At 72.3% G+C, this 221,029-nt stretch carries 225 protein-coding genes, 1 tRNA gene, 1 pseudogene and 1 riboswitch (1 of these 228 cut by a window edge); of the genes and pseudogenes, 127 read left to right on the top strand and 100 right to left on the bottom strand.

The genetic code is table 11. The features are described from left to right. Positions 1 to 141, top strand: the final stretch of a protein-coding gene (locus tag AB0E05_RS11870; RefSeq protein ID WP_361961962.1) for a DUF2993 domain-containing protein. It extends 609 nt beyond the left edge of the window; the window shows 141 of its 750 coding nt (coding positions 610-750); its start codon lies off the left edge, out of view; its stop codon occupies positions 139 to 141. Between the two features lie 46 nt (positions 142 to 187). Here the strand turns inward: AB0E05_RS11870 and AB0E05_RS11865 are convergent, their stop codons facing one another. Then, entirely contained in the window at positions 188 to 883 is a 696-nt protein-coding gene (locus AB0E05_RS11865; RefSeq protein WP_361961960.1) for a TetR/AcrR family transcriptional regulator, read from the bottom strand. Positions 884 to 1,180: 297 nt separating this feature from the next. On the opposite strand from AB0E05_RS11865, the gene AB0E05_RS11860 reads away from it, so the two are divergent. The 4 genes and pseudogenes from AB0E05_RS11860 to AB0E05_RS11845 form a co-directional block, all read left to right on the top strand. Beyond that, complete coding sequence (locus AB0E05_RS11860) at positions 1,181 to 1,264, top strand: putative leader peptide (protein ID WP_350807544.1); 84 nt, start codon at positions 1,181 to 1,183, stop codon at positions 1,262 to 1,264. Between the two features lie 267 nt (positions 1,265 to 1,531). Further along, the gene (locus AB0E05_RS11855; protein WP_361961957.1) at positions 1,532 to 2,377 is read left to right on the top strand and encodes a sulfurtransferase; all 846 of its coding nucleotides are present in this window, start codon (positions 1,532 to 1,534) and stop codon (positions 2,375 to 2,377) included. A 30-nt stretch (positions 2,378 to 2,407) separates the two neighbouring features. After that, complete coding sequence (locus AB0E05_RS11850; protein ID WP_361961955.1) at positions 2,408 to 2,695, top strand: DUF1416 domain-containing protein; 288 nt, start codon at positions 2,408 to 2,410, stop codon at positions 2,693 to 2,695. 186 nt (positions 2,696 to 2,881) lie between these two features. Then, positions 2,882 to 3,151, top strand: a pseudogene (locus AB0E05_RS11845) (DUF3099 domain-containing protein); the annotation flags it as partial. A gap of 14 nt (positions 3,152 to 3,165) precedes the next feature. Here the strand turns inward: AB0E05_RS11845 and AB0E05_RS11840 are convergent. Next, the gene (locus tag AB0E05_RS11840) at positions 3,166 to 3,528 is read right to left on the bottom strand and encodes a DsrE family protein (protein ID WP_361961953.1); all 363 of its coding nucleotides are present in this window, start codon (positions 3,526 to 3,528) and stop codon (positions 3,166 to 3,168) included. Between the two features lie 319 nt (positions 3,529 to 3,847). Between AB0E05_RS11840 and AB0E05_RS11835 the strand changes: the two genes are divergently transcribed. From AB0E05_RS11835 to AB0E05_RS11810, 6 genes are all read left to right on the top strand, one after another. Continuing rightward, positions 3,848 to 4,507 carry a hypothetical protein gene (locus AB0E05_RS11835; RefSeq protein WP_361961951.1) on the top strand — a complete coding sequence of 220 codons (660 nt, stop codon included), beginning with the start codon at positions 3,848 to 3,850 and terminating at the stop codon, positions 4,505 to 4,507. An 8-nt stretch (positions 4,508 to 4,515) separates the two neighbouring features. Then, entirely contained in the window at positions 4,516 to 5,247 is a 732-nt protein-coding gene (locus tag AB0E05_RS11830; protein ID WP_361961949.1) for a hypothetical protein, read from the top strand. After that, positions 5,244 to 6,140 (top strand): hypothetical protein, encoded by an 897-nt coding sequence (locus tag AB0E05_RS11825; RefSeq protein WP_361961947.1) that lies wholly within the window; start codon positions 5,244 to 5,246, stop codon positions 6,138 to 6,140. The genes AB0E05_RS11830 and AB0E05_RS11825 overlap by 4 nt, the downstream gene beginning before the upstream one ends. 305 nt (positions 6,141 to 6,445) lie before the next feature. After that, on the top strand, positions 6,446 to 7,018 hold the full coding sequence (locus tag AB0E05_RS11820) for an FABP family protein (protein WP_361961945.1): 573 nt from the start codon (positions 6,446 to 6,448) through the stop codon (positions 7,016 to 7,018). A 114-nt stretch (positions 7,019 to 7,132) separates the two neighbouring features. Continuing rightward, complete coding sequence (locus AB0E05_RS11815) at positions 7,133 to 7,603, top strand: Fur family transcriptional regulator (protein WP_361961943.1); 471 nt, start codon at positions 7,133 to 7,135, stop codon at positions 7,601 to 7,603. Positions 7,604 to 7,612: 9 nt separating this feature from the next. After that, positions 7,613 to 8,605 carry a folate-binding protein gene (locus tag AB0E05_RS11810; RefSeq protein ID WP_361961941.1) on the top strand — a complete coding sequence of 331 codons (993 nt, stop codon included), beginning with the start codon at positions 7,613 to 7,615 and terminating at the stop codon, positions 8,603 to 8,605. Between the two features lie 356 nt (positions 8,606 to 8,961). On the opposite strand, the gene dtd is transcribed toward AB0E05_RS11810, so the two are convergent. Next, positions 8,962 to 9,399: a D-aminoacyl-tRNA deacylase gene (dtd, locus tag AB0E05_RS11805; RefSeq protein ID WP_361961939.1), complete on the bottom strand. Its 438-nt coding sequence runs from the start codon at positions 9,397 to 9,399 to the stop codon at positions 8,962 to 8,964. 159 nt (positions 9,400 to 9,558) lie between these two features. On the opposite strand from dtd, the gene AB0E05_RS11800 reads away from it, so the two are divergent. From AB0E05_RS11800 to AB0E05_RS11790, 3 genes are all read left to right on the top strand, one after another. Further along, on the top strand, positions 9,559 to 10,215 hold the full coding sequence (locus AB0E05_RS11800) for a hypothetical protein (RefSeq protein WP_361961937.1): 657 nt from the start codon (positions 9,559 to 9,561) through the stop codon (positions 10,213 to 10,215). A 125-nt stretch (positions 10,216 to 10,340) separates the two neighbouring features. Further along, entirely contained in the window at positions 10,341 to 11,300 is a 960-nt protein-coding gene (locus AB0E05_RS11795; RefSeq protein WP_361962085.1) for an asparaginase, read from the top strand. Positions 11,301 to 11,324: 24 nt separating this feature from the next. After that, positions 11,325 to 12,602 carry a GNAT family N-acetyltransferase gene (locus tag AB0E05_RS11790; RefSeq protein WP_361961935.1) on the top strand — a complete coding sequence of 426 codons (1,278 nt, stop codon included), beginning with the start codon at positions 11,325 to 11,327 and terminating at the stop codon, positions 12,600 to 12,602. 16 nt (positions 12,603 to 12,618) lie between these two features. Here the strand turns inward: AB0E05_RS11790 and AB0E05_RS11785 are convergent, their stop codons facing one another. Next, the gene (locus AB0E05_RS11785; RefSeq protein WP_361961933.1) at positions 12,619 to 13,377 is read right to left on the bottom strand and encodes an ABC transporter permease; all 759 of its coding nucleotides are present in this window, start codon (positions 13,375 to 13,377) and stop codon (positions 12,619 to 12,621) included. Next, positions 13,370 to 14,368, bottom strand: coding sequence for an ATP-binding cassette domain-containing protein (locus AB0E05_RS11780; protein ID WP_361961931.1), 999 nt, complete (start codon positions 14,366 to 14,368; stop codon positions 13,370 to 13,372). Before AB0E05_RS11780 ends, AB0E05_RS11785 begins: the two co-directional genes overlap by 8 nt. A 140-nt stretch (positions 14,369 to 14,508) precedes the next feature. On the opposite strand from AB0E05_RS11780, the gene AB0E05_RS11775 reads away from it, so the two are divergent. The 3 genes from AB0E05_RS11775 to AB0E05_RS11765 all read left to right on the top strand — a co-directional run bounded on the left by AB0E05_RS11775 (position 14,509) and on the right by AB0E05_RS11765 (position 18,362). After that, on the top strand, positions 14,509 to 15,327 hold the full coding sequence (locus AB0E05_RS11775; protein ID WP_361961929.1) for a TetR/AcrR family transcriptional regulator: 819 nt from the start codon (positions 14,509 to 14,511) through the stop codon (positions 15,325 to 15,327). A 140-nt stretch (positions 15,328 to 15,467) separates the two neighbouring features. After that, complete coding sequence (locus AB0E05_RS11770) at positions 15,468 to 16,097, top strand: TetR family transcriptional regulator (protein WP_361962082.1); 630 nt, start codon at positions 15,468 to 15,470, stop codon at positions 16,095 to 16,097. A gap of 42 nt (positions 16,098 to 16,139) precedes the next feature. Continuing rightward, the gene (locus AB0E05_RS11765) at positions 16,140 to 18,362 is read left to right on the top strand and encodes an AAA family ATPase (protein WP_361961927.1); all 2,223 of its coding nucleotides are present in this window, start codon (positions 16,140 to 16,142) and stop codon (positions 18,360 to 18,362) included. A gap of 149 nt (positions 18,363 to 18,511) precedes the next feature. Here the strand turns inward: AB0E05_RS11765 and AB0E05_RS11760 are convergent, their stop codons facing one another. Together AB0E05_RS11760 and AB0E05_RS11755 are read right to left on the bottom strand one after the other, a co-directional pair. Then, positions 18,512 to 18,925, bottom strand: coding sequence for a VOC family protein (locus AB0E05_RS11760; protein ID WP_361961925.1), 414 nt, complete (start codon positions 18,923 to 18,925; stop codon positions 18,512 to 18,514). Positions 18,926 to 18,935: 10 nt separating this feature from the next. Then, entirely contained in the window at positions 18,936 to 19,355 is a 420-nt protein-coding gene (locus AB0E05_RS11755) for a helix-turn-helix transcriptional regulator (RefSeq protein WP_361962080.1), read from the bottom strand. Positions 19,356 to 19,497: 142 nt separating this feature from the next. Between AB0E05_RS11755 and AB0E05_RS11750 the strand changes: the two genes are divergently transcribed. Next, positions 19,498 to 19,869, top strand: coding sequence for a VOC family protein (locus AB0E05_RS11750; RefSeq protein ID WP_361961923.1), 372 nt, complete (start codon positions 19,498 to 19,500; stop codon positions 19,867 to 19,869). A gap of 38 nt (positions 19,870 to 19,907) precedes the next feature. Here the strand turns inward: AB0E05_RS11750 and AB0E05_RS11745 are convergent, their stop codons facing one another. Beyond that, entirely contained in the window at positions 19,908 to 21,020 is a 1,113-nt protein-coding gene (locus AB0E05_RS11745; RefSeq protein ID WP_361961921.1) for an ABC transporter substrate-binding protein, read from the bottom strand. A gap of 143 nt (positions 21,021 to 21,163) precedes the next feature. Here AB0E05_RS11745 and AB0E05_RS11740 point away from each other — a divergent pair, with 143 nt between their 5' ends. Next, positions 21,164 to 22,915, top strand: a complete 1,752-nt coding sequence (locus AB0E05_RS11740; protein WP_361961919.1) for a protein kinase — start codon at positions 21,164 to 21,166, stop codon at positions 22,913 to 22,915. Positions 22,916 to 22,948: 33 nt separating this feature from the next. On the opposite strand, the gene AB0E05_RS11735 is transcribed toward AB0E05_RS11740, so the two are convergent. Further along, positions 22,949 to 24,019 carry a MerR family transcriptional regulator gene (locus tag AB0E05_RS11735; RefSeq protein WP_361961917.1) on the bottom strand — a complete coding sequence of 357 codons (1,071 nt, stop codon included), beginning with the start codon at positions 24,017 to 24,019 and terminating at the stop codon, positions 22,949 to 22,951. A gap of 165 nt (positions 24,020 to 24,184) precedes the next feature. On the opposite strand from AB0E05_RS11735, the gene AB0E05_RS11730 reads away from it, so the two are divergent. The 3 genes from AB0E05_RS11730 (at position 24,185) to AB0E05_RS11720 (ending at position 25,800) form a co-directional block, all read left to right on the top strand. Beyond that, positions 24,185 to 24,589, top strand: coding sequence for a helix-turn-helix transcriptional regulator (locus AB0E05_RS11730; protein WP_361961915.1), 405 nt, complete (start codon positions 24,185 to 24,187; stop codon positions 24,587 to 24,589). Positions 24,590 to 24,611: 22 nt separating this feature from the next. Then, the gene (locus AB0E05_RS11725; protein ID WP_361961913.1) at positions 24,612 to 25,328 is read left to right on the top strand and encodes a hypothetical protein; all 717 of its coding nucleotides are present in this window, start codon (positions 24,612 to 24,614) and stop codon (positions 25,326 to 25,328) included. 133 nt (positions 25,329 to 25,461) lie between these two features. Continuing rightward, positions 25,462 to 25,800 carry a DUF2516 family protein gene (locus tag AB0E05_RS11720; RefSeq protein ID WP_361961911.1) on the top strand — a complete coding sequence of 113 codons (339 nt, stop codon included), beginning with the start codon at positions 25,462 to 25,464 and terminating at the stop codon, positions 25,798 to 25,800. A gap of 113 nt (positions 25,801 to 25,913) precedes the next feature. On the opposite strand, the gene AB0E05_RS11715 is transcribed toward AB0E05_RS11720, so the two are convergent. The 3 genes from AB0E05_RS11715 to AB0E05_RS11705 all read right to left on the bottom strand — a co-directional run bounded on the left by AB0E05_RS11715 (position 25,914) and on the right by AB0E05_RS11705 (position 29,746). Next, on the bottom strand, positions 25,914 to 27,218 hold the full coding sequence (locus tag AB0E05_RS11715) for a fused response regulator/phosphatase (RefSeq protein ID WP_361961909.1): 1,305 nt from the start codon (positions 27,216 to 27,218) through the stop codon (positions 25,914 to 25,916). Between the two features lie 345 nt (positions 27,219 to 27,563). Continuing rightward, the gene (locus AB0E05_RS11710) at positions 27,564 to 28,649 is read right to left on the bottom strand and encodes an NlpC/P60 family protein (protein WP_361962078.1); all 1,086 of its coding nucleotides are present in this window, start codon (positions 28,647 to 28,649) and stop codon (positions 27,564 to 27,566) included. Positions 28,650 to 28,954: 305 nt separating this feature from the next. Next, positions 28,955 to 29,746, bottom strand: coding sequence for a class I SAM-dependent methyltransferase (locus tag AB0E05_RS11705; RefSeq protein ID WP_361961906.1), 792 nt, complete (start codon positions 29,744 to 29,746; stop codon positions 28,955 to 28,957). Positions 29,747 to 30,002: 256 nt separating this feature from the next. Between AB0E05_RS11705 and mshA the strand changes: the two genes are divergently transcribed. Continuing rightward, a complete protein-coding gene (gene mshA, locus AB0E05_RS11700; protein WP_361961904.1) occupies positions 30,003 to 31,379 on the top strand; it encodes a D-inositol-3-phosphate glycosyltransferase in 1,377 nt (458 codons plus the stop codon). Then, positions 31,372 to 31,875 (top strand): YbjN domain-containing protein, encoded by a 504-nt coding sequence (locus AB0E05_RS11695; protein ID WP_361961901.1) that lies wholly within the window; start codon positions 31,372 to 31,374, stop codon positions 31,873 to 31,875. Before mshA ends, AB0E05_RS11695 begins: the two co-directional genes overlap by 8 nt. A gap of 316 nt (positions 31,876 to 32,191) precedes the next feature. Here AB0E05_RS11695 and AB0E05_RS11690 read toward each other — a convergent pair whose 3' ends face one another. From AB0E05_RS11690 to AB0E05_RS11640, 11 genes are all read right to left on the bottom strand, one after another. After that, entirely contained in the window at positions 32,192 to 32,317 is a 126-nt protein-coding gene (locus AB0E05_RS11690; protein ID WP_361961899.1) for a hypothetical protein, read from the bottom strand. 35 nt (positions 32,318 to 32,352) lie between these two features. Continuing rightward, on the bottom strand, positions 32,353 to 32,841 hold the full coding sequence (locus AB0E05_RS11685; RefSeq protein ID WP_361961897.1) for a hypothetical protein: 489 nt from the start codon (positions 32,839 to 32,841) through the stop codon (positions 32,353 to 32,355). An 85-nt stretch (positions 32,842 to 32,926) separates the two neighbouring features. Continuing rightward, positions 32,927 to 33,274 carry a hypothetical protein gene (locus AB0E05_RS11680; protein ID WP_361961895.1) on the bottom strand — a complete coding sequence of 116 codons (348 nt, stop codon included), beginning with the start codon at positions 33,272 to 33,274 and terminating at the stop codon, positions 32,927 to 32,929. Continuing rightward, on the bottom strand, positions 33,271 to 33,531 hold the full coding sequence (locus AB0E05_RS11675; RefSeq protein WP_361961893.1) for a hypothetical protein: 261 nt from the start codon (positions 33,529 to 33,531) through the stop codon (positions 33,271 to 33,273). The genes AB0E05_RS11680 and AB0E05_RS11675 overlap by 4 nt, the downstream gene beginning before the upstream one ends. 361 nt (positions 33,532 to 33,892) lie before the next feature. Continuing rightward, positions 33,893 to 34,228 (bottom strand): hypothetical protein, encoded by a 336-nt coding sequence (locus AB0E05_RS11670; protein ID WP_361961891.1) that lies wholly within the window; start codon positions 34,226 to 34,228, stop codon positions 33,893 to 33,895. A gap of 136 nt (positions 34,229 to 34,364) precedes the next feature. Next, the gene (locus AB0E05_RS11665) at positions 34,365 to 35,606 is read right to left on the bottom strand and encodes a helix-turn-helix domain-containing protein (protein WP_361961889.1); all 1,242 of its coding nucleotides are present in this window, start codon (positions 35,604 to 35,606) and stop codon (positions 34,365 to 34,367) included. Between the two features lie 171 nt (positions 35,607 to 35,777). Then, on the bottom strand, positions 35,778 to 36,872 hold the full coding sequence (locus tag AB0E05_RS11660) for a DUF1152 domain-containing protein (protein ID WP_361961887.1): 1,095 nt from the start codon (positions 36,870 to 36,872) through the stop codon (positions 35,778 to 35,780). 187 nt (positions 36,873 to 37,059) lie between these two features. Then, positions 37,060 to 37,482: a hypothetical protein gene (locus AB0E05_RS11655; protein ID WP_361961886.1), complete on the bottom strand. Its 423-nt coding sequence runs from the start codon at positions 37,480 to 37,482 to the stop codon at positions 37,060 to 37,062. Positions 37,483 to 39,320: 1,838 nt separating this feature from the next. Continuing rightward, positions 39,321 to 39,638: a hypothetical protein gene (locus AB0E05_RS11650; protein ID WP_361961884.1), complete on the bottom strand. Its 318-nt coding sequence runs from the start codon at positions 39,636 to 39,638 to the stop codon at positions 39,321 to 39,323. Further along, a complete protein-coding gene (locus AB0E05_RS11645; protein ID WP_361961882.1) occupies positions 39,635 to 39,991 on the bottom strand; it encodes a hypothetical protein in 357 nt (118 codons plus the stop codon). Before AB0E05_RS11645 ends, AB0E05_RS11650 begins: the two co-directional genes overlap by 4 nt. Further along, positions 39,985 to 40,383: an ATP-binding protein gene (locus AB0E05_RS11640; protein WP_361961880.1), complete on the bottom strand. Its 399-nt coding sequence runs from the start codon at positions 40,381 to 40,383 to the stop codon at positions 39,985 to 39,987. Before AB0E05_RS11640 ends, AB0E05_RS11645 begins: the two co-directional genes overlap by 7 nt. Before the next feature lie 214 nt (positions 40,384 to 40,597). On the opposite strand from AB0E05_RS11640, the gene AB0E05_RS11635 reads away from it, so the two are divergent. The 10 genes from AB0E05_RS11635 to AB0E05_RS11590 all read left to right on the top strand — a co-directional run bounded on the left by AB0E05_RS11635 (position 40,598) and on the right by AB0E05_RS11590 (position 48,154). Next, complete coding sequence (locus tag AB0E05_RS11635; protein ID WP_361961878.1) at positions 40,598 to 40,912, top strand: antibiotic biosynthesis monooxygenase; 315 nt, start codon at positions 40,598 to 40,600, stop codon at positions 40,910 to 40,912. Next, positions 40,902 to 42,128, top strand: coding sequence for a helix-turn-helix transcriptional regulator (locus tag AB0E05_RS11630; RefSeq protein WP_361961876.1), 1,227 nt, complete (start codon positions 40,902 to 40,904; stop codon positions 42,126 to 42,128). Before AB0E05_RS11635 ends, AB0E05_RS11630 begins: the two co-directional genes overlap by 11 nt. Positions 42,129 to 42,444: 316 nt before the next feature. Beyond that, positions 42,445 to 42,798, top strand: coding sequence for a hypothetical protein (locus AB0E05_RS11625; protein WP_361961874.1), 354 nt, complete (start codon positions 42,445 to 42,447; stop codon positions 42,796 to 42,798). Further along, the gene (locus AB0E05_RS11620; protein WP_361961872.1) at positions 42,798 to 44,174 is read left to right on the top strand and encodes an FtsK/SpoIIIE domain-containing protein; all 1,377 of its coding nucleotides are present in this window, start codon (positions 42,798 to 42,800) and stop codon (positions 44,172 to 44,174) included. The genes AB0E05_RS11625 and AB0E05_RS11620 overlap by 1 nt, the downstream gene beginning before the upstream one ends. An 85-nt stretch (positions 44,175 to 44,259) precedes the next feature. After that, positions 44,260 to 44,850: a DUF2637 domain-containing protein gene (locus AB0E05_RS11615; protein ID WP_361961870.1), complete on the top strand. Its 591-nt coding sequence runs from the start codon at positions 44,260 to 44,262 to the stop codon at positions 44,848 to 44,850. After that, positions 44,847 to 45,038, top strand: a complete 192-nt coding sequence (locus AB0E05_RS11610; protein WP_361961868.1) for a mobile element transfer protein — start codon at positions 44,847 to 44,849, stop codon at positions 45,036 to 45,038. The genes AB0E05_RS11615 and AB0E05_RS11610 overlap by 4 nt, the downstream gene beginning before the upstream one ends. Before the next feature lie 10 nt (positions 45,039 to 45,048). After that, on the top strand, positions 45,049 to 45,246 hold the full coding sequence (locus AB0E05_RS11605; protein WP_361961866.1) for a hypothetical protein: 198 nt from the start codon (positions 45,049 to 45,051) through the stop codon (positions 45,244 to 45,246). A gap of 94 nt (positions 45,247 to 45,340) precedes the next feature. Beyond that, positions 45,341 to 46,681, top strand: a complete 1,341-nt coding sequence (locus AB0E05_RS11600) for a replication initiator (protein WP_361962076.1) — start codon at positions 45,341 to 45,343, stop codon at positions 46,679 to 46,681. Next, entirely contained in the window at positions 46,674 to 46,910 is a 237-nt protein-coding gene (locus AB0E05_RS11595) for a helix-turn-helix domain-containing protein (protein WP_361961863.1), read from the top strand. Before AB0E05_RS11600 ends, AB0E05_RS11595 begins: the two co-directional genes overlap by 8 nt. After that, entirely contained in the window at positions 46,910 to 48,154 is a 1,245-nt protein-coding gene (locus tag AB0E05_RS11590; protein WP_361961861.1) for a tyrosine-type recombinase/integrase, read from the top strand. Before AB0E05_RS11595 ends, AB0E05_RS11590 begins: the two co-directional genes overlap by 1 nt. 80 nt (positions 48,155 to 48,234) lie before the next feature. On the opposite strand, the gene AB0E05_RS11585 is transcribed toward AB0E05_RS11590, so the two are convergent. After that, positions 48,235 to 48,996, bottom strand: coding sequence for a phosphoglyceromutase (locus AB0E05_RS11585; protein ID WP_361961859.1), 762 nt, complete (start codon positions 48,994 to 48,996; stop codon positions 48,235 to 48,237). A gap of 172 nt (positions 48,997 to 49,168) precedes the next feature. On the opposite strand from AB0E05_RS11585, the gene AB0E05_RS11580 reads away from it, so the two are divergent. Next, positions 49,169 to 50,515, top strand: a complete 1,347-nt coding sequence (locus AB0E05_RS11580) for an MFS transporter (protein WP_361961856.1) — start codon at positions 49,169 to 49,171, stop codon at positions 50,513 to 50,515. Positions 50,516 to 50,622: 107 nt separating this feature from the next. Here AB0E05_RS11580 and AB0E05_RS11575 read toward each other — a convergent pair whose 3' ends face one another. Beyond that, entirely contained in the window at positions 50,623 to 50,784 is a 162-nt protein-coding gene (locus AB0E05_RS11575) for a hypothetical protein (RefSeq protein WP_361961854.1), read from the bottom strand. 201 nt (positions 50,785 to 50,985) lie between these two features. Beyond that, on the bottom strand, positions 50,986 to 51,663 hold the full coding sequence (gene phoU / locus AB0E05_RS11570; protein ID WP_361961852.1) for a phosphate signaling complex protein PhoU: 678 nt from the start codon (positions 51,661 to 51,663) through the stop codon (positions 50,986 to 50,988). 196 nt (positions 51,664 to 51,859) lie between these two features. On the opposite strand from phoU, the gene AB0E05_RS11565 reads away from it, so the two are divergent. Continuing rightward, positions 51,860 to 53,149, top strand: coding sequence for an ATP-binding protein (locus AB0E05_RS11565; protein ID WP_361961850.1), 1,290 nt, complete (start codon positions 51,860 to 51,862; stop codon positions 53,147 to 53,149). Continuing rightward, positions 53,146 to 53,826, top strand: coding sequence for a response regulator transcription factor (locus AB0E05_RS11560; RefSeq protein ID WP_361961848.1), 681 nt, complete (start codon positions 53,146 to 53,148; stop codon positions 53,824 to 53,826). Before AB0E05_RS11565 ends, AB0E05_RS11560 begins: the two co-directional genes overlap by 4 nt. Before the next feature lie 112 nt (positions 53,827 to 53,938). Here AB0E05_RS11560 and AB0E05_RS11555 read toward each other — a convergent pair whose 3' ends face one another. Then, positions 53,939 to 54,640, bottom strand: a complete 702-nt coding sequence (locus AB0E05_RS11555) for a hypothetical protein (RefSeq protein ID WP_361961846.1) — start codon at positions 54,638 to 54,640, stop codon at positions 53,939 to 53,941. Positions 54,641 to 55,424: 784 nt separating this feature from the next. On the opposite strand from AB0E05_RS11555, the gene AB0E05_RS11550 reads away from it, so the two are divergent. The 7 genes from AB0E05_RS11550 to AB0E05_RS11520 all read left to right on the top strand — a co-directional run bounded on the left by AB0E05_RS11550 (position 55,425) and on the right by AB0E05_RS11520 (position 62,572). Continuing rightward, positions 55,425 to 55,907, top strand: coding sequence for a CarD family transcriptional regulator (locus AB0E05_RS11550; protein WP_003953493.1), 483 nt, complete (start codon positions 55,425 to 55,427; stop codon positions 55,905 to 55,907). Between the two features lie 436 nt (positions 55,908 to 56,343). Then, entirely contained in the window at positions 56,344 to 57,090 is a 747-nt protein-coding gene (ispD, locus tag AB0E05_RS11545) for a 2-C-methyl-D-erythritol 4-phosphate cytidylyltransferase (RefSeq protein WP_361961844.1), read from the top strand. Beyond that, a complete protein-coding gene (gene ispF / locus AB0E05_RS11540; protein ID WP_361961842.1) occupies positions 57,080 to 57,592 on the top strand; it encodes a 2-C-methyl-D-erythritol 2,4-cyclodiphosphate synthase in 513 nt (170 codons plus the stop codon). Before ispD ends, ispF begins: the two co-directional genes overlap by 11 nt. 176 nt (positions 57,593 to 57,768) lie before the next feature. Further along, positions 57,769 to 58,182 carry a PPOX class F420-dependent oxidoreductase gene (locus AB0E05_RS11535; protein ID WP_361961840.1) on the top strand — a complete coding sequence of 138 codons (414 nt, stop codon included), beginning with the start codon at positions 57,769 to 57,771 and terminating at the stop codon, positions 58,180 to 58,182. Positions 58,183 to 58,298: 116 nt separating this feature from the next. Then, positions 58,299 to 59,699, top strand: coding sequence for a cysteine--tRNA ligase (cysS, locus tag AB0E05_RS11530; RefSeq protein WP_361961838.1), 1,401 nt, complete (start codon positions 58,299 to 58,301; stop codon positions 59,697 to 59,699). Positions 59,700 to 59,808: 109 nt separating this feature from the next. Then, positions 59,809 to 60,765 (top strand): 23S rRNA (guanosine(2251)-2'-O)-methyltransferase RlmB, encoded by a 957-nt coding sequence (rlmB, locus tag AB0E05_RS11525; RefSeq protein WP_361961834.1) that lies wholly within the window; start codon positions 59,809 to 59,811, stop codon positions 60,763 to 60,765. 190 nt (positions 60,766 to 60,955) lie between these two features. Further along, complete coding sequence (locus AB0E05_RS11520) at positions 60,956 to 62,572, top strand: DoxX family membrane protein (RefSeq protein WP_361961832.1); 1,617 nt, start codon at positions 60,956 to 60,958, stop codon at positions 62,570 to 62,572. A gap of 94 nt (positions 62,573 to 62,666) precedes the next feature. Here the strand turns inward: AB0E05_RS11520 and AB0E05_RS11515 are convergent, their stop codons facing one another. From AB0E05_RS11515 to ugpC, 3 genes are all read right to left on the bottom strand, one after another. Further along, positions 62,667 to 63,383 (bottom strand): nucleotidyltransferase family protein, encoded by a 717-nt coding sequence (locus AB0E05_RS11515; RefSeq protein WP_361962074.1) that lies wholly within the window; start codon positions 63,381 to 63,383, stop codon positions 62,667 to 62,669. Positions 63,384 to 63,467: 84 nt separating this feature from the next. After that, positions 63,468 to 63,893: a hypothetical protein gene (locus AB0E05_RS11510; protein ID WP_361961830.1), complete on the bottom strand. Its 426-nt coding sequence runs from the start codon at positions 63,891 to 63,893 to the stop codon at positions 63,468 to 63,470. Between the two features lie 161 nt (positions 63,894 to 64,054). Beyond that, entirely contained in the window at positions 64,055 to 65,191 is a 1,137-nt protein-coding gene (gene ugpC, locus AB0E05_RS11505; RefSeq protein WP_361961828.1) for a sn-glycerol-3-phosphate ABC transporter ATP-binding protein UgpC, read from the bottom strand. A gap of 177 nt (positions 65,192 to 65,368) precedes the next feature. Between ugpC and AB0E05_RS11500 the strand changes: the two genes are divergently transcribed. After that, positions 65,369 to 65,442, top strand: a tRNA-Thr gene (locus tag AB0E05_RS11500). A gap of 45 nt (positions 65,443 to 65,487) precedes the next feature. Here AB0E05_RS11500 and AB0E05_RS11495 read toward each other — a convergent pair. The 14 genes from AB0E05_RS11495 to AB0E05_RS11430 form a co-directional block, all read right to left on the bottom strand. Next, on the bottom strand, positions 65,488 to 66,873 hold the full coding sequence (locus AB0E05_RS11495; protein WP_361962072.1) for a tyrosine-type recombinase/integrase: 1,386 nt from the start codon (positions 66,871 to 66,873) through the stop codon (positions 65,488 to 65,490). A gap of 58 nt (positions 66,874 to 66,931) precedes the next feature. Beyond that, positions 66,932 to 67,129 carry a helix-turn-helix domain-containing protein gene (locus AB0E05_RS11490; protein WP_361961826.1) on the bottom strand — a complete coding sequence of 66 codons (198 nt, stop codon included), beginning with the start codon at positions 67,127 to 67,129 and terminating at the stop codon, positions 66,932 to 66,934. A gap of 174 nt (positions 67,130 to 67,303) precedes the next feature. Beyond that, a complete protein-coding gene (locus AB0E05_RS11485) occupies positions 67,304 to 68,506 on the bottom strand; it encodes a DUF3631 domain-containing protein (protein ID WP_361961824.1) in 1,203 nt (400 codons plus the stop codon). 194 nt (positions 68,507 to 68,700) lie between these two features. Then, a complete protein-coding gene (locus tag AB0E05_RS11480; RefSeq protein WP_361961822.1) occupies positions 68,701 to 69,651 on the bottom strand; it encodes a bifunctional DNA primase/polymerase in 951 nt (316 codons plus the stop codon). 84 nt (positions 69,652 to 69,735) lie between these two features. Further along, a complete protein-coding gene (locus AB0E05_RS11475) occupies positions 69,736 to 70,212 on the bottom strand; it encodes a hypothetical protein (protein WP_361961820.1) in 477 nt (158 codons plus the stop codon). 207 nt (positions 70,213 to 70,419) lie between these two features. Beyond that, positions 70,420 to 72,546 (bottom strand): hypothetical protein, encoded by a 2,127-nt coding sequence (locus AB0E05_RS11470; RefSeq protein ID WP_361961818.1) that lies wholly within the window; start codon positions 72,544 to 72,546, stop codon positions 70,420 to 70,422. A 67-nt stretch (positions 72,547 to 72,613) separates the two neighbouring features. Next, complete coding sequence (locus tag AB0E05_RS11465; RefSeq protein WP_361961816.1) at positions 72,614 to 73,498, bottom strand: hypothetical protein; 885 nt, start codon at positions 73,496 to 73,498, stop codon at positions 72,614 to 72,616. Between the two features lie 730 nt (positions 73,499 to 74,228). Beyond that, a complete protein-coding gene (locus AB0E05_RS11460) occupies positions 74,229 to 74,621 on the bottom strand; it encodes a DUF3307 domain-containing protein (protein ID WP_361961814.1) in 393 nt (130 codons plus the stop codon). A 20-nt stretch (positions 74,622 to 74,641) separates the two neighbouring features. After that, on the bottom strand, positions 74,642 to 74,980 hold the full coding sequence (locus AB0E05_RS11455) for an RRQRL motif-containing zinc-binding protein (RefSeq protein WP_361961812.1): 339 nt from the start codon (positions 74,978 to 74,980) through the stop codon (positions 74,642 to 74,644). Next, complete coding sequence (locus AB0E05_RS11450) at positions 74,977 to 75,486, bottom strand: hypothetical protein (RefSeq protein ID WP_361961810.1); 510 nt, start codon at positions 75,484 to 75,486, stop codon at positions 74,977 to 74,979. Before AB0E05_RS11450 ends, AB0E05_RS11455 begins: the two co-directional genes overlap by 4 nt. Next, the gene (locus tag AB0E05_RS11445) at positions 75,483 to 76,511 is read right to left on the bottom strand and encodes a DUF2637 domain-containing protein (RefSeq protein ID WP_361961808.1); all 1,029 of its coding nucleotides are present in this window, start codon (positions 76,509 to 76,511) and stop codon (positions 75,483 to 75,485) included. Before AB0E05_RS11445 ends, AB0E05_RS11450 begins: the two co-directional genes overlap by 4 nt. Beyond that, positions 76,508 to 76,870, bottom strand: coding sequence for a hypothetical protein (locus AB0E05_RS11440; protein WP_361961806.1), 363 nt, complete (start codon positions 76,868 to 76,870; stop codon positions 76,508 to 76,510). The genes AB0E05_RS11445 and AB0E05_RS11440 overlap by 4 nt, the downstream gene beginning before the upstream one ends. Then, on the bottom strand, positions 76,867 to 77,130 hold the full coding sequence (locus AB0E05_RS11435; protein WP_361961804.1) for a DUF6284 family protein: 264 nt from the start codon (positions 77,128 to 77,130) through the stop codon (positions 76,867 to 76,869). Before AB0E05_RS11435 ends, AB0E05_RS11440 begins: the two co-directional genes overlap by 4 nt. Positions 77,131 to 77,233: 103 nt before the next feature. Beyond that, complete coding sequence (locus tag AB0E05_RS11430) at positions 77,234 to 77,680, bottom strand: protein kilB (RefSeq protein WP_361961802.1); 447 nt, start codon at positions 77,678 to 77,680, stop codon at positions 77,234 to 77,236. Positions 77,681 to 78,347: 667 nt separating this feature from the next. On the opposite strand from AB0E05_RS11430, the gene AB0E05_RS11425 reads away from it, so the two are divergent. Beyond that, on the top strand, positions 78,348 to 78,890 hold the full coding sequence (locus AB0E05_RS11425) for a UTRA domain-containing protein (RefSeq protein WP_361961800.1): 543 nt from the start codon (positions 78,348 to 78,350) through the stop codon (positions 78,888 to 78,890). A 1-nt stretch (position 78,891) separates the two neighbouring features. Further along, on the top strand, positions 78,892 to 79,659 hold the full coding sequence (locus AB0E05_RS11420; RefSeq protein WP_361961798.1) for a GntR family transcriptional regulator: 768 nt from the start codon (positions 78,892 to 78,894) through the stop codon (positions 79,657 to 79,659). A gap of 407 nt (positions 79,660 to 80,066) precedes the next feature. On the opposite strand, the gene AB0E05_RS11415 is transcribed toward AB0E05_RS11420, so the two are convergent. Beyond that, positions 80,067 to 81,080 (bottom strand): hypothetical protein, encoded by a 1,014-nt coding sequence (locus AB0E05_RS11415; protein WP_361961796.1) that lies wholly within the window; start codon positions 81,078 to 81,080, stop codon positions 80,067 to 80,069. A 1,181-nt stretch (positions 81,081 to 82,261) separates the two neighbouring features. On the opposite strand from AB0E05_RS11415, the gene AB0E05_RS11410 reads away from it, so the two are divergent. Next, positions 82,262 to 82,576, top strand: a complete 315-nt coding sequence (locus tag AB0E05_RS11410; RefSeq protein ID WP_361961794.1) for a hypothetical protein — start codon at positions 82,262 to 82,264, stop codon at positions 82,574 to 82,576. Between the two features lie 9 nt (positions 82,577 to 82,585). On the opposite strand, the gene AB0E05_RS11405 is transcribed toward AB0E05_RS11410, so the two are convergent. Beyond that, positions 82,586 to 82,891 carry a hypothetical protein gene (locus AB0E05_RS11405; protein WP_361961792.1) on the bottom strand — a complete coding sequence of 102 codons (306 nt, stop codon included), beginning with the start codon at positions 82,889 to 82,891 and terminating at the stop codon, positions 82,586 to 82,588. A gap of 103 nt (positions 82,892 to 82,994) precedes the next feature. Here AB0E05_RS11405 and AB0E05_RS11400 point away from each other — a divergent pair, with 103 nt between their 5' ends. The 4 genes from AB0E05_RS11400 to AB0E05_RS11385 all read left to right on the top strand — a co-directional run bounded on the left by AB0E05_RS11400 (position 82,995) and on the right by AB0E05_RS11385 (position 85,652). Next, complete coding sequence (locus AB0E05_RS11400; protein WP_361961790.1) at positions 82,995 to 83,624, top strand: helix-turn-helix domain-containing protein; 630 nt, start codon at positions 82,995 to 82,997, stop codon at positions 83,622 to 83,624. A 3-nt stretch (positions 83,625 to 83,627) separates the two neighbouring features. Beyond that, entirely contained in the window at positions 83,628 to 84,374 is a 747-nt protein-coding gene (locus AB0E05_RS11395; protein ID WP_361961788.1) for an SRPBCC domain-containing protein, read from the top strand. A 73-nt stretch (positions 84,375 to 84,447) separates the two neighbouring features. After that, positions 84,448 to 85,020 carry a dihydrofolate reductase family protein gene (locus AB0E05_RS11390; RefSeq protein ID WP_361961786.1) on the top strand — a complete coding sequence of 191 codons (573 nt, stop codon included), beginning with the start codon at positions 84,448 to 84,450 and terminating at the stop codon, positions 85,018 to 85,020. 155 nt (positions 85,021 to 85,175) lie between these two features. Further along, positions 85,176 to 85,652 (top strand): hypothetical protein, encoded by a 477-nt coding sequence (locus AB0E05_RS11385; RefSeq protein ID WP_361961784.1) that lies wholly within the window; start codon positions 85,176 to 85,178, stop codon positions 85,650 to 85,652. Here the strand turns inward: AB0E05_RS11385 and AB0E05_RS11380 are convergent. Further along, positions 85,649 to 86,029, bottom strand: a complete 381-nt coding sequence (locus AB0E05_RS11380; protein ID WP_361961782.1) for a helix-turn-helix domain-containing protein — start codon at positions 86,027 to 86,029, stop codon at positions 85,649 to 85,651. The genes AB0E05_RS11385 and AB0E05_RS11380 overlap by 4 nt on opposite strands. A gap of 63 nt (positions 86,030 to 86,092) precedes the next feature. Here AB0E05_RS11380 and AB0E05_RS11375 point away from each other — a divergent pair, with 63 nt between their 5' ends. Further along, positions 86,093 to 86,962, top strand: a complete 870-nt coding sequence (locus tag AB0E05_RS11375) for an NmrA family NAD(P)-binding protein (protein WP_361961780.1) — start codon at positions 86,093 to 86,095, stop codon at positions 86,960 to 86,962. Positions 86,963 to 87,003: 41 nt separating this feature from the next. On the opposite strand, the gene AB0E05_RS11370 is transcribed toward AB0E05_RS11375, so the two are convergent. Both AB0E05_RS11370 and AB0E05_RS11365 read right to left on the bottom strand, forming a co-directional pair. Then, a complete protein-coding gene (locus AB0E05_RS11370; protein ID WP_361961778.1) occupies positions 87,004 to 88,032 on the bottom strand; it encodes a pentapeptide repeat-containing protein in 1,029 nt (342 codons plus the stop codon). 65 nt (positions 88,033 to 88,097) lie between these two features. Next, a complete protein-coding gene (locus AB0E05_RS11365) occupies positions 88,098 to 89,498 on the bottom strand; it encodes an FAD-dependent oxidoreductase (protein ID WP_361961776.1) in 1,401 nt (466 codons plus the stop codon). A gap of 118 nt (positions 89,499 to 89,616) precedes the next feature. On the opposite strand from AB0E05_RS11365, the gene AB0E05_RS11360 reads away from it, so the two are divergent. Together AB0E05_RS11360 and AB0E05_RS11355 are read left to right on the top strand one after the other, a co-directional pair. Beyond that, positions 89,617 to 90,516 (top strand): aminoglycoside phosphotransferase family protein, encoded by a 900-nt coding sequence (locus AB0E05_RS11360; RefSeq protein ID WP_361961773.1) that lies wholly within the window; start codon positions 89,617 to 89,619, stop codon positions 90,514 to 90,516. A gap of 48 nt (positions 90,517 to 90,564) precedes the next feature. After that, complete coding sequence (locus tag AB0E05_RS11355) at positions 90,565 to 91,446, top strand: phosphotransferase (protein ID WP_361961771.1); 882 nt, start codon at positions 90,565 to 90,567, stop codon at positions 91,444 to 91,446. Positions 91,447 to 91,637: 191 nt separating this feature from the next. On the opposite strand, the gene AB0E05_RS11350 is transcribed toward AB0E05_RS11355, so the two are convergent. The 5 genes from AB0E05_RS11350 to AB0E05_RS11330 form a co-directional block, all read right to left on the bottom strand. Beyond that, complete coding sequence (locus AB0E05_RS11350) at positions 91,638 to 92,639, bottom strand: zinc-binding dehydrogenase (protein ID WP_361961769.1); 1,002 nt, start codon at positions 92,637 to 92,639, stop codon at positions 91,638 to 91,640. A gap of 57 nt (positions 92,640 to 92,696) precedes the next feature. Then, complete coding sequence (locus tag AB0E05_RS11345) at positions 92,697 to 93,899, bottom strand: FAD-dependent oxidoreductase (protein WP_361961767.1); 1,203 nt, start codon at positions 93,897 to 93,899, stop codon at positions 92,697 to 92,699. A gap of 87 nt (positions 93,900 to 93,986) precedes the next feature. Beyond that, positions 93,987 to 94,484, bottom strand: coding sequence for a hypothetical protein (locus AB0E05_RS11340; RefSeq protein ID WP_361961765.1), 498 nt, complete (start codon positions 94,482 to 94,484; stop codon positions 93,987 to 93,989). A gap of 407 nt (positions 94,485 to 94,891) precedes the next feature. Then, the gene (locus AB0E05_RS11335; RefSeq protein WP_361961763.1) at positions 94,892 to 95,527 is read right to left on the bottom strand and encodes a response regulator transcription factor; all 636 of its coding nucleotides are present in this window, start codon (positions 95,525 to 95,527) and stop codon (positions 94,892 to 94,894) included. Continuing rightward, positions 95,524 to 96,762, bottom strand: coding sequence for a sensor histidine kinase (locus AB0E05_RS11330; RefSeq protein ID WP_361961761.1), 1,239 nt, complete (start codon positions 96,760 to 96,762; stop codon positions 95,524 to 95,526). The genes AB0E05_RS11335 and AB0E05_RS11330 overlap by 4 nt, the downstream gene beginning before the upstream one ends. A 317-nt stretch (positions 96,763 to 97,079) precedes the next feature. On the opposite strand from AB0E05_RS11330, the gene AB0E05_RS11325 reads away from it, so the two are divergent. Both AB0E05_RS11325 and AB0E05_RS11320 read left to right on the top strand, forming a co-directional pair. Continuing rightward, entirely contained in the window at positions 97,080 to 97,637 is a 558-nt protein-coding gene (locus tag AB0E05_RS11325) for a heme-binding protein (protein ID WP_361961759.1), read from the top strand. A gap of 87 nt (positions 97,638 to 97,724) precedes the next feature. After that, positions 97,725 to 99,089, top strand: coding sequence for a M1 family metallopeptidase (locus AB0E05_RS11320; protein ID WP_361961757.1), 1,365 nt, complete (start codon positions 97,725 to 97,727; stop codon positions 99,087 to 99,089). 25 nt (positions 99,090 to 99,114) lie between these two features. Here AB0E05_RS11320 and AB0E05_RS11315 read toward each other — a convergent pair whose 3' ends face one another. Continuing rightward, on the bottom strand, positions 99,115 to 99,690 hold the full coding sequence (locus AB0E05_RS11315) for a TerD family protein (RefSeq protein WP_361536650.1): 576 nt from the start codon (positions 99,688 to 99,690) through the stop codon (positions 99,115 to 99,117). 154 nt (positions 99,691 to 99,844) lie between these two features. On the opposite strand from AB0E05_RS11315, the gene arfB reads away from it, so the two are divergent. Continuing rightward, positions 99,845 to 100,273: an alternative ribosome rescue aminoacyl-tRNA hydrolase ArfB gene (gene arfB / locus AB0E05_RS11310; protein ID WP_361961754.1), complete on the top strand. Its 429-nt coding sequence runs from the start codon at positions 99,845 to 99,847 to the stop codon at positions 100,271 to 100,273. 203 nt (positions 100,274 to 100,476) lie between these two features. Here arfB and AB0E05_RS11305 read toward each other — a convergent pair whose 3' ends face one another. Then, a complete protein-coding gene (locus AB0E05_RS11305) occupies positions 100,477 to 101,223 on the bottom strand; it encodes a hypothetical protein (protein ID WP_361961752.1) in 747 nt (248 codons plus the stop codon). Positions 101,224 to 101,434: 211 nt separating this feature from the next. On the opposite strand from AB0E05_RS11305, the gene AB0E05_RS11300 reads away from it, so the two are divergent. The 5 genes from AB0E05_RS11300 to AB0E05_RS11280 all read left to right on the top strand — a co-directional run bounded on the left by AB0E05_RS11300 (position 101,435) and on the right by AB0E05_RS11280 (position 106,481). Beyond that, complete coding sequence (locus tag AB0E05_RS11300) at positions 101,435 to 102,796, top strand: transcriptional regulator (RefSeq protein ID WP_361961750.1); 1,362 nt, start codon at positions 101,435 to 101,437, stop codon at positions 102,794 to 102,796. 306 nt (positions 102,797 to 103,102) lie between these two features. After that, on the top strand, positions 103,103 to 104,008 hold the full coding sequence (locus tag AB0E05_RS11295) for a radical SAM protein (protein ID WP_361961748.1): 906 nt from the start codon (positions 103,103 to 103,105) through the stop codon (positions 104,006 to 104,008). Between the two features lie 7 nt (positions 104,009 to 104,015). Then, positions 104,016 to 104,762 (top strand): AAA family ATPase, encoded by a 747-nt coding sequence (locus AB0E05_RS11290; RefSeq protein ID WP_361961746.1) that lies wholly within the window; start codon positions 104,016 to 104,018, stop codon positions 104,760 to 104,762. Further along, on the top strand, positions 104,759 to 105,613 hold the full coding sequence (locus AB0E05_RS11285; RefSeq protein ID WP_361961744.1) for an aminoglycoside phosphotransferase: 855 nt from the start codon (positions 104,759 to 104,761) through the stop codon (positions 105,611 to 105,613). Before AB0E05_RS11290 ends, AB0E05_RS11285 begins: the two co-directional genes overlap by 4 nt. Positions 105,614 to 105,947: 334 nt before the next feature. Continuing rightward, the gene (locus AB0E05_RS11280; protein WP_361961742.1) at positions 105,948 to 106,481 is read left to right on the top strand and encodes a VOC family protein; all 534 of its coding nucleotides are present in this window, start codon (positions 105,948 to 105,950) and stop codon (positions 106,479 to 106,481) included. A 72-nt stretch (positions 106,482 to 106,553) separates the two neighbouring features. Here the strand turns inward: AB0E05_RS11280 and AB0E05_RS11275 are convergent, their stop codons facing one another. From AB0E05_RS11275 to AB0E05_RS11265, 3 genes are read right to left on the bottom strand one after another with little or no spacing between them, the layout of a single operon-like run. Continuing rightward, entirely contained in the window at positions 106,554 to 106,964 is a 411-nt protein-coding gene (locus AB0E05_RS11275) for an arsenate reductase ArsC (protein ID WP_361962070.1), read from the bottom strand. 4 nt (positions 106,965 to 106,968) lie between these two features. Further along, a complete protein-coding gene (arsB, locus tag AB0E05_RS11270; RefSeq protein WP_361961740.1) occupies positions 106,969 to 108,090 on the bottom strand; it encodes an ACR3 family arsenite efflux transporter in 1,122 nt (373 codons plus the stop codon). Beyond that, positions 108,087 to 108,521 (bottom strand): metalloregulator ArsR/SmtB family transcription factor, encoded by a 435-nt coding sequence (locus AB0E05_RS11265; RefSeq protein WP_361961738.1) that lies wholly within the window; start codon positions 108,519 to 108,521, stop codon positions 108,087 to 108,089. Before AB0E05_RS11265 ends, arsB begins: the two co-directional genes overlap by 4 nt. Before the next feature lie 90 nt (positions 108,522 to 108,611). Here AB0E05_RS11265 and AB0E05_RS11260 point away from each other — a divergent pair, with 90 nt between their 5' ends. From AB0E05_RS11260 to AB0E05_RS11235, 6 genes are all read left to right on the top strand, one after another. Continuing rightward, positions 108,612 to 109,097 carry an ArsI/CadI family heavy metal resistance metalloenzyme gene (locus tag AB0E05_RS11260; protein ID WP_361961736.1) on the top strand — a complete coding sequence of 162 codons (486 nt, stop codon included), beginning with the start codon at positions 108,612 to 108,614 and terminating at the stop codon, positions 109,095 to 109,097. A 74-nt stretch (positions 109,098 to 109,171) separates the two neighbouring features. Further along, a complete protein-coding gene (locus AB0E05_RS11255) occupies positions 109,172 to 109,534 on the top strand; it encodes a hypothetical protein (RefSeq protein ID WP_361961734.1) in 363 nt (120 codons plus the stop codon). 208 nt (positions 109,535 to 109,742) lie between these two features. Then, a complete protein-coding gene (locus tag AB0E05_RS11250) occupies positions 109,743 to 110,117 on the top strand; it encodes a hypothetical protein (RefSeq protein WP_361961732.1) in 375 nt (124 codons plus the stop codon). Between the two features lie 47 nt (positions 110,118 to 110,164). Next, on the top strand, positions 110,165 to 110,482 hold the full coding sequence (locus tag AB0E05_RS11245) for a CARDB domain-containing protein (RefSeq protein WP_361961730.1): 318 nt from the start codon (positions 110,165 to 110,167) through the stop codon (positions 110,480 to 110,482). Positions 110,483 to 110,703: 221 nt separating this feature from the next. Then, positions 110,704 to 111,363 (top strand): ankyrin repeat domain-containing protein, encoded by a 660-nt coding sequence (locus AB0E05_RS11240; protein ID WP_361961728.1) that lies wholly within the window; start codon positions 110,704 to 110,706, stop codon positions 111,361 to 111,363. A gap of 32 nt (positions 111,364 to 111,395) precedes the next feature. Then, positions 111,396 to 112,481: a YncE family protein gene (locus AB0E05_RS11235; protein WP_361962068.1), complete on the top strand. Its 1,086-nt coding sequence runs from the start codon at positions 111,396 to 111,398 to the stop codon at positions 112,479 to 112,481. A gap of 44 nt (positions 112,482 to 112,525) precedes the next feature. Here AB0E05_RS11235 and AB0E05_RS11230 read toward each other — a convergent pair whose 3' ends face one another. Continuing rightward, positions 112,526 to 113,176: an HAD family hydrolase gene (locus AB0E05_RS11230; RefSeq protein WP_361961726.1), complete on the bottom strand. Its 651-nt coding sequence runs from the start codon at positions 113,174 to 113,176 to the stop codon at positions 112,526 to 112,528. A gap of 222 nt (positions 113,177 to 113,398) precedes the next feature. After that, positions 113,399 to 113,872: a flavin reductase family protein gene (locus AB0E05_RS11225; protein WP_361962066.1), complete on the bottom strand. Its 474-nt coding sequence runs from the start codon at positions 113,870 to 113,872 to the stop codon at positions 113,399 to 113,401. A gap of 576 nt (positions 113,873 to 114,448) precedes the next feature. On the opposite strand from AB0E05_RS11225, the gene cdgB reads away from it, so the two are divergent. Both cdgB and AB0E05_RS11215 read left to right on the top strand, forming a co-directional pair. Next, the gene (gene cdgB, locus AB0E05_RS11220) at positions 114,449 to 116,143 is read left to right on the top strand and encodes a diguanylate cyclase CdgB (protein ID WP_361961724.1); all 1,695 of its coding nucleotides are present in this window, start codon (positions 114,449 to 114,451) and stop codon (positions 116,141 to 116,143) included. Positions 116,144 to 116,443: 300 nt separating this feature from the next. After that, positions 116,444 to 117,463 (top strand): CBM35 domain-containing protein, encoded by a 1,020-nt coding sequence (locus AB0E05_RS11215; protein ID WP_361961722.1) that lies wholly within the window; start codon positions 116,444 to 116,446, stop codon positions 117,461 to 117,463. Between the two features lie 120 nt (positions 117,464 to 117,583). Here the strand turns inward: AB0E05_RS11215 and AB0E05_RS11210 are convergent, their stop codons facing one another. The 5 genes from AB0E05_RS11210 to AB0E05_RS11190 form a co-directional block, all read right to left on the bottom strand. After that, a complete protein-coding gene (locus AB0E05_RS11210) occupies positions 117,584 to 118,432 on the bottom strand; it encodes a class II fructose-bisphosphate aldolase (RefSeq protein ID WP_361962064.1) in 849 nt (282 codons plus the stop codon). Positions 118,433 to 118,644: 212 nt separating this feature from the next. Next, a complete protein-coding gene (locus AB0E05_RS11205; RefSeq protein ID WP_361962062.1) occupies positions 118,645 to 119,571 on the bottom strand; it encodes a 1-phosphofructokinase family hexose kinase in 927 nt (308 codons plus the stop codon). A gap of 293 nt (positions 119,572 to 119,864) precedes the next feature. Beyond that, on the bottom strand, positions 119,865 to 121,061 hold the full coding sequence (gene nagA / locus AB0E05_RS11200) for an N-acetylglucosamine-6-phosphate deacetylase (RefSeq protein ID WP_361961720.1): 1,197 nt from the start codon (positions 121,059 to 121,061) through the stop codon (positions 119,865 to 119,867). Further along, entirely contained in the window at positions 121,061 to 121,999 is a 939-nt protein-coding gene (locus AB0E05_RS11195) for an ROK family protein (RefSeq protein ID WP_361961718.1), read from the bottom strand. Before AB0E05_RS11195 ends, nagA begins: the two co-directional genes overlap by 1 nt. Before the next feature lie 200 nt (positions 122,000 to 122,199). Beyond that, entirely contained in the window at positions 122,200 to 123,516 is a 1,317-nt protein-coding gene (locus AB0E05_RS11190) for a helix-turn-helix transcriptional regulator (RefSeq protein ID WP_361961716.1), read from the bottom strand. 220 nt (positions 123,517 to 123,736) lie between these two features. Between AB0E05_RS11190 and AB0E05_RS11185 the strand changes: the two genes are divergently transcribed. Then, entirely contained in the window at positions 123,737 to 124,123 is a 387-nt protein-coding gene (locus tag AB0E05_RS11185; RefSeq protein WP_361961714.1) for a hypothetical protein, read from the top strand. 304 nt (positions 124,124 to 124,427) lie between these two features. Here AB0E05_RS11185 and AB0E05_RS11180 read toward each other — a convergent pair whose 3' ends face one another. Continuing rightward, positions 124,428 to 125,351: an SIS domain-containing protein gene (locus tag AB0E05_RS11180; protein ID WP_361961712.1), complete on the bottom strand. Its 924-nt coding sequence runs from the start codon at positions 125,349 to 125,351 to the stop codon at positions 124,428 to 124,430. A gap of 529 nt (positions 125,352 to 125,880) precedes the next feature. Here AB0E05_RS11180 and AB0E05_RS11175 point away from each other — a divergent pair. From AB0E05_RS11175 to otsB, 3 genes are all read left to right on the top strand, one after another. Then, complete coding sequence (locus tag AB0E05_RS11175; protein ID WP_361961710.1) at positions 125,881 to 127,164, top strand: extracellular solute-binding protein; 1,284 nt, start codon at positions 125,881 to 125,883, stop codon at positions 127,162 to 127,164. A 72-nt stretch (positions 127,165 to 127,236) separates the two neighbouring features. Further along, positions 127,237 to 127,548, top strand: coding sequence for a DUF3263 domain-containing protein (locus tag AB0E05_RS11170; RefSeq protein WP_361961708.1), 312 nt, complete (start codon positions 127,237 to 127,239; stop codon positions 127,546 to 127,548). A 10-nt stretch (positions 127,549 to 127,558) separates the two neighbouring features. Beyond that, complete coding sequence (gene otsB / locus AB0E05_RS11165; protein ID WP_361961706.1) at positions 127,559 to 128,485, top strand: trehalose-phosphatase; 927 nt, start codon at positions 127,559 to 127,561, stop codon at positions 128,483 to 128,485. A gap of 43 nt (positions 128,486 to 128,528) precedes the next feature. Here the strand turns inward: otsB and AB0E05_RS11160 are convergent, their stop codons facing one another. The 3 genes from AB0E05_RS11160 to AB0E05_RS11150 all read right to left on the bottom strand — a co-directional run bounded on the left by AB0E05_RS11160 (position 128,529) and on the right by AB0E05_RS11150 (position 131,386). After that, complete coding sequence (locus tag AB0E05_RS11160) at positions 128,529 to 129,941, bottom strand: trehalose-6-phosphate synthase (protein WP_361961704.1); 1,413 nt, start codon at positions 129,939 to 129,941, stop codon at positions 128,529 to 128,531. A gap of 189 nt (positions 129,942 to 130,130) precedes the next feature. After that, positions 130,131 to 130,397: a hypothetical protein gene (locus tag AB0E05_RS11155; protein ID WP_361961702.1), complete on the bottom strand. Its 267-nt coding sequence runs from the start codon at positions 130,395 to 130,397 to the stop codon at positions 130,131 to 130,133. A gap of 50 nt (positions 130,398 to 130,447) precedes the next feature. Continuing rightward, positions 130,448 to 131,386: a glucosyl-3-phosphoglycerate synthase gene (locus tag AB0E05_RS11150; RefSeq protein WP_361961700.1), complete on the bottom strand. Its 939-nt coding sequence runs from the start codon at positions 131,384 to 131,386 to the stop codon at positions 130,448 to 130,450. Positions 131,387 to 131,613: 227 nt separating this feature from the next. Continuing rightward, positions 131,614 to 131,780: riboswitch (SAM riboswitch) on the top strand. A gap of 17 nt (positions 131,781 to 131,797) precedes the next feature. On the opposite strand from AB0E05_RS11150, the gene thrC reads away from it, so the two are divergent. The 6 genes from thrC to AB0E05_RS11120 all read left to right on the top strand — a co-directional run bounded on the left by thrC (position 131,798) and on the right by AB0E05_RS11120 (position 139,799). Next, positions 131,798 to 133,084, top strand: coding sequence for a threonine synthase (thrC, locus tag AB0E05_RS11145; protein WP_361961698.1), 1,287 nt, complete (start codon positions 131,798 to 131,800; stop codon positions 133,082 to 133,084). A gap of 63 nt (positions 133,085 to 133,147) precedes the next feature. Further along, positions 133,148 to 133,423: a MoaD/ThiS family protein gene (locus AB0E05_RS11140; protein WP_361536708.1), complete on the top strand. Its 276-nt coding sequence runs from the start codon at positions 133,148 to 133,150 to the stop codon at positions 133,421 to 133,423. 483 nt (positions 133,424 to 133,906) lie between these two features. Beyond that, on the top strand, positions 133,907 to 134,110 hold the full coding sequence (locus AB0E05_RS11135) for a cold-shock protein (protein WP_361536710.1): 204 nt from the start codon (positions 133,907 to 133,909) through the stop codon (positions 134,108 to 134,110). A gap of 483 nt (positions 134,111 to 134,593) precedes the next feature. After that, positions 134,594 to 136,216 (top strand): chaperonin GroEL, encoded by a 1,623-nt coding sequence (gene groL, locus AB0E05_RS11130; RefSeq protein WP_361961695.1) that lies wholly within the window; start codon positions 134,594 to 134,596, stop codon positions 136,214 to 136,216. Between the two features lie 456 nt (positions 136,217 to 136,672). Continuing rightward, positions 136,673 to 138,232, top strand: a complete 1,560-nt coding sequence (locus AB0E05_RS11125) for an alpha/beta fold hydrolase (RefSeq protein WP_361961693.1) — start codon at positions 136,673 to 136,675, stop codon at positions 138,230 to 138,232. Positions 138,233 to 138,278: 46 nt separating this feature from the next. Continuing rightward, positions 138,279 to 139,799 carry an alpha/beta hydrolase gene (locus AB0E05_RS11120; protein ID WP_361961691.1) on the top strand — a complete coding sequence of 507 codons (1,521 nt, stop codon included), beginning with the start codon at positions 138,279 to 138,281 and terminating at the stop codon, positions 139,797 to 139,799. A 79-nt stretch (positions 139,800 to 139,878) separates the two neighbouring features. Here AB0E05_RS11120 and cutA read toward each other — a convergent pair whose 3' ends face one another. Continuing rightward, a complete protein-coding gene (gene cutA, locus AB0E05_RS11115; RefSeq protein WP_361961689.1) occupies positions 139,879 to 140,214 on the bottom strand; it encodes a divalent-cation tolerance protein CutA in 336 nt (111 codons plus the stop codon). Positions 140,215 to 140,412: 198 nt separating this feature from the next. On the opposite strand from cutA, the gene AB0E05_RS11110 reads away from it, so the two are divergent. From AB0E05_RS11110 to AB0E05_RS11085, 6 genes are all read left to right on the top strand, one after another. Continuing rightward, entirely contained in the window at positions 140,413 to 141,939 is a 1,527-nt protein-coding gene (locus AB0E05_RS11110) for a glycosyl hydrolase family 18 protein (protein WP_361961687.1), read from the top strand. Positions 141,940 to 142,022: 83 nt separating this feature from the next. Then, the gene (locus AB0E05_RS11105) at positions 142,023 to 142,433 is read left to right on the top strand and encodes a RidA family protein (protein ID WP_361961685.1); all 411 of its coding nucleotides are present in this window, start codon (positions 142,023 to 142,025) and stop codon (positions 142,431 to 142,433) included. 170 nt (positions 142,434 to 142,603) lie between these two features. Then, positions 142,604 to 143,674, top strand: a complete 1,071-nt coding sequence (locus tag AB0E05_RS11100; protein ID WP_361961683.1) for a Clp protease N-terminal domain-containing protein — start codon at positions 142,604 to 142,606, stop codon at positions 143,672 to 143,674. A 141-nt stretch (positions 143,675 to 143,815) separates the two neighbouring features. Further along, the gene (gene aroQ / locus AB0E05_RS11095; RefSeq protein WP_361962060.1) at positions 143,816 to 144,355 is read left to right on the top strand and encodes a gamma subclass chorismate mutase AroQ; all 540 of its coding nucleotides are present in this window, start codon (positions 143,816 to 143,818) and stop codon (positions 144,353 to 144,355) included. Between the two features lie 193 nt (positions 144,356 to 144,548). Further along, on the top strand, positions 144,549 to 145,475 hold the full coding sequence (locus tag AB0E05_RS11090; RefSeq protein ID WP_361961681.1) for an aldehyde dehydrogenase family protein: 927 nt from the start codon (positions 144,549 to 144,551) through the stop codon (positions 145,473 to 145,475). Further along, positions 145,475 to 146,179: an aldehyde dehydrogenase family protein gene (locus AB0E05_RS11085; RefSeq protein WP_361961679.1), complete on the top strand. Its 705-nt coding sequence runs from the start codon at positions 145,475 to 145,477 to the stop codon at positions 146,177 to 146,179. Before AB0E05_RS11090 ends, AB0E05_RS11085 begins: the two co-directional genes overlap by 1 nt. Here AB0E05_RS11085 and AB0E05_RS11080 read toward each other — a convergent pair. From AB0E05_RS11080 to AB0E05_RS11070, 3 genes are all read right to left on the bottom strand, one after another. Next, positions 146,169 to 147,587, bottom strand: coding sequence for a PTS transporter subunit EIIC (locus AB0E05_RS11080; protein WP_361961677.1), 1,419 nt, complete (start codon positions 147,585 to 147,587; stop codon positions 146,169 to 146,171). The genes AB0E05_RS11085 and AB0E05_RS11080 overlap by 11 nt on opposite strands. A 624-nt stretch (positions 147,588 to 148,211) precedes the next feature. Continuing rightward, the gene (murQ, locus tag AB0E05_RS11075; protein WP_361961674.1) at positions 148,212 to 149,147 is read right to left on the bottom strand and encodes an N-acetylmuramic acid 6-phosphate etherase; all 936 of its coding nucleotides are present in this window, start codon (positions 149,145 to 149,147) and stop codon (positions 148,212 to 148,214) included. A gap of 56 nt (positions 149,148 to 149,203) precedes the next feature. Further along, on the bottom strand, positions 149,204 to 150,142 hold the full coding sequence (locus AB0E05_RS11070; RefSeq protein WP_361961672.1) for a MurR/RpiR family transcriptional regulator: 939 nt from the start codon (positions 150,140 to 150,142) through the stop codon (positions 149,204 to 149,206). Between the two features lie 169 nt (positions 150,143 to 150,311). Between AB0E05_RS11070 and AB0E05_RS11065 the strand changes: the two genes are divergently transcribed. Together AB0E05_RS11065 and AB0E05_RS11060 are read left to right on the top strand one after the other, a co-directional pair. Beyond that, on the top strand, positions 150,312 to 150,725 hold the full coding sequence (locus AB0E05_RS11065; RefSeq protein ID WP_361961670.1) for a hypothetical protein: 414 nt from the start codon (positions 150,312 to 150,314) through the stop codon (positions 150,723 to 150,725). Continuing rightward, positions 150,725 to 150,994 carry a DUF4031 domain-containing protein gene (locus tag AB0E05_RS11060; protein ID WP_361961668.1) on the top strand — a complete coding sequence of 90 codons (270 nt, stop codon included), beginning with the start codon at positions 150,725 to 150,727 and terminating at the stop codon, positions 150,992 to 150,994. The genes AB0E05_RS11065 and AB0E05_RS11060 overlap by 1 nt, the downstream gene beginning before the upstream one ends. A 3-nt stretch (positions 150,995 to 150,997) precedes the next feature. Here AB0E05_RS11060 and AB0E05_RS11055 read toward each other — a convergent pair whose 3' ends face one another. Both AB0E05_RS11055 and AB0E05_RS11050 read right to left on the bottom strand, forming a co-directional pair. Next, positions 150,998 to 152,206, bottom strand: coding sequence for a Cmx/CmrA family chloramphenicol efflux MFS transporter (locus AB0E05_RS11055; protein WP_361962058.1), 1,209 nt, complete (start codon positions 152,204 to 152,206; stop codon positions 150,998 to 151,000). Positions 152,207 to 152,447: 241 nt separating this feature from the next. After that, positions 152,448 to 153,107 carry a hypothetical protein gene (locus AB0E05_RS11050; protein WP_361961666.1) on the bottom strand — a complete coding sequence of 220 codons (660 nt, stop codon included), beginning with the start codon at positions 153,105 to 153,107 and terminating at the stop codon, positions 152,448 to 152,450. Between the two features lie 94 nt (positions 153,108 to 153,201). Between AB0E05_RS11050 and AB0E05_RS11045 the strand changes: the two genes are divergently transcribed. Both AB0E05_RS11045 and AB0E05_RS11040 read left to right on the top strand, forming a co-directional pair. After that, on the top strand, positions 153,202 to 153,855 hold the full coding sequence (locus AB0E05_RS11045) for a maleylpyruvate isomerase family mycothiol-dependent enzyme (protein WP_361961664.1): 654 nt from the start codon (positions 153,202 to 153,204) through the stop codon (positions 153,853 to 153,855). A gap of 132 nt (positions 153,856 to 153,987) precedes the next feature. Continuing rightward, positions 153,988 to 154,302: a DUF6479 family protein gene (locus AB0E05_RS11040; RefSeq protein ID WP_361961662.1), complete on the top strand. Its 315-nt coding sequence runs from the start codon at positions 153,988 to 153,990 to the stop codon at positions 154,300 to 154,302. A gap of 140 nt (positions 154,303 to 154,442) precedes the next feature. Here AB0E05_RS11040 and AB0E05_RS11035 read toward each other — a convergent pair whose 3' ends face one another. Next, positions 154,443 to 156,719, bottom strand: a complete 2,277-nt coding sequence (locus AB0E05_RS11035; RefSeq protein WP_361961660.1) for a heavy metal translocating P-type ATPase — start codon at positions 156,717 to 156,719, stop codon at positions 154,443 to 154,445. A gap of 265 nt (positions 156,720 to 156,984) precedes the next feature. Here AB0E05_RS11035 and AB0E05_RS11030 point away from each other — a divergent pair, with 265 nt between their 5' ends. After that, a complete protein-coding gene (locus tag AB0E05_RS11030; RefSeq protein WP_361961658.1) occupies positions 156,985 to 157,683 on the top strand; it encodes a copper homeostasis protein CutC in 699 nt (232 codons plus the stop codon). 87 nt (positions 157,684 to 157,770) lie between these two features. Here the strand turns inward: AB0E05_RS11030 and AB0E05_RS11025 are convergent, their stop codons facing one another. Together AB0E05_RS11025 and AB0E05_RS11020 are read right to left on the bottom strand one after the other, a co-directional pair. Then, positions 157,771 to 158,346: a hypothetical protein gene (locus AB0E05_RS11025; RefSeq protein ID WP_361961656.1), complete on the bottom strand. Its 576-nt coding sequence runs from the start codon at positions 158,344 to 158,346 to the stop codon at positions 157,771 to 157,773. 156 nt (positions 158,347 to 158,502) lie between these two features. Then, entirely contained in the window at positions 158,503 to 160,593 is a 2,091-nt protein-coding gene (locus AB0E05_RS11020) for an AAA family ATPase (RefSeq protein ID WP_361961654.1), read from the bottom strand. A 357-nt stretch (positions 160,594 to 160,950) separates the two neighbouring features. Between AB0E05_RS11020 and AB0E05_RS11015 the strand changes: the two genes are divergently transcribed. Continuing rightward, positions 160,951 to 161,148, top strand: a complete 198-nt coding sequence (locus AB0E05_RS11015; protein WP_361961652.1) for a hypothetical protein — start codon at positions 160,951 to 160,953, stop codon at positions 161,146 to 161,148. A gap of 142 nt (positions 161,149 to 161,290) precedes the next feature. Beyond that, the gene (locus tag AB0E05_RS11010) at positions 161,291 to 161,731 is read left to right on the top strand and encodes a hypothetical protein (RefSeq protein ID WP_361961650.1); all 441 of its coding nucleotides are present in this window, start codon (positions 161,291 to 161,293) and stop codon (positions 161,729 to 161,731) included. 73 nt (positions 161,732 to 161,804) lie between these two features. Here the strand turns inward: AB0E05_RS11010 and AB0E05_RS11005 are convergent, their stop codons facing one another. Further along, positions 161,805 to 163,442, bottom strand: coding sequence for a DNA repair helicase XPB (locus AB0E05_RS11005; RefSeq protein WP_361961647.1), 1,638 nt, complete (start codon positions 163,440 to 163,442; stop codon positions 161,805 to 161,807). A gap of 414 nt (positions 163,443 to 163,856) precedes the next feature. Here AB0E05_RS11005 and AB0E05_RS11000 point away from each other — a divergent pair, with 414 nt between their 5' ends. The 3 genes from AB0E05_RS11000 (at position 163,857) to AB0E05_RS10990 (ending at position 166,148) form a co-directional block, all read left to right on the top strand. Beyond that, on the top strand, positions 163,857 to 164,276 hold the full coding sequence (locus AB0E05_RS11000; RefSeq protein ID WP_361961645.1) for a hypothetical protein: 420 nt from the start codon (positions 163,857 to 163,859) through the stop codon (positions 164,274 to 164,276). 46 nt (positions 164,277 to 164,322) lie between these two features. Continuing rightward, positions 164,323 to 164,730: a hypothetical protein gene (locus AB0E05_RS10995; protein WP_361961643.1), complete on the top strand. Its 408-nt coding sequence runs from the start codon at positions 164,323 to 164,325 to the stop codon at positions 164,728 to 164,730. 188 nt (positions 164,731 to 164,918) lie between these two features. Next, the gene (locus AB0E05_RS10990; protein ID WP_361961641.1) at positions 164,919 to 166,148 is read left to right on the top strand and encodes a hypothetical protein; all 1,230 of its coding nucleotides are present in this window, start codon (positions 164,919 to 164,921) and stop codon (positions 166,146 to 166,148) included. Positions 166,149 to 166,211: 63 nt separating this feature from the next. Here the strand turns inward: AB0E05_RS10990 and AB0E05_RS10985 are convergent, their stop codons facing one another. Both AB0E05_RS10985 and AB0E05_RS10980 read right to left on the bottom strand, forming a co-directional pair. Continuing rightward, positions 166,212 to 167,516, bottom strand: a complete 1,305-nt coding sequence (locus tag AB0E05_RS10985; RefSeq protein ID WP_361961639.1) for an MFS transporter — start codon at positions 167,514 to 167,516, stop codon at positions 166,212 to 166,214. Positions 167,517 to 167,593: 77 nt separating this feature from the next. Next, entirely contained in the window at positions 167,594 to 167,971 is a 378-nt protein-coding gene (locus tag AB0E05_RS10980) for a MarR family transcriptional regulator (RefSeq protein ID WP_361536922.1), read from the bottom strand. A 261-nt stretch (positions 167,972 to 168,232) separates the two neighbouring features. On the opposite strand from AB0E05_RS10980, the gene AB0E05_RS10975 reads away from it, so the two are divergent. Continuing rightward, positions 168,233 to 168,415: a ribbon-helix-helix protein, CopG family gene (locus AB0E05_RS10975; protein ID WP_361961637.1), complete on the top strand. Its 183-nt coding sequence runs from the start codon at positions 168,233 to 168,235 to the stop codon at positions 168,413 to 168,415. Positions 168,416 to 168,441: 26 nt separating this feature from the next. Here AB0E05_RS10975 and AB0E05_RS10970 read toward each other — a convergent pair whose 3' ends face one another. Beyond that, a complete protein-coding gene (locus tag AB0E05_RS10970; RefSeq protein WP_361961635.1) occupies positions 168,442 to 169,887 on the bottom strand; it encodes an NCS2 family permease in 1,446 nt (481 codons plus the stop codon). A gap of 262 nt (positions 169,888 to 170,149) precedes the next feature. On the opposite strand from AB0E05_RS10970, the gene AB0E05_RS10965 reads away from it, so the two are divergent. From AB0E05_RS10965 to AB0E05_RS10935, 7 genes are all read left to right on the top strand, one after another. Continuing rightward, entirely contained in the window at positions 170,150 to 170,440 is a 291-nt protein-coding gene (locus AB0E05_RS10965; protein ID WP_361961633.1) for a DUF2530 domain-containing protein, read from the top strand. Positions 170,441 to 170,594: 154 nt separating this feature from the next. Next, on the top strand, positions 170,595 to 173,183 hold the full coding sequence (locus AB0E05_RS10960; protein ID WP_361961631.1) for an HAD-IC family P-type ATPase: 2,589 nt from the start codon (positions 170,595 to 170,597) through the stop codon (positions 173,181 to 173,183). A 273-nt stretch (positions 173,184 to 173,456) separates the two neighbouring features. Next, a complete protein-coding gene (locus tag AB0E05_RS10955) occupies positions 173,457 to 174,047 on the top strand; it encodes a hypothetical protein (RefSeq protein ID WP_361961629.1) in 591 nt (196 codons plus the stop codon). Between the two features lie 4 nt (positions 174,048 to 174,051). After that, positions 174,052 to 174,426, top strand: coding sequence for an STAS domain-containing protein (locus AB0E05_RS10950; protein ID WP_361961627.1), 375 nt, complete (start codon positions 174,052 to 174,054; stop codon positions 174,424 to 174,426). Then, positions 174,423 to 174,872 (top strand): STAS domain-containing protein, encoded by a 450-nt coding sequence (locus tag AB0E05_RS10945; RefSeq protein WP_361961625.1) that lies wholly within the window; start codon positions 174,423 to 174,425, stop codon positions 174,870 to 174,872. The genes AB0E05_RS10950 and AB0E05_RS10945 overlap by 4 nt, the downstream gene beginning before the upstream one ends. A 41-nt stretch (positions 174,873 to 174,913) precedes the next feature. Further along, on the top strand, positions 174,914 to 177,748 hold the full coding sequence (locus tag AB0E05_RS10940; protein WP_361961623.1) for a hypothetical protein: 2,835 nt from the start codon (positions 174,914 to 174,916) through the stop codon (positions 177,746 to 177,748). A gap of 628 nt (positions 177,749 to 178,376) precedes the next feature. Further along, positions 178,377 to 178,760 (top strand): peptidase inhibitor family I36 protein, encoded by a 384-nt coding sequence (locus AB0E05_RS10935; RefSeq protein ID WP_361961621.1) that lies wholly within the window; start codon positions 178,377 to 178,379, stop codon positions 178,758 to 178,760. Between the two features lie 502 nt (positions 178,761 to 179,262). On the opposite strand, the gene AB0E05_RS10930 is transcribed toward AB0E05_RS10935, so the two are convergent. The 3 genes from AB0E05_RS10930 to AB0E05_RS10920 form a co-directional block, all read right to left on the bottom strand. Further along, on the bottom strand, positions 179,263 to 180,051 hold the full coding sequence (locus AB0E05_RS10930; RefSeq protein ID WP_361961619.1) for a hypothetical protein: 789 nt from the start codon (positions 180,049 to 180,051) through the stop codon (positions 179,263 to 179,265). Between the two features lie 151 nt (positions 180,052 to 180,202). Then, positions 180,203 to 183,361 carry a molecular chaperone Hsp90 gene (locus tag AB0E05_RS10925; RefSeq protein WP_361961617.1) on the bottom strand — a complete coding sequence of 1,053 codons (3,159 nt, stop codon included), beginning with the start codon at positions 183,359 to 183,361 and terminating at the stop codon, positions 180,203 to 180,205. Positions 183,362 to 183,870: 509 nt separating this feature from the next. Next, positions 183,871 to 184,755, bottom strand: a complete 885-nt coding sequence (locus AB0E05_RS10920) for a DUF3027 domain-containing protein (RefSeq protein ID WP_361961615.1) — start codon at positions 184,753 to 184,755, stop codon at positions 183,871 to 183,873. A 307-nt stretch (positions 184,756 to 185,062) separates the two neighbouring features. Here AB0E05_RS10920 and AB0E05_RS10915 point away from each other — a divergent pair, with 307 nt between their 5' ends. The 4 genes from AB0E05_RS10915 to AB0E05_RS10900 all read left to right on the top strand — a co-directional run bounded on the left by AB0E05_RS10915 (position 185,063) and on the right by AB0E05_RS10900 (position 188,735). Beyond that, complete coding sequence (locus tag AB0E05_RS10915; RefSeq protein WP_361961613.1) at positions 185,063 to 186,412, top strand: MFS transporter; 1,350 nt, start codon at positions 185,063 to 185,065, stop codon at positions 186,410 to 186,412. Positions 186,413 to 186,689: 277 nt separating this feature from the next. Further along, positions 186,690 to 187,154, top strand: a complete 465-nt coding sequence (locus AB0E05_RS10910; protein WP_361961611.1) for a DUF2771 domain-containing protein — start codon at positions 186,690 to 186,692, stop codon at positions 187,152 to 187,154. Between the two features lie 16 nt (positions 187,155 to 187,170). After that, a complete protein-coding gene (locus AB0E05_RS10905) occupies positions 187,171 to 187,848 on the top strand; it encodes a futalosine hydrolase (protein WP_361961609.1) in 678 nt (225 codons plus the stop codon). Further along, positions 187,845 to 188,735 carry a 1,4-dihydroxy-6-naphthoate synthase gene (locus tag AB0E05_RS10900; protein ID WP_361961607.1) on the top strand — a complete coding sequence of 297 codons (891 nt, stop codon included), beginning with the start codon at positions 187,845 to 187,847 and terminating at the stop codon, positions 188,733 to 188,735. The genes AB0E05_RS10905 and AB0E05_RS10900 overlap by 4 nt, the downstream gene beginning before the upstream one ends. A gap of 112 nt (positions 188,736 to 188,847) precedes the next feature. On the opposite strand, the gene AB0E05_RS10895 is transcribed toward AB0E05_RS10900, so the two are convergent. After that, positions 188,848 to 189,231, bottom strand: coding sequence for a cold-shock protein (locus AB0E05_RS10895; protein WP_361536792.1), 384 nt, complete (start codon positions 189,229 to 189,231; stop codon positions 188,848 to 188,850). 180 nt (positions 189,232 to 189,411) lie between these two features. On the opposite strand from AB0E05_RS10895, the gene AB0E05_RS10890 reads away from it, so the two are divergent. Beyond that, positions 189,412 to 189,669, top strand: coding sequence for a hypothetical protein (locus AB0E05_RS10890; RefSeq protein WP_361961604.1), 258 nt, complete (start codon positions 189,412 to 189,414; stop codon positions 189,667 to 189,669). A 26-nt stretch (positions 189,670 to 189,695) separates the two neighbouring features. Here the strand turns inward: AB0E05_RS10890 and AB0E05_RS10885 are convergent, their stop codons facing one another. Next, a complete protein-coding gene (locus AB0E05_RS10885) occupies positions 189,696 to 190,394 on the bottom strand; it encodes an HAD family hydrolase (RefSeq protein ID WP_361961602.1) in 699 nt (232 codons plus the stop codon). A gap of 154 nt (positions 190,395 to 190,548) precedes the next feature. Between AB0E05_RS10885 and AB0E05_RS10880 the strand changes: the two genes are divergently transcribed. From AB0E05_RS10880 to AB0E05_RS10870, 3 genes are read left to right on the top strand one after another with little or no spacing between them, the layout of a single operon-like run. Then, positions 190,549 to 191,562 carry an iron ABC transporter permease gene (locus AB0E05_RS10880; RefSeq protein ID WP_361961600.1) on the top strand — a complete coding sequence of 338 codons (1,014 nt, stop codon included), beginning with the start codon at positions 190,549 to 190,551 and terminating at the stop codon, positions 191,560 to 191,562. Beyond that, a complete protein-coding gene (locus AB0E05_RS10875; RefSeq protein WP_361961598.1) occupies positions 191,559 to 192,629 on the top strand; it encodes an iron chelate uptake ABC transporter family permease subunit in 1,071 nt (356 codons plus the stop codon). The genes AB0E05_RS10880 and AB0E05_RS10875 overlap by 4 nt, the downstream gene beginning before the upstream one ends. Further along, the gene (locus AB0E05_RS10870) at positions 192,626 to 193,441 is read left to right on the top strand and encodes an ABC transporter ATP-binding protein (RefSeq protein WP_361961596.1); all 816 of its coding nucleotides are present in this window, start codon (positions 192,626 to 192,628) and stop codon (positions 193,439 to 193,441) included. The genes AB0E05_RS10875 and AB0E05_RS10870 overlap by 4 nt, the downstream gene beginning before the upstream one ends. Positions 193,442 to 193,501: 60 nt before the next feature. On the opposite strand, the gene AB0E05_RS10865 is transcribed toward AB0E05_RS10870, so the two are convergent. Then, positions 193,502 to 193,879: a PaaI family thioesterase gene (locus AB0E05_RS10865; RefSeq protein ID WP_361962055.1), complete on the bottom strand. Its 378-nt coding sequence runs from the start codon at positions 193,877 to 193,879 to the stop codon at positions 193,502 to 193,504. 110 nt (positions 193,880 to 193,989) lie between these two features. Continuing rightward, positions 193,990 to 194,394, bottom strand: a complete 405-nt coding sequence (locus tag AB0E05_RS10860; protein WP_361961594.1) for an NUDIX domain-containing protein — start codon at positions 194,392 to 194,394, stop codon at positions 193,990 to 193,992. A gap of 117 nt (positions 194,395 to 194,511) precedes the next feature. On the opposite strand from AB0E05_RS10860, the gene AB0E05_RS10855 reads away from it, so the two are divergent. Further along, a complete protein-coding gene (locus AB0E05_RS10855) occupies positions 194,512 to 195,072 on the top strand; it encodes a cysteine hydrolase family protein (RefSeq protein ID WP_361961592.1) in 561 nt (186 codons plus the stop codon). A gap of 12 nt (positions 195,073 to 195,084) precedes the next feature. On the opposite strand, the gene AB0E05_RS10850 is transcribed toward AB0E05_RS10855, so the two are convergent. Next, positions 195,085 to 196,185, bottom strand: coding sequence for a hypothetical protein (locus tag AB0E05_RS10850; RefSeq protein WP_361961590.1), 1,101 nt, complete (start codon positions 196,183 to 196,185; stop codon positions 195,085 to 195,087). An 81-nt stretch (positions 196,186 to 196,266) separates the two neighbouring features. Between AB0E05_RS10850 and AB0E05_RS10845 the strand changes: the two genes are divergently transcribed. Continuing rightward, on the top strand, positions 196,267 to 199,014 hold the full coding sequence (locus AB0E05_RS10845) for a helicase-associated domain-containing protein (protein ID WP_361961588.1): 2,748 nt from the start codon (positions 196,267 to 196,269) through the stop codon (positions 199,012 to 199,014). 159 nt (positions 199,015 to 199,173) lie between these two features. On the opposite strand, the gene AB0E05_RS10840 is transcribed toward AB0E05_RS10845, so the two are convergent. Together AB0E05_RS10840 and AB0E05_RS10835 are read right to left on the bottom strand one after the other, a co-directional pair. Continuing rightward, positions 199,174 to 199,596, bottom strand: a complete 423-nt coding sequence (locus tag AB0E05_RS10840) for a hypothetical protein (RefSeq protein WP_361961586.1) — start codon at positions 199,594 to 199,596, stop codon at positions 199,174 to 199,176. Between the two features lie 65 nt (positions 199,597 to 199,661). Further along, entirely contained in the window at positions 199,662 to 200,087 is a 426-nt protein-coding gene (locus tag AB0E05_RS10835) for a hypothetical protein (protein WP_361961584.1), read from the bottom strand. Positions 200,088 to 200,383: 296 nt separating this feature from the next. On the opposite strand from AB0E05_RS10835, the gene thpR reads away from it, so the two are divergent. Then, positions 200,384 to 200,992, top strand: a complete 609-nt coding sequence (thpR, locus tag AB0E05_RS10830; protein ID WP_361961582.1) for an RNA 2',3'-cyclic phosphodiesterase — start codon at positions 200,384 to 200,386, stop codon at positions 200,990 to 200,992. A 164-nt stretch (positions 200,993 to 201,156) separates the two neighbouring features. Here the strand turns inward: thpR and AB0E05_RS10825 are convergent, their stop codons facing one another. Continuing rightward, positions 201,157 to 202,149, bottom strand: a complete 993-nt coding sequence (locus AB0E05_RS10825) for an aldo/keto reductase (protein WP_361961580.1) — start codon at positions 202,147 to 202,149, stop codon at positions 201,157 to 201,159. Between the two features lie 264 nt (positions 202,150 to 202,413). Between AB0E05_RS10825 and AB0E05_RS10820 the strand changes: the two genes are divergently transcribed. Both AB0E05_RS10820 and AB0E05_RS10815 read left to right on the top strand, forming a co-directional pair. Beyond that, positions 202,414 to 203,547, top strand: a complete 1,134-nt coding sequence (locus AB0E05_RS10820; protein WP_361961578.1) for a glycosyltransferase family 2 protein — start codon at positions 202,414 to 202,416, stop codon at positions 203,545 to 203,547. A 2-nt stretch (positions 203,548 to 203,549) separates the two neighbouring features. Beyond that, a complete protein-coding gene (locus AB0E05_RS10815) occupies positions 203,550 to 205,094 on the top strand; it encodes a DUF6056 family protein (RefSeq protein ID WP_361961577.1) in 1,545 nt (514 codons plus the stop codon). Between the two features lie 335 nt (positions 205,095 to 205,429). Here the strand turns inward: AB0E05_RS10815 and AB0E05_RS10810 are convergent, their stop codons facing one another. After that, complete coding sequence (locus AB0E05_RS10810; RefSeq protein ID WP_361961575.1) at positions 205,430 to 206,122, bottom strand: GDSL-type esterase/lipase family protein; 693 nt, start codon at positions 206,120 to 206,122, stop codon at positions 205,430 to 205,432. Here AB0E05_RS10810 and AB0E05_RS10805 point away from each other — a divergent pair. Further along, positions 206,112 to 206,945 carry an MBL fold metallo-hydrolase gene (locus tag AB0E05_RS10805; RefSeq protein WP_361961573.1) on the top strand — a complete coding sequence of 278 codons (834 nt, stop codon included), beginning with the start codon at positions 206,112 to 206,114 and terminating at the stop codon, positions 206,943 to 206,945. The two genes, AB0E05_RS10810 and AB0E05_RS10805, sit on opposite strands and share 11 nt — an antisense overlap. 38 nt (positions 206,946 to 206,983) lie before the next feature. Next, on the top strand, positions 206,984 to 207,967 hold the full coding sequence (locus tag AB0E05_RS10800; protein ID WP_361961571.1) for a WD40 repeat domain-containing protein: 984 nt from the start codon (positions 206,984 to 206,986) through the stop codon (positions 207,965 to 207,967). A gap of 74 nt (positions 207,968 to 208,041) precedes the next feature. Here the strand turns inward: AB0E05_RS10800 and AB0E05_RS10795 are convergent, their stop codons facing one another. After that, positions 208,042 to 208,815 (bottom strand): TetR/AcrR family transcriptional regulator, encoded by a 774-nt coding sequence (locus AB0E05_RS10795; protein WP_361961569.1) that lies wholly within the window; start codon positions 208,813 to 208,815, stop codon positions 208,042 to 208,044. A 148-nt stretch (positions 208,816 to 208,963) separates the two neighbouring features. Here AB0E05_RS10795 and AB0E05_RS10790 point away from each other — a divergent pair, with 148 nt between their 5' ends. Together AB0E05_RS10790 and AB0E05_RS10785 are read left to right on the top strand one after the other, a co-directional pair. Further along, positions 208,964 to 210,004, top strand: a complete 1,041-nt coding sequence (locus AB0E05_RS10790; protein WP_361961567.1) for an ATP-binding cassette domain-containing protein — start codon at positions 208,964 to 208,966, stop codon at positions 210,002 to 210,004. After that, on the top strand, positions 210,001 to 210,867 hold the full coding sequence (locus AB0E05_RS10785) for an ABC transporter permease (RefSeq protein WP_361961565.1): 867 nt from the start codon (positions 210,001 to 210,003) through the stop codon (positions 210,865 to 210,867). Before AB0E05_RS10790 ends, AB0E05_RS10785 begins: the two co-directional genes overlap by 4 nt. A gap of 89 nt (positions 210,868 to 210,956) precedes the next feature. Here the strand turns inward: AB0E05_RS10785 and serC are convergent, their stop codons facing one another. Both serC and AB0E05_RS10775 read right to left on the bottom strand, forming a co-directional pair. Then, complete coding sequence (gene serC, locus AB0E05_RS10780; protein WP_361961563.1) at positions 210,957 to 212,075, bottom strand: phosphoserine transaminase; 1,119 nt, start codon at positions 212,073 to 212,075, stop codon at positions 210,957 to 210,959. Positions 212,076 to 212,180: 105 nt separating this feature from the next. Then, positions 212,181 to 212,780, bottom strand: a complete 600-nt coding sequence (locus AB0E05_RS10775) for an ATP/GTP-binding protein (RefSeq protein ID WP_361961561.1) — start codon at positions 212,778 to 212,780, stop codon at positions 212,181 to 212,183. A gap of 479 nt (positions 212,781 to 213,259) precedes the next feature. Here AB0E05_RS10775 and AB0E05_RS10770 point away from each other — a divergent pair, with 479 nt between their 5' ends. Beyond that, on the top strand, positions 213,260 to 216,046 hold the full coding sequence (locus AB0E05_RS10770; protein ID WP_361962053.1) for an FAD-binding and (Fe-S)-binding domain-containing protein: 2,787 nt from the start codon (positions 213,260 to 213,262) through the stop codon (positions 216,044 to 216,046). Positions 216,047 to 216,122: 76 nt separating this feature from the next. Then, complete coding sequence (locus AB0E05_RS10765; RefSeq protein WP_361961559.1) at positions 216,123 to 216,497, top strand: Uma2 family endonuclease; 375 nt, start codon at positions 216,123 to 216,125, stop codon at positions 216,495 to 216,497. 51 nt (positions 216,498 to 216,548) lie between these two features. On the opposite strand, the gene AB0E05_RS10760 is transcribed toward AB0E05_RS10765, so the two are convergent. Continuing rightward, complete coding sequence (locus AB0E05_RS10760) at positions 216,549 to 217,406, bottom strand: LysR family transcriptional regulator (RefSeq protein WP_361961557.1); 858 nt, start codon at positions 217,404 to 217,406, stop codon at positions 216,549 to 216,551. Between the two features lie 139 nt (positions 217,407 to 217,545). Between AB0E05_RS10760 and AB0E05_RS10755 the strand changes: the two genes are divergently transcribed. Continuing rightward, entirely contained in the window at positions 217,546 to 218,469 is a 924-nt protein-coding gene (locus AB0E05_RS10755) for an EamA family transporter (RefSeq protein ID WP_361962051.1), read from the top strand. A gap of 18 nt (positions 218,470 to 218,487) precedes the next feature. Here the strand turns inward: AB0E05_RS10755 and AB0E05_RS10750 are convergent, their stop codons facing one another. Continuing rightward, positions 218,488 to 219,225, bottom strand: coding sequence for an alpha/beta hydrolase (locus AB0E05_RS10750; RefSeq protein WP_361961555.1), 738 nt, complete (start codon positions 219,223 to 219,225; stop codon positions 218,488 to 218,490). An 89-nt stretch (positions 219,226 to 219,314) separates the two neighbouring features. On the opposite strand from AB0E05_RS10750, the gene AB0E05_RS10745 reads away from it, so the two are divergent. Both AB0E05_RS10745 and AB0E05_RS10740 read left to right on the top strand, forming a co-directional pair. Continuing rightward, on the top strand, positions 219,315 to 220,304 hold the full coding sequence (locus AB0E05_RS10745) for a transcriptional regulator (RefSeq protein ID WP_361961553.1): 990 nt from the start codon (positions 219,315 to 219,317) through the stop codon (positions 220,302 to 220,304). A 29-nt stretch (positions 220,305 to 220,333) separates the two neighbouring features. Continuing rightward, on the top strand, positions 220,334 to 220,939 hold the full coding sequence (locus AB0E05_RS10740; protein WP_361961551.1) for a hypothetical protein: 606 nt from the start codon (positions 220,334 to 220,336) through the stop codon (positions 220,937 to 220,939). Positions 220,940 to 221,029 lie beyond the last annotated feature (90 nt).

Below are 221,029 nucleotides of genomic sequence, written 5' to 3'. Positions count from 1 at the left end.
TTCGACCGGATGATGCGCGACGCCATCGACTACGACATGACGATCGAGGGCGTGCCGTCCCGCATCTCGCTGGACCGCGTGGAGGCGACGGAGGACGGGCTGCGGTTCTCCGGTCAGGCGCAGGACGTCGCCGTCGGCTGACCGTGAGGTCCGTCCACCCGTACCGGTCGCGCCCGGTCGCGCGGGGTCAGCTCCGGTACGAGGTGATGAGCCGGGCCAGGTGCGTGCCCGCCAGCCGCAGCGGCTTGTCGTCCCGGGCGACCTGGGCCGCGAGTTCGGCGCCTTCCAGGGTGCTGATCACCGTGCAGGCGAGGTCGTCCGCGTCCTGTTCGGGGACGCCCGCCGCCCGGAGCTTGTCGAAGACCACCGACTGCCAGCGCGCGAACGCCTCGGCCGCGGCCCGCTGGATGTCGGGGAGGCGGCCGGCGGTGCCGAGGGCGGTGGCCGTGACGGGGCAGCCGTCGATCCAGTCGGACTCCCGCAGCCCGTCCGCGAGGGAGTCGGTGAGGGCGAGGACCGCCTCGGCCGGGTCGGGTTCGGCGTCGAGGATCTCCCGCAGGATGTCGCTGAACTCCTCGTCGCCGCGCTGCACGGCGGCGACGGCCAGCTCCTGCTTGCCACCGGGGAAGAAGTGGTACACCGAGCCCAAGGTGGCGTCGGCCTCCTGGGAGATCTGCTTGATGGGGGTGGCGTCGTACCCCTGGCGCTGCATCAGCAGCGACGCGGCGCGGACGATCCGCTCGCGGGTGCCGGGGACGTCGGCGGCCCGGGCCGTCCTCGCCGCGGTCCCGGCCGTTCCGTCCGCCCCGGTCCCGGCCGTCGCGTTCGTGCCGCCCTTCGGAGCGTTCGCGTTCGTCGTCTGGTGCAGTCCCCTGGTCTTCATCCGACCCAATGTACCGCCGTTGGATAGAACGTCCACTACAGAGGTCGTTGTCAGGGGCACCTGTCGCGGGCCCGGCCGCGGACGCCCTGGTGGCGGCCTTTTGGGGCCCTTTCGGCACCACCCGGCCGCATGGTGAGACGGACCTGTCCGATGGGTAGAAAGCAGACGGGGGCGGGTCGCCGGGAGGCGGTGCGGGGAGGGGTGGAGGTCGGTGATCGTATCGCATGGCGGTCGATCTCGTCTCAATATCCGACACACCGGTGACATCCCGCCCGCCGCGTCCCTACGATCGGACGCATGAAGCAGCGACAGGCGGATCTCACCAAGCGGCGGGCAGTCGACCTGTGCCGCGTGGCCGCCATGCTCTGTCGCGCCGTCTGAGCGGGAGCACCGCTCCCGTCCTCGCCCCGGCCCTCGCCAGAAGATCGGGGCCCGTGCCGCTGTGCGGTGCCCGGCGCTGCCGGTCCGCCGTCCGTCGTCGTCCGTGACCGTCCGTGCAGACCGGGTGGGCACGCACAACGCCCGCGAACCGAACGCACCGCACCGCACCGAGCACCACCGCACCAGCACAGCAGGCACCCTTCCGCAGCACCGCTTCCACAGCGCTCTGGCGCCGAACCGCCGCAACTGCCCCGGAGGAGAAACAACATGAGCCGCAGCGACGTCCTGGTAGACGCCGACTGGGTCGAGGCCCGCATCGACGACCCGAAGGTCGCGATCGTCGAGGTCGACGAGGACACGTCCGCCTACGACAAGAACCACATCAAGAACGCGATCCGGATCGACTGGACGAAGGACCTCCAGGACCCGGTCCGCCGCGACTTCATCGACCAGGAGGGCTTCGAGAAGCTCCTGTCGGCCAAGGGCATCGCGAACGACACCACCGTCGTCCTCTACGGCGGCAACAACAACTGGTTCGCGTCCTACGCCTACTGGTACTTCAAGCTCTACGGCCACGAGTCCGTGAAGCTCCTCGACGGCGGTCGCAAGAAGTGGGAGCTGGACTCCCGCGACCTGGTCGACGGCGCCCAGGTGCCCGAGCGTCCGGCCACCGAGTACAAGGCCAAGGCGCAGGACGCCTCCATCCGCGCCTTCCGCGACGACGTCGTCGCCGCGATCGGCACGCAGAACCTGGTCGACGTGCGCTCGCCCGACGAGTTCAGCGGCAAGCTGCTCGCGCCGGCGCACCTCCCGCAGGAGCAGTCGCAGCGCCCCGGCCACGTGCCGAGCGCCCGCAACATCCCGTGGTCCAAGAACGCCAACGACGACGGCACGTTCAAGTCGGACGACGAGCTGACGGCGCTGTACGCGGCCGAGCAGGTGGACCTGGCGAAGGACACCATCGCGTACTGCCGCATCGGCGAGCGCTCCGCGCTCACGTGGTTCGTCCTGCACGAGCTGCTGGGCGTGGAGAACGTCAAGAACTACGACGGTTCCTGGACCGAGTACGGCTCCCTCGTCGGCGTGCCGATCGAGCTCGGCGCCGCGAAGTAACCCCCGACCCGGAAGCAGTAGGAGAGCTGTATGTGTGGAGCGAAGGTCGGCGGCCCCGACGCCTCGACGATCAAGCCCGGTGAGACGACCATCCAGGGGCAGGTGACCCGCGACGGCGAGCCCGTGACGGGCTACGTCCGCCTGCTGGACTCGACCGGCGAGTTCACCGCCGAGGTGCCGACCTCGGCGACGGGCCAGTTCCGCTTCTACGCGGCCGAGGGCACGTGGACCGTGCGCGCCCTGGTGCCGGGCGGTACGGCGGACCGCACCGTCGTCGCGCAGACCGGTGGTCTGTCGGAGGTCGCGATCGCGGTCTGACCGCGACTCGAACGGTCCGCGGGCGCCCGGGGCGCACGCGGACGAACGGCCCGGAGGGCCGCACCCCAGGGGGTTGGACGCCACTGGACCTGGGTGCGGCCCTTCGGTCGTCTCCGCCCTCCGTCCGGGCGGTGAACAGGCGCGGACGGGCGGTGTCGGGGCGTATCGGGGCGGGCCCGGCCGCCGTACGCTGGACGTATGTACGCGCGGCGGCGTCGTGCCTATTTCCTGCTCATGGGCGGGTGCATCTTCCTCTTTGTCTCCGCCTGGGCAGTCGTGCGCCTGTGGTCCGTGCCGGCCGCGGTCGCGATGTGCGTCGTCGCCATGGTCATCCCCCCGATCGCCGCGATCGTGGCGAACCGCAGGGGCCCGGACGACCGCTGGTGGGACGACCCCACCGGCGATCCCCAGTCCGACGAGTGGTGGGACGAACTCGACGGCAAGCGCCGCCACTGAGCCGTCGGTACGGGTCAGTACACGAGCGCCTTCGCGCCGTCGGCCATGACCTCGCTGACGAAGACCTGCGCCCCCGCGATCCGCACGCCCGCCAACACGTCCTGCTCCGTGATGTCACGGCGCGCCGCGCACTGGGTGCACAAGGTGATCTGCCCGGCGGCCTGGATCGACGCGATGAGGTCGGGCAGCGGTGCGGCGTGCGGCAGCTCGAACTCGGCGGCCCTCCCCGGCAGCGCGAACCACGCGGACTCGCCGGTCAGCCACAGGGACACCTCGACGCCGCTGGCGACGGCGACGGCGGCCACCGTGAACGCCTGCGAGCAGCGTTCCGGCGCATCGGCTCCGGCAGTTACCTTGATCACGAGCTTCTCGGCCATTCCCGAATCGTAATCCCCGTGCGCACAACCCCCGCCGTCCGGTAGAAGTCTGCTCGAAGCAGGCATCCACGGCCGCGGCCGTGTCGAACCGCCGCGAGTGCCGCGGGCGCCGCCGCATTCCTTTTCGCATCGCGTACGTGAATCGCGTACGGAACCGGTCTCATTGGGGGGACTTCGGGCATTGGAGCACCAGAACAAACCAGAAGCATCAGAAGCACCAGAGGCGGCTGCAGGCGCGGGGTCGGCTGAGGGGCCGCGCGTACGGCGCCGGCCGCGCGGCGCCACCGCCGTTCTGCTCGCGGTCGCGTCCGTCGTCGGTGTGGTCGGCGGCACGGCCGTCGGCTACGGCGTCCAGGCCGAGCGCGAGCCGACGCCGCTGCCGGCCCTGAGCCAGCCGGGCCTGACGTACCCGGCGAAGCCGCTGGCCGCGGACCGGCGCCCGGCGGCCCTCACCGCCGCGGAGGACCACCAGGTCAAGACGGAGGGCGACCTGCGCAAGCTGCTGCTGCCGAAGCCGGCGGGGGCGCGGAGCGTCGACGCGGAGTGGCTCGACGAAGGAGAGATGGACCTTCAGTCGTACGCCCAGTGGTTCGAGAGCCCGCAGAGAGCCGTGGCAGACCTGTTGGCGAGGGACATGCGACGGGGGGCCGGCGCCCGCTGGACCAAGGGCGAGCGCGAGTGGTCGGTCAACCTCGTCCAGTTCGAGAACTACGAGGGCGCGTCGATGTTCATGGACAGCCAGGACAACTACATGCCCGGCCTCACCGGGGGCGACGAGGGCGACCTGCTGTCGTACACCGAGCAGGGCCGGACGTACATCCACGCGGTGAAGAAGAACGCGGGCTACAAGCCGCTGTACCAGGCGCGGGCGCTCGTCCAGCGCGGCAACATCATGGCCGACATCCACCTGTACGACACCGAGCCCATCGGCAAGAAGGAGATCGGCACCCTGGCCCGGCAACAGTGGGAGCGCCTGTGAAGCCCCTGGTGAGCCGAGTGGTCCTGCCGGGGGCGCTGGCGCTCGCGGTCGTGGTCGCGGGCGCGACGTACGTCACGACCACGGCGTCCGGGGCCGACCGGTCCCCGGCGACCGAGGTGTGGGCGGAAGGCCCGGTGGACCCCGCCCACGACCCCGTCGGCGACCTCGACAACGGACGGACCCACACCCCGCTCAGCAAGCAGCTGCTGCCCGTGCCCAACCTCTACAAGCTCGGCCCGGACCGGCTGGGCCACGGGGGCAACGACGGCGAACTCAGCGGTGCGCAGGCCGCCGAGCGGATCAAGCGGGGGTCCGGCGGCGACGGCCTGTCGGGCAGTGACCGCCGGGAGTTCGAGAGGAACGTGGACCGGTTGGGGGTGGAGGGCGTGGCGTGGCGCACCTACGGCAGTGCTCAGTTCACCCACGTCGTCGACGTCTCCCTGACGCGCTTCGGGGGCTCCGAGAAGGCCCGTGCCCTCTACGTGGTGCTGGCCGGAGTCGCCGAACGGCTGGGGCTCGACGCGTTGCCGGCGGTCGACGGCCACGAGAAGAACACGTCCTGCCACTCGGTCGAGGCCGAGGCGAAGGAGGACCTGCGGGAGTTCCTGTGCTGGGGGTACGCGGGCGGGACCAACGTCACGCTGCGGGCGTACGGGAAGGACAAGCTGTCCCCGTCCGAGGTCGTCGACTTCATGAAGCAGCAGATGGACCACCTCGCGTCCCCGCAGGAGGCCGTATGACCGGGACCGAGCCCGCACCGGAGGCGCTGCCGCAGCTTCCCCCGGAACCGACCGAACCGCCAACCGTGACGGCACCCGCCGCCGAGACGTCGGCCGCCGCGGCACCCGCCGCCCCGACGCCCGCCGCCCCGCGCGACCGCACGGCGCTGCGCGCCGTCGGCCGCTGGAGCGCCGCCGTGCTGCTCTGCCTGGGCCTCGGCGCCGGCACCGCGTACGGCATCGGCTCGATGGAACGCGCCGACGTCCCCGGTCTGGCCAGCGAGGACGACGGCCGCTGGGCGTACCCGCGGCTCTCGCTGCCCGCGCTCCCCGAGGGCAGCCCGCGCCCCTTCAGCCAGCAGAGCGAGGCCGGGATCCACCACGCCGACCTGCGCCGACTGCTGTTGCCGGCGCCCGAGGGCGCACGGCAGGACAAGACGCTGAACGGCGGTTGGACGACCCAGGACCGCTACCTGTCCGAGTACGCCGAGGAGGCCCACCCCAAGATCAGGCTGGCGCTCACCGAGTACGCCGTGCGCCACGTGGCGGCCCGCGGCTGGACCATGCCGGACGGCACGTCCGCACGGATCTACCTGCTCCGGTTCGCCAGCGCGGACGAGGCGGGCCGGTTCGCCTCCACCGGGGTGAACGCCCTGGACAACTCGATCCCCGGCCAGCCCCTGAAGAGCGCGCCGACCGTCGAGGAGGACGTGGCGTGGGACAGCAGGGGCGGCATGCCGGGAGTGTCCGCGTACCCCTTCCTCGAACCCGGGAACGGCGGTGCCACGCACACCCGGCAGGCCTACGTCCACGCGGGCGACACGCTCGCGCTGGTCGTGCACGAGAAGAAGGGCGGGGCCGCGGCCGTCCCCTTCCACCAGACGCTCGTGCTCCAGAGCCAGCTCCTGAGCTGAGCCGTGCACCCCCTGCGCAGGCGCTGACGCGCCCCCGCAGGGGCGACCGGGCCCCAACCCATTAGGCTGGGGCCCGGTCCGCATTCCGTCCGGACGGTGTCCCGTCCGAACCCGTACGAGGAGCACTCCGTGCTTATTGCCTTCTTCGAGGCCCTGCTGGTGCTGGTCTGCATCGGTGTCGCCGCGTTCTCCGTGCTGGCCGTGAAGAAGCTGTACCAGGGCCAGCGCTGACCCTTCCGGACCGCACCCGCAAGCCCGTCCGTCGCGCCGGCACCACCACCGGCACCCACTGACAGAAGCCGCTCATGATCGAGATCCCGTCCGACCTGAACCCGGACCTCGTCCCCCTCGCCTTCCTCCTCGGCACTTGGGAGGGCGCCGGCGTCTCCGACTTCCCCGGCGCCGAGAAGTGCAACTTCGGTCAGTCGGTCACCTTCAGCCACGACGGCCGGGACTTCATCGAGTACTCCTCCCACTCCTGGGTCCTGGACTCCGAGGGCAAGCAGGTCCGGCCGCTGGAGAGCGAGCACGGCTACTGGCGCATCGACAAGGACCGCAAGCTCGAAGTCGTGATGGTGCGCGACCAGGGCGTCGTCGAGGTCTGGTACGGCGAGTTGGCGGACCAGAAGCCGCAGATCGACCTGGCGACGGACGCCGTCGCGCGCACCGCGGCCTCCGGGCCGTACAGCGGTGGCAAGCGGCTCTACGGATACGTGAAGGGCGACCTGATGTGGGTGGGCGAGAAGTCCACCCCCGAGGTGCCCCTGCGGCCGTACATGTCGGCGCAGCTGAAGAAGACCGTCACGCCCGAGCAGGTCGCGGAGTGGGCGAAGGACCTGGGCGACCTCCCGGACGACGGCATCGCCTTTTTCAAGTAGGCGCTCGCTCCGTGTAGCCGTAGCCGTAGCCGTAGCCGTAGCCGTAGCCGCAGCCGCAGCCGCAGCCGTCCGCTTTCCGCGGGCGGTGCGCCGTGCCTCCTTACACTGGGAGGCGTGGTGACCACCGACTGGCAGAGCGACCTGCGCAAGCGCGGCTACCGACTGACCCCACAGCGTCAGCTGGTGCTGGAGGCCGTCGACGCCCTGGAGCACGCGACGCCCGACGACATCCTCTGCGAGGTCCGCAAGACGGCGTCGGGCGTGAACATCTCCACCGTGTACCGGACCCTGGAGCTCCTGGAGGAGCTGGGGCTGGTCTCGCACGCCCACCTCGGGCACGGCGCGCCCACCTACCACCTGGCCGACCGGCACCACCACATCCATCTGGTGTGCCGGGACTGCACGGCCGTCATCGAGGCGGACGTGGAGGTCGCGGCGCCCTTCACCGAGACCCTGAAGCAGACCTTCGGCTTCGACACCGACATGAAGCACTTCGCCATCTTCGGCCGCTGCGAGCAGTGCTCGGCGGGGGCGCCGCCGGCGGACGGGGCCACGGCCGACGAGTCCCCGGCGAGCGGGTCGTAGGCTTTCCCCATGGCCACTGTGAAGAGCCCGAAGCGTCCGCTGAGCCCGCTGCTGTCCCGCCCCGGTGCCGTCCCGGCCGAAGGCGCCGACGAAGGCGTGGCCGCACACTACGGCGACATCTTCCGGGAACAGAGCGCCCTGGCCGACGGCTCCGGGCTGGTCGACCTCTCGCACCGCGGCGTCGTCACCGTCACCGGCTCCGACCGGCTCAGCTGGCTGCACCTGCTGGTCACCCAGCACGTCAGCGACCTGCCCGCCGGGCAGGCGACCGAGGCGCTCGTCCTCTCCTCGAACGGGCACATCGAGCACGCGCTCTCCCTCGTCGACGACGGCGAGACGGTGTGGGTGCACGTCGAGCCCGGCACGCAGGACGACCTCGTCGCCTACCTGGAGTCGATGAAGTTCTTCTACCGGGTGGAGGTGGCCGACCGCACGGACGACTTCGCGGTGGTGCACCTGCCGGCCGGGTCGATCGCGCCCGTGCCCGAGGGCGCGACGGTGCGCGAGGTGCCGTACGGCCGGGACGTCTTCCTGCCGCGCGCCGGACTGGAGTCGTACGCGGAGCAGCACGGGCCGCTCGCCGGGATGCTGGCGTACGAGGCGCTGCGGGTCGAGGCGCACCGCCCCCGCCTCGGCTTCGAGACCGACCACCGGACCATCCCGCACGAGCTGGGCCTCATCGGCACCGCGGTCCACCTCCAGAAGGGCTGCTACCGGGGGCAGGAGACGGTGGCCCGGGTGCAGAACCTGGGCAAGCCGCCGCGTCGGCTGGTCTTCCTGCACCTCGACGGCAGCGAGGTGCACCTGCCCGGGCCGGGCACCCCGATCCGGCTCGCGTCGGACGGCGCGGAGGGTCGGCAGCTGGGCTTCGTGACGACGTCGGCGCGCCACTACGAGCTGGGGCCGATCGCGCTGGCGCTGGTGAAGCGGAACGTTCCGCTGGACGCGGAGCTGCTGGCGGGCACGACGGCGGCGGCGCAGGAACCGGTGGTCGAGCCGTAACCCCGCGGGCGCCCGCGCGCCTGAACGACGTACCCGCCGTTTCCCCGCGGGTGCTCTGTGGCTCGTCGTGCGGTTCCTCCCCCGTGCCCAGAGGGCACGGGGGCACCCCCAGCGCCCCTAACCCCCCTGCCCCAGCCCGCAGACAAAGTCACGGGGCAGAGAATCAGGGGCGCGGGGAACTGCGCGAACAGCCCGCCACCGGGTCGCACGGACAAGCGCTCCCGCAGGGAAACGGCGGGTTTGTTGGGGGCGCTGGGAGTACCCCCAGCGCCCTCTGGGCGTAGGTGGGGGTGGCCCCGTGCCCGCAGGGCACAGGGGGAGGAACCGCGCGAGAACGCCCCATCAAGTCGCGGCGTTCACACCTCCAGCAGCACCGTGAAGGGCCCCTGGTTCGTCAGGGAGACCCGCATCGCCGCGCCGAAGCGGCCCGTTTCCACGTGGGCGCCCAGCGCGCGCAGGCGGGTGACGACCTCGTCGACCAGGGGCTCCGCCACCGGCCCCGGCGCCGCCGCGTTCCACGTGGGCCGGCGGCCCTTGCGCGCGTCTCCGTACAGGGTGAACTGCGAGATCACCAGCAGCGGCGCGTTCACGTCCGAGCAGGACTTCTCGCCCTCCAGGACCCGGAGCGACCACAGCTTGCGGGCGAGCCGTTCCGCCTGCTCGGCCGAGTCCTCGTGGGTGACCCCGACGAGGACGCACAGCCCCTCGCCGACGATCTCCCCGACCGTCCGCGTACCGGACTCGTCCGTCACGGTGACGCTCGCACCGTCCACCCTCTGCACCACCGCACGCATACCGCCCAACCTATCGGGGCTGAACGGGTGCAGAGCGCCTGCGTCGAATGGTTCCGGAATGGCACCATTCACCAAGGCGGTGCGGCCCCCGGCCCAGCCCCCCGGTCTGCGGGGGCCCGGGGAGTCCCCCGCGCCGGTCGAGGGGACGGACACACGTACATGAGCACTTCGGGCACCAGGCAGACGACGGTCAACCCCGCCCGTCCGCCGCACCAGCGCACGGGGCAGGCGCCGTCCCGGGCCGTCGACCACCTCGCCGACCACTTCGCCGACCTCCCGCAGTACGAGCTGCCCGCCCTGCGCCTGCCCGAGCTGCGGGCCCTGCGCCGCCAGTCGCAGCAGGACGAGGCCGACCTCAGCTACGTGCGCCGGCTGCTCCAGGGCCGGATCGACATCCTCCGGGCGGAGCTGGCCCGGCGCGCGGACCCGGACGCGGAACGCACGGCGGCGCCGCTCGGCGGGCCGGAGGGCGCGGCCGGCGAGCAGGAGGCGGCGGCGTTCGTCGAACGGCTGTCGGGGATCCTGGCCGACGCGCCCTCCAGCCACCGCTCGTCCGCCCGGCACGTGACGGTGTCCACGCCGCACAGCGAGGAGTACCGGCTGCTGGCCGCGAAGATGCTCGCCGACGTGGAGCTGTCGGACCCGGCCGCCCGGACGGACGACGAGCTGCACGCGGCGATGGGCCGGCTGGTCCGCTACGAGCAGCAGGTCTCGCGCCGTCGGCACGTGTTGCAGCGCACGGCCGACGATTGCAGTGCGGAGATCGCCCGCAGGTACCGTGAAGGAGAAGCACAAGTAGACGACCTGCTGACCTGAAGCGATCCTTCCGGAAGCGGGTTCCCGCGCTGGAAGGCCGCCCCTAGATGACCGCCGCCGAGTCGAGCAGCACCACCGCTGCGATATCCGCCCGCTCCCCGAAGCCGGCCGCGCCGATCGCGTCGATGGAGGCCGGTGTCCGGGCCGCCTCCCCGGTCCTCGCCGAGGTCGTGCGGTCCGGTTTCGTCGAGGGCCGGCACCGCGGGTCCCTGGTCGTGCTGGCCGCCGACGGCGGCGTGGAGCTGGCCCTCGGCGACGTGGCCGCCCCCGTCTTCCCGCGCTCCAGCAACAAGCCCATGCAGGCCGTGGCGGTGCTGCGGGCCGGGCTCGACCTGGCGGGGGAGCGGCTGGCGCTGACCGCCGCGAGCCATTCGGGCGAGGACTTCCACCTCGATCTGGTGCGCACCCTGCTGGTCGAGCACGGCATCCGGCCCGACGAGCTCCAGACCCCGCCCGACCTGCCCTTGGACCCGACGGAGGCGGAGGCGTACCTGGCGGCCGGCCGCACCCGCGACCCGATCACCATGAACTGCTCCGGCAAGCACGCGGCGATGCTCGCGGCCTGTGCGCACAACGGTTGGGACCGTACGTCCTACCTCGCCCCGGACCACCCCCTCCAGCAGCTCGTCCACGAGGTCGTCGAGGAGGCGGCGGGCGAGCGGGTCGCGGCCGTCGGCACGGACGGCTGCGGCGCTCCGCTGATGGCGATCAGCCTCACCGGTCTGGCGCGCGCCTTCCGCTCCCTCGTGCTCGCCGACCCCGGCACCGCCGAGCGGCGGGTCGCGGACGCGATGCGCGCGCACCCCGAGTACGTGGCGGGCACCCGCCGCCCCGACACCTGGCTGATGCGCGAGGTGCCCGGGGCGCTCTCCAAGATGGGCGCCGAGGCGGTCCAGGCGGTGGCGCTGCCCGACGGCCGCGCCCTCGCCTTCAAGATCGACGACGGTGCGGGCCGGGCGTTGGGCCCGGTGCTGGGCCGGGCGCTGGAGCTGATGGGCGTGACCGGTCCCGTGGTGGACCGGATCCGCCGGGCGCCGCTGCTGGGCGGCGGCGTCGAGGTCGGCGAAATTGGTGCGACTTTCTGAGCGGACTCTGCCTAGCGTGGCGGTATGACCTCCGCCACCCCCTCCTCCCGCCCCACTGACCTCGACGTCCGCGCCATCGACCCCTCCAGCGAGTACCCCGACTGGCTGCGCGCCGTCGGCGTCGGCTTCCAGCAGTCCCCGTCGCTCCAGGAGGGCGAGGTGGAGGCGCGCAGCGAGGGGGTGGACCTCACGCGCGTGGTGGGCGCCTTCGACCAGGGGCGGATCGTCGCCACGTACCGCACCTTCGAGCAGCACCTGACGGTCGTCGGCGGTGCTTCGGTGCGGTCGAACGCGGTCACCAACGTCACCGTCACCTCCACCCACCGCCGCCGCGGCCTCCTCAGCCGGATCATGGGCGCCGACCTCGCGGCGGCGAAGGAGCGCGGGGACGTCCTGTCGACGCTGGTCTCCGCCGAGTACCCGATCTACGGCCGGTTCGGCTACGGGCCCGCCACCTGGGTCACCGAGTGGGCCGTCGACATCGCGCGGGCCGGCGTCGACCGTCGCTGGTCGGGCCCGACCGACGGCGGCCGGATCGACCTGGTCCCCGTGGAGGAGGTCCGCAAGATCGGCCCCGAGCTGCACGCCCGGTTCGCCGCGGGCCAGCCGGGCGCGGTCAGTCGCAACGAGCGCTGGTGGCGGCTGTACACCGGTGAGATCCGGGTTCCGAGCCAGCCGTGGACCGAGCCGTACTACGCGGTGTACCGGTCGGCGTCCGGCGAGGTCGAGGGCCTGGCGGCGTACGCCAACGACCGCAAGTGGGACGACGGCAAGCAGCCCGACAACACCGTGACGGTGGAGGAGCTCCTCGCGGTCACCCCGGCGGCGGAGCGCGCCCTGTGGCGCTACCTCTGCTCGTTGGACTGGGTCACCACCCTGCGCACCGGCCGGCGCGCCCCCGACGACCTGCTGCCCCTCCTGCTGCCGGACCCGCGCTCGGCCCGGGTGGTCGCGCACGCGGACTTCCTGTGGGTGCGGCTGCTGGACGTGGCGCGGGCGCTCGAAGCCCGTACGTACGACACCTCCGCGACCCTGGTCCTGGACGTGCAGGACGCCGCGGGCCTGGCGAACGGCCGCTTCCGGTTGGAGGTCTCGCCCCAGGGGTCGAGCTGCGTCCCGACCGCCGACGCGCCCGACGTCACCTTGGACGTACGGGAGCTGGGCGCGCTCTATCTCGGCGACGCGTCCGCGGTGCAGCTCGCGGCGCTCGACGCGGTCCAGGAGGAGCGCGCCGGGGCGGCGGCCCTGGCGGACCGGGTCTTCCGCACGGCGCGCCGGCCGTGGTGCCCCGACGTGTTCTGACGTCCGGCGGCGCGTCCTACTTCGTACGGGCCCGGAAGAGCGCGCCCGACGCGGCCATCGACACCGCCAGGATCCCCGCGCACCACGCGAGCGCCGTCCAGGGCGCGCTGCCGGTGGACTGGGAGAGGAGCAGCGCGCGCAGGGACTCGATGAGCGGTGTGATCGGCTGGTGGTCGGCGAAGCCGTGGAGCCAGTCGGGCATCGACTCGATGGGGACGAAGGCGCTGCTCGGGTAGGGCAGGAAGGTCATGAAGAAGGTGAAGCCGCCGGCTGCCTCCGGGGTGCGGGCGAGCAGGCCGATCGCGGCGGAGAGCCACGAGATCGCGATCAGGAAGGTCACCAGCAGGCCGAGGGCGGCGAGCCAGCCCGTGGCGGAGGCGTCGGGGCGGAAGCCGATGAGCAGGGCGACGCCGAAGACGACGGCGGTGGCGGCGAGGTTGCGCAGCACGCTGGCGGCGACGTGGCCGGCGAGCACGGAGCCGCCGCCGATGTCGAGCGAGCGGAAGCGGTCCATGATGCCGCCCTGCATGTCGTCGGAGACGGCGACGGCGGTGTTGGCGGCGCCGAAGCAGGCGCAGACGACGAGGACGCCGGGGACGACGTAGGTGAGGTACTCCGGGGCGTCGGTCTGGATCGCGCCGCCGAAGAGGTAGACGAAGACGATCATCAGCATCACCGGCAGGGCCATGGCGGTGATGACGGCGTCGACGTTGCGCCGGCTGAGGCGGATGGCGCGGCCGGCCATGGTCGTGGTGCGGACGAGGACGTCAGACATGTGAGGGCTCCTTGCCCGGGGTGCTGTGGGTGCGGTCCGCGGCGCCCGGTGTGCCGGTGCCGGTGAGGGCGAAGAAGACGTCGTCGAGGGTGGCCTCGTGCAGGGCGAAGCGGACGACGTCGGCGCCGTCCGGGTCGGCCCGGTCCAGCAGGGCGCGGACGGAGGCCGCGGTGCCGTCGGTCGGCAGGGACACGGTGAGTTCCTGGGGCGACTGGTGGACCGGCGCGTCCCCGTGGGCCGTCAGCCGGTGCGCGGTGCGCACGAAGGCGGCGGCGTCGGCGAGGACCAGTTCGAGGCGGTGGCCGCCGACGCGGGCCTTCAGCTGCTGCGCGGTGCCGTCGGCCACGATCCGGCCGCCGTCGACCAGCGCGATGCGGTGCGCGAGCCGGTCGGCCTCCTCCAGGTACTGGGTGGTGAGGAAGACCGTCGTACCGCCCGCGGACAGCTCCCGCACCACCGTCCACAGCTCGGCGCGGCTGCGCGGGTCGAGGCCGGTCGTCGGCTCGTCGAGGAAGACCACTTCGGGGTCGCCGACGAGGGAGGCGGCGAGGTCGAGCCGGCGGCGCATCCCGCCGGAGTAGGTGCCGACGAGGCGGCCGGCCGCGCGGGTGAGGTCGAAGCGTTCGAGGAGCGCGGAGGTGCTGCGGGCGGCTGCGGGGCGCGACAGGCCGCGCAACCTGGCCATCATCCGCAGGTTCTCCGCACCGGTCTGCTTCTCGTCGACCGCGGCGTACTGGCCGGTGAGGCTGATGGCCCGGCGGACCTTCGAGCGCTCGGCGGCCACGTCGTGGCCGGCGACGACGGCCGTTCCGGCGTCCGCCGCGGTGAGTGTGGTGAGGATGCGCACGGTCGTCGTCTTGCCCGCTCCGTTGGGGCCGAGCAGGGCGAAGACCGTGCCCCGGGCGACCTCTAGGTCCACTCCGTCGAGGACGGTGAGGTTCCCGTACTTCTTGGCCAGGCCGGTGGCCGTGATGGCCGGCGGTGTCTCCATGGCGGCGAACTCCCTTCTGCGTATGTCATACGCACTACTGTGTAAGGGTTACGCATTACTAGGATGGGCGTCAAGCGGGACCGGGCGGCGCGACGTCGACGGCCGACCGGGCGGCACGAGAGGGCGGACGGTGAGGGCGAGTGACGAACGACGGTGAGGGCGCGGGGCGCGGCGGCGGAGGTCGCGACGACGGCACCGCGCTGCCCGCCAGCGTCGAGGCCGCCTGGGGCCTGCGGGAACGCCCCTCCAAGGGGCCCAAGCCCGGCATCGGCGTGGACCGGATCGTCGCCGCGGCCGTCGACCTCGCGGCGGCGGAAGGGCTCGGCGCGGTCTCCATGGGGCGGGTGGCCAAGGAGTTGGGCGTCTCGACGATGTCGCTCTACCGGTACGTGGCCGCCAAGAGCGATCTGTATCTGCTGATGCAGGAGGTCGCGGTGGGCCCGGCGCCCCCGCCGCCCCCGCCCGGCACCGACTGGCGCGAGGCGGTCACCGCCTGGGCCGCCGCCCAGCGCGACCGCTTCCGCGGCAACCCGTGGGTCCTCCAGATCCCGATCTCGGGGCCGCCCGCCACGCCCCACTCGGTCGCCTGGTGGGAGAGCGGGCTCGTGGCGCTGGAGGGGACCGGGCTGGACGACGGCGACCGGCTCTCGGTGATCATGCTGATCAACGGCTTCGTCCGGCACGAGTCGATGGTCGCGGTCGACCTGGGGGTGGCGATCGCGAACGGCGGCGGAGACCCCGAGGCGTTCATGCGCCGGTACGTCGCCACGCTGGAACTGCTGGCCGACCCCGAGCGGCACCCGTCGGTGACGCGGCTGCTCCGGTCCGGGATGTTCCTTGAGGGCGACGATCCGGACTACGACTTCAGGTTCGGCCTGGGCCGGATCCTGGACGGAGTGGAGGAACTGAGGCGCGAGCGCGGCGTGGTCTCGGGGCAGGCGAAGGAGGTGCGGGAGTGAGCGCGGGCGGGCCTTCTGGTGCGGACGGCCCTCGCGAACGGGCGCCTTCCGCGGCTTCGGGCGCGGATGGGCAGGCGCCTGCGGCTTCGGGCGGGCAGGCTTCGCGTGCGGGTGGACAGGCGCCTGCGCGTACGGGCGGGCTGCGCGAGCGCAAGAAGGAACGCACCCGCCGCGCCCTCTCCGACGCCGCGATCGCGCTCTTCCTCGCCAAGGGCTTCGACGCCGTCTCCGTCGCCGAGGTAGCCGCCGCCGCCGACGTGTCGAAGCCGACCCTCTTCCGGTACTTCCCGACGAAGGAGGACCTGGCGCTGCACCGGTTCGCCGACCACGAGGACGAGGCGGCGCGCGTGGTGAGCGGCCGGCCGCCGGGCGTCTCGCCGCTGGACGCGTTGCGCCGGCACGTCCTCGACGGCCTGGAGCGCTACGACCCGGTCACCGGCGTCAGCGACGCGCCGCAGGTGCTGGCGTACCTGCGACTGCTGTACGGGACGCCCAGCCTGGTTGCCCGCATGCACGCCTACCAGCGGCGCTCGGAGGAGGCGCTGGCCGGTGCCCTGGGTGGCGGCACGGCGGGGCGGCTGGCCGCGGGCCAGATCGTGGCCGTGCTGCGGATCCTCGCCGAGGAGAACTGGCGGCGGATCGAGGCCGGGGAGAGCGCGGCCGACGTGCGCCCGGGGGCCCGGACCGCCGTCGACCTGGCCTTCGACCAACTCGCCGCCGGGCTGAGCGCGCTCGTCAGCGACGAGTGGTTTCCTCGACATATCTCGTAACCGAGTCAAAAAAGATACCTGGTTGCCTTTATCGTGGGTGGCATGAAGCAGCCCGACGATGCCCTCAGCCGTGCCCTGGAGTTCGAACGCGCCCACCACGACGCCTGCCGCGCCGCGCTGCACGGCATGGTCGAGGACGCGGCGCAGCAGGTCGTCATCGGGGAGCACGCCTTCGCCTCCGGAGCCGACGCGGAGGTCCTCGGCCGGCAGTTGCGCAGCCGCGCCAAGGAGATGCGCGAAGAGCCGGACGGCCCGCTCTTCTTCGGCCGGCTCGACTTCGCCGCCGACGCCAGCGCGGGGGAGCACCGGGCGCAGCGCTATCACCTCGGCCGCCGCCGCATCACCGAGCCGGCCCGACCGGACGCCGCGGCGGAGCCGGGCGCGCTCCCGCCGCCGCTGGTGATCGACTGGCGCGCGCCGGTCTCCCGCGCCTTCTACCAGGCGACCGCCCGGGACCCCCAGGGCGTCGCGGTGCGCCGCCGCTTCGGCTGGGCACCGTTCAGCAAGGGCGAGTCCAGCGATCTGACCGGCTTCGAGGACGAGCACCTGCGCACCGCGCCGGCGCCGTCCGCACCGACCTCAGGGGGCGCGTCCGCCTCGTTGACGTCGCCGGGTTCGGAGCCGATGCGTACGACCAGCGCGATCGTGGCCGACGAGATCGAACGCCCCCGGGTCGGCCCCATGCGCGACATCGCCGCCACCATCCAGCCCGACCAGGACGATCTGGTCCGCTCCCCGCTCGCCGACTCCCTGTGCGTCCAGGGCGCCCCCGGCACCGGCAAGACCGCGGTCGGTCTGCACCGCGCCGCGTATCTCCTCTACACCCACCCCCAGCGCGTCCACCGCGGCGGACTGCTGGTCCTCGGGCCCAACCGCACCTTCCTCTCCTACATCGCGCAGGTGCTGCCCGCGCTGGGCGAGACCGGGGTGCGCCAGTCGACCGTGGAGGAGGAGGTCGCCCGCCACGAGGTCCGGGCCGACGACACCCCTGCCGTGGCGGCCCTGAAGCACGACGCCCGCATGGCGGACGTGCTGCGCCGCGCGCTGTACGCCCGGGTCGCCGTCCCCGCCGACACGGCTGTCCCGCTGACCGTCCCCGAAGGGTCGTACCGCTGGCGGGTGCCGGCCGCCGACCTGGCGCGGATCGTGGCCGAGGTGCACGCCGAAGCGCCGCCGTACGCGATCGGGCGCGAGCGGGTCCGGGCCCGCGTCGTACGGCACCTCCAGCTCCAGGCGGAGCGCCGCGCCGACCCCAAGAGCGCCTCGTGGACGCAGCGGATCGGGCGGTCCCGGCCGGTTGCCGCCTTCCTGGACGCGGCCTGGCCGAAGGTCGCGCCCGAGGAGGTGCTGGCCGCGTTCCTCACCGACCCGGTCGACGCCGCGCTCACCCCCGCCGAGCAGGACGCCCTCCGCTGGCGCACGCCGCCGCGCTCGTTCCGCTCCGCCCGCTGGAGCGGGGCCGACCTCGTCCTCCTCGACGAGATCGCCGGCCTCGTCGAACGCCCCCAGGGGTACGGGCACATCGTGGTCGACGAGGCCCAGGACCTCTCGCCGATGCAGTGCCGGGCCATCGCCCGCCGCGCGGACTTCGGCTCGCTGACCGTCCTCGGCGACCTCGCCCAGGGCACCACCCCCTGGGCGGCCCGCGCCTGGCCCGAGCAGCTGGCCCACCTCGGCAAGGCGGACGCCGCCGTCGTTCCGCTGACGACCGGGTTCCGGGTGCCGGCGGCCGTGGTGGAGCTGGCGAACGGGCTGTTGGACGCCCTCGACGTCGACGTGCCCGCGGGCCGTTCGCTCCGCAGCGACGGCGAGCTGACGGTCCGACGGGTCGACGACCTGGCGGCGGCGACGGTCGACGCGGTGCGCAGGGCACTCGGCCGGGAGGGCTCGATCGGGGTGATCGCGGACGCGCCCGCCACCGCGCTGCTGCGGGCCGCGCTGAGGGACGCGGGCATCGAGACCGCCGACCTCACCGACCTCGCCGACGGTGCAGTCGCCACCGCCACCGCCGTCGCCGCCGAGGGGGCGGCGCTCACCGCCCGGGTGACCGTCCTGCCCGCCGCCCTGGCCAAGGGCCTGGAGTACGACCACGTGGTCGTGGCCGAGCCCGCGGCCATCGCGGCGGCGGAGGAGCGCGGACTCCACCGGCTCTATGTGGTGTTGACCCGCGCCGTGGCCCGGCTGGACGTGCTGCACGTCCGCCCACTGCCACCCGCCCTGACGGCTTCCGGCCCGCCCCTGGAGGAACGGGCCGAAGGCCGGTGAGCAGCAGCAGCGCCCTGCGCCGTCGCGTCCGGCCCGTTCACGCCTCAGGTGACGGGCACGGACGCGTTCGGCTCGCCGGCCAACCTCCGCCTAGCCGCGCAGGTCAGCGCGTCCCTGAGCCCGCTGAGGAGGCCCAGGGGAGGCAGCACCTACGGCCGCGGCTGGGTGAACCGCAGCAGGTTCCCCGCCGGGTCGCGGAAGGCGCAGTCCCGTACGCCGTACGGCTGGTCGATCGGCTCCTGGACCACCTCGCCGCCCGCGGCGCGGATCTGCTCGAACGTCGCGTCGCAGTCGGTCGTACGGAAGATCACGCCGCGCAGCAGGCCCTTCGCCATCAGCTCGGCCACGGCCTGCCGGTCGGCCGGAGAGGCGTTCGGGTCCGCCAGCGGCGGCTCCAGGACGATCTCCACGTCCGGCTGGGAGGGCGAGCCGAGGGTCACCCAACGCATGCCCTCGAACCCCACGTCGTTGCGGACTTCGAGTCCGATGGCGTCCCGGTAGAAGCCGAGCGCCTTGTCGTGGTCGTCGACGGCGATGAAGCACTGTCCAATGGTGATGTCCATGTCCGTCACGCTACGGACCTGCGGGAGGTTTCGCTTCTCCGTTCCTGACCGGTCGGGTGTAGATCTTGGCGAGGCACGCGGGGATGTCCGCGCCGTCGCCATGGTCCCGGGCCCGGTAGGTGCTCGGGCTCTCCCCGACCAGCTCGGTGAAGCGCGAGCTGAACGACCCCAGCGACGTACACCCCACCTCCATGCAGACCTCGGTCACCGACAGGTCCCCGCGCCGCAGCAGCGCCTTCGCCCGCTCGATCCGGCGGGTCATGAGGTAGTTGTACGGGGTGTCGCCGAAAGCGGCGCGGAAGCTGCGCGAGAAGTGCCCGGGCGACATCAGCGCGCCCCGCGCCAGCGCGGGCACGTCCAGCGGCTTCGCGTAGTCGCGGTCCATCCGGTCGCGCGCCTTGCGCAGCCGGACGAGGTCGGGGATCGGCACTCGGGACACACCGAGCACGGTACCCACGGCTCGTGGAGCCGGGCAAAGCCTCCAGGAGAGCACGGAGCGCTGGAAACGTCGGGGATGCACGGGGACGTCCCGGGTGTCTGACGTCCGCTGACCGGTCGCGGCCCGCAGTGGCATGCTCCCGTGCATGAGGCTGCGCGCGATCACACTCGACTGTTCCGACCCGCTGGCCCTCGCGGACTTCTACCGGCGGGCCACGGGCCTGGCACCCCATCCGAAGTCGAACGCCGACTTCGCCGGCCTCGACGGCCCGGACGGTGTCTACATCGGCTTTCAGCGGGTCGCGGACCACCGGGCTCCGAGCTGGCCCGACCAGGGCGTTCCCCAGCAGCTGCACCTCTGCTTCACGGTGGAGGAGCACCTGGACGAGGCGGAGGCCCGGCTGCTGGCGCTGGGTGCGGGGAAGCCGGACCACCAGCCGCACGAGGACAGGTGGCGGGTCCTCACCGATCCGGCCGGGCACCCGTTCTGCATCGTCCGGGGCTGACCGGACGCGGGCGAACGGCCGGGGGCTTCGGCGCTGCGTCAGCCGGTGTGCAGGACCCGGAAGCGGTCCGGCGCCGTCGGGTCGCGGTCGACGACCTGGACCGGGGGCCAGGCCCACTGCCACACGCCGGTGCCCGGCGGGCGGGAGAACGCGATCCGGCCGCGGGTGCCCTCGACGGCGACGCGCGGCCAGGGCTCCCCGGTGCGCAGTGCTTCGGCGAGCACGGCGATCGTGTCGTACCCCTCGAAGGCGACGAACGAGGGTGCCGCGGACAGCCGTTCGCGCAGGGCCGTCTCGACGCGGGCGCCGAGCGGGCCGAGGCGTTCGGGCAGATAGCGCAGGAACGGGACGGCGGCGCCGTCGGCGCCCAGCAGCGCTGCCCATTCGGCGAACTCGGGTTGTCCGGCCGGTGCGCCGATCAGGAGCGCGGCGAGACGTTCGTCGCGCCGCACGGACCGGACGATCGGTACCGCCGGCTCCGGGTGGCCGACCAGGAGGAGCAGGGCCGTCGCACGGCTGTCGACGAGAGCGTCGCACACCGCCGCGGGGGAGAGCGCACCCGCGTCGAGTTCGACGACGCTGCCGCCGCGCGGCGCGAGGTGTTCCCGCAGGATCCGGGTCCCGGAGGCCCAGTAGACGCTCGGCTGGGTCACCACGGCGATGTGGCGGTGGCCCGCGCCGACGAGGAAGTCCGCGTACGTCCGCCAGCCGTGGGACTGCGCCGGGGCGATGCGCGCGACCTGCTCCGTCGGCTCCTCGGTGAGCGCGTCGAGCACCGCCGACGAGCAGAGGAACGGCACCCCGAGGGCGTCGGCCCGCGCGGCGACGGCGCGCGCGACGACGCTGTGGTACTCGCCCGCGACGGCGGCCACGCCCAGCCGGGCCAGCTCGTCCACCGCCTCCGCGGCCCGCTGCGGATCCGCGGCGGTGTCGCGGACGACCAGTTCGAGCGGCCGACCGCCCACTCCGCCGGCCCCGCCGATTCCGCCGGCTCCGTTGACGTCCCGCACGCCCAGTTCGAGCCCGGCGAGCAGATGCCGCCCCGCCTCGACCCAGCCGGGCCGGGTCAGCGGCACGAGAGCGCCGATCCGTACGGACGCGTCCAACTCGTCCCGCTGCGGCGGGCGCACCTGGGTCACCATGCGGGTCATTGCACCCACCGCGACCACGGTCGGCAACCGAATATCCGCCTGCCTTCAGGCCCTCGCGCAGCTGCGCGCCGCCGTCAACGCCGGCACGTCCCCGTGGATGGCGTTTTCCCCACCCGTGGAACGGGGTTGGATACGGTGACCGGGTGTCTGCCACCAACGAACATGCCCAGCGGATCATTGCGGACCGCTACTTACTGGGTGCCCGCATCGGCCGCGGCGGCATGGGCACCGTCTGGCGCGGAACGGATCAGCTCCTGCAACGCACCGTCGCGGTCAAGGAGGTCCCCCTCCAGGCCACGGGTGAGGAAGGCGCGGTACGGCAGCGGCGGGCCGTGCGGGAGGCGCGGGCCATCGCGCAGATCTCCCACCACAACGTGGTGGACATCCACGACCTCGTCCACGAGGACGACCGCCTGTGGCTGGTGATGGAGCTGGTCGACGGCCCCTCCCTGGCCGACCACGTCGCCGCCGCCGGCCCGGTGACGCCGACCCGCGCCGCCGAGATCGGGCTCCAGGTCGTCGCCGCGCTGGACGCGGTGCACGCCGTCGGCGTACTGCACCGCGACGTCAAGCCGGCCAACATCCTGCTGCGCGCCGACGGCAGCGCCGTCCTCTGTGACTTCGGGATCGTCGCGTTGGCGGACGCGGAGTCGCTCACCACGTCCGGCCGCGTCGTCGGTTCGCTGCCGTTCCTGGCCCCGGAGCGGCTCAAGGACGAGCCCGTCGGGCCGGCCAGCGACCTGTTCTCCCTGGGCTGCACCCTGTGCGCGCTGCTGACGGGCCGATCGCCGTTCGCCCGCCCGGAAGCCGTCGGCATGCTGCATGCCGTGGCGCACCAGCGACCGGAGATCCCGCCGAACGCGGGGCCGCTGGGGAACCTGCTCGACGCCCTGCTGCGCAAGGACCCCGCCCAACGGCCGTCCTCCGCCGAAGCCGCCCAGGTGCTCCGGGCCGTGGCGGCCGACGGCCCGGGCCGGACGGCCATGCTGCCCGTCCGCCGCCGACCCGCCCTGCGCCGTGTCGCCCTGTCGGCCGCCCTCCTCCTCGTCGCCGCAGGCATCACGGGAGTCCTGGTGGACCGCCTCGGCGACGACGATTCCTCGTCCGGGGCGTCCGGGGCGGATGCGAAGCCGTCCACCGGAACGCGGGAGTCCGAGTCGGCTCCCCCCGTGTCCTCGGGCCCCCCGACCCGGGTCGACGCGGCGCTGACCTACCCGTCCAACCCGGCCACCGGTGGTGCCGCGATCCGGTGGCTGTTCTCCGACGACGACCACGTCGAGGTCGACGCACCCGGCAAGAGCGGCCCCTTCCACGGGAACCTGACCGCGGCCTCCCCGACGGGCGAGTACTGGACCGCCTTCGAGGGACCGGGCTTTCGCGACCGCATCGACGCGGTGCTCCCCGTCCCGAGGGCCGGGAACGAGTACTGGGTGTTCTCCGGCGCCGAGTACGTTCGGATCCGCATCAACGAAGAACTCGACGACGAGCTGGTGGAGGGGCCAAAGCCGCTCAAGGACTGGTCGGAGGCGTTCGGGGGCGAGGTCGACTTCCTCGACGGCATCGACGCCGTGATGCCCGCCCCCGACGATCCCGACCAGTTCTGGGTGTTCGCCGGGAACCGCTACATCCGTGCCGAGGTCAACAAGAGCGCGGCGGGCGGCGAACTGGTCCAGGGGCCGTCATCGCTCAGCGAATGGGATACCTTCACCGATCACGGCGACTTCTCCGACAAGATCGACGCCGTGATCGACGTCCCGGACCAGACGAACGAGTACTGGGTGCTGTCCGAAGCCCGCTACATGAAGATCCGCGTGGCCAACGACAACGACGGTTACGCCGACTCCGTCGTGGAGCACCCCAAACCGCTCCCCGACTGGACCGACTTCGGCAAGTGAGCAGGCGCCGGCCGCGAAGGCCGCCGCGCGTCCCTACACCCGCAGTTCCACGACGTCGGCGACCACGCAACTGACGTTGTCGGGGCCGCCGGAGCCGTTGGCGAGCGCGATGAGTTCGCGGACCGCCCGCTCGGGTTCGCCGATGTCGCAGAGCACTCGACGGATCTCCTCACCGGGCACGACGGTCGACAGGCCGTCGGAACAGAGCAGATAGCGGTCCTCCCGCCGGGCGTCGTGCAGGAGCAGGTCGGGGGTGGAGTCGGCTCCTCGGCCCAGCGCCCGTGCCAACAGGGACCGTTGGGGGTGGGAGGCGGCCTCCTCCGGGGTGATGCGGCCTTCGTCGAGCATCGACTGGACCAGGGTGTGGTCATGGGTGATCTGGAACAGCTCTCCGTCACGCAGGAGATAGCCGCGGGAGTCGCCGATGTGGACCAGGGCGAGCTGGGAGCCCGTCCAGAACATCGCGGTGAGCGTGGTGCCGGCCTCGTCGGCGACTTCCGCGGCTCCGGCGACCGCCCGCCGGGCCCCTTCGAGGGCGTCCGCGAGGTGGTTGAGGAGATCGCCCGTCGGTACGCCGTCGGCTTCGAGACGCTTGAGCGCGTCGACGGCGGCGGCGCTCGCGGGGGCTCCTGCGCTGCCGTAGCCGTCGGCTACCGCGAGCAGCCGGGATCCCGCGTAAGCGGTGTCCCGATTGCTCTCGCGCACCAGACCTGCGTCGGAGCGGGCGGCGTAACGGATGCCCAGGGGCGTGGCGGTCGACGACATGGTGGGGTCCTTCCACGACAGGTGTCCTACGAGGAAGGAGGCGAGGTCCCGCCGCGCGGCGGTCTCGGCCTCGACCTGCTCCCAGTACGCGCGCACCTCCTGGGCCGCCGTGGCTGCATCCAGCGTGCAGACGTGCTGGATACGGGCCAGCGGCATCCCCAGGTGGCGCAGCCAGCAGACCAGCCTGGCCTGCTCCAACTGCTCGGGGGCGTAGTGCCGGTAGCCGGTCACCGGGTCGACGCGGGCGGGGGGCAGCAGACCGAGCTCGTCGTAGAGCCGCAGCGCCTTCGGTGACAGCCGGGACGCCTTCGCGAACGTCCCGATGGTCAGCAACCCCATGCTCGTCCCTCCTCGTACCGGGCACGTCGCCCGGCCCCGTCGATGCTGTGGGCTCCCCCAGGGGGAAGGTCAACCAAGGACACCGGCGGCCGTGCCGCGAGTGGCGTGGCACACTTTTGCAAGCACTTGCTTGCAATAGTTAGCAGGCGGGTGCACGATCGTGGCATGGCATCGCTCAACGTCGGCAACCTCGGGGAGTACCTGCGCGAGCAGCGGCGCAACGCGCAGCTCTCGTTGCGGCAGCTCGCCGATGCCGCCGGGGTGTCCAATCCGTATCTGAGTCAGATCGAGCGCGGGCTGCGCAAGCCGAGCGCGGAGGTGCTGCAGCAGGTCGCGAAGGCCCTGCGGATCTCCGCCGAGACGCTGTACGTGCGCGCCGGGATCCTGGACGAGCGGGACCGGGACGAGCTGGAGACCAGGGCGGTCATCACGGCCGACCCCTCCATAAACGAGCGGCAGAAGGCCGTACTGCTCCAGATCTACGAGTCCTTCCGCAAGGAGAACGGGTTCGAGGTCCCGGAGGGCCCGCCTGCCGCCGACCCAGCCGCGACGGACACCACCACCGACTGAACGCGTCCGGGAGGACCACCACATGTCCATCACCGATGACCTGCGCGAACTGCGCAAGAACCTCAGCGACCCCACGCCCCTCTACTTCGCCGCCGGCACCGCCGACCTCGCCGTGCAGCAGGCCCGCAAGGTGCCCGCGCTGCTGGAGCAGATCGCCGCCGACGCGCCGGGGCGCTTCGAGGGGCTGCGCAACGACCTGAACGACCTGCGCAACACCGACCCCAAGGTCGTCCAGGACAAGGTGGCCGACCAGGCCAAGGAGGCCCAGGCCACCGTCTCGGCGAAGTTCACCGAGGTGGTCGGCGGGTTCGACACCGATCTGAAGAAGCTCGGGGAGACCGCCCAGGACCTGGCGCTGCGCGGGGTCGGCGTCGCCGCGGAGTACGCGGTGAGGGCCCGCGAGACCTACGAGCGGGTCGCCGAGCACGGCGAGCAGACCGTGCGGACCTGGCGCGGCGATGCCGCCGAGGAGATCACCGAGATCGCGGTCGCCGTCGAGCCCGAGCCGGTCGCCCGGCCGAAGGCGCAGCCGCGGACGCAGCAGACGAGGACCGACGCGAAGGCCGCGCCGAAGACCGCGACCAAGGCGGAGCCGAAGGCCGAGGCCAAGGTCCAGACGGAGCCCAAGGCCGCGCCCAAGCCGGCCGCGCGGAAGACCGCCCCGGCGCCGCGCCGGGCGCCCGCCGCGCGCAAGCCCGCGGCGGCGAAGAAGTCCACCCCGCCCGCCAAGGAGAAGTGAGCGCACGGAGCGGCAGGGGTGTAGTCAGGAGCGGGCCGGGCACCTTTGAGGCGTCCGGTTCGTTCTCCGTTCGCGCCAGGTACCGTTGCTGGCGAGGGCGCTCCCATCCACACACCTAGGCGGTGCCACCAGCATGTTGCGCGAAGGCTTCGAGACCTCCCTGTCGTACTTCCTCTTCCTGCTCTTCACGGGCACGTCCGTGGTCGCGCTCATCATGGCCGCCCTGGCCCGCGAGGACGCCTACCGGGCGGCCGACAAGAAGACCAAGCCCTTCTGGCTGATCATCCTGGGCGTCACCGTCCTGGTGAACCTGCTGATCCCGATCCTCTTCCTGTCGATCATCGGCCTGATCGCCACGATCGTCTTCTTCGTGGACGTGCGGCCGGCGCTCCGGCAGGTCACGGGCGGCGGCAAGCGCCGCGGCGGCTCCAGCAGCGACGGTCCGTACGGGCCGTACAACGGCGGCAGGTAGCGGCACCGGGGCCCCGCGGCCCCGGTCATCCCGTGCGCCCGCGCTTGCCTCCGCGCCTGCACGTGCCGCCTGCGCCAGGTCAGCCCCTGCGCCAGGTCAGCCCCGGCGTCCGCTCAGCCCCTGCTCAGCAGCAGGACGGCCATGTCGTCCGTCAGCTCGCCGCCGTTCAGCTTGCGCACCCGGGCCACCGCCGACTCCAGCAGTGCCTCGCCCTCCAGCCCCGCGGAGAGCTGTCGGGTGATCATCCGCTGAAGGCCCTCCTGGCCCAGCCGCTGCTTCTCGCCCGGGCCCGTACGGCCCTCGATCAGCCCGTCCGTGTACATCATCAGGGACCAGGCACCGCCCAGCTCGACCTGGCGGCGCGGCCAGCGGGCCCGCGGCAGCAGCCCGAGCGCCGGGCTCCCGCTCTGGTACGGCAGGAGCTGCGTCGCCTGGCCGCCGCGGATGAGCAGCGGCGCCGGGTGGCCCGCGAGGCAGACCCCGGCGCGGCGCCCGTCCGGCGCGATGTCGACCGTGCAGAGCGTCGCGAAGATCTCCTCGCTCTCCCGCTCGTGCTCCAGGACCCGCTGGAGCGTGGAGAGCAGCTCGTCACCGCAGAGCCCGGCGAAGGTCAGCGCCCGCCAGGCGATCCGCAGCTCCACGCCGAGCGCGGCCTCGTCCGGGCCGTGGCCGCAGACGTCGCCGATCATCGCGTGGACCGTGCCGTCCGGGGTGCGGACGGTGTCGTAGAAGTCGCCGCCGAGCAGGGCTCGGGAGCGGCCGGGGCGGTAGCGCGCGGCGAAGCGGAGGTCCGCCCCCTCCAGGAGGGGGGTGGGCAGCAGCCCGCGCTCCAGCCGGGAGTTCTCCTCGGCCCGCAGCCGGGACTCGGCGAGCTTCCTCTGCGCGGTGTCGGCGCGCTTGCGCTCCACGGCGTAGCGGACCGTACGGCTCAGCAGCCGTCCGTCGAGCTCGTCCCGGAAGAGGTGGTCCTGTGCGCCCAGCCGTACGGCCTCGGCGGCGCGCGGCGCGTCGGTGGAGGTGGTCAGCGCGAGGACGGCCTGACGGGGCGCGATCTGGAGCACGTGCCGGAGCGTGCCGAGCCCGTCGTCCCCATCCTGGACGCCGGAACCGGACCCCGAACCGGTGGGCAGCGCGAGGTCGAGCAGGACGCAGTGCACGTCGTCGGTGAGGAGGCGTTCGGCCTCGGTGAGGTTGCGGGCGGTGCGGATGCGCACGCGCGTGGCGGTGCCGCCCGCGGACTCGGTCAGCTCGGGGACGGTGAAGGTGCCCGTGGGGTCGTCCTCGATCACGAGGAGCGTGAGGTCTCCGTCGGAGAGCCCGCTGCCGGCGGGCGCGTCCGGCGTGCCGCCGGCGGGCGCCGCGGCGGCGCTGTTCTCCGAGACGGAGGCGTTCCTCTGTCGCGGTACGGGTACGGACATGGGTCGGTTTCCTTTCCCTCCCCCGAGGGCGCGACGGGGGCGCCGATCGCCGACCCGCCAGACGGGGACCATAGCGTTAGCCGTGGCGGGAGCGGAATGGCAATCGGGGCGAGGTGGGTCCCATTGGCCCGGTACGGACCGGCAGTTGGCGGTCCGGCCATGACGAACATCACGCCGTCGCCACGGAGGGTGATCCACCGCCACGCCCCGCCACGCGCACCGCCCGCGCGACCCCGCGCGACGCCGTGTCGGAACGCGCGCCGCCCCTGCGCTCCGAGCAGCCCGCACCCGCGGGCCCGGCCGCCCGTCCCGCCCCCGCCTGTCCCGCCCTCGGCCGCCCTGCCGTCAGCCGCCCGGGCGGACCACGCCGAGGATCTTGTTCGCCCCCGCGCCGGTGATCGTCACCGTGCGGCCGGGGCGGGGTGAGTGGACTATCGCGCCGTCGCCGATGTACATCCCCACGTGGCTCGCGTCCGCGTGGTAAATGATCAGGTCGCCCGGCCGCATGTCCTTGACGTCCACCTTGGGCAGCTGTCGCCACTGCTCCTGCGAGGTGCGCGGGACGGTGATCCCGGCCGCCTCCCACGCCTTCGAGGTCAGCCCCGAGCAGTCGTACGATCCCGGGCCCTCCGCGCCCCACTCGTACGGCTTGCCCACCTGCGCCGTGGCGAACGCGACGGCCTTCTTGCCCTGCTCGGTGGCGGCGCCCTTCGCGCCCTTCGCGTCCTTGAGGGCGCCGGACGCCAGCCAGGACGCCTGGGCGCGCTGCGCCGCTTCCTGTTCGAGGACGAGGAGGCGCGCCTTCTCCTCCTTCTTCAGCCGGGCCTCGATCTTCTCCGCCGCGGCGATCTTCGCCGCTATCTCCTTGCGCGCCTTCGCCTGCTTGAGGCGGTTCTCCTCCAGCTTCCGCCACTGGGTGCTGGCGTCCCGCGCGTACGAGTCCAGCTCCTGCTGGGTCTGCTCCATCTCCCGCAGCAGGTCCTTCGTCGCCTTCTGGCCCTGCCGGAACCGGTTCGCGCCGTCCAGGAAGAGCTGGGGATCGCTGGTGAGCAGCAACTGCGCCTCGGGGGGCAGCCCGCCGCCCCGGTACTGCGCACGGGCGGTGGCGCCGGCCCGCTGCTTGAGGTCGTCGATGCGGTCCTGCGCCTTCGCGGCCTCCTGGCCGAGCTTGACGATCTCCGTCGACTGGCGTTGGACCTGGTCCTCGGCGAGGTTGTACGCGTCCGTCGCGGACACCGCCTGGTGATACAGACCCTCTATCTCCAGCCGGATCTGCTCCAGGGTCTGCTGCGGCTGGGAGGCACCCGGTGGCACGGGCGCGGCGGGCGCAGCCGGTGCGGACGGCGCGGCGAAGGCCGTCCCCGGCACGGCCAGCGCGGTCACGGCGCAGACCAGAGCGATCGCTGCGGCGACACAGTGGCGCTTCACGATTCCCCCTCCTCCAGCTCCCCAGAAATCTGATTTACCGTCAGTAACTTCTCGCTGCTGCGGCGATGGTGCCACGGTGGACTTCAAAGCGACAGGGTCGTACGGAAGGCCGCCCGCGCAGCCGCGGGCCGCCCGAGTCGCCCCGCACCGCCCGCTGCTCCCCGCGCCACCCCCTGGATCTCGTACGCCTCCCCGCACCCTCGCCCTCCACCCCCAGTGACGAACGAATCGCACTCCGCGTTCCCGCTCGTACGTACGTTCACCCGTGCGGGGGGCGCACGCCGGAGCCGCCCGAGGCGCGTCCGGCCTCAGTCGGACCCGTTGGGCGCGAGGGCCGCCCACTCCACCGTGACCTCGCCCTGCCGCCAGCGCCGCCGGTCGTCCACCACCGGCCAGTCCCGCGCCAGCTCCCGCACCGCCGCGATCCAGCGCTGTCGCGCACCCAGCGACGCGTACGGCGCGGCGGACGCCCACGCGCGGTCGAAGTCCCGCAGGAAGGCGTGCACCGGTTCGCCGGGCACATTGCGGTGGATGAGCGCCTTCGGAAGGCGTTCCGCCAGGTCGGAGGGGCGGTCCAGGGAGCCGAGCCGGGCCGCGAAGGTGACCGTCCGCGGGCCCCGCGGCCCGAGCGCGACCCAGACGTGCCGCCGCCCGATCTCGTCGCACGTCCCCTCGACCAGCAGCCCGTCCGGCGCGAGCCGTCCGCACAGCCGCGCCCACACGGCCGCGACCTCGTCCTCGTCGTACTGGCGCAGCACGTTCGCGGCCCGGACCAGCATCGGCGCCGGGTCGACGGGCACCTCGAAGCCGCCGTGCCGGAAGGTCAGCCCGTCTTCTTCGTACGGCCCCGCCGCCGCGACCCGCGCCGGGTCGATCTCGATGCCGACGACCTCGCAGCGCGGGTCGGCGCCGGCGCGCAGCCGCCGCAGCAGCTCGACGGCGGTCCAGGGCGCCGCGCCGTATCCGAGGTCCACGGCCAGGGGGCGCGCGGCGGCGCGCAGCGCACGCCCGTGGACGGCCGCGATCCAGCGGTCCATCCGGCGCAGCCGGTTCGGATTCGTCGTCCCGCGGGTGGCGGTGCCGACGGGACGGGAGCTCATGCATCGAGGGTAAGCGGGCCCGGAGCCGCCCCCGCTCCGCCTGCCGGAGCTTCCGCGCCGCCCCGCCCGAAGGGCCCCGCAGGCCCCGTACCAGCGCCTTCGTCGCCGACCGCCGGTACCCGACCGTGCTCACCCGGTCACGATTTGGCAAAGTGACGTACGAAGGGAAATGGAGGGGCCAGCTCCACTGTTGTGCCGTGGCGGAGGACCGAGCGCGTCCCCCATTCGCCATGCCCGGAACGAGGAGGGTCTTCGCGTGAGCCAGTACGTCTCCCGCATCTCCACCGGTCTGGCCCCTCGACTCAGGCTGCCCGGCACGCACCGCAGACCGCGCCGCGTCGCGATGCTCAGCGTTCACACCTCGCCGCTCCACCAGCCCGGCACGGGCGACGCGGGCGGGATGAACGTCTACATCGTCGAGCTGGCCAAACGGCTCGCGGCGATCAACATCGAGGTCGAGGTCTTCACCCGGGCGACCGCCGGCGGCCTGCCCGACTCGGTGGAGCTGGCGCCGGGCGTCCTGGTGCGCCACGTGGACGCCGGCCCGTACGAGGGGCTCGCCAAGGAGGACCTGCCCGGCCAGCTCTGTGCGTTCACGCACGGCGTGATGCGGGCGTGGGCCCGCCAGCGCCCCGGCCACTACGACCTCGTCCACTCCCACTACTGGCTCTCGGGCCACGTCGGCTGGCTCGCCGCCGAGCGCTGGCGCGTCCCCCTCGTGCACGCGATGCACACCATGGCCAAGGTCAAGAACGCCGCGCTCGCCGAGGGCGACACGCCCGAGCCGTCGTCCCGGGTCATCGGCGAGACACAGATAGTGAACGCCGCCGACCGGCTGATCGCGAACACTCCGGAGGAGGCGGGGGAGTTGGTCCGCTTCTACGACGCCGACCCCGACAAGGTCGCCGTCGTCTACCCGGGGGTGAACCTGGACCGGTTCCGCCCCACGACGGCCGGTGCGACGACCGACGCACCCGCGTCCGCCGTCGCCGACGCCATCGCCGCCCGCGACCGCCTCGGCGTCCCCCGCGACGCCTTCGTCCCCCTCTTCGCCGGCCGCATCCAGCCCCTCAAGGCCCCCGACGTCCTCCTGCGCGCCGTGGCGATCCTGCTGGAGCGCGCCCCCGCCCTCCGCACGCGGCTGTACGTCCCCGTCGTCGGCGGCCCCAGCGGCAGCGGCCTCGCCAAGCCCGAGGGCCTGCAGAAGCTGGCCGCCCGCCTCGGCCTCGCCGACGTCGTCCACTTCCACCCGCCCGTCGGCCAGGACCTGCTCGCCGACTGGTTCCGCGCCGCGTCGGTGCTCGTCATGCCCTCGTACAGCGAATCCTTCGGCCTCGTCGCGATCGAGGCGCAGGCCACCGGCACCCCGGTGGTGGCCGCGGCGGTCGGCGGCCTGCCCGTCGCCGTCCAGGACGGCCGCACCGGCTACCTGGTCCAGGGCCACGACCCCGTCGACTACGCGAACGCCCTCCAGCGGCTGCTCGACGACCCGGCGCTGACCGCGCGGATGGGCACGGCGGCGGCCCGGCACGCCGAATCCTTCGGCTGGGACGCGTCCGCGGCGGCCACCGCGGACGTGTACGCGTCGGCCATGGCCGACCACCGCCGACGGGTACGCTCGCACCATGTCTGACGTACGCGAGCCCACCCCCGCCGCCGTCATCGAGCAGACGCTGCGCGCCGCCGACCTGGAGTGGGAGAGCCCGGAGCCCGGCTCGTACGTCGTGACGCTCCCCGGCACCCGCAAGCTCGCCACCACGGTCGCGCTGCGCGTCGGCGAGCACTCCCTCTCCCTGAACGCCTTCGTGATCCGCCACCCCGACGAGAACGACGCCGCCGTGCACCGCTGGCTGCTGGAGCGGAACCTGAAGCTGTACGGGGTGAGTTACGCGGTCGACCCGCTCGGCGACGTCTATCTCACTGGCCGGCTGCCGCTCGCCGTGATCACTCCGGAGGAACTGGACCGACTGCTCGGGGCGGTCCTTGAGGCGTCGGACGGTGCGTTCAACACCCTGCTGGAGCTGGGCTTCGCCAGTGCGATCCGCAAGGAGTACGCGTGGCGGGTGTCGCGCGGCGAGTCGACGCGCAACCTCGACGCGTTCACCCACCTGACCGAACGCCCCTCCTGACCGTACGTCGCCTACCGGCGCACACCTCTTTCCGTGGGCGCGGCCACTGCCCCTTGCCGTGCGATCGTCGCGATCTCCCGCGTCCCCGAGTTCGACCAGATAGACGCCCAGAGCGCCCCGGAACCGAGCCACGCGCCGCCCTGGGCCGACCACGGTTGCCCCACCCGACGCCGCGGCAGATCGGGAACACCCCCGCGCGCGCGGGGCGGACGCAAGAACGTCAGGATCCCCGCTGCCGGCGTGAGAAACACCCCCGCGGGCGCGGGGCCGACCGTGAGGGGGGAGCGGGCGCCTGGGCCGGGGCCGGCTCGTGCCGCTACGGCCGGGGCACGACGAACATCCGGACCGGGCGCGGTTTCGGGTCGCTGCCGCTCGGCTGCCGTGCCCGCTTCCACGCCTCGACCAGCTTGGCGTACCGCGGGTCGATCCACTCCTTCTCCATGGAGCCTCCTTCCAGGCGGCAGCGTAGGGCTACGGTCAGCCCGCCGGCTTGGGTTTGGGGATGATGACGATCGGGCCCGAGTCGTCGGAGTGCTGGCACTTCGCTGCGACCGGTACCGGCTGGTCGTCGGGGGCGCGCCACAGGGCGAGGTCGACCACGTACCCCGCTGCCGCGATGAGGGTCACGGTCCGGTCGATGGCCGCCTGGGAGAATCGGGTCACGTCCGGCGCCTCGGGGATGTGGTGCACGAAGTTCCCGAAGCCCGCGCACAGCCGGTAGTAGGCACCAGTGTGCAACAGGAGGGTGTGCCAACCCTCGTCCACGACGCGGGAGGGCACCATCACGGTGCCGGGCCTGCTGGCGGCGGTCGCAACGAATGCGAGCGCCTGTTCCAGGATGCGACTGCCCGTGGCGGTGTCCATGCCGGAGTTGTTGCTGAGGATCGTGGTGAGGAACGCGGAGAACTCGGCGTCCGACACGAGGGCGCGAGCCGACAGCCGCGGTGTGGGTGCGGGTAGTGCCATGGGTCTGCCTGCCTCTCTTCGGTTGTCTGGTGTTTGCCCGTGTGCCGGCGCGTTGGCCCCTTGCCCGTGCGCCGGCACACGGAGTTCAGGAGCTGTGGCGTGGCTTGCGCGCGGTGTACATCAGGAGGGTCTTGATGTACTCGGCCAGCAGCAGCAGTTCCTCATCGACCCGAATGTCGGGGTCGACGCCGGCCGCGGCCTTGCGGGCGCTCGCGACGCAGGCCAGGACGTGCTGCCCGTACCACTCGCCGCTGAGGCTGCGCCCGTACGCCTCCGCGGGCACGGCGAGCGCGGCGATGTGGGCCCGCAGCCGCTCGCGGAGCGCTTCGGCGGTGTCGGCCGCCGGCTGACTGAGCCCCAGGGCGCCGGCCAGGCGCACGTCACGGCTGACGTCCACCAGGGACGCGCCGAAGCCAACCAACTGCCCCGTCACCGGGCACCCCTGGCGCAACGGGGGCAGGTGCACGGCGGGTACGCCATGGGCTCCGGCACGGTGTCGTCCGTCGCCTGGACACTGACCTCCCGCTCCACCGGCCCCCGCTTCCCGTCCGCGGCGACGCGGTACACCCGCATCGTCATCGCCGGCGGTCCCTCGTCGCGCTGCCCGACGAGTTCGCGCGTGCGCGCCGGGACGAGATCCGTACTCGGCGGGAAGCTTTCCGGAGGATTGCGGTCATGACTACGATGCATCGCGTCGACTCCACTTCAGTCGGCCACACCCCCGGGCCCTGCCAGGCTGCGGGGGTTCTGTTCAGGTTGAGGGTGTTCAAGAGGGGTGGCCCCGCCTGTGCGACGGGCATAGCCGGGGCCACCCGACCCCGCTCGTAGGGCATGCGAGCGGGGAGCTATTGCGGTGGCGGAGTGGGGCATGCCCAGACCTCCGCGTCCAGGACGTGCGCACCGAGACGGCCACGGGCCCAGCCTCGGTAGACCGCACCGGCGGTGAGACGACGTCCGCACGCGTCGCAGGCGAGCCCCTTTGCCTGGTGCCACGTCAGATCGCGCGCCGCCGGAACCGGCTCATCCTCGCAGCGCGCCGGAGTCGCGCCGGTCACGAAGGGGCGTCGGGTATCGCATCGACGCGGAGCAGGAAGGCTGCAGCGCGGGCCAGCCACTCCGCATGCACACCGACGTCGGTGGCGTCGGTGACGACACCTTGGGCCTGAGCGCTCTCGATCAGCTCCCGGACCTTGCCCCAGGTCGTGACCTCCGCTACCACCTGCCAGTCACGGGCATCTGCCCGAGCGCGCATCTCGGGCAGCATGTGATGACCGGCCGAGTGGATGACGACGGGGATTCGATCGATCCGGCCACTGGACGGGTAGACGCCGATCGATGCATCGGCGAGGTGTGCCCGTCTGCTCTTTTGCTGTCCAGTACGGGTCATGGCATGACCGTCTCGTACCTGCGGACGCAAGTGAAGAACGGCCCCATATGGCTTGGGACTTCATGGGCTATCCAAGTCGCACGGGGTCTATGCCCAACTCAAGACCATCCAGGCGAACTGGTACGCCGCGTACGAGTTACAGCACGGTCTTGGCTGTTGCGGGCAGGAACTCGCTACTCCCCGCCCCCACGCCGAGGAGCTTGGAAACACGCCGCAGTCGTGCGGTCGACGCCCGGCCTACCTTCTCGACGATCACCGACGGGAGGGCCTGGTGTCGAGCCCACGTGGGATCTTCGACGAGCACCTGCTCCAACGTCTCCAGCGAGGCGTCCCAGAGCTTCGCGTCGGCCTGGGCCATCGCCTTGTCCATGGCGTACCGGTTCCGAGCGGCACCGGAAAGGGCCTCCTCGTGCCGGGGCTTGATCTCTCCGATCAGAGTCAGCGCTTGCCCCGTCTGCCCAAGGGCGACCTTGATGCCGACCGCCTGCGTGGTCGCGGTGACCGGTCCGAAGACCGTGCCGTGTGCCGCGGCCTCCCGCCCCATCCGCGCACCAGCCGCGTGCGACTGGCTGAGGTAATCCGCCGCCAACTCCTTGTTGCCCAGTCGCGACGCCACCACGGCGGCGAAATTGACGTGCGATCCGTACGCCACCAACTGCTCGGTGGTGGCCTGAGAGAACCGGGGCTCAATGTCCGTGGCAGCCTTCTCGGCGAGCGCCAGCGACTCCCGCAGCCGCGCGTCCCGTAGGTAGATCCAGGCCCTACCCGACATGACCAGGGCACCGCTCAACTCGTCCGCCGCATGGGAGGCAGCGTGTTGAGCGTTCCCGATGGCGGCGTACGCAAGGTCCCGCGCACCCATGAGGTTGGCGACATACCCGGCCAGCCGGTACGCGTTCGACAGGACTGTCCACGCCTCCGCCTGCTCGCCGGCCGGCTGCTCGCGAAGCCGCGCACCGGCCTCCGCGATGAGCTGGCCGGCGAGGGCGCCGGCCCCGAGATAGCCGCCCTTCCAGTACGTCTCCCAGCAGCGCTTCGCGTTCGCTTCGAGGGTCTGGAGCGAAGGGGCGGTGACGGTGTCGGGCAGTATGCCCGCCGCGGTGTCGTGCACGACCCGCGACAGGGCTTGCATCACCGCACGGTCGTCCTGCTCCATCGCCCTGCGGGGCGCCTGTTGGCCGAGGATCACAGCGGTGTCCGCCCCGAGGGCGTCGGCCAGCAGAAGCAAGGTCTGCAAGGTCAAACGCTTGTCCTGTTCGGCCTGCTGGATGGTGGGCAGCGACAGCCCTGTCATCTCGGCAAGATCGGTCTGGCGGATGCTCTTGCCCCGAAGGATCTTGATGCGTTGACCTGTGGTGTATTCGCTCCAACGCGCCATACTGGTCTCCGTTTCTAGCGTCCACTGGGAACGGTACCCGCGTGACGACGCAGGAACAGCGGGTATGCCGCCAGCGCTGAAGCTCTGCGGCTGGGGGCGTGCATGCGAACGCCACGCCCGCGGGCCGACACGTCCCGACTCGGGTGTTTGAACAGCAGAGGGACCTGTAACTCAGGCCGTCGGCGGGATGTGCCAGAGCGGGGGTGCGTACTGCTCCGGATGGTGTTGGAGCAGCAGGCGCTTCAGGGCGTCGCGTTCCATGCCGGGGAGGTTGAGGGCTTCGGTGAGGTGGCGGAAGGTGGTGTGGCTGATGTTCTTCGCGCGGACCTGGTGTTCGAACTCGGTGACGCGTCGGAGGACGACGTCGGGGTCCAGGGGTTCCGTGTGCCTCGTCCGGAGCCAGGTCGCCTTGTTGCGTTCGTAGTCGATCTCGGAGAAGCCGGCGATCTCTCGGCTGAGTCCTTCGGCCTCCGTGAGCGTGGTCGTTGAAGCAACCGCGCGGGCCAGGGCGTTGCGGGTGAAGGCGTCGTCGATGTCGACGTCGTGGACTGTGGGGCCCTCGTCGGTGAGGGGGACGGGGAGCCCGGCGTCACGGACTTCGCACCGGCCGCGGATCCCTCGGGCCGTGGCCGCGAGCATGGCCGTCACCTCGGAGGGGTGCCACTCAAGGACCTCGTCGACGCGGTCGACGTGTTCGGGAGCGAGGGTGACGACGTTGCGGCCGAGGAGGGGGCGCAGGACTCCTGCCGTCAGTTCGCCGTCGAGGCTGGGGCCGGCGATCAGCAGGCGTACGGGTACGTCGAGTTGGGCGCAGGCCGCCAGGGTGAGGGCGTCCGCCAGGGGGCTGCGGAGGGTGGGTTCGGTGCCCTGCGCCAGGACGTCGCCGCCGACGTCCAACAGGTCGATCGACTCGGGGCGCAGGTGCGCGACCAGCTCCATGAGCTGCCGCAGGATTCCCTGGGCGCCGTGGCGCGCGTCGATCAGGGCGAACGTCTGGGGGAGTTCCCGTGCGAGGCGGGGCAGCGTGGAGCCCGCCGGGGGAATCGGTTCGGTCTCCGCGGTGACGACCGGGACGTTCGGGGTGAGCTGCGACAGGGCGGTGAAGTCGGCGGGGCTTCTGGGGCCGGGGACCGGGTCGACCAGGAGGCGATCCCATGCGTACGTGAGGACGACCGCGGGGTCCTCGGTGCCGTACAGGGCCGCGTCGAGCATCGCGGCGGCGACCGCGTCGCCTCCTCCGCCTGCTGCCACGATCAACCGCGTCACCCCGGCAGGGTACGACTGGGGCGCCCGGCCCGGGCGTTCCCCCGCCGAGTCGGAGTGGGGCGGGAGCGAACCCGACCGGGACACCAGGAAGCCCCCGCACCCGCGGGGCCGGCGGACCTCCCGGGCGTGATCGCGCAGCCCCGGGGGCGCTGCGCGATCACCGGCCGTCGCCGCGGGCCCCGGGTCGCTACTCGGGTTGAGTGACCGTCAAGGCCCAGCGGGTGCTGTCCGTGGAGGCGTCGACGCCGATCGTGTAGGACCCCGACCGCACCACGCCGGCGTCCAGGGTGACCGAGCCCAGCCCCGTACGACCCGTGGGGCAGTCCACCGTGAACGCGGCGATCTGGGTCTGCTGCGACATCGTCACCGCGACCTGCCCGCCGCCCTCACACGCCACGGTCAGCACCGTCGCCAGTCCCTGTGACGCGCCACCGGAGGCGACACCGCCGTCTCCGGTCCACTCTTCCACCCAGACCAGACCGTCCGGACCCGGGTGCGGCAGCAGTCCTCGTGCCTCCGCCGCCGCGGCCGGCCCGACCCCGGCACCGATCACGGCGAAGGCCGCGAGTGCCGCCACCGAGACGCTCTTGACTGCGACGCTCTTGCTCACGCTCGCCACATCTGCCCCTCCCAGCAACCGTCATGTCCCGCTCAGTATTGGGCACAGCCGGTGCCGGCGCCTGAGTACGGCTACTCAGGGGCGGGCACCGTCGCCGCGTCCCGCGGTGGCCCGGGCCGTCATGCGGTACGGCCCGGACCGCGGGTGTGCCCACACGCACGACCGAGCCCCCCACCCGCAGGGAAACCGCAGGCAGGGGGCCGAAGGCCGAGCCGCTTACTTCTTCTTGCCCTGGGTCTTGCCGGGGATCTTGGTGAGCTGGGTTTTTGCTGGTCACATGCAGTGGGCTCGTGCGTCTAGTGGTCATTGTTGGTCGTCCTTGGTCGCTGTCGAGCGCCGTCGGACGGCCCAAGGACGGCCCAGGGGCCGGTTACTTCGTGGGCCGATCTTCTGTCCGTAGATCCCCCGCACACGCGGGGCCGACGCCGACGTCATGGGCAACGCCCTAGCGGACGGCGGAACACCCCCGCAGGCGCGGGGCCGACCGTGGGAGACCATGTACCGGGCGCAGCCGTCGGTCGTAACACCTCCGCAGGCGCGGGGCCGCCACTTTCTTGACCTGAGGATCTTTCAGCGGTAACGCGAATTTCAGTTAGTTGGAACGCGAGGCCACGCCTACCTCCAGAGACAGGCACGAGGCACCCTCCTCATCGCGGAATGACCAAACGGCATCGCCCATCGTTCCCGACGTCGCCCCTCCCCGTCCAGCACGCCGCTCCACCGCGCCACAGACCTCGGCAGGCCTGTGGTGCCGAAGCCCGGATGCGTCCAGTCCAGACAGCAAGAGAGGCCCTGGTCTTCGGCGTGGGCCCTCTTCTCTGGAGCAGGTGACGAGATTCGAACTTGCGCTCTGAGCCAGGGAAGCTGCGGTTGTTTGAAGCTGATACAGGCGCTGACCTGAGCGAATGAATCATTTGAGGGAGCGCTAGCCAGTGGTGGCTTCACCGTGGTCCCTCGCTGTTCCCCGTCCTATCTGGTGCGTTTGCCTGCGGCCTACGATTTCAGTCCCGTACTTACGGGTTCTTACGGTGCGTGAGGGCATCTCTCCTGCTGGCTGTAGCCGCCTGGAACGTCCGCGCTGACGGAGTTCCAGAATGGAACGGCCTCGCGGAAGTGCCCGCCGGCTGTGTGCCACTGGAGGCCGGGGTAGGCGTGGCGTAAGGACCGTAGGGCGGCCGAGGCGAGGCCGCAGCGCTCGTAGCCGTCGTAGGTGTGAGGTGCTTCCACCCAGCCGATTTTGCATAGATTGCAGACCACGTACTCGACTTCGAAAGCCAGTTCAGATCTGAAGTAGGCGGCACGGATACGCCAGCCTGTCCGCTCGTAGTGCCCTGCGGGCCGGTCAACCCAGGGCCCCGGTGGGGCGGCGGTCCGGTCGAACTTGTATGACTCGGGATTCACCCAGCGGCGGAATCGGTCACGCCAGGTCGGCTCGTCGGGCCATTCCTGTACCCAATGCACGTGGTCAGCGATCCGAGCCAGGGTGCGAATCGCCGCTTCCCTTTCCGTCATGGACTCCTCTTAGCGTGATTTCGCCATAGATGGTTTGACCTCAGCCATTGAAAGTCAGCCACGATGGTGGGTGCGACGACCGATCAGGCGCGCGTGTGCCACGGTGCCCACCCCGGGCCTTAGCCATGCTGCCCAGACGTCCCCCAGAGCAAGCTCCGGCGGCGGAGCCGTGATTACGGCGGCTGATTGCTGAGAGCACGGCGCGGGCGCCGGCTGGGCTGGAGCGGGGCGGAGACAGGAGCGCAGGCCCGGCCGGGGGTCGGGCCGTGCGCGGCGAGCGTAGCGAGGCGCCTTGAACCAGTAGAGAAAGTTGTAACTCACTCCGGCTGCTGTCGGTGGGGGCGTTGGCGGTCGCGTTCGATCTCGTGGGCGACGGTCTCGGCGCAGTCCAGGACCAGCTGCAGCTTGGTGAGGACGTCGTGGCGGGCCTGGGTAATGAGTTCGTCGTGGGTCGGGCTGTCGCCTCGGGGTGTCCAGAAGCCGCGGTGGCTGTGTTCGTTGACGACGTTGCGGCAGTAGCGGACGACTGCGTTCATGGCCGCGTGGAAGTCGCCGCAGTAGTCCTGTTCGACCTCGGGTCGCAGGGGGCGCCAGACCCTGCCTTCGTCGTTGTCGCTGGTCGGCTCGGTGGTCACGGTGTCTGCCTGAAGAACCTGGTGCTTCCGGCCGGAAGCACGGACAGCAGGTAGCGGAGTTTGCCTTCACGGACGATGTGGTCGTACGGCTCGCCCTCGGCTAAGAGTTCTAACGCCCATTCGTGTTCTGCGCGGTCGGCGAGCCAGTCGTGCGCCACGGCCGCCGCTGGCGGGTCGAGTTGGTCGATGATGTCGCCGGCCCTCGCGTGCAGCCAGCGCAGGGCGAGGCGAGGGGTTGCCGCCGCGTGCGAGCCGAGCGGGAACTTGCGATTGGCGTGGGGGCAGTAGGCGACGGCCTCGCACAGGAAGCCGGTCCGCAGCTCAGGTCGCACCGCGCTCGTCGCCGTCAGCATGTCCTGAGTTCCGGCGCCTTGGAGTGGAGTTCGGCGGTGACCGTGTGGCCGCCGCGGTCACCTCTGATGCTCACCCTGGTCGCGCACATGGTGACCAGGGCCAACCCTCGACCGCCGACATCCCCGCTATCGGAGTGTGCGACGTGCGGTCGAGTCTGGGCGCCGCCCAAGTCCGTCACGGTGATGGTGACGGCGGTCTCGGCTTGGGTGACGGCCACGAGGAAGTCGCCACCACCGCTCGCGGTGTGCGTGATCGCGTTCGTGCCCAGTTCGGTGACGATCAGCAGTGCGTCGTCCGCGCACGGGTGGGCGCCGAGAAGATCCCGGGTCCAGCGGCGGGCGCGACTGACCTCCTGAGGCAGACCGGCGAAGGTGCGTCGGTGGGTCGGCATGGGTGTCCTCCATCCCTCATGACCTGCGGCTTTTCGTGACCTGGCAGGCATTCGGCTGACGCGGAAGTCGATGAGCCGTAGAATTAGTACTAGCACCGTACTCCACGTGCGGACACTAAAAGTGCGTGATCGAACTTTTCGTGCGGGTAGAAGCCGCATAGCGTTCGCCGCAGGGCGGTGCCTGGCCGTTTTCGCCATAGGGAGAGGAACCGAGATGTTCGGACTGATGGTGCGGTTCACGTGCAAGGACGCGGACGCCGCTGTCGCATTCGACGAGCTGGTGGCGCGGACCGGTGAGCAGATTCGTGCGAACGAACCGGGAACGGTGATCTACACGGTGCACCGTGTTGACGGCCGTCCGCTGGAGCGGATCTTCTACGAGCTCTACCGGGACGTCGCCGCCTTCGAGACGCATGAGGCGCAGGGCTACGTGCGGGAGTTCCTGGAGGCGCGGGAGCAGTACCTCACCTCGACCGAGGTGGATCGCCTGGACTTCATGTCGGGCAAGGGTGTGGACGTTGAGCGCTGAATACCAGAAGGCGCTCGGTCGGAAGATCGCCTTCAACCGCAAGCGGCGGGGGCTGTCCCAGAAGGAGTTCGCCGGCCTTCTCGACCGGTCGGAAGCCTGGGTGTCCCAGGTCGAGCGGGGCGTTCGCCGCATCGACCGGATGACGGTCCTGGAGAAGGTCGCCGAGGTCCTCGACGTACCGATCGCCGAGTTGGCCGCCGAGGCGCCGATCGTGGCGTCCGTCGCCGAAGGGGAGACGCCCGGTGCGAGCCGACTGCGGCTCGTCCTCAGCGCGGCGCACTCTTTGAAGGCGATTCTCGGCCGACCGTCACCGCCGGACATCCCCGCCCTGCGGGCCGCCGTCAAGCGGGCCTGGGATCTGACGCACGAAGGCAACTACGCCGACCTGGCCGAACTGCTGGAAGAACTGGTTCCGCGCCTGGAGACAGCCACTCGGGCGGGCACCGACGACGAACGGCCTGAGCTGTTCCGGCTGCTGGCCACGATGTACCACACGTGCAGTGCGGCGCTGGCGAACTCGGGTGAGCCTGAAGCCGCGTGGATCGCGGTCGACCGAGCCGTGGTCGCTGCCGAACGGGCGGGGGACCCGCTGCTGATGGCCGCGGGAGAGTTCCGGCTGTCGATCGTCTTCCTGGGGGCGCGTCACTTCGAACAGGCGGCCCGGGTTTCCGGAAGCGCCGCTGACGCGCTCGCTCCGCTAACCGAGGACGACGAGTTGGGCGCCGTCGCGCTGCGGGGTGCCCTCACCCTCCAGCGGGCCCTTGCCGCGGGCCGGATGAACCGGGCTGACGACGCGTACGCCCACCTTCGCCAGGCGAGGGAGCTGGCCGAGCGTGTCGGTGACGGGCGTAACGACTACAACACGGAGTTCGGGCCCACCAACGTCGCACTCCATGAAGTCGCCGTGGCCGTCGACCTGGGTGATGCCGGGGTGGCCCTGCGGGCCGCGGAGTCCGTGGACGCCTCCGGCCTGTCCTCGGAGCGACAGGCTCGCTTCGGCATCGACCTCGCCAAGGCACACGCTCAGCGCCGCCAGATCGATCAGGCGGTCAACTCCCTGGTCAGGGTGCGCGAACTGCTGCCCGAGATGTTCCGGGCCAAGCCCGCCGTCAAGCAACTGGTGGCCGACCTGCTGGCGATGAGTCCGCTGCCGTCCGATCAGCTTCGGGCGCTCGCCCGGGAGTTGGGCGTACAAGAAATGCGGACTAGTACCTGAAGTACTAGACAGTACTTCCAGTGCGGGTTACTGTGGTGAGTGTCGGCAGGCTCCTCCTCGCATCCGGCAGGGAGGGGTTTGCGGGCATGTGAACGCGCCGACCAGGAAGGCAGACCTGTCCGGCGCGGGAGTGATAGGGCCACGGAAACAGATGTGGCCTGAGCGGGAGGCAGCCCACTCAGGCCGGGTGCGTCTTTGGCATCAACGCTCCTTGAGCGTATCGCGCCCGACCCGTATGCGGTCAACCTCCCCATGTGCACCACTTAGTGATCATTTGCGCCCTCATGTGGGGCGCCGCACAAGGGAGAACAATTTCGTGCGCACGATTCGTGTGGAGACTTCGGCGGCGACGGTCCTGTTGACGGAGGCTCCTGAGCCCAAGGTTCGTGATCGACAGACCGGTGAGATTGCCAAGGACGCTCAGACCGGTGAGAGCTTGATGACGCTCGGGGTCGTGTACATCGAGGACGGTGAGTCGTCGTTGGTGAAGGTCACGGTGCCGGAGAGCGGTATCGCTGACGGGCTGATGCTGGGGGCGCCGGTGTCGTTGCCGGGGTTGGTGGCGCGGCCGTGGGAAAGCGTGTTCAACGGGCAGCAGCGGCACGGCATCGCGTTCCGCGCCGCCGCTGTGATGCCGGCCGCGTTCCCCACCGCGGTGGCGAGTGCCTGATGGTCGACGCCACGACACTGCTGGTCGTGGGTGGTCTCCTCGCCGTGTTCGGCGTCGGGGCCACCTACGCCCGGGCCCGTCATCCGGGCCTGTACTGGTTGGCCGTTGGTCTGCCGATATCGACCGCGCGACTGATCGGGTCGTACGGGTCGGTCATGGAGGCGTGTGGCCTGACCGTGGCGCCTTCCCGGCTGCGGGTGATGGCTGTGCGTGCGACGACTCGGCGGGAGGTGCGGCCGGTTCCGCCGCGTCGGGGGATTCCTCGGCCGACGTCGACGGGGTTACGGCTCCGGCTCCGGCTCGCGCCCGGTCAGGAACCGGCGGACGTGGCCGCGTCGGCGGAGCGGTTGCGGCATGCCTGGGGAGTGCACGCCGTGTACGTGACCACGGTCAAGCCGGGGCTGGTGGAACTGCGGCTGGTCGGCTTCGACGTCCTCAAGCGGGTACGCATGCCACGCAAGCTGGACACGGCCCTGTTGCGGGTGCCGGTGGCGTTGCGGGAGGACGCGACCGCCTTCGTACGGGACTACCGGACCGTTCCCCACGGGCTCACGCTCGGCGCGACGCTGTCAGGCAAGTCCATGTTCCTCCGCCACTTGATCGCTGGGCTGGCGACGCAACCGGTCGCGCTGGTCGGGATCGACTGCAAGCGGGGCGTGGAGCTGGCGCCGTTCGCTCCTCGCCTGTCTGCTCTGGCGACTGATCCGGGTGAGGCGGCGGAGTTGCTGCCCGCGTTGGTGGGGGAGATGGAGGAGCGGTACGACCTGATCAAGACGCGGCAGGGCCTCGCCCCCGGCATCCCTGACGAGGAGATCACCTCCGATATCTGGGGGCTGCCCGAGTCGGAACGCCCGGTGCCGATCGTGCTCGTCGTCGATGAGGTGGCGGAACTGTTCCTCGTGGCCACGCGCAAGGACGAGGAGCGGCGGGATGAGATGGTCACCCACCTCATTCGGCTCGCCCAACTCGGTCGCGCCGCGGGGATGTATCTGGAGGTGTGTGGGCAGCGCTTCGGCGCGGAGCTGGGCAAGGGGGCAACGATGCTGCGGGCCCAGCTCACCGGCCGTGTCTGTCACCGGGTCAACGACGAAGCCTCCGCCAAGATGGCGCTCGGCGACATCGCCCCGGAAGCGGTCGGCGCGGCCTGCACCATCGCCCCCGAACTGCCCGGCCTCGCCGTGGCCGGTGACACCTCGGGCGGCTGGTCCCGCATCCGCACCCCCTACCTCTCCCTCACCGACGCAGCCGCGACCTGCCACGCCTCGGCCCACCTCACCCCCGAACTGCCTGCCCTCAAGCCCTTCCGGCCGGTCGCGCCCGTACCGGTCGCCCCTTCTGCGCCGTCGCTGGTGAAGCCGCAGCCGGCCACCGGCTGATCACACCCCCACCCCCTCGGTCGGCGTGACCGTCTCGCGCCACCTCCCTACCCCCGCCATGCCCGAAACAGGAAGGAGCCCGGCCGTGCGCAACCTGCCCTTCCGCGTCGACGCCGTGTTGGTCCAGGCGGTGATCGCCGCCGCGTTGTCCTTCGCCCACCTTCACGACCTGGCGGTGGCGGCCGGACAGGACGGGTGGAAGGCGTGGGCCTACCCGGTCAGTGTCGACCTGTTGATGGTCGCGGCTTGGCGTCGCCTGCGCTCGGGGCAGTCCAAGACGGTTGCCTGGTGCTGGTTCGTGATCGCGCTCGCCGCGTCGCTGGGCGCGAACGTCGCCACCGCGGGACTCCTCGACATGAACGATGTCCCCGCCTGGCTCCGCATCACGGTCGCCGGCTGGCCCGCCCTCGCCTTCCTCGGCGGAACCCTCCTCGCCCACACCCCCGACCCAAAACCCGCTTCCGCGGAGCCGATCACCGCACCAGAGCCGGTACGCCCGTCTCCCACACCGGCCGTTCCGGCCGCGCTGGTGGAACACGCCCGCAAGGTCGCCACCGCACACCGCGCCCGCACGGGACACCCGCCCGACGCCGCGACCCTTCGGGCCCGGCTCGGAGTCCCCCAACCCATGGCCGACGCCATCACCGCCCGTCTTCGAGAGGAACGATCGCCATGAGTCCGAACCGTCGCTTCCACCGTGTCGTGCGCATCGGGCCCGTCTGGGTCGGCACGTCCTACGACCTCTACGGCCGCGAGAAGCACACCGCCGCCTGTACCGCGCCGCGCTGTGGCTTCTCGACCGACTACGACTCGCGCGCCGCCGCCGAACTCGCCGCCCGCACCCACCGCTGCACCGCCCGCTGAGGAGATGCCCGTGACCGTGAGCCTGCCGCTCGTCTTCGTCCTCGGCGTCGTCGCCTGGGCCGCGATCAAGTTCCTCGGGGTGCGCCTGTGGGTCGCCGTCGTGATCGCCCTCTTCGGCTTCTGGCTCTCCCAGACCTTCTTCGCCCCCGCCATCGAATCGGGGACACGCACGGGCGTCGACATCGTCAACGACCCGGCCACACGCTGACCGGCCTCCCGGGGCGGCCTCGATACCGCCAAGCATCCACCGCCCCGGCAGGCACGCACCCTCCCGACCACTGCACCGCCGAAAGGACAGCTCCATTACTACCGGACGCACACCCGTCCCACTCGCCGAACTCAGCACCCTCGCAACATCCGGCGCCTTACCCGCCCTCGCCCGCCAACTCCAGGGCCTGGGTGGCTGTACGAACCCGGTCCGCCTTGACGGCCATCGCACGGAACACGCCCTCGACACCGCAACCGGGGAGATCGGCCCGCTCCTCCACCGCCTCGACTCCACCCGGCTTCCGGCGGGGAGTCTGCTGGTGCGGTGCAACAACCGCCGCACGACCCGCTGCACCGCCTGCGCGGAGGTCTACCGGCGCGACACCTTCCACCTGATCACCTCCGGCCTCCGCGGCGGCAAAGGCACCCCCGACACGGTCACCGCCCACCCTCGGGTCTTCGCCACCTTCACCGCCCCCGGCTTCGGCCCCGTCCACAACCGCCCGTCGAACCGGCCCACCTGCCGCTGTGGCACCGCCCACACCCCGGATGACCCGGCCTTGGGCACACCGTTGCGCCCGGACGCGTACGACTACGAAGCGGCCGTCCTGTGGAACGCCCACGCTGGCGCACTGTGGCGCCGCTTCACCATCCACCTGCGCAGAGAGGTCGCCAAGCTGGCCGGGCTGACCCAACGGGAGCTGCGCCACCACGCCCGGGTCTCCTTCGCCAAGGTCGCCGAATATCAGAAGCGCGGCGCGGTCCACTTCCACGCCGTCATCCGCCTCGACGGCCCCAACGGTGGCCACACCCCACCCCCGCCCTGGGCGACGGCGGAACTCCTCACCGACGCCATCCACACCGCCACCACCCAAGCCCGCATCACCGGCCCCACCCTCAACGGCCGCACGCACACCTTCGCCTTCGGTGCCCAGCTCGACGTCCGCACGATCCGCGGCGCCGACTTCACCGGTGGCCAAGCTCTGACCGACCGGGCCGTGGCCGCGTACATCGCCAAGTACGCCACCAAAGGTGCCGAAACCGCGACCGGCGCCCTCGACCGCCCGCTGAAGTTCGCCGCCGAACTCGCCCACCTCGACATCACCGACCACGCCCGACAACTGATCCGCACCGCCTGGACCCTCGGCGCCCGCAAAGACCTCGCCCACCTCCGCCTCCGCGCCTGGGCCCACATGCTCGGCTTCCGCGGCCACTTCTCCACCAAGTCGCGCACCTACTCGACCACCCTCGGCGCCCTACGCCACGCCCGCACCCAATGGCGCCACGCACAGAACACCACCGAGCACCCCGAGCAGACCACGTACGTCCTCACTCACTGGACCTACACCGGAACCGGCCTCACCGAAACCGAAACCTGGCTCACCACCACCCTCAGCCCCGCCCCCGGCACGGAAGGAGAACCCACCCGTGGCTAGCCGACGCCTCGCCCCGGTCGGCGCGGTGACGGAACCGCGCCTGCCCGCTCGCTACCTCACCCCTGACGACCTGGTGGGCCTCTTCGAACTGCCCAGCGTCGAGACGGTCTACCAGTGGCGGCGCAAGCGGACCGGACCCCGTGGCTTCCGGGTCGGCCGGCACCTCCGCTTCGACCCGGTCGACGTTCGGGCCTGGGTCGACTCCCAGCGCGGGGAGGTGGCTGCCTGATGGCCGGGCACGTCCAAGACCGCTGGTACGCGGCCAAGGTCGGTTCGGACGGGAAGACCCACAAGGTCAAGACCGAGCGGTACGGCACGGGGATGCGCTACCGCGCCCGTTACATCGGCCCCGACGGGACGGAGAAGTCGAAGAGCTTCCCCGACCGGCAAAAGCGGCTCGCTGACCAGTGGTTGAACGAGACCGAGGCCGACATGGCGCGCGGGCAGTACGTCGACCCCCGTGCGGCCCGGACCACATTCCAGCAGTACGCCGAGAGCTGGGTGCTCCACGCGCCCGATCCGAACACCCAAGCGTCGATGGAGTCGCAACTCCGGTTGCACGCCTTCCCTCACCTGGGCTCGCGCCCGCTCGGCTCCTTCCAGCCCGCCCATATCCGTGACTGGGTGCGGCAGCTCCAAGAAGACGGCGTCCGGGGTTCGTACGCCCGCACCATCTACTCCAACGTGCGGGCCGCGCTCAGCGCCGCCGTGGACGACGGCCATCTTCCTCGGAACCCGTGTGCCGCCCGCTCGGTCCGGCCGCCGACGGTGGATGACAAGCGCGTCGCCCCCTGGACACCGGAACGCGTCTTCGCCGTCCGGGCCGGCATGCCCGAGCGTTACCAAGCCATGGTGGACCTGGGCGCCGGCTGCGGCCTTCGGCAGGGGGAGATCCTTGGTGTGGCCGTCGACGCGGTGGACTTCACGACGAACACGCTGCACGTCATCCAGCAACTGAAGCTCAGCCGGAGCAAGCCCGTGTTCGCACGGCCCAAGGGCGGCAAGCTCCGGGACGTGCCGCTGCCCGGTCCTGTGGCCGACGTACTGCGGGACCACATGAAGCAGTTCCCACCCGTCGAGATCACCTTGCCGTGGAAGGTCGCGGACGGCCCGCCCGTGACCAAGCAGTTGGTTTTCACGGCGCCGCGCGGCGGCCAAGTCTGGCGCACGTCGCTCAACGACGACGCGTGGAAACCAGCCCTCGCCGCCGCCGGGGTGATCCCCGTCCCCGAGCGCGGTCAGCCCTACGCCGAGTCACGCGAGAACGGCATGCACGCCCTCCGCCACTTCTACGCGTCCGTCCTCCTGGACGCGGGGGAGAACATCAAGGCACTCGCCGAGTACCTGGGCCACTCGGACCCGGGCCTGACGCTCCGCGTCTACGCGCACCTCATGCCGTCAAGCCAGGAGCGCACGCGCAAGGCCGTCGCCGCAGTTTTCGACGCGGCCCGGGCCGGGCCGTCCCGCACCTGACGGCCCAGCGACGGCCCCAGCGGACCACCAAGCCCCCTTCCCGCGGAGAACCCGCAGGTAGGGGGCTTGTCCGGTGCCGCTTACTTCTTCTTGCCCTGGTTCTTCACGGCCTCGATCGCCGCCGCCGCAGCAGTCGGGTCGAGGTACGTGCCGCCCGGGTTCACGGGCTTGAAGTCCGCGTCCAGCTCGTACGCCAGCGGGATGCCGGTGGGGATGTTCAGGCCCGCGATGTCCTCGTCGGAGATGCCGTCGAGGTGCTTGACCAGCGCGCGGAGCGAGTTGCCGTGGGCGGCGATCAGGACCGTGCGGCCGGCGAGGAGGTCCGGGACGACGCCGTCGTACCAGTACGGCAGCATCCGGTCGACGACGTCCTTCAGGCACTCGGTGCGCGGACGCGCCTCCGAGGGGATCGTCGCGTAGCGCGGGTCGTCGCTCTGGGAGAACTCCGTGCCGTCCTCAAGCGGCGGCGGCGGGGTGTCGTACGAGCGGCGCCAGAGCATGAACTGCTCCTCGCCGAACTCCGCGAGCGTCTGCGCCTTGTCCTTGCCCTGGAGCGCGCCGTAGTGCCGCTCGTTGAGGCGCCAGGAGCGGTGGACCGGGATCCAGTGGCGGTCCGCGGACTCCAGCGCGAGCTGGGCGGTGCGGATGGCGCGCTTCTGGAGGGAGGTGTGGAGCACGTCGGGCAGCAGCCCCGCGTCCTTCAGCAGCTCACCGCCGCGGACCGCCTCCTTCTCGCCCTTCTCGGTCAGGTTGACGTCCACCCAGCCGGTGAACAGGTTCTTCGCGTTCCACTCGCTCTCGCCGTGGCGGAGGAGGATCAGCTTGTACGGTGCGTCGGCCATGCGTACGAGCGTAATGGACCCCGTGCCGCGCCTGCCCTCCGGGACGCTGCGTGGACGTCGCCCGGACGGTCGCCCGGACGTTTGACGGGAGCCGTCAAATGACTGGCCGGCGGAGCACCGCCTATGTAATGTGCAGTGCTGTACAGAGACACTTACATAGGTGGGGGGACGGATGTCCGTAGTCGGTGGGCGCGCCGCGGCCGTCAGACGGGCCGTGCGGGCGGGGGTCTCGGGGATGCCCCGGGACTTCTGGTGGCTGTGGACGAGCACGCTGGTGAACCGGCTCGGGGCGTTCGTGTCCACGTTCCTGGTGCTGTACCTGACCAACGAGAAGGGGCACTCCGCCGCGTACGCCGGCCTCGTCGTCTCCCTCTACGGGCTCGGCGGCATCGTCTCCTCCCTCGCCGGCGGCGTGATGGCCGACCGGCTCGGCCGCCGGCCCACCCTGCTGATCGCGCAGTCCTCCACCGCGGTCTCCGTCGCGGTGCTCGGCTTCGTGCAGCACCCGGTCGCGATCGCCGCCGTCGCGTGCGTGGTGGGCGCGGCGACCACCGCGTCCCGGCCCGCCGTGCAGGCGATGATGGCGGACATCGTGCCGCCCGAGGACCGCGTCCGCGCCTTCGCCCTCAACTACTGGGCCATCAACCTCGGCTTCGCGATCTCCGCCGTCGCGGCCGGCTTCATCGCCGAGTACAGCTACCTCATCGGCTTCCTGGGCGAGGCCGTGATGACGATGGCCTGCGCGATCCTGATCTTCATCAAGCTGCCGGAGTCCCGGCCGGAGCGGACGGTCGGCGACGGCGCGGACGCTGCGGCGGACGCGGAGGTCAGCCTGCGGACCGTGCTGCGCGACGGGCGCTTCATGGGCGTCGTCGGGCTCTCGTTCCTGATCGCGCTGGTCTTCATGCAGGGCCACACCGGCGTGCCGCTCGCCATGGGCGCCGACGGGATGTCCCCCGCGGACTTCGGCCTGGTGATGGCGCTCAACGGGCTGCTGATCGTCGTCCTCCAGATCCCCGTCACGCACCTGATCGAGCACCGCGACCCGCGCCTCCTGCTGGCCGTCTCCTCGCTGCTCGTCGGGTACGGCTTCGGGCTCACCGCCTTCGCCGGCTCGATCGGCTTCTACGCGCTGACCGTCCTCATCTGGACCCTCGCGGAGATCGTGAACGCGCCCACTCAGACGGGGCTGGTGGTGCGGCTGTCGCCGGTGCACGGCCGCGGGCGCTACCAGGGCGTGTTCAGCGTGACCTGGCCCGTCGCCACCCTGATCGCGCCGCTGATGGCCGGGACGATGATCGACCGGCTGGGGGAGCAGTGGCTGTGGGCGACGTGCGCCGCGCTGGGGACCGTCGCCGGGCTCGGGTACTGGTTGCTGATGCGGAACCTGCCGGCGGCCGAGCCGGTACGGAGCGCGAAGGCCGATCCCACACCCGTCACCACCGAGCCCGTACGCGCAAAGGCCGAGCCCGTACCGGCCGCGACCGAGCCCGTACGCACCGCGGAGCCCACCGCCTGACAGCCGTACGCACGCATACGGAGCCGTACGACGAAGGGCCCGCCGGTCACCGACCGGCGGGCCCTCCCCGTATGCGTACGCCCCACGGCGTACGTACGTCCCGCGCTTCAGCCGCAGCCGCCGCCGCACTGGCACGGCGACCCCGACTGGCAGCCGCAGCCGCAGCCCGAGCCGCAGCCGCACGCACCGAGCAGCGGCAGTCGGCGTGCGTCGGCGGTCACTTCGGCGAATCGTTCCTGCTGGGGTTCCGGAGTGGGGGACTCAGCCATGTGTTCCTCCTCATCGGCAGACCTCGTCGGCGAACCGGGGGCGTGCCCGCGCACGACGTGTGCCTCGTACCGCCCCTCGGCCAATTCCACGCCCACCGCGGGCGGCGCATCAACAGCGCGTCGAGGCACTCGCACCCGCCGTGACCGATTCGCGCGCCGGGGGTCCGAGCAACACGGTCCCCTGAGGTCTCCTCGGGCCCCCTATGCCCCTTCCACCTGCGTCGTCGGCTGGAGCTCGTCCGCGTGCTCACCCGTCACCAGGTACACCACGCGCTTCGCCACCGACACCGCGTGGTCGGCGAACCGCTCGTAGTAGCGGCCCAGCAGCGTCACGTCGACCGCCGTCTCGATGCCGTGCTTCCACCGGTCGTCCATCAGGTGCTGGAACAGCGTGCGGTGCAGCAGGTCCATCTCGTCGTCGTCGGTCTCCAGCTGGAGCGCCAGGTCGACGTCCTTGGTGATGATCACCTCGCCCGCCTTCGCCATCAGGCGCTGCGCCAGCTGACCCATCTCCAGGATCGTGGCCTGGAGGTCGCGCGGCACCGGCGACTCGGGGAACCGCAGCCGCGCCAGCTTCGCCACGTGCTGCGCCAGGTCGCCCGAGCGCTCCAGGTCCGCGCTCATCCGCAGCGAGGTCACCACGATCCGCAGATCGGTCGCGACCGGCTGCTGTCGCGCCAGCAGGGCGATGGCCCGCGCCTCCAGGTCGTGCTGGAGGTCGTCGACCTTCTGGTCGGCGGCGATCACGCTCTCGGCCAGCTTCAGATCCGCGTCGAGCATCGCCGTCGTGGCGCGCCCTATCGCCGATCCGACCAGTTTGGCCATGTCGACCAGGCCCTCGCCGATCGAGTCCAGTTCCTCGTGGTACGCGTCCCGCATGGAGTTCCCTCTCTACAGTGAACGGGGTCCGGGTGGGGCTCTCGGACCCCCACGCTCCCACGTTCGGCGGCCAAGGCGTCGCGCCCCGCCCTCCCAAATGAACCGGCCCCGTCCCCTCGGTGAACTCTGGGCGACGAGTGCCGGCGGAACGGTGATCGACGGGGACCACCGTCCGGACCGTGCCTAATCTGGATGCATGGACGTGAACGCGGCGGTCGCCGCAGCGGCGGCGATCGCCGGTCTGCTGACTGGTGTCTTCGCCGTGCTCGCGTTCCGCTGGAGCGAACGCGAGCAGCGCAGGCCCACCAGGTCCTCGCTGCACACCGACGCCGTGCTGCCGCCCGGAGTGGACACGGTGCTCTCCGTGCTGCGCTCCTCGGCGGTCGTCCTGGACGAGGCCGACGCGGTGGTCAAGGCGAGCTCGGCGGCGTACGCGCTGGGACTGGTACGTGGCGGAAAGCTGACGGTGGACGCCATGCTCCAGATGGCCCGTGACACCCGCCGCGACGGCGAGATACGACAGGTCGAGCTGGACCTGCCGCGCCGGGGCGCCGGCCGCGGCGAGGCCCTCGCGGTCTCCGCCCGCGTCGCCCCGCTCGGCTCCCGCCTCGTGCTGCTGCTCGTCGAGGACCTCACCGAGGCCCGTCGCATCGAAGCCATCCGCCGGGACTTCGTCGCGAACGTCAGCCACGAGCTGAAGACCCCCGTCGGGGCGCTCTCGCTGCTCTCCGAAGCGGTCATGGACGCCTCCGACGACCCCGAGGCGGTCTCCCGCTTCGCGGGGCGCATGCAGATCGAGGCGATGCGGCTGAGCAATCTCGTCCAGGAGCTGATCGACCTCTCGCGCGTCCAGTACGACCACCCCCTCCAGGACCCGGAGCCGGTCCGGGTGGACGAACTGGTCGCCGAGGCGGTCGACCGCTCGCGGCAGCCCGCCACCGCCAAGAACATCACCATGGCCTCGGGCGGCACCGCCGGGCTGTACATCTGGGGACACCGGGGCCAGCTCGCCGCCGCCCTCGGCAACCTCGTCGAGAACGCCGTCAACTACTCACCGGCCCGCACCCGGGTCGGCATCTCCGCCCGCCGCGTACCCGCGCAGGGCGGCAGCATGATCGAGATCGCCGTCACCGACCAGGGCATCGGCATCTCGGAGAAGGACCGCGAACGGGTCTTCGAACGCTTCTACCGCGTCGACCCCGCCCGCTCGCGCGCCACCGGGGGCACCGGCCTCGGCCTGGCGATCGTCAAGCACGTGGCCGCCTCGCACGGCGGGGAGGTCACGGTGTGGAGCTCCGAGGGTCAGGGCTCCACCTTCACCCTGCGGCTCCCGGAAGCGGGCGCCACGCGGGACCGATCCCCCACCGGCACGACCGCCGGCTCACCCACCGGCCCGGATCTCGCCGCCGACTTGGACGACGTCGACGACCGGCCCACCCCAACCGATCCGAACACCGAGATCCCAGCCCCGGAGGTCCTTCCGTGACCCGAGTGCTCGTCGTCGAGGATGAGGAATCATTCAGCGACGCCCTGTCCTACATGCTCCGAAAAGAGGGCTTCGAGGTCGCCGTGGCGTCCACCGGCCCCGATGGACTCGACGAGTTCGAGCGCAACGGCGCCGACCTCGTCCTCCTCGACCTGATGCTGCCCGGGCTCCCCGGCACGGAGGTCTGCCGCCAGCTGCGGGGCCGTTCGAACGTCCCCGTCATCATGGTGACCGCGAAGGACAGCGAGATCGACAAGGTCGTGGGCCTGGAGATAGGGGCCGACGACTACGTCACCAAGCCCTTCTCCTCCCGGGAGCTGGTCGCCCGGATCCGCGCGGTGCTGCGCCGCCGCGGCGAGCCGGAGGAGGTCGCACCGGCGGCGTTGGAGGCCGGGCCGGTGCGGATGGACGTCGACCGGCACGTGGTCACCGTCTCCGGCGGCAAGGTCGACCTGCCGCTGAAGGAGTTCGACCTGCTGGAGATGCTGCTGCGCAACGCGGGCCGGGTGCTGACCCGGATGCAGCTGATCGACCGGGTCTGGGGCGCGGACTACGTCGGGGACACCAAGACCCTGGACGTGCACGTCAAGCGGTTGCGCGCCAAGATCGAGCCGGACCCGGGTGCCCCGCGCTACCTGGTCACGGTCCGGGGCCTCGGCTACAAGTTCGAGCCGTAAGCCGTAAGCCGCGGCCGTGAGCCGCACGTCGCTGTCGTACGCGCGGAACGACGAGGGCGCCCCACCGGATGACCGGTGGGGCGCCCTCGTTGCGTCGTGGCGTACGGCCGACTCAGCCCGCGGGGGTCTCCGAGCCCTGCTCGGACCCGGTGCCGCCCTCGTTGTCGCCCTGGCCGTCGCCCGTGCCGTTCTCGTTCCCGGCCGGCGTGCCGTCCTGACCGTCGGGCTGGCCCGACTGGTCCTGCGACTTCTCCTCGTCCTTCTTCGCCGGGTCCTGGCCCTCGCCGCCGGGCTCGCCGGACGGCTTCGGGGCGGCCGTGGCCGGCGGCTGACTGCTCGGGCCGAACTTCACGTAGTCCGCGGTCGCCGGCACGACGAACGACTCCAGCGTGATGTCGCCGGTCTTGCTCAGCTTGAAGACGACGTTCTGGACGCCGCCGATCTTCTTCGTCAGCGCGTCGCCGTTGTCAATGACCGCGGACGCGTTGCCCTTGCCGCCGATCACGACGGAGCCCAGCGCGGGCACGGTGACCGGGCCCGAGCCGCCGGCGGCGGTGAGCTTCACGGTGCCCGCGCCGTCCGGCAGGGTGATCGAGTCCAGGGTCTCGTCTTCCTGGCCCTTGTTGAAGACCGTCGCGGAGACGACCGCGGGCCCGGACTCCCCGGCCTTCGGCTGGGTGATCACATTGGCGTTCTGGATGCTGATGCTGTCGACGGTCGCCGCTGCGGTGTCCGGCTTGATCCCGAGGGTCTGCGCGTTGTTGCCGGCGCCACACGCGGTGAGCGCGGTGAGCGACAGCGCGACGGCGGTCACGGCGAGGGCACCGCGTCGAAGGCGAGTAGCGCCCCCGGACGGAGTAAGGGGGAGGCTCACGGCGGCGGCATCTCCTTGCACGTACGGATCCGACTGGTGGACGGTCCTGCTGGGTCCTGCACGACCCGGCTGGTGCCGGGCCGGTGACCGAACCGGCGCAATAGCGGCCGGGACCGCGTCAGTTCGCAGTACCGGCCGGGCCAGGTCAGTCGGCCTCAGATTACAGAGCCCCTGCTCCGGGCTTGCACCCGACCCGCCCCTTACGGGCCCTTCACCCCCCGCGCCGCCCTTCGCGCCGCCCGCGCACGCCCCTTCGTGCGCGCCCGGCGGGATGAGGTGTTCGCGCCTTCGACGTTCGATTCGAAGTGACGTTTCGCGCGGCGTTCACATAAGTGCGGCGGTCAATGGTGATCAATTTCCTGGAGATCCGCATTGATTACCGGGGGTCAAACCGAGCCAATCGAAGATCAATTCCGGATTCTCGACCGACGTCCGTCCGTACGGGTGACCGATGCCCGAACGGAGTACGGGAAGTTCACCGTCAAGAACCAGGCAAATCGGGACGTTCAGTCACGTCGGGGGGCGTCGCACCTGGTGCGACGGGCGGGTTTCCGGCCGTCCGTACAGCGGCTCCGACCTGCGAATACCCTGTTCCGCAAGCCGCCCGCAGCACGTTCCCGGCGCTGTTGTCAAGCCCCGAGATATGCCCTGACCTGCGAAAACGCCATTCAGAAGAAGCCGTATCCGTGTTACCCTGGATAGCCACGGAAGGGGTACCTGTCACATGACGTTCAAGGTTGGCGACACCGTGGTCTATCCCCATCACGGGGCCGCGCTGATCGAGGCCATCGAAACTCGCCAGATCAAAGGCGTGGACAAGACCTACTTGGTGCTCAAGGTCGCCCAGGGCGACCTGACGGTTCGCGTGCCGGCGGACAATGCGGAGTTCGTGGGCGTACGCGACGTGGTCGGTCAGGACGGGCTCGACCGGGTCTTCGAGGTGCTCCGCGCACCGTATGCCGAAGAGCCGACGAACTGGTCCCGTCGCTACAAGGCGAATCTCGAAAAGCTCGCCTCCGGCGATGTCATCAAGGTCGCCGAAGTGGTGCGTGACCTGTGGCGTCGTGAGCGCGAGCGCGGACTGTCCGCGGGTGAGAAGCGCATGCTCGCGAAGGCCCGCCAGATCCTGGTGAGCGAACTCGCCCTCGCGGAGAACACCAACGAAGACAAGGCCGAGGCGCTGCTCGACGAAGTCCTCGCGTCCTGACGCGTCCGCGCTGCCCGATCCGCTGACCTCCCCGATCCGATCCGGTCCGACCGAATCACTTCGGCCCGATGGATCCTTCGATCCGCTCGGTCCGACGCGCTTCGCTCGGTCTTTCGAATCTTCGTCCCTCCGGTCCTCCGGCTCCTCCGGAAGGCCCTCAGGCCGTCCGGAAGGTCGTACGGACGCGGACAGCAGGCCGCACGCACAACTGCCGCGGTGCCCGTTGACATGATGTGATCCCCTTTTGATCACTGACCTGTTGCCGGGCACTGCGGCATGTTCGTCTACTGTCACAGGGAACCTGCCCCAGTGGTGTGCCGGGCCCGGGCGGCTGGCGCAGACCATCGTCACGGAAGGGTCCGTCAAGGCGTCGCGCCCGGCACGCTCTGGCCATACCCATGTCGGCCGAGGAAACAAACCTGCCGGAGTGCAACCGATGTCAGACGAATCGCTCTCGCCCCGCACCGCAGCGGTGATCCCGGCCGCCGGCCGGGGCGTGCGGCTCGGTCCCGGCGCCCCCAAGGCGCTGCGTACGCTCAGCGGCACGCCCATGCTCGTGCACGCCGTACGGGCCATGGCGGCGTCCAACGCCGTCTCCCTCGTCGTGGTCGTGGCCCCGCCCGACGACGCCCAGGGCGTGAAGACGCTCCTGGCCGACCTCGCCCTGCCGGAGCGCACGGAAGTCGCGGTCGTCCCCGGCGGCGAGACCCGCCAGGAGTCCGTGCGCCTCGGCCTCGCGGCAGTCCCCGAGGACATCACCGTCGTCCTCGTGCACGACGCCGCCCGCCCGCTGGTGCCGGTCGACACGGTGGACGCCGTGATCGAGGCCGTACGGGACGGGGCGCCCGCCGTCGTCCCGGCGCTGCCGCTCGCGGACACCGTCAAGGAGGTCGAGCCGCGGGGGAAGGGCGAGCCGGAGCCGGTCGTCGCCACCCCCGAGCGGGCCCGGCTGCGCGCCGTGCAGACCCCGCAGGGCTTCGACCGCGCCACCCTGCTGCGGGCGCACACCGCCGTCGCCGCCGAAGGCGAGGGCGCCACCGACTGCGCCGGCATGGTCGAACGGCTCGGCGAGCCGGTCGTGGTCGTGCCCGGCCACGAGGAGGCGTTCAAGGTGACCCGTCCCCTCGACCTCGTGCTCGCCGAGGCCGTGCTCGCCCGCAGGAGGGCCAACGATGGCTTCTGACCCGACCCCGCCCGTGTCGCCGCTGCTGCCGCTGGTCGGCATCGGCACGGACGTCCACGCCTTCGAGCCCGGTCGCGAGCTGTGGTGCGCCGGCCTGCGGTGGGAGGGCGAGAGCGCCGGGCTCGCCGGGCACTCCGACGGCGACGTGGCCGCCCACGCCGCCTGCGACGCCCTCTTCTCCGCCGCCGGAGTCGGCGACCTCGGCGCCCACTTCGGCACCGACCGCCCCGAGTGGTCCGGCGCGTCCGGCGTCACCCTGCTGACCGAGGCGGCCCGGATCGTCCGCGCCGAGGGCTTCACCATCGGCAACGTCGCGATCCAGGTCATCGGCGTCCGCCCGAAGATCGGCAAGCGGCGGGCGGAGGCGCAGCAGGCGCTCGGCGCCGCGGTCGGCGCGCCGGTCTCCGTCTCGGGGACCACGACGGACGGACTCGGTCTGACGGGCCGTGCCGAAGGGCTGGCGGCGATCGCGACCGCGGTCGTGTTCCGCACCGGAGCCTGAGCGCCCGAACGGGGCCTGAGCGCCCGAACGGGCGGTCCGCCGCCCGGCTCGCGGGTGTTCACGCACCGGCAATGGACGGACAGAAATATCCCGCGGTGTGGCGTGGTTCACGTGGCGGGTACGGGTAACCGGCGTACCCCTCTTCACTTCGCGTCGTGAACCAGGAAGGCACCTCCATGTCGGCTCAGTCTGCTCAGCTCTCGGAGAAGCTCAAGGAACTGCTCGACGGCCCCGTGTTCGTGAACATCGCCACCATCCAGCCCGACGGCAGCCCCCAGGTGTCACCGGTGTGGGTGAAGCGGGACGGGGACGACCTGCTGGTCTCGACGACGGTCGGCCGCCAGAAGGAGAAGAACCTGCGGCGCGACCCCCGGATCACGGTCGTCGTCCAGCCCTTCGACGCCCCCTACACGTACGCCGAGATCCGCGGCAGCGTGGAGCTGACCACCGAGGGCGGCCAGGAGCTCATCGACGAGCTGGCGCTGAAGTACACCGGCAAGACGTACGCCGACTTCAACCCCACGGCCGTCGACGACGCGCCCCGGGTGGTCGTCCGCATCACCCCGCGCAAGGTCGTCGGCTCGATCTGACCGCCCGCGCCCCGGCGCCCGCCCCGCTCGGGCCGGTGGCCGGGGCGCTCTCGTCGATAGGCGTCCGTGACCGGCGGGGGCGCCGGGCACGGCCGTGCGCCCACTACCCTGGGGGGGTGACTATTCGGCTGTACGACACCAGCGCCCGGCAGATCCGTGACTTCTCCCCGCTCAAGCCGGGCTGCGTCTCGATCTACCTCTGTGGTGCGACCGTGCAGGCCGCCCCGCACATCGGGCACATCAGGTCGGGCCTGAACTTCGACATCATGCGCCGCTGGTTCGCCTACCGCGGCTACGACGTCACGTTCATCCGCAACGTGACCGACATCGACGACAAGATCATCCAGAAGTCGGCGGACCAGAACCGCCCCTGGTGGTCCATCGGTTACGAGAACGAGCGTGCGTTCAACGCGGGCTACGACGCGCTCGGCTGCCTGCCCCCGACCTACGAACCGCGGGCCACGGGCCACGTCCCCGAGATGATCGAGATGATGCGCGGGCTGATCGAGCGCGGCCACGCGTACGCCGCCGAGGGGAACGTCTACTTCGACGTGCGGTCCTTCCCGGACTACCTGAGCCTCTCCCACCAGGACATCGACGAGCTGCGCCAGCCCTCCGGCGAGGGCGAGACCGGCAAGCGCGACCCGCGCGACTTCGCGCTGTGGAAGGCCACCAAGCCCGGCGAGCCCGACTGGGAGACCCCCTGGGGCCGCGGTCGCCCCGGCTGGCACCTGGAGTGCTCCGCGATGGCGCACAAGTACCTGGGCGAGGCCTTCGACGTCCACGGCGGCGGGCTCGACCTGGTCTTCCCGCACCACGAGAACGAGATCGCGCAGGCCAAGGCGTACGGCGACGAGTTCGCCCGCTACTGGGTGCACAACGCCTGGGTCACCATGGCCGGCGAGAAGATGTCCAAGTCCCTGGGGAACTCGGTCCTCGTCTCCGAGATGGTCCAGCGCTGGAAGCCCATCGTCCTGCGCTACTACCTGGGCACCCCGCACTACCGCTCCATGATCGAGTACAGCGAGGCCGCGCTGGACGAGGCGTCCGCCGCCTTCGGCCGGATCACCGGCTTCCTGACCCGGGTCTGCGAGAAGGCGGGCACGACCATCGAGCCGGCCCCCGAGGTCCCGCTCGCCTTCGCCGAGGCGATGGACGACGACCTGGGCGTCCCGCAGGCCCTCAGCGTCATCCACACCACCGTCCGCCAGGGCAATTCGGCGCTCGCCGCGGACGACAAGGAGACCGCGATCGCCCGCGCCGCCGAGGTGCGCGTGATGCTCGGGGTCCTCGGACTCGACCCGCTCGACGCGCAGTGGGTCGGCGATGCCGAGGAGGGCGAGGACCTGCACGGCGCGGTCGACAGCCTCGTACGACTGGTGCTCCAGCAGCGCGAGGCGGCCCGTGCCCGCAAGGACTGGGCCACCGCGGACGGGATCCGCGACCAGCTCCAGCAGTCCGGCCTGGTCATCGAGGACGGCCCGGACGGGCCGCGGTGGACCCTCGGCCAGCGCTGAGTCGTCGCAGGTGACGTGCCGCTCGCACCCGCGAGCGGCACACTTGCGTACGTACGCTTGACAGAGACCGAAGACAGTTTTTCGCAGCAGAAGCAGGAAGCAGACAGCCATGGCCGGGAACAGCCAGCGCAGGAACCGCCGCACGTCCAACAAGAAGGGCGCGCAGGTCGGCAGCGGTGGCCAGCGTCGCCGCGGCCTGGAGGGCAAGGGCCCCACTCCGCCCGCATCCGCCCGCAAGGGCCACGTCAAGAACCGCGTCGCCAACGCGAAGGCCAGGCAGCAGTCCGGCCAGCGCAGGCCGGTCGCCCGGCGCGGCGGCAAGGGCGCGTCCGAGATGGTCGTGGGCCGCAACTCGGTCTTCGAGGCGCTGCGCGACGGAGTGCCCGCGTCCACCCTGTACGTCCAGCAGTTCATCGAGAACGACGAGCGGGTCCGCGAGGCCATCCACCTCGCCACCGCGCGCGGCAACCTCCACATCATGGAGGCCCCGCGCCCCGAGCTGGACCGGATGACGGGCGGGCTGAACCACCAGGGGCTGGTGCTCCAGGTCCCGCCGTACGAGTACGCGCACCCCGAGGACCTGGCGGCAGCCGCCTTCGACGACGGCGAGGACCCGCTGATCGTCGCGCTCGACGGGGTCACCGACCCGCGCAACCTGGGCGCCGTCGTGCGTTCGGTCTCCGCCTTCGGCGGCCACGGCGTGGTCGTGCCGGAGCGCCGGGCCGCGGGCATGACCGCCGGCGCCTGGAAGACCTCGGCGGGCACCGCGGCCCGCACCCCGGTCGCCCAGGCCACCAACCTCACCCGCGCCCTGGAGTCGTACCAGAAGGCCGGGCTGACGGTCGTCGGGCTCGCGGCGGACGGCGAGCACGACATCAGCCAGCTCGACGCGCTCGAAGGCCCGGTCGTCATCGTCATCGGCAGCGAGGGCAAGGGGCTGTCCCGGCTGGTCGGCGAGACGTGCGACTTCCTCGTGCGCATCCCGATGCCGGGCGGCGCGGAGTCGCTGAACGCGGGCGTCGCGGCGGGCGTCGTGCTGTACGAGGCGGCCAAGCGCCGCGCCTGACGCGGGAGGCCGACCGGCGAGCACCGCGGCCGGTCGGCCGTTCCTGATCGGGTGATGCTGCGACACGCCCGGCGCGGCGCGCTTGCGCCGGGCGCCGCGCACCCTCCCCGGCGCTCTCACCTGGGCTTGACGGGCCTCGGACACATCAGGGGCGTCAGGGCAGTGTCCTAACACGATGTCACTCGGTTAGATGAGCGTGGACACCAGAAAGCCCGGGCCCGGGTTCGACGATCAGCCTGCACTGAGCATGGTGAAGGTGCACTCCGACCCCGCGCAGGTCATCGTGAACCACGCCAGCTTCCGGGTGCAGCTCGCCCCGAGCGCGCGCCCCCGCCCCGCGCGTCCCGCGCCGGGCGGTGCCCGCGGCCCGGCCGCCCGCCGGCGCACCCCCGTGGTGTGGAGCGGCCGGTCGGCGCCCGGTGACACCGCCGCGTCCGGTCTGCTCCAGGCCGTGCGCGACACCGCCGCCGCCACGACGGTCCTGCCCGCCGCCGGGGGCACCGCGACCGCGACGGTCGAGCGCGGGTCGTACCACGGTGACGGTCACGCCGGTACGACGACGCAGGTCATCCCGCGCGTCGAGGCCGACGTCGACACCGCCCCCACCCCGCTGCTGCCCCCCATGCGCCAGGCCGTCGGCGCGTACGACTCCCACCCGTCGTACCCCGCCGCCGACGGCTACGGGCCGGACACGGAAGAGCTGGACGAGACGGTCACCGCCGGACGCTCCCAGCGCCACGGCAACGACGCGGTCAGGCACGCGTACTACCCCGGCCGTCGGATGCACCTGGGCGTGGTGCTGCTGCCGCTGCGGGTCTTCCTCGGCTTCATCTCCATCTACGCCGGCATGGGCAAGCTCTGCGACCCCGTGTACTTCGACGGCGGCGAGCGCGGCTCGATGGTGAAGTGGCTCAACTCGCTGCACCCCTGGGCGCTGGCCGAGCCGCTGCGGGACTTCGCGCTCTCGCACCCCGTCGGCGCGGGGCTGACCGTCGCGTTCCTCCAGGTCGTGGTGGGCGTGCTGACGGTGCTGGGCCTGTGGCAGCGGATCGCGGCCGGTGTCGGGGTGCTGCTGTCGGCGGCGCTGCTGCTCACGGTGAGCTGGAAGACCGTGCCCGCGTACGACGCCCCGGACATCATCTACCTGGCCGCCTGGTCGCCGCTGATCATCGCCGGTGCGCCGGTGTACTCGGTCGACGGCCACCTGGCGAGCGAGGCGTGGCGGCGGCTCGGGCCGCGCTCCGAGCTGTGGGAGCTGCGCCGGCGCGTGCTGCGGCGCGGCGGGCTGGTGGCCGCGGTGGTCGTCGGTCTGACGCTGTTGATCGGCTCGGTGCTCGGCGGGGCGGTGCGCTCCACCGAGATGGTCACCGTCCCCGGGCCGAACCAGGACCCGACGAACCACCTGCCGGGCTCGCCGCTGCCGCAGGACCGGCCGAGCGGCGGGCGCACCTCCGCGGGGCCGAACGGCGGGAGCGAGAAGCCGTCGCCGTCCGCGAGCCGCAGCGAGGAGCCGAAGGAGAAGGCGTCCCCGACGGCGGGGACGAACAGCCCGGCGCGGGAGTCGGGCCGGACGGCGGAGCAGCCCAGCCAGACGCAGGGCACGACGGGCGGGCAGGAGGCCCCGCGCTCGGCGCCGGAGGCGCCCCCCGCGGCGTCGTCGGGCCCGGCCTCCACAGGCGGCGGCAGCGGCGGTACGAGCAGCGGCGGCTCGTCGGGCGGCAGTTCGGACGGCGGTTCGTCCGGTGGCGGGTCGACGGGCGGCGGCTCGTCGAGCGGCGGCCGGGTGATCGGCGGCCTGCTGGGCTGAGCCCGTGCCGTAACCCCTCCCTACGTCTTCGGGGCGCTCAGTGGATGAGCGCCCCGAAGGCGTTTCGTTGCTCGGTCTGCGTACGGACGGTGCGTCAGGAGCCCTGGGCGGCCAGTTCCTTGGCCGCCTCGGTGAGGTCCTTCGCCGTGTCGATGGCGCGCCAGTACGCGCCCTGGGGCAGCGGGAAGCCGGCCAGTCGGCGCTCTCGGGCCAGCCCGGGGAAGGTGGTGCGCTCGTGGTCGCCGACGGTCGGCAGCAGCTCGCTGAAGGCCGAGGAGAAGACGTACACGCCCGCGTTGATGAGGAACGGCGACGGCGGGGATTCGATGAAGTCCGTGATGTGCCCGAAGGCGTCCGTCTCGACGGCGCCCCAGGGGATCCGGGGGCGGGCGAGGGCGAGGGTCGCGGTGGCGTCGCGCTCGGTGTGGAACGCGGCCATGTCGCGCAGCGAGAACCGGGTCCAGATGTCGCCGTTGGTGGCGTACCAGGGCTGGTCCGGGTGGGGCAGGTGGGCCGCCGCGTACTTGAGTCCGCCGCCGCGGCCGAGCGGTTCCGTCTCGATGACGGTGGTGACCTTGACCGGCAGGTCAGCCGAGTCCAGCCACTTCTGGAGCACTTCGGCGAGGTGGCCGCAGGAGACGACGACGTCGGTCACTCCCTCGGCGGCCAGCCACGACAGCTGATGGCCGATGATCGGGGTCCCGGTTCCGGGGATCTCGACCATCGGCTTGGGGCGGTCGTCGGTGTACGGGCGCAGCCGCGACCCCTGGCCGCCCGCCAGGATCACGGCCTGCGTCGGATACGTGGGCATATGCATGCCCCGAACGATATGCGGCGCGCGCCGTTGCGGAAGGGGGTGGGCGGCGCGACGGGCTGACGGCTGCGGTGTCGGCGGTCAGACGCCCTGCGCCTGCTGCACGACGCCGGAGGCGAAGGAGGTGTCGCAGACCGGCTTGGAGTACGTCTGGGCGCGGGTGGGGCCGAAGCGCTCGACGGCGGCGCGGCCGAGGTCGCGGGCGATCGACATGCAGTGCTTGGCGAGGGAGGGCCGCGCCTCGACCTCGCGCTGGAGCTGGGTGAGGACGACGCCCGGGTCCTTCTCCTGGAGCTCCGCGAGCAGCCGGTCGCGCAGCACGTCCTGCGCGGGGCGCGGCTCGGCGCGCACGGAGACGTTCTGGGAGGACGCGGTGAGCATCTGGGAGGACTCGGCGGGCTGTCCGGCCCAGGGGACGCTGGTGACCGCGAGGGTTCCGGAGAGCACCAGGACGACGGGCAGGACGAGGGCGAGGGAGCGGCCGATGCGGCGGGCTGAGTGGGTCACGCGAGGAGCGTAGCGGCCGGTGATGATTTGGCGACATTTAGTCACCCCCTCGGGGGATCGTTCTGGGAAGCCTTTCGAATTGGCCGTTGACGCAAGGCGGCCAAAGCGCGCGAAACGGCCCCGGGGAGCCCGGGGCCGTTCGGTGTGGATGCGGTGGTGCGTCAGTCCGTGAGGCGCTCGCCGGTCGAGGTGGCGAAGACGTGGATCTCACCGGGCCGCGGCACGACGTGCAGCTTGGCGCCCTTCTCCGGCACGGAGCGGCCGCCGACGCGGACGACCAGGTCCTTGTCCTCGCCGTCGACGTTGGCGGAGCCGTACACGAAGCCGTCGGAGCCCAGCTCCTCGACGACGTTCACCAGCACGGCGAGACCGGCCGGGGCGTCATCGGAGTCCTTGGTGAGGGACTTGGCGGCGGCGCCGTTGTGCTCGACGACGTCGAAGTGCTCGGGGCGCACGCCGACGGTGACGGTGGTGTCACCGCGGTCGGCGGCGGCGGTGAGCGCCTCGCGGGAGACCGGGACGACGCTGTTGCCGAACTTCACGCCGCCGTCGGTGATCGGGACCTCGACGAGGTTCATCGCGGGGGAACCGATGAAGCCGGCGACGAAGAGGTTCGCGGGCTTGTCGTACATGTTCCGCGGCGAGTCGACCTGCTGGAGCAGACCGTCCTTGAGCACGGCGACGCGGTCGCCCATGGTCAGGGCCTCGGTCTGGTCGTGCGTCACGTACACGGTGGTGATGCCCAGGCGCCGCTGGAGCGAGGCGATCTGGGTACGGGTGGAGACGCGGAGCTTGGCGTCGAGGTTGGACAGCGGCTCGTCCATGAGGAACACCTGCGGCTCGCGCACGATGGCGCGCCCCATCGCGACGCGCTGCCGCTGACCGCCGGAGAGCGCCTTGGGCTTGCGCCCCAGGTACTCGGTGAGGTCGAGGATCTTCGCGGCCTCTTCGACCTTCGCGCGGATCTCGCTCTTGTTGACCCCGGCGATCTTGAGCGCGAAGCCCATGTTGTCGGCGACGGTCATGTGCGGGTACAGCGCGTAGTTCTGGAACACCATGGCGATGTCCCGGTCCTTGGGCGGCAGGTGCGTCACGTCCCGATCGCCGATGCGGATCGCTCCGCCGTTGACGTCTTCGAGCCCCGCGAGCATGCGCAGCGAGGTGGACTTGCCACAACCGGAGGGACCGACGAGGACGAGGAACTCACCGTCCGCGATCTCGATCTCCAGCTGGTCGACGGCGGGCTTGGTGCCGCCCGGGTAGATGCGGGTGGCCTTGTCGAAGGTCACGGTAGCCATGGTGGCGTTTCCCTTCACCGGCAGGAACGTGCCGGACGATCCGAGTAAAGGATTGGTGTAGTCCACTGCTGCGAACTGCTGGTGACGCTACCTGGCGTTCTTCGTTCTGTCAGTAGCGGTGGGGATACGAAAATCCGCGGAGGGGGCGGGTGGGGGTGCGGTTACACTGCTGGGGCTGCCTCCTTAGCTCAGCTGGCCAGAGCAACGCACTTGTAATGCGTAGGTCGTCGGTTCGAATCCGACAGGGGGCTCTTTTCATGCCCAGGTCAGGACGGCTCTGACCTGGGCATTCTTCGTCAGCGGACGCGGCGGCGGCGTCGTGCGCGAGCGGTGCGGGTGTCGGTGGTCTCAGTCGTGGTCTCAGTGGGGCCTTGAGGCGGGGGCATGAAGGTGTCGCCGATGCGCTTCATGGCGTCGCGGGTGAGGGTGGAGCGGCCCTTCACGTAGCGGCGGGTCTGGCTGATCTGGGTGTGCCGCAGGATCTCCATGATCGTGGGCATGTCGACACCCAGTTCGTTGAGGATGGTGCCCGCGGTGTGGCGGCTGCCGTCGTACAGCCGACGGTCATCAATCCCGGCTTCGGCGAGGAGTTCCTTGAACTCCTCCCAGTCCTGGCGGGGGTCGAGCGGCCGGCCGTCGGGGCGGGCGAACACGACGTCGTGTTCCTCCCACAGTTCGCCCGCCGCGGCTTTGGCCTCCTCCTGCTGGGCCCGATGCTCCAGGAGGTAGGGGATGTACGGCGGCGGGATGGGGACGGGGTTGCGGCTCTTCTTGGTCTTGGGGCGGGTGAAGGCGAGCCCGCCCTTTTGGCGCTCGGGGCAGGTGCTGGCGTGCCGGGTGCAGCCCGGCGGACAGGGCTTGGGACAGCCGCGCTTGTAGCCCTTGTGGCGGGTGCAGTTGTCGGGGCACGGGTCGAAGCGGTGGCGCGGCCCGCCGCAGGCGTGCGGGTCGGTGCAGCCGTGCTGCCAGGTGAGGCGCTGGAGTTGCCACTGCGGGTGGAAGAGCTCGTTCTCCAGGTCGACGTACTTCCAGCGCAGTCCCAGGGTTTCCCCTTGTCGGAAGCCCACGCCGACGCCGACGATCCAGCGCATGAAGGTAGGGCGCTTGGCCGCCGCCTCCAGGAACGCGCGGGCTTCTTCCTGGGTGAACGGGTTCGTTTCGGTCTCGTCGAGGCTCGGAGGGTCCACCAGCGTCGCGACGTTCTCAGAGATCATCCGGCGGCGGTGGGCGATCTTCAGCGCGCGGGACAGGATGCGGTGCACCTTCAGCACGTGGGAAGGCGCGTGGCCCTCGTCCAGCATGACGCGGTACATCCGCTCCAGGTGCTCGGGCCGCAGCTTGTCCAGCCGGTGCTGTCCGATTCCGGGGACGATGTCGTTGCGGGTCTTGGACCAGTAGTCGTCCAGCGACCGCGGCCGGAGCTTCAGACTTGCGATGTCGGTGAGATAGGTGGTCATCCACCCGGCGACCGTGGGCGCACGCCCCGCCTTGGGTGCGTTCCCCTCGTCGCGCTGCTTCTCCAGCTTCTTGACCTTGCGTTTGATCTCGGGTTCGGTGCGGGCGCTGCGATGGCGGCGGTCAGGGCTGCCGTCATCCTTCACGCCCATGGTGACGCGGCCGTGCCAACGACCGTCCGCCCCCAGGTAGACGGTGGATTCGTGGTTGGGCTTGCGGGTGCTCAAGTACTCCTCCATGCGGAAGGCGGCCCCGGTGGTCACCGGGGCCGCCACAGGGGGTCGATCAGTTGGTCTGCGGCTCCAGCCGAGCGGCGAACGCGTCGAGTTCAGCCCGGCGGAGCCGACGGGCGCGCCCGACCTTGACGTAGGGGAGTTCCTGGGCCGCCATCAGCTCGTAGAGGGTGGAGCGCCCGAGCGAGAGGTACGCGGCTGCGGCCTTGACGGTGAACAGGGCGGGAATGGGGGTCATGGTGGCGCTCATCTGGTGCCTCCTCGGCAGGATTCGGGGCTCAGAGCCCCTTCCTGTCAGGTCCGCTACCTCCGCTACTGCCGCTACCGTGCAGGTCAGGGGGGTGATCGTGGTAGCGGATGGGGTAGCGGTAGCGGATAGGTCCGGGCTCCCGCTGGTGGTGCGGGGGCCCGGGCTGTCGCGGGGTCAGGTGGCGGTGGTAGCCGCTACCTCGTTGTCGTCCGCTACCGGAAAGGAGACGCTGACCTGCGCGGTAGCGGGGGTAGCGGCGGTAGCGGACTCGGTGGAGCGAGGCGGGCAGTACCTGAGCCAGGCATCGGCGATGTCTGCCGCGTAGTAGCCCTTGGCGACTGAGGAGCCGATCTTGATGTTGCGGGGGCGGATCGGTGTTCCGTCGGCTGTGACGTAGTCGGCCAGCATCCGGGCCAGGGTGCGGGGGGTGAGGGGTTTGCCGTCGAGGTCGGCCCAGGGGGCGTCGTCCAGGGCGGTGAGGCGGGCCACGAGGTCGGCGCTCAGGAGGCGGTCGGCGTCGCCGAACGCGTCGCGGAGGTCGACCAGCAGCCGGATACCGACGCTGGCCTTGTCCCCGGCGTTGGCTGCGGCCACGAGGGCGATGCAGGCGGCGCGGGCCCGGGCGGGCCACTCGCCGCCGGCTGCGTCGGCGACGGCAAGCAGGGGTTCCCACACGTCCGCCGGGCGGTCGGTGATCCCTTCGGGCATCTCGGGCCAGGCTCCCGCGATGTGGTCGCGGACCGTGTCAGCCCATGCGGCCAGCCGGTCCCGCAGCGCGGTTCCCTCTGCTACGTTGACGCGCTCCCGGAACGGCTCCACCTTCTCGTTGGGGGCGCGGCGGCGCATCCGGATGACGACGGAGCGGGTCAGGATCGTGTCGGGCAGGTCCCCGATCCCTGCTGTGGCGAGTGCGGCGTAGACGGGGAACGGCTGCACGATCTGGCTGGAGCCGTCCCCGACACACCGGTAGACGACCCCCGACCGGCGGTGCCCTGCGTTGATCAGCCCACGCAGGTCTTCGTTGCCCGCAGCGCGGGGGCCGAAGACGGTGTCAATCTCGTCAAGCAGCACGACCGGCCGGGCCTCGGTGTCCGAGACAGACCGAAAGAGCGCGGCCGGACTGACGTCCGTGGTGATCATCGGACGCGTCACCAGGGTCTGAATGATCTCCAGCGCCCGCGTCTTGCCCGACCCCGGTTCCGGGGAGAGGAACGCCAGCCGAGGGGTGGACTCGAACGCGTCCAACAGGTGGGTGTGGGCATCCCACAGCACGACCGCGGTGAACGCGTCGTCGCTCGGGAACGCGTTGAACCTGCGGTGGAACTGCTCGATCTCGTCGAGCAGGGCGGCGCCGTCGATGGGCTGCTGCGCGGACACGCGGCATCCCTCCTTTCGGGGCGGTACGGGCTGGGGCTGGTTGGTCGGGCGCGGGTCAGGGCGACAAGCAGAAGGGACGCCTTCGGCGACGCCCTTCGGGACGCCCACCACCGGCTGCTCCCACGGCTGACCGGCGCCCGCGGCCCGCGGGGTGGTCGTGGTGGGGCTTTTCAGGGAGGAGGGGGCGGGGTGGCTCATGCGGCGGCCTGGCGCGGGCGGGCGGTACGGATAGACCAGTCGAGCGCGCTACGGATCGTTGCGCGGCACTCGGCCGCCGGCAGACCCGCCTGCTCCCCCGCTCCCTGAAAAGCCTCCTCGACCACGTGCCGGGGGAGGTCTCCCCACGCGACGAACCGGCCCACTGCCCGTACGGACGTGAGCAACTGGGCGTTCCTGCCACCCTCGGACGCGGATCGCACTGCTGCGGTCTCACGCTCCAGCGCAACCTCCGCGACACGGCGGCTACCAGCCGACACGGGCGTGGGGGCGGCTTGGGCGGTCTTGGGGCTGGCCGTGAGCGCGTCGAGCAGCCATGCCGGGAGCGGCACGGGGCTGATGCTGTCCAGTACCGCGTAGGTGCCATCCGGGGTGTGGCTGCCGGGGGCGACGACGTATCCGCCCCAGCCGCGGGTGTCGATGTGCTGCCCGAGCCGTCCAGCGGTGTTTCCGAGCCTGGCGCCGTCGGGCTGGGTGAAGTACAGGTGCTGTCCGCCGCGGGCGGTCCGCACCCGGTAGGTGGTGGGGACGGGCTGCCCGGCGCGCTCGCAGAGCGCCTCAAAGGACGTCACGCCGTCAGGCGTTCCTTCCTGCTCTCCCTCTTTGACGGTGTCGAGGTCGACCACGAGCAACCCAGACGGGCCCGTGGCGATGCCGATGTTGTACGGGGCGTGAGTCCACGCAGCGGCCAGCAGGTCCAGGTCGGTGGTGGCGCGCTGCTCGGGGGTACGGTGCCCGCTCGCGCAGCGCCCGGTGCCGGGGCAGCGGGCGGTGGAGTGTCCGGCGGGCCGCTTGTCGCCGGGGCGGAGCGGGAAGACGTGCCAGCCGCGCTCGGCCGCCGCCACCGCGTGGGCGAGCAGGTCGAGGCTGGGCAAGTCGATGGACGGTAGCCCGCCGGGCTCTCGCTGAAATGGGGCGGGTTGCGTCATGCTGGAGCCTCCAGTTCGCTGTTGAGTCGTGCTGGATGAGGGCGGCCCCGGATCTTTGCCGGATGGGGGCCGCCCTCTGCGTGGTTAGCGGTTGTTGATGGTGCCGTTGGCGCGGCCGAAGAGGCCGTTGGCGGTGATGTTCTGGGTGATGTGCGTCGTCGTCCGCTCCCCGCTCCCGCTGGTGGCGCGGCGGGCGGTGCGGGTGATGACGGGGACGGCGATGACGGCGGCGACGATGAGGGCGGCGGCGGACCAGAGGGCGTTGGTCATGGCGATGAGTCCCGGGGCGGCGTAGGAGAGGCCGACGCCGGCGGTGCCGATGCCGGTGCCGACGGTCGGGGCGAGCAAGGCGGTGGTCTTGGCCCACGCGGGGACCGGCTGCACGGGCGGCGGGGTCTGGTCGTTGGTCGGGGTGGTGGGGTGGGTGTAGGCGAGGGTGCGGATCCCGTTGGGGAGGGTGACGATCGTGACGCCCGGGGGGAGTTCGGCGGGGACCATCACGGCGCCGTGCGCGGGTGCGGGGTGGGTGGTGAGGGTGGTGATCGCGTAGGGGTCATGCACGGGTTTCTGCCTTCCGTGGAAGCGGGTGGGAGAAGGGGGTGCGAGCGATGTCTGTCGCCTGTCCCCCGCCTGTCATCCGGCCCTGTCATCCGCCTGTCACCTGTCACCTGTCTGTCACCTGTCATCCGCAGGTCACAGGGGGGTTCCAGGGGGTTCGAAAGGCTCGGGACGGGGGGTTCGACCGGGGGTGACAGGCAGGGGGACAGGTCAGTTGTCGGTGTGGTGCTGGCGGTGGACGTAGCGGGCTTTGCTGCCCTCTCCGACGCGGGTGATCTCGCCTGCTTCGGCCCACTCCTTCAGCCACCGTTGGATGACGGGGCGGCGGGTGCCGAAGCTGTCCTTGAGCGCGCGTTCCATCGCGGAGGCCCCGGTGCCGGCAGGGCCTGCGTCGAGGAGGAGTTGGAGTGCGGCTTGGCGGGCGTCGGGGTCGGGGGTGGTGAGGTCCCGTCCGGTGGTCCAGGTGCTGGGGTCGGACCAGTCCGTCCCGTCATCGGGCGGGGTGGCGGGGTCGCGGGTGGCGGCGGGGAGTTGGAAGAGGGCTTCCAGTTCGTCGGCGCCGGGGGTGTCCACGTTGGGGGCGGGTCGGGGCTGGTCCCATCCCGCGGTCGCTTTCCACTGCGGCCCGGACGACTCCGACCGCCCCGACTGCCCCGCTTGTCCGGTCGGGCCGTTGTGCCCGGCGGCGGTCACTGCGGTCTGGGGCCAGAGGTGGCCGCAGCGGTCCAGGGTCCAGCGGTCGGTGTAGGCGGGTCCGGCCGCGTTGGCGGACGGTTGGTCCAGGGTGGGCCGGCGGCGGGCGGTCGCGGTGCTGACGGTCTCGATGCTGGAGGGGGTGATACGCCACTGCTGGGCGGTTTTGGGCTGCTTGCCCTCGGTCCCCACCAGCATCGATCCGGGGCCGGAGAAGCTGTTTTCCGCGGACAGGGCGCGCCAGCCGAAGACGTGGCCGAGTTCGGCGTCTTCGGTCGTGCCGGTGCAGACCCGGTTGGACGCCATCTTCCGCACCATCGGGTCCGGGAGGACATCCGCAGTGACCCGGAGCACGGAGACCACGGCCCGGATCGCCATGGCGCGGGCGATCCGGATGACCTCGGAGATCCCGGCCATCACGGCGCGGGCTTCACGGGTCGCGGACACCTCGGCACCCTCGTCGACGACGATGACGATCTCCGGCACGTCCGGGGAGACGGGCAGCTTGTCGTCGTCCTCGGCACGCATGTGCTGCTGGTAGGTGACCTTGCGGGACTTCGCGATCCGCACCGCGGCTTCCAGCATCAGCTTCGCCTCAGCGGGGGTGGAGGCCAGCCAGTCGACCCCGGGCACCGGCACCGCCTCAACGCGGGTGGGGTCGCCGCTGGTCTGGGCCTCGTGCCAGGCGTGGAGCCAGGGCAGGCCGAGGGAGCCGCCGTTGAGGTCGATGACCCAGACGAGGGTGTCGTTGGTCTGGTTCAGGCGGGCGATCAGGGTGTGGAGCCAGTTTGTTTTCCCGGTGCCGGTCGCTCCGGTGACGATGGTGGACGCCTGCCGCATGTCCAGCTCCGAGCGGCCACCGTCGGACAGCAGAGCGACGGGGGCGGGGTTGTTGACCGTGGTCGTCTCCCCGATCTCCTCCAGCGGGAAGGGGAGTTCCCGGCCCTGGTAGGACTGGGTGGCCACCTCGATCAAGACCCGCCGACGCGAAACACCAGGCAGAACCTGGACGCCGCAGCCGTCGGGCAGGTCCAGGTCGGAGGCCAGAGCGTCGGCCCTGTCCGCGATCGCCCGACGCGTGGTGCCCCCCTCAGGGAGCTCCACCTCGACGGTGTAGCCCATGCCGGAAGGCCAGTGCTCGATGCCGGGGATGGTGACGTTCTCGACGCGGCAGACCCGGGTGATCCGGTCGACCCACTCGGCAGCGAGCGCGCGGCGGGTGCCGATGGACAGCAGGGTCCGGCGCCGTGCCTGCTCGGTCTCCTCGTGCGCGGCGAACCCCGCGGCGAGGGTGCCCGCGGTGATCCCGCCGACCGTGAGCGCGCCGACCGCGGCCAGCGTCATGGGGCCGCCGGTCCCCAGGGCCCAGGCCGACCAGGAACCGGCCGCGGCCCAGCAGCCGGCCCGAAACCCGATCGTGGCCGCGGTCAGCCGGCGGCGCAGCCCGGATGCGGCCGTGCCCGCGGCGCCAGCCGCTCCAGCGGCGAGAGCCCAGCCGGCGGGCATTCCGCTGGTGTGAGCGAGTGCGGTGGTGACGAGGGTGCCGGTGGTGGCGTTCAGGGTCCCGGTCAGCAGGCCGTGACCCGCCCGCCAGTCCACCCGCACACGAGCCGTGCCACCGCTGCTGTTGTTCTTGCTCTTCACGTGGTGCCTCCAAGGGAACGGAAAGGGCCGGCCCCGCCATGGGGGCCGGCCCGGGGCGGGCGAGGGGTTATCCGACGTTCCAGCGACGCTCACCCGCGATGCCCTTGCGGGGGTTCTCGTTCCGCTCGATGTCCTCGGCGTGAACGCGCCGGTAGACGTCGCCGAGGTCCTCCATCGCGTCGAGAACCTTGTTCATCGCCCGGTAGCCCTGCCCCATCTCCTCCACGACCCGCGGGTCCACCGGCAACTTCTCGTCGGACAGCTCCGCCAGGACCCGCAGTGTCTCCATCACCAGCGCGATCGCGTTCGGCAGGTCATCGATCAGGGCCTGGAACTCCGTCATGTGCTCGGGGTCGAACGTCGAGGCGGCCTGGAGCATGACCTCGGCCGCGTCGGACAGGCGGGTGAATGCCGGGGTGCCGGTGGTGGACACGGTGCCTCCAGAGTGATCGGTCCTGCCCAACGTGATCGGTGCCGCACCCCGCCCGGGGAGTACGGGAGCCTTCGCCCGGGGCGCCTGGCGGCGGGGGTTGTTGACGGTGGAGTCCGGCACTGCGACCTGTCCCTTGGGGGTGGTGCCTTGGATCGCGGCATCCCGCTTGTCCCGAACGCGCCGGGCCCGACCAGCCAGCCGCTGCCACACCGTCCGCATGTGCCCCAACGCCTTGCCGGGGCGCTTGATGTTCCACAGCCCCGACACCAGCCCCACGCCCCCCGCCATCGCAGCCGAACCCGCCAACCGGGCCCCATGCCGCACCGCGGAGCGCCGCAACGCCCGCTTCTGCGCCGCACTGCCCTGCCCAAGCTGCGACTTGGGGGTGCCGTTGGGGTCGAGACCGGATTCCCGGCGCGCCTTCGCGACACCCTTCGCCGAACGTCGCGCGGTGCGCTGGGCCGTCTTCTCCGCGCGGCCCGCAGCACCGGCCGCGAGCCACGAACCAGCCCGCCCCACCGCACCACCAGCTCCACGACGAGCTGCCCGCTCCCGCCCGTTCTCCGCCCGCGACTTCGTGGGAGCGGACGACGGACGTGCCGACGAAGCAGCAGACGCCAGGCCAGAACTGCGTTTCGGGCCGGGGGACGATGAGGTGGGAGCGGGCCGCAGCCCAGAAGGCGCGGTGGGCGGGGTGTTCCTGCTGGCCGGAGCCTTGGGGGAACGCGGTCGTGGGGCCCGGAGGGAAGGGGTCGGGTGGCTGCTCGACCGTGCAGCGGCCAGCAGCCCACCGGCCGACGGCCGAGAAGCACGGGCACCGCCGCGCGACTTCAGCCCGCCTGCGGCACCACCCTTGGAAGCAGACACCGACCCCGAACCACCAGTGGTGCGGGACGGGCGGGGGAGGGTCTTGCCGTTCGACTTGCTGCGGCGGGCTATCCGGCGGGCGACGCCCGCGGACGCGGCCACGCCCATCGCGGCACCGGCCACCGCCAGCCCCGCCGGCCCAGCGACAGCCATCGATCCCGCAGCGACCGCACCGAGCACGTTCGCTCCAGCGACCGCGATCGGAACACCCGGCAACGGCGCCAGCGCCTGCCCGACCGCAGGAGAAGGGACAGGAGAAGTAGGAGGAGGTGGCGCTGTTGGCACCACCTCGATGATGGTTTCCGTCATGCTGGAAGCACTCCTTCGGAGTGGAGGGCCCGGCCGGAGCTGTGGAAGGTGACCAGCCGGGCCCTCGTGGATGTCAGGCGGCAAGAGCGAGCGCCGCCAGGGCGAGGGCGACGACGTGGGCGGTCTGGTCGACGTGCGCGGCACCGCCGTTGGCGGCCCACGCGGTCTGACCGAAACGGTCCATCCACCAGCGCACCGGCCAGCGGCGATCAATGACCGCATGCGTGCCACCGATCCACGCCAGCGCTGCGACCGCGGCCCAGATGCTGACGGACAGGTCCAGCAGAACCATGCCGGTCAGCAGAGCGGCGCCGCAGGTGGCGACGTGGGTGCCGGCGTGGTCGAGGTTCGCCCGCCAACCCCGCCCGCCCGGGTCGGCCTTGTGGGCGGCCTGGTGGTCGGTCTGGAACGGGTAGTCGGCCAGCAGATGACCGACGTAGAGCAGCAGGAACACAGTCGCGAACACGCGATTCTCCTCGGCGCCGCTCACGCGGCCGTCGTGTCGGGGTAGGCGCACGGGACGCAGGTGCCGAGTGAGATCGGGATGCGGTAGCCCGCGTCCTGGCGGCACTTCGGGCACGTCCGCTGGGCAGCGTTGGCGCGGTCCAGGGCGGCCTGCTTCGCCGGGGTCATCGGTCGGACCGGCAGGGCCAGGTCGACCCGGTAGAGGTAGGCGACCAGCGGACTGCGCCGCCGGTAGCGGGGGCGTTCGAGCTGGGCGACGACGTCCTGACCGCCCGGACGCAGACCCTGCGCCCGGAGCTGCCGGATGGTCGCCAGCCCGTCCGGGGCGAGACGCCAGGGGTAGACCGGCAGCGCGCTCACCGCGTACCACCCAGGTGGACCGGCCGGATGTTCCACGGGATCTCGGAAGCGACGACCGGGGCGGCGCAGGGTGCGGTGGACGTGGTCCAGCCGTCCCGGCGGGCGCCCTCGGCCTCGGCCGCGATCTGCGCCGCGTCCTGGGTGGCGTGCACGCTGTGCAGCTCCCCGGAACGGAAGAGGACGTAGACGAGATCGGCCCGCGCGCTCTGCTTCCGCACAATCCGCAGCAGCGTCCGCAGCGCCTGCCGATCCTCAGTGTCGAGCACGGACTGAGCCCGCAGGGCTTCCATCTCGCCCTCAAGGTGGGCGACGTCGACCATCGCCTGATCGAGTGCGGCCCGCAGCTCCTCCGCCTCCTCCTCGGCCCGGGACGCGACGTCCAACATGTTTCCGCTCTGCTCCAGGCACAGTTCGGCCTCAGCACGGGCGGCTTCGGCTTCCGTCTCAGCCTCGGCAAGGCATTCGCGCAAGGTGTTCAGGGTGCGGGTGCGGATCAGGGCGATCATGCGGAGGCTCCCTCAAGGTCCGGGGCGGCGGTGGGAGTGTCGCGGTGTTCCTGGTAGCGGGCGGTCACCCAACCGGTAGACCAGCCGCACAGTTCGGCCGCCTGCCGGATGGACAGCCCGGCCTCGAACGCGGCCCGGACCGTGGCCCGCGCCCGCTCCTCGCCCTGCTTCTCCACAGCGGGGCCAGCGGACAGCAACGCCTGACGTTCACGATCGGCGCGCTCGGCCACCTGCTGCTGTTCACGGCGGGCGGCTTCCTCGCGCTCGCGGCGGTCCTGCTCGCGCTGCTGCGCGGCCTGCTGTTCACGGGACTGACGCTGCCGTTCACGCTCTCGCTCGGCCGCCGCGTGCTGTTCACGCTGCCGTTCAAGGCGTTCACGCTCGGCCGCCGCGCGCTGTTCGGCCGCGGCTTCCCGTTCGCGTTCCTCGCGCCGCGCCCGCTCCTCGCGTTCAGCCTGTTCACGCAGCAAGGCCGCTTCGTGCTCACGCTGTTCACGAGCCAGGCGCGCTGCGTGTTCGCGCTCCTCCCGAGCCCGTCGCTCGGCCCGGTCCTGGCGCTCCTCGGCCGCCCTCTCACGCTCTGCCTTCTCGGCCCGCTGCTTGGTTTCCAGCGTGGCGAGGGCGGCGGTGATGGCCCGCCGGTAGGCGAGTCCGGTCTCCGCCGTGACGATCAGCAACAGCGGCGCGACCGCGTGCACGGCCACGCCCACCAGGTCTTTCGCAAGGGCAGAGCTTCCGACGTTCAGAGCGAGGGTCATGCAGCCGGTCATCCACCGCAGCGCGATCGGCCACCGGCCACCATGCCCACCGAGACGGGCAAGAACCGAGTCGAGGCGGACCACGATCACGACCGCGGCGTCCACGACGAGCGGGAGGATCGGGGCCGTCCACTGCCAGTCCTCGGGGGTGTGGGCCCGCATCAGCGGAGTCACCGTGAGGATGGAGTAGAGCATCGCCCCGGACACGATCAGCCACGTGCCAACGGACAACGCCCGCTCTGCTGAACGGATCTGAACACCGTTCACGACACTGCCCCCGAACCCGTCTCCACCGGCTCCAGGTCCGGAATCTGCGTGAAGCCGGTCAGCTCGACGTCGGCGCCAGCGAACTGGCCGTGAACCTTCAGGACCCGCGTCCGGCCGTCGCGCTGAACGTGGTGAACGACCTTCGTCGGGTCGAGGTTCAGAGCCTCGCGCCACGCCTCGAACGCGCTGAACGCACCGAACGCATCTACGGCGGGGTTGTCGTGGAACGACAGCTCCAGCCGCTCGGGGAAGATCGGCGACATCCCCACGCACGGCGCCGGCAGGTGCGAGAACTTCGCGTCCAGCGCGACCAGCGCCGTCACAGGGGCGACCAGCCCGGAGAGCTTCAGCGTGCTCACGCAGCACCGCCCGAGCACACGGTGGTGCGGTTGGTCAGGTCTCGACGGATCGCCAGGACCCGGCGCCGGCGGCGGCGCAGCCGCTGGGAGTCCAGCTCCGTCACCGGCCGGTCCAGCAGGGAGATCTCCACGTCAAGGAGGTCGACCTCCGCCGCGATCAACGGCATCTCCTGCGCGATCGCGTCCAGGTCCGCGTCCGACGGCTCACCGTCGAACGCCAGCGCCTGGGAAGTGCTGGGGAGTGTGATGATGGACTTCATGGGTCGTGCTCCCTTCGTCGCAAGGGGGTGGGAACGGCCCGTACCGAACCCCCGGTGTTCCAGCACCGGGGGTTCTCGCCGTTGGAGTGGGGTCCGGCCGCTGTCAGGCAGCGGCGGCTTCGGCAACCAGGTCGTCAGCGACCTCGATCGCCCGCAGACGCAGCGCGTCGAGCGCGGCCTTGTCGGTCGCACCCCGCAAGTCAAAGGTGGCCTGAGCCGCAGCCTGCGCGGCGGCCTTCAAACCCGGTGCGAGGATCGCCAGCGCCGTCAGCGGCGCAGTCAGCGCAGACCGGGTGACGTGGGACTCGGAGCGAGCCACAGCAACATCGGCAGCGTCTGAGTCCGACAGCCGCAGGTCTTCCCGCACCCACATCGCACGGCGGTGATCAGCCAGAGCGACCGCCAGCGCGGTCACCGCGGCCACCAGGTCACGCCGCTCGGTGTCTTCCTGCACCGCGACGCGGTCCGCACGGGCACTGCGCTGCTGGAGCAGGGACGCAGCGATCGTGCCCGCCAACGTGCCCAGCACAGCAATCAAAGCAGCCAGCATGTGGTGTACCCCCTAGTGGATCGGATCGGGACTTTCCCGGCTCCCCTCTGCGCTGCTCGTGCTCGACGAGCAGCGGAGGCAACCGGCCGCGCCCGGAGGGTGCGGCAGTCGGATGGCGCTGTACGCACGCGGTGACCGCTGCGCGTGCGCCGCCTACTTGGCCGGGGAGAGGCGGCGTTATCCCCATCACGCAGCCGATGCCGTAGGTCGTCGCGCCCGTCTGCCCTTGCGGGTACGGGGTGGTCTCGCTCGCCCGGCTGGTGGCGCCGGTTGCCCGACTCCACCTCAGTTGCGTGTTCGGAGGGTTCCGGCCCCTCCATGCCGTTCTGACCTGCACTGCTCGCCCCGGGCCCGTCCTAGCGGGCCCGCCGGCTCAACCGCTGTCACCTCCCGGATCACCTCCGGGGTCGTCACCAGCGAGACGCGCAGATCTTCAGTTCTCAAACAGCGACCGCTTCCTTCGGGTCCTTCTCACGGGACCCTCCGGGCGACGCAGGCAGTACGGAGCTGGGGCGCACCAGGACAGGCGGCGGTACCGCCCTCCCCGGTGCGAACCGGCATGGCATGACCATATCGCTATTCGCGAATAGCAGCAAGGTCGCTGTGACGGTGGCGGCGCTTACTGTGTAAAGCAGCAAGGTTCGCGATGGGTGAAGAAGGAGGGGTCATGCCTGATGGCGAGTGGACGCACGCATCTGCGCCGTACCTGAAACCCCGTACGGCCGGACAGACGGATGCGTGGACGGCGGAGACGGCGAACAAGGGCCGCAAGGGAACGCAGCGCATCGTCTATGCCGGTGAGACTCAGGCATCACACGAGGTGGCGACCCTGCTGAGGCTGCCCGACGGTGAGGCCGTCGTCGTGCGCCAGCGGATCATGTTTCTCGATGGAGAGGCGACAGAGCTGACAGACACGTACTTCCCAGTGGGTATCGCCCGGGGTACACGACTCGCAGGGACGTCCAAGATTCCCGGCGGCGCGGTGACGCTGCTCGCCGAACTCGGGTACGTCGCCGCCGTAGCGCGGGAGGAGGTACGCGCTCGCATGCCTGACAGGCAGGAGCGCGAGCTGCTGTCCCTCGGCCCGAACGATCCGGTCCTGACGCTGGCCCGTGTCGTCCTCGACTCGAAGGACGAACCGTTCCAGGTGGACATGACTGTCTTCCCAGCGACATCCCAGCGACTCAAGTACGAGATGAGGATGGACTGACATGCCCAAGTCGGATGACGAGGCACTCGACCGGCGTCCGCTGCACGAGCGCATGGCCGCCGATTTGCGCGACGAGATCATGTCCGGCGATCTGGCCCCTGGGTCCAGCCTCCCGTCAACGCAGCGTCTCAAGGAGCGGTTCGGAGTTTCGAACGCCACCGTGCAGAAGGCGTTGCAGGTCTTGAAAGACGAGCGGCTGGCTATCGGTCGCGCTGGCGCCTCGGTGACTGTGCGCGAGCATCAACAGGAGACGGTCCGTCCGGCCGACTTCGGCAGACCTGCGGAACCGGGTGAGTCGTATCCGTGGCTCACCGAAGCCACAAAGCGCGGGAAGCGCGGCAGCATCCAACTGCTCAGCGTGGGCGAGGTGCGCCCGCCGCGCGATGTCGCCCATCGGCTCGGATTGCCGGAGGGCGGGACGGCGATCGTTCGTGAGCAGGTGCTCTCGCACGACGGCGAACCTGTCGAGCTGGTCTCGTCCTACTACCCTCTCGACCTGGCCCAGGGAACGGCTTTGGCGGAGGCTCGGAAGATCCGCGGCGGTACACCCGCCCTTCTTGCCGAGATGGGACACCGACCTCGACTTACCGTCGACCGGGTATCCGCCCGCGTACCGACGCAGAAGCAGTACGAGGCGCTGCGCTTGCCCACCGACTTGCCGATCCTACGAACGCTCCGAGTCGTCTACAGCGACGGCGATCGCCCGATCGAAGTGACGGTGATGGCGAAGGCGGGGCACCTGTACGAGTTGCAGTACGAGTTCGAGTGACGCTCTCACGGACTCTCGGGGTCGACGCGCCGCGTCGACCCCGGTCTCATTTGCGGTCTCGGTTGAGGCTGGTTCCGCACCAGTCCGGCGCCGTCCGCCGAAGTCCAGCAACCCATCCGACCAGCAGAGCAAGCGGCGGCGCGGACGCCAGCGGACACCCACGGAGCAAGATCGGACAGCTTGTAATGCGTAGGTCGTCGGTTCGAATCCGACAGGGGGCTCTTTTCATGCCCGGGTCGGGACGTTCTCCGACCTGGGCTTTCTGCTGCTCGGGGGTGTGGGGCGCCACGCTGGCGGAGGGTGGCTGGTGGCTCGCGTGAGCGAAGGGGCGGGGTTTCCTGGGGCGGACTGGCGCTGGCCGGTCCGTGGCGGCCGGCCACGCCGGGCCGGAGGCCCGGAGGGCATCGTCACGGAGTGCGTCGCTTCAGGAAGGAGGCGACGCCGTGGGCGAGCAGGAATCCGGCGATCATGGACCCGGCGTAGGTCAGGGTCATCAGCGCGGGGGGCTGCTTGGCGGGGTCGTCCTGCGGGATCAGTCCGGCGAACGACATCCAGGCGCCCCAGCAGCCGACGGCTCCCGAGCCCGCCCAGGCGGCGGCGAGCGGCACCTTCACCGGGAGCCGGGCGAATGTCGCGGCGCGGGGCGCGAAGACGAGGAGCAGCAGACCGGCGACGGCGACGGCCGCGGTGGCGGCGCTGAGGGACTCAAGTGCGGTGAAGGAACCGGTGCGTTCGTCGATCCGCTGTTGCGGCAGTCCGGTCGTGGAGCCCGCCGCCCACATCAGGTGCACCGTGATGGGCACCAGTGCCGGCAGGGCGCCCGCGACGGAGGTCGTGCGCGCCGCACGACCGCAGGTGTCGCGCGGCAGATCGCCCATGCGCCCCTGCCAGACATGGCCCCAGCGCTCCCGCGCGTACCGCACGAAGAGGATGCCCAGGGCGAGGCCCTGGACGATGAAGCCGCCGTAGACGATGCCGTAGACCCAGCCGTCGAGGAAGGGCTCGCCGTTCGACGTCGACCTCTCCTGCGGACCCGTGAAGAGGTCGACCGCCAGTTGGACCGGGAAGCCCGTCATGATCGGTGTCAGCAGCCCGGTCGCCACCCACATGGGAAACACGAGCAGCGGGGCGGGCACGCGGTGGCCCCTGGTCGAGGTGAGCACCAGGGCGAGCACGATGACGGCCGCGTCCATCAGCACGGTCACCGCGTTCACGCCGATCAGCAGTGCCCGCTTGTCCTCGTCGAGGAGTGAACTACCGCTCGGGATCCCGATACGACTGCCCGCGATCCAGGCGACCTTGAGCGCGAGATACGGGAAGCAGGAAGCGATGGCGACGGCCCGCAGCACCCGCGACACCCGGCCGGGACCAGGGAGTCGAGCGGGGAAGGGAGGGGAGACGGAGCGGGAGGTCTGGGTCATGTCCCCAGACTGGCGACCACGCACTCTCGACACATCCTGCGCTGTGGCTGCTCGTCTCCGCCGTGCGGCGGAGACGACTCATCCCTCAGTTGTCGGCTCGACTGCCCTCGCCGCACCACGAGGCCTACGGACCCCGGAGGGGTTCGAGGCGACGGCTCGTCCCGCGACGTAGGGAGAGCGTCGGCCTCACCGCGGGCGACGTGTTGGGTGTGGACGCCGACTTGCCGATGCACCGCGCCTGACGCCGCGGACTGATCCTCGAAGGTCGCCCGGACGGGACCAACGCACCCTCGACGACGCCCGAAACAACGCCACACCCCCAGCCCCTGAGCCGAAGCAGTCAGAGGGAGCCCGGCACGTACGTGTACTGGGTTCCCGATTCGATGGTACGAACCCCCGACGGGCATCTACGCGACTTCGCCGCGCACGCGGTGTTCGCGCGACCGCACAAGGGAGAACGAGGTCTCGCCGAGCCTTGGTTGCTGCCGGGACCACCCCCGCATGCGCGGGGAGCGCAGGCGCCGACCTGGTGTTCTATCGGGGCAGTTGCAGGATTTTACCCACTTTGCCAAACTCCGGCCTTGCGGACCTTTTGGTGCATCTCGCGCGCCGTTCGAGGTCGCGAGGAACTTCACGAAGGCGGGCGGTGATCGCCGCGCTGCCAGGAAGCGGCTCCGTCGCATGAGGCTTGGCGCCCTCCGATGGCGACTCGATCCACAGCTGGCCGGCGACGTTCGTACCGTCCGACGTATGCCGCCAGAGGAGCATCCGGTCGCCTTTCCGATTCGCGCTTGGCCCGCGGGGGCCGCGTCGCCTCCGAGGTTAGGCCTAGCCGGGGAAACCTGATGGGTGGCCTCCATGTCGCCGGTGCGACACGGTAGTTGGTCGGCCGGATTCTGCCGTTGGCAGGTGACTCTCCAGGGTCTGCTGCCAGAGCGAAGCCGGGGCTGTGCGACCTCGGATCGCGGGAATTCGCCGAGCTGCCTGCGTGAGCGCTGCGTGAGCGGACGGATGGGCCCCTTCCGACACAAGGTGGCCCGGGACGGTCTTGCGCGACGGGCCGGCCGGCCCGTTCTTGCCGTGGGCGGCGGGCAGGAGCAGGCTGGAGTGGGCGGTGGTGATTCCACCGGATTCGCCAGGATTCCGCCGGATGTCACCGGCCGCCTGGAGGTGAGGCGGAGATGTACTGGCACGGTGACGGCGGCTGGGCCTGGATGGCCTTCATGCCGCTGCTGTGGATCGTCCTGATCGGCCTCGTGGTGTGGGTCGCGGTGCGGCTGGCGAACCGGCCGGACGGGCGCGAGCCGCAGCAGCCGCCGCAGTGGGGGAGCGGGCGAGGCCCGTCGAACGGGCCGCCGCCGCAGGAGCCCCCGCGGCGGGACAGCCCGGAGGAGATCTTGGACCGGCGGTTCGCCATGGGGGAGATGGACGCGGACGCGTACGCCGAGGCGCGACGGCGGCTCGCCGAGCACCGCACGGGGCCGCCGGGCAGCTGACCCGGCAGCTCAGTCGGGTCCGCCGTCCTCCGTGCGCCTCACGCGCACCACGCCCGCGTCCAGGTCCACCCGCAGCGGCGGCTCCTCCGCGACCCGTACGTTCTTCAGCGAGCGCTCGTCCTGCATCGCCCGCTTGAGCGCCTGGGCCGCCGGCGAGGTGTCCTGGAGCAGGTCCACGCCCATCGAGGACAGCCCCTTGCGGCGCCAGTAGATCCAGCCGCGCGCCTCCATCCACAGCAGTGCGCGGTCCGCGAACCAGCCGAGCGCGCACAGCGCGAGGACCCCGGCCGCCACCCACCCCAGCGTCTGAGCCATGTCCGGTGAACTGCCGGGCGGCACAAGGAGTTCCACCACGCCCGTCGGCACCGACAAGTTTTTTTGTCTTGACAAAAATTATTGTCGGACTGATTCTTGAGGAGTGCTGGACGTCGCTGTGATCGAAGAAGCCGCCGCGGCCGAGGCTTCCCTGGACCCCATGCGGTCCCGGATCCTCGCCGCCCTCGCCGAGCCCGGGTCGGCCGCCGCGTTGGCGGGTCGGCTGGGGCTGCCCCGGCAGAAGGTCAACTACCACCTGAAGTCGCTCGAACGGCACGGGCTGGTCGAGCTGGCCGAAGAGCGGCGGAAGGGGAACGTCACCGAGCGGGTGTACCGCGCGACCGCCGCGTCGTACGTCATCTCGCCGAGCGCCCTGGCCGCCGTCAGCCCGGACCCGTCCCGGGCCCCCGACCAGCTCTCCGCGCGCTGGCTGCTGGCGCTGGGCGCCCGGCTGGTGCAGGAGGTCGGGGCGCTGGTGACCGGCGGCGCCCGGGCCCGGCGGCGGGTCGCCACCTTCGGGATCGACGCCGAGGTGCGGTTCGCCTCGGCGGCGGACCGGGCCGCGTTCGCCGACGACCTGACCCGGGCCGTGACGGCACTGGTCAGCCGCTATCACGACGAGCACGCCGAGCAGGGCCGCAGCCACCGGGTCGTCGTCGGGCTGCACCAGATCCCCACCACGACCCACGAGACGACCCGCGAGACCGCATCCGAAGCACGACGGGAAGACTGAGCGATGACGCATCCGTTCGAGATCGAGCTGGAGACCACCCTGCCGGCCAGTCCGCAGGAGGTCTGGGACGCGATCGCCACCGGGCCGGGCGTCGACTCCTGGTTCATGGGGCGCAACGAGGTGGATCCGCGCGAGGGCGGCGTCTGCGCCATGGAGACCGGCGGCCACCGCGAGGAAGCGGTGATCACCGCGTACGAACCGGGCGAGCGCTTCGCCACCCGCACGCCCACCGCCGACGACGGCCGGTTCATGGCCGTGGAGTACCTGATCGAGGGGCGGGAGGGCGGTAGCACCGTGCTCCGCCTCGTCCACAGCGGGATGCTCGGCGACGACTGGCAGGACGAGTACGACGCGCTGCGCGCCGGCTGGCCCTTCCATCTGCACACCCTGCGCGAGTACCTGACGCACTTCACCGGGCGCACCGGCGTCCCCGTCTTCGCCGTGGCGCCCCTGGGGGCGCGGCCCGTGCAGGAGGTGCGGGCGGCGCTCGACGGCGCGCTGTCACTGCCGGCGGCCGGGGCCGAGTCGGGGGCGCGGGTGCACGTCGAGCCCGCCGGACTGCCGCTGCTGGACGGCGAAGTGGTCTGGGCGGAGCCGGGACGCATCGAGGTGCGCACCGCCGACGGGCTCTACACCTTCCACGTCTTCCCGGGCGTGGCGCTGATGTTCCACCACCTCTTCGCGGCCGACGCGGACGGGGCGGTGGCCGAAGCCGCCTGGCAGCGCTGGCTGGCCGAACTCGTCGGCTGACGACCGCACTTGTGCGTACGCCGGTACGCACTTCGCACGCACACCTGACAACAAGGACAGCGAGGACCACCCCATGCGCACCCTGATCAGCTCCGCCTTCATCTCGCTCGACGGCGTCGTGGAGGCCCCGGGCGGCGAGCCCGGCTACCGGAACGCCGGCTGGACCTTCAAGGACGTCGAGTTCGTCCCCGAGGCGTTCGCCATCAAGGGCACCGAGCAGGCGGAGGCCACCGCGGTGCTGCTGGGCCGGGTCAGCTACCAGGCGTTCAGCCCGGTGTGGCCGGACATGGCGGAGTTCGCGGACTACAAGGACATGCCGAAGTACGTCGTCTCCACCACCTTCACCGAGGACGACCTGGTCACGAACTGGGGCGAGACGACGATCCTGCGCTCGATCGAGGAGGTCGCGGCGCTGAAGGAGACCGAGGGCGGCCCGATCATCGTCCACGGCAGCGCCGCCCTGAACCGCGCCCTCTCCGACGCGGGTCTGATCGACCGCTACCACCTGCTGGTCTTCCCGACCCTGCTCGGCGCCGGGAAGCGGCTGTTCAGCACCGCGGACAAGGACGCGCAGAAGCTGAAGCTGGTCGAGCACGAGGTGTACGCGAACGGGTTGCAGAAGCAGGTCCTCGACGTCGTCCACTGACTGACGCCACCCGTGGTGTCGTGCGGTGCGGCCAGGCAATGACGCACCATCAAGACTGCCTGTAGTGGGCAATGCTCTGCGGTGCGATGACGGCGAAGATGGCCACTGCTGGGCGAAGTTCCCAGGTATTGGACATGCGTAAGGAAGGTTCACACGTGAGACTGCCCCGTGCCGCCCTGACTGTCGCGGCCGTCGCTCTGGCGCCGACGCTCCTGCTCGCCACCCCCGCTTTCGCCGGTGACTCGACCGGCGCCGCGCCCAGGGCTTCGGCTGCCGGCGCGGCGGCGACGCCGACCGCAGGCGGTTGCCCGACCGTGACGGTGGGCGAGCTGGATGACCACGACGTCAGGATCGCCATCCTGCGCCTCATGAGTCACCCGGACACCGGCAAGGCCGTCTACGCCGCTGCGGAGGCGGCCATGAACGGCACCGTCCAGGACCAGCGGAACTTCCTGGAGAAGGGCTGCTGGGAGAAGCAGTACGAGGACGACCGCGTTGCCGTCTTCCGCATCCTCGGCCTTCCGACCACCACCCCCGCCGTCCGCGCGGCGGCGGTGCGGGCCCTGGAGATCGGTACGCCGGAGGCGCTGCGGGACTTCCTGGTGCGCGGTCAGTACGAGGCGAAGTCCTAGGAAGCCCGCACCCCGCGCCCCCCGGTCCCGGTCTCGGGCTCGGGCTCGGAGGCGGGGTCGGGATCCGGTGCCGGGATCGCCGTCGCCCACGCGGCCATCGCGTCGAGCACGGTCCGCAGCTCCCGTCCGAAGGGCGTCAGCTCGTACACGACGCGCGGCGGGACCTCGGCGTGCACGGTGCGGGTGACGATGCCGTGCGCCGCGAAGCGGCGCAGCCTGCTGGTGAGGGTGTGCGGGCTGATGCCCGGCAGGGCGTCGCGCAGCTCGCTGAAGCGCTGCGGGCCGCGCAGCAGCTCCCGGACGATGAGCGTGGCCCAGGGGCCGTCGAGCAGGGTGAGGAAGCGGGCGACCCCGCACGTGGGCAGGGGGGTGGTCATGGTGCGATCGTACGCCATTAGTGCAGTTGATGTAACTGGTGCATCGTATGCACCATTGGTCTCATGAGCTATGTGATCCACGGCGCCACGGGCGCCCAGGGAGCCCCCGTCCTCGCGGCCCTCGCCGCCTCCGGCGCGCCGGTGACGGCGGTGTCGCGCGGCGCCGCGACCGTCCCCGACGGCGTGCGCGCCGTCGCCGCCGACTACGCGTCCGTCGACGCGCTGGCCCGCGCCTACGAAGGGGCCGACGGCGTCTTCGTCCATCTGCCGCTGGGCGCGCCGGACGACCGGCTGGCCTTCGCCCGCAACGTCGTCGCCGCGGTCGAGCGGGCCCGCCCGGCCCGCGTCGTCGTCTCCACCAGCGGCGCCTTCACCAACGCCACCTCCGCCACCGCCGCCGGGGGCGTGCCGGCGGATCCCGCCGTGGCGCACCTGGTCGAGGGCGTGCGGCGGAGCGGAGTGTCGTACGCCGTGGTCGCGCCCCGGCTGTTCCTGGAGAACCTGCTCCTGCCGCCGGTCGTCGGCGGCGCCCGCGAGGAGGGCGTCCTGCGCTACCCGCTGGCGGCCGGGCTGCCCGTCTCCTGGTCCTCCCACCTGGACGTCGCCGACGTCGTCGCCGTACTGCTGCGGCGTACGGACGTGGTCGGCACCGTCACCGTCGGGCAGTACCCGGCCGTGACCGGGCCGCAGCTCGCCGAGGCGTTCGGGGGCCGCTTCGGACGGGAGGTGGCGTACGAGGGGATCACCCCCGACGCCTTCGCCGGGCTGATCGCGCCGCTGCTCGGCGAGGCCACCGCGGCGGGCGTCGCGGGCCTCTACCGGGCCATCGGCACGCTCCCGGACCACGCGATCACCCCCGCGGACTCCGCCCAGGAACTGCTGGGCCTGACCCCGCGGACCACCGGCGAATGGCTGGCCGACCTGGGTCTGTGACGCCTCGGGACCGAGGGGGCGGGAGCCCCGCGCCGGGGGCCTTACGCCGGGCGGGGCGTCGGCGGGGGAACGGTGCTGGTGGCCTCCGCGGGCATCGCGGCGAGCCTTGCCCGTACCCACCCGTCGGCCGCGAGCTCCGGCGGCAACTGAGTCGACCCGTCGATCAGCGCACCCGACAACTGCTCGGGCGTCAGGCCGTCGCTGTCCCGCAGGTCCGCCCCGTCGAGGAACGCGCCGAGCAGCGACGCGTCCTTGAAGCGTGCCCCGCGCAGATCCGCCCGGGACAGCACCGCGCCGTCCATTTGCGCGGAGACGAGCAGACAGCCCCTCATGTCGGCCTCGGTGAAGATGGCGTTGGTCAGATCCAGCCCACGGAACGCAGAGTGCCGCAGATCCGCCCAGGTGAAGAAGGCCGACCGGAACGAGGGCGGCGCGTCGAACTCGAAGTCCCGGATGTAGAGGCCCGGCAGCGTCACGTGCCGCAGGTCGAGCCGGAAGGGCTCGGGGCGGTCGGGGCGCACGGCGAGTATGCGCAGCGCCGCATCGACGTCCGCGGAGGGCTGGACGCCGAAGGCGGGCAGGGGCTTGCCGTGCGAGCGCGACTGGTCGAGCCCTTCGGGGAAGTCGGCCGGCCTGGTGCGGTTCCTGACGGTCTGCGCCAGCAGATTGACCACCGTCACGTGGTCCTGCGGCGATTCCGCCAGGACGTGCTCCAGGCTGTAGATCGCACCCAGGCGCTCTTCGACGTGCTCCGACGTCAAGAGTTCGACGGCCCTGCTGAAGCGTTCCGTCACCTGTCCGCGCTTGGTCAGTGCGTAGGTGCGCGCGGTGAAGGCGAGACCGCCGATGACGGCCGCACCGCCGATGGCCGCGAGGATCGTCTGGCGGACGGCGTTGATGGCGTCCGCCTTCTCCTTGCCGGGCAGCCCGCGTACGGTGTCGCCGGCGATCAGCCAGGAGACGGGGCCCAGGACGACGAGCAGGAGCCCGGCGGCGACGAGCGCGCCGACCACGGCGAGCGCCGCTCGCTTCTGCCGGTGCGTGGGGCGCCCCCGCCGCCGAAATCGCATGCGGCGATCCTAGTGGCGCAGCCCGGAGGCCGTCGGGCCCGCGTCCCTCGGTCCACCGGCTCGGGCTACCGGCCCGAGATCCGGTCCGCCAGCCGGGCCACGCGGTCCGTCTCCGTCGAGTGCGCCGTCGACTCCCGACGGTCCGCGCCGCGGTACGCCGCGTACATCGCCCGCACCCCCAGCCAGCGCAGCGGCTCCGGCTCCCACCTGCGGACCCGGTGGCCCACCCACGGCAGCGCGGTCAGCTCCGTCGCCCCGCCCTGGCCGGAGTCCTGTTGGATCAGGTCGCGCAGGGTGCGGGCGGCGAGGTTGGCGGTGGTGACGCCGGAGCCGACGTAACCGCCCGCCCAGCCCAGGCCCGTCGAACGGTCGAGGGTGACCGTGGCGCACCAGTCGCGGGGCACCCCGAGCACGCCCGACCAGGCGTGCTCGATGCGGGTGCCGGCGAGCGTGGGGAAGAAGCGGACCAGGACGTCCCGCAGCGCGGCCACGGTCTCCGGCTGCGTGCGGCCGTCGTTGTCGGTGCGGGAGCCGTAGCGGTACGGGACGCCCCGGCCGCCGATGGCGATCCGGTCGTCCGCGGTGCGCTGCGCGTACACGTACGCGTGGGCCAGGTCGCCCAGCGTCTCCCGGCCGTCCCAGCCGATCGCCTCCCACACCGACGGCGCCAGCGGTTCGGTGACGACCATCGAGGAGTTCATCGGCAGCCAGGTGCGGCGCTGCCCCTTGATGCCGGCGGTGAAGCCCTCGGTGCAGCGCAGCACGTACGGGGCGCGGACCGTGCCGTACGGGGTGACGGCGTGCTTGGGCCGGATCTCGGTGACCGGCGTGGACTCGTGGATGGTGACGCCGAGCGCCTCGACGGCCGCCGCGAGCCCCTTCACCAGCTTCGCCGGGTCCAGCCGCGCGCCGTGCGGCGTCCAGGTCGCGGCGACGGCGCCGGCGACCCGGATGCGCTCCGCGGTCTCCCGGGCGCCCAGCAGCACCCGGTCGTGCTCGCCGAAGGCGACTTCGACGGAGTGGTACGCGGTGAGGCGGGCGCGCTGGGCGGGGGAGCGGGCGACTTCGAGGACGCCGCCCCGGTGGACGTCGGCGTCGATGCCCTCGTCCGCGGCGACCGCGACGACCTCGCCGACGGAGTCGTTCATCGCCTGCTGGAGGCGGACGGCGGCCTCGTGGCCGTGGAGCTTGGCGTACCGGTCGCGGCCCGCGATGCCGTTGTACAGCCAGCCGCCGTTGCGGCCGGAGGCGCCGTAGCCGCAGAAGGAGGCTTCGAGGACGGTGATGTTCAGGAAGGGGACGGCCTTCTTGAGGTAGTACGCCGTCCACAGGCCGGTGTAGCCGCCGCCGACGATGCAGACGTCCGCGGTGGCGTCGCCGGGCAGCGGCTCGCGGGGCGCGGGGAGCCCGCTGCGCGCGTACCAGAACGAAATGCCGCCGTTGACGGTGCTCGTGGTGGTGCTCATGTCGTTCCTGCTCACTGTCCGATGGCCGGGCCCGATGCGGGTACGCACGAGACTATGCGGCCCGGCGGGGCCTGAAAATGCTGGAATTCGTTGTGTGCTTCCTGCCTAGGATCGGGACATGATCGAGGTTCCCCAGGCACTCGTGGACTCCCACGCCAAGCACGGTGGGGCTGCCTCCCGGGCCTTCATCGAGGCGCTTCCCACCCGCGCCGCCGCACTCCTGGACCGGTGGGACCTGCGGCGCTCGGGGGCGCCGACGCACGGCCTGGTCTCGCTCGTGCTGCCCGTCGTACGCGCCGACGGCACGGAATCCGTACTGAAGATCGGGCCGGTGGACGAGGAGACCGAGGGCGAGCCGGACGCCCTGCGGACGTGGAACGGCGCCGGCGCGGTCCGGCTGCTGGAGCACGACCCGGCGACCGGCGCGCTGCTGCTGGAGGGCCTGGACGCCACCCGCCACCTGTCCGCCGTCCCCGACGTGCGGCAGGCGGTGCAGGTCGTCGCCGAACTGCTGGCCCGGCTGTCGGCCGGCCCCGCGCCCGCGGGGATGCGCCGGCTCGGGGACGTCACGACCGCGATGCTGGCGCAGGTGCCGGAAGCGGCGCGGCGCCTGGTCGACGCGGACGAGCGGCGGCTGCTGCTCGACTGCGCCGCGGCGGTGCGGGAGGTCGCGGACGAGCCGGGGGACCGGTTGCTCCACTGGGACCTGCACTACGACAACGTGCTCGCGGCCGAGCGCGAGCCGTGGCTGGCGATCGATCCCAAGCCGCTCGCCGGCGACCCCGGGTTCGAGCTGATGCCGGCACTGACGAACCGTTACGACCCGGACCCGGCGGCCACGGTGTGGCGGTTCGACCTGATGACGGAGGTGCTGGGGCTCGACCGCGAGCGGGCCAGGGCGTGGACGCTCGGGCGGGTCCTCCAGTGGTCCCTGTGGGACGTCGCGGACGACGGGGAGGAGGAACTGCCGAAGACGCCGGCGCAGATCGCCCTCGCGCTGCTGGCGGCCCGCCCGTAGGGCCTGCCTCACGGATCTTGCTGGGATGCGCAGTGAATCGGAGTCAAGATGACGGACATCACCGGTGCGATCGCGGCCGCGAAGGCGGTCGCCGCATCGCTCGACCTGCCCGCCGACGACGCGATCGTCCTCCACGACTCGAACAGGCTGACGCTGCGGCTGACGCCGTGCGACGTGCTCGCCCGGGTCGCTCCTGCGGGGCACGGGGCTGCGCCGTTCGAAGTCGAGCTCGCTCAGCGGCTCGCCCGGGTCGGGTGCCCGACGGGCCTTTTGGCACCTCGGGTGGACCCGCGCGTGCACGAGCGCGACGGCTTCACCGTGACGCTGTGGACCCACTACGAACCCGTGACTCCGCACGTCCCGCCAGCCGACTACGCCAAGGCGCTGGAGCGGCTGCACGCCGGCATGCGCAAGGTCGACGCGCCGAGCCCGCGGTTCACGGACCGCATCGTCGAGGCGGAAGACGTCGTCGCCGACCCGAACCGCTCGCCGGAACTCGCCGACGCGGACCGCGCGTTCCTCAGCGGCAGACTGGGAAGCCTGCGACGGGCGATCGAGGACCGCGGCGCCGTGGAGCAGTTGCTCCACGGCGAGCCGCATCCGGGCAATGTGCTCGGCACGAAGGACGGCCCGCTCTTCGTCGACCTTGAGACGTGTTGCCGTGGGCCCGTCGAGTTCGACCTCGCCCATGTCGCCGAGGCGGTCTGCGCGCACTATCCGAACGTTGACCGAGGGCTGCTGGACGACTGCCGGCAGCTCGTCCTCGCGATGGTCGCGGCCTGGCGCTGGGAGCGTGGCGACCGGCTTCCGAACGGGAGGTGGTTCGGCGAGGAGTTCTTGCGCTTGCTGCGCCAGGGGCCTCCTTGGCCGACGCTCGACGTGGTCGCCGGGCGATGGGACGGTCCGGAGAAGACGTCCGTGGTCACGTGAACATCGGCGCCATCCGCACCCCTGGGACCGACGGGGCGAACCTGTCGCACCGTCACGTGGGGGCGCGACGGCTCTTGAACGTGTCCCGTGCACGTAGATGGGGCGGGGCGGTCGATCCCCCGTGGCCGACCGCCCCGCCCCCTTTCGCTCAGCGCCAGCGGATCCGTTTTTGTTTCTGCCGTCGCCGCACGTCAGGGGATGAGCACCACTTTGCCCATGGTCCTCCGGGTTTCCAGCGCGTGGTGCGCCCGGGCCGCGTCGGACAGCGGGAAGCGCTGGACGCCGGGGCGCAGTCGGCCGGTGGTGAGTTCGGCGAGGGCGCGGTCCTCCAGGGCGCGCACGTTCCCGTTCACCGGCGCGAGCAGCATCGAGCCGTCGAGGATGTTCGTCGACGTGATGCCGCGCGCCGCCAGTTCCTCCTCGGAGAAGGTGAGCGGTCCGCCGTCGAGCAGGCCGTCGTCGGCCCAGCCGTAGACGAGGTGGTGGCCGCCCTTGCCGAGGAGGTCGACGGCGGCGCGCGCGGTGGCGCCGCCGACCGCGTCGAAGACGATGGTGGCGCGGCGCTCGCCGAGGTGGTCGCGGACCTCTTCGGGCCAGCCGTCGTTCAGGTAGTCGACCGCGAAGTCCGCGCCGCCCGCGAGGACGCGGGTGACCTTGTTCGGGCCGCCGGCCAGGCCGATGACGGTGGCGCCGGCGTTCTTCGCGTACTGCACCAGCAGGGTGCCGATGCCGCCCGCCGCCGCGGTGACCAGGACGACGGCGTCGGGCCCGAGGTCCGCGAACTGGAGGACGCCCATCGTGGTGCGGCCCGTGCCGATCATGGCGACGGCCTCGGCGGGGTCGACGCCGTCGGGGACCTCCTGGAGCCGTTCGGCCTCGGTGACGACGAGTTCGGCGTACCCGCCGGGCCGCATCCCGATGTGGACGACGACCGTACGGCCGAGCCACCGCGCGTCGACGCCCTCGCCGAGCGCGTCGACGGTGCCGGCGACCTCGCGGCCGGGGACGGTGGGCAGCGGCACGGGCTCCGGGTAGGGGCCCGTGGCGCCGGCGCGCAGCGCGGTGTCCAGCAGGTGCACCCCGGCCGCGGCGACGGCGATCCGCACCTGGCCGGGGCCGGGCACGGGGTCGTCGACGCGTTCGTACGTCAGGTTCTCGGCGGGACCGTAGGCGTGGAGGCGGACGGCGTACATGGATCCCCCTGGGGGCTCTTCGGACGGTTGTCGTCGTACGGCCCCCACTCTCCGACCTCAAGTGACCTTGAGGTCAAGGCCCTCCGTGAGCTGCCCGTCTTCCGTGCGGGACGTGCCGCGCAGGGCGCGCAGCGCCAGCTCGGCCGCCCGCTGGCCGCTGTGGAAGGCCACTTCGCCGAGCAGCCCGGGCGCCGCGACCTGGTCGCCGGCGAGGAACACCCCGTCGCCCCGGTCGATCGCGGGCCGGTCCCGCCAGGTCGTGCCGGGCAGGTCCAGCGCTCCCGTACGGCCCTGGGCGAGGGCGTCGCTGCGCCACTCCACCCGCTCCCGCCAGCCGGGGTACCCCAGGTCGAACAGCGCCTCCGCGCGGGCCGAGCCGTCCGCCTTCGACTCGTCCGGGGCGATCGGGACCTGCGCCTGGACGAGGGAGCGGCCGGCGGGCGCCAGCGCCGACGAGGTCGCCGAGAACCGCTCCACCCAGCCCGGGGCGTCCAGGTCGGAGACGATGAACGCGTCGCGCCCGCGGCGGGGGTTCGCCAGCCCCAGGTCGACCAGGGTCGTACGGCCGCTGGTCCCGTGCAGCGAGTCGTCGCCCAGGAGCGTGCGGGCCGCGGCGAGCGAGGTGGCGACGACCACCGGGCCGTGCGCCTCGGGCAGCGCGTCCACCCGGGCCGAGGTCTCGATGCGCACGCCCGCCTCCCGGGCCCGGCGCGCCATCCGCTCGATCGCCTGCCCCCAGCCGCCCCGCAGGTAGCGCGCGCCGGGCGGCACCGCGACGACCCGCCGCAGCCGCTCCTGCACGAACGCGGCGGAGAGCGACCCGGGGTCGTGGTGGAAGGCGACGACCCCCGTGAAGTTCGCCGCGGCCCGGGCCGCCCCGGCCCCGGCGACCCCGGTGGCCCAGGTCAGGAAGTCCACGTCCACGGGGGCCTTGCGCAGGTCGGTACGGGCCAGCCGCACCAGCCCGCGCGGCGGCAGAGCGCGGGCCGCGCCGTGCTGGCGGAACCGGAACGTGACGGCGTCCCGCAACGGGATCCGCCCGACCGGCCCGATCAGGTCGCGCCGCCGCAGCCAGGTCCACATCGGGCCGGTGTAGAAGACGTGCGGCCCCTCGTTGGCCCGGTACGGCCCGTCGGCGGTGCGGCCCCGGCCGCCGAGCGTGTGGTGGGCCTCGTAGAGGGTGACCTGCGCGCCGGCCTCGGCGGCGGTGAGGGCGGCGGTGAGTCCGGCGACTCCGCCGCCGACGACGGTGAGGTGCATGGTGGGTCCTTCCCCTTGGCGCTTGCTGTCACCAGGAGGACGGACGGGGGGCCGCGAAATGTGACACGGGGCGCGGTGGTGCGTCGGTCAGGTGCGGGGGAAGCGGGCCTGGAGGTCCCAGACCACCGGGTTGTCGGCGAGCCCTTCGTGCAGGTCGGTCAGGTCCGCGACCAGGTCGTGCAGGAAGTCCCGGGCCTCGCGCCGCAGCTCCGCGTGCGCGAAGGACAGCGGGCGCTCCTCGCCCGGCACCCAGTCCGCGGACACCTCCACGAACCCGAACCGCCGCCGGAACAGCATCCGGTCCGTCGACTCCGTGAAGTCCAGCTCGGCGTACTGCGGCCGGGCAGCGCGACTCCCGAGCGGATCCCGGTCCAACTCCTCCACGACCCCGCACAACGCCCACGCGAAGTCGAGCACCGGCACCCATCCCCAGGCTGTGGACAACTCCCGGTCGGCGTCGGTGTCGGCGAGGTACACGTCTCCGCAGAAGAGGTCGTGGCGGAGGGTGTGGGTGTCGGCGCGACGGTAGTCCGTCTGCGGAGGGTCCGGAAAGCGACGCGATAGCGAATACCCGATGTCAAGCACCCGCAGATGGTGCCATGCGCCTGCGGGTGCGCTGCGCTCCGGGGCCCTGCGTCGTTGCCCTTCGGGAGACTCGGTCTCCGCGGCCCGGTGGCAGGCTGCCCGCGCAGTTCCTCCCCCCTCGGCCCGAGAGGGACTGGGGAGCTTCCCGGTTCCTCACCTGCGGCCCGGTGGGTGGTTCTCGCGCAGTTCCCCGCGCCCCTAAACCCCTTGTCCCGCAGGTGACCGACCAGGTGAGCGAAACAGGGGCGCGGGGAACTGCGCGACCAGCCCATCACCGGGCCGCGGAGACGAACGCTCCCGCAGGGGGTACGGCGGTCCTGCCGGGGGCGCGGGGAACTGCGCGAGAACCATCCACCGGCCCGCGGACGCAAACGCAACCCGCAGGGAAACGGCGCCCCCCCGCCCGCCTACGGCAACAAGCGGCGTTCCTTGGCGACCGCCACCGCCCCCGCCCTCGTGTCCACGCCCAGCTTTCCGTAGATCCGGCCCAGGTGCGTCTTCACCGTCGCCTCGCTGATGAACAGCGCCCGGGCGATCTCCCGGTTCCCCAGGCCCCGGGCCAGCTGGCCCAAGATGTCCGTCTCCCGCTCCGTCAGTGACGGGCGGCCCGCCCCGCGCATGTGGTCCATCACCCGGCTGGCGACCGGCGCGGACAGCGCCGTGCGGCCCTGCGCCGCCGAGTGGATCGCGGTGAACAGCTCCTCCGGCCGCTCCGCCTTCAGCAGGTAGCCCGTGGCGCCCGCCTCGATCGCGCGGGTGATGTCCGCGTCCGTGTCGTACGTCGTGAGCACCAGCACGTGCACCTTCGACGAGGCGATGCGGCGCGTCGCCTCCACCCCGTCGATGCCGGGGCCGAGCTGGAGGTCCATCAGCACCACGTCCGGTGCGAGCTTCGCCGCCATCGCGACCGCCTCCTCGCCGCTGCCGGCCTCGCCGACGACCTCGATGTCGGGCGCGCTGCCCAGCAGCGCGAGCAGCCCGGCGCGCACCACGGCGTGGTCGTCGCAGAGCAGGATGCGGACGGGGGCGCTGGTACTCGTCATGGCTGCTCCAGGGGGATCGCGGCGGACACGACCGTACCTTCGCCGGCCGCGGATTCGATCGTGAGGGACCCGCCGAGCTGCCCGACCCGCGCCCGCATCGCCGCGATCCCGTGACCGCGCACCCCGGGCGGCACCCTCGGCGCACCGCCGCCCGCGGCGAACCCGCGCCCGTCGTCCGCGATGTCCAGGACGACCTGGTCGTCCAGGTGGCTGAGGGTGAGCGTGGCGCGGGACGCGTCGGCGTGCTCCCGTACGTTCGCCAGCGCGCCCTGCGCGATCCGCAGCAGCGCCGACTGGACCCGTACGGGCAGCGGCACCGGCACCCCGTCCACGTGGCAGCGCACCCGCAGCGCGTCCGACGACTCGCGCTCGGCCAGCGCGTGCAGCGCCTGCGGGAGCCCGCCGCCCGCCGCGAGGTCCGCCGGCGCGAGGTCGTGCACGAAGCGCCGGGCCTCGGCGAGGCTGCGCTCCGCGATGCCCTCGGCCGTACGGACGTGGCCGCGCGCGGTCGCCGCGTCGCTGTCCCAGGTGCGCTCCGCGGCCTGGAGCAGCATCTGCTGGCTGGACAGGCTCTGTGCGAGCGTGTCGTGGATCTCCATCGACAGCCGCTGCCGCTCCGCGAGCGTCCCTTCGCGGCGCTCGGTCGCGGCCAGTTCGCGCCGGGTGCGGATCAGGTCGTCCACCAGGGCCTGGAGACGTTCGGCCTGCCGGCGCATGTGCAGGAAGACGCCGGTGGCGAGCGCGGCGACGGTGGGCGGCAGGAGGAAGAGGTTCGGGTCGAGGCCGTGCCGCAGCTGCCACTCCGCGTACACGACGAGCGCGCTGAGGACGGCGACGAGCGCGATCGCCGCGCGCGTCGGCAGCGTCCGCAGCGCGGTGTAGATCAGCGGTACGGCGCACCACGCGAAGCTCGGCGCGAGCAGCACGATGACCACCCAGCAGCCGACGACCAGCCCGAAGCGCACCAGCTCGGCGCGGTCGGTCCGGCCGGGAACGCGCGCGGTGAGCCAGGGCCCGGCGAGCTGGAGCAGCGCGAGCGCGGTGCTCAGCCCGATGACCCACGACAGGCGCGGACTGCCCGGGTGGTTGATCACGAACCGCAGCAGCGCGCCGGCGAGCAGCGTCAGGAACGTGACGTTCATCAGCACGTCGAGCCAGCGGTCGTCGCGCCGCGCGCCGCGGTCGGCGCCCAGGGGCGGCGCGGCGGGGGCCGTGCGGTGGTGGTGGTCGTCCATCGTGTCCGTGTCCGTCGTTCGTTCTCCTGGCGCCGGCCCGTACGCGGCGCCGGCCCGTACGCGACGCCTGCGCGCACCCGGCGGCCGTGGCTCCCGCCCGGCCGCCTTCCTCGCATCGTGACCCGGCGCGACCACCTCCGCATCAGCCGATCGGTGGACCCGCGCCTCATCCATCATGCACGCGCCGAGGAGCCGGTACGCCGACGGCCGGACCCCGGCCCCGGCCGAAGAATCGAAGGCAGAGACCGAGGGCCCGGGCCGCAACGGCCCGTCCACCCCACCGCAGCACGCCATCCCCAGCCAGGAGCTTGAGGACCATGAAGAAGATGTCGACCCGCGCCCGCGTCATCACCGGTGCCGTCGCCGCCGCCGCGCTCAGCGCCGGTACGTTCGGCGCCGTGTCCGCCAACGCTTCCGCGCCCGCCGCCGAGTCGCGCGCCGCGGTGAAGGCCGACGCCCACAACCGCAACCTCCAGCAGACCACCCACCTGACGGTCGACGCCGCCACCAAGGCCGCGCAGGCCACCCTGGACGCCGCCGAGAAGGCCGGCCAGCGCATCACGGTCGCCGTCGTCGACCGCAACGGCAACACCATCGTCACGCTGCGCGGCGACGGCGCGGGCCCGCAGTCGTACGAGTCGGCGGAGAAGAAGGCGTTCACCGCGGTGTCCTGGAACGCCCCCACCTCCGAGCTGGTCAAGCGCCTGGAGAGCACCCCGAACCTGAAGGACATCCCCGGCACCCTCTTCCTCGGCGGCGGCGCGCCGGTCCAGGCCAAGGGCGCCCCGATCGCGGGCATCGGCGTCGCGGGCGCGCCGAGCGGTGCGCAGGACGAGGAGTTCGCGAAGGCGGGCGTCGCGGCGCTGGCCCGCTGACCACCGGCCGCCACGCGGGACGGAGCGCCGCCGCGGGAACGTGTCGTTCCTGCGGCGGCGCTCCGTCGTGCTCCCTACGATCACCCCATGCGCCGACTGCCTCGGTCCCTCGTCCCCCTGCTGCTCCTGGTCGGCTGCACCGACGGCGGCGCTTCGGGAACCCCGGGCGCGGCCGGCCTGCGGGACCCCCTCTTCCCCCGGCTCGGGAACGGCGGCTACGACGTGCGCCACTACCAGCTCACGCTGGAGTACGACCCGACCGCCGACCGCCTCTCCGGCACCGCCGAGATCCTCGCCGACGCCGCCCAGGACCTGAGCGCCTTCAACCTCGACCTGCACGGCCTGGACGTGGAGGACGTCACCGTCGACGGCGCGCCCGCCGCCGCCAACCGGGCCGGCGACGAGCTGACCGTACGGCCCCGGGACGAGCTGCGCCGCGACGCCCCGTTCCGCACGGTGGTGCGCTACGCCGGCACCCCGCGCACCATCACCGACCGGGACGGCGCGGAGGAGGGGTGGCTGCGGACCGCGGGCGGCGCGCTCGCCCTGGGCCAGCCGACCGGCTCCATGGCGTGGTTCCCCGGGAACCACCACCCCAGCGACAAGGCGACGTACGACGTCGCGATCACCGTGCCCCGGGAGCTGAAGGCGCTCTCCAACGGCGAGTTGGCGCGCGAGACGACGACGGGCGGCGCGACGACGTCCGTGTGGCGGTCGTCCGCGCCGATGGCGTCGTACCTCGCGACCCTGGTGATCGGCCCGTACGAGACGACGAACGGCCGCACCCGCGACGGGCTGCCGGTGCTGACCGCCGCGGAGGCGACGGTGGCGGCGCGCACCGCGGCCGTCGCGGGCCGCGTCGCGGAGGTCACGGAGTGGGCCGCCGGGCGCTTCGGCCCGTACCCCTTCTCGTCCGTCGGTGCGATCGCCGTACGGGACGGGGCGGCGGGTTACGCCCTGGAGACCCAGAACCGCCCGGTGATCCCGGCCGGGATGTACGACCTGCCGACCCTCGTCCACGAGCTGGCGCACCAGTGGTACGGGAACTCGGTGACCCCGGCGGACTGGCGGGACATGTGGCTGAGCGAGGGCTTCGCGACGTACGCGGAGTGGCTGTGGGCGGAGGACCGGGAGGGCACCCCGGCCGACGAGTCCTTCGCGGAGGCGTTCGCGACGGACGCGAACTGGTCCTTCCCGCCCGCGGCCCCGCCGTCGGCGGAACGCGTCTCGGACCCGCCGGTGTACGGGCGGGGCGCGATGGTGCTGCACCAGGTGCGGCGGGCGGTGGGCGAGGAGAAGTTCTCCGCGCTGCTGAAGGGCTGGCCGGCGGAGCACCGGCACGGCAACGCGTCGACGGAGGACTTCACGGCGTACGCGGAGGAGGTGGCGGGGCAGGACCTGGGGAAGGTGTGGAAGGTGTGGCTGTACGGGACGGGGGGCCGCCCGAGATGAGGGACGGCCCCCTGCCGTGGCTGTCTCAGAGATTCACGCCGAAGTCGCGGGCGATGCCCTCAAGACCGGCGGCGTACCCCTGGCCGACGGCGCGGAACTTCCACTCGGCGCCGTTGCGGTACAGCTCGCCGAAGACCATCGCGGTCTCGACGGCCGCGTCCTCGCTCAGGTCGTAGCGGGCGATCTCGGCGCCGCCGGCCTGGTTGACGATGCGGATGTAGGCGTTGCGGACCTGGCCGAAGTTCTGCGAGCGGGAGACCGCGTCGTAGATCGAGACCGGGAAGACGATCTTGTCGACGTCGGCGGGCAGCCCCGCGAGGTTGACGTTGATCTGCTCGTCGTCGCCGCCGCCCTCGCCGGTGCGGTTGTCACCGGTGTGGACGATGGTCTGGTCCGGGGTGGCCCGGTTGTTGAAGAAGACGAAGTGCGCGTCGGAGGCGACCTTGCCGGCGGCGTTCACGCCGATCGCGGAGGCGTCCAGGTCGAAGTCGGTGCCCGTGGTGGTGCGGACGTCCCAACCGAGGCCAACCGTGACGGCGGTGAGGCCCGGCGCCTCCTTGGTGAGCGAGACGTTGCCGCCCTTGGTCAGGCTTACTGCCATTGGGACATCCCCTTTGTGTTCGCGTGTGCGGGTCGGTGGATCCGACCCCTACGGACCGAAACTACCGTCATCCCTTCATAACGCCGTCGGGGCGGTCGCGGGTTCCGATGAATTCCAGGTGACGCGACGGCCCGGCCCGGGGGACGATGGACCCATGCCCGGTCCCCACGTCATACGCGGCTCCGTCTCCCTCCCGGAGGCCGAGCTGATGTGGCGTTTCTCCCGCTCCTCGGGCCCCGGCGGCCAACACGTCAACACCAGCGACTCCCAGGTCGAACTCCGCTTCGACCTCGCCTCGACGGAAGCGCTCCCCGCGGTCTGGAAGGCCCGCGCCCTGGACCGCCTCTCCGCCCGCCTGGTCGACGGCGTCATCTCCGTCCGCGCCTCGGATCACCGCTCCCAGTGGCGCAACCGCGAAACGGCAGCGACGCGCCTGGCATCCCTCCTCGCGGAGGCCACCGCACCCCCACCGAAGCAACGCCGCCCGACCCGCATCCCGCGCGGCATCAACGAGCGCCGCCTGAGGGAGAAGAAGCAGCGCTCGGAGAGGAAGCGGGGGAGGTCGGGGCGGGACTGGGGGTGAGCCCCGCGGGTGCGGGGAACACTGCCCGTTCCGGGTGGACGTGTCCACGAGCCCGGGACCACCCCCGCATACGCGGGGACTACAGGCGCCCACCTGCACTTTTACTCGGCCGGACCCCGGGTTTTACCCACTTCCTGAGAACGCGACAAACCGGACCCCTCCGTTCGTTCTTCCTGCGCAGAACCTAGCGCAAGGCCCGCGCGTCATCGCCGGCTACAACTCCCGGCCCGTACACCGTAGTCACGTACGCCAACAATGGCGCACCCCGCATCGGACTCCGCCTGGACCGGGTCGGTGCCGGCGGCGATGCGGCGCATGACCTCGACCTGCCAGGGCTGGGGCAAGAAGGCGATCCGGTGCACGAGTTCGGGGCCGTCGATCGTGCGCAGGTCAGCGTAGTCGGGTGGCGGTGGTCGCTCCCCGGCGCTGGCGTGCTTGGTCGCGTCGGTGAGGACGTCGCCGAGTGCGGCCGGGCCCGGCTGGAGCCGCCGTCGACGGCGTTGCATCTGTCGTAGCACCGCGGCTCTCCAGACGACGGGCAGCGCGGCGTACTGCCGTAACGACGCGACGGCGCACGCCACGTCACCCTCCCGGGCCGGGTCGGCTTCGGGCCACTGCTCGGCCCGCTCGGGTTCGCAGAGCACGGCGAAGTGCGCGACGTCGACGCAGAGCGCGATGATCTGCGGCCGGTACTCCTCGACGCCGGCGCTGAGCGGCCACGCCCGGCTGATCCGACGCCCGTCGGCGAGGCACCAGTGCAGGGCGGCGCGCTCGTGGTCGGGCAGCGTCTCCCAGACCCCGGACACGGTGAGCGCGTCCCACACCATCACGGGCGCGTCCCCGGCGAGCCCGGCGACGGTGCCCCAGTCGCGCAGCCGCCAGCACGCGAGGACGTCCAGAGCGCGGCGTACGGTATCCAGCCCCGATCCCCGGGATTGTTTCTCGTTCACGAATTCGGACTCTTTCCGCACGGAATCGAACAGCGGTCTCGGTCTCAGTCCCCTACACCGGGCCCGGCTCACCAGCGCGTAACCAGCCGTCGGATCACCTTCCCGGTGCAGGGTTTTCACGAAAGACAACTGGCTGGGACAGCGCAGGGGTAGCGTCGAAAAGGCTGGCAAACCCTGGCACTTGGGTCGGTGAGCTGGGAGGTGCTCCAACATGAGTGAGGATGAGCGGGACAGGAACGAGGGCCTGACCGATGCATTCGAGCGGTCGGGGATGTCACAGGGCGATCTGGCGCGACGCGTCACGGCGAGAGCCCGGCGCTTCGGGCTGCGACATGTGAACCCGGACGCCAGCAGCGTTCGCCGGTGGTTGCAGGGCACCAAACCGCGTGATCCGCTTCCGCGGCTCATCGCTGATGTGTTCTCGGAACGGTTTGGTCACCGGGTGACCACCTACGACCTCGGGTTCGGGAGCCCGCCCGACCTTGACCGGCCGTTGACGTACAGCCCATCGTTCACAGAGACAGTCGAGTCGGTGACCGAGCTAGGGAGAGCGGACATGGACCGCAGGAAGTTTCTCGCCGCGGCGCCCTTCGCGGCGGCGGCAGGAGTCGGGCCTTCGCGTGACTGGCTGTTGACGGCGCTTGACCAGGAACCCAAGCCCGGACCCCGGGTGCGGCTGGAGGACGTGACCGAAGTCCGCAACATGTTCGCCCGGTTCCAGGAGATCGACGTGATGCAGGGCGGTGGTTCCGGGCGCCTGCTGCTCACCAAGTACATGAACGCACACGTCTATCCGCTGCTGCGCAGGACGCACGCGGAGGACGTGCGTCGCGCGCTGTGCGGCGCGGCTGCCGAGCAGACGTACCTGCTGGGCTGGATGGCCTTCGACTCCGGCGAGCACGGCACAGCACAGCGCTACCTCATCCAGGCGCTCCGGCTCGCGGAGGAGTCCGAGGACGTACGCCTTGGAGCGCACGTACTGGCGGGCATGGCCGACCAGACCACGGTGCTGGGGAACCCGGCGGAGGGCCGCAAGATCGCCCAGGCGGGACGTCAGGGACTGCGGGGCTCGGACTCGCCGGCGTGCCTGGCGGACCTGTGGGCCCTCGAAGCCCGGGCCCTCGCGGCGCTGGGTGACTCCGTGGGGACCGCGCGGGCGATCGCCTCCTCGGAGCGGGAGTTCGCCCGGGTCGACCGGGACGCTGAGCCTGAGTGGGCGCGGTTCATCGACGGCGCGTACTTGCACGGCGAGTACGCGACGGCTTTCCGCGACCTCGGCCAGGCGGCCCCCTGCGCCGAACATGCCCGCCGCTCCATCGGCTACGCCCGCACCCAAAATCGCGCTCGTCGCGGCGCCATGTCCCACGCCATACTGACCGTCTCCCACCTGGACGGCGGAGACCTGGAGTCGGCGCACTCAACGGGCCTGCGCACGCTGGAACTCGCGCGCCAGGTCAAGTCGTCCCGCTGCACGGACGCGGTCCGCGACGTCCAGCGCCGTCTGATCCCCTTCGGTCGGCACCCGTTGGTGGCCGACTTCAACGAGCGCGCGCGAAGCGTCGTCGCAGCTTAGGGAGCGTGAGCGCCCTTCGGCGCGTCCGCAGCGAACGCGCTCCGTACGCAGGTCAGATTCCAGGTTCGAGGCAGAGGAGCACGGTCAGGGCGATGGTGTCTGCCACGGGGCCCAGCAACGCGAGTCGTGCGGAGTGGACGAGGCGTCGTCGGATGCCGGACCGCACGGTCTGCGCAGCGCCCGGACCTCTGTCGCCACCAGGGGTCGTCGACCCCCGAAAGCGACTCAAGTCCGTGACCACTTCTTGAACGGCTGCTCGGCACGGGGCCGAGTTGGATCCAGCATCCGTTTTGCAGGAGGCAGCAGATGAGCGACATTCGGTTCGCTTGGCTGGAGATCACCGGGAAGTGCCAGCTGGTATGTGAACACTGTTACGCCGACTCCGGTCCCCGCGGCAGCCACGGGACATTGGGCACAGCGGACTGGCGGCGGGTGATCGAGCAACTCGCCGAACACGGCGTCACGGCGGTTCAGTTCATCGGAGGGGAGCCCATGCTCCACCCCGGGCTTCACGGATTGATCGACTTCGCGCTCGGCCGGCGCCTCCGGGTGGAAGTCTTCTCCAACCTCGTCCATGTCCCGGAGGTGCTTTGGCCGGCCCTGGAACGGGACGGTGTGTCATTGGCGACGAGCTACTACTCAGATGATCCGGCCGAACACGCCGCCGTCACCGGCCGCCCGAGCCATGCCCGCACCAAGGCGAACATCGCCGAGGCCGTTCGCCGGAGGATCCCTTTACGAGTAGGCGTCATCGACGTCCGAGAGGGGCAGCGCGTGTCCGCCGCCCAACGGGAGCTGGAAGCGGTCGGCGTCCTGCAGATCGGTACGGATCGCCTGCGGCAGGTCGGCAGGGGCGTGCGGGAGAGTTCGCCGGACACGTCCCAGCTCTGCGGGCACTGCACCTCCGGGGTGATCGCGGTGTCACCGGATGGTTCGGTGACGCCCTGCGTGTTCTCCCGGTGGCTGCCGGTGGGAAACGTGATGGATGCAGCCCTGGCCGATATCCTGGCCAGTCCCGAGGCCCGGCGGGTGCGGGAGGAGCTGGCGGCTGATTTCGCCGCTCGCGAGGTGACTGCGGTGGGGAGGCCGAAGCCTCCGCCGTGCGATCCGAAGTGCGGACCGTCATGCGGGCCGGCTTGCACCCCTTCCTGTTGGCCGACGGGGACGGGCCCCTGCCGTCCCAAGGGGGGCTGCCAGCCGAACTACGACTAGGAGCAGCGTGTTCGTCGACCGGGTGTCAGTACCGGAGGGCTTGGCTCCGGGCCGGGCCGAGCGCGGCCAGTGGCCCTTCACCGTTCCTGCCGTCGCGCAGCTCCTTGACGAGGGGCTGCGCTTCGACCGGCCGGTGACCTTCCTGGTCGGGGACAACGGCTCGGGCAAGTCCACACTGGTCGAGGCCATTGCGGAGAGCTTCAAGCTGGACGCGTACGGCGGACGGCTCGCCCGGGTCCACGGCCGTCCTGACCCGACGAAGACGCCGCTCGGCGAGGTGCTGCGGGCGGACACGACCCGGGCGGGAGCCCGGATGCTAGCGGGTCCGCGGCGGAACAAGAAGGGGTTCTTCCTCCGGGCCGAGACTGCGTTCGACATGACGGAGAACCTCGGCGGCGTGCCGGGGTACTGGGCGGAGGACACCAGCGCCATGAGCCACGGCGAGGGCTTCCTCGCCGTGTTCCGGGCCATGTTCGACGTGCCCGGCTTCTACGTCATGGACGAGCCGGAGGCCGCGCTGTCGTTCACCTCGTGCCTCCAACTCGTCGGACTGATGCACCAACTCGGTGAGAGCGGTGCCCAGGTCGTCTGCGCGACCCACTCGCCGATCCTGGCCAGCACCCCCGGCGCGGACATCGTCGAAGTTGGCGACCACGGATTCCAGCGGACCCAGTGGGAGCATCTGGAACTGGTCGACCACTGGCGCCGCTACATGAGCAACCCGAACGCCTACCTGCGGCACATCGTCCCGTGAACGTCACGCCCAACCCCGACGAGGTCGCCGAAGCCGACCGGCGCTTCCGCACGTGGATGCGTCTGAACCTTGACCGCGCCGCCGCCCACTTCGACCTCACCGTCACTGGGGAGCCCGCCTTCGGCTGGCGGGACCGTTCGATCAGCGCCCCGGCGGACAGCCCGCACGGGGCCCGCTGGCTTCGCGTCGTCTCCGAGCAGATCGAGTGGGCGCGCGGTCACGGGTGGGCGGGCAACGCCGATGCCAATGAGGTGGTCGGAGTGCCCAAGCCTCGCGTACTCGGCGTCCACGAGTGGGACGAAGGTGACTGGCGGCGCCAGCGCGCCGAAGTCATGACCCTCGTGCCAGGGACGCCTTGCTCGTCCACGGACACGGCACCGTCGGGACTCGACCCGTCCGACACCTGGTGGGGTCAGCTCCACCAAGCCCTGCAACGCCTGGCCGAGACGGCGACGGATCGTGTCAGCACCGACCAGGAGAAGGTCGACCGTCGCGTGCGCGCCGCCTTCGGAGAGGGAACGGAGGTTCGCATCCGGAGGTGGGAGACGGTCCACGGCGACCTGCACTGGGCCAACCTCTTTGACCCGCTGGCCGTCGTCGACTGGGAACTCTGGGGCCGGGGTCCGGCAGGCACGGACGCGGCCACCCTCTACTGCTACAGCCTCACCAACCCCCGCCTGGCCCGGAAGGTCCTCGACCACTTCCCCCTCCTCGACACCCCCGACGGACACCGTGCCCAGCTCTACGTAGCCGCCCGCCTCCTTCACCGAGCGGAACTCGGCGACCACCCCGGGCTCACCCGGCCGCTCAATGAGCTCGCGCAGCGGCTCCTGCGGCGTCCTTCCCGGTAGGTACCACGGCGGGACCCCCGCACGCGTGGGGGCATCGACGGACCTGAGCCCGGTCACGTCGTCCCGCTGCACGGACGCGGTCCGCGACGTCAAGCGCCGCCTGATCCCCTTCGGCCGCCACCCGTTGGTGGCCGACTTCAACGAGCGCGCGGAGCGGCGTCGCGCCGTAGGGAACGCGGGGCCTCCGACGTCGCCGGAGTCTAGAAGCACCCGCCCGCCGAGGGGGCGGGTCGGGCTCTCATGCTGCCCTGCCGGAGAGGACACGGGATCTAGGACAAACTTTGGCCTATACGGACCCTAGGTTGCTGGCAACCGATGCTTCGAAGGGACCGCGATGCCTGAGCAGACCAGCAACGCGCCGCAGGGCCACACCACCGTTGCGCCCTGGGTCGTCACCGATGACACAGGCGCGTTCCTCGACTTCGTCACCCAGGCGTTCGGCGGGCAGGAACTGTCCCGGGTGCCGACCGAGGACGGCTTGATCGGACACGCTGAGATCCGGGTCGGCGACACCGTGGTGATGGCCTTCGACCGACACGCGGACTGGCCCGCCATGCCGAGTCTGCTGAACGTGTACGTGGCCGACGTCGACAAGACGTTCTCGCAGGCCGTCGAAGCCGGCGGCAGGGTCGTCACTCCCCCCGCCGATGATGCGTTCGGGCAGCGGGGCGGACGTATCAAGGACCCCTTCGACAACATCTGGTGGGTGACCAGCCACGTGGAGGACCTCTCCGACGACCAGATGTGGGAGCGGCTGCAGGACCCCGTGTACGGCGAGGCCATGCGTGTGGCCCAGCAGACGCTGGACGCGGAACTCAGCGGCCGACGTCGTGGACGCAGCAGCGCCCCGGTGAAGAGCACCGACTGACTGCGTCCCGCGCACGGCCCGCCGGCCTCGGGTCGTCACGGGAGCGTGTCGCGCACCTGTACCGGGCGGTGGTCAGGTCGCAGTGATGCCGAGGTCGGCGATGAGGGCGCGGACGCGGTGTTCGATGGTGTCGCGGATGGGGCGTGTGGCGTCGGGGGTTTGTCCGGCGGGGTCGTCGAGGGGCCAGTCGAGGTAGGTCTTGCCGGGGAAGACGGGGCAGGTGTCGCCGCACCCCATGGTGATGACGACGTCGGAGGCGCGGACGGCGTCGGGCGTGAGGAGCCTCGGGGTGAGCCCGGTGAGGTCGATGCCCTTCTCGGCCATGACCTCGATGACGGCGGGGTTGAGCTGCTCCGTGGGCTCCGAGCCGGCGGAGCGGACCTCGATCCGGTCGCCGGCGAGGTGGGTGAGGAAGGCGGCGGCCATCTGGGAGCGTCCGGCGTTGTGGACGCAGACGAACAGTACGGACGGCCGGGCCGGCATGCGGTCAGACACGGGTGGAGCCTTCGGCGGTAGGGGCGGCTGGTTCGGCCGCCGGGGCAGGGGCGGTGGGGAAGTAGCGGCGGGCCTTGAGGGCGACGTGGACGAGGCCGATGAGGACGGGGACCTCGATGAGGGGGCCGACGACTCCGGCGAGGGCCTGTCCGCTGCTGGCGCCGAAGGTGGCGATGGCGACCGCGATGGCCAGCTCGAAGTTGTTCCCGGCGGCGGTGAACGCCAGGGTCGTCGCCCGCGGGTAGTCGAGTCCGGCCGCGCGGCCGATGGCCATGGACCCGGCCCACATGACGGCGAAGTACACGAGCAGGGGGAGGGCGATCCGGGCGACGTCCAGGGGCCGGGAGGTGATGGCGTCGCCCTGGAGGGCGAAGAGGATCACGATGGTGAACAGGAGTCCGTAGAGGGCGAACGGACCGATCCGGGGGACCAGTTCCGTCTCGTACCAGTCGCGGCCCCGGGTCTTCTCGCCGATCCGGCGGGTGAGGTACCCCGCGGCGAGCGGGATGCCGAGGAAGACCAGGACGCTGCCCGCGATCTCCCCCACGGAGACGTCGAGTCCGCTGGTGGCCAGGCCGAGCCAGCCGGGGAGCAGGTCGAGGTAGAACCAGCCGAGGAGGCCGAAGGCGAGGACCTGGAAGACGGAGTTGAGGGCGACGAGGACGGCGGCGGCCTCCCGGTCGCCGCACGCGAGGTCGTTCCAGATGATGACCATGGCGATGCAGCGGGCGAGCCCGACGACGATCAGTCCGGTGCGGTACTCGGGCAGGTCGGGGAGGAAGGTCCACGCCAGGGCGAACATCAGCGCCGGGCCGAGCAGCCAGTTCAGGACCAGCGACCAGATGAGGAGGGGGCGGTCGCGGGTGACGGTGTCGAGCCGGTCGTAGCGGACCTTGGCCAGCACCGGGTACATCATCACCAGCAGGCCGAGCGCGATCGGCAGCGACACCCCCGCCACCGTCACCCCCGCGAGCGCGTCACCGAGGCCGGGAACGAGCCGTCCGAGGCCGAGCCCGGCGGCCATCGCCGCGAGGATCCACAGCGCGAGATAGCGGTCGAGGAACGACAGTCGCGCCCCCGCAGGCCCGGCCGCGGCGGCGGTGGGGGCGCTCACGCGCCGGGCCCGGCATCGGCAGCGTCTCCGGCGGGGCCGCACCCGGTGGACGCGGTCGGGAGGGGTTCGCCGCCGGGGCGGGTGAGGATTCCGGCGAGCCGGTCGGTCATCTCCGGCAGCAGCCGGTAGTACACCCACGTCCCGCGCCGCTCGGAGGCGATCAGCCCGGCCTCCCGCAGCAGCTTCAGATGGTGCGAGATCGTCGGCTGGGACAGCTCGAACGCCGGGGTCAGATCACACACGCAGACCTCCCCGCCCGCGCGGGAGGCGATCATCGACAGCAGTCGCAGCCGCACCGGGTCCCCCAGCGCCTTGAACACCTTCGCCAGCACCTCGGCCTGCTCCGGGTCCAGCGGCGCGGACAGCAGCCCCGGGCAGCAGCCCTCTGTTACGGCGCCCTGACCGAGCACCTCAAGCCCTTGAATCGACATTCTTCTATGTTGACGAACTTCGATCCAAGAGGCAAGCTCAAAGGCATGGCATCGATAAACGTCGATACAGCCAGTTCGAGGGAGACCGTCATGTCCCGTGTCCAGCTCGCACTCAACGTCGCCGACCTCGAAGCGTCGGTGACCTTCTACTCCAAGCTGTTCGGCACCGAACCCGCCAAGCGGCGCCCCGGCTACGCGAACTTCGCCCTCACCGAGCCCCCGCTGAAGCTCGTCCTCATCGAAGGCGAGCCCGGCCAGGACACCCGCCTGGACCACCTCGGCGTCGAAGTCGCCGACTCCGACGACGTGACCGCCGCCACCACCTGCCTGAAGGACGCGGGCCTGGCGACGTTCGAGGAGAACGACACCTCCTGCTGCTACGCCCTCCAGGACAAGGTCTGGGTCACCGGCCCCGGCAAGGAGCCCTGGGAGGTCTACGTCGTCAAGGCCGACGCCGACCAGATGGGCAAGGCCCCGGCGGTGGCTCCGGAAGTCGCCAACGGCGGTTGCTGCACCAGCACGTCCGACGCACCCGAACCGGCCGGGGAGTCCGTTGGATGCGGCTGCGGGGACTGAACCGCACCCCGGCCCGGGCGAGGTCGCCGAAGCCGGCCGGCGCCTCTGTCAGTGGCAGGTGGCAGGCTCCGCCCATGAGTTACGACCTTGCTGTCTGGGAAGGCGAGCGGCCCGCAGACGACGCCGCCGCGGGCCGGTGTTTCGACGAGTTGTACGAGAAGTACGTGGCCGCGGGCGGGCCCGACGTTCCACCGACCCGGCAGATCGCGGAGTTCGTCGCCGCGCTCCTGGAGCGGTGGCCCGACCTCACTGAAGACGAGGACGACACTTCGCCGTGGTCGAGCGGGCCGCTCATCAGCGAGGCGAGCGGCCCTCTCATCTACTTTCCGATTCGCTGGAGCATGGTGGAGGAGGCAGCCCTCCACATAGCGGGGGTGGCCTCGTCGATGGGGCTCAACTGCTATGACCCACAGGGGCAGTGCCTTTGGCCGCGGTGATCGTCGGGCGCTGCGTGCCAGGTTGCTGAACCGCTCAGAAAGCCGATACTGAAAGGGGTATGCGACCAGGGTGCCAGCTACTGCGTGTATGGAACGGTGGCCCCGGCGAAACGCAAGGATTCCCGCGAGTCAGGCTCGATCGAGCCGACATGGGTGACGTTCTCCGTGGCAGTGGTTGAGACCGCGTCCGCGAAGGAGGAGCAATCCCATGACGGACATCTTCTTCGGCAACCCCGACAAGCCGATCGTGCCGAGCGCGGTGATCATCAGGGAGACCGACACGTTCCAAGTCCAGTGGAGCGCGGTCAACCGCAGCGGCAAGGACGTCGACGCCTTCACGGACCGGCTCGTGGTCACGAGCATCCCGGAAGGGTGTCCCGGCAGCGACGACGCGGAGCACCCGGTGGTGTTCGACAGCACCTTCGACGAGCCGGCGCTCGGGCCCGGCCAGGGCGGTCCTGAACAGAACCCGACCGTGGGTCCCTTCGCGGCGGGTTCCTACCGGCTGACGGTGACGCTCGCCAACGACACCGGCGCCGGGGACTCGACGTTCGTCTGCATCCCGATCGAATCCGCGCAATAGCAGATCCGCGCAACAGCAGAGGGGTGGACACCGGAAGGGGACAGGCCATGGCCGATCAGTTGGAATTCGTCGAGGACTTTCCGCAGATCGTTCCTGATCCGCCGCGATCGCTCGTGCAGTTCTCCGTGAAATGGAAGGTCGAGAACCTCGGCGACCAGGATTCGCCGGAGGCCGAAGTCAGGGTCGACGTCATTGACGGGAACGGCGGTGTGGTGCTCACGTCCATCGGGCGCAACGTCGTGCAGCTGACGCCGGGCCAAACGGACGAGGACACCGTGGACGTCGGCGCGGTGAGCAGCGGCAATTACACCGTCGAAGTGGTGGTCGACGGTCAGAAGGCGATCATTCCGATCACCGTCCTGTGAGGTGCGGCAGAAAGCCCCGACCGTGCGGTGACCGATGACCAGAACATAGCGCCGTCGCCCCGCACCCGCATCAGACGATCGGACGACACCGGCGTCCCCCACTGTGATCGACGATGGTGTCCGGTGCGGCGACCCGAGTCATGTGCAGGCGGCGCCACCGTGGAGGCAGCGGTGGAGTAGGGAGCCACCGCCGTGCCGAGCACGGAGCAAGGGAGCCGCCGATGAACACCAGTAACGCCAGCAGCGAAGACAGCGAAGACAACGCACGCAACGCAGGCAACGCACGCAAGGCCAGCAACACCGCACTCCTCGACGCCGCCAAGCGGGGCGACGCCGGTGCCGTACGGGCCGCGCTCGGTGCCGGCGCCGACGTCGAGGCGCGCGACGCGGAGCTGCGGACGCCGCTGCTGCTCGCCGCGCTCGGAGATCACATCGAAGCCGCACGCGCGCTCGTCGTCGCGGGCGGGGATCCGAACGCGCAGGACGCGCGGCACGACAGCGCGTGGCTGGTCACCGGGGTGACCGGGAGCGTCGCGATGTTGCGGGTGTTGCTGCCCGCGGGGCCGGACGTTACCCTGCGGAACCGGTTCGGCGGGGTTTCCGTCATTCCCGCCAGCGAACGCGGCCACGTCGCGTACGTCCGCGCCGTCGTCAGCGAGACCGACATCGACGTCAACCACGTCAACGACCTCGGCTGGACCGCGCTCCTGGAGGCCGTGCTGCTCGGGGACGGCGGGCCGGCGCACCAGCAGGTCGTGAAGATCCTGCTCGCCGCGGGCGCACGGCCCGACCTGGCGGACGCCGACGGGGTGACGCCGCTCCAGCACGCCCACCGCCGCGGCTTCGAAGAGATCGCCGCGCTGCTGAAGGGCGCGCAGTGAGGGCCCGTCGTGCGGGCGCCCTGGGCGCCGCGCTGCTCGTCGCCGTACTCAGCGGGTGCAGCGCGTCCGGAAACACCCCCCAGAGCGCCTCCGCGAGCAGCGACCGGTCCGCCGCACCCGCCGCCACGCCCCTTCCCTCCGGCACCGCCACACCCCCGGGCACCCTCCTCGTCGCCGACTTCGGCGGCGACACCGTCACCTTCCTCGACCCCGCCCGCGGGCCGTTCGCGTCCGTGAAGGTCGGGACCGCGCCGTACGGGCTCGCCGTCGGGGCGGACGGGCGCGCCTGGGTCGCCACCGCCGAGGGCGTCGCGATCGTCGACACCCGCACCCGCACCAATCTGGGCCGCGTCCCGTACCGCACCGAGAGCGGGCCGGTCACGGACGGCGAGTACCGCGGCGGCGGGATGGGGATCGCGCTGGCGCCCGACGGGAAGCGGGCGTATGTGGGTGTCAACGTGCCCGGCGGGAACGGCACGTTGGAGGTCATCGACACCGCGACCCGGAAGGTCGTCGACACCGTGCCCGTCGGACGTCGGCCCTTCGACGTGGACGTGTCACGGGACGGCGCCGAGGTGTACGCCACGAACCACGACTCCTTCGATGTGACCGCGGTCGACGCCCGCACCCTGGACGCCCGCCGCCACGAGGTCGCGCCCTACGGCACCGAGGGCGGGCTCGGCTCCTGGCTGAAGCCGCACTACGCGGTCGTACGGGAGGACGGTCGGCTGCTGCTGCCCTTCGAGGGCGAACGGCTGGCCGTGCTCGACCCGCGAACCGGACGGGTGGAGATCGAAGAGATGACCGCCAACACCCATCAGCACGGAGCCGCCCTCACGCCCGATGGCACGTTGCTGGTCGTCGGGACCGGGCCGATCGGCTCGGACGACGAGGACCCGTCGCTGACGATCCGTACGAAGGACGGAACGGAGCGGGTCGTTCCGCTCACCGGTCCGCACGAGGACGTGGCCGTCTCGAAGGACGGGCGCACGGCGTACGTCACCGGCGGCTTCACCAGGTCCGGCTACTGGGACGGGGTCACCGTCGTGGACGTCGCGACCGGCGACACGCGTCGACTGGCGGGCGGCGAACGGCCGCTGGGCGCCGCGGTGCTGTAGCGCGGCGGCGGTGCGCCGACGTCAGGCTTCGGGCCGGCTCGGCGCTACCGCGACGGCGCTCCGACGACGTGGTCGATCGCCGCGGCGACACCGGCCGTGAGGTGGCTCGGGCGGAACGCCTCCTGCGTCCACGCGCGACCGTTGGACACCCACACGCTCCCCAGCCCCAGCGCGTGCGCGCCGGCGATGTCGGCGTGCGCCGAGTCCCCGACGACCCACGCGCCGTCGAGGGGGAGTCCGACGGCCGCCGCAGCCGCCCGGAAGATCTCGGGCTCGGGCTTCTTGTGGCCCACCGCTTCGGAGACCACCCACGCCTGGACGAGCCGGTCCAGGCCGGTGCTGCGGATCTTGGCTTCCTGCTGGGGCGTCTCGCCGTTGGTGACGATCACGCACGACCAACCGTCGGCGTGCGCCCGTGCCAGGGCCTCGCGGGTGGGGTCCAGCAGGGCGACGCGGTCGGCCCCGCCGTTGTCGAGCAGGGCTTCGACGGGGGCGGCCAGCGACGTGCCGTACCGGTCGGTCATGGCCGCGGCGACGTCCGCGCGCGGGGCGTAGCCGTTGGCGTCGAGGTCCGTGAGCCACGCGAGGTCGGCCGCCGGCAGGCCGTGCACGGCCAGGAACTCCGCGACCGCGCCGGCGAAGGCCGCGTCGCGGTCGACCAGGGTGTTGTCGAGGTCCAGCATCAACAGCGGCATGGGCGCCAGTAGATCACGCACCAAAGGCCGCCCGTACGCCCGTTGGCCACGCGCCAGGAGCCCGCCGGTGTGCCCGTTGGCCACGCACCGAAGTCCGCTCGTCCGCCTGTCGGCCATGCGTCAGGAGCCCGCCCGTACGCGAGGAAGCCGCTCACCGGAGCCCGCCCGCGGGTCTGCCGGGCACGCCCGGTGACGCGCGGCGGCGAGCGCCGTCCCGGGCTCTCAGCCCAACCGCCGGTACCGGCCCCGGAAGTACATCAGCGGGCCGCCCTCCGCGCTCGGCAGCTCCACGTCCAGCACCCGGCCGATCACCAGCGTGTGATCGCCCGCCACCACCCGCTGCTCGGTGCGGCATTCGAGCGTCGCGAGCGCACCGCCGACCAGCGGGGCGCCCGAGACCGTGCCGCGGCGGTACGGGATGTCCTCGAAGAGCAGCCGGTCGCTCAGGCGGCCCTTCATCGCGAAGCGCCCCGCGATGTGGCGCTGGCTCTCCGCGAGCACGGAGACCGCCCACAGCGGCTGCTCGGACAGCAGGTCGTCCATGCGGGAGCCGTTGCGCAGGCTGACCATCACCAGCGGCGGGTCCAGGGAGACCGAGACGAACGCCGTGGCCGTCATGCCGGCGTCCTCGCCGTGCGGGCCGGCGTCCTCGTCGAACGCGGTCACCAGGACCACTCCCGCGGAGAGTCGGGACATGGCAGCGCGGAAATCGTCGTTGCTCACCCCCTCAGCATGGGGGACGGCGGCGGGGAGGGGACCGGAGGCGGAGGTCGTCTGCAGCACACCGGAACGCTAACCGGACGAATCCCCGCGCCGCATCGGGCCCCGGGCGCTGCCTTGGTCCTAGGACCAGAGTCCCATGGACGGGAGTTCCCGCCCGGCGGCCGCCCGGGCCGCGGCCGGGCGGCGCACACGGCCTCCTGAGGCTCCTGGACCCCTCGGACCCCACCCATCACGCGCGCCCGCGCACCACCCCGTACCGCCCCCGTACCGCCCGTCCGGCTCCGTACGCACGCCCGATTTGCTCAGAGAAATCCCTGGTGAAGACCCAGTGGACGGGGCGCCGCGTGCACGGAATGCCCATCTTCTCATGTGACTTGAGTCACAGAGGGCGCTATTTGTTGACCCTGTGTACCGAGTGGACAGCTCACTGTGATTCAGTGGCCGGGAAACCGCGCACGGACCGAGCGCGAAACACGACCGTGAGAAGACCGCACAAGAAGGCCGAAGAGATACCTGGAGTCTGCTGTCGAGGTCTCGGGGAGAGCGAGCATGGAGACCGAGTCGGAGCCCTACGTCCGTCTTGCGACCCTGCGGCAGCTGCACAAGGTGGTCGCGGACCTCAACACCGCGCGTAGTCTCGCCGACACCCTTCAGGCCGTCGCCGACGGCATCGTGAAGGGCCTCGGCTACGAGCTCGCCTGCGTCAACCTCGTCCGGGCCGACGGAGACCTCGTCGTCGCCGCCTTCGCGGGCAGCGCCGCCGCCGAGGCCCTGATCACCGGACGCGTGGGCCCCCGGGCCTCCTGGGAGCGCCGGCTGTCCATGGGCGAGGCGTGGGGGGAGCTGCGGTTCATCCCGCACACCGAGGGCTGGGTCCTGATCGAGGACGACGTGCCGCAGTGGCACACCGACGGCCCCGAGCCCCGCTTCGAGGACGAGTGGCACCCCCGGGACCGGCTCTACGCCCCCATGTACGGCTCCGGCGGCGGCCGGGAACTGCTGGGCGTCATCTCCGTCGACCGGCCGCGCAACGGCCGGCGCCCCGGCCCGTGGGGTCAGGAGGCGCTCCAGATGTACGCCTCCCAGGCGGGCATCGCGATCAGCAACGCCCGGTTGCGAGCAAACATGCAAAGGGCGCTCGTCCGGTTGGAGCGCGAGCAGCAGGCGCTGCGCGCCAGCGAGGAGTCCTTCCGGCAGGCGTTCGAGTACGCGCCCAGCGGCATGGCCATCGCCGAGATGGGCGGCGACCAGCACGGCCGGCTGCTGCGGACCAATGACGCGCTGTGCCGGCTGCTGGGCCGCCCCGCCTCCGCGATGCGCCGGTACTCCTTCGCCGACCTGGTGCACCCCGAGGACGTGGGGACGCTGCTGCGGACCTCCGCCGAGGGCGGCCGGGCCGAGATCCGGCTGGGGCGGCGGGACGGCACGTACGTCTGGGTCTCGCTGCGCAACTCCGTCGTCGCCGACACCGCCGACGGGCCCCGCTTCCTGCTGACCCACGTCGAGGACATCGAGGACCGCAAGCGGCACGAGCTGGCGCTGGCCCACCGCGCCTCGCACGACGCGCTCACCGGGCTGCCCAACAGCGCGGAGCTGCGCTCCCGGCTCAGCTCCCGGCTGTGCGAGCGCCCGCAGGCGGCGCGGGGCACGGCCGCGGCGGAGGTGTACGAGTCGTACGAGTACGACCCCGAGACGGAAGCGATCTTCTCCCCCGACGGGTACTCGTTCGGGCACCCGGGGCACCCGTACGACCACCACGTGCACGTCGTCGCACCGGACTCGGAGGCCGCAGCGAGTGCGGCGGTCGACAACGCGTCCCCCGAGGCCGCCGCCGGCGACGACGGCACCAAGGGCCTCGCGGTCCTCTTCTGCGACCTGGACGGCTTCAAGTCCATCAACGACCGCTTCGGCCACCAGACCGGTGACGCGGTGCTGGTCGAGGTCGCGCGCCGGCTCACCACCGGCGTGCGCGACGGGGACACCGTCGCCCGGCTCGGCGGTGACGAGTTCGTCGTCCTCGCCGACGGCCTGGGCGCGGCGGACGCCGCCGACCTCGCCGTCCGGCTGCGGAGCGCGATCGTCCTCCCGATCCGGGTCGGGGGCCGCGGAGTCCGCGTCGGCGCCAGCTTCGGCATCGGCTGGGCGAGCTGCGGGATGACCGTGGACGAGGTGCTGACCTCGGCCGACGAGCGGATGTACGTGGAGAAGCGGTCGCGTTCGAAGGTGCACCGGAGGGCGGGGTGAACCGCCGGGCCGCCTCCGGGCGTCCCCGAGAGTGCCCCGGGGGACCCGTTCGGCCGTTACTCAGCGGTCGTACGCTCTTGGGGGTAAGAGCCTGTCGGGTGGCCTGCGATCGGGGAGCGGACGCGGTCTGGCACGCCCGATCAGAGGTCACCCGACAGGCTCTCAGCCGGTGCGGTGGCGTCCGGTGGGGCGCTCGGAGTTCCACCGATCACGTGCAACACCGGACCAATCGGTTACTCCGAACCGGGTAGGCTCGCCCGCGTCGGCGTGCCGCCGACGACATGGTGAGGAGTGACAGGGATGACGGCCGCGAACAACGGCGGTAACACGCCGAACGGCAGCACGCCCGAAGACGACGACCCGTTCGGCTACCTCTACGAGGACGGACAGGCCGCGGGCGCCAACCGGCCCGGCCAGGGCCGCGGCTACGGCTACCCGGGTCCGGCCACCCAGCCCGGCGTTCCCCGTACCTCGTACAACCATGTACGGGCCGTCGGCGAGCGCCAGTACGGTGGCCACACCCAGGGCGGCCAGAGGCACGGCTACGGCTACCCGCCGCCGCAGCAGGGCCAGTTCCCGCAGCAGGGGTACGGACAGCCCACCGCGCAGTACGCAGCCCCCGAGACGTACCCCGGCGGCGCCCCTGCCCGCCCGGGTCCGCCGCAGGGCGCCGGCACGAACGGCGGTGGCCGCGGACCGAACACGAAGGCGCTGCTGATCGGTGCCATCGCGGTGGTCGCGGTCGTCGTCATCGGCATCAGCGTCGCCCTGCTCACCAAGGACGACGACAAGGCCGACAAGGCCGCCGACGACCGGCCCACCGCCAGCGCCGGCACGGGCGACACGGTGAAGCCCAGCGGCGAGCCGGACGAGAAGCCGAAGGACGACAAGCCGAAGAACGAGGCTCTGCCGAAGCAGGACGCGGTGACGCTGAAGCTGGGCGGCTCTGCCTCCGCAGGCACGGACATCAAGGGCGCGGAGGGCGCCGGCGGCGCGTTTGTGACCGGCCTCAACGAGGTCGGCGCTTCGGTGACGTGGAAGGCTCAGGTGGAGACGCCGGGTGAGTACCGGCTCTACGTGCGATACACGATCCCCGCGCAGGACGCCAACGCCACCTTGACCATCAACGGGAAGGCCAACTCCAACCCGATCGGGCTGAAGAACTTCATCAAGTCGTCGGATCCGGCGCTGGAGAAGAACTGGCAGACCACGTGGGCGCCGGTGACGTTGAAGCAGGGCGCGAACGAGATCAAGATCTCCTGCGAGACCGGCAACCAGTGCAACGCGATCCTGGACTGGCTGGAGGTTCGGAAGCCCTGACGGCTTCAGACGCTGCCCCGTGCTCGCCGAGCACGGGGCAGCGCTATGCAAGGCAACTGGTCTAGGGCGTAAGACACGCCCCAGACCCGCGAGGGGTTGGTCAGGGCGCCCGTGACGGAGTCACTCGTGCAACAGCGCCAGGAACGCTGCCACCGTCGTCGCCATCGCCTCTCGCGCCGGCGCCAGGTACTTGCGCGGATCCACCACGTCCGGGCGGGCCGCCAGCTGCTCCCGTACGGCCGCCGTGAAGGCCGTGTTGAGCGCCGTGCCGACGTTGATCTTCACCATGCCCGCGGCGATCGCCGCGCGGATCTCGTCGTCCGGCACGCCCGACGAGCCGTGCAGCACCAGCGGCACGGGGACGGACGCGCGCAGCCGGCCGATCAGCGCGTGGTCGAGCGCGGCCGTGCGTTCGGTCATCGCGTGGGACGAGCCGACCGCGACGGCCAGCGCGTCCACCCCGGTCGCCGCCACGTACGCCGCGGCCTCGTCCGGGTCCGTGCGCACCCCAGGGGCGTGCGCGTCCAGCGGCGGCTCGCCGTCCTTGCCGCCGACGCGGCCCAACTCGGCCTCCACCCACATCCCGTGCCGGTGGCCGAAGGCGACCAGCTCCGCGGTGCGGGCCACGTTCTGCTCGTACGACAGCTTGGACGCGTCGACCATCACCGAGCCGAAGCCGGCCGCCGGCGCGGCCTCCACCAGGGCGGGGGAGACGACGTGGTCGAGGTGGAGGCCGAGGCGGGCGCTGGACGCGCGGGCCACGGCGGCGGTCGCGGCGGCGACGGGGCCGAGCCGGCGGTGGAAGGCGACCGCGTTCTGCGATATCTGGAGGATCGCGGGGCGGCCGGCGCGCTCGGCGCCCGCCGCGATGGCTTCCGCGTGTTCCAGCGTGATCACGTTGAACGCGGCGACGCCGCTCCCGGCCGCAACGGCCTCGTCGACGAGTTCCCGGGTGTTGACGAGGGGCATCCTCACCTACCGATTCGAAGGACGGGCCGGCCGGTCTCCATTTACAGGCCCTAGGGCGTGTCTTACGGATCTTGCTGGGCTCGCGTGCCCTGGCACCATGCCTCTCCGCGTTGTCGTCGGTCGCCAATACTCCGCATTGGCTCCCTCCTCCGCCTTGAGATCCACGGCACCAGACCCCGCTCCCTGATCCAGCCTGATCCATAAGACACGCCCTAGCCGGCTGGGGGACGTTCGACGACCGTGACGTGCGGCAGGAGTCGTTCGTACGCCGCGGCGTCGAACTCGCCCGCGGCCGGCGCGAGCACCGTCGCCGCCGACAGGGCGACCGCGCGGGCCACCCGCTCCGGCCACGGCACGCCGTCGACCAGGCCGGCGAGCAGCGCGGCCACGGCGGAGTCGCCCGCGCCGGTCGGGTTGCCGCGCACCGGGGTCGGGGTCCTGGCGTGCCAGTTGCCGTCGGGCGTGGCGGCGAGCAGGCCGTCGGGGCCGAGGGACGCGGCGACGGCGTGCGCCCCGCGGCGCCGGGCGCTCAGCGCGGCGCGCAGCGGCTCGCGGGCGCCGGTGAGCTGCGCCAGCTCGTCGACGTTCGGCTTGACCAGGTCGGGGCGGGCGGCGATGCCGCGGCGCAACGGTTCGCCACTGGTGTCCAGCAGGACGGGCACGTCCGCGGCGCGGGCCGCGCGGACCAGTTCCGCGTACGCGCCGACGTGGATGCCGGGCGGCAGGCTGCCGCAGATCGCGACGGCGTCGGCATCCCGCAGCAGCGCGCCGTACGCGTCGAGGAAGCGGGCCCACTCGTCGGCGGTGACGGTGGGGCCGGGCTCGTTGAGCTGGGTGGTGTCGCCGGTGGTGGCGTCGATGACGGCGAGGGTGCGCCGGGTGGTCCCGGCGATGGGGACCAGTGCGTCGTGCGGGGCGAGCGGGGCCAGCAGGTCGCGCAGGACCGTTCCGGTCGGGCCGCCGACGAAGCCGGTGACGACGGTCTCGTGCCCGAGGGCGGCCAGCACCCGGGCGACGTTCACGCCCTTGCCGCCGGGGCGCTCGCGGACCTCCGTGACGCGGTGCACGGCGTGCGGGACGAGCGCGGGGACGCGGTAGGAGACGTCGAGGGCGGCGTTGAGCGTGACGGTGAGCATCACCATCCGCGCCACCACCCCCTCGTCCCGTGCTCGTCGGCTGCTGACGGCTGCGGCTTCCCGCAGCTTCCTACGTAAACGCGACTTCCTACGCAAAGAGGTCCGGCCGGCCGCCGGGCCGGACGGTTCTGATCATGCCAAACAGCGCGCGCCAGGCCCACCCCTCGGACGGGCCCGTGCGCTGTTCGGTGGGCACATCGCCCTGTTCGGGCCCCGCTTCGCCGCGGTCTCCCGCTCGTACGTCCTGCTGGTGGGTCCTCCGCGTACGCCCTGCCCGTACGTTCCGTTCGTACGTCCTACTTGGGCTCGACGATCCATCTGCCCTGGCGCATCACGCCCTTGAGCGCGAACTCCTCGTCCAGCACCACCAGGTCGGCGTCCTTGCCGGGCTCCAGCGAGCCCACCCGGTCGTACAGGCCGAGCAGCTTGGCCGGGTTCACCGAGATCGCCTGGACGACGTCCTCGACGGGGATGCGGTCCACGGTGGCCGCGCGCTGGAAGGCGGTGTCCTGCGTCAGCGTGGAGCCGGCGATCGCGCCGCCCTCGACGAGCCGCGCCACGCCGTTGGTGACGTCGACCGCGAGCGGGCCGAGCTGGTAGACGCCGTCGCCGAAGCCGGCCGCGTCCATGGCGTCCGTGATGAAGGCGACGCGGCGCGGACCGGCGCGGTGGAAGGCGAGTTCGAGCGCGGCCGGGTGCAGGTGCGTGCCGTCGTTGATCAGCTCGACGGTGACGCGCTCGTCCTCCAGCAGAGCCGGGATCGGGCCGGGCGCGCGGTGGCCGAGCGGCGGCATCGCGTTGAACAGGTGCGTGGCGACGGTCGCGCCGGCGTCGACGGCCTGGACGGTCTGCTCGTACGTGGCGTCCGTGTGGCCGATCGCGGCGATCACGCCGTGCTCGGCGAGCAGCCGCACCGACTCGATGCCGCCGGGCAGCTCGGTGGCGAGGGTCATCATCTTCGCGGTGCCGCGCGCCGCGTCGATCAGCCTGCGCACCTCGGTCGGGTCCGGGTGGCGCAGCAGCTCCTCGCTGTGCGCGCCCTTGCGGCAGGGCGAGATGAAGGGGCCCTCGAAGTGGATGCCGGCGATGTCGCCCTGCTGGACGATCTCGGCGAGTTCACCGGCGCGGCGGACCAGGAAATCGATGTCGGCGGTGACGACGGAGGCCACGAGGGTGGTGGTGCCGTGCTCGCGGTGGGTCCGTACGCCGTGCAGCACCTCCGAAGCGGTGCCGCCGGTGAAGGAGGCGCCGCCGCCGCCGTGGTTGTGCAGGTCGACGAAGCCGGGCACGACCCAGTGGCCGGACAGGTCGCGCACGGGGGTGCCCTCGGGCGCGGGGCCGGGGCCGACGGCGACGATCGAGCTGCCCTCGACGATCACGGTCCCGTTCTCGACGGTGCCGCCGGGCAGGACCACGCGAGCCCCGGTGAGGGTCGTGCTGTCGGCGCGAGCGGCGCCCGCTGCGCTGGTTGCGAGTGCGGCGCGTGCGGCCATTACGCGGTTACCTCCGAGTCGGTGGCGATCAGATCCCAAGCGAGCAGACCGGCGCCCAGGCACGCTGCGGTGTCTCCGAGGGCGGCCGGGACGATGGCGGGCAGCTTCTGGAACGTGACGCGCTCTTCGACCGCGGCCCGCAGCGGTGTGAACAACGTTTCCCCGGCCTCGGCGAGCCCGCCACCGATGATCAGGGTGCGGGGGTCCAGCAGGGTGAGCGCGGTGACGAGACCGGCGGCGAGGGCGTCGACCGCGTCCTGCCAGACCGCGACCGCCTTCGGGTCGCCCGACTCGACGGCCTTGGCGCAGTCGGCGGCGTCCGCGTACGGATCGCCGCTGGCCTCGGCCCAGGCACGTGTCACTGCGGACGCCGACGCCAAGGTCTCCAGGCAGCCGCGTTGCCCGCAGCCGCAGTCGGGTCCGTCGGGGCGGACGACCACGTGGCCGATCTCGCCCGCGTAGCCGTGCGCACCGGCCTCTATGGTGCCGGCGATGCCGATGGCGCCCGCGATGCCGGTGCCGAGCGGGACGAAGAGGAAGCGGTCGTGGCCCTTGCCGGCGCCGATCCGACCCTCGGCGAGTCCGCCCGTGCGCACGTCGTGGCCGAGGGCCACGGGGATGCCGCGCAGTCGGCGGCTGATCATGCTGCGCATGGGGACGTCACGCCAGCCGAGGTTGGCCGAGTAGACCGCGACGCCGTTCTCGGAGTCGATGATTCCGGGCACGGCGACGCCGGCGGCGAGGGCGCTCTGGCCGAAGCTGCGCACGCCGTAGTCCCGCAGCTCCTCGGCGAAGTCGAGGATGGACTGCACGACGGCGTCGGCTCCGCGCTCGCGCCCGGTGGCGCGTCTGTCCTCGTGCAGGAGCGTGCCGTCCACCCCGACGAGGGCGGCTTTCATGCCGGTGCCGCCCACATCGAGGGCGATGACGTGTCTCACGCAGACAGTCTGGCGGCAACCCGGCGACAGGTCTAGTCCACTACCCCTAATTGTTGCGCAGACATACAAATCGATAACAGGGGGTCTGGCCGTAAAAGTTCCGTTTGGATTTCGGTCGGGATTTCGCTGCCTTCCTGCGCGCCCGACGCGCGGGCCCCGTCGTGCGGACCTGGCCCGTCGTGCGGACCGCGCGCGATCGGTCAGTGCGCGTGGGCCAGCTGGAGCAGTTCGGGTACGCCCTCGGCGTCCCGGTGCGCTGCGAACTCCGGCAGCAGATTGCGCACCAGCGCCCCGCAGCGCGGTGCCCCGATCCGCTCGGCCAGCGCCAGCGACTCCTTCGCGGCCCGCGCGGCGTGCTCGACCTCGCCGGTGTGCAGCAGGCTGCGGGCCTCGGACGTCAGGAAGACCGCGCGCGTCTTGTTCCGGGTGGCCGGCAGCAGCGTCATGCCCTCCCGGATCAGCCGGCGCGCCTCCCGGCCGCGCCCCAGGTCCATCAGGCACTGCCCGGAGTCCACCAGCAGGTCCGCCGGCGACATCCAGGAGCACCAGGCCGGCGGGGGATCCAGCGCGGCCGTGCCCAACTCCCGCTCCGCCGCCGCCAGCGCCCGGTGACTGCCCCGCGGCTCCCGCAGCGCGGCCAGCGCCCGGGCGAGCCGCAGGTGGAGCAGCGCCCGCGCCGCCGGGTGCCGGGCGCGCGGCGCCGCGCTCTGCAGGATGTCCACGGCCGTGCCGGGATCCTTCAACCAGGTGGCCTGGTACGCCAGGTCGCTGAGCACCCCCGCCCCCAGGTCCCGGTCGCCCGAGGCGTAAGCGCTGTGCAGCGCGCCGTGCCAGAAGCGGCTCGCGGCGGCGTGCCGGTCCTGGTCGAAGCGGTGCCACCCCACGGTCTGGGACAGCCGCGCCGCCAGCGCGTGCAGCCGCCGCCCCGCCGTCCGCCCGTAACGGCCGTGCTCGATCAGATCGGTGACGGTCGTCAGATGGGCGTCCAGCAGTGCGCGGGTGTGCTGCCGCTGCTCGGTGACCAGCTCGGTCAGGTGCTCCCCGGTGGCCTCCAGCAGACCGACGAGCTCCGCCCCGACGGTCTTGCCCTCCAGGGCCGTGGTCGCCACCGCCGTCGGCTCGGACCCCGCCCACTGCTGGGCGAGACCGGTGAGGCCGGTGGTGCTGTACGTCAGGAACGCGCGTCGGTCCATGGCAGCTCGCAGGGCCTCTCGGAGTGCGGGCACGGGACTGTGCGGACCGAGCGGGAGCGGATCGTCCCGACCCGGCAGCCAGTGGGGCCAGTCGAAGGACTCGACCAGCCCCCGGTCGATCTCGAACACTTCGGCGAGCAGTGCCTGGGAGTCGGCGTCGGGAACGGCGCGGTAGTTCTCCCACTTCCAGATGCGCTGCCGCTCCACCCCGGACCGCAACCCGCGTCGCAGCGCCGCGCGCCGGACCTCCCGCGCGAGTTCCGGTTGACTCCAACCGCGCTCGGTCCGTGCATGGGTCAGTGGGTGGCGGATCGGGTCGTCCACGGCGTCGTCCCATCGTCCAGCGTCCCCGGCAGCGTAGGGGCGAATCCTCCGGGACTACAGCGGGACTACGGCCAACTCCCTGACAGCGGGGGGCCGCAGGGGGTGGACTGACGTCCACGACCGAGTGATGGGGGGAGCAGTACGTGCTGAACGGCGATGGCGCAGGCAGCGGCTTAGTACCGGGGCACATGCCCGGGGCGAGAGAGGTCGGAGGTGTCGGATGACCCCCGCCCGGGCGCTGCACGCGACGGACTTCTGGCGGGAGATGGAGAAGGTGACCGCGGGCGCGGCGATGCGCGTCGACCGCCCCAAGGGCAGCCGGCACCCCCGCTTCCCGGACTGGATCTACCCCCTGGACCACGGCTATCTGGAAGGCACCCACGGCGGCGACGTGGAGGGCGTCGACGTCTGGATTGGTACGGGCCGGGTCGAGGTGACCGCGCTGGTCGTGACCGTCGACCCGCACCGCAACAGGGCAGAGGTACAGCTCCTGCTGGGCTGCACCCCGGCGGAGATCGCGGCGGTGGAGGACTTCTACCACCGGTGCCCGCAGGCCGCGCTGGTGATCCCGCACCCGACCAAGGGCCGGGCCAACGACGACTGGTAGGTGCAGGGGCGACGGGCCGTGCGCCCGCGCCGCACGGGCGGGGCCCGCGATGGCCGGTTCTCATCGGTGGGCCCGTCGGAATCGCCGTGCGGCCGTGGGTTCCCCGGCACAGCAGCGGTCGGAATCGCCGGATGTGCGGCATTCACGGTATTGGGTCGAATCGCCGGAGTGGCCGGGGCGGAGCGCCGGGGCGCGCCCGGGGCGGGCGGTGCGGGCCTGCGCCGCGCACCGCCGTCACGGCGCCACCGCTCGGATGAAGACCGCGCTGGGGCTGCTCAGCCGAGGAACACGCTCGGTGTGACGCTCAGCCGAGGATCACGCTCCGCGTGAGGTTGCGCGGCCGGTCCGGGTCGTACCCCTTCGCCTCCGCGATCGCCACCGCCAGTCGCTGCGCCCGCACCAGGTCCGCCAGCGGGTCGCACGGCGCGTTGGCGACGAGCGTCCCGCCGACCTGCGCCACGTCGACCGCGAGCCCCTCCGGCAGCTCGCCGAAGGCCCACGCCACCCGGCCGGGCCCGGTGACGGAGATCGGCCCGTGCCGGTACTCCATCGCCGGATACGCCTCCGTCCACGCGCCGGCCGCCTCCCGCATCTTCAGCGCCGCCTCCAGCGCGAGACCGTAGGTCCAGCCCCGCCCCAGGAACGTCCACTGCTCCGCGGCGAGCACCGCCTCCGGCAGCGGCTCGGTCAGCGCCAGCTCCGCGTCCACGGCGGCGTCGGCGACCGACTTCACGCCCGGCCCGGCCCCGCCGTCGCCGAGCCCCGCGCGCAGGAACGCCAGCGCGGTCGTCGCGAACCGGGTCTGCACCACGGACTCCTCGTCCGCCCAGTCGAGCACGGCCACCGCGTCCGCCGCGGTCATCACCGGCGTCGTCGGGTCCGCGGTGAGCGCCAGCGTCGCCGCGCCGCGCCCCTTCAGCGCGTCGAGCAGCGCCAGCACCTCCGTCGTGGTGCCGGAGCGGGTGATCGCCACGACCCGGTCGTACGAGCGCCCCAGCGGGAACTCGGAGGCGGCGAAGGCGTCCGTCTCGCCCTGCCCCGCGGCCTCCCGCAGCGCGGCGTACGCGATGGCCATGAACCAGGACGTGCCGCAGCCGGTGACGGCCACCCGCTCGCCGGGCCGCGGCAGCCCGTCGAAGGCCGCGGCGGCCTCGGCCGCCCGGCGCCATGAGGCCGGCTGGGTCGCTATCTCGGTGGCGGTGCGGGACGGACGGGACGTACGGGACATGCGTCGGGCTCCTCGCGCGTGTGGACCACTTCGTACCGGGACGTGCTTAGCAGGCGGCCGACCGCCCCGGCAACGGTGGCCGCGGTGGACCTCCCCGCGAAGTCACCGGAACCGTAGGAAGCCAGGGGAAGCAGTGGGAAGCCATGGGGACTCATGCGAAGTCGGAGGAACCTCGTGAAAGTCGGGTGAAGTCGGCTGATCTCATGGAAAGTGTGGGGATGTCGCGGAGGCTCGGAAAAATGATCGAGAGAAATCGAAAGAAGTTGCCGAAGCGAGACCCAGTGGCGTAGACCTCTGCACCCCCATGGTGAAAAATCCTGCTCGATCCGGGCGGTGTCAGGCGTCTCGGGGGTTCGGGGGGTTCGGTGACCCCGGGAGCTTTCGGGGTTCCGGAGGACGACGGCCCGGTCTGCGCGCGACGCGCCCACCGGGCGCCGCAGGCCCGCGCGCCACGCTTACGGCTCAGCCGCCGGCCCGTCGAAACCGCTCCCGGGCCGTCGGCTTGCCGATGACCAAGTGGGGAACCGCTGTGCAACGGCACCTCTTCGGACTGACCGCCACCCTCGTCGCCCTGTCCCTGACGACGGCGCTCACGGGCTGTTCGTCGGACGAACCGTCCGACGTCACCCTCCAGCTCGTCGCCGCCGACTACGACGTCGACGGCGGCCAGAGCAGCAAGGACTACTGGAACGGGCTCGTCAAGGCATTCGAAGCCGAGAACCCCAAGATCAAGGTCGACGTACGGATCGAGCCCTGGACGGACGTGGACCGCACGGTCCGGGAGCTGGTGGAGGCGGGGAAGGCGCCGGACATGGCGCAGGTCGGCGCGTACGCCGACTACGCGGCCGACGACAAGCTGTACGCGGTGGACGACGTGCTCTCCCTCACCACCCAGGCGAACTTCCTCCCGCCGCTCCGGGACGCCGGCGAACAGCGCCGCGTCCAGTACGGCATGCCCTTCGTGGCCTCCACCCGGCTCCTCTTCTACAACAAGAAGCTGTTCGAGGAGGCCGGGGTCGAGCAGCCCCCGCGGACCTGGGACGAGCTGCGGGACGCGGCGAAGCGGCTCAAGGACGGCACGGACGTGAAGTACCCGTACGCGCTGCCGCTCGGCCCCGAGGAGGCGCAGGCCGAGACGATGCTGTGGATGCTCGGCGGCGACGACGGCGGCTCGGGGTACACCCAGACCGGCGGGACGTACGCCATCAACTCGGAGGCGCACGTCGAGACCTTCTCCTGGTTGAAGTCCAACCTGGTGGAGCCGGGGCTGACCGGCCCGGTCGCCCCGGGGAAGCTGAACCGCAAGGACGCGTTCGCGGCGTTCGCCCGGGGCGAGGTGGGGATGCTGAACGGCCATCCGTCCCTGCTCAAGACCGCGGAGGCGGCCGGGATCGACCTGGGGATGGTGGCGGTGCCGGGTCGCAAGGGCAAGCCCAAGACCACCATGGGCGTCGCCGACTGGATCATGGGCTTCAAGGAGAACGGCAACCGTGCCGAGATCCGCACCTTCCTGGACTTCGTCTTCAACGACGCGAACGTGCTCGCCTTCGCCGGGCAGAACAACCTGCTGCCGGTGACGAACACGGCGAGCCACGCGATGGCGGAGGACGCGAAGTACGACAAGCTCAAGGGCTTCCTGGCGGAGCTGCCGAACTCGGTGCTGCCGCCCGTCAACAAGACGTCCTGGTCGTCCGTCAGCACCACCGTCAAGCAGACGATCGGGCAGGCCGTCGCGCCGGAGGGCGACCCGGAGAAGGTGCTGGACGCGATAGCGCACGAGGCGTCCAAGGCGGAGGCGAAGGAAGAAGAGTAGGTCGGAGCAGGTCGGAGCAGGTCGGAGCAGGGCGGGTCCGTCGGGGCGCGGGCCGGGGTTATGTTGGATCGTATGACCGAGGAACCCGCTGCCGACGCGGCTGCCGAGGACGCCGGAGCCACGGGGGACTCCGGGCGCACCGCGGCGGCCGGGCGGCGCCGCGCCCTGACGGACCGCGACCGCGCGGTCCTCGCGATGGAGGGCCGTTCCTGGCCCGGCCCGGGCGCCAAGGAACGGGCGGTCCGCGAGGAGCTGGGCATGTCCCCGGTCCGCTACTACCAGCTCGTCAACGCCCTGCTGGACGACGAGCTGGCGCTCGCGCACGACCCGGTTACGGTCAACCGCCTCCGTCGGGTCAGAGACGAGAAACGCGCGCGCCGATAGGGTCGGCGCCATGGGCAGCTCTCCGTACTCCCCGGACGCGTCACACACCCCTGAATCCACCGGACCCGCCGAGCGCGGCCCCGACTCTGGCCCCGACTACGGCCCCGGCGCCACGCTGGCGGAGCCTTCGACGCCCGCCGGCCGCGACGGGCTCGCCGCGCTGCTGGCCCGGCCCGAGAAGGCCGTGGTCGCCCTCGACTTCGACGGCACCCTCGCCGAGATCGTCGCCGACCCCGAGCAGGCCAGGGCCCACCCCGGCGCGGTGCCCGCGCTCGCCCGGCTCGCCCCCAAGGTGGGGCACGTCGCCGTCATCACCGGCCGCCCCGCGGGGGTGGCCGTGCGCTACGGGGGCTTCGCCGGCGTCGACGCCCTCGCCCACCTCGTCGTCCTCGGCCACTACGGCGCCGAGCGCTGGGACGCGGTCAGCAGCACGGTCCACGCCCCCGCCCCGCACCCGGGCGTCAGCGCCGTGCGCGCCGAACTCCCCGGCTACCTCGACCGCTTCGGCGCCTGGCAGGGCACGTGGATCGAGGAGAAGGGCCAGGCGGTCGCCGTCCACACCCGCCGCGCCACCGACCCGCAGGCCGCCTTCGACTCCCTGCGCGAACCCCTCGCCACCCTCGCCGCCCGGCACGGCCTGGTCCTGGAGCCGGGCCGGATGGTCCTCGAACTGCGCCCGCCCGGCATGGACAAGGGCGTCGCCCTGGCGGAGTACGTCCGGGAGGTCGGCGCCGAGACGGTGCTGTATGCCGGGGACGACCTGGGCGACCTGCCCGCGTACGCGGCGGTGGAGAAGCTGCGCTCGGACGGCCTGGCGGGCCTGCTGGTGTGCAGCGGCAGCACGGAGGTCACCGAACTGGCCGACCGCGCCGACCTGCTGCTCCCCGGCCCGTCCGCGGTCGTCGCCTTCCTCGCCGCGCTCGCCGACGCGATGTGAAGAGGCTCCCGACAACGCCACCAGACGCGCAGGGGAGCGCGACCTACGGCTGGGCCAGGGCTTCCACCTGGTCCAGGAACCACTGCCGCGGCGGCAGCGCCGTCGCAGCCGCGGCGAGGCGGGCCGTGCGCGCGGCGCGCTCCGCGGTCGGGAGCGACAGCGCCTCGTGGAGCGCGTCCGCGGTGCCCGTGACGTCGTACGGATTGACCGTCACCGCGTCGGCGCCCAGCTCCTCGTACGCCCCCGCCTCGCGCGACAGCACCAGCGCGCAGCCTTCGTCCGAGACGACCGGGATCTCCTTGGCGACCAGGTTCATCCCGTCGCGGATGGGGTTGACCAGGGCGACGTCCGCGAGGCGGTACGCGGCCAGGGAGCGGGTGAAGTCGTCCTTCACGTGCAGCACGACCGGTGTCCAGCCCGCCGTGCCGAACTCCTCGTTGACCGCGTCGGCGACGCGCCGCACCTCGGCGGTGTAGTCCCGGTAGACCGCGAGGTCCTGGCGGGAGGGGTAGGCGAAGGCGACGTGCACCACGCGCTCGCGCCACTCGGGGCGGGTCGTCAGCAGGTGCCGGAAGGCCAGCAGGCCGCGCACGATGTTCTTCGACAGCTCCGTGCGGTCCACCCGCACCACGGTCCGGCGGTCCGGGCCGCCGATCTGCTCGCGCAGCGCGGCCATGCGCTCCGCCACGTCCGGCCGGTGCGCCCGCTCGCGCAGGAAGTCCGCGTCGGCCCCGAGGCCGTGCACCCCGATCCGGGTGCCCTTCAGTGCGTCCGGCCCCAGCACCTCCGTACAGCAGCCGGCGAAGGCGTCCGCCCAGCGGCGGGTCAGGAAGCACGTGCGGTCGGCGCCGAGGAGGCCGCGCAGCAGCTGCTCGGCGATGTCGTCCGGCAGCAGCCGGAAGTAGTCCACGGGGGCCCACGGGGTGTGCGAGAAGTGCCCGATCCGCAGGTCGGGCCGGCGCTCCCGGAGCATCCCCGGCACCAGCGCGAGGTGGTAGTCCTGCACGAGCACGGCGGCGCCGTCGGCGGCCCGCTCGGCGAGCGCGTCGGCGAAGGCGCTGTTGTACTCCTCGTAGGAGCGCCACTGGCGGCGGAACTCCTCGTCGAAGACGGGCTCCAGCGGGGTCTGGTACAGCATGTGGTGGACGAACCAGAGCACCGAGTTGGCGATGCCGTTGTACGCGTCGGAGTGGACGTCGGGGGCGATGTCGAGCATCAGGACCCCTTCCTCGCCCACCCCGCGCCGCACCGCCTCGCGGTCGCCGTCGCCGAGGGCGGAGCAGACCCAGAGCGAGTCCTCGCGGGCGCCGATCGCGGACAGCCCGGACACCACCCCGCCGCCCCCGCGCTGGGCGTCGAGCCCGCCGTCCTCCCGGAGGGCGTACGAGACGGGCCCGCGGTTGGAAGCGACCAGGATCCGGGCGCGGGGCGAAGTGGCGGAAGGTTCGGCAGCCATGTGCCAGAACTTAGCCCGCAGCCCCGGCCCGCAAACGCACATACGGTCGAGTGGCGGCTTGTCGCCGGTGGGGTTTCAGCCGGTTCCTGCCACGGGCGGTGCGACGTCTGCGACCGGCGCGACGCCTCTGGCCGGCGCCACGCCTCCAGCCGGTGTTGCCTCTCCGGCCGGTGCCACCCGGCGGGCGGGCTACCCCTTCGGCGGGGTGCGCCGGGCGCGGGTCGCGGCGAAGGCCACCGCGCACGCCGCCGCCAGCGCCACCACCAGCCCGCCCAGCAGCCACAGCTGCGGACCGGAGGGCGTGGGCGGCGGTGCCGCCCCGGCGACCGCGGCCACGACGAGGACCAGCAGGGCCAGCAGCCCCGTGAGCCGCAGGGCCCGTCGATGTCGGAGCGGCCGGGGCAGCGCGGTGCCCGATCGCCGTGGTGTCAGCCGTGAGGTCAGCTGCGGTGTCACACGTTGCTCAGTCGCATACACATATAGGATTTTCAGATATAAATCGCTCGCTATGCGGCACGACGCGCCGCGTACTCGTCGATCTCCCGCATCGGAGGCCGCTCCTCGGTGTCCACCGGGTGCGTCCGCGGGACGAAGCCGTCCTCGCCCCGCTCGAACTGCGTGAGCGAGGGCCGCACCAAGTGCCCGCGGGACAGCCGCAGTTGCGCGGTGCGATAGATGGCCGCCGCCATCCGGCCCAGCGCCTGCCCGTCCTGGTGGCGGTGCTTGCGCGTGCCCACGTCGACCTGCGCGAGGGCGTCCAGCCCCACCGTGTGCAGCGCGTCGACCAGCAGCCCCAGCTCCACTCCGTAACCGACGGGGAAGGGCAGCCGCTCCAGGAGCGAGCGCCGCGCCGCGTACTCGCCGCCCAGCGGCTGGACGAAGCCGGCGAGCTGCGGCCAGTGCAGATTGAGCAGCGGGCGCGCCACCAGCTCGGTGACCCGGCCGCCCTGACCTGCTGTTTCGCCGAGCGGTCGGTCGTACATCGCCTTGACGAACTGCACCTGCGGATCGGTCAGCAGCGGGCCGACGATCCCCGACACGAAGTCCGCGGAGAAGTCCCGCAGATCCGCGTCCACGAAGCAGACGACGTCACCGCGCGTGACCATCAGGGAGCGCCACAGGACCTCGCCCTTGCCCGGCAGCACGGGGATCCTCGGCAGGACCTCGTCCCGGTGGACCACCCGCGCGCCCGCCGCCGCGGCCACCTCGCCCGTACGGTCCGTGGACCCGGAGTCGACCACCACCAGCTCGTCGACGAGCGGCACGCGCTCCATCAGCTCCCGGCGGATCACCCGGACGATCTCGCCGACGGTGGCCTCCTCGTCCAGGGCCGGCAGCACCACGCTGACCGTCGTCCCCCGCTTGGCCGCGACCAGGGCGCTCAGCGGACGGTCCGCCGCCGACCAGGAACGCGTCGCCAGCCACCGCTCCACCTCATCGAGCACGTGCCCCCAACTCCTCCGTCCGTGCGGTCCGCCGTCGAACCGTCCGGCGCCCGCTGTGACCCATCTCGCGGTTCGGACGACTATCTCAACCGCCCGGACCTTCGGTTACAGTCTTGAACAACGCGGATGGCCATCGCATGTCGGGGTCCCCGCGCCGAACGGCCCCACCGTTGAACGTTTCGACCGACTCGTTCGACCTGTTCGACCCGCCGTTCACAATCGAATACCGCTCATCCAGAGGGGCAGAGGGATACGGCCCGTTGAAGCCCCGGCAACCCTCCAGCCGGTCTCCGTCGTGCAGCGCGCGCTCAAGCGCCGCAGCGTCGCGAGGCTCCCGGCTCGGGAAGGTGCCAAATCCGTCTCATGGCGAAACGCGCCATGAGGAAGATGAGGAGAAAGGGCCTCGCCTCCATGGCTGTGCAGACCGCCGCAAGCACCGTGACCACCCCCGACCTCGGCCCCGCCGCAGCGCTCTCCTGTCGTGAGTGCGGCGAACGCTTCCCGCTCGGCCCGATCTTCGCCTGTGCCGCCTGTTTCGGCCCGCTGGAGATCGCGTACGACCTGCCCGAAGGCGACCCGGAGGCGCTGCGCAAGCGCATCGAGGCCGGACCGGCCAACATCTGGCGCTATGCCCCCCTGCTGCCCGTCCCCGCCGACGTCGCCGACAAGCCGAACGTGAACCCCGGCTTCACCAAGCTCGTGCAGGCCGACCGGCTCGCCGCCGAGCTGGGCGTCACCGGCGGCCTCTACGTCAAGGACGACTCCGGCAACCCGACGCACTCCTTCAAGGACCGTGTCGTCGCCATCGCCGTCGAGGCCGCCCGCGCCTTCGGCTTCACCACCCTCTCCTGCTCCTCCACCGGCAACCTCGCCGGCGCGGTGGGCGCCGCGGCGGCCCGCGCCGGACTGCGCTCCTGCGTCTTCATCCCGTACGACCTGGAGCAGGGCAAGGTCGTCATGGCCGCGGTCTACGGCGGCGAGCTGGTCGGCATCGAGGGCACCTACGACGACGTGAACCGCTTCTGCTCCGAGCTGATCGGCGACCCGATCGGCGAGGGCTGGGGCTTCGTGAACGTCAACCTGCGCCCTTACTACGCCGAGGGCTCCAAGACCCTCGCGTACGAGATCTGCGAGCAGCTCGGCTGGCGCATCCCGGACCAGATCGTCGTCCCCGTCGCCTCCGGCTCCCAGCTCACCAAGATCGACAAGGGGCTCCAGGAGCTGATCAAGCTGGGCCTGGTCGAGGACCGCCCGTACCGGATCATCGCCGCGCAGGCCGAGGGCTGCTCCCCGGTCTCCGCCGCCTTCAAGGCGGGCCACGACGTGGTGCGGCCGGTCAAGCCCGACACCATCGTGAAGTCGCTCGCCATCGGCAACCCGGCCGACGGGCCGTACGTCCTGGACATCGCCCGCCGCACCGGGGGCGTGGTCGAGGACGTCACCGACGAACAGGTCGTCGAGGCGATCAAGCTGCTCGCCCGCACGGAGGGGATCTTCGCGGAGACCGCGGGCGGCGTGACGGTCGGCGTCACCAAGAAGCTGCTGGAGGCCGGCGTGCTCGACCCGTCGCTCACCACCGTCGTGCTCAACACCGGCGACGGCCTCAAGACGCTGGACGCGGTCGCGGAGACCACCGGCCCGTCGGCGACGATCCGGCCGAGCCTGGAGGCCTTCCGCGCCGCCGGCCTGGCCGGCTGACCGCAGGTCCCGGCAGCCCCTCCGCACCCCGTTCGCCCCGTACCGGCCCCGAAAGAGGCACCCATGAGCGTCAACGTCCGCATCCCGACCATCCTGCGCACCTACACCGGCGGTCAGGCCGAGGTGCCCGCCGAGGGCGCGACCCTCGCCGAGGTCATCGCCGACCTGGAGAAGAACCACACGGGGATCGCCGCCCGCGTCCTGGACGACCAGGGCAAGCTGCGCCGCTTCGTCAACGTGTACGTCAACGACGACGACGTCCGCTTCGAGCAGGGCCTGGAGACCGCCACGCCGGACGGCGCCGGCATCTCGATCATCCCCGCGGTCGCCGGCGGCTGAGACCCGGACCGCCGTCTCCCCGCCCGCGCGGGCGCTCGGCATCACCCAGAGTCAGCCGCATCACCCAGAGTCAGCCGCATCACCCTGAGTCAGCGCAATTGCCCCCTCCGTGAGACATCCGGAGGGGGCAATTCTGCATGGTTGAGCACGCTACAGTTGGGGAACGCCCCTTCGCCGACCGTGCTCGCCCAGGTATCGAATTGCGCCCGGGCTCGATAAGAAGCAGCCAATGTGTGGCGTACTTGTGTCGCTTAAGTTCCCTTTGTCCGGCCTGGTTTGCCCCGGAATTGCGGTAATCCCACCTAATTACCCGATCGTAGGTTCCAGGAATTCTCGTCCGATTGACCTGTTGCAGAGGGCAGTTGGGCAGATACATTCAGCCGCGGTCGACGCGTTCCGGCGCACTCCAGTGAGCGGGTAGGGGTCTGACCCGGGTCCGCGAGGTGCGGTCCTGTGCAAGGGCCAGTAATAGGGGAGTTGGGCATGGCTCAGGGCACCGTCAAGTGGTTCAACGCGGAGAAGGGGTACGGCTTCATCGCGGTCGACGGTGGTGCGGACGTATTCGTCCACTACAGCGCGATCCAGATGGACGGCTACCGCACCCTGGAGGAGGGTCAGCGAGTCGAGTTCGAGATCTCGCAGGGGCAGAAGGGCCCGCAGGCCGACATGGTGAAGATCTCGGCCTGAGTCCCGCTCCGGCGTACTCACGCACTTGAAGGGCCTTGCACCCCGGCTGGGGTGTGAGGCCCTTCTGTGTGTCGGTGGGGCTGGTGGGGTCGGCAGGGCTGACGGTGCTGGCGGGGTGGGGCGTCGGGTGTTCCGCCGTGTTCCTCCCTCGCGCTCTCCCTGTTCCTCGCGGTGTCTCCCCGGGCGGCCTCGGGGGTCTTCTCCCGTGCCCCTGCGCTCTCTTCGCCGCTCTGCCGACGCTTCTTCGGATGCGGCCGGTTCCTTCTGTCGCGGGGTCGCGGACGGGTAGGGCGCTTGCACTCTCGGGTGGCGAGTGCTAATCATTGGCGTTAGCACTCTCCGGGTGAGAGTGACAACGAAGGGCCGGGTCGGTGAGGCCCGCCAGCCAGGTGGCGCATGGAGCCACCTGGTGCGGCAGGCCGTCCGTCGCGGGCGCCAGCGCGGTCCGAGAGCTTCCCACCCAGTCCGTGGAGGACACTTCACATGGCAAAGATCATCGCGTTCGACGAGGAGGCACGGCGCGGTCTCGAGCGCGGGATGAACCAGCTCGCTGACGCCGTCAAGGTCACCCTTGGTCCCAAGGGTCGCAACGTCGTCCTTGAGAAGAAGTGGGGCGCCCCCACGATCACCAACGATGGCGTGTCCATCGCCAAGGAGATCGAGCTCGAGGACCCGTACGAGAAGATCGGCGCTGAGCTGGTCAAGGAAGTCGCCAAGAAGACGGACGACGTCGCCGGCGACGGTACGACCACCGCCACGGTTCTGGCTCAGGCCCTGGTCCGCGAGGGACTGCGCAACGTCGCGGCCGGCGCCAACCCGATGGCCCTCAAGCGCGGCATCGAGAAGGCCGTCGAGGCCGTCTCCGCCGCCCTGCTGGAGCAGGCCAAGGACGTGGAGACCAAGGAGCAGATCGCCTCCACCGCCTCCATCTCCGCCGCCGACACCCAGATCGGCGAGCTGATCGCCGAGGCCATGGACAAGGTCGGCAAGGAAGGCGTCATCACGGTCGAGGAGTCCCAGACCTTCGGTCTGGAGCTGGAGCTCACCGAGGGCATGCGCTTCGACAAGGGCTACATCTCGGCGTACTTCGCGACCGACATGGAGCGCATGGAGGCCGTCCTCGACGACCCCTACATCCTCGTCGTCAACTCCAAGATCTCCTCGGTCAAGGACCTGCTCCCGCTGCTGGAGAAGGTCATGCAGTCCGGCAAGGCGCTGCTGATCATCGCCGAGGACGTCGAGGCCGAGGCCCTGTCCACGCTGATCGTCAACAAGATCCGCGGCACCTTCAAGTCCGTCGCCGTCAAGGCTCCGGGCTTCGGCGACCGCCGCAAGGCGATGCTGAACGACATCGCCATCCTCACCGGCGGCACGGTCGTCTCCGAGGAGGTCGGCCTCAAGCTGGAGAACGCGGGCCTCGACCTGCTCGGCCGCGCCCGCAAGGTCGTCATCACCAAGGACGAGACGACCATCGTCGACGGCGCCGGTGACAGCGACCAGGTCGCCGGTCGGGTCAACCAGATCCGCGCCGAGATCGAGAACTCCGACTCGGACTACGACCGCGAGAAGCTCCAGGAGCGCCTCGCGAAGCTGGCCGGCGGCGTGGCCGTCATCAAGGCCGGCGCCGCGACCGAGGTGGAGCTCAAGGAGCGCAAGCACCGCATCGAGGACGCCGTTCGCAACGCGAAGGCCGCCGTCGAGGAGGGCATCGTCGCCGGTGGTGGCGTCGCGCTGCTCCAGGCGTCCGCCGTCTTCGAGAAGCTGGAGCTCGACGGCGACGAGGCCACCGGTGCCAACGCCGTCAAGCTGGCCCTGGAGGCCCCGCTCAAGCAGATCGCCGTCAACGGCGGCCTTGAGGGCGGCGTCGTGGTCGAGAAGGTGCGCAACCTGACCCCGGGTCACGGTCTGAACGCCGCGACCGGCGAGTACGTCGACATGATCGCCGAGGGCATCCTCGACCCGGCGAAGGTCACGCGTTCCGCGCTGCAGAACGCCGCGTCGATCGCCGCGCTGTTCCTGACCACCGAGGCCGTCATCGCCGACAAGCCGGAGAAGGCCGCTGCGGCTGCTCCGGGCGGCATGCCGGGCGGTGACATGGACTTCTGATCCCGGGGAAGCATCTCCAGGATCGGTAAGGCCGGTTACGTACGAAGGGCGGCACCCCACTCCCAGGGGGTGCCGCCCTTCGGCGTGCCCGGCCCTTTGGCGTGCCCGCCTTTCTTCGTACGTGCTTCTTTCTGTCTCGCTCCTTTCCGCGTGCTGGATACCTCGGGCGACTGACCCGGACCGGCCCCTGAGTCGGGCCCCGAAATGAGCCCTGAGCTGGACCCTCATTCGCCCCCGAGGCGCATGCAATTGCAGGGGGTCGTCGAGGGACGGGATGTGACGGCTGATAATCGCCCCCTGAAGATGGCGGAATTCAACTGCGCCCGCAGAATGACCCCGAAGTCGGCGGGATAAGACCGCAGGCTTACTCAGCTACCTCTCGCCGGCTGATTCGCAAAGGGGCCCCGTCGAGCGAAGGTCGTAGGTGTCCAGACAACCGAGCGGGAGGACCCTTCCGTGGTGGTACGACGCCTTGTTCCCGTGCTCGCAGCAGGTCTTGCGGCGAGCGCGCTTGCGGCCCTGACTCCAGCGGCGGCGGTTGCGGCTCCGCAGCCGCCCCCGCCGTCGCAAGCCGGCGCGCCGTTCAGCCCCGCGTGGCAGCGCTGCGGGCCCGACACCCCCGCGGACTTCGAGTGCGCCACGGTCAAGGTGCCGTTGGACTACCGGGCGCCCGGCGGCAAGAAGATCGACGTCGCGATCTCCCGGTTGAGCGCCGCGGACCCGGCCAAGCGGCGCGGGGTCCTGCTGTTCAACCCGGGTGGACCGGGTGGCAACGGCCTCGACATGCCGCTGATGATGCGCGAGTTGTTGCCGCAGTCGGTCAAGGACCGGTACGACCTGATCGGTTTCGATCCGCGCGGCGTCGGGCAGAGCGCTCCCGTGCGCTGTGGGCTGACCCCGGAAGACCTCGTGATGGAACGCCCCTTCAAGGAGCGGACGTTCGCCCGGGACACCGCGCTCGCGCGCTCCTTCGCCGACAAGTGCCGGGCGAAGCACGGCGCCGATCTGAAGCACTTCACCACGCGCAACACGGCGCGGGACATGGATGCCATCCGGGCCGCGCTCGGCGAGCAGAAGATCAACTTCTTCGGCTATTCGTACGGCACGTATCTGGGCGCGGTGTACACCCAGTTGTTCCCCCAGCGCGCCGACCGCGTCGTCCTGGACAGCGCGGTCGACCCCAAGCGGGCCTGGCGGGCGGACTTCCGGCTGTGGGCGCCGGAGACGGAGAAGGCGTTCAAGCGGTGGACGCGCTGGGCGGCCGAGCGGAACGCGCAGTACGGCCTCGGGGCGACGCCCGGCGCGGTCTCCCGGACCTTCTGGGGCCTGGTCGCCCAGGCGAACCGCACCCCGATCAAGGTCGGTACGACCCCCTTCGACGGCGACCAGATCCGCGCCGCGATGCGCGCCGCCTTCTTCGTACCGAGCAGGGCGACGGAGGGCGTGCTGCTCCTGCGGGACGCCGCGGCTGGCAACCCCACGGGCGAACTGCCAGTCGCCCGGCCGGACGAAGGGTTCCTCTCCGCCATGTGGGCCGTGAGCTGCGGCGACGCCCCGTGGCCGAAGGACCCGCAGACGTACCGCAAGGACGCGCGGCGGGACGCGGCCCGCTTCCCGGTCTACGGGGACTACGCGTCGCACATCAACCCCTGCGCCTTCTGGGACGACAACGTCGAGCCCGCCACCGTCGTGGACAACCGGGTCGGCGCGCTCATCGTGCACAACGAATGGGACTCCCAGACCCCGCTGCCCGACGGCGTCGGACTGCGCGAGGACATGAAGGGCGCGCGGATGGTCTTCGTCGACGAGGGCGAGGGCCACGGCGTGTACGGCAGCGGCACCAGCACCTGCGCCGAGGACCTGACGAACGCCTACCTCCTCACGGGCCGACTCCCGGCGAAGGACACGACCTGCACCCCGGACCCGGCGGGTGCGCACGACCGGCGGCACCACACCGAGCTGCCGTTCCTCACCCCCACGGCCCGCGCCGCCTCCAGCGCGCCGGCCGTTCGATGACGCATGCGCAGCTGAGCATGCCCACAGGTACGAGAAAGGACAGCACGTGCAGTCAAGACGCATCGCTCCCGTCCTCGCGGTGAGCGTTCTGGCGACCCTGGCCCCGGCGGTGGCCTCGGCCGCCCCCGCGGCGCCTTCCGGGCCCGGCCCGCAGCAGCTGACCTGGCAGCGTTGCAGCGCCGACACGCCCGCGGCGTACGAATGCGCCACGATCAAGGTGCCGTTGGACTACCGGGCACCCGGCGGGAAGAAGATAGACGTCGCGATATCCCGGCTGAAGGCCGCCGACCCGACGAAGCGGCGCGGCGTGCTGCTGTTCAACCCGGGTGGGCCCGGGGGGTCCGGCCACGGCGAGCCGTTGGTGTGGAGCGGGATGCTGCCGCAGTCGGTGAAGGACCGGTACGACCTGATCGGCTTCGACCCGCGCGGCGTCGGCAAGAGCACCCCGATCGCCTGCGGCACCACCCCGCAGGAGCGGCAGGTCCTGCGGCCGTACAAGGACGGGACGTTCGCCTCGGACGTGACGTGGGCGCGTACGTTCGCGGACAAGTGTCGGGCGAAGTACGGCGCTGATCTGAAGCACTTCACCTCCCGCAACACGGCGCGGGACATGGACGCCATCCGGGCCGCGCTCGGCGAGAAGAAGATCAGCTACGTGGGCGTCTCGTACGGCACGTACCTGGGCGCGGTGTACACCCAGATGTTCCCGCACCGTTCGGACCGCATCGTGCTGGACAGCGCGGTCGACCCGAGCAAGGCGTGGCGGGGCGTGCTCCAGGCGTGGGCGACGGGCGCGGAGCCGGCGTACGACCGCTGGACGCGGTGGACGGCGGAGCGCCACGCCCAGTACGGCCTGGGGTCGACGCCGGACGCGGTCGACAAGACCTTCCGGGACCTGGTCGCGCAGGCGGACCGCCAGCCCATCAAGTTCGGCGACGACGTGCTCGACGGCGCAGGGGTCCGCGGGGGCATGCGCGCGATGTTCTTCTACCGTGCCGAAGGCGCCAGGCTGCTCGTCGAGTTGAGGAAGGCCGCGGCCGGGGAGCCCGTGGAGGTGCCGCCGCCGTACGTCGTCGAGGACAACGAGATGTCGCTCTTCGAGACGATCGTCTGCGGCGACACGAGCTGGCCGCGTGACCCCGCCACGTACCGCCGCGACGCGGCCCGCGACGCCGCGCGCTTGCCCATCTACGGCGATTTCGCCTCCAACATCACCCCGTGCGCGTTCTGGGACGACCCCGTCGAGCCCGCGACCAAGGTCAACAACCGTGTCGGCGCGCTGATCGTCCAGGCCGAGTGGGACTCCCAGACCCCGCTGCCGCAGGCGAACGCCATGCAGCGGGCGATGAAGGGCTCCCGCCTGGTCACCGTCGACGAGGGCGAGGCGCACGGCGTGTACCGCGAGGGCGTGAGCGACTGCGCGGACGCGGTGACGACGGCGTACCTGACGACGGGCAAGCTCCCGGCGAAGAACGTGACGTGCGCGGCGAACCCGGCCCCGCCCACGTCGGCGCAGCAGCCGGAGATCGCGGAGCGGCGACAGGGGCTCCCGCTCCGGAGCGGCTGATGACGACCGTCACGCGGGCGTGCTGAGGCGCATGCGTGAAGGGGCGGGCGGTCGCCACCGCCCGTCCCACCCAACTGACTTACGGGCCCTCAGCCTCCGCGCTCTCCCGTGCCACCCATTCCAGGTACGCCGTCGAGCCGTCGGTCACCGGGAGCACGATCCACTCCGGGACCTCGTAGGAGTGCGCGGCCGAGACCCAGGCGGCCAGCTCCGGCAGCCGGGACCGGGTCGTCTTGTACGAGACGCGCCACTCGCGGTCCTTCTGGACCTCGCCCTGCCAGCGGTAGTACGCCGTCAGCGGGGCATCGACGTGTGCGCACGCCGCGAGGCGGGCGGCCACCGCGCCGCGGGCCAGGGCTTCCGCCCTGTCCTCGGCGTCGATGGTGGTCTGGGCGATCACGATCTCCGTGGTCACGGGCGCACTCCTCCGTCGGGGGGAACGAGCCTACGCAAGGCCCCCCGCCGGGATGAGAACCGTCTCTCATCTCGGCACAGAGTCCTCATCTGTCTTTGTCCGGAGCCGTGCGCCTCCCTACCGTTGCATGACGCGGTGAACCCCGAGGCGTTCACGCTGTGCGGCGCGGTGGTGCAACACCCCCCACGAGGAGCGCTGTTGAACACACCGATCGCACACGTCATCCGAAGGGTGCGGCGAAGCGCCGTCGCCCTCCTCTCCGTCGTCGCCCTGTGGGCGGGCGTGGCCGTGGGCGGGGCGTCCGCGCAGGCCGCGCCCGCGGCGCCCGGCGACCTCGTGCCGCCGGCGCGCAACGTGCGCGTCGTCGACGTCGCCGACCGGGCCGTGACCGTGGCCTGGGACCCCCCGCAGCCCGACACCGGCCTCGGGGGCTACCGGGTGCTGCGCGACGGGCACCGGGTCGGACGGATGGGGCCGGACGTGCGGACCTTCACGGACACGGGGCTGAACGTCGCCACCGAGTACCGCTACTCCGTCGTCACCGAGGACCTCAACGGACAGGGCCAGTACGAGAGCCTGCCGGTCCACGCCCGCACCACCGGCACCGTCCCGCCGCCGCCCGCGCACCCCGTCAAGATGGGCGTCTTCCACGAGGTCGGCAGTCACCAGCGCGGGTTCCACGTGAAGGACCTCGTCACCAGCGGGACGGCGGCCAAGCTCAGCCATCTCACGTACGCCTACGGGGCGGTGCGCAACGGGCAGTGCGCCGTGGGGGACGCGTACGAGTCGCTGGAGCGCACCCACCAGGCCGGGGAGAGTGTCGACGGACGCGCGGACACCTGGGACCAGCCGTTGCGGGGACACCTGAACCAACTGCGGAAGCTGAAGGAGCGGCAGCCGGGGCTGAAGATCCTGTGGTCCTTCGGCGGCCCCGCGTACTCCGGCGGCGCCACCAGCGGATACGCGCAGGCGTTCGGCGATCCGGCCGGCTTCGCCGCCTCCTGCGTACGGCTGTTGGACGACCCCCGGTGGGCCGGGCTGTTCGACGGGATCGACCTCGCCTGGCACTTCCCGGAAGCCTGCTACCACAGCTGTGACAGCCCGGGCCCCGCGGGCATCGGCACCCTGGCCCGGGCCTTCCGCACCGCCTTCGGGGCGGACCGGCCGGTGACCGTGACGTTGGACGGCCGGGGCTCGAAGGGGCAGGGGATGCGCGACACCGACTTCCCGGGCGCGGAGCCGCACGTCAACTGGTTCAACCTGGCCGGATTCGACTACTACACCTCCACCGACCCCAACGGAAGGCACAGCACCGCCCTGCCCGCCGCCCTGGAGATCGCGCACCTCGATCTGCGCGACCTCACCGCCCGGCCGGTGCACCCCAACAAGCTGGTCCTCGGCGTGCCCACGCACGCCTGGGGCTGGGAGGGCGTGCGCACCCCCGAGCCGTGGAGCCCGGCCAGCGGGCCGGCACCGGGGACGTACGAGAACGGGCGGGAGGACTACCGGCTGATCAAGACACGTTGCCCGAACCCCGTCGCGTACTCCGGGACGGCGTACGCGCACTGCGGCAACCAGGGCTGGTCGTACGACACCCCGACGTCCGTCACCACCAAGGCGGCGTACGCGAAGAGCTACGGACTCGGCGGGATGTACCTCTCCAACCTGCGGGGGGACACCGCTGACGGGGAGCTGGCGAGCGCGCTCGCCCGAGGGCTGGGGTAGTCCGCGGCCGGGGGCGAACCGGGGCCGGCCTGGGGGCGGAAATGCGGATGCGGCGTCCACGCAGCTCACGCAGACTCGTTGGCATGAGCAACAACATCGAACGCATCAACCCCGACCAACTCCACTCGACCCCCGGCTACCACCACATCACCGTCGTCCAGGCGGGCCGCACCGCCTACCTCTCGGGGCAGTGCCCCCTCGACACCACCGGCGAAGTCGTCGCCAAGGGCGACCTCGACGGCCAGATCGACCAGGTCGCGGCGAACGCGCTGACGGCTCTGAACGCGGTGGCCGCGGGTCCGGAGCACGTGGTGCGCTCGGTGATCTACGTGGTGAGCCAGGACGAGGAGGTGCTGGCGAAGGCGTGGGACCGGCTGAACGACTCCGTCATCGCCCCCGCCTTCTCCACTGCGAGCACCCTCCTCGGCGTGGCCCAACTCGGCTACCCCGGACAGCTGATCGAGGTCGACCTCACCGCCGCGCTCCCCGAATGACGTGGGGCGTCGCCCGCGCGACGTTGGTTGACTGAAGTGTCAACCAATGGCTGACGCGGCACCTCCCCGCGATGGGGGATCGTCGTTCTCGACGGGGGAACCAACGGGGGACCTCGGGGGACCACGACGGGGGACCCCTGGGGGAACGGGGGAAACGGCGAGAGGGCCGCATGGAAGCACGGGTGGCAGCGGGCTGGAAGGTGATCGGCGTGCTCGGCGGGGCTTGGGGAAGCTCCGACAAGGACGCCATGGGGAGCGAGCACCTGCTCGCGGGGATCACCGGCACCAAGGGGGAAGCCCGCACGGCGCTGGACGCCGAATCCGTGACCAAGGCGGCCGTCCTGGCGGTGCTCCGCGACCGGGCGGACTGGCCGGAAGCCTGGAGCGGCGACGACGGCGCCGGGGACAGCATCTCGTCGGCCGACGTCCTGGGGGAGGACGGCGACCGCCGACGGATGCTGACCGGCGCCGGGCACCGCGCCTTCGTACACGCCATGGGGGAGGCCCGGCGGCGTACGGCATCGGCTGCGGGCAAGGGCGTCGGTTCGGGCTCCGGCTCCGGCTCCGGCTCCGCGAAGCTCACGCCCGAGGACCTGCTGCGAGGTCTGCTGGCGGAGGGCGACAACCGGTGTGCCGAGGTGCTGGCGCTGTGCGGTACGACGGGGGACGCCGTACTGGCCCGGCTCGACGCCGGACCCGAGGGCGCGGCCGACGGCGACCGGCTGCCGGCCGGGCTCGATCCCCGGCTGCGCCCGACCCGGGACGTGCTGCTGGGGCGCAGCCGCTACCCCGCGCCGTTCTGGCTGCGCTGGCTCCACGGCGGGATGAACTGGGTGGCCTGGCCCACGGCCTGGGTCAAGCAGGAGACGCTGGCGCAGGCCCGGCTGCTGGGGCACGACCGCGCCGGCACCGAGCACGTCCTCCTGGCGGTGCTCGCCACCCACGAGGTGGCCCGCGCCCATCCGCACATGCTGAGCGAGGGCACTGACGAGGGCGCTTCGCAGCGGGACGAGCGCTACCTCGGAGGAGAGCGGCTGGCGGCCGTCGGCATCACCTACGCGGGCGTCCGACGGGCCCTGGAGGCCGACGACGTCCTGGGCGGTGACGACCGGCCCGCGGCCTCGTACGTGGACGCGGCGGTCGACGACCAGGGAACCGGCCCCCTGGTGGAGTCCCTCCTGAAGGAAGGAACGCGCGCGCTGCGCCTGGTTCAGCGGATGCAGGGCGCGGCGTCCCCGTAGGACGACCACTTACTGAGCGACCGTCACCCGGTGACCGTCAACACGAGGGGGAACTTCGTGACCGCCCGTACGCCCCGTACGCCCCACACCCTGCGACGCGCATCGACGCGGCTGGCGCTGACCGTCGCCGTCGCCGTCGGCGTGCTCGCCGGGACCGCAGCCCACGCGAACGCCGCCCCGCTCCCGGCCCCTTCCGCGTACGCCCAACTCCTGCCGATCACCAGCCTGTCCGCCGATCGGCTGGCCACGGCCGACCTGGTTGCCGCGGCCAAGTGGGGCACTGGCAGCCCCATCGACGACCCGGCGCGCGAGCAGGTCGTGCTGGACGCGGTGCGGCAGCAGGCGATCGAGGCCGGGGCCGATCCGCAGGCCACGGTCGCGATCTTCCGCGACCAGATCGAGGCCAACAAGCAGGTGCAGCGCGGGCTGCACCGGCTCTGGGACGCGGACCCGTCGAAGGCGCCCGCGCAGCGCCCGGACCTGACGGTGGTCCGCAAGGAGATCAACCGCATCAACACCGAGCTGGTGCGGGCGATCGCGACGTCCGACCGGGCGCGGAACGCGCGTTCCTGCACGGGCGTGCTGGCCGTGACCGCGGTGCAGGTCCGTCATGAGAAGCAGCTTGACCGGTTGCACGCCAAGGCGCTGGTTCGCGCGGTCCCGTCGGTGTGCGCGAGGTGACCGACCGCTCCGGTCCCGCGCGCGGGCACGCCCACTGACGAGGACCAGTCGAGGACCAGTGGACGGCCGTCGGGCCGCGCGTTCGTCGGGCGCGCAGCCCGACGGCCGACGTGTTCGGGGAGTTCACGGCGCGCCGGGCTGCCGATGAATCATCCGCCGCAGCCGCACGGACCGGACAGGGGAGTCACGTCTCATGACCACCGCACAGCAGCAGTTGTTCATCGACGGCGGGTACGCCGCCGGAGCCGAGCCGGTCGCGGTGCGCAGCCCCGCGACCGGGGAGCACGTCGGCTCCTTCCCCCACCCCACCGCCGCCGACCTCGACACCGCCGTCGCCGCCGCGCACCGGGCCCAGCGCGACTGGGCGGCGGTCAACGTGTGGGACCGGGCCGCGGTCTGCCGTCGCATAGCCGACGAACTGGACGCCCGGCGCGACGCGTTGGCCTGCCTCCAGACCCTGGAGCAGGGCAAACCGCTCGCCGAGTCCGTCGCGGACGTCACCGAGGCCGCGCAGCTCTTCCGACTGCACGCGGAGGACGCCGTTCGACTGAACGGCGAGACGCTGCTCTCCCGGGACAGCACGAAGAGGATGTTCACCGTCCACCGGCCCGTGGGCACCTGGGGCGTCATCACGCCCTGGAACTTTCCGCTGCTGATGTTCGCGGAGTTCGCCGCGCCCGGCCTGGCGACCGGCAACGCGCTCGTCGTCGAACCGCCGGAGAACACCCCGCTGACCGTCCTCGCCGCGATGGACGCGGTGCTCGCCGCCGGGCTGCCGGCCGGGCTGGTGAACGTCCTCCCCGGCGACGGCGCCTTCGGCGACGTCCTCGTACGCCATCCGGGCATCCACGCCGTCGGCTTCATCGGCTCCTCCACGACCGGCGCGAAGATCACCGCGGCGGCCGGCCTCAACGACCTGGTCGGCGATAGGGAGCGGGCTCGCGTCGCCCTGCGACTCCGCCTCCTGCGTTGTCGTCGGTCAACGACGGCCCCCTGTGCCCTGCGGGCACGGGCGGTACCCCCACCGCGTCGCCTCCCTCCTCCGCCTTGGATTCGAAGCCCCATGACGCCGCTCACTGATCCACTCCCTATCGCCGACCAGGTCGTAAGCGCTCCCTGATGGAGTGCTCCGGCAACGGCCCGCTCGTCGTGCTCGCCGACGCGGACGTGGACGCGGCGGCCCGGGCCGCGGTGGACGGCGCGTATCCCTGCGCCGGCCAGGTGTGCTGCGCCACCGAACGGGTCGTCGTCCACGCCGACGTGCACGACGCGTTCGTGGCGGCGGTGCTGCGCGAGTCCGAACGCGTCGTCCTCGGTGACCCGTTCGACCCCTCGACCGTCCTCGGCCCGCTGAACAACGAGGGCGTGGCGGCGAAGATGGACCGGCACCTGGCGGACGCGCGCGGGCGCGGGGCGCGGGTGTTGCGCGGCGGCGGGCGGCGCGCGGGCATGCCGACGGAGCTGTACTACGAGTTCACCGTGGTCGACGCGGTGTCCGAGGACAGCCTGCTCGCCAAGGAGGAGTCCTTCGGGCCGGTCGTCCCGATCATCACCGGCCGCGACGAGGACGAGCTGCTGCGGATCGCCAACGACGACGCCCTCGGCCTCCAGGGCGCGGTCTTCACCACCAGCATGAAGTCCGCGTTCCGCTTCGTCGAGGAGCTTCAGGTCGGGCAGGTGATCGTGAACGAGACGAACAACTGGTGGGACATCACCATGCCGTTCGCCGGCGCCGGGGGACGCGGCACCGGCTGGGGCCGCATCGGCGGCAAGTGGACGCTGCTCGACATGACGGACACCAGGACGGGCGTCATCAGCTTGTGAGCGCCGGAGGGCCGGGGGCCGGGTCGGGTGCCTCCGCCCGGTCCGGCCCGGCGTACCGCGCCAGCTGCTCCGCGGTGAAGCCGAACCAGTACGTGGCGGCGAAGCCCACCGCGTACCCGACGAACAGCCCGCCCGCGTACACGGCGAGCGTCGTCAGCGGTCCGTGGTCGCCGCGCAGCAGCGGGAACAGCGCCCAGCCGGACGGGCCGATCGCCGTCGAGCCGACGTGGTCGCCGAGCATCGAGAACAGGCCGACGAAGCCGCCGCCGAACGCGCCCCCGAAGCAGGCCGTCACGAACGGCCGCCCCAGCGGCAGGGTGACCCCGTAGATCAGCGGTTCGCCGACCCCCAGCAGTCCGGCCGGCAGCGCGGAGCGGATCGTGGCGCGCGCCTCGGCGTGGCGCCGCAGCCTCGCGTACACGGCCACCGCCGCGCCGACCTGCCCCGCGCCCGCCATCGCCAGGATCGGCAGCAGCACGGTCGCGCCCTGCTGCTCGATGAGCGTGGCGTGGATCGGGATCAGCGCCTGGTGCAGCCCCACCATCACCAGCGGCAGGAACAGCCCGCCGAGCACGAAGCCGGCGGCGGCCCCGCCGTAGTCGAGCAGCACGGTCGCGGCGGTGCCGATCGCGGCGGCGGCCTCGCCGGCGACGTACATCAGCCCGTAGACGGTGACGAGGCCGGCGACGAGCACCGTCACGGCGGGCGTGAGCAGCACGTCGAGCGCGCCCGGCACCCGCCCGCGGCACCAGCGCTCCACGGCCACCGCGAGCAGCGCGGCGGCGAGCGCGCCGAGCACCCCGCCCTGGCCGGGCGCCACCTCCTGCCCGAACGCGTCGACCTTCGCCACGCCGGGGAAGACGACGACGGCGGCGACGGCGCCCCCGAGGACGGGCGTGCCGCCGAACTCCTTCGCGGTGTTGTAGCCGACGAACACGGCGATCAGCGCCATGAAGCCACCGGAGACGGCGGCGAGGGCGGGGGTGAGGCCGGGCAGGATCCGGAAGTTGACGAGGAGTCCGCTGAGGCCGGCGACGATGCCGCAGCCGATGAGGGCGGGGATGAGGGGGACGAAGATGTTGCCGATGCGGCGCAGTACGGCTTTGGCGGGCTTCCCGGACGGGCTGTCCTGAGGCGTTTCGAGGAGGGCCTCGAAGGCCTCGGTGACCGGCGCGACCGCGGCCGGCCCCAGCACGATCTGGTACGACATCCCGTCCTCGACGACCCCGAGGACGCCGGGCAGCGCGGTGATCGCGTCGTGCCGCACGGGCCCGCGGTCCCGGAGGGTGAGGCGCAGCCGGGTCATGCAGTGGGCCACGCCGAGGACGTTGCCGGCCCCACCGAGGTGTTCGAGCAGCGTGCGTGCGCGTGCGCTGGCGCTGGCTGGGTCCTGTTCCTGTCCGCCCATGCGCGGATGTGTATCCGCGCGGCCCCCGCGCTTCTCGCCCGGACCGCGCCCCTCAGCCAACCGGCGCAGCGGCGTCCCGGGGCGGGGCCGCGGTTGACCCCGCGCCAGCGGCTGCGCCCTGCGGGCCCGGCGCCCCGCCTGCGGTTGCCCGCACAGCCCCTCGCGCCTCCGGATGTCCCCGCCGTTTCCCTTGCGGGAGCGCTGGTCTCCGCGGCCCGGTGGTGGTTGTTCGCGCAGTTCCGCCCCCTGTGGCCTGCGGGCACGGTGGGACCCCCAGCGCCTCTGAAAACCCTCGCCGTAGCCGGAGGCGGGTTTTGCGGACCGACCACGTCCCGCAGATATGCAACGAAGGGAAGGCAAAACAGGGGCGCTGGGGGTCCCCCCCCACGCCCTCCGGGCGTAGGGGGCGGAACTGCGCGAACAGCCCACCACCGGGCCGCAGATGCCAATGCACCCGCGGGGAGACGGCGAGGATGTCAGGGGCCGGCCTCCCGCGGGCGCTGGGGGTCCCCCACGCCCTCTGGGCGTAGGGGCCGGAACTGCATGCACAGCCGCAGGCGACCCGCAGGGTGCGGGGCCCGCGTCTCGCCAGGTCGCAGCGGCCCGGCAGCTCGCGGGGTGAGCTCAGCCCGCTGCCCTGAGCGCCGTGCGCAAGTGGCCGTTCGCCTCCGCCAGGAGACGGCTCGCCGTCACCGCGTCCACCTCCGCCAGGATCGTGAGGATCGCCGGCTTCACCTCCCCCTCCGTCGCCTTCAGCGCCGCCTCCACCTCCCCCTCGCTCGCTCCCGTCGCGTACGCGACGATCCGGTGCGAGCGGGCCCGCAGCTTCTCGTTCGAGGCGCGCAGGTCGACCATGAGGTTCCCGTACGTCTTGCCGAGGCGGATCATCGTGATCGTCGAGATCATGTTGAGGACCAGCTTCTGCGCGGTGCCCGCCTTCAGCCGGGTCGAGCCGCTCAGCAGCTCGGGGCCGACGACGACCTCGACGCCGTGGTCCGCCGCCGCCGCGAGCGGGCTGTTCTCGTTGCAGGACAGCCCGACGGTGAGGGCGCCCCGGCTCCGGGCGTAGTGGACCGCGCCGACGGCGTAGGGCGTACGGCCGGACGCGGAGACGCCGACGACGGTGTCGTCCGCGCCGACACCCAGCCCCGCCAGATCCGCCGCGGCCAGTTCCGCGCTGTCCTCCGCCCCCTCCACCGCGTTGACGAACGCCGACGGCCCGCCCGCGATGAGCCCCACCACCTGCGACGGATCGGTGTTGAAGGTGGGCGGGCACTCGCTGGCGTCGAGGACGCCGAGCCGCCCCGCCGTGCCCGCGCCCGCGTAGATCAGCCGGCCGCCGCGCGCCATCCGCTCCGCGGCGGCGTCGATCGCGGCGGCGATCGCCGACAGGTTCTCGGCGACCGCGCCGGGGACCCCGCGGTCCTCGGCGCTCATGAGGCGGGCGATGTCGAGCGTCGGCAGCCGGTCGATGTCCGCGAGGTCCGGCCGGAACGCCTCCGTGGTGAGCGTTTCGAGCTGGGCGCGCAGTTCCCCGTGGGCGGGCGAGGTGGAGGTCATGTGCTTCCTATCGGTCAAAACCGGCCTTGGGGCGTGTCTGATCCATCAGACGGGCCCTAGCGATGGGTGCTGCGGGGGGAGTGCCGGTGCGCCAGGGCCTCGTAGGAGGCGGCGAGTGCCGGTGCCGCGGTCTCGTACGTCCGTTGGGCGACGCCGACGAACAGGCAGTCGACGACGAGGAGCTGGCCCGTGCGGGACGACATCGCCGCGGGGCGCAGCTCGCTCTCGCGGGCGGAGGAGGTGGTCAGTACGTGGTCGGCGTACTGGGACACCGGCGCGTCCGGCCGGCCGGTGATGGCGACCGTGGTCGCGCCCCGCTCGAAGGCGGTGCGCAGCGGCTCGATGACGTCGCCGGTGGAGCCGGAGTGGGTGATGGCGATCGCGACGTCGCCGGTGCGCAGCTGCACCGCGTTGGTGACGGCGAGGTGCGGATCGGCGTGGGCGTGCGCGATCAGACCGATGCGGAGCAGCTTCTGTGCCAGGTCCATGCCGACGAGGGACGACGCCCCCACGCCGTAGATGTCGATGCGGCGGGCGGTCGCGGCGGCGACGACCGCGGCGGAGAGCTGTGTGGTGTCCAGGCCGGCGGCGGTGTCGGCGAGGGTCTGCTGTTCGTCGTAGGCGAGTTTGGCGACCACGTCCGAGATGGGGTCGTCGACGGCGATGTCCGCGGTGACGCTGGGCGCCCGGCCGGACTGCTGGTGCGCGGCGAGTCCGGCGAGGGCGAGCCGCAGGTCGCGGTAGCCCGGGTAGCCGAGGAGCCGTGCGGTGCGCACGACGGTCGCCTCGCTGGTGCCGGTGCGTTCGGCGAGCCCGGTGACCGTCAGCGCGGCGCAGCCCGCGGGGTCGTCGGCGACGGCCTCGGCGACCCGCTGCATGGAGCGGGTCATGGACGGGGTGAGCGTCCTGACCTTGGCGGCGAGCGCGGCGGGGGCGGGCGGAGTGGCGCTGGCGGCGGTCCCCTTGTTGAAAATTTCCTTCACTGGGTTAGCCATGGTATGAAAGCTATTTTCGTACCATGGCACAGGTCAAGACCCCCTTGGTATGGATCCGGCAAGGCATGTTCGGAACGGGCCAGAGCGGAGCCGTGCGGGAGGCCGGTACGAACGCCGCTACGGACGCCGGGACGGACGTCGCCATGGACCCGTGCGGGACAATGGCGGCATGACTCCAGCAGCCCCCTCAGGACCGGACGCCGAGCAGGCCCTGCACACCGCCCGCGCCCTGATCCTCGCCGACCTCGCGGCCCGCGACGTGGCGGACGCCGAGGTGGTCTCGCTGGTGGAGGAGTCCGTCGCGCACCGCCGCTGGTGGGTCGAACAGTGGCCGGAGGGCGCGGCGTACGTCACCGGGCTCGTCGCCCAGGACGTCCAGGACGCCCTGCTGGAACGGCACGGCCGCTGGCCCCTGTGCCCGGTCTGCGACACGGGCGACCCGCACGCCCTCGGGGTCGAGCCCGAACTGGGCACGGACCCGCACTGGGTGTGCGAGCAGGCGGGCGTGGTCGTGGCTCGCGTCGGCTCCCTGGGCGAGAGCGGCGGCACGGGCGGGCACGCGAACGGGAACGCCGGCGTCTGATGACCCTCTACATCGACCCGCCGGACTGGCCCGGCCACGGCCTGCTCTGGTCCCACCTCGTCAGCGACGTCTCGTACGAGGAACTGCACGCCTTCGCCGCGTCCATCGGCTGCCCGCGCCGGGCCTTCGAACGTGATCACTACGACGTTCCGGCGCACCGCTACGCCGCCGCGGTCGCGGCGGGCGCGGTGCAGGTCCCGAGCCGCGAGGTGGTCAGGATCCTGACGACGGCGGGCCTGCGCAGACGCAAGGCGCGCCCTGTCCCGTAGGTCCTACGCGTGCTCCGTGGCCGGGTGGGGCGCGGCGGCCGTCTTCGTGGACGACGCCACCACGCGCGTCGCGCCGTGCAGCCGCATCGACAGCGCCACCAGCGCCACCGCGACCACCAGCATCGCCGCACCCGCCCAGGCGGTGGCGCCGTAGCCGAAGTCCGCGTCGATGACGAGGCCGCCGAGCGCGGGGCCGCCGGTGTTGCCCAGGTTGAACGCCGACGTCGCGGTCGCGCCCGCCAGCGTCGGGGCCGCGCCCGCGACGTTGAAGATGCGGGCGTTGAGCGCCGGGCCGGTGTAGAACGCGGACACCCCGAGCAGGAACGCGACGGTGACCACCACCGCCGGCACGGTGTCGAACAGCGCCAGCACCGTCAGGAAGACCGTGGACGCCGCGATGCCGCTGAGCAGCACCCCGAACATGTGCGCGTCCGCGACCCGGCCGCCGATCGCCGTACCGATCAGCGCACCGAGGCCGAACAGCGCCAGCACCCACGGCACCCAGCCCTCCGCGATGCCGGCCGAGTCCGTGATCAGCGGTGCGAGGTACGAGAAGGCGCAGAACACGCCACCGCCGGCGAGGGCGGTCGCGGCGACCGCGAGCCACACGTGCCGGTCCCGGTAGATCGACAGCTCCCGCTTCAGCTCGGGCCGCTGGGCGGGCGGCGGGATGCGGGGGACCAGCGTCACCACGCCGACCAGCGCCACCGCGGAGGCGAGGGCGACCGCCCAGAACGCCGCGCGCCACCCCCAGTGGTCACCGAGGAAGGCGCCCGCGGGCACTCCGAGGACGTTCGCGATCGACAGCCCGCCGAGCATCACGGCCATGGCCCGCGCCCGCGAGTTCACCGGCACCATAGCGATCGACACCGCGGCGCCGAGCGCCCAGAACCCGGCGCACGCGAGGGCGCTGATCACCCGCGACGCGAACAGCACCTCGTACGTGGGCGCGACGGCCCCCGCGACCTGGCCCACGCCGAAGACCGAGATCAGGGCGATCAAGGTGGCCTTGCGCGGCAACCGCAGCGTCGCGACGGCGAGCAGCGGCGCGCCGACGACCATCCCGATCGCGAACGCGGATATCAGCAGGCCCGCCTGGGGTATGGACACGCCCATGTCGTCCGCGATGGGCGGTAGCAGCCCGGAGAGCATGAACTCGCTGGTGCCGAGGGCGAAGACGGAGAGTCCGAGGATGTAGACGGCGAGCGGCATGCGGGGGTGTTCGGCGGAGGGCGCGGAGTGGGGCATGACAACCCCAACGGCGATGTCCCTTCCCCCCATTCCCCCAACACGCGATGCGCGCGCGGTGTCGTACGCCACGTTCTGCGCGTGGCTGCGGCTGGACGTCCCCGCGGTTTCCCTGCGGGCGCGCTGGTCTCTGCGGCCCGGTGGTGAACGACGGAGGGAAGCAAAACAGGCGCGCGCCGTCGTGGAGGGGGCGCTGCCGAGAGCGTCAGGGCGGGCCGGGCTTCGTCAGGCGGGTCAGTTCCGAGGTCAGGTTGGCGCGAGCCGGGCGTTCCCAGACGTGGGTGCCGTGGGGGGTGTGGAACAGACGGTCCAGGGACAGCAGGTGGCGCAGGACCTCCGACCGGCCGCGCCGGAACGCGGCGGACGGGACGAAGCCGTACTCCTCCCGTACCGCCGCCGCGTACGCGGCGTACGCGTCCGGGGGCGACGCCAGCACCGCCAGGTCCGCGTCGCACAGCACCGCCCCGTTCGCGTCGTCCGGCGCCGGCGCGTGCGTCACCGTCAGACGCACCAGGCGCGCCACCTCCGCCACCGCGGCCCCCTCCAGCCCCGCCTCGGTCAGTGCCCGTTCCGCCAGCCGGGCCGAGCGCTCCTCGTTCTCGGAGCGCTCGGGGAGGTACACCGCGTCGTGGAACCACGCGGCGAGGCGGACCAGGTCCGGTGCGTCGGCGTGCGCGGCGAGCGCGTCGACGTGCGTCAGGACCGCCGCGAGGTGCGCGGTCGTGTGGTAGCGGCGCTGCGGCTCCGCCCAGCGGGCCAGCAGGTCCTCCGCGTACGGCAGCGGATCGGGGCCGGGCGCCCCGGCGCCGCGGGCCGCGACGAGGGTGCGGACCCAGCGGGCGCGCAGGTCTTCGGTCACGTCCATGCGGGGACTGTACGACCCGCCCGCCCCCTTCGTGACCGGGGCCGTGCGTGCCGGGGGCTGGAGGCGCAGGCGCACTTTGGGGTTGGGTGGAGGCATGGACTCCGTACGCGACCCCGAACTGCCCGGCCTCCTCCTCCGTACCGAGCGGGACGCCCTGATCCCCCTGCTGCGCTCCCGGCCCGACGAGGACTTCGCGATCCGGACGTGCTGTCCCGGCTGGACGGTGCGCCACGTCGTCGCCCACTGCGCCACCGTGCTCCAGCGGGTGGTGGACCAACGCTTCGAGAAGGGCGTGTTCACGCCGGAGGCGAACGAGGAGGACATCGCCGCGGTCGCCGACCTCTCGCACCAGCAGGTCGTGGACGCCCTGGAGCGCGGGATGACCGACGCCGGGCCGTTCATCGCCGCGGCCGGGCACGGCAAGCTCGACGCGGTCGCGCTCGGCGAGTGGGTGCACGCCGGTGACCTGCGGGAGGCGCTGCGCGAGCCGGCGGCGTACGAGGGCGAGGGGCTTCCGTACGCCCTGCGGCTGCTCGCCTCGCTGACTCGGGCCCGGCGCACGCAGCCGCTGCTGGCCCGGCTGGAGGGGCACGACGCCCCGCTCGTCCTGGGTGCCGACAGCCCCGAGCCCGCGACGTACACCGGCTCGGCGACGACGCTGGTCCGGCTGATCGCGGGCCGTCCGCTGACCGGGACCCGGTACGAGCTGACGGGGGCGACCGAGGCGGATCTGATCGTCTTCACCTGAGCACCGGACCTGGGCCGTCACACCCGAGCGGAAGAACCGCGGCAGCCAAATAAGCGCTTATGCCCGTTCTGCCCTTTGGGGGGACACTGGAAGGCGAGACACCGACGGGTGCCACCTCACACGGAGGCAGACATGCTCGGAATCATCTTCTTCGGAATCGTCCTGGTGGCTTTGTTGTGCGCCGCCATGTGGTGGGACGGCCGCCGTCGTGCCGCCCTGGTCACGCCCCGCCCCGAGGAGCAGCCGCACAAGCCCGACCGCCCCGCCCACGTGGAGGAGATCCGCGAGGCGGACGAGGACGCGTTCCCGCACGACGGCGAACGTCTGCTCCCGTACAACATGCACCCCCACAGCAGCCACAGCACCGGCAAGGGCCGCGAGGAACGGCCCAAGCACGGGCCGAACGCCCACAGCGGGTCCTTCGGCAGCGGCGGTCTCGGCGGCTGAGCGGGCCGCCTCGCGAGGGAACGCCGCCGTGCGACGGAGCGCGGACCGACGGCGGAACGCGAAGGGGTCCGGGCGCTTGAAGCGCCCGGACCCCTCCTCCTACCCCCTTACCCAGGGTGGTCCTGTCACCTGCCGTCCGCTCACCGCGCGGCCTTGAAGCCCCGCAGCCGCAGACTGTTCCCGACCACGAAGACCGAGGAGAAGGCCATCGCCGCACCCGCGATCATCGGGCTGAGCAGACCCATCGCGGCCAGCGGCAGCGCGCCCACGTTGTAGGCGAAGGCCCAGAACAGGTTGGTCCGGATGGTGCCGAGCGTCCGCCGCGCCAGCCGGATCGCGTCCGCCGCCGCCCGCAGGTCGCCCCGCACCAGGGTCAGGTCGCTGGCCTCGATCGCCGCGTCCGTGCCGGTGCCCATCGCCAGTCCGAGGTCGGCCTGGGCGAGCGCCGCCGCGTCGTTGACGCCGTCGCCGACCATGGCCACGCTGCGGCCCTCGGCCTGGAGGCGCTTGACGACGTCGACCTTGTCCTCCGGCATGACCTCGGCGATCACCTCGTCGATGCCGACTTCCTTGGCCACCGCCTTCGCCACGGCCTCGTTGTCACCGGTGAGCAGGATCGGGGTGAGCCCCAGCCCGCGGAGCCGGGTGATCGCCTCGGCGCTGGTCTCCTTCACCGCGTCGGCGACCTCCAGGACCGCACGGGCCTCGCCGTCCCAGGCCACCGCGATGGCCGTGCGACCCGCGGCCTCCGCCGCGTCCTTCGCCGCCTTCAGCTCCTCGGGGAGTCGGATCTCCCACTCCGCGAGCAGCTTCTCGCGGCCGACGAGGACCGCGTGGCCCTCCACGATGCCCTGGACGCCGAGCCCGGGGATGTTGACGAAGTCCTCCGGGGTGGGCAGCGCGCCGACCTTCTCGACCGCGCCGGTGGCGACGGCCTGGGCGATCGGGTGCTCGGAGGCGTTCTCCAGGGAGCCCGCCAGCCGCAGCACCTCGTCCTCGTCGGTCGAGGCGGCGGGGTGCACGCCGAGCAGGGTCATCTTGCCGGTGGTGACGGTGCCGGTCTTGTCGAGGACGACGGTGTCGACCTTGCGGGTGGTCTCCAGGACCTCGGGGCCCTTGATCAGGATGCCGAGCTGGGCGCCGCGGCCCGTACCGACCATGAGCGCGGTCGGCGTGGCGAGCCCGAGGGCGCAGGGGCAGGCGATGATCAGCACGGCCACCGCCGCGGTGAAGGCCGCTGCCCAGCCCTCGCCGAGGGTCAGCCAGGTGATCAGGGTGCCGATGGCGAGCAGGATCACGATCGGGACGAAGACGCCGGAGATCTTGTCGGCCAGCCGCTGGGCCGCCGCCTTGCCGTTCTGCGCGTCCTCGACGAGCTGCGCCATCCGGGCGAGCTGGGTGTCGGAGCCGACCCGGGTGGCCTTCACGACCAGCCGGCCGCCCGCGTTCAGGGTGGCGCCGGTGACGCCGTCGCCGGGGCCGACCTCGACGGGCACGGACTCGCCGGTGAGCATCGAGGCGTCCACAGCGGACGAGCCCTCGACCACGACGCCGTCGGTGGCGATCTTCTCACCGGGGCGGACCAGGAACGTGTCGTCGACCTTCAGTTCGGCGGTCGGTACGCGGACCTCCTGGCCGTCCCGCAGGACGGTGACCTCCTTGGCGCCCAGGTGCATCAGGGCACGCAGCGCCGCACCGGCCTTGCGCTTGGAACGGGCCTCGAAGTAGCGCCCGGCCAGGATGAAGGCGGTGACGCCGGCCGCGGCCTCCAGGTAGATGTTGGACGAGCCGTCGCTGCGCTCGATCGTCAGCTCGAAGGGGTGGGTCATGCCGGGCATTCCGGCGTGGCCCCAGAACAGTGCGTAGATGGACCACAGGAACGCGGCGATGGTGCCGACCGAGATCAGGGTGTCCATGGTGGCCGCGCCGTGCCGGGCGTTCTTCCAGGCGGCCCGGTGGAAGGGCCAGCCCGCGTAGACCACGACGGGTGCGGCGAGGGTGAGCGAGAGCCACTGCCAGTACTGGAACTGGAGCGCCGGGATCATCGCCATCGCGATGACCGGGACGGCGAGGACGAGCGCGGTGATCAGTCGCTCGCGCAGCGTCTTCAGCTCGGTGTCGTCCTCTTCGCCGCCTTCGGCGTCGGCCGTGTCGGCACCGGATCCGGACGCCGCCGCGGCGTCCTTCTTGGGCTTCGGCGGGGCGGCCGTGTAGCCGGTCGCCTCGACGGTGCCGATCAGGTCCTTGACGTCGACGCCCTCGCTGAAGGTGACCTTCGCCTTCTCGGTGGCGTAGTTGACGGTCGCCTCGACGCCCTCCATGCGGTTGAGCTTCTTCTCGATGCGGGCCGCGCAGGAGGCGCACGTCATGCCGCCGATCGCGAGTTCCACCTCTTGGTGGGTGGCCGTGTGCGCCATGGTTCCTCCCTGCTCAGTGACTCATACCCCTAGAGGGTATCCCTTCCGAGATCCATGTATACCCCCCCTGGGTATAAAACGCAAGGCGGAACCCCTCTCTCCGGCCGTTGTTTCCACGCCACTCTCACCGGCCCGCTGATGCGTCCGTGCTGCCCGCGGACTAGGCTGAGTGCAATGGACTAGACCTCTCAGGCCGGACCCGGCCTAGGGCCTAGCCGAAGCCGTCACCGGGTCGCAGCCGTCTCTCCAGGAGGAATGGGTACACATGAGTAACCGTGCGCTTCTGGAGGTGATCGCCCTGGACGCCGAGGACGCGATCGCGGCCCAAGCGGGAGGGGCGGACCGGCTGGAGCTGGTCACGGACATGGCGGCGGACGGACTGACCCCGTCCCGGGAGGCCTTCGCCAGCATCCGCGCCGCCGTCGACGTCCCCCTCAGAGTGATGCTGCGGCTCACCGACGGCTTCTCGGCGGGCACGCACGACGACGTGGAGGCGCTGGTGCGCGCCGCGGCCGGGCTGCGCGAGGAGGGCGCGGACGAGTTCGTCTTCGGCTTCCTCGACGCCGAGGGCCATCCGGATCTGGTCACCGTCGAACGGCTGCTCGCGGTGATCTCCGGCTGCTCCTGGACCTTCCACCGGGCGATCGACAACGCCACCGACCGGGACGCCCTGCGCAAGCAGCTCGCGGACCTGCCGGGCCTCGACACGTATCTGACCGCGGGCGCGGCCGGCGGCGTCGACGACGGGCTGCCCACCCTCCTCGCGGAGGCGGCGCGGCACGACGAACCGGGTTACGAGGCACGGCTCCTGGTCGGCGGCGGCCTGCGGCTGGAGCACCTGCCGGCGCTGCGCGCCGCCGGCCTCGACGGCTTCCACATCGGCGGCGCGGCCCGCCCGCACGGCTGGTCGGGTCCGGTGAGCGCGGACGCGGTGCGCGCGTGGCGCGCGGCGATCGACGCGTAGGGCGTACGGAGTGCGGAACTGAGAACGCGGACGGCCGCTCCCCCAAGGCGAGGGAGCGGCCGTCGTGTTGCCACGGCAGGAACGGGATCAGCGCACGTCGACGAAGTCGGGCGTCGAGGCGGCGTACCGCACCCCGGGGGTCCCGTGGAAGTCGTAGCGGAACGAGCCGTCGCGGTACGCCCGCAGGGCGACCTTGACGTTGCCGCGGCGGTCGGTCGTCCTGGTGGCGAGGCCGACGTGGTAGGGGTCGTCGGTGCGGCGGAAGGCGAGGTGGACCTGCTGGCCCCCGTACCCGACGTAGCGCCGGGTGTTCCAGTTGAAGGCGAACGCCGCGGTGCAGTGCTTCCTGGTGGCCGATCCCGTGCAGGTGGTCTTGGTGGGGTGCCACCACCGCTGCGCGTCGGCGGGGGACGTGCCCTGGAAGAGCCGGGCGCCGAGCCGCTTGACGAGGAGCGGGTCGGTGGCCCAGAACGTCGCGGTGACGGTCTTCGGGGCGGTGGTGCCGACGACGAAGCGGCTGTTGCTGGCGTAGCCGTCGACCGTCGTGGGCGGCGGCGGTACGGGCGAGGCGGCCGCCTGCGTCCCGGGGGCGACGAGCGCGGTGAGGGTCAGCGTGGCGCCGACGGCGGGTGCGGCGGCACGGGTACATAAGCGATTGCGCATGGATTCCCCCAGTTAGGGTGGAGTTGCGAAGAGTGTCGTACGTGTCTGTCCAGACAAGGCGGCCGGGGGAATGGTCGTACGGTTCTGCGCGCCCGGGCCGACCGGTCGCACATCGTGCGGTCCGACGCGGTCCGACGGCCCGGACGGCGGCGTCCGTCAGCCCAACTGGGCGGGCAGCGGCTGGTGGTGAAGGATCGTCATCCCGGATACGGCACGGGTCAGCGCCACATACAACCGGCGCAGCCCGGTGCGCTCGTCCGGCTCGCCCGCGACGATCGACGCCGGGTCGTCCAGGACCACGTAGTCGTACTCCAGACCCTTCGCGAGGGACGCGGGCACCAGGGTGAGCCGGGACTCCGACGTGGTCTCCGTGCCCGGGTCGAGGTGGGGCAGGCCCGCGGCGGTCAGCGCCGCGGCGATCGACGGCACCCGGGCGTCCGCGGCGATCAGCCCGATCGACCCCTCCTGCTGGAGTGCGGTGCGGCACGCGGCGACGACGGTCGCGTCGTCGGCCTGGTCGCCGTCGTCGCCGTCGACCGGGTGCACCGCCAGCGACCCGGGCGACTCGCGGACCGCGGAGACCGGCGTCAGACCGGGGGACATGTGGGGGAGCAGCCGCGAGGCGTACGCGATGACGTCGCGCGGCACCCGGAAGCCGGCCGTCAGCTCCTCCACCACGGCGTCCGGCTTGCCGAGGTGGGCCAGGGCCTCCTGCCAACTGCCCGTGGCCCACGGCGTCGTGCCCTGCGCCAGGTCGCCCAGCACCGTCGCCGACCCCGTCGAACAGCGCCGCCCGACCGCCCGGTACTGCATGGGGGAGAGGTCCTGCGCCTCGTCGAGCACCACGTGGCCCAGGGAGTGCGTGCGCTGCACGAGGTCCGTGGCCTCGTCGATCAACACCGCGTCCGCGGCGGACCACCTCGCCGACCGCACGCTGCGCGGCGGCTTCGCCCACCGGACGGTGCGCTGCTCGTCGGCGGTGAGCAGCCCGTCCGCGTGGGTGGCGAGGAAGTCCGGGTCCGACAGCAGCCGCAGGACCAGCTTCGCCGGGTCCACCGGGGGCCAGATCGCCTTGACGGCCGCCTTCACGGCCGGGTTGCGGGCCACCGCGTCCTGCACCCGGTCGTCCGGGGCCTCGCCCGACTGCTCCATGCGGACCAGGACGGCGTGCGCGATCCGCTGCGGCAGTGCGTCGCGCGCGGCACCGTAGCGGATGTCCCGCGCCAGCAACTCGGCGACGATCTCCTGGAGTTCGTACGCGGGGATCCGCCAGCGGCGCGAGCCGCGGACGACGACCACCGGCTCGGCGGGCGGCGTCACGTGCGCGCGCACGGCCCGCCGCAGCACCTGCGCCATGCGGGCGTCGCCCTTCACGACGGCCGCCGGCGCCTCGTCCGTGCCCCGCACCTCGACGTGCGCCACCAGGTCGTCGACGGTGGCCTGCTTGACCTCCAACTCGCCGAGCGCCGGCAGCACCTGCTCGATGTAGCGCAGGAAGGAACGGTTCGGCCCGATGACGAGGGTGCCGGTGCGGGCCAGCCGCTCCCGGTGCGCGTACAGCAGGAAGGCGACCCGGTGCAGGCCCACCGCGGTCTTCCCGGTGCCCGGGCCGCCCTGGACGCAGACCGTGCCGGACAGGCCGGAGCGGACGATCTCGTCCTGCTCCGGTTGGATGGTGGCCACGATGTCCCGCATGGGGCCCACGCGGGGGCGTTCGATCTCCTCCTGGAGGAGCTTGCTGGCGCGGGGGCCGTCTGACGTCGGGGCGTACGGATCGGCGCCGGCCGCAAGGTGCTCGTCCTCGTACGCCGTGAGGTCGCCGCCCGTGTAGCCGAAGCGGCGGCGCAGCGCGACGCCCTGCGGGTCGGCGCGGGAGGCCCGGTAGAAGGGCTGGGAGACCGGTGCGCGCCAGTCCACCACCATCGGGTCGCCGACGGAGTCGTGCACGTGGCGGCGGCCGATGTAGAAGGCGTGGTCGCGGTGGTCGCCGTCGTCGTAGTCGAGCCGGCCGAAGAAGAGCGGGGTGTGCGCGAGGTCCGCCAGTTCCTTGATCCGCAGTTCGGTGCGCGCCTCCAGGGCCTGCTTGTTGACCCAGTTCGCCGTGACGTCGCCGATGTCGAGGGCCTCCACCTCCTCGCGCATCGTGCGCAGCGCGGCGCGCGAGGAGGTGAGGTGGGCGCGCTCGCGGGCGAGCGGATCGGCGTCGGCGGTGGCGTCGGCGCTGGTCGGGGGGGTGTGTGCGGGCACGGCGGGCCTCCGGCGGGGGTGCGGTGAGAGCGGAACGGCAGGAGACCGCCGGTTTCCGTCCGGGCGGTGGCACTCCACGGAGGGAGGCGGGCAAGGCGGAGCAGTTTACTCATCGGCCCGGACGGCGGCGAACGGGTTTTCGCGTGACGGGTGGGGCGGGTGGAGCCGGTTGACCATCCTGAGGAGGAGACGAGTAGTACGGGGGAACGACTTCGGTAGGAGGAGACGGGGGCCGGCCATCCTCCGGAAGTGCCGTCCCCTAAGGGAAACCCTTATGCCTGGAGTCGTAGGAAGGTCGACCGGAGGTTACTCCGTCCGACCGATGCGCTGACCTGCGGGGAAAAGCATCATAGAGATATGAGTACAGCGACTTTCACCCCAGCAGCAGCCAAGGTCCCCGGCCCCCGGCACCACGGTGCCACGGCGACGGGCGCCCCGCACTCCGCGCACCACGTCGGCAATGCGATGCGCGCGGTCAAGGTATTCGCGTCGACGATATTCTCCGTGACGGTCCTCGGGGAGTATGCGGAGGAGGCGGGCGTCCGGCGCCGCTGATATCGCCCCGTTGATTCTCATGAGCTGAGATGCGCTGAGTACGCGTACTCAGCCGCACTGAGCGATGGGCGCCGTAAGTGAGCACCGTGAGTGAGCGCCCCGACGGAGGCGCCGCGCCGGGCCCGCGGCTTTGATGATCGACATGACGTCGCCGCAGCGCCCCGCCCCCGAAACCCCGGTCGTCGCCGACGACCCTGAAGCACCCGAAGCCACCGAAGTCCTCGACGTCTCCGCCACCCCCGGTACCGCCGACGCGCCAGCCGCCCCTGACGCCTCCGCTGCCCCTTTCGCCTCCTCGTCCGCGGCGCCCGCCCGGCTGATGGCCGGACTGGGGATGCTCTTCCTCCTCGGCTCCCTCGTCCTGTGCGCCGCCATCACCCTCACCTACGCCTACGAGGGCGACGGCGTGGCCGGCCCGATCGCCGCCGCGGCGTACTGGGGCCTGCTGATCGGCGGCCTCACCGGCGCGGTCGCCCTGTTCAGCCCGGTCGGGACGATGACGAACACGGTGCGCGCCTGGATCGTCGCCGTCCAGTACGCACTGGTGTGCGCCGCGCCCGTCCTCGTGGTGATCGACGGCTGACGGCCGCCCGGGTGGCGGCCGCCCGGTCCGCCCCGGGCGCGCGGCCCGGGGTGGACCGGGCGGCCCCGGCCCGTCAGTGCAGCAGCTCGTCCGCGTCCATGATCCGGTAGGCGTACCCCTGCTCCGCCAGGAAGCGCTGGCGGTGCGCCGCGAAGTCCTGGTCGATGGTGTCGCGGGCGACGACCGAGTAGAAGCGGGCCTCGTGCCCGTCCGCCTTCGGCCGCAGCACCCGACCGAGCCGCTGAGCCTCCTCCTGGCGCGAGCCGAAGGTGCCCGAGACCTGGATCGCGACGGTCGCCTCCGGCAGGTCGATCGAGAAGTTCGCCACCTTCGACACCACCAGCACGGAGATCTCGCCCTGCCGGAAGGCGTCGAAGAGCTTCTCCCGCTGCGCGTTCGACGTCTCGCCCTTGATGACGGGGGCGTCCAGGTGCTCGCCCAGCTCGTCGAGCTGGTCGATGTACTGCCCGATGACCAGCGTCTGCTGGCCCCGGTGCTTGGCCACCAGTGCTTCCGTCACCCTCCGCTTGGTCGCCGTGGTGGCGCAGAAGCGGTACTTCTCCTCCGTCTCGGCGGTGGCGTACGCCAGGCGCTCCGAGTCGGTCAGATTGACCCGCACCTCCACGCAGTCCGCCGGGGCGATGTACCCCTGCGCCTCGATCTCCTTCCAGGGGGCGTCGAAGCGCTTCGGTCCGATCAGGGAGAAGACGTCCGACTCCCGGCCGTCCTCCCGCACCAGGGTCGCCGTCAGCCCCAGCCGCCGGCGGGCCTGGAGGTCCGCGGTGAACTTGAACACGGGCGCCGGCAGCAGGTGCACCTCGTCGTAGAGGATCAGCCCCCAGTCCCGGGAGTCGAACAGCTCCAGGTGCGGATAGACGCCCTTCCGCTTGGTCGTCAGCACCTGGTAGGTGGCGATGGTGACCGGCCGGATCTCCTTCTTCGTCCCGCTGTACTCGCCGATCTCGTCCTCGGTCAGCGAGGTCCGCTTCACCAGCTCGTGCTTCCACTGCCGGGCGGAGACGGTGTTGGTCACCAGGATCAGCGTGGTCGCCTTGGCCTGCGCCATCGCGCCCGCGCCGACGAGCGTCTTGCCCGCGCCGCAGGGCAGCACCACGACGCCGGAGCCGCCGTGCCAGAAGCCCTCGACGGCCTGCTTCTGGTACGGCCGCAGTGCCCAGCCCGACTCGTCCAGCTCGATGGGGTGGGCCTCGCCGTCCACGTACCCCGCGAGGTCCTCGGCCGGCCAGCCCAGCTTCAGCAGGGTCTGCTTGATCTGCCCGCGCTCGGACGGGTGCACCGCCACGGTGTCCGCGTCGATCCGCGCCCCCACCAGGGGCTGGACCTTCTTCGAGCGCAGGATCTCCTCCAGCACCGGCCGGTCCGTGCTCGTCAGGACCAGCCCGTGCGTGGGGTGCTTGCTCAGCGTCAGCCGGCCGTAACGGGCCATGGTCTCGGCGACGTCCACCAGCAGGGCGTGCGGCACCGGATAGCGGCTGTACGCCACCAACGCGTCCACGACCTGCTCGGCGTCGTGCCCGGCCGCCCGGGCGTTCCACAGCCCCAGCGGCGTCACGCGATAGGTGTGGATGTGCTCCGGCGCCCGCTCCAACTCGGCGAAGGGCGCGATGGCGCGACGACAGGCGTCGGCCTGCTCGTGGTCGACCTCCAGCAGGAGGGTCTTGTCGCTCTGGACGATGAGGGGTCCGTTCACTCTCCACCCTTCTCGATCGGGATGGCTCCGAGGAACCAAACCTCCAGTGTGCCCCACTCCGGGAGGAACGTGGAGCGCCGATCAGGACGACGGCGCCTGGTCGCGCGCCGCCCGGCCACCGGGGCTATCACCGAGTATCACGCGCTTTCGAAGCGGCGTCCGGCCGCCGTACCAGCCGAGTCCGACGCCGGGTGTCCACCGACCGGTGGACCGCACCCCGAAAATATCCGACGGCCGGCAGCTGATCCGGCATTTCTCGCCAGTTTCCCTATGCATGTAATTGGCCATGGAATTGCCTTTTCGATCATCTCTCCGTGATGGGGGGATGGTGCTCATTGCGCTCTGGCTTTCGTCGGACGCATGCTGATCCGCGGCGAAAGTCGAACAGTGACAAAGGCAACCGGAAGGGAATCCATGAGAAGTCGATTACGGGTCGGCGTGCTCGCCGCGACGGCGGCCGGCGCCCTCGCCCTCACGGCCGCACCGGCCAGCGCGGTGACGACGCCTTGGCAACGCCCGCCGTCCCTGGGCTTCACCCACTGCGAGTTGGGGAAGTCGCACGCGGCCTTCCCCGAGGTCAAGCTGTCGCGCTGCGTGACGTCCGGCGGCGGCAGCGTGCGGGCGGTGGTCGAGGTGTTCAACAGGTCCGGCTCCCCGGTGACCGTCTCGGCCCAGGTCCGCACCGCGTGGGGAAGCAACGCGGACTGCGCCGTGGCCACCTTCGCCCCCGGCGCGGGGCACAGCTGCCCGGGCGCCGTCGTGGACCATGACCCGTCCCCCAAGCCGTTGCCCAGGGGGACGTTCACGGTCAACGGCATCACGGACCACTACTGACCCGACGCGCGTCGCCCGTCCCCGTCCCAGAACGGAAGGAAGTCCCGTGCGTTTGAAAGCCCTCGCCATCGCCGGCGCCGCGGCCGGCGCCCTCGCCCTCACCGGGTCACCGGCCAGCGCGAACGCCTTTCCCGAGGTCAACTGGAAGCCGGTCAACACCACCTCTGACTGGACCTGCGGTCCCTACGTGGGGCACCCGTTGAACTCGGGGGTCAAGTCGAAGTGGTGCAATGTGTTGAACCGATTCGGTGACGCCCAGGCCGTGCTTGTCGTGCAGAACTCAACTGCCGCGAAGGTCTACATCTCGGGGACGGTTCGTTCCAACTACGGCAGCAACGTGAACTGTGCGTTCAGCGCCATGGGGGCAGGCGGCACTGCCGGGTGCTACGCCCCCACCATCCGTGACGTGACAGGTCCGCTCGTCGTCAACGTGGCGCTCACTCTGCACATCTGAGAACGAGGCGCCGCCGCTGTCCCCCGGCGGCGGCGCCTTCCCGGGGCGCCCCGGGGGGCTGTCCCCACCCCCGGACTCCCACCTCCCGGTGGATCACTCGGGCGCCAGCACCATGGTCGCGGCCGGGCCGCCGTCGAAAAGATCGACGCATGGCAATGAAACAACGACGCAGCACAGCAAGGGCAGTTGTGGCCGGCTCGCTCGTCCTGGCGGGCATCGGCGGACTCGCCGCACCGGCCGCGGCGACCACGAGCGCGAGCACAAACACGAGTGCGAGCACGGGCGCAGCCGTGGGGACGGAGCGGGTGCGGGGCGCGCTCGTCTCGTACGAGTTGCAGCGCACCTTCACGCGGGCGCAGGTCGTCGACGCCCTCACCCCGCACGTGGCGACCGACCAGGTGCGGCACGGCGTGTCCACGTACCTCGTGAAGTACCGGACCGTGGACCACCGGGGCGCGCCCGTCGTGGCCAGCCAGCTCGTCGCCCTGCCCGACAACGGCGACCGGTCCCTGCCGGTCGTGTCCTGGCTGCACGGCACGACCGTCACCAAGACCCACGTCGCCAGCGCGCGCACCGACACCAACGACCACCGCGCCGCCCTGCTGTTCGCCTCGACCGGACGCGCCGTCTCCGCCCCCGACTACGTCGGACTCGGCAAGGACAGCCCCGGCCGGCACCCCTACGGGGACCCCCGCGCCACGGTCGCCGCGGGCGTGGACGGGCTGCGCTCGGCGCGCGAGGCCGCGCGGGACCTGGGCCGGCGCCTGGAGCGGAACGTGCAGATCAGCGGGTTCTCCCAGGGCGGCCCCGCGGCCATGCTGATGGGCCGCGCACTCCAACAGGAGGGCGCCGACCGGTACTTCCGACTCGGTGCGCTCGCGCCCGTCGGCGGGCCCTTCGACCTCAGCACCTTCGAGAAGGCCGCGGCCGACGACGCGGTGGAGAAGTCCGGGCTCTACCTCGCCTACTTCGCCACCGCGTGGAACTGGATGTACGGCGGGCTGTACGACTCCCCGAGCGACGCCTTCAAGGCGCCGTACGACGCCGTCGCCGAGGAGCTCTTCAACGGCGCGTACGAACCGCAGGAGATCCTGGCGAAGCTGACGCCGGCCTCCCGCGACCTGTTCACCCCGCAGTTCCTGGAGAAGGTCCGCAACCCCACCGGAGATCTGGCGCGCCGGCTGCGCCAGCTGGACACCACCTGCGACTGGCGCCCCGAGGTCCCGGTGCGGATCTTCCACGCCAAGGGCGACAAGGACGTCGACTTCGCGCACGCCCGGCACTGCGCGGCGCAGCTGGCGGCGAACGGCGCCGCGTACGGGCTGACGGACGTGGGGCCCTACGACCACAACGGCTCGGTGCGCCAGGCGCTGCCGCAGGTCGTGCGCTTCTTCGACGCGGCGGCCGGCCGGCCGTAGGTCCGTGGGCGCTTGAGCCCTCAGGCCTCCGTCCAGCGGTCCGCCGCCGCGTCGGGCGAGCGGCTACGTCGTGCCGGGCAGGGCCTCCCGCTCGCGCTCCGGCTCCCGCTCGGGCGCCGTGCGCTGGCGGGGGACGAAGACCAGGTGCTGGTGGCCGCGGCGGAGGTCGAGCTTGAGCCGGACGTTGCTCGCCCGGGTGAGCATCACGCCCACGCCGAGGGCCGCCAGCAGGGAGACCAGCCCGCCGGCCGCGAAGCCGATGCGGGGGCCGTACGCGTCGGTGATCCAGCCCACCAGGGGCGCGCCCAGCGGGGTGCCGCCGACGAAGACCATCATGAACAGGCTCATCACCCGGCCCCGGACGGCGGGGTCGGTGGCCATCTGGATGCTGGAGTTCGCGGTCACGTTCACGGTCAGGCCGAACGTGCCGATCGGGACCAGCAGCGCCGCGAAGAGCCAGAAGGACGGGGCGAACGCGGCGACGACCTCCAGGGCGCCGAAGAGGACCGCGGCGCCCACGAGTATCCGCATCCCCGAGGCCCCGCGGCGGGCCGCGAGGAGGGCGCCGGCGAGCGAGCCGATCGCCATCAGGGTGTTCAGCAGGCCGTACGTCTCGGCGCCCGAGTGGTACACCTCGTCGACGAAGGCGGAGAGCCAGATGGGGAAGTTGAAGCCGAAGGTGCCGATGAAGCCGACCAGGACGATCGGCCAGATCAGTTCGGGGTGCGCGGAGACGTACCGCAGCCCTTCGCGCAGCTGGCCCTTGCCGCGCGGCGCCCGGACGGACTTGTGCAGCTCGGAGGTGCGCATCATCAGCAGGCCGACGATGGGGGCGACGAAGGAGAGCCCGTTGAAGAGGAAGGCGTAACCGCTGCCGACCGCGGTGATCAGCACGCCGGCGACGGCGGGGCCGACCAGCCGGGCGGACTGGAAGTTCGCGGAGTTGAGGCTGACCGCGTTGGCGAGCTGGTCCGGGCCGACCATCTCGTTGACGAAGGTCTGCCGGGCCGGGTTGTCGACCACGGTCACCAGGCCGAGCAGGAAGGCCGTGAGGTACACGTGCCAGACCTGGACCTGGCCGGTCAGGGTGAGCGCGGCGAGGGCGAGGCCGGTGAGGGCCATCGCCGACTGGGTGCCCAGCAGCAGGGGCCGCTTGGGGAGCCGGTCGGCGAGCACTCCGCCGTACAGGCCGAAGAGCAGCATCGGCAGGAACTGGAGCGCGACCGTGATGCCGACCGCGGACGCGGAGCCGGTGAGGGTGAGCACCAGCCAGTCCTGGGCGATGCGCTGCATCCAGGTGCCGGTGTTGGAGACGACCTGGCCTATCGCGAAGAGCCGGTAGTTACGGATCTTCAGCGAGCTGAACATGGTGGTAGGGGCAGGTGCGGGGGCGGAATCTGTTCCGGATCCCGTACGCAAAGGTGGTCGCCTCCTCGGCTTGGCTTCTACAGGTGCGCGAGCTTCTCCAGGACCGGGGCTGCGGCGCGCAGCTTCGCCCACTCGTCCTCGTCCAGGCCCTCGGCGAGGGCGGTCAGCCAGGCGTTCCGCTTGCGGCGGCTCTCTTCGAGCATGGCTTCGGCCTGCTCGGTCTGGCTGACGACCTTCTGGCGGCGGTCGTCCGGGTGCGGCTCCAGCCGGACCAGTCCCTTGGCCTCCAGCAGTGCGACGATCCGGGTCATGGACGGCGGCTGGACGTGCTCCTTGCGCGCCAGCTCGCCGGGGGTGGCCGAACCACAGCGGGCGAGGGTGCCGAGCACCGACATCTCGGTGGGGCTCAGCGACTCGTCGACGCGCTGGTGCTTCAGCCGGCGGCCCAGCCGCATCACGGCCGAGCGCAGTGCGTTCACAGCGGCTTCGTCGGGGTCGGGGGCGTCCTCGGGGGAGTCGCCGGACCGACCGCCGGTGGACAGGTCAGACATGTTTGTTAGCTTAACTCATTACTCTGTCTAAATACCAGTCGGTTTCCGCAGGCGCTCCACGGGGCAGCGCCGGGCGGTGTCCGACGAAACCCACAATCACCCGTATGAGTGATACGTAGCCGGAAAGTGACGCACCGGCCGCGGGCGGACGGCGACGCTGACCGCATGGGATCGGGATCGACTGTGTTGAGCCTGCGGATGGACGGCGACCTGCTCGAACGTGTCCGCCGGCACGCCGCGAAACGGGGAATGAGCGTCCAGGACTACGTGGTCCGGACGCTCATTCGGGACGACTTCGACGAACGCTTCAAGGCGGCCGTCGAGGAGACGGAGGAGTTCTACCGCTAACCCTGGCGGAGGGGGCGGGGGCCGGGCTACTTCGCCAGGCCCAGCGCCGGCATCGCGTAGTAGAAGACGAAGACCGCCGACACCACGTACATCGCGACCGGCACCTCCCGGCCGCGCCCGGAGGCCAGCCGCAGCACGCAGAAGCTGATGAAGCCGATGCCGATGCCGTTGGTGATCGAGTACGTGAACGGCATCATCACCATCGCGAGGAACGCCGGCACGGAGACCGTGAAGTCGCTCCAGTCGATGTCCTTGATGGAGCCCGCCAGGATCAGGAAGCCGACCGCGAGCAGGGCGGGCGTCGCGGCCTGCGAGGGCACCATCGTGGCCAGCGGCGTCAGGAAGAGCGCCAGGCCGAACAGACCGCCGGTCACCACCGAGGCCAGACCGGTGCGCGCGCCCTCGCCGACGCCGGCCGTGGACTCCACGAAGCAGGTCGTCGCCGAGGACGAGGTGGCGCCGCCGGAGGCGACCGCGATGCCGTCCACGAAGAGCACCTTGTTGATGCCCGGCAGGTTGCCTTCCTTGTCCAGCAGCTTGGCCTCGTCGCCGACGCCCAGGATCGTGCCCATGGCGTCGAAGAAGCAGGACAGCAGCACGGTGAAGACGAAGAGCGTGCCGGTGAGCAGTCCGACCTTCTCGAAGCCGCCGAACAGGCTGACCTCGCCCACCAGCCCGAAGTCGGGCGTGGCGATCGGGTTGCCGGGCCACTTCGGCGTGGTCAGGCCCCAGGACGGGACCTTCGCGACGGCCTCGATGACCATCGCGATGACCGTCATCACGACGATCGAGATCAGGATCGCGCCCGGCACCTTGCGGATGATCAGTACGAGGGTGAGCAGCGCGCCGAGCACGAAGACCAGGACCGGCCAGCCGACGAGGTGGCCGCCGGCGCCCAGGGTCAGCGGGACGGTGGTGTTCGCGGCGTCCGGGATGCGGGAGACGAAGCCGGAGTCGACCAGGCCGATCAGCATGATGAACAGGCCGATGCCGATCGCGATGCCCTTGCGCAGACTGCGCGGCACCGCGCTCATCACCCTCTCCCGCAGGCCCGTCGCGACCAGCAGCATCACCACGAAGCCGGCGAGGACGACCATGCCCATCGCGTCCGGCCAGCTCATCTTGGGCGCGAGTTGCAGCGCGACGACCGTGTTCACGCCGAGGCCGGCCGCGAGCGCGATGGGGACGTTGCCGATGACGCCCATGAGCAGGGTGGAGAAGGCCGCGGTCAGCACGGTGGCGGTGACCAGCTGACCGGGGTCGAGCTGGTTGCCGTACATGTCCTTCGCGCTGCCGAGGATGATCGGGTTCAGCACGATGATGTACGCCATCGCGAAGAAGGTGGCGAAGCCGCCGCGGATCTCGCGCGGCAGGGACGAGCCCCGCTCGGAGATGCGGAAGTACCGGTCGAGGTTGCCGAGCGGGCCCTTCGGCTGGTGCTGGGGAGCGGCAGTGGATGCCGAGGGGGTCATGCGGTCCTCTTCGGGGTCTTCGGCCTTCAGGGGGCGACTTTTGTATATTCGTACGACTGAAACCAGCCAGTAGCAATCCGTTTCAGTATGAACATATGAAGCAGGGGAATGCTATCTCCGCGCGTAGACCGCCGGTGTCGCCGTACTTCCGGCTCCCCGTGTTCCGGGAAGCGGCGCCCCTGGTCGGAGCCGTGTGCGGGGCCGTGTACGGGGCCGTCCGGGACCCGGCGGGCGGCAGGTCCCCGCCGCCTACACTGATCACATGGCGAAGTGGACCCCCCGGCACGAGGCACCCGAGCCCCTTGAAGGGCCCGTCGTCGCCACCATCACCCTCGGGACGATCATCTGGTTCGCCCTCTTCCTGGTGCAGATCCCCTTCTACAGCTGGTTCGCCGACCGCGATCTGATGTGGTGGGTGTGGACCTGCCTCGCCGGCGGCGGACTCGGGCTCATCGGCATCTGGTACGTCCGCAAGCGGGACGCGGCCATCCAGCGCGCCGAGGCGGCGCGGAACGCGGCGGACGGCACCGACGCCGGCGCCACCGGCACCTGAACCGGCACCGGCACCGGCACCGGCACCGGCACTGCGGGCGGCGCGACCGATACCGACGGCTCGTAGTGCCACGGGACGATTCGGGTCCTCCCACGGTCTGATCATTCGCACCTCCGAAGGGTGCCGGCCGCGCCCCGGCCGTACCGTACGGAACATGACCCAGTCGGCGAGGATGGACACGGACGGCCCCGACGGCTCCCACGGCGCCGTGCCACGACGACCAGGCGCGGGTACGGGACCGGCGACGGGGTCGGATGCGGGATCGGCGCCGGGGTCAGGACCGGCGCCGCGGCCCGACACCGCCGGCGCACGGCGGCCCGCCATCGACGCGGGCGCCGAGCTCGACCCCGTACACCCCGTTCCACCGCCCGCGCCCGCCCCGGCCGTCGGCCTCACCTCCGCCGAAGTCGCCGAACGCGTCGCGCGCGGCGAGGTCAACGACGTACCCGTCCGCTCGTCCCGCTCCACCGCCGACATCATCCGCGGCAACGTCTTCACCCGCTTCAACGCGATCATCGGCGTGCTGTGGGTCATCATGCTGATCGTCGCACCGATCCAGGACAGCCTCTTCGGTTTCGTCATCATCGCCAACACCGGCATCGGCATCATCCAGGAACTGCGCGCGAAGAAGACCCTCGACGGGCTCGCGGTCATCGGCGAGGCGAAGCCGACCGTACGCCGCGACGGACGGCCCACCGCGATCTCCACCTCCGAGATCGTCCTCGGCGACCTCGTCGAACTCGGCCCCGGAGACAAGGTCGTCGTCGACGGCCGGGTCGTCGCGGCCGACAGCCTGGAAGTCGACGAGTCCCTGCTCACCGGCGAGGCCGACCCCGTCCTCAAGCGCCCCGGCGACCAGGTCATGTCCGGCAGCTTCGTCGTCGCCGGCGGCGGCGCCTTCACCGCCACCAAGGTCGGCCGGGAGGCGTACGCGGCCCAGCTCGCCGAGGAGGCGTCCCGCTTCACCCTCGTCCACTCCGAGCTGCGCAGCGGCATCAGCACCATCCTCAAGTACGTCACCTGGATGATGGTCCCGACCGCGATCGGCCTGATCGTCAGCCAACTCGTCGTCAAGGACGCCGATCTGAAGGACTCCATCGCCCGGACCGTCGGCGGCATCGTGCCGATGATCCCCGAGGGCCTGGTCCTGCTGACCTCCGTCGCCTTCGCGATCGGCGTGATCCGGCTGGGCCGCAAGCAGTGCCTGGTGCAGGAGCTGCCCGCGATCGAGGGCCTGGCCCGGGTCGACGTCGTCTGCCTCGACAAGACCGGCACGCTCACCGAGGGCGGCATGGACGTGACGGAGGTACGGCCGCTGGGCGGTGCGGACGACGCGTACGTACGCCGCGTCCTCGGCGCGCTCGGCGCGTCCGACCCGCGCCCCAACGCCTCCCTGAAGGCCATCGTCGAAGCGCACCCCGCGCCTGACGGGCCCGGGCGCTGGCGGACCCTGGAGGCGCTGCCGTTCTCCTCCGCCCGCAAGTACAGCGGCGCGCGCTTCGAGGAGGACGGCGCGGGCCGCACCACCACCTGGCTGCTGGGTGCCCCCGACGTCCTGCTGCCCGCGGACGACCCGGCGCTCACCGAGATCGAGCACCTCAACGAGCAGGGGCTACGGGTCCTGCTGCTGGCCAGCGCCGACGCCCTGGAGGACGCCGACGGCGCCCGGGCGACCGCGCTCGTCGTCCTGGAACAGCGGCTGCGGCCCGACGCCTCCGAAACGCTCGCGTACTTCGCGGACCAGGACGTCGCCGCGAAGGTGATCTCCGGCGACAACGCGGTCTCCGTCGGCGCGGTCGCCGCGAAGCTCGGCCTGCCCGGCGCGGAGCACACGGTCGACGCGCGCACCCTGCCCGGCGACCGCGACGAGATGGCGCAGGCGCTCGACGACGGCGCGGTCTTCGGGCGCGTCACCCCGCAGCAGAAGCGGGACATGGTCGGCGCGCTCCAGTCCCGCGGGCACACCGTCGCCATGACCGGCGACGGCGTCAACGACGTCCTCGCCCTCAAGGACGCGGACATCGGCGTCTCCATGGGCTCCGGCTCGGAGGCGACCCGCGCGGTCGCCCAGATCGTGCTGCTGAACAACAGCTTCGCGACGCTCCCGTCGGTCGTCGCGGAGGGCCGCCGGGTGATCGGCAACATCACGCGGGTGGCGACCCTCTTCCTCACGAAGACGGTCTACTCGGTGCTGCTGGCGATCCTCGTCGTCGTCAGCCAGATCGAGTACCCCTTCCTGCCGCGGCACCTGACGCTGCTGGCGACGCTGACGATCGGGGTGCCGGCGTTCTTCCTGGCGCTGGCCCCCAACAAGGAGAGGGCGAAGCCGCACTTCGTGCAGCGGGTGATGCGGTACGCGATCCCGTCGGGCGTCATCGCGGCGGCGGCCACCTTCACCACGTACCTGCTGGCCCGCTCGTACTACACCGGCCCCGACGCGCTGGACGCGGAGACCAGCGCGGCGACGCTGACGCTGTTCCTCGTCGCCCTGTGGGTCCTCGCGATCATCGCGCGCCCGTACACGTGGTGGCGCCTGCTGCTGGTGGCCACGATGGGCGCGGGCTTCCTGATCGTGCTCGCCGTGCCGTGGCTCCAGGAGTTCTTCGCGCTGAAGCTGGTCGGCACGACGATGCCGTGGACGGCGGTGGGCATCGCGGTGGCGGCGTCCGCGCTGCTGGAGCTGGCGTGGCGGGTGGTCGACCACCGCGGTGCCGCTGCGGCGGGCGAAGCGACGACCACCTGACGCCCCGGCGACGCGCCTCGCCTTCTGCGATGCGATGTACCGGGGCCGCTGCGGTGCGTTGCTGTCTGCGGACCGCGGACCGCGGACCGCGGACCGCGGTGCGCTGATCGCGCCCTTCCGCCCCCTGCGTCCGCAGAGGCCGACGCACCCGCGGGGAACCGGCGGTGAGGTCCCGGAGGAAGGCGCAGCGCGATGACGCGTCACCGGGCCGTGGGGGCGGCCGGCGTGCGTCAGAATGCTCGGGCAGGACGACGAGCACCCCCGGGGGACGCATTGACCGACGGGACGATCACCGCGTGGATCGCCGCAGGCGCGGCCCTCGCCGGCGCCATCGCGGGGGGCGCCGTGACCGGATGGTTCGCCCTCGCCGCGGCCAAGCGGCAGGCGGACGCCGCGTGGGCCGCGGGGCAGCGGCAGGCGGACGCCGCGTGGGACGCCGGCCGGCGGCAGGCGGACGCCGCGTGGGACGCCGGCCGGCTGCAAGCGGAAGCACAGCTCAGGGTCGCCACCGAGACCCTCGACGCCCAGGTGACGGCGGCGCAGCGGACGGTGCGCCGGGCCGCCTACGTGACCTTCCTCGCCGGCACCGACCTGGCCCACCAACGCCGCCAGCAGTGGCTGGATTCGGCCGGTTCGACGAGTGCGGGCGCGCACCGGGACGCGTACCGCGCCGCGCTCCCCGCCGTCCGGGAAGCCCTCAACGTCGTCCGGTTGGAAGGCCCGGACGCCGTCACCGCCGCCGCCGAAGCCCTGGAGCGGGCCCTCGCGGAGGCGGTGCCGCCGGACCGGCACGGACCCGCGCACCGGGCGTTCCTGGACGCGGCGCGAACCGCCTTGTCCCCGCCGCCCCCTGTGGCACCCTGAGGCCGTGAAACCGCTTGAGGTGTCCTACGAGCACGTGTCGGACGGGACGACCGTCGTGAGCGTCGAGGGGGAGGCCAGCGTGTACACCGCGCCGTGGCTCCGTGCGGCGCTGAACGACCTCATCCACCAGGGGCACGTCCGACTGGTCGTCGACCTGGGCAAGGTGGACTTCCTGGACAGCACCGGCCTCGGCGTCATCCTCCGCGGTGTGAAGCACTGCCGGGCTCAGGGAGGTGCGTTGGTGGTGGTGATCACCGAGGCCCGGGTGGGGAAGATCCTGCGGACCACGGGCCTGATCAAGGTCATCCCCGAGTTCACCACCGTCGCCCGGGCGATCGAGGCGCTGGCGCGCGTGAAGCGCCCGGTGGAACCGACGTGACCGCCCAGCCCCCGCCCCAGGGCCCGGCTCCGGACGACGACGCCGCGCCCGTTTCGTACGAGCACCTCTCCGAGCGCGTCACCGTCGTCCGGATCGGCGCCGACCCGACCGACGACGGCTTCGACGTGTACACCGCGCGCCCGGTGCGCGCCGTCGTGGCCGATCTGCTCGGCCAGGGCAGGAACCTGCTGGTCTTCGACCTGACCGGACTGGCGATCGTCGACTCGACGGGGCTGGTCACCCTCGTCCGCGTGAGCCGGCTCCTGCGCGCGCACGGCGGCGAGCTGGTCGTGGTCGTGACGGACAAGAGGACCCTGTCGATCTTCCGCATCGACGGCCGTACGAGGGGCCTCACCCTGTGCGCCGGCGTCGAGCGGGCCGTCGAACTCCTGGAGCGGCGGGGCGCGGAGCGTTCCGCACGGATCGTCACCCCGCCGGCGGGATAGGCTCGGCCGCGCGGACGGACCACCGCTCAGGGAGGCGACGGATGCCGAGCGGCGAGGACTCCGCCCCGGGGGCGGCAGCCGCGGACGGTACGGCCCGATCCGACCTTCCCGTACCGCCTCTGACGCCCCCTCGACTGCCCCCGGGCGCGCTGCGCACGCTGAAGCGCCGTCTGCACGCCCTCTACCGGGCCGCCGGTACGCCCCCGACCGCCCGACTCGTCGCGCTGGCGGCCTCGCACCCGTCGGGCGACGGCATCACCGAAGCCGCCGTCACGCGGACGTTGGGCTCGACGGACCACGGCTCGCTCCGGGACGCCGTGGCGCTGGCGGCGGCCCTGGCCGGGCAGGCGGGCGGCGACCGGGCCGCGGTCGCGGCGGAGGTGCAGGCGCTGTGGCTGACGGCGGAACAGGCGCGTACGCCTCCGGTGCGGACCGCGGCCGAGTGGGACGCCGTCGCGCTGGGGGTCCACCCCGCCCCCGGCCCCGACGCCACGTCCCGCCCGTCGCTGACGGAGTACGTCGAGCGCCCGCACGACGGGACGCTGCGCCAGCGCCTCGCCCACGCGGCGACGGCCCACGGCTCGGTGTTCGTGCTGCTGGTGGGCCGTTCCGCCACGGGCAAGACGCGGGCGGCGTACGAAGCGGTACGGGCGACGGTGCCCGACTGGCCCGTACTGTTCCCCACCGACGCCGACCAGTTGACCGGCTGGATCGACGAGGACGGCATCGACCCCCGGACCGTGCTGTGGCTCAACGAGACGCAGCGGTACGTGAGCGGTGCGGCCGGCGAGAGGGCGGCCCGCGCGCTGAACGACCTGCTGGACCGGGTCGCGCCGCTGGTCGTCGTGGGCACGACGTGGCCCGAGCACGTGCGCCGGCTGACCGGCGGCGGCCGGGGCGACGGTCAGGAGACGTTCCATGCCCGCTCGTTGATCGTCGGCCGGCACGCCGCGGTCGGCGTGCCGGACACGCTGTCGGCGGACCTCCCCGAAACGGTGCGGGCCGCCGCCCGTGACCCGCGGCTCGGCGCCGCGGTGCGCGCGGCGGGCGCGGGGCAGCGGGTCCTCCAGCACCTCACCGTGGGGCCGGAGTTGGTGCGCCGGTGGGAGGACGGCCCGGACCACTGGTTCACGGCCGCCGAACACGCCGTCCTCACCGCCGCCGTCGAGGCCCGGCGCCTGGGGCACACCAGCGCGGTCACCCCGCACCTGCTGATGCACGCGGCAGCCGCCTTCATGGACTCCACCGCGCGGGCCACCGCCGGCGACGACTGGTTCGAGACCGCGATCGAGGCGCTGACGTCCACGGCCGACGGCCCCGGCGCCCTGGTCGCGGACCGCCACGAGCCGGGCGTCGGCAAGGCCGACGGCTACCGCCCCGACGACTACCTCGAACAGCACGTGCGCCGGGCGCGGGCCCACCTGGCGCCCCCGGCCGGCTTCTGGGAGGCCGGGCAGTGGGCCCGGACCGGTGACGACGCCTACGCCCTGGGACGGGCCGCCGCGGAACGACGCCGCTACGCCGCCGCCGGCGCCCTGTACGAACGGGCCGTCGAGCTGGGCAGCGAGTTGGCCCGCGCCGCGTGGGCCGTGCTGAGGGAGACGACCGACGGCCCGGCGGCGGCCGAGACCACCGCCGGATCCTCCGCCCCGGCCTGGTCGGCCCTCGCCGTCGCGCGGGAGGAGGCGGACGCCCCCGGCGCCTGCGCCGCCTACCGCCGGGCGGCCGAACTGGGCGACGCCTGGGCCTGGGCCGCCCTGGCCCGCCGCCGGGACGAGGACGGCGACCGTGCGGCGGCCGATGCCGTCGCCGACGAAGCGCTCGCGGCCGGACACCCGCTGGTGTGGCGGGCCTTGGGCCGCATGCGTACGGCGGACCCGGCCGCCGCGGCCGAGGCGTACGCCCGGGCCGTCGCCGCCGGCGACGACTGGGCCCACCTGGGCCTCGCCCGGCTCGCGGAACGCACCGGCGACCACCCCGCCGCGATCGCCCACGCCACCCGCGCGGCGGCCTCGGGAGTCGTGGCCGCCTGGGCCGAACTGGTGCGCCTGCACTGGGCCGGCGGCGACGGGGACGCGGCCCGGGGCGCCGCGACCAGCGGGGCGCAGGCCGGCGCCGCCGAGGGCTGGGCGGTGCTGGCCGGCCTGCGCGCCAGGGCCGGCGACCCGTCCGGAGCGGCTGCCGCCCACCGCGAAGCCGCGAAGCTCGGCGTCACCGCGGCGTGGCGGGAACTCGCCCTGCTGGCCGACGCGGACGGCGACACCGCCGCTGCGGAAGAGGCCGCCGCCCTGGCCGCCCGCGCCGGCGACGCGGAGGGCTGGACCGCCCTGGCGGCGGCCCGCTGGTCCCGCGGTGACGCCGCCGGCGCGGAACGCGCCGCGGCGGAGGCCGCCCGCACGGGCGACGTCGAGGCGTGGACCGCGCTGTCCAGGGCCCGGGAAGCGGCCGGCGACCCCGCGGGCGCGGAGCGCGCCGCCGACTCCGCCGCCGACCACGGCTCCCCGGCGGCCTGGTCCGCCCTGGCCCGCATCCGCGAGCGCGCCGGCGACCGCGACGGGTCCCGACGAGCCGTGTCCCGGGCCGTCTCCCTCGGTGCGCTGGACGCCTGGACCGCACTGGGCCGCGTACGCGAAGCCCTCGGCGACACCCCGGCAGCCGAACGCGCCTACCACCGCGCCGCCACCACCGGCGACCCGGACGCCCACGCCCTGCTCGGCGCCCTGTACCAAGCAGCCGCGCGCCTCCCCGAGGCGCGATCCGCCTACCACATGGCCATCAACGCGGGCCTTCCCGACGCCTGGGGCGCCCTCCTCTCCGTGCTCACCCCTCGCCCCCACGCCGCGGCAAGCCTCCGCACGACGGGCCTCCCCCCGTAGGCCCGATCTGCTTCGACGACTGCCCCCCAGACGAGGCGGACGAGGTGTTCGAGGCGGTGGAGCGTTCCTTGTCCTGGCCGAACTGCGGTCGCCCCCGACGAGATGCGTCGGTTTCGGGCCGGGCCACGCAGCGCACCGGTGCCTGAACGTGATCGTCAGCCGACGCGACGGCCACCCCGCGCACGGCACCGCCCTTCGGGCGGCTGGCGCCACATTCCGGACACGTCCCAGGAAGGGCGTGAGTGCCTGCCTTCGACGACACCGAAACGCGCCATGGAAATCAGCTCGATCGAGAATCTAGCCGGTATGACCAATTCCCATACCCAGTGCTAGACAGTGATATCGGACTCCCCGTACCGTCCATCTCGCGTCGCCGGAATATCTGACCTCCATTCAGGCGGCGAGGAAGAAAGTCGAACCATCCGTGCCCTGCTGCATCCAGGGGTGCGAAGCAGTTGATGGGGGATGGGTACGGCGGCTCCATTCCGCCATGCCCAGCTCCCCTCGCGAACAGAGCTGTAGAACCTTTTTGACAATGCGTCAGTAAGGCTGAAGCGCGCCGTCGCGCAGTGCGGGTCCTCCCGCGCCGCCCGACGGCACATCGACCAGCGAGGGAAAGGTAACTCCGATGAAGTCGAAGAGAACCGCCATGGCCAGCGTGATCGCCGGGGCCTGTCTGACGGGCGCCCTGGCCATGACCGGCGCGACGCCGGCGAGCGCCGCGCCCGCAGCGCCCGCCGACTGGCGTGACTGTCCCGCCAACTCCGTGTGCGTGTGGGACCACAGCAACTACACCGGCGCGTTCCTGGCCGGCGGCGTGAACGTCTCCAACGTGGGGCCGACGCTGAACGACCGCACGACCTCCTTGTGGAACCGCAGCGGGTCTCGGATCTGCTTCTACCAGCACTCGAACTACGGCGGGGAGGTCCTCGCGAGCGTGGCCCCCGGTGAGTCCCGTCCCAACATCGGATCGCACGCCAACGACCGCATCTCGTCCTGGGGAACCTGCTGACCATCGGTTAGCCGGGTGACCTGATCACCACCCGTCACACCGCGCGGGGCGCCGCCCGCACCACGGCGACGCCAGCAACCCCGGATGGAAGGCCGCGGCGGCCACGCCAGGACCGCCGCGGCCTTTCGCGTGCCCGCAGGTGCACGACCCGGGGGCCGCGCGCCCCACCCCGCTGGTGGTCCCTGCACGTACCGGCGATTCATCCGGTTTCCCGGAGCTGGCCGGAATGAAGAGAACGGTGACGATAAACAAGACAGGGAACACGCGCCGGTGCGCGAGGTGAATGAAGGTGGAGTCTCGGGCGCGGTGAATGCCACCGTGATCCGGTCGAAAGCAACTCTGTCATGGACCCGTTACGGTGCCCGAAAAAGCATCGAAGCCCCGAAGGAATTTCCCCTGGAAGCCCCCTGTGTGCCCTAAAGGGCACAGGGAGAGGGATGGTGCGAACGGCCCCGCCGGACCGCGGTCCCCCATGAATTCTGCCCCGGGGCTAAGGAAGGTCCTAACCCCGCGAGCCCGTCGGCTGTCGCGGCACTCCCGCTCCCAGCCTCATCAACCCCAAATCATCGCCCCAGTCGTCCAGCACCGGGCCGTGCCCCCACCCGCGCGCCTGCGGCTCCAACTCCGTGAACAGGCGGCGGATCGCCGTGGGGGCCGACGGGGTCAGGACCTCCGCCAGCAGGGGGACCAGGTGGTCGTGGGACCACTCCGGGCGGCTCAGCGGATGGTGGCGCAGTTCCCAGGAGAGGTACTTGTTGTAAGGGCGCACCCGGTTGTGGAGGGCGAAGACGTACGTCAGGAAGTACGGGACCGCCTCCGCCGCGTCCAGGCCCGCCGCCAGCACCTGGCCGTCCCGCGCGCTCTTCACGCAGCGGTACGCGCTGTTCAGGAACGCGTCCAGGAAGCCGGGCGCCAGCGTCGCCGCCTCCTCGCGGGTCAGGGCGCCCTTCGCCGTGACCAGTTCGCCGATGAGGCCGTCCGCGGTGTCCTTCTCGACCTTGGCGTGGGCGAAGGCGTAACGGTTCCACTCGGTGCCCGAGCCGGACAGCGCGTGCGTGCGGAACTCGGCGAGCGGCAGGACCATCACGTCCAGCAGGGCGTCCCGGCGGGCCAGCGCCGGCAGCGGGCCGCCGTCCTCGACGACGAGGTACACGTCGTAGTCGGAGCGTGCGGTCGCGACACCGTCACGGGCCCGGGAGCCGCTGAGCACGAGCCCGAGGACCCGGCGGTCCCGACGCACCCGGTTCAGCAGTGCGGCGTACTCCTCTGCGGCGGAGGTTGTAGGAGTCACCGGGCCAGCCCATCACGGCCCGCCGCCCGATCCAACCCGTTTTCACCCACCAAACATGCGCAGGATTCCGCGCGGGAGTCCGCACGGCCACCCGCACGCGCTCCCGCACGGGCCGACGGACGAGCCGTCGCACGCGCACCCCGCGCCCACCTCACCGGCCGGGGTCGAACCACCGGTCCCGGGCCAGTTCCTCCGTCCGCGACGGGTCCTCCAACAGCGCGGCCACCTCGAAGCGCCGCGGCCACTGGCCCGCCGCCCACGCCAGCCCCGCCGCGACGCCCTCGACCGTCGCCGCGTGCACCACCCCGTCGGCCGTACGCCGCCAGTCCAGCTCGACGCCGCCGGCGACCAGCTCCTCGTGTTCGACGTACGCGTCCGGGGTCGCCGGGCCCAGCAGGACCCGCACCGACTCGGGGACCTCGTGCTCCTCGCCCGCCGACGTCACCTCCGCGGTGACCGCCTCGCTCAGCCGGCGCACCTGGAACAGCTCCGCCAGGTCCGCCGCGCGCTCGGGGGAGACCGGCAGCAGCGGCAGGCCGCCCGAGAGCGGGATCAGGTCGGGCGCGTCGGCCACCACCGCTTCGGCGGCGTCCACGACCCGCACCTCGCCGTCCACGACGGCCCGCACCGCGTCGGGGAGGGTGACCTGCTCCGGGTCGAGGTCCGCGAGCGCCGTGTAGAGGCCGTGCAACTGCGCGGGCCGCACCGGGCGCTCCTCGTCCGCGAGCCGCCCCAGCAGCTCCGCCGCGCCGCCCGGCTCGTCGAGCAGCGCGCCGACCGAGGTGCGCACCCCGAGCGCCCGCAGCACCTGCGCGTCGTCGAAGCCGGAGGCGTCCACGGACTCGTACAACCCGTCCAGCAGCGGATCCCCGCCCATCGCCCGCAGCCCCGCGGGGCGCCGGCCGTCGAGCACGGGGTGGTCGCGCAGCCACCACGCGGTGTACGGCCGCACGGTCTGCGTGGTGCCGTCCGGCAGCAGCACGCGCACGGGCTGGGTGAGCGCGTCCCGCAGCGGCGGCTGGGCGAGCAGCGCCAGCGCCTGCGGCCAACGGTCGTCGTCGACCAGGTCCAGGTCCCGTACGGCCACCAGTTCGGTCGCCACCGGCGGCACCGGTACCTCCGGCAGCCGGTCCAGCACGTCCTCGCACCACACGTCGACCGCGTCCAGCAGGCCCGGGTCGTCCGGCTCCGCGTAGTCGCCGTCGCGCGGCTCCAGCTCGTCCGGGTCGAGGACGACGTCCGTGGCGCGGACGAGGGTGAAGTTCGCCAGCACCCCGCAGGCGGCGAGCGCCGGCCCGCCCCAGCGCTCGGCCAGCTCGGCGTCGCAGAACGCCAGGTCGCCCTCGCGCATCACCGCGGCGAACGGGCTGCCCGGCAGCACCAGCTCGCCCGCCGGCGACAGCTCGCCGTCCTCGTCGGGCAGTGCCAGCGCCCCCAGCCACGGCTCGTCGCCCGGCTCCAACTCGGCTTCGCGCACCAGTGCGAGCACGGTGTCCGCCAGCTCCTCCGCGTCCAGCGCCGCGGGCGCGTCCTCGTCCCAGATCTCGCCCGCCTCCAGCGAACCGGCGACGGCGGTGCGCACCTGCGGGGTCGTCAGCACCGCGCGGGCCGTCGCGGGCAGCGCGCCCAGCTTCTCCAGCAGGGGGTGGGCGGCGCCCTCGTGGGCGACCTTCAGACCGAGCCGGGCGAGCTGGGTGTGGTCCTCGGCGCTGCCGTCCGGCAGCGGCAGCAGGATCTGCCGCGGCCCGATCACGGTGCGGCCGTCCGCGAGCGGCACCGGGAGCCCGGTGAGCCGGTCCGGGTCGACGCCGGCGAGGCTGTCGTACAGCCGCCACCACCAGCCCGGCTCGCGCTCCAGCCCGGCCAGCCGGTCGACCGCCTCGGTCAGCGGGACCCGGGCGACGCCGAGGGTGCGCAGCTCGGTGCGGCGCTCCAGCCCGGCGGGCAGCAGCGTCGGCAGCACCTCCGCCAACACCCGTACGGTCTCCTGGCCCGCGCCCTCCAACACCTCGGCCTCGATCGGCCGCAGCGCGCCCGACCGCTCGGCGGCCGGCAGCCCGGTGTCCTCCTCGGCGCCCGTCCTCGGCGCGGCGGGCTCCAGGAACGCGGTGCGCGGCAGCCGCCGCAGGATCGCGGCGCGCAGCGCCCCGTCCAACTCGCCCTTGCCGAGCGGGCCCGGCACCAGGTCGACCGTGCCCGTGGACAGCGGCTCCCAGCCGCCGAGCAGCGCGGCGTACGCATCGGCGGCGCGCTCCACCAGGAAGTCGGTGAGCGGCCCGGGCGCGGGGTGCCGACGGGTGGTGTCCAGCGGCAGCGACGCGATCAGCAGCGCCGGTACGCCCAACGGCTCGTCCGTCGGCGTCGGCGCGTGCACCACGGGCGCGGTCGCGGGCCGCTCCGGCGCGCCCTCGCCGTCACCGCTGCCGACGGGGACCGCCCACGTCACGCTCCAGTACGGCCGCAGCCGCTCCTCGATCGGACGGTCCTTCAGCAGCGCGGCGTCCAGCGCGCCGCCGTCGCTGACGGTGCGCCAGCGGCGGGTGCCGTGCGCGCTGTCCAGGACGCGCACGTACGGGCCGTCCGTCTCGCGCCGCAGGGTCCGTACGCCGTCGGGCGTGTCCACGACGACCTCGGCGAGGCCGGGGAGCGTGAGGAGGAGGGCGTCGTCGATCGAGCGCAGCAGGTGCTCGACGAGGTCGACGGCGGCGCCGTCGCGCAGCGGCAGCACCACGACGGTGTCGTACCCGTCGGGCGCGGTGCCCTCGGCGGGGAGCGGGAGGCGGAGCGTGGGCACGTGGCCGTCGCGCCGCCGCAGCTCCTCGGCGAGGCCGGTGCCGTCGCCCGGCCGCGCGACCTCCTGCGCGAGGGCGCGCGCCTCCGCGAGGGACCAGCGGACGGCGCCGTGCCGCCCGACGACCGCGGGCTCGTCACTGACCGCGAGCACCGCGGCGAACCCGACGCCGAACCGGCCGACGCCGTGGTCGTCGCGCTTCGCCGAGGCGCGCAGGGTGCTCAGGGACTCGACGCCGGTCGCGTCGAGCGGGGCGCCGGTGTTCGCGACGGCGAGGGTGTTCTCACGGAGCGTCAGCCGCAGCCGGCCGGGGGAGCCGGCGCGGGCGGCGGCGTCCGCGGCGTTCTGCGCCAGCTCGACGACGAGGCGGTCGCGGTAGCCGCCGAGGACGAGGTCCTCCTCGGCGTTGGCGTCTTCCCGGAACCGCGCGGGGCTCGCCGCCCAGGCGTCCAACACTCCCCGCCGCAGTCGTGCGGTGCCGAACGGATCGGCGGCTTCGGAGGGACTGACGACGCTCACGGTGTGGCTCCGCTCTGTCTGTTCTGCTCTTCGCTGTCACCTGCGCGCCGAAGGTACCGCGTGCGCCCGACACGCCTCGGCGCCGCGGTGCGCTTACGCTGCGCTGTGCGGAGACGGGGCGTGGCGCCGAGCCCCTGCGAGTCCGTTGGCCCGGTGTGACCCGCCTGCGGCTGCTCGCGCAGTTTCTCCCCCTGTGCCCTGCGGGCACGGGAGGACCCCCACCCTGATCCAGCCTGATCCGTAAGACAGGCCCTAAATGCCTCGCCCTGCGGGCGTGGGCGGGCCCGACGGGGCCAGTTGGGGGTTGGGTGCTGTGGAGGGCGAGTGAGCCGAAGGGGTGCGCGGGCGAGTAAGGGAGAACACGCGCAGGCCGTATGGGGGTACCTCCACGCCTTCTGGGCGTAGGGGGAGAACGGCTGAGCATGATCGACCGTCGAGCCTTCCCCCTACGCCCGGTGGGCGTGGGGGGACCCCCACAAGCACCCCGGAGGCGAACCGAGCCACAAAAATTACGAGTGGCCCAGGTCCTCGTCGAGGGGGAAGGCGTCCGCGGCCATGGAGTCCAGCACCGGCGGCGCCGGCTGCGGCGTCTTCGGCATCACCGCTGCCTCCGAATGCCCACCGCACCCGTACGACAGCGACACCACGTGCCCGTCCGCCGGCGAGAACTCGTTCGCGCAGATGCCGAACGCCTGCGACAGGGACCCCGCGATCGGCACCAGGAACCCGCAGGTCACGCAGGATGCCGGCGCGGCCTGCGCCATCGGGGTCTTCGCGCCGAAGGACTCGTCCCAGCGGTCCGCCGCGGTGTGCAGGCCGTACCGGGACAGCACCCGGGCCCGGCGCATCCCGAGCTCCTCCGCGAGGGACGCGAGATCGCCGCGGCCGTTGGGGAAGGTGTCCGCGGGGCGCCGGTCGGTCAGCTCCGCGTCCTCCTGCTCGACGCGTTCCGCGAGGTCGTGCGTCGTACCGGCGAGCGCGGAGTTCGGCGGTGGGACGTCCTCGCCGGAGTAGCCGGGCTCCAGCCGCAGGTCCTCCGCCTCCGTCGGCAGCAGGTCCCCCGGCCCCAGGTCCCCGGGGCGCAGGCGCTCGCTCCACGGCACCCACTCGGGTGCCAGCAGCGCGTCGGGGCCGGGCAGCAGGACGGACTCGTCGAGGGTGACCACCTTCGCGCGCGAGGCGCGGGCCACGGTCACCGCCCAGCGCCAGCCGCGGTACCCGGGCTCCTTGCACTCGAAGAAGTGCGTGACGACCCGGTCCCCCTCGGAGACGAGGGAGACGTGCTCGCCCACCACACCTGGCGCCGCGACCTCCTCCGCGGCTGCCCTGGCGAGGTCTACCGCCTCGGCGCACAGGCGGTCGGGGGTACGGCTTCGCGTCGTCGCAGCACTCACAGGTCTCGCTTCTCTCCTACGCCGTCTCACGGGTGCCGCCGACCGACCGATGCGTGGGGTACGGGCCGCGGGCGGAGCGGACCAGGGGGCCGCATCGACGTCCGCGCCCGGACCGGTCGTCCCGGGCACACCTCTGTGTCATCCATTCTGCGGGATGGCGAAGAGGCGCGCGGCCGAGAACATTCGCCGGTGGCGCGCTACGCACGCTACCTCCTTCGCAGCGCCCCGCCCACCTGCGCGCCCCAACCTGGAGCTAACAACCCCGCATCACCCGTCGCCGCGCCGGTCCTTCGGGCAGTATGGCGGGGTGGCCGCAGCCAGTTCGTCGGACGACGGGTCCGGGGCGCTCACCCGAGCGTGCCGGGCGGTGGCGCGCGCACTGCACCTGCCGTTCAGCGGGACGGCGCGGTCCATCCGCAAGGCCACGCACGCGCAGGGTGCCGGCGAGTCGGGGCTCGGCCGGCTGATCGAGCTGCACGCGGTGAACGGCGCGGGTGACGTCATGGTCACCGTCGCCCTCGCGTCGACGGTCTTCTTCTCCGTACCGACGGACGAGGCGCGCGGCCGGGTCACCCTCTACCTGGCGATCACCCTGGCGCCGTTCGCGTTGCTCGCGCCGGTGATCGGCCCGCTGCTGGACCGGATCCCGCACGGCCGGCGGGCGGCGATGGCGACGGCGATGCTGGCCCGGGCGATCCTGGCGCTGGTGCTGTCGATGTCGGTGGTGACGGGGGCGCTGGAGCTGTACCCGGCCGCGCTGGGGGTGCTCGTGGCCTCCAAGGCGTACGGCGTGGTCCGCAGCGCGGTCGTCCCGCGACTGCTGCCGCCCCGGTTCTCCCTGGTGCGGGCGAACTCGCGGGTCACGCTCGCCGGCCTGCTGGCGACCGGCGTCGCCGCGCCCGTCGCGGCGGGGCTGCACCAGATCGGCCCGGCGTGGACGCTGTACGGGGCGTGCGCGCTGTTCCTGCTGGGGACGTTCTGGGCGCTGCGGCTGCCGCCGAAGGTGGACTCCGCGAAGGGCGAGACGAACGTGCGGGTGCTCACCCACGGCGGGAAGCGGCCCAGCCTGCGCACGGTCGGCCCGTCGGTGATCCACGGCCTCCAGGCGAACGCGGCGCTGCGCTGCCTCTCCGGCTTCCTCATCTTCTTCCTGGCCTTCCTGCTGCGGGAGCATCCGCTGGCGGGCCAGAGCGCGGCGGTGTCGATGGCGATCGTGGGCGTGGCGGCGGGCGTGGGCAACGCGCTGGGGACCGTGGTGGGGGCGTGGCTGAAGGCGCGCGGCCCGGAGACGATCATCGCGACGGTGCTGGGGGTCGTCCTGACGGCCGCGGTGCTGGCGGCGGTGTTCTTCGGCGCGGGCATGGTCGCCGTGCTGGCGGCGACGGCGGGCCTGTGCCAGGCGCTGGCGAAGCTCTCCCTGGACGCGCTGATCCAGCGGGACGTCCCGGAGGAGGTCCGGACGTCGGCGTTCGCCCGCTCGGAGACGTTGCTCCAGATGGCGTGGGTGCTGGGCGGTGCGGTGGGGATACTGCTCCCGCTGAACGGGGTCCTGGGCATGTCCGTGGCGGCGTCCATCGTCTGCGCGGGCTCCCTGGCCTCCACCCGCGGCCTCCTCACAGCAGCCCGCCACCCTCACCCCCACCCCCGGGTGGCGTGATTTTTCTTGTGGCTCGGTTCGCCTCCGGGGCGCTTGTGGGGGTCCCCCCACGCCCTCTGGGCGTAGGTGGGGGTGCCCCCGTGTCCGCGGGGCACAGGGGGAGGAACTGCGCGACAAGCCCGCTACCGGGGCGCGCGGGACAGCGTGGCAGAGGGCAGCGCACCGTGCGCCACGGACGCGCACTCCGCCCCCCGCCCGGAGGGCCGCCGTGGCGACGCGGAGCGACGCGCGGGGGCCCCGGCGCAGGCCGGGGGACACGGGAAGATAGCCTTCCCGCATGACCGTTGCGTTCTTGTCCGGCAAGCGTCGCCGGGCCGTTGCCAGCATCGGCGCCGTCAGCGCCGGGCTCCTCGTCCTCTCCGCCTGCGAAAAGCCGACGCCGGTCGCGACCGTCACGGTCGGGACGGAGTCCGTCACCTCGGAGGCCGCCTGCTACAACGACGGCAAGGAGATCAAGGAGTCCGAGCTCCAGGACTGCCTGAACAAGAAGGAAGGCGAGACCGTCAAGGTGTCGCCCGACGAGTTGATCCGCTTCGGCGTCGACCCGGCGATCGCCGACAACGGCTGGACGCTGTTCATCGACGGCAAGCCCGTCGAGCAGGAGCCGTACACCAAGACGTACCGCTCCCTCGTCGGCAGCTCCTTCTTCGCCGAGTCCACCGACTCCACGAAGATCCAGATCGTCGAGGCCAAGAAGGGCAAGATCATCGGCATCTGGACCTTCACCCTGAAGAAGTCCTGACGTCCGGGGGCGGGCCGTGCGCGTACTCGTCGTGACCGCCGTGGCGCCGGAGGCCGAGGCCGTCGACGCCGCGGCCACGGACGCCCGGACCCACGCCCGCGGCAACGCCCGCATCGACGTGATCGTCGGCGGCGTCGGCCCCGCCTCCGCCGCCGCCCGCACCGCCACCGCTCTGAGCCGCGCCCCCGCCCCGTACGACCTCGTGGTCAGTGCCGGGATCGGGGGCGGCTTCGTGCCGCACGCGCCCGTCGGCTCGCTCGTCGTCGCGGACGCCATCGTCGCCGCTGACCTCGGCGCGCAGACCCCGGACGGCGGCTGGCTCGCCGTCGACGAGTTGGGGTTCGGCCGGGCCGTGCACCTGCCGCCCGCCGGGCTCGCCCGCCGTGCCGCGCAGGCCGCCGGCGCCCTGTGCGCGCCGGTGCTGACGGTCTCCACGGTCACCGGAACCGCAGCCCGCGCGGCCGAGCTGAGCGCGCGTCACCCGCGCGCCGCGGCCGAGGCGATGGAGGGCTTTGGCGTCGCGGAGGCCGCGGCGGCGCACGCGGTCCCCGTCCTGGAGGTCCGGGCGGTCTCGAACCCGGTGGGGCCGCGGGACCGCTCCGCCTGGCGCATCAAGGACGCGCTGACCGCCCTGACGGACGGCTTCCGACAGCTCGGCCCCGTCCTCTCCGAGCCCTCCGAGGAACCGACGTGACCGGCACCCCCGCCCCGACCGCGCGCATCGACCGCACCGACCGGATCGACATCGCGTACTCGCCCTGCCCGAACGACACCTTCGTCTTCGACGCCCTGGCCCACGGCCGGGTGCCGGGCGCGCCCGCGCTGGACGTCACCTTCGCGGACATCGACGTCACCAACGGCATGGCGGAGCGCGGCGAGGGCTCGGTCCTGAAGGTGTCGTACGCGGTGCTGCCGTGGATCCTCGACGAGTACGCGCTGCTGCCCTGCGGCGGTGCGCTCGGCCGCGGCTGCGGTCCGCTGGTGCTGACCCGGGACGCCGGCGGCTCGGGCGCCGACCTGGCGGGCCGTACGGTCGCGGTGCCCGGCGAGCGCTCGACGGCGTACCTGCTGTTCCGGCTGTGGGCGGCGACCGAGGTGCCGGGCGGGGTCGGCGAGGTGGTGGTGCTGCCGTTCCACGAGATCATGCCGGCGGTGCGGGACGGCCGGGTGGACGCCGGGCTGGTGATCCACGAGGCGCGGTTCACGTACCAGGAGTACGGGCTGCACCGGCTCGCCGACATGGGCGAGCACTGGGAGGCGACGACCGGGCTGCCCATCCCGCTGGGCGCGATCGTGGCCAAGCGGTCGCTGGGCGAGGAGCGGCTGCGGCGGATCGCGGAGTCGGTGCGGGCGTCGGTGCGGATGGCCTGGGACGACCCGGAGGTTTCGCGCCCGTACGTGCGGGAGCACGCGCAGGAGATGGATCCGTCGGTCGCCGACCGGCACATCGGGCTCTACGTGAACGAGTTCACCGCGAACCTGGGGCCCGACGGGTACGCGGCGGTGCGCGGGCTGCTCACGCGCGCGGCGGCCGAGGGTCTCGTACCGGCGCTCGCGCCGGGCGCGCTCGACTTCCCCTGAGCGCCCGAGCGCTTCCGTGCGCGCTCCGGGGCCGGTCCGCACCCCCTGAAGCGCCGAACGGCCGAAGGGCCGCATCGCCCCTCGGCCGGGATGCGCTCTGTGGCGCGGGACCTCACACGTCCAGTTGGTCCGCCACCGCCCGCAGCATGCCCGCGATCTTCGAGCCCTGCGCCTTGTCGGGGTAACGCCCGCGCTCCAGCTGCTGGGTGACGTTCTCCAGCAGGGTCGTCAGGTCCTGCACGATGGAAGCCAGTTCGTCCGGCTTGCGGCGCTGGGCCGCGGCGACGGACGGGGTGGGGTCCAGGACCGTGACGGACAGGGCCTGGTCGCCGCGCTGACCGGCGACGACCCCGAACTCCACGCGCTGACCGGGCTTGAGCACGTCGACCCCGTCGGGCAGCACTGACGAGTGGACGAAGACGTCGCCGCCGTCGTCGCGGGAGAGAAAGCCGAAGCCCTTCTCGCTGTTGAACCACTTCACCTTGCCGGTGGGCACGTCTGTCCTCGTCCTCGTACTCGTTGGGGGCGCTTCGTCGGGCGCTGATGCGCCGAAAACGGCTCTGGATAGCAGTGCAGCGGGTCGATCGACCCGCTCCGACTCCAAGGCTAATGGTCCAGGGGCTGGTGACAAGACGTCGCCGAACGGTTCCTACCCGCAGGGAACTACCCTGGCTGGATGACTGCTACTCCTTCCGCGCCGGGTGACGGGCTGGTCCGGGTCGGTGCCATCGTCTTCATCGTCGGCGCAGTGGCCACGCTCGTCACGCTGGCCCCGTTGTTCCTGGGCACCGAACCGTTCCCGCCGCTGGCGTACGGGGTGTGCATGTTGATGGGCGTCGGCTTCGCGATCGCGGGCGCGGGGGTACTCCGTTCGGTCGCGGCCCAGCGGCGGGCGGCCAAATCGGTGATGCCGCAATCGTCCGGGATGTCCTGACGCGCCGAGGGCTTGCGCCCGGGGCGTCATGCCTCCCGCACGCCCGGCGCGCGCCGGTCCGCGAGGTGGTCGCGTAGCCAGTCGGGAAAGGCGAGCAGGTCGTCAAGGACCACATCCGCCCCGGCTTCTTGCAGGTCAGCGCGGTTGCACGGGCCGGTGGGCACGGCGACGGAGAGCGCGCCCGCGGTGTGTGCCCCGCGGACGTCCCCGATGTGGTCGCCCACGTAGACGCTCGCGCCGTACTCGCGCAGCGCCTCCGCCTTTCCCTCGGCCCACAGCCAGCCGATCACCGCGTCCGGCGCGATGCCGAGGTGGTCCAGGTGGAGCTTGGCGTTCGGCTCGTGCTTGGCGGTGACGACGATGGCCCGGCCGCCGTGCTCGCGCACGGCGCGGACGGCTTCGCGTGCGCCCGGGAGCGCCAGCGAGGGCTCGATCGCGTACGTCGGGTATATCTCGCGATAACGATCGCCCATGGCTGGAATTCGATCATCGGGGAACCAGTGCGCCAGCTCCTGCTCCAGTGGCGGCCCCAGTCGGGTGACCGCGAGGTCGGCGTCGATCCACACTCCGGTCTCCGCGGAGAGCGCGCGGTAGGCGGCGCGGATGCCGGGCCGGGAGTCGATCAGCGTCATGTCCAGGTCGAAGCCCACGGTGAAGGGCGCAGGTGGAACCGGTGCCGCGGGGGCGGGGGCCGGTCGGGGCGTCGTGTCCTGGGGTGCGGCCATGGGGCCATTGTGCCCGTCGTTGCGCCGTACACCCTCTCTCGTACACTCAGCTAAGCCTTACCTATCCTTTTCAGTCACGCTTTACCTCTCAACTTCTTCTCGGCTACGTCGCACCTGCTTCGCACCTCCTTCTCAACTTCCTCGATTGGTCGTCATGTCAGCCAGACGCGCGCTTGCGGCCCGCCGCATCGGCTGGACGGCGGCGGCCGTCGCTGCCCTGCTGGTCGCGGTGCTGCTCAGCCTCGGGGTGGGGGCGCGGACCATTCCGCCCTCGGCCGTCTTCGAGGCGCTGTTCCAGGACGGGGGCGGCGCCGACGCCCAGGTCGTCCGGGAGTTGCGAGTGCCCCGTACCCTCATCGCCCTGATGGTCGGCGCGGCGCTCGCACTTGCCGGAACGGTTCTGCAAGGGCTCACCCGCAACCCCATCGCCGACCCCGGGATCCTCGGGATCAGCCAGGGGGCGTCCGTCGCCGTCGTCCTCGCGATCGCGTACGCCGGCGTGCACACCCTCACCGGATACGTCTGGTTCGCCTTCGCGGGCGCGGCGGTGGCGTCCGTCGCGGTGTACGCGATCGCCTCCAGCGGCCGGGGCGGTGCCACGCCGGTGAAGCTGGCGCTCGGCGGCGCGGCGATCAACGCCCTGCTCGCCTCCGTCACCAACGGCGTGCTCACCACCAAGGCCGCGGCGCTGGACGAGTACCGCTTCTGGCAGGTCGGCTCGGTGGCCGGCCGGGAGCAGGAGGTCGTCGAACAGGTCTGGCCCTTCCTGCTGCTGGGTGTGGTGCTGCTGGCCTTCGTGGCGCGCGGACTGGACGCGCTCGCGCTCGGCGACGACGTGGCGAAGGGCCTCGGACAGAACGTGGCGACCGTACGGGTCGTGGGCGGCATCGCCGCGACCGTGCTGACCGGCGTCGCGGTCGCCGCGGCCGGCCCGATTGCCTTCGTCGGCCTCGCCGTGCCGCACATCGCCCGCGCGGTCGTCGGCGGCGACCACCGGTGGCTGCTGCCGATGGCGGCGCTGATCGGGCCGGTGATGCTGCTGGTGGCGGATGTGATCGGACGCGTGGTGTTCCCGCCCGGGGAGGTGCCGGCCGGGGTGACGACGGCCCTGATCGGGGTGCCGTTCCTGGTGGTGCTGCTGCGCCGGAGGAAGGCGGTGGCGGCGTGAGCGCACAGGTACGCGGTGGGGGAGTACGGCCCGCGGGGTACGGGGTGCTGCGGGGTGGCGGACGCGGCAGCGTGCTGGTGCACCGCCGCAGCGTCGTGGTCGCCGGTGCCCTCGCCCTCCTCCTCGCCGCGATCTGCGTGGCGTACCTCTCCGTCGGCGAGAGCTTCGTACCGCCGGCCGAGGTCGTGAAGGTGCTGCTCGGCGACGAGGGCCCGAACGAACTCGTCGTCGGCACGCTGCGGCTGCCGCGCCTGGTCACCGGGCTGCTGGTGGGCGCGGCGTTCGGGATCGCGGGCGCGCTGATCCAGACCGTGGCGCGCAATCCGCTCGCCAGCCCCGACGTCATCGGCATCAGCCAGGGCGCGAGCGTCGTCACGGTCGCCGCGATGACCTTCGGCGTCACCTCGTACACCCTGCTGCCGTACCTCTCCGTCGCCGGCGGCATCGCGGCGGCGGCGCTGGTGTACGCCTTCGCCTGGCGCGGCGGGCTGCACGCGGCGCGCTTCGTGCTGATCGGCATCGGGTTCGCGATCGCGCTGCGCTCGCTGACCACGCTGTTCATGACGAAGGGGGACTACCTCGTCGCCCAGCAGGCGCAGATCTGGATGACCGGATCGCTCAACGGGCGCGGCTGGGACGAACTCGCGCCGCTCGGCTGGACGCTGCTGGTGCTCGCGCCCGCGCTCGTCTGGGCGGCCCGGGCCCAGCGGACCGTGGCGCTCGACGACGACACCGCGACCGCGCTCGGCGTACGTCTGGGACGGGTGCGGCTGGGGCTGGTGGCGCTCGGGGTGCTGCTGGCGTCGATGGCGACGGGCACGGCGGGGCCCGTGGACTTCGTGGCGCTGCTCGCGCCGCAGATCGCCCGCCGGCTGACGCGCACCGCGCAGCTGCCGCTGCTGAGCTCGGCGCTGACGGGCGCGGTGATCGTGGTCCTCGCCGACCTGCTGGCGCGCCGGCTGTTCTCGCCGACGGAGCTGGCCGTGGGCGTGTTGACGGCGGCCGTCGGCGCGCCGTATCTGATCTGGCTCATCATGCGGAGCCGTACCACCGGAGGGAAGGCGTGAGCCGACTGACCGCGCGCGGGCTGACGCTCGCGTACGAGGACCGCACCGTGGTCCACGAGCTGGACCTGGCGATCCCGGACGGCGCCGTGACCGTGATCGTGGGCCCCAACGCCTGCGGCAAGTCCACGACGCTGCGGGCGCTGGGCCGGCTGCTGAAGCCGAAGGGCGGCGCGGTGCTGCTGGACGGCCAGGACCTGGCCGCGCTGCCGACGAAGAAGATCGCGCAGCGGGTGGGGGTGCTGCCGCAGTCGCCGGTGGCGCCGGAGGCGATCACGGTCGGCGACCTGGTGGCCCGGGGCCGGCAGCCGCACCAGGCGTGGTGGCGGCAGTGGTCCGAGGAGGACGAGCGGGCGGTGACGGACGCGATGGCCCGCACCGACGTCACCGCGCTCGCGGACCGCCCGGTCGACGAACTCTCCGGCGGCCAGCGGCAGCGGGTGTGGATCGCGATGGCGCTGGCCCAGGAGACGGAGCTGCTGCTCCTGGACGAGCCGACGACGTTCCTGGACATCGCCCACCAGGTGGAGGTGCTGGACCTGGTGCGCCGCCTCAACCACGAGCGCGGCCGTACGGTCGTCGCGGTCCTCCACGACCTCAACCAGGCGGCGCGCTACGCGGACCACCTGGTCGCGATGAAGGCGGGCCGCGTGGTGGCGGAGGGCGCCCCCGCCGACGTGGTCACGGCGGAGCTGGTGCGCGAGGTCTTCGGCCTGACGGCGGTGGTGGTCCCGGACCCGGTGACGGGCTCGCCGCTGGTGGTGCCGGGCGCGCCGTACGGGGCGGGGGTGCCGGGCGCGCGGGCGAAGGGCTGAGGGGGTCAGGGCGTGTCTGGAGTTCCAGCGCGCGACGCCGCGGGGCACTCCAGGCAGGACCTAGGTACGCTCCGGGCTCGCCACCCGCATCAACGTCTGCTGCCCGGTGGCCACGAGCGTGCGCCGGTCGCCCTGCACGGCGTACGCCTCCAACGTGCACACGGTCAGCGTGCGCCCGGACTTCAGCACGGTCCCGATCGCCTCGATGTGGTCGCCGACGGCCGGCGCGAGCAGGTTGATCTTGTACTCGACGGTGAGGACCTCGGTGTCCGCCGGGAACAGCGTGTACGCCGCGTACCCGCCGGCGGTGTCGGCGACGGCGCTGGTGGCGCCCGCGTGGACGTACCCGTTCTGCTGGGTGACCTCCGGCCGGCTGGGCAGCACGATGTGCACGCGCCCCGGCGCGGCGTGCGTCAGGCGCGCACCGAGGTGGGCCATGAGCCCCTGGCTCTCGAAGCTGGCCCGGATGCGCTTGTCGACGTCGGGGTCGAGCGGTTCCTGCGGGGCCTGGTGTGCCCTGTCTGCCACGGACTGTCCTTCGCGGGGCGTCACAGGTTCGGCAGCACGTCGGTGAAGAAGGAGAGGTCGCCCGGGAACGTCGGCCGCAACTCCATGAACTCCTCGCCGGTGACCCAGCGGACCTCGCTGACCTCGCCCGGGTCGAGGACCAGTTCGCCGCCGTCGACCGCGGCGGTCCACCAGTGCAGGACGAAGTCGCCCTCCTCGGTCGTGCTCTCCCACACCTTCGCCAACGGAGTCACCCGCAGCCCGATCTCCTCCCGCACCTCGCGCACCAGCGTGTCCTGCTGCCGCTCGCCGGGCTCGACGGTGCCGCTGGGCGGGGCCCAGCGACCGGGCTCCCGCGCCTGCGGCCCGCGCAGGATCACCAGGATCCGACCGTCCCTCTGAAGGACCGCGACCACGGCTTCTTGCTTGACTCCGGTCTTCTCCATGGCATGGACACTACCCACGTCGAGCACCATCACGGCGTGGCGGTCGACGCCCGGTCCGTTGTCGGTGGGTGGGGCTGCCGTGCGGAGACACGAGCCCGGCGCGAGTAAAGGGAAGACATGACCATCTTGGAGAACCGGCCGAACACCGCGCTCCTTGTCGTCGACGTGCAGAAGGGCGTCGTCGAAGGGGCCCACCAGCGTGACGTGGCCGTTGCGAACGTCGCCGGTCTCGTCGAGCGGGCGCGGCGGGAAGGGGTTCCGGTCGTTTGGGTGCAGCACTCCGACGAGGAGCTCGTGAAGGGGAGCGACGAGTGGCGGATCGTCCCGGAGCTCACTCCGGAGGCCGCCGAGCCGCTCGTCGAGAAGAGCTACGGGGACTCCTTCGAGGACACCACTTTGGAGTCCGTGCTGTCGGGACTCGGGGTCGGGCGGCTCGTCGTCGTCGGCGCGCAGACCGACGCGTGCATCCGCTCGACGCTCCACGGCGCGTTCGCCAGGGGGTACGACGCGACCCTGGTCAGCGACGCCCACACGACGGGCGACAACACGGCATGGGGTGCACCGCCGCCGGACCAGGTCATCACGCACACGAACCTGTACTGGACCTACCAGACGGCGCCGGGACGGACGGCCGGGACGGTCGAGACCAAGGACGTCGTCTTCGACGGCACGTCCTGACGGCGGGCTGCGTCACACCCTGCGCGCCCGCAGGACCAAGTACAGCGCGGAGGCGAGCGCCGCGGCGCGGACCACCCAGGGGCCGGTCGAGGCGATCGCGTCGCCCAGTGCGTCCTCGGGGAGCGCTTCGCCCCAGCGGCCGGTGGAGCGGCCCCACAGCCAGACCAGGCCCGCGGTGACCGCCGTCGCGGGCAGGCCGATGACGGCGACCTTCCGCTCCGTGACCGTCAGTTTGCGGGAGGCGTACGCGCACAGCCAGCCGAGGCCGAGGGCGAACCAGGAGGTGAACAGGGCGCCGCCGATCAGCAACAGGGCGGCGAGCAGCAGGAAGGGGTTGCCCAGGCCGGCGGCGGGGGCGGGGGAGTCGTCGTCCGTGGGGTGGCGGCGCAGCCGGGACAGCAGGCCGCGGCGGTGCGGGGGTTCGGCCGCTGCGTCGCCCTCCTCCACCGCCTCTTCCTCGGACCCCTCCGTCCCTTCGGGGTCGTCGTCCTTGCGGGGCGGTCGCAGTATCTCGGGGATCTCGACCCCGCCGGTGAAGCCCGCGATCCGCTCGCCCGCGCCGTACGGCTCGGGTTTGACGCTCCACCAGTCGCCGTCGGCGTCCGGGCCCGTGGACGGGCCGAGTTCGTCGAGGCCGGCGAGGTGCGGCGGCAGGCCCTGGCGCGGGGGCTCGGGCGGGGCGACGGGGGGTGCGGCCGGGCGGTCCTTGCGGGGGTTGGGGATCAGCTTGCGCAGGCGCTGGCCGGGGAGGGTGACGCGCGGGGGCTCGGGTGCCGATGGGGGTGCGACCGGCGGTTTCGCCCTTTCGCGCGCCGGTGTTGGTGCCGGGCGGTGGCGCGGGGGCTCGTGCGCCGGCGCGGACGGCTTGGACGAAGGGCGCGCGGACCCGTCCGTCGCCGCGTCCACGACCTCCGTCGGCGTGCCGAGCCGGCCGAGGATGCGCCGTACGGACGCGGGGTTGTCGCCGCCCCCGTTCGCCCGCTGCCGGTCGATCTCCCCGCGCAGCGACGACACCAGCTCCATCCGTGCTCCGGACGGCAGTTGCCGCTGCTGGGCCAGGTCGCCGACCCGGCTCAGGTAGTCGTAGACGAGCTGGTCGCTCTCGATCCCCACGGACGGTTCCCCTCGGACGCTCCCCGTACCCTGCACCGACGTTAGCGCGGCGGCGGCGCCGCAGCGACTACCGTGGTGCGGATGGGGACCACGCCCGAAGCCACGCCCGGATCGCCTCAGGATCCGCCCGACGGATCACGCGCCGGATCACCCGACGGCCCGTCCGACGGCTCACCCGAAGGTACGCCTGACGGCCCGTCCGACGGTCCGTCCCGCGGCACACCTGCTCGCACACCCGCCCGCGCACCCGCCCCGAGCGGTCCGCGCACCCTCGCCGAAGCCCTGCGCACCCGCGGCGACGACGAACTCGCCGCGCTGCTGCGCACCCGCCCCGACCTGCTGAACCCCGTCCCCGGCGACCTGACGCAGCTCGCGACCCGGGCGGGCACCCGCGCGTCCGTCGTCCGCGCGCTGGACCGGCTGGACCGGTTCGCCCTCCAGACCGCCGAGGCGCTGGCGGTCGCGCCCGAGCCCACGTCGTACGACACCCTGCTCGCGCTGCTCACCGGCGACGACGCGTACGGCGACCCCGACGGAACGATCGCCGGCGCGCTGCCCGGCGCACTCGGCGCGCTGCGCACCCAGGCCCTGGTGTGGGGCGGCGACGGCCGGCTGCGGCTGGTGCGCACCGCCCGGGAACTGCTGACCCCGTCCCCGGCCCGCCCGTCCCCGACCGGTCTCGGGCCCACCGCCGCCGAGGCCACGGCCGGGATGTCGCCCGGCCGGCTCCAGGAAGTCGTCACGGCGGCCGGGCTGCCGTCCACCCACGACCCGGTGTCCGCCGTGGCCGCGCTGACGGCGCTCTTCACGGACCGCACGCGGATGGCGGCGCTCCTCGACACGGCGCCGCCGGACGCACTGGCGGTGTTGGACCGGCTGGTGTGGGGGCCGCCGTACGGGGAGGTCACGGCCGACCCCGCGCCCCCGGTGCGCTGGCTGCGCGACCGCGGCCTGCTGCTGCCGGCGTCCCCGCGCACCCTCGTCCTGCCGCGCGAGGTCGCGCTGCACCTGCGGGCGGGCCGGGCGCACCGCTCGCCCGAGCCGCTGCCGCCCGAGGTGCGGCCGGCGGTCTCCGCGCTCGCCGCTCGTCCACAGGTTGTGGACAGTACGGCGGCGGGCCAGGCCCTGGCCGCGCTGTCGACCGTGGAGGACCTGCTCCAGGACTGGCACGAGGGCGGCCCGCAGGTGCTGCGCGCCGGCGGCCTGTCCGTACGGGACCTCAAGCGCACGGCGGTCGCGCTGGACGCCAGCGAGCCGATGGCCGCGTTCTGGGTGGAGCTGGCGTACGGGGCGGGGCTGCTGGCCTCCGACGGCGAGGCCGACGAGGCGTACGCGCCCACGCCCGCGTACGACGACTGGCTGGAGCTGCCGGCGGCGGACCGCTGGGCCGTGCTCGCCGCTGCGTGGCTCGCCTCGACCCGTACGTCCGGGCTCGTCGGCGACGTCGACGGCAAGGGGCGCACCCTGGCGGCGCTCGGGCCCGGCATCGACCGGAGCGTGGCGCCGGAAGTCCGCCGGCGCGTGCTCACGCTGCTGAGCGACCTGCCGCAGGCGCAGGCACCGGATCCCGAGACGCTGTTGGCGCGGTTGCGGTGGGAGCGTCCGCTGCGCGGCCCGGAGGGTTCAGCGGTCTCGGCGGGCAGCGCGATGGACGGGATGGACCTCCGGGACAGGGTCGCGACCTGGACGTTGGCGGAGGCGGAGACCCTGGGCGTGACGGGCCGCGGAGCGCTCGCCTCGCACGGCAGGGCGCTGCTGGCCGTGCTCTGGCCGGCGGCGGAGAACGAAGCCGGCGGCGGACGCCGAGCCGGGGCGGGCGCGGGGTCCGCGGAAGGGGGCGTGGGCGCGGCGGTACGCGCTGCTGCGGACGTCCTCGCGCCGCTGCTGCCCGCGCCCCTGGACCACGTCCTGCTCCAGGCCGACCTCACCGCCGTCGCCCCCGGCCCGCTGGAACGCCCGCTCGCCGAGACGCTGTCGGTGCTCGCGGACGTGGAGTCCAAGGGCGGGGCGACCGTGTACCGCTTCACCCCCGGCTCGGTGCGCCGCGCGCTGGACGCCGGTCGGACCGCGGCCGAACTGCACGCCCTGCTGGCCGCGCACTCCCGCACCCCGGTGCCGCAGCCGCTGAGCTATCTGATCGACGACGTGGCCCGGCGCCACGGCCATCTGCGGATCGGCGCGGCCTCGGCGTACGTCCGCTGCTACGACGACGCCCTGCTCGACGAGATCCTCGCCGACAAGCGTTCGGCGGGGCTGCGGCTGCGCCGGCTCGCCCCGACGGTCGCCGCGTCCGGTGCGGACCCGGCGACGCTGCTGACCGCGCTGCGGTCGATGGGGTACGCCCCGGCGGCCGAGTCGGCCGAGGGCGACGTGCTGATCGCCCGCGCGCACGCCCGCCGCACCCCGCCCCGTACGCCCCCGGCACCGCACTCGGACGGCCTGCCCGTGCCGGACCGCACGCTGCTGGCCGCGGCGGTGAGGGCGATCCGGGCGGGCGATCTGGCGGCCACGGTGGCGCGCAAGCCCGCGCACGGAACAGCGCACGGAACAGCGCGGGAAACGGCGCACGGACCGTCGCCCGCGCCGGGGCGGGGCGAACTGCCGCGCACCAGCACGGCGGAGACACTGGCCACCGTCCAGGCGGCGGCGATGACGGGCTCCGCGGTGTGGATCGGCTACGTCAACGCCGACGGCGCCGCCAGCCAGCGGGTGATCGCTCCGGTACGGGTCGAGGGCGGCTTCGTCACCGGCTACGACCACACCGCCGACGAGGTCCGCACCTATCCGCTGCACCGGATCACGGGCGTCGCGGAACTCGCGGAGGACTGAGCGGCGAGGACCGGGCTGCGAGGACCGACCGGCGCCGGCTGCCCGGCGCCGGGAGAGAGGAAGGCGCCGCCGCCGGGGGTTACGGCGGCGCCTGGTCACATGGCCCGTCAGGGCAGCCGCCCGTGTCGGGGACGGTCGCTCTCGGCGGGGCGGGCCCCGTCAGGGGTAGGAGCGCTCGACGCCGTTGATGACCAGCTTCGCCGTGGGCAGTTGCGTCGGCGGGGCCTTGCGCGGGAACTTCGGCCCGATGCAGGAGCGCCGCACGCCGGGGCCGACGGTGGAGGTCCCGCAGGTCGCGTTGGAGCCGAAGGTGCTCTTGACCTCGCCCGAGTCGATGTTCGACGGAACGATGCCGAAGCTGGTCACGGAGAGCACGGCCTGCGCGTAACCGCCCTCGTAGCGGACGCAGGTGGTGAAGCTCACGCCGATGCCGCCCGGGTGCTGCTTCCCCTGGCCGCAGGTCAGATTGGACGTCGGGGTGGGCTGCCAGGCGGTGGTGGCGGCGCTGGCGGGCGCGCCGGCGACCGCGAGGGCACCGACCGCCGCGGCGGCGACGGCCAGGGACTTCACCTGCATGCGCATGGGGGGTTCGCTTCCTTCGCTTCGGTGGTGAGGACGGGAGTCGGCAGCCGGGACGGGCGGTCGCATCAGGGGTAGCTCTGCGCGACGCCGTTGACGGTGAGCGTCGCGGTGGGCAGTTGCGTCGGGGCCGCGGAGACGGCGACCTTCGGACCGACGCAGGCGACGGGCGCCATGCCCGGGCCGATGGTCGTCGTGGCGCACCGCGCGGCGCTGCCGAAGGTGCTGTCGACCTTGCCCGCGTTGACGGTGTGCGGGCGGATTCCGAAGCTGGACGCCAAGAGCACGGCCTGCGCGTAGCCGTCCTTGTAGAGGACGCAGGTGGTGAAGCGCGTGCCGGGGCCGCCTCCGTGCCACTTCAGCTCGCCGCACGTCGTGTTCGACGTGGGGGCGGGCTTCCAGGGCGTGACGGATGCGCTGGCCGGGGTGGTGGTGAAAGCGAGGGCACCGGCCGCGGTGGCGGCGATGACCAGGGACGTGACGTGCTGGCGCATGAGGGCTCGGTCCTTTCCGTTTGCGTCATGGTGTGGTGGCTCACCGTCATTACGCAATGGCATTCGTGGATATGGATCATCACTGCGCGATAAGGCCCCGAGGGCATTCTCGTGGCCAGTTGTGCGTACCTGTCGAGTGGCTTGAATTTGTTCGTTTGATGTGTGGTGAGAAATATTCGATATCGCATTCCAGTGGTGATGAATGGTCCATGCACTCATTGGGTGGTACGGCGAACGGCGCAGCTCGTAGGGGTGGTGGTACGGCCCTTTTCGGTGCCGCCGGCGATAATCGGGTGATGAGACTCTTCGTCGCCGTCGTGCCGCCGGCGCCGCAACTCGACGAATTGGGCACCGCGGCGGCACGCCTTGGAAAGCTGCCCGGGGCGGACGCGCTGCGGTGGACGGGGCGCGCCGGCTGGCACTACACCCTGGCGTTCTGCGGGGCGGTGCCGGAGGACGTCCTGCCGGAGCTGTCGGAGCGGCTGGGCCGGGCCGCGCGGCGCGGCGGCGCGTTCCCGCTGTCGATCAGCGGCGGCGGGCACTTCGGGAACGGGGTGTTGTGGGCGGGCGCCGCCGGCGGCACCGAAGAGTTGCGGCACCTCGCGGCCCGGGTGGACGCGGCGGCCCGGCGGAGCGGGATCGCGAGGGAGGAGCCGCGGCGCTTCACCCCGCACCTCACGCTCGCCCGCGCCCGCCGCCGACACGGCGCCGCGGGCGGGGGCGCCGCGCTCGGTGCGTACGCGGAAGCGCTCGGCGACTTCACCGGCACCCCCTGGGAGGTGTCGGAGTTCGTGCTGGTCCGCAGCCATCTGCCGGCCGGCGGGACCCCGGGCGCCGAGCCGCGGTACGAGACCTTGGCCACCTGGCGACTGGGTTCCGGGAGCTCGCTCGAACAGGCGCGTTAACCTCGTGATGTGAAGACCAAGACCAGGAACCGGATCATGGCCGGTGCGCTCGTGCTGATGTTCGCGATCATCGCGGTGGCGTCCGTGCTCGGCCAGTAGCCCCCGGGCCGGACTCCGGCCCGGGACGCCACCGCCACCCCCTTACGCGGGTCGGCCTCCGTACGTCACCAGGCGAACGCCTCCGGCGCCGGACCGACCGCCGGGAAGACCTCCTCCAGCGCCGCCAGCAGCTCGTCGCCCAGCTTCAGCTCGGCCGCGCGCAGCGCCCCCGCCAGCTGCTCGGCGGTCCGCGGCCCCACGATCGGCCCGGTGACCCCGGGCCGGGTCAGCAGCCAGGCCAGCGCGACCTCGCCGGGCGCAAGACCGTGCTCGTCCAGCAGGTCCTCGTACGCCTGGATCCGCTCCCGCACCCCCGGCAGAGCCAGCGACTCCGCGCCGAGGCCGCTGCCGCGCCGGGTGCCGTAGCCGTCCTTCTTCAAGATCCCGCCGAGCAGCCCGCCGTGCAGCGGCGACCAGGGGATGACCCCGAGCCCGTACTCCTGCGCGGCCGGAACGACCTCCATCTCGGCGCGGCGCTCGAAGAGGTTGTAGATGCACTGCTCGCTCACCAGACCGAGGGAACCCCTGCGACGTGCGGCTTCGTTCGTCTGGGCGATCTTCCAGCCGGGGAAGTTGGACGAGCCGGCGTAGAGGATCTTGCCCTGCTGGACCAGGGTGTCGAGCGCCTGCCAGATCTCGTCGACCGGGGTGTTCCGGTCGACGTGGTGGAACTGGTAGAGGTCGATCCGGTCGGTCTGGAGCCGCTTGAGGCTGGCGTCGACCGCGCGCCGGATGTTGTACGCGGAGAGCTTGTCGTGGTTGGGCCACTGGGTGCCGTTCGCCCCCACGTGCCCGTACACCTTGGTCGCGAGCACGATCTTGTCGCGTCGCCGCTCGCCGCCCCGGGCGAGCCAGTTGCCGATGATCGCCTCCGTGCGGCCCCGGTGCTCGGGACCGCCGTAGGTGTTGGAGGTGTCGAAGAAGTTGACGCCCGCGTCGAGCGCGGCGTCCATGATCGCGTGACTGTGCGTTTCGTCGGTGTGCGGCCCGAAGTTCATCGTCCCGAGGACGATGCGGCTGACCTTGAGTCCGGTACGTCCCAGCTGCGTGTACTCCATGGGTGCATAGCCAACTGCGTCGAGCGGGCCGCAGGCAAGACGCATTTACCCGTGCCAACAAGGTCAATTGCTGGGGAACGCCCAGCAGAAGACATGTCGCGGTCCTGCTACACAAGAGTGGGCGTCAGTTGACGAATCGGGTCGAATCTCGCCATCCTGGGCCGGCCGCGCAGCCATTGCGTGCTTGACGTCACATCGGGGCGGGGGAACCGGCGCAGTCCGGAAGCGCTCTGACTTCCTGACCACCACAGAGGATTCGTCCACATGCCCGATATCTCCATTGTTGTTCCGTGTTTCAACGAGAGCGAGGTGATCGAGACCTTCCACACCACGCTTGTCACCACGCTGGAGTCGGCCCTGACCAGGCCCGCGCCCAACGACCCGAGCGCATCCACCGGCCCGGGCGCATCCACCGGCTCAGCCACAACGAGCAGCACGGCCAAGACCAGTACCAAGAAGGCGTCTGACGCCCCGTCCGCCACCCCCACGAGCTTCGAGATCTGCTACGTGGACGACGGCAGCCGCGACGGCACCCGCGACCTGCTGCGCAAGCTCGCCGACTCCGACCCGCGCGCCCGCTACACCTCCTTCAGCCGCAACTTCGGCAAGGAGTCCGCGATGCTCGCCGGACTGCACATGGCGCACGGCGACGCCGTCGTCATCATGGACGCCGACCTCCAGCACCCGCCGGCCCTGATCCCCCGGATGCTGGAGCTGCACCAGCACGGTTATGACCAGGTGATCGCCCAGCGCGACCGCGCCGGCGAGGGCGTGCTGCGCACCGCCCTCAGCCAGCTGTACTACCGGCTCGTGCGCCGCTTCATGGACGTCGAGATCGTCGACGGCGCCGGCGACTTCCGGCTGCTGTCCCGGCGCGCGGTGAACGCCCTGCTCGCGCTCCCCGAGAGCAACCGCTTCTCCAAGGGCCTCTTCTCCTGGATCGGCTTCGACACCGTCACCTTCGCGTACGAGAACCAGCAGCGTGCGGCCGGCACTTCCAAGTGGGGCGGGCGCCGGCTCCTGAACTACGGCATCGACGGACTGCTCTCCTTCAACAGCCGCCCGCTGCGCCTGGCCATCCACGCCGGGCTGTGGCTGGTGCTCTCCGCGCTCGCGTACGCCCTGTGGATCGTCGTCAACGTCATCGTCAGCGGCGTCGACACCCCCGGTTACGCCACCCTCATCGCCGCGATGGTCGGCCTCGGCGGCATCCAGATCGCCACGCTCGGCGTGATCGGCGAGTATGTGGGGCGGATCTACCACGAGTCGAAGCGGCGACCGCACTACGTGGTCCGGGAGACCGATCTGACGAGCGGACCGCCCGACTTCGCGCCCGACCACCCCCTGCTGGAGGCCGCGACCGCCCGGCCCCGCCCCCTGCACGAGAGGCAGCCCTGACGATGAGCGTCGACGCGTCCGCGAACGCGGCGGACGAGGCAGCGCAGAAGGCGAACGCGGCCCGCAGCGGCTCGGGACCGACGCCCGACGCCGGCCCCGAGCGGCCCGCGATCTGGCCCCTCGCGCTGGCCGCGCTGCCGCTGGGACTCCTCGCCCTCGCCATGTGGTTCGGCCGGCACGTACGGCCCAGCGCCGACGAGTGGTGCTTCCTGCCGCAGGTCCGCGAGGACGGCATGTGGGGCCTGGTCCACACCTTCTACTTCAACGACAACGGCCGCGTCGCCAACGGCATCCTGGTCGGCGCGTACACCGAGTTCCCCGTCGGCGGCCACCAGTGGTACGGCCTGGTCAGCGGGGCGCTGATGCTGGTCCTGCTGTGGGCGGTGGTCGCGCAGGTGCTGGCCAGGTCCGGGCAGCGGGTGCCGCGCGGGGTGCCGCTGCTGGCCGCCGCGATGATCAGCGCGGTGTTCTTGTTCGCCACGCCCAACACGTACAAGACGTTCTACTGGCCGGCGGCTTCCGTCTCGCACACGCTGGCGCCCGTGCTCGCGGTCGCCGCCGCACTGCCGCTGCTGCGCGCGCACGACCGGCGCAGCCGCATCGCCGCGCTCGCGGTCGTCGTCCTCGCCGGCGTCTTCATGGGCACGCTCTCCGAAGAGGCGTCCGTGGTGGCGCTGGTGGTGCTCTCCTGCGTGGTCCTCTTCGCCGGGCAGTTCTTCGTGGAGCGGGTGCGCCGCTTCGTGCGGATCTGGTCGCTGGCGGGCATGGCCGGCATCGCCGTCGGCACCCTCGTGCTCTTCACCTCCCCGGGCTCGCGCAACCGCCGCAACCGCTTCGACGCGGAGAGCACCTCGATGCTCGCGCCGGAGTCCCTGGAGGGCGCGCTGCGCGGGTACGTGCGCATCCTCGGCACGGTCTTCACCACCTGGCAGTACGTGGGCGCGATCGCCGCGGGCGTCGTCATCGGGCTGCTGGCACGGCGCCGGGCGAACGGCTCGCGCGTGCTGCTGCCGGCCCGCCCGCTGCCGCTGCTCGGGCTCGGCGCCGCCGCGTTCCTGACCGCCGGCTACCTGTGCACGGTGATCACGTACCCGGTCTTCGGCCCGAAGGTCTTCACCACGGAGCGCACCTGGAACGACTACCTGCTGATGTACGTGTTCCTGCTGGTCGCCGCGGGGGCGTTCCTGGGGCGCTGGCTACGGCTGCGGGCCGCAGCCGCGGCGTCCGGGCGCCGGGACCGCACGACCCTGGCGCTGACCGCCGTTGCCGCCGCGGTGTGCGCGGTCACCGTCGCCGGCCTCGCCGCGCCGCTGCTCGACCTGAGCCGCGACATGCGCACCCGCGCCGAGCTGTGGGACCGTCAGGACGCCTACCTGCGGGACGGCGCGGCACGCGGCGAGACGGAGATGCCGTACACCCCGACGAAGGTCGGCCGGATGCTGGAGCCCTTCAGCAAGAACGGCACGAGGCTCTGGCCAGGACAGTGCGTCGCCGAGTGGTACGGCCTGGAGAAGGTCACGTACTCGAAGGACTTCCAGGCGCCGTAGCCCCGTCCGCGCGGTCCTTTTTGACCTCAGCCGCCGTAGCCCCGCGGGCGCGTTGCCGTCTGCGGCCCGGTGGGGGCTATTCGCGCAGTTCCCCGCGCCCCTGATTCGCTTCCCCTGCCGGTCATCTGCGAGTCGTCGAGCGGCATCCCCTTGCGCCCGCAGGGCGTGGGGGCCAGCGCCCCTGAACCTCCGTCTCTGACCCGCAGACGAATGGCAGGGGCAGCACATCAGGGGCGCGGGGAACTGCGCGACAAGCCCACCACCGGGCCGCAGGGACCAATGTTCCCGCAAGAGCCACCGCGGCCACGCCCCCAGCGCACGGGGAAGCGCGGGGCTCACGGGCGCGCCCAGCGGTACGGGCCGCCCAGGCCCCACGCCTGGTGGAGGGCCGTTGCGAAGGCCGCGGCCAGTTTCTGCTCGCCGGAGGGGCCCGGGTGCGTGCCGTCGTAGGTGTCGACGTCGAGGTCGTACCCGGCCGGCGGCGACGCCAGCAGCAGCGGTGAGCCGGGCTCGTCCAGGTCCGCCACCGCCTTCGCCAGCAGCTCGTTGAAGCGCTCGCACTCCGCGGCGAACGGCGCGTCGGTGCGGGCGCGGACGTTCGGGATCACCGGCAGCAGCACCATCCGCAGCCCCGGCGCCGCGGCGCGCGCCCCGGTGACGAAGCGGCGCACGTTGACCGCGGTCTGCTCGCTGTTGGTGTAGAAGCCGAGGTCTATCAGCCCCAGGGAGACCAGCAGGACGTCCGGGCGGTGCTCGGCGACGGCCGCCCCGACGGAGGGCGCCAGGTGCAGCCAGCCCTCGCCCCAACCCGCGAGGTGGTGGCGCGCCTCGGCGGGGAAGGCGGGGTCGGCGTACGCGGTGGACAGGGGCGCGTCCGCCGCCGGGTCGTACAGCCCGCTGCGCGGCCCCACGATCTCGGGCGGTTCGGGCAAGGATGAGGTGCACAGGTGCCGCCACATCCGGTAGCGCCAGGTGTAGTCGCCGGCGCGTCCGATGGTCATGGAGTCGCCGACGAACATGAAACGCATGGGGGTCATGATGTCCGAAGCCGCAGGTGGGACGCGATGTGAGAACGACCACGGCGCCCCCGTGGTCGGCGGTGCGGTCCGGGTGCACCGGCTCGACCTCGGGTACTTCGTCCGGCCCGCCGTCGAGACGGGCACCGGCCGTCCGCGCGCCGAGCCCGTCTTCGCCCATCTCGTACGCCATCCGCGCGGGTTGCTGCTCTTCGACTCCGGCATCGGCACCGGCGACGCGGAGGCCGACGCGCACTACCGGCCGCACCGCAGGTCACTGCGGGCCGCACTGGCGGCGGTGGACGTCGCCGTCGAGGACGTCGCGATGGTGGTGAACTGCCACCTCCACTTCGACCACCTGGGCGGCAACCCGCTCTTCCCCGGCGTCCCGATCGTCGTGCAGCGCACGGAACTGGCCACCGCCCGCGCCGGCGACTACACCATCGACGCGCTCGTGGACTTCCCGGGCGCGGTGTACGAGGAGGTCGACGGCGAGGTCGAGCCGTGGCCGGGGCTGCGGATCGTGCCGACCCCGGGGCACGTGCCCGGCCACCAGTCGCTGTGGGTGGAGCGCCCCGGCGGTTCGGTGCTGCTGGCGGGGCAGGCGTACGACTTCGCGTCCGAGTACGCGTCGGCCGAACTGGCGCGCCGGGTGGTGGCGGAGGGGCTGGAGCCGCCGTTGCCGCCGTACCGCCCGTGGCTGGACCGGATCGCCCGGCTCGCGCCGCGCACCGTGCACTTCGCCCATGACACGGCCCAGTACGTCCCGCCGCCGGACGCCGCGCGCTTCGCCCATGACACGGCCGTGTACCAGGGTGGGGGCGCACCGGTCTGACGCGCGCTCCGGCCCGCGCGGGATGGCAGGCTTGGTGCATGCGTTCGCTTCCGTACGTCGCCGGTGCCGCCGCCCTCGCCCTCTGCGTGCTGCCGGCCGCCGCCCCGGCCTTCGCCGCCGGGCCCGACTCCGAGTTCACCTTCCAGGACTCCCGGATCACGGAGTCCAGCGGCCTCGCGGCCAGCCGGGCGCACCCCGGCGTCTACTGGACGCACAACGACCAGGACGAGCCGCGGGTGTTCGCGGTGGACTCGCGGACGGGCAAGACGGTCGCGACGGTGACGCTGAAGGGCGTGGGCAAGCCGCGGGACATGGAGGCGATCTCCGTGGGGGCCGACGGCAAGGTGTACGTCGGGGACATCGGGGACAACCGCAACGGCACGTGGGACCACGTGTGGATCTACACCTTCCCCGAGCCGGCCGAACTGGGCGACACCACCGTGCGCGCCACGCAGTACACGGTGCAGTACGAGGACGGCCCGCGGGACGCGGAGGCGCTGATGGTGCACCCCACGACGGGCCGGGTGTACATCGCGTCGAAGAACGGGGAGGGCGGCGGGCTCTACGAGGGGCCGCACCCGCTGCGCGCCAAGGGCACCAACGTCTTCAAGAAGATCGGCGAGGTGCCGTGGGTGACGGACGGCTCCTTCTCGCCGGACGGCAAGCGGCTGGTGCTGCGTTCGTACTTCTCCGCGCGGGGGTACGAGTGGCGGTCCGACGGCCGCCTCGGCGCGGACTACCGGGTGAAGGCGCCGGTCCAGCAGCAGTCCGAGGGGGTGTCGTACACCCTGGACGGCAAGGGGCTGATGTTCAGCTCCGAGGGCGAGCGCGCCGAGGTGCGGAAGGTCGGGGTCGAGGGCGGCGGGGACGACGGCAAGGCGTCGTCGAAGGGCGGCGGCTCGGCGTCGGACGACGACGGGGACGAGGCGAGGGTGCCGGCGAAGGCCGCGTACGGCGCGGTCGTGCTGGTGCTGGCGACCCTGCTGTTCCTCGGCGTGCGCCGGCTGTTCAGGCGCGGGTGACGGCGGGGCGACGGTGTGGGGGTGACGGCCGGGCCGGCGCCCGCGTCTGAGGCGTACGTCAGTACGTCAGTGCGTCAGGCCGGGCTCGACGACTCCTCGGCCCGGCGCTGGACCATCGCCTCCAGGCCGCCGAGCAGCATCGTGAGGCCGAACTCGAAGTGGTCGAACTCCTCGCTGAAGGTGTCGTCGTCCATGTTCGCCATCATCGGGTAGTCCCCGCTCGTCATCGCCCGCTCCAGGAACGGCCGCTGCGCGGTCCAGAACTCGTGGTGGCCGAGCCCGGTCTGCTCGGCGGCGTCCTTCGCGTCGGCCTCCATCCGTACGACGCCGGTGACCAGGCTCTGCACGGAGATGATCACCGAGATCTTCTCGGCGTCGCGCAACTGGAGGCCCTGGAGGCCGGTCAGCGCGGCCTCCAGGCCGCGCAGGGCGCTGGGGCCGAGGACGCTGCGCGCCTGGTTCACCCGTAGCAGCCAGGGGTGCTTCTGGTAGAGGTCGCGATAGCCGCGGGCCAGGCGCTCGACGGCCGCGCGCCAGTCGGGGACCTCGCCCGCGGGCGGCGGCTCCCAGGGGGCGGGCGCGCTGACCCGGTCGAGCATCAGGTCCAGCAGCTCGGCCTTGCCCGGGACGTAGCGGTACAGCGACATCGTGCCGGTGCCGAGTTCCGCGGCGATGCGGCGCATGGAGACCGCGCCGATGCCGTCCGAGTCCGCGACGTCGACGGCGGTGCTCACGATCGCGTCGAGCGTGAGCCCCGGTTTGGGGCCGCGGCTGGGTCGCTCCGCCGTGCCCCACAGGAGCTCCAGGGTGCGGGCGATGTCGCCGCTGCCGCTCGTCTCGGTCGTCATGTCCGCCACTTTATTCCTCCGGCCGTCGCTGCTGGTCCCGGCCCCGGGGCCCGTGCGTTTAAAACTGGGTACAACGTACTCTTTTTCGGGTACGCTGTACGCACTGAGGGCGGGGCACCCCGCGAGCAGTACGGAACCTGGAGGGCATGTGAACGGAAACGGCGGGCGCGACCGGAGCGCCGCGCGCAGCGAGTACTCGGTCGTCGCCGAGTCCGTCGACAAGAGGTACGGGCAGAAGCGCGCCCTGGACGGCCTGGACCTCACGGTCCGCAGGGGCACCGTGCACGGACTGCTGGGACCCAACGGCGCGGGCAAGACCACCGCGGTCCGGGTGCTGGCCACGCTGCTGAAGTTCGACGCGGGGCGTGCCGAGGTCGCCGGCCTCGACGTGGCCCGCGACCCCCGCGGCGTACGCCGCCGCATCGGGCTGACCGGGCAGTACGCGGCCGTGGACGAGGTGATGTCCGGCCGGCAGAACCTGGAGATGTTCGGCCGCCTCTTCCACCTCGACGGCAAGCGGGCCGCTCGCCGCGCCACCGAGCTGCTGGAGCAGTTCGACCTGGTGGACGCGGCGGACAAGTCCGCCGGCAAGTACAGCGGCGGCATGCGCCGCCGGCTCGACCTGGCGTCGTCGATGATCCTGGCGCCCGAGGTGCTCTTCCTCGACGAGCCGACGACCGGGCTCGACCCGCGCAGCCGCGGCGAGGTCTGGCAGGCGGTGCGGGACCTGGTGGCCGGCGGCACGACCGTGCTGCTCACCACCCAGTACCTGGAGGAGGCGGACAAGCTCGCCTCCCGCATCACCGTCATCGACCACGGCAGGGCCATCGCCGACGACACCCCCGACGGGCTCAAGAGCACCGTCGGCGGCGACCGCATCGAGGTCGTCGTGGCCGACGCGGCGGAGCTGGACTCGGCGTGGAAGGCGGTCGCCCGGGTCGCGGCCGGCGTCCCCGAGATGGACCGCGAGGAACTGCGCGTCCACGCCGCCGTCACGGATCGGGTCGCCGCCCTGACCGACGTGGCGCGCACCCTCCAGGACGACGGCGTCGCCGTGGAGGACCTCGGGCTGCGCAGGCCCAGCCTGGACGACGTCTTCATGCGGCTGACGGGCCACCGCACCGGCGACGAGCAGGACCGACCCGACGAGCAGGACCAGCCGAACCAGAAGGAGGTGGCCGCGGCATGAGCGCCACGACCGTCAAGACTGCTGATGTCGCCGACGTCGAGCGGGTCGATCTGACCGTGCACGCCGACGGACGCGAACGCCGGGCGTACTGGGCCGTCGTGGACTGCTGGAGCGTGGTGCGCCGGGGGTTCCTCAACTACCAGCGCCAGCCGCTCGCCATCGTCTGGCAGCTCGGCTTCCCGATCCTGTCCGTGCTGCTGTACGCGTACGTCTTCGGCGGCGCGATGAAGTCCCCCGGCGGCGACTACCGCGACTACCTGATGCCGGGCATGTTCGTGATGACCATGGCATTCGGCTTCATGGGCACCGCGATGACCGTCGTCGTCGACGCGCAGAAGGGCGTCATCGACCGCTTCCGCTCCATGCCGATGTCGCCGTCCGCGGTGGTCTCCGGCCGCGGGGTCACCGACCTCTTCGTCGCCGCCGCCGAGTTGACGATCCTCGCCGTCACCGCGCTGATCATCGGCTGGCGTTCGGACGGCGGCTTCCTCAACACCTTGGGCGCCTTCGGGCTGCTGGTGCTGCTGCGCTTCGCGCTGATCTGGGTCGGCGTGTGGCTCGGGCTGATGCTGCCGAACCAGGAGGCCGCCGGCGGGCTGTACGCGGTCGTCTTCCCGCTGACCATGGTCTCCAGCATCTTCGTCCCGCCGTCCTCCATGCCGGACTGGCTGGGCACGGTCGCGGCGTGGAACCCGATCTCGTCGACGGCCGGCGCCACCCGCGAACTCTTCGGGAACCCGGTCGCCAGCGACGGGAGCTGGATCCAGGAGAACGCGATCCTGATGGCGACGGTCTGGCCGCTGGTCATCACCGCGATCTTCCTGCCGCTGGCGGTGCGCCGCTTCCAGCGCCTCAGCCGGTGAGGTCGAGCTGGACGTGCGGAAGGGCCCGGCCGGGACGAATCCCCGCCGGGCCCTTCCGCACTCAGGCGTTCAGGCGCGCGGTGTGCTGCTCAGAGGCGTTCGATGACGTAGTCCACGCACGCCGTCAGCGCCTCGACGTCCGCCGGGTCGATCGCCGGGAACATCGCCACGCGCAGCTGGTTGCGCCCCAGCTTGCGGTACGGCTCGGTGTCCACGACGCCGTTGGCGCGCAGCGCCTTGGCGACCGCCGCCGCGTCCACGTCGTCGGAGAAGTCGATCGTGCCGATGACCTGCGAGCGCTTCGCGGGGTCGGCGACGAACGGGTCCGCGTACTTGGACGCCTCGGCCCAGCCGTACAGGGCGCGGGAGGACGCGGCGGTGCGGCCGGTCGCGAAGTCCAGGCCGCCCTGCCCGTTCAGCCACTTCAGCTGCTCGTTCAGCAGGAAGAGGGTGGCCAGCGCGGGGGTGTTGTACGTCTGGTTCTTCAGGGAGTTGTCGATCGCGGTCGGCAGGCTGAAGAACTCCGGCACGTGGCGCCCGGAGGCGTGCACCCGGGCCGCGCGCTCCAGCGCGGCGGGGGAGAAGAGCGCGAGCCACAGCCCGCCGTCGGCGGCGAAGGACTTCTGCGGCGCGAAGTAGTAGACGTCCGATTCGGCGGCGTCGACCGGCAGGCCGCCGGCGCCCGAGGTGGCGTCGACGAGCACCAGCGCGCCCTCGTCCGCGCCCGCGACGCGCTTGATCGGCGCGGCGACGCCGGTGGAGGTCTCGTTGTGGGTGAGGGCGTAGACGTCCACGCCCTCCTCGGCCCGCGGGTCCGGGTGGGTGCCCGGGTCGGAGGAGATCACGGTCGGCTCGTCCAGCCACGGCGCCAGCTTGGCGGCCTTGGCGAACTTGGAGGAGAACTCGCCGAACGACAGGTGCTGGGACTTGCGCTCGATCAGTCCGTGCGTCGCGACGTCCCAGAAGGCGGTGGAGCCGCCGTTGCCCAGGATCACCTCGTAGCCCTCGGGGAGCTGGAACAGCTCGCGCACTCCCTGGCGCACCTCGCCGACCAGGTTCTTCACGGGAGCCTGGCGGTGGGAGGTGCCGAGCAGGGAGGTGCCGGTGGCGGCGAGGGCGTCGACCGCCTCCTTGCGCACCTTGGAGGGGCCCGCACCGAAACGGCCGTCGGCGGGCTTGATGTCAGCGGGAATCCGGATCTCAGCCACGCATGGGAGCGTATCGGGTGGTGGAGGGCGGCCGTCCCGCGGTCCGGCGGCTGAGACGTCGCAGCCCCGGGGCCCGTGGGTCCAGGGCCCCGCGGGCCCGGGCCCTCAGTCCTTGCAGTCCTCCTGGCGCAGGGACAGCGCGTGCAGATGCTCCACCAGGGCGATCATGACGAACTTGCTGGACGAGTGGTCGCGGGCGTCGAACTCCATCAGCGGCACGTTCGGGTCCAGCGCCAGCGCCTGCCGTATCTGGGCGTCCGTGTGGAAGGGCCCGCCGAAGTCGTTCACGGCGACGATGAACGGGATCCCGTGGTGCTCCAGCCGGTCCAGCGCGTACCAGGCGTCCGGCAGCCGTCGGGAGTCGACGAGCAGCACCGCGCCGATCGTCCCCGCCAGCAGCCGGTCCCACAGGAACCAGAACCGCTCCTGGCCGGGCGCGCCGAAGAGGTAGAGGACCGCGCGGTCGTCGACCGTGATCCGGCCGAAGTCGAACGCGACCGTCGTGGCGCTCTTGCGCGAGGTGACGCGGGAGGGGTCGTCGAGGGCGCGGCCCTCGCTGCTCATGACCTCTTCCGTGTGCATGGGGCGGATCTCGCTGACGGAGCGGACCATCGTCGTCTTGCCGACCCCGAAGCCGCCGACCACGACGATCTTCAGGGCCTGCGCCGCCTCCGCGGGCCGGACGGCCGGTGCGCCGCGATTCATCGGTTGTGGGCGGTGCCGGTCATCGAGTGTTGCCTTCCGAGGGGTGGCGGGGGCAGAACTGGAGCCGAGAGTTCCTGATCAAGTTCTCGTCACTATAGGAGAGTTGACGATCACTTTGGGCGCTCCCTCGGGCTTTGCCAAGGGTCCAAGGACTCTAATGGCCCGGACGGGGGCGCTTTGCCGCTCTGGCATCGGCTTTTCTATGGGTTCCCCCGTGCATTCCTATGGGTTCCTGACGACTTCTCGGCGTTTTCCTGGCGGGATCTCGGTGGGTTCCCGGTGAGTTCCCGGCGGGTTCCCGGGGGTGTGACCGGCCGGGCGCGGGCATGCTGAGACGCATGGCCGAGCCACGGAACGACGTGAACCAGGGTGGGGGCGACCGGGGCGGGGAGGAACTGCGCGCCGAGCTGGGCGCGGACCTGCGCGCGGCCGTCCGCGGCGGGGTGGACCTGTCGACCACCGCACGCGCACTGACCACGATGGACGCCTCCAACTACCGCCGGGTGCCGCTCGGCGTCGTCGCCCCGCTGGACGCCGCGGACGTGGCCGCGGCGCTGGAGGTGTGCCGGACCCACGGGGTCCCGGTGGTCGCCCGCGGCGGCGGTACGTCGATCGCGGGGCAGGCCACCGGCACCGGAGTCGTACTCGACTTCGGCCGACACATGAACGCGGTCGTGGACGTGGACGCGACCGCGCGCACGGCGGTCGTGCAGCCGGGCGTCGTCCTGGACGTACTGCGGGACGCGGTCGCCCCGCACGGCCTCACCTTCGGCCCGGACCCCTCCACGCACGCGCGCTGCACCCTCGGCGGCATGATCGGCAACAACGCGTGCGGCGCGCACTCGGTGGCCTGGGGCACGACCGCGGACAACGTCCGCGAGGTGGCGGTGGTGACGTACGAGGGCGTACGGCTCAGGCTCGGGCAGGGCTGGCCGCTGGACGCCCCGGGTGGCGCCCCGGTCGCCGGCGCGCACGACAGCGGCGCCGGCGCGGGCGTCGAGCCGCGCGCCCGCGCGCTCCTCCGCGGGGTGCACGACCTCGTTGCGGACCACCTCGCCCTGCTGCGCACCGGGTACCCGACCGGGCTGCCCCGCCGCATCTCCGGATACGCCCTGGACGCGCTGCTCCCGGAGAACGGCGTCGACCTCGCGCGCGCCTTCTGCGGCACCGAGGGCACCCTCGGCGTGCTGACCGAGGCCACCGTCCGACTCGTCGAAGCCCCCCGCGCCCGCGCCCTCGCCGTGCTCGGCTACGCCGACGAGACCGAGGCTGCGGACGCCGCCGCCGGGCTGCTCCCGTACGCCCCGCTCACCGTCGAGGGCATGGCCGACGACCTCGTACCGCCGGGTCACGGCCTGCCCCGCGGTCGGGCGTGGCTGTTCGTCGAGACCGGCGGCGACACCCCCGCCGAGGCGCGGGCGCACGCCGGGGCGATCATGCGCACGGCCGGGGCGCTGGGCGCGGTGGTGGTGACCGACCCCGGGCGGATGCGTGCGCTGTGGCGCGTACGGGAGGACGCGGCCGGCACCGCGACCCGCACCGCCGACGGCGCCGAGGCGTGGCCCGGCTGGGAGGACTGCGCGGTGCCGCCCGCCCGGCTCGGCGCGTACCTGCGGGACTTCCGTGCGCTGCTGACCGACCACGGGCTGCACGGCACGCCGTACGGCCACTTCGGCGACGGCTGCATCCACGTCCGCATCGACGTGGACCTGATCACGGAGGCGGGCGTACGGGCCTACCGCCGCTTCTCCGAGGACGTCGCGGCGCTCGTCGTCGCGCACGGCGGCTCCCTGTCGGGCGAGCACGGCGACGGCCAGGCGCGCGCGGAGCTGCTACCGCGGATGTACGGGCCGGAGCTCGTCGCGCTCTTCGGCCGGTTCAAGGACCTGTGGGACCCGGCGGGCGGGCTGAACCCCGGGATGCTGGTGCGGCCCGCGCCGCTCGACGCCGACCTGCGCTTCGCCGTCCTGCCGAAGGAGCCCGTCGACGTCGCCTTCGGCTATCCGCACGACGGCGGGGACTTCGCCGCCGCGGTGCGCCGCTGCGTCGGGGTCGCCAAGTGCCGGGAGACGACGCCCGGGCCCGGGGTGATGTGCCCGTCCTTCCGCGTCACCGGCGAGGAGGAGCACTCCACCCGCGGCCGGGCCCGGCTGCTGCACGAGATGCTCGCCGGCGAGGTCGTCCGCGACGGCTGGCGCTCGCCGGAGGTGCGGGACGCGCTCGACCTGTGCCTGTCGTGCAAGGGCTGCCGCAGCGACTGCCCCGTCGGCGTCGACATGGCCACCTACAAGGCGGAGTTCCTGCACCACCACTACCGGGGCCGGCTGCGGCCCGCCGCGCACTACGCGCTGGGCCGGCTGCCGCAGTGGCTGCGCGCCGCGGCCCCGCTGGCGCCGGCGCTCAACGCGCTCGCCCGGGTGCCCCCGCTCGCGGCGCTCGCGAAGCGCGCCGCGGGGATCGCACCCCAGCGCGCACTCCCCGCGCTCGCGCCGGTCACCTTCCGCCGCTGGGCGCGCGGCCGGCTCACCGGCGGCGAACGCATGGCGGTGCTCTGGCCCGACACCTTCACGGAACACCTGTCGCCCCAGGTGGGCCGGGCGGCGGCCCGGGTGCTGGGAGCGGCCGGACTCGGCACCGTACTGCCGCCGGACCGGGTGTGCTGCGGGCTGACGTACGTGACGACGGGCCAACTGGACCGCGCCCGTACGGTCCTGCGCCGCACCCTGGACACCATGGCGCCCCTGCTCGCCGCCGACCCGCAGCTCCCGATCGTCGTCCTGGAACCGAGCTGCGCCGCGGCCCTGCGCACCGACCTCCCCGAGCTGCTGGCCGACGACCCGCGCGCCGCCCGCCTCGCCGCGTCGGTGCGCACCTTCGCGGAGACCCTCCAGGAGTACGCCCCCGAGTGGTCCCCACCGGTCCTGGACCGCCCCGTCGTCGGCCAGACGCACTGCCACCAGCACGCCGTCCTCGGCACCGCCCCCGACCGCAGCCTCCGCGCCCGCGCCGCCCTGCACGGCGACCTGAGCGGCGGCTGCTGCGGCCTCGCGGGCAACTTCGGCTTCGAGCGCGGCCACTACGAGGTGTCGGTGGCGTGCGCCGAGGAACAACTCCTCCCGTCCGTCCGCTCCGCACCCCCGGAAGCGGAACTCCTGGCCGACGGCTACTCCTGCCGCACCCAACTCACCCACCTCACCGGCCGCCGCGCCCGGCACCTGGCGGAGGTGCTGGCGGAGGCGCTTGCGAAGCGTCCGGCGGAGGGCTGAGGCACCCGTCGGACGCTGTGACATCGGCCGGCGTACCGGGGCACACTGTCTGTGTTGTCCACGAGGAGGTGGAGGAGTGGGCGTTGCCAGCTTTACGCACCACCACGGGCCCTGGACCGTCGCCGACGTCCTGGCCCTGCCCGAAGACCGCTCGGTACGGTACGAGCTGCTGGGGGAGTCCCTCGTGATGTCCCCCGCCCCGGGCCTGCGCCACCAGCGCGCCAGCTACCGACTCCACGTCGCACTCGACGCAGCCGCCCAGGCCGCCGAAGCGCCGGTCGAGGTCCTGGAGGCGGTCAACGTGACCCTGCCATCCGGGCTGGTGGTTCCCGACATCGTCGTCGCGGACGCGGGGGCGACCGCCGAGGACGCCTCAGCATCGACGCCGACGCGGTGCGGGCGATCGCGCTCCCGTCCACCGTCACCAGGATCGACGCGCCGTTCCCCATGAAGATCGACCCGGCGGGGATCGTCCGGCAGTAGCCCGTACGGGGGCAGCGGCTCACCGCGCGCCCGTGACCTCGCGCGCCAGGGACACCAGCGCCCGGACCGCCGGGTGGCTCGGTGGGGTGCGGTGGACCAGGTGGACGGGGACCGCGGGGGTGTCCGGGAGGGGGCGGTAGACCACGTCGGGGTGGGGGTGGAGTTCCGCCGTGGAGGAGACCGAGACGCCCGAGCCGCGGCCCGCCGCGATCGCCGCGAGCCAGTCGTCCGTGTTGCCCACGGTGACCGTCGCCACCGGGCGGGCGTGGGCCGGCCACAGGTCGATGCCGGTGATGCCGGAGACGGTGTTCAGCAGGACCGGGCCGGTCGCGAGGTCCGCCAGGGTGAGCCGGGGGAGCGCGGCCAGCGGGCCGTCCGCCGTCACCGCGGCCACCCTCGGCTCCTCGTAGAGGTCCACGACCACCCCGTCCGGGACCGTCACCGGACCGCGCACCACCGCCACGTCCACCGCACCGCGCCCGAGGCCGGCGAGGCGCTCGTCGAAGCGGAGGAGTTCGAGGGGAGTGTCCGGGTGCTCCAGCTCCCAGCGTCGCAGCAGGGTGGTGGTGTACGGGCCGAGCGCGGACCAGGCGTGGCCCAGCCGCAGCGGGCGGTCCGGCAGCCGGGCGGTGTCCACCGCGTCGTCGAACGCGGCGACGGCCGCCGCCGCGCGGTCCCGGAAGACCCGGCCCTCCGCGGTGAGGGTGACGTGGTGCGTGGAGCGGTCCATCAGCCGTACGCCCAGGTGCTTCTCCAGCGCGGCCAGCGAGCGCGAGACCGCGGGCTGCGTGATGTGCAGTCGGGCGGCGGCCCTGGTCATGCTGGACTCTTCCGCGATGGCCAGGAAGCAGCGGAGATGGCGCAGCTCGATGCTCATGCGCCCTGAGCATAAGCGCAGCGCAATTAACATTTTACGGTGCCACGCACGGCCACTAGCGTGGACGGGGGCGCCGACGTCGAAGGCTCGGCCACACGAGAGGTTCGGAGGTCCGGCGGTGGACGAGGCAGGGAAGCAGGTGGCAGGGACCGCGGTCGCAGGCGTCGTCGCCGCTCCGGAGAAGACCACCGCCCCCGGTCGCACCGGCACCCTCGGGCCCGTCGGGCTCGTCGTCGGCGGCGTGGTGTCCGTCCAGTTCGGCGCGGCCGTCGCCGTCATGCTGATGGACCGCGCCGGCTCCTTCGGCGTCGTCACCCTCCGCCTCGTCCTCGCCGCGGTCGTGATGCTCGCCGTCTGCCGCCCCCGGGTGCGCGGCTACTCCCGCGCCGACTGGGGCACGGTCGTCGCCTTCGGCTCCGCCATGGCCGCGATGAACCTGCTCTTCTACCAGGCCCTCGACCGCATCCCCCTCGGCCCCGCCGTCACCCTCGAATTCCTCGGCCCGCTCGCCCTCTCCGTGATCGTCTCCCGCCGCCTGGTGAACCTCCTGTGGGCCGGCCTCGCGCTCCTCGGCGTCTTCCTGCTCAGCGGCATGCTCAGCGGCGACGGCTTCGACCGGCTGGACCCCGTCGGCGCGCTCTGCGCACTCGCCGCGGGCGGGATGTGGGCCGCGTACATCGTCTTCAACGCTCGCACCGGCCGCCGCTTCCCGCAGGCCGACGGCCTCGCCCTCGCCCTCGCCCTCGGCGCGCTGCTCACCCTGCCGCTGGGCATCGCCCAGTCCGGCACGACGCTGATCGACCCGCAGATCCTGCTGCTCGGCCTTGCCGTCGCGCTGCTCTCCTCCGTGCTCCCCTACACCCTCGAACTCCTCGCCCTGCGCCGCCTCCCGTCCGCCACCTTCGCGGTCCTGATGAGCCTGGAGCCCGCGGTGGCGGCGTTCGCCGGCTTCCTGCTGCTGCACCAGGCGCTGTCCCTGGCGGACGCGGTGGCGATCGCGCTGGTCATGGCGGCGAGCGTGGGGGCGGTCCGCACGCAGGTGGCGGCGGCGAAGTCGCCTTAGTACGGGAGGGCGCCGTGGTCAGGAGACGGCGGCGGCGTGCAGGGCGTCGGCGAGTTCGGCGGGTGCCGACAGCATCGGCCAGTGCCCGGTGGGCAGGTCGAAGCGCCGCCACGGTGCCTGGTTGAGGAAGTCCAGCATCGGCACCCCCGCGTCCAGCAGCCCCGTGAAGTCACGGCAGGCGACCAGGACGCGGTCCACGTCGGGGCCGGGCTCGACCGGGCCGGCAAGGCGCTGCGTGTACGGGCCGAAGGGCTGCGGAGTGGCCCGCGCGTACAGGACGTCCCGCTGGTCCTCGCCGATGCCTTCGAGGCTGCCGGACTGGCCCAGGACCTCGAAGGGCGGGATCGGCAGCCGCCAGCCGTCGCCGTGGGCCGCGACCCGCTGACGCATCTCGTCCGCCGCGTCCGCCGGCACGAGGTCGAGCAGGCACATGCCCTCGGCGAACGGGGCGCTGTCCACGTAGACCACGCGCTCCAGCCGGTCCCCGAGGCGCCCGGCCGCCCCGCTGACGGGCAGCGCCGCGTAGCTGTGGGCGACCAGGGTGACGTCGCGCAGGTCGTTCCCCTCGACGAACTCGACGACGTCCGCGATGTGCGTCTCCAGGTCCGTCTGCGGCCCGCCCTCCTCCGCGCGCTCGGCCAGGCCGGTCAGCGTCAGCGGCAGCGCCGTGTGGCCGTGCCCCCGCAGGGCGCGGGCGGTGTCTTCCCAGGCCCACGCGCCGAGCCAGGCGCCGGGAACGAGGACGAAGGTGGCCATGTGATCTCCCTGAAGTGCGCGAACCGAGGTGTTGTGGGGAGCGTAGAGTCAATACAGGACAGAATCAGCCCTGAAATGTCGAGTGAGTCGTGTCGCATCCCCTGACCCGCGTACTGACCCTGCTGGAACTGCTCCAGTCGAGCCCCCAGCTCACCGGGACCGAGCTGGCCGACCGGCTGGGCACCGACGTCCGCACGGTCCGCCGGTACGTCACCCACCTGCGCGACCTGGGCATCCCCGTGCAGGCCGAGCGCGGACGCCACGGCGGCTATCGATTGGCCCGCGGCTACCGGATGCCGCCCTTGGTGCTCACCAACGACGAGGCCCTCGCCGTCGTCCTCGGGCTCCTCGCGGCCGAACGCCTCGGAATGGGAACGACCGTGCTGGCCGGCGCGGGCGCCCGGGCCAAGATCGAGAGGGTGCTTCCGGACGCCCTTCGGGAGCCGCTCACCGCCATGCGGGAGACGCTGTCCTTCACTGCGAACGCCGTGAGCGCGCACGCGCCCGAGAGCGGCGTCCTGCTCGCCCTGGCCCAGGCCTCCCGTGCCATGTCGACCGTCGGCATCACCCATCAGTCGTGGCGGCAGGACCAGACCGACCGCGACATCGACCCCTACGGCGTGGTCTTCCACACCGGCCGCTGGTACGTCGTCGGCCACGACCACCTCCGTGATGACCTGCGAACCTTCCGCATCGACCGCATCGCCTCCGTCAACCCCCGCACGAAGGCGTTCACCGTCCCCGACGGCTTCGACCCCGTCGCCCACCTCACCTCGACCCTTGCCCAGGGGCCCTACCGATGGCACGTGGAAGTGACCGTCCACGGCCCCCTCGACGAGATCGCCCGCAGACTGTCGGGCGCGGCGGTCACCCTCGCCGCCCGACCCGTCGGCGTCCTGATGCAAGCCCGGGCGGACCGCCTCGACGGCATGGCGCACCTGCTCGCCTCGCTTGAATGGCCCTTCACCATCCACGAGCCCGACGAACTGCGGGGCGCCCTCAGGGATCTGGCCGCCCGGCTCGCAGCAGCCGCCGAACGCCGGTCGGAAGAACTGTCGCGCACGCAGCCCGGAACGTGAGGTTCCACCGGACGCCTTAGGGTGAACGGGTGGACGCATCTGGGATGTTGGGGGAGCAGGACGCGCTGCGGGCCGAGGCGGAGGGAGTGTGTCGGGAGCTCGGGTTGGACGGGCTGCTGGCCGGTGTCGGCGCTCCGATGGTCGTCGGGAGTGCGGCGTTGGGCGTGATGGTCCGTCGGGACCTGGATCTCGACGTGGCGTGCGAACGGCTGGACGCCGCCGCCGTGGCGGCCGTCGCCGCGGTGGGTGCCCGGCTCGCGACCCACCCGCAGGTCCGCCAGGTGACCTTCCGCAACGACTGCGGAGCGTGGAACCAGGAGCCGGAGACCTACCCCAACGGCCTGTACCTCGGGGTCGAGTGCGTGTCGTCCGGGGCCACCTGGAACCTCGACGTCTGGTTCCTCGACGAGCCCGAACGCCAGCCCTCGACCGCCCACCTGACCACCCTGCGCCCACGTCTGACGGACGAGACCCGCGCGGCCGTCGTCGCCATCAAGCGGGCGTGGGCCGACCGCCCCGAGTACGGCACGACCGTGAAGAGTTTCGACGTGTACCGTGCGGTCCTCGACGACGGCGTCCGCGACCCCGCGCAGTTCGAGACCTGGGTCGGGCAAGGGAAGGAGCCGCGTACCTAGGTGTTCTGTCCTGGGAGGTTGTGGACGGGTGATGGAGGTCTCGGCTGGGGGATCTTGAATGGGTGAGGGCCTTCCGGGTTCGGTGTGGAT

Origin of the sequence: Streptomyces sp. NPDC048057 (assembly GCF_040653095.1) — a bacterium.
GTDB lineage: Bacteria > Actinomycetota > Actinomycetes > Streptomycetales > Streptomycetaceae > Streptomyces.
The sequence above is the reverse complement of the archived record's forward strand: the minus strand, read 5'-3'. Positions and strand labels throughout refer to the sequence as shown.

Coding starts and splice junctions, on each gene's coding strand:
- AB0E05_RS11160 (WP_361961704.1), bottom strand. CDS start 129,941: ATGGCTGCCGAACCTTCCGCCACTTCGCCCCGCGCCCGGATCCTGGTC.
- ispF (WP_361961842.1), top strand. CDS start 57,080: ATGGCTTCTGACCCGACCCCGCCCGTGTCGCCGCTGCTGCCGCTGGTC.
- AB0E05_RS10795 (WP_361961569.1), bottom strand. CDS start 208,815: ATGACGACCGAGACGAGCGGCAGCGGCGACATCGCCCGCACCCTGGAG.
- AB0E05_RS11245 (WP_361961730.1), top strand. CDS start 110,165: ATGGCCGATCAGTTGGAATTCGTCGAGGACTTTCCGCAGATCGTTCCT.
- AB0E05_RS11255 (WP_361961734.1), top strand. CDS start 109,172: ATGAGTTACGACCTTGCTGTCTGGGAAGGCGAGCGGCCCGCAGACGAC.
- AB0E05_RS10935 (WP_361961621.1), top strand. CDS start 178,377: ATGAAGTCGAAGAGAACCGCCATGGCCAGCGTGATCGCCGGGGCCTGT.
- AB0E05_RS11765 (WP_361961927.1), top strand. CDS start 16,140: ATGAAGCAGCCCGACGATGCCCTCAGCCGTGCCCTGGAGTTCGAACGC.
- AB0E05_RS11785 (WP_361961933.1), bottom strand. CDS start 13,377: ATGTCTGACGTCCTCGTCCGCACCACGACCATGGCCGGCCGCGCCATC.
- AB0E05_RS10835 (WP_361961584.1), bottom strand. CDS start 200,087: ATGCGCCAGCACGTCACGTCCCTGGTCATCGCCGCCACCGCGGCCGGT.
- murQ (WP_361961674.1), bottom strand. CDS start 149,147: ATGACCTCCACCTCGCCCGCCCACGGGGAACTGCGCGCCCAGCTCGAA.
- AB0E05_RS11335 (WP_361961763.1), bottom strand. CDS start 95,527: ATGACGAGTACCAGCGCCCCCGTCCGCATCCTGCTCTGCGACGACCAC.
- AB0E05_RS11535 (WP_361961840.1), top strand. CDS start 57,769: ATGTCGGCTCAGTCTGCTCAGCTCTCGGAGAAGCTCAAGGAACTGCTC.
- AB0E05_RS11450 (WP_361961810.1), bottom strand. CDS start 75,486: ATGATCGCCCTGATCCGCACCCGCACCCTGAACACCTTGCGCGAATGC.
- AB0E05_RS10940 (WP_361961623.1), top strand. CDS start 174,914: ATGCCGAGCGGCGAGGACTCCGCCCCGGGGGCGGCAGCCGCGGACGGT.
- AB0E05_RS11260 (WP_361961736.1), top strand. CDS start 108,612: ATGTCCCGTGTCCAGCTCGCACTCAACGTCGCCGACCTCGAAGCGTCG.
- thrC (WP_361961698.1), top strand. CDS start 131,798: ATGGCTGTGCAGACCGCCGCAAGCACCGTGACCACCCCCGACCTCGGC.
- AB0E05_RS11725 (WP_361961913.1), top strand. CDS start 24,612: ATGTCCATCACCGATGACCTGCGCGAACTGCGCAAGAACCTCAGCGAC.
- AB0E05_RS11690 (WP_361961899.1), bottom strand. CDS start 32,317: ATGGAGAAGGAGTGGATCGACCCGCGGTACGCCAAGCTGGTCGAGGCG.
- AB0E05_RS11320 (WP_361961757.1), top strand. CDS start 97,725: ATGCGCCGACTGCCTCGGTCCCTCGTCCCCCTGCTGCTCCTGGTCGGC.
- AB0E05_RS11865 (WP_361961960.1), bottom strand. CDS start 883: ATGAAGACCAGGGGACTGCACCAGACGACGAACGCGAACGCTCCGAAG.
- thpR (WP_361961582.1), top strand. CDS start 200,384: ATGAGACTCTTCGTCGCCGTCGTGCCGCCGGCGCCGCAACTCGACGAA.
- AB0E05_RS11620 (WP_361961872.1), top strand. CDS start 42,798: ATGGTCGACGCCACGACACTGCTGGTCGTGGGTGGTCTCCTCGCCGTG.
- AB0E05_RS10890 (WP_361961604.1), top strand. CDS start 189,412: ATGACTGCTACTCCTTCCGCGCCGGGTGACGGGCTGGTCCGGGTCGGT.
- AB0E05_RS11250 (WP_361961732.1), top strand. CDS start 109,743: ATGACGGACATCTTCTTCGGCAACCCCGACAAGCCGATCGTGCCGAGC.
- AB0E05_RS11675 (WP_361961893.1), bottom strand. CDS start 33,531: ATGCATCGTAGTCATGACCGCAATCCTCCGGAAAGCTTCCCGCCGAGT.
- AB0E05_RS11105 (WP_361961685.1), top strand. CDS start 142,023: ATGAGCAACAACATCGAACGCATCAACCCCGACCAACTCCACTCGACC.
- AB0E05_RS10965 (WP_361961633.1), top strand. CDS start 170,150: ATGGCGAAGTGGACCCCCCGGCACGAGGCACCCGAGCCCCTTGAAGGG.
- AB0E05_RS11610 (WP_361961868.1), top strand. CDS start 44,847: ATGAGTCCGAACCGTCGCTTCCACCGTGTCGTGCGCATCGGGCCCGTC.
- groL (WP_361961695.1), top strand. CDS start 134,594: ATGGCAAAGATCATCGCGTTCGACGAGGAGGCACGGCGCGGTCTCGAG.
- AB0E05_RS11645 (WP_361961882.1), bottom strand. CDS start 39,991: ATGCTGACGGCGACGAGCGCGGTGCGACCTGAGCTGCGGACCGGCTTC.
- AB0E05_RS11085 (WP_361961679.1), top strand. CDS start 145,475: ATGGAGTGCTCCGGCAACGGCCCGCTCGTCGTGCTCGCCGACGCGGAC.
- AB0E05_RS11760 (WP_361961925.1), bottom strand. CDS start 18,925: ATGGACATCACCATTGGACAGTGCTTCATCGCCGTCGACGACCACGAC.
- AB0E05_RS11390 (WP_361961786.1), top strand. CDS start 84,448: ATGCGCACCCTGATCAGCTCCGCCTTCATCTCGCTCGACGGCGTCGTG.
- AB0E05_RS10810 (WP_361961575.1), bottom strand. CDS start 206,122: ATGCGTTTCATGTTCGTCGGCGACTCCATGACCATCGGACGCGCCGGC.
- AB0E05_RS11665 (WP_361961889.1), bottom strand. CDS start 35,606: ATGGCGCGTTGGAGCGAATACACCACAGGTCAACGCATCAAGATCCTT.
- AB0E05_RS11730 (WP_361961915.1), top strand. CDS start 24,185: ATGGCATCGCTCAACGTCGGCAACCTCGGGGAGTACCTGCGCGAGCAG.
- AB0E05_RS10980 (WP_361536922.1), bottom strand. CDS start 167,971: ATGCGGCTGGGCCGCCGGCTGAAGCACCAGCGCGTCGACGAGTCGCTG.
- AB0E05_RS11230 (WP_361961726.1), bottom strand. CDS start 113,176: ATGCCGCTGTTGATGCTGGACCTCGACAACACCCTGGTCGACCGCGAC.
- AB0E05_RS11810 (WP_361961941.1), top strand. CDS start 7,613: ATGGCCACTGTGAAGAGCCCGAAGCGTCCGCTGAGCCCGCTGCTGTCC.
- AB0E05_RS11000 (WP_361961645.1), top strand. CDS start 163,857: ATGAGAAGTCGATTACGGGTCGGCGTGCTCGCCGCGACGGCGGCCGGC.
- AB0E05_RS11045 (WP_361961664.1), top strand. CDS start 153,202: ATGGACTCCGTACGCGACCCCGAACTGCCCGGCCTCCTCCTCCGTACC.
- AB0E05_RS11860 (WP_350807544.1), top strand. CDS start 1,181: ATGAAGCAGCGACAGGCGGATCTCACCAAGCGGCGGGCAGTCGACCTG.
- AB0E05_RS11720 (WP_361961911.1), top strand. CDS start 25,462: ATGTTGCGCGAAGGCTTCGAGACCTCCCTGTCGTACTTCCTCTTCCTG.
- ugpC (WP_361961828.1), bottom strand. CDS start 65,191: ATGGCTACCGTGACCTTCGACAAGGCCACCCGCATCTACCCGGGCGGC.
- ispD (WP_361961844.1), top strand. CDS start 56,344: ATGTCAGACGAATCGCTCTCGCCCCGCACCGCAGCGGTGATCCCGGCC.
- AB0E05_RS11180 (WP_361961712.1), bottom strand. CDS start 125,351: ATGTCCCGTACGTCCCGTCCGTCCCGCACCGCCACCGAGATAGCGACC.
- AB0E05_RS11050 (WP_361961666.1), bottom strand. CDS start 153,107: ATGGACGTGACCGAAGACCTGCGCGCCCGCTGGGTCCGCACCCTCGTC.
- AB0E05_RS11825 (WP_361961947.1), top strand. CDS start 5,244: ATGACCGGGACCGAGCCCGCACCGGAGGCGCTGCCGCAGCTTCCCCCG.
- AB0E05_RS11215 (WP_361961722.1), top strand. CDS start 116,444: ATGACGGCCGCGAACAACGGCGGTAACACGCCGAACGGCAGCACGCCC.
- AB0E05_RS11040 (WP_361961662.1), top strand. CDS start 153,988: ATGCTCGGAATCATCTTCTTCGGAATCGTCCTGGTGGCTTTGTTGTGC.
- AB0E05_RS11240 (WP_361961728.1), top strand. CDS start 110,704: ATGAACACCAGTAACGCCAGCAGCGAAGACAGCGAAGACAACGCACGC.
- AB0E05_RS11365 (WP_361961776.1), bottom strand. CDS start 89,498: ATGAGCACCACCACGAGCACCGTCAACGGCGGCATTTCGTTCTGGTAC.
- AB0E05_RS10855 (WP_361961592.1), top strand. CDS start 194,512: ATGACCATCTTGGAGAACCGGCCGAACACCGCGCTCCTTGTCGTCGAC.
- AB0E05_RS11575 (WP_361961854.1), bottom strand. CDS start 50,784: ATGGCTGAGTCCCCCACTCCGGAACCCCAGCAGGAACGATTCGCCGAA.
- AB0E05_RS11325 (WP_361961759.1), top strand. CDS start 97,080: ATGAAGAAGATGTCGACCCGCGCCCGCGTCATCACCGGTGCCGTCGCC.
- AB0E05_RS10840 (WP_361961586.1), bottom strand. CDS start 199,596: ATGCGCATGCAGGTGAAGTCCCTGGCCGTCGCCGCCGCGGCGGTCGGT.
- AB0E05_RS11635 (WP_361961878.1), top strand. CDS start 40,598: ATGTTCGGACTGATGGTGCGGTTCACGTGCAAGGACGCGGACGCCGCT.
- nagA (WP_361961720.1), bottom strand. CDS start 121,061: ATGGCCGCACGCGCCGCACTCGCAACCAGCGCAGCGGGCGCCGCTCGC.
- AB0E05_RS11780 (WP_361961931.1), bottom strand. CDS start 14,368: ATGGAGACACCGCCGGCCATCACGGCCACCGGCCTGGCCAAGAAGTAC.
- AB0E05_RS11360 (WP_361961773.1), top strand. CDS start 89,617: ATGATCGAGGTTCCCCAGGCACTCGTGGACTCCCACGCCAAGCACGGT.
- AB0E05_RS11735 (WP_361961917.1), bottom strand. CDS start 24,019: ATGGGGTTGCTGACCATCGGGACGTTCGCGAAGGCGTCCCGGCTGTCA.
- AB0E05_RS11515 (WP_361962074.1), bottom strand. CDS start 63,383: ATGCCCACGTATCCGACGCAGGCCGTGATCCTGGCGGGCGGCCAGGGG.
- AB0E05_RS10825 (WP_361961580.1), bottom strand. CDS start 202,149: ATGGAGTACACGCAGCTGGGACGTACCGGACTCAAGGTCAGCCGCATC.
- AB0E05_RS11480 (WP_361961822.1), bottom strand. CDS start 69,651: ATGACGCAACCCGCCCCATTTCAGCGAGAGCCCGGCGGGCTACCGTCC.
- AB0E05_RS11065 (WP_361961670.1), top strand. CDS start 150,312: ATGACTCCAGCAGCCCCCTCAGGACCGGACGCCGAGCAGGCCCTGCAC.
- AB0E05_RS10865 (WP_361962055.1), bottom strand. CDS start 193,879: ATGGCCCACCTCGGTGCGCGCCTGACGCACGCCGCGCCGGGGCGCGTG.
- AB0E05_RS10845 (WP_361961588.1), top strand. CDS start 196,267: ATGGGGACCACGCCCGAAGCCACGCCCGGATCGCCTCAGGATCCGCCC.
- AB0E05_RS11375 (WP_361961780.1), top strand. CDS start 86,093: ATGAGCTATGTGATCCACGGCGCCACGGGCGCCCAGGGAGCCCCCGTC.
- AB0E05_RS11670 (WP_361961891.1), bottom strand. CDS start 34,228: ATGACCCGTACTGGACAGCAAAAGAGCAGACGGGCACACCTCGCCGAT.
- AB0E05_RS11640 (WP_361961880.1), bottom strand. CDS start 40,383: ATGCCGACCCACCGACGCACCTTCGCCGGTCTGCCTCAGGAGGTCAGT.
- AB0E05_RS10960 (WP_361961631.1), top strand. CDS start 170,595: ATGACCCAGTCGGCGAGGATGGACACGGACGGCCCCGACGGCTCCCAC.
- AB0E05_RS11295 (WP_361961748.1), top strand. CDS start 103,103: ATGAGCGACATTCGGTTCGCTTGGCTGGAGATCACCGGGAAGTGCCAG.
- AB0E05_RS11185 (WP_361961714.1), top strand. CDS start 123,737: ATGACCCCCGCCCGGGCGCTGCACGCGACGGACTTCTGGCGGGAGATG.
- AB0E05_RS11565 (WP_361961850.1), top strand. CDS start 51,860: ATGGACGTGAACGCGGCGGTCGCCGCAGCGGCGGCGATCGCCGGTCTG.
- AB0E05_RS11055 (WP_361962058.1), bottom strand. CDS start 152,206: ATGCCGCTCGCCGTCTACATCCTCGGACTCTCCGTCTTCGCCCTCGGC.
- AB0E05_RS11490 (WP_361961826.1), bottom strand. CDS start 67,129: ATGAGCGCCACCATGACCCCCATTCCCGCCCTGTTCACCGTCAAGGCC.
- AB0E05_RS11090 (WP_361961681.1), top strand. CDS start 144,549: ATGACCACCGCACAGCAGCAGTTGTTCATCGACGGCGGGTACGCCGCC.
- AB0E05_RS11790 (WP_361961935.1), top strand. CDS start 11,325: ATGACCTCCGCCACCCCCTCCTCCCGCCCCACTGACCTCGACGTCCGC.
- AB0E05_RS11030 (WP_361961658.1), top strand. CDS start 156,985: ATGAGTAACCGTGCGCTTCTGGAGGTGATCGCCCTGGACGCCGAGGAC.
- AB0E05_RS11060 (WP_361961668.1), top strand. CDS start 150,725: ATGACCCTCTACATCGACCCGCCGGACTGGCCCGGCCACGGCCTGCTC.
- AB0E05_RS11580 (WP_361961856.1), top strand. CDS start 49,169: ATGTCCGTAGTCGGTGGGCGCGCCGCGGCCGTCAGACGGGCCGTGCGG.
- AB0E05_RS10815 (WP_361961577.1), top strand. CDS start 203,550: ATGAGCGTCGACGCGTCCGCGAACGCGGCGGACGAGGCAGCGCAGAAG.
- AB0E05_RS11275 (WP_361962070.1), bottom strand. CDS start 106,964: ATGCCGGCCCGGCCGTCCGTACTGTTCGTCTGCGTCCACAACGCCGGA.
- AB0E05_RS10985 (WP_361961639.1), bottom strand. CDS start 167,516: ATGTTCAGCTCGCTGAAGATCCGTAACTACCGGCTCTTCGCGATAGGC.
- AB0E05_RS11350 (WP_361961769.1), bottom strand. CDS start 92,639: ATGTACGCCGTCCGCCTCCACGCCTACGGTCCCGCCGAGAACCTGACG.
- otsB (WP_361961706.1), top strand. CDS start 127,559: ATGGGCAGCTCTCCGTACTCCCCGGACGCGTCACACACCCCTGAATCC.
- AB0E05_RS11080 (WP_361961677.1), bottom strand. CDS start 147,587: ATGGGCGGACAGGAACAGGACCCAGCCAGCGCCAGCGCACGCGCACGC.
- AB0E05_RS11135 (WP_361536710.1), top strand. CDS start 133,907: ATGGCTCAGGGCACCGTCAAGTGGTTCAACGCGGAGAAGGGGTACGGC.
- AB0E05_RS10860 (WP_361961594.1), bottom strand. CDS start 194,394: ATGGAGAAGACCGGAGTCAAGCAAGAAGCCGTGGTCGCGGTCCTTCAG.
- AB0E05_RS11405 (WP_361961792.1), bottom strand. CDS start 82,891: ATGGCTCAGACGCTGGGGTGGGTGGCGGCCGGGGTCCTCGCGCTGTGC.
- AB0E05_RS11100 (WP_361961683.1), top strand. CDS start 142,604: ATGGAAGCACGGGTGGCAGCGGGCTGGAAGGTGATCGGCGTGCTCGGC.
- AB0E05_RS10800 (WP_361961571.1), top strand. CDS start 206,984: ATGCGTTCGCTTCCGTACGTCGCCGGTGCCGCCGCCCTCGCCCTCTGC.
- AB0E05_RS11345 (WP_361961767.1), bottom strand. CDS start 93,899: ATGCACCTCACCGTCGTCGGCGGCGGAGTCGCCGGACTCACCGCCGCC.
- AB0E05_RS11590 (WP_361961861.1), top strand. CDS start 46,910: ATGGCCGGGCACGTCCAAGACCGCTGGTACGCGGCCAAGGTCGGTTCG.
- AB0E05_RS10750 (WP_361961555.1), bottom strand. CDS start 219,225: ATGGCCACCTTCGTCCTCGTTCCCGGCGCCTGGCTCGGCGCGTGGGCC.
- AB0E05_RS11695 (WP_361961901.1), top strand. CDS start 31,372: ATGTCTGACGTACGCGAGCCCACCCCCGCCGCCGTCATCGAGCAGACG.
- dtd (WP_361961939.1), bottom strand. CDS start 9,399: ATGCGTGCGGTGGTGCAGAGGGTGGACGGTGCGAGCGTCACCGTGACG.
- AB0E05_RS11070 (WP_361961672.1), bottom strand. CDS start 150,142: ATGGCTAACCCAGTGAAGGAAATTTTCAACAAGGGGACCGCCGCCAGC.
- AB0E05_RS11330 (WP_361961761.1), bottom strand. CDS start 96,762: ATGGACGACCACCACCACCGCACGGCCCCCGCCGCGCCGCCCCTGGGC.
- AB0E05_RS11025 (WP_361961656.1), bottom strand. CDS start 158,346: ATGCGCAATCGCTTATGTACCCGTGCCGCCGCACCCGCCGTCGGCGCC.
- rlmB (WP_361961834.1), top strand. CDS start 59,809: ATGGCCGGGAACAGCCAGCGCAGGAACCGCCGCACGTCCAACAAGAAG.
- AB0E05_RS11850 (WP_361961955.1), top strand. CDS start 2,408: ATGTGTGGAGCGAAGGTCGGCGGCCCCGACGCCTCGACGATCAAGCCC.
- AB0E05_RS11705 (WP_361961906.1), bottom strand. CDS start 29,746: ATGAGCTCCCGTCCCGTCGGCACCGCCACCCGCGGGACGACGAATCCG.
- AB0E05_RS11170 (WP_361961708.1), top strand. CDS start 127,237: ATGACCGAGGAACCCGCTGCCGACGCGGCTGCCGAGGACGCCGGAGCC.
- AB0E05_RS11420 (WP_361961798.1), top strand. CDS start 78,892: ATGCCCAAGTCGGATGACGAGGCACTCGACCGGCGTCCGCTGCACGAG.
- AB0E05_RS11520 (WP_361961832.1), top strand. CDS start 60,956: ATGAGCGTGGACACCAGAAAGCCCGGGCCCGGGTTCGACGATCAGCCT.
- arfB (WP_361961754.1), top strand. CDS start 99,845: ATGCCCGGTCCCCACGTCATACGCGGCTCCGTCTCCCTCCCGGAGGCC.
- AB0E05_RS11015 (WP_361961652.1), top strand. CDS start 160,951: ATGAGTACAGCGACTTTCACCCCAGCAGCAGCCAAGGTCCCCGGCCCC.
- AB0E05_RS10760 (WP_361961557.1), bottom strand. CDS start 217,406: ATGAGCATCGAGCTGCGCCATCTCCGCTGCTTCCTGGCCATCGCGGAA.
- AB0E05_RS11395 (WP_361961788.1), top strand. CDS start 83,628: ATGACGCATCCGTTCGAGATCGAGCTGGAGACCACCCTGCCGGCCAGT.
- AB0E05_RS10910 (WP_361961611.1), top strand. CDS start 186,690: ATGACCGTTGCGTTCTTGTCCGGCAAGCGTCGCCGGGCCGTTGCCAGC.
- AB0E05_RS11370 (WP_361961778.1), bottom strand. CDS start 88,032: ATGCGATTTCGGCGGCGGGGGCGCCCCACGCACCGGCAGAAGCGAGCG.
- AB0E05_RS11280 (WP_361961742.1), top strand. CDS start 105,948: ATGCCTGAGCAGACCAGCAACGCGCCGCAGGGCCACACCACCGTTGCG.
- AB0E05_RS11035 (WP_361961660.1), bottom strand. CDS start 156,719: ATGGCGCACACGGCCACCCACCAAGAGGTGGAACTCGCGATCGGCGGC.
- AB0E05_RS11225 (WP_361962066.1), bottom strand. CDS start 113,872: ATGTCCCGACTCTCCGCGGGAGTGGTCCTGGTGACCGCGTTCGACGAG.
- phoU (WP_361961852.1), bottom strand. CDS start 51,663: ATGCGGGACGCGTACCACGAGGAACTGGACTCGATCGGCGAGGGCCTG.
- AB0E05_RS10970 (WP_361961635.1), bottom strand. CDS start 169,887: ATGACCCCCTCGGCATCCACTGCCGCTCCCCAGCACCAGCCGAAGGGC.
- AB0E05_RS11265 (WP_361961738.1), bottom strand. CDS start 108,521: ATGTCGATTCAAGGGCTTGAGGTGCTCGGTCAGGGCGCCGTAACAGAG.
- AB0E05_RS11435 (WP_361961804.1), bottom strand. CDS start 77,130: ATGAAGTCCATCATCACACTCCCCAGCACTTCCCAGGCGCTGGCGTTC.
- AB0E05_RS10820 (WP_361961578.1), top strand. CDS start 202,414: ATGCCCGATATCTCCATTGTTGTTCCGTGTTTCAACGAGAGCGAGGTG.
- AB0E05_RS10880 (WP_361961600.1), top strand. CDS start 190,549: ATGTCAGCCAGACGCGCGCTTGCGGCCCGCCGCATCGGCTGGACGGCG.
- AB0E05_RS11750 (WP_361961923.1), top strand. CDS start 19,498: ATGCTCCCGTGCATGAGGCTGCGCGCGATCACACTCGACTGTTCCGAC.
- AB0E05_RS11715 (WP_361961909.1), bottom strand. CDS start 27,218: ATGTCCGTACCCGTACCGCGACAGAGGAACGCCTCCGTCTCGGAGAAC.
- cdgB (WP_361961724.1), top strand. CDS start 114,449: ATGGAGACCGAGTCGGAGCCCTACGTCCGTCTTGCGACCCTGCGGCAG.
- AB0E05_RS11355 (WP_361961771.1), top strand. CDS start 90,565: ATGACGGACATCACCGGTGCGATCGCGGCCGCGAAGGCGGTCGCCGCA.
- AB0E05_RS11550 (WP_003953493.1), top strand. CDS start 55,425: ATGACGTTCAAGGTTGGCGACACCGTGGTCTATCCCCATCACGGGGCC.
- AB0E05_RS11800 (WP_361961937.1), top strand. CDS start 9,559: ATGAGCACTTCGGGCACCAGGCAGACGACGGTCAACCCCGCCCGTCCG.
- AB0E05_RS11795 (WP_361962085.1), top strand. CDS start 10,341: ATGGAGGCCGGTGTCCGGGCCGCCTCCCCGGTCCTCGCCGAGGTCGTG.
- AB0E05_RS10975 (WP_361961637.1), top strand. CDS start 168,233: ATGGGATCGGGATCGACTGTGTTGAGCCTGCGGATGGACGGCGACCTG.
- AB0E05_RS11585 (WP_361961859.1), bottom strand. CDS start 48,996: ATGGCCGACGCACCGTACAAGCTGATCCTCCTCCGCCACGGCGAGAGC.
- AB0E05_RS11010 (WP_361961650.1), top strand. CDS start 161,291: ATGACGTCGCCGCAGCGCCCCGCCCCCGAAACCCCGGTCGTCGCCGAC.
- AB0E05_RS11430 (WP_361961802.1), bottom strand. CDS start 77,680: ATGCTGGCTGCTTTGATTGCTGTGCTGGGCACGTTGGCGGGCACGATC.
- AB0E05_RS11425 (WP_361961800.1), top strand. CDS start 78,348: ATGCCTGATGGCGAGTGGACGCACGCATCTGCGCCGTACCTGAAACCC.
- AB0E05_RS11820 (WP_361961945.1), top strand. CDS start 6,446: ATGATCGAGATCCCGTCCGACCTGAACCCGGACCTCGTCCCCCTCGCC.
- AB0E05_RS10805 (WP_361961573.1), top strand. CDS start 206,112: ATGAAACGCATGGGGGTCATGATGTCCGAAGCCGCAGGTGGGACGCGA.
- AB0E05_RS11685 (WP_361961897.1), bottom strand. CDS start 32,841: ATGGCACTACCCGCACCCACACCGCGGCTGTCGGCTCGCGCCCTCGTG.
- AB0E05_RS11140 (WP_361536708.1), top strand. CDS start 133,148: ATGAGCGTCAACGTCCGCATCCCGACCATCCTGCGCACCTACACCGGC.
- AB0E05_RS11300 (WP_361961750.1), top strand. CDS start 101,435: ATGAGTGAGGATGAGCGGGACAGGAACGAGGGCCTGACCGATGCATTC.
- AB0E05_RS11380 (WP_361961782.1), bottom strand. CDS start 86,029: ATGACCACCCCCCTGCCCACGTGCGGGGTCGCCCGCTTCCTCACCCTG.
- AB0E05_RS11745 (WP_361961921.1), bottom strand. CDS start 21,020: ATGACCCGCATGGTGACCCAGGTGCGCCCGCCGCAGCGGGACGAGTTG.
- AB0E05_RS10785 (WP_361961565.1), top strand. CDS start 210,001: ATGAGCGCCACGACCGTCAAGACTGCTGATGTCGCCGACGTCGAGCGG.
- AB0E05_RS11415 (WP_361961796.1), bottom strand. CDS start 81,080: ATGACCCAGACCTCCCGCTCCGTCTCCCCTCCCTTCCCCGCTCGACTC.
- AB0E05_RS11210 (WP_361962064.1), bottom strand. CDS start 118,432: ATGCCCCTCGTCAACACCCGGGAACTCGTCGACGAGGCCGTTGCGGCC.
- AB0E05_RS11410 (WP_361961794.1), top strand. CDS start 82,262: ATGTACTGGCACGGTGACGGCGGCTGGGCCTGGATGGCCTTCATGCCG.
- AB0E05_RS11315 (WP_361536650.1), bottom strand. CDS start 99,690: ATGGCAGTAAGCCTGACCAAGGGCGGCAACGTCTCGCTCACCAAGGAG.
- AB0E05_RS10770 (WP_361962053.1), top strand. CDS start 213,260: ATGGACGCCTCCAACTACCGCCGGGTGCCGCTCGGCGTCGTCGCCCCG.
- AB0E05_RS10885 (WP_361961602.1), bottom strand. CDS start 190,394: ATGGCCGCACCCCAGGACACGACGCCCCGACCGGCCCCCGCCCCCGCG.
- AB0E05_RS10775 (WP_361961561.1), bottom strand. CDS start 212,780: ATGAATCGCGGCGCACCGGCCGTCCGGCCCGCGGAGGCGGCGCAGGCC.
- AB0E05_RS11840 (WP_361961953.1), bottom strand. CDS start 3,528: ATGGCCGAGAAGCTCGTGATCAAGGTAACTGCCGGAGCCGATGCGCCG.
- AB0E05_RS11855 (WP_361961957.1), top strand. CDS start 1,532: ATGAGCCGCAGCGACGTCCTGGTAGACGCCGACTGGGTCGAGGCCCGC.